Origin of the sequence: Lysinibacillus sp. FSL K6-0102 (assembly GCF_038003545.1) — a bacterium.
Lineage (GTDB): Bacteria > Bacillota > Bacilli > Bacillales_A > Planococcaceae > Lysinibacillus > Lysinibacillus capsici.
Map to the genome: position 1 here is coordinate 2,133,001 of NZ_JBBOPH010000001.1, position 228,658 is coordinate 2,361,658.

A 228,658-nucleotide genomic window follows, 5' to 3' on the forward strand; every position below is an offset into this window, starting at 1 on the left:
GGATTTCGTGATTTAGGCGTTGGTTATATGTTCTTAATGGGCTCTTTTGCTTTTATTCTCTATCCGTTTTCGTTTTTACCGTTAACATTTATTGTGAGTCGTTTTATGAAAAATTGGCTGTTCAAAGTGGTTACCTTCACTTTATTTGGTGGGGCAATAGGGGCTTTTTCTTTCGTAATCATTTATGATTCGCGATTTATAGAAGAATATAATTTAAGTATTATCATTTCGATGCTTATTTTTGGTATTGCGAGTTTACTCTATGCTTTAGTAGAAAATGCGGTGAAGAAAAATATAAAATTTGTTTAACGAATGAATGTGTCTTTTTTCATCTAGCGGCATATGGAAAAATTATTTCTACTCATTTCAGTCTAATTACCGATAGCATATTAACGGATTATCCTTTATGGTTAATAGGTCGTAAAAGACACTATCAGGAATATCCTGCAAATATTGAAATGATAGGTGGAAAACAATGAATTATCGAGTTTTATTATATTACCATTACACGAAGATTGAAGACCCAGAGACGTTTTCAGCAACGCACTTAGAAATGTGTAAAGAAATCGGTTTAAAAGGTCGTATTTTAGTAGCCAATGAGGGCATTAACGGGACTGTTTCGGGGACGATTGAGCAAACAGAGCAATATATGGCAAACATGCAAGCAGACCCATTATTCGAAGGCATTGTCTTTAAAATTGATGCGGCAGAAGGACATGCATTCAAAAAAATGCACGTTCGCCCACGTCCTGAGTTAGTCAACTTAGGCTTAGAAGAAGACGTCAACCCACATGAATTAACAGGTCGCTACCTGTCACCAGAACAATTCCTTGCTGAAATGCAAGATGAAAATACAGTAGTATTAGATGTGCGTAATACGTATGAATACGATGTCGGCCATTTTCGTGGCGCGATTCGACCAGAGGTGAAAAATTTCCGTGATACACCAGAATGGGTCCGTGCAAACCGTGAGCTATTCGAAGGGAAAAATGTTTTAACATATTGCACGGGTGGTATTCGTTGTGAGAAGTTTTCGGGTTGGATGAAACGTGAAGGCTTTGGCGATGTCGGTCAATTACATGGTGGTGTAGCAACATATGGAAAAGATCCTGTGGCGAAAGGTCAATTATGGGATGGTCAAATGTACGTTTTCGATGAGCGTTTAACGGTGCCAATCAATCAAGTAGAGCATGTGATTGTCGGTCGTGATCACTATGACGGTGAACCTTGTGAACGATACATTAACTGTGCAAATCCTGAATGTAACAAGCAAATTATCGCATCTGAAGAAAATGAAGCAAAGCATTTAGGTGGCTGTACAATCGAATGTACAAAGCATGCGCGCAATCGCTACATCGTGCGTCACAATTTAACAGAAGAGCAAGTAGCTCAAGCAATTGAGGCGTTAATTTAAACAAACAAAGCGTTATTAAATATCTTTCATCACCTACTTTATAGAGGTTCTTAAAACACTCAATGTAAGTGTTCAAACTATCCATTTTAACATTGGACTAGTCTGCTCGCTTATATAGGGTGTTTTTTCTTTTGTAAGGAAAATGTAAATGACTCCATCATTGGTGGAAGGGCGGAAGAATCTGATGCTGTTTAAAGTAAATGTTCAGAGGGTATTCAACAAAATGTAACAGTGTAAGCACACAAAGTGTTTGTCACTAATTAATTAAAATAGGAGATGATAGCTGATGGGAAACCCACATCTAACCGATCCACGTAAAAAATTTCATACCGAAAAATTCCCAAATCAGGAACAGAACACGCCAGCGCTACAGCATGGAATGATCCCCAAACCTGACTGCGGAGAAGAATCATATAAAGGATACAATCGTCTAGAAGGGCGCAATGCCCTAATTACAGGAGGCGATTCTGGGATTGGCCGTGCTGCCGCCATTGCCTATGCACGTGAAGGAGCCAATGTAGCTATCCAATTCTTCCCTGGTGAAGAGGAAGATGCCAACGTCGTTAAAGAATTAATTGAAAAAGCAGGAAGAAAAGCATTACTGCTACCGTATGACTTGCGAGAAGATAACGCGGCCACAGAGATTGTTACAAAAACCGTAGAAGCCTTTGGCGGATTGGACATTCTTGTATTAAATGCTGCGCAACAGATCGCACAGCCATCCCTAAGTGACTTAACAATTAAACAAGTGCAAGACACTTTCAAAGTAAACATCATCAGCATGTTCGAGACCGTAAAAGCTGCTGAAGAACATTTGGAGCCAGGAAGTGCAATTATCACCACCACATCGGTTCAATCTTTCGATCCATCCTCATCTTTAATGGATTATGCCGCGACAAAAGGTGCAATAAGCAACTTTATGGTATCCCTATCCTCGTACTTTGCTTCTAAAGGTGTCCGTGTCAATGGTGTTGCACCTGGCCCGATTTGGACGCCGCTTCAGCTAGATAACGGGAAATTAGAAGGAGAGATTCCTGAGTTTGGCCAAAATACGCCCCTCGGCCGTGCGGGACAGCCAGTAGAGCTTGCGCCAGTGTATGTTCTTCTTGCCTCGGATGAAGGAAGTTATATCACGGGTCAGATTTATGGAGTCACAGGTGGTAAGCCAATAGACTTGTAAACTTACTAAAACCACTCTCGACATTAGTGATGTTCTACTGATTATGGTAGATAAACAGCTTAAGATTGATAATGAAACGAATTAAATGCTATGCCCCCTATAGTTAGTAGTTTGTCTCTAACTTGAGGGGGCATCTGCTTTTCAATCACCAATTTGAATCATCGTTTATAAGTAGGAGCGCTTAGCAGGCCATGAACCTTGTAGTTTACGAAGTTGAACAATTTGTCCTGTATGGTAAGCGTCGTGCAAAAGGATATTTAGATATTGTTGCCAAACTGGAAGAGCGGGACTAGGTTGATCTAATGCCTCTTCTTGCAAGGATGCTAATGAAGATTGTAGGGCTTCATGTACGTGAAGTGTTCGATTCACTGTTTCTTGCCAAGCATCTTCATCATGAGCACCGCCTTGGACAAACGTTTCATCATTATTTTGTGGAGCAACAAATGTCTCATCTTTATGTAAGCGGGAAAGTAAGCGCTCTTTAAAGATTAATAAATGGTTTACATTTTCCCAAATCGTATTAGCAGCATTTCCTTTTGGTTGCCAACTAGCTTGTGCAGCAGTGAGATTCTTTAATGCTTCTGATAACGGTGGGTACCATTCCTCTTCGTAAAAAACCTGATTGACTCCATTTTGCAAGAGCTCTTTTTTACTCATTTGGATAACCTCCTTTTTGTAACAATCAAAACATTCCTTACTATTAATTTATCAAATTTTCCGAAAATAGTACATAGTAATAGAATTTTGTTGTTCTTTACTCGACATTGCCATTTCATCTAACTAAAAATCAAATTGTAAAGTTTGCTTGACATACGTAGTGATGTAAAGTAAACTTTACTTAACATTAAATGTATAGTTTGCTTTACATTTATAAAGGAGGCATTATGAAAAACAGAATTCGAGAATTACGAAAATTGAACAAGATTACGCAGGAAGAGTTGTCGAAACAAGTTGGCGTTTCACGGCAATCAATCATTGCTATTGAATCAGGCAAATTCAATCCATCCTTAGAGCTTGCCTACAACATATCCAAAGCGTTCAATAGCACAATTGAAGAAGTGTTTATATTTGAAGAGGAGGAGAATGAGTGATGGAGATTAATATCTGGGGTATGATTGGATTGTATGGGGGAGTGATTGGTGGACTCCTTGGATGGTGGTTCGGGCGACAGAAAGCTAGAAAAAACAGAGGTTTAGACGAGCTGTACTATCATATTTGGCAAAAGGCCAGATCCTATTCTTGGTATGTGACATTAGGAGCGCTGTATGTTTTCTTTACGTTACTCAATTTTGGGATTGAATTAAGCACTGCTATGGTTTTAGGTATCCTTTTATTAACACACGTAGCGAGTTGGGGAATCATCGGAATTATGATGACCATCAATATGTCCAGCGCAGCCCCGTTACAGCCCTCGCGTGTGAAGGTGGGCCTATTCGTCTTCATGACGTCCATTATTGTATTCACGATCATCTCGATCCTGACGACAAACTGGCTGTTTTTATTATTTAGCATTCCACCTAATTTAATTGCACTTTTTACTGCACTTATTCCGAAGCGAAAAGATTCCGAGGTAACCTACTAAACTTCATACGAATATCGTACCGTTTTTTCCCCTATAGATATGGTGGTCTATGGGGGTGTTTTTTATAATGACAATAAAAACAGCTAAATGAAAAAATGGTAGTGGAAGAACACTATTTGACTAACATTGTTAAAATAAGTAAAATGATAGTTGTTACAAAATTTGGGAGGTGTTTACTTGCATACAAACTATGTTCTATATAATATTGTTCCTTTCGGATTTTTAGTGTTGTTGGTCTATATTTTTATAGATGTATTTCTTGATTACTTTAGAAAAGAAATCAAGAGTAATCAAAGACGTGTTACTTTATACAGCTTTCTCTTCTATTTACTATGTTTACTTCAAATTAAAGTAGGGGGAATAACACTTTTACCTCTAAATCCAGCAGACAAGAGTAGACGTTTTATTACAGCTAATGATTGGTTTGGAATTTTTGATAGTATCCACTTCAATATGTATTTGTGGAGCTATTCATCTATAGTTTATCATTTTTTATTATTACTTCCTTTAGGGATATTTTTATGCGTTCTTTTCCATTTTAAAAATATAAATAAAGCCATTTTTCTAGTGATATTGTGTTGTTTAGGTACAGAGCTTTTACGTCTACTATTAGGGTCGTTTAGTTTAGTTCCTAGGAACATTAGTTCTATAGATGCTATCTACTTGTTATGTAATATACTTGGTGGAATAATTGGTATATTAATAGTGAAAATATTTACGCATATACAAATGAAGCGAAAAGATAAAGTTTATAATGGTAGTTTTAATTGAATAATAGTTTTCGGCAATTGGGCGCGTTTATTTATAAACGTGTCTTTTTCTTTTAAAGGTCGATATTGTTGAATAATACAGTTATTTGAAACCTTTCCTACAATTTACCGTTAAGTATTGTTAAACGGTAATACAAATAGAAAGAGGGATTCGTTATGATTGGTTGGCTTAATATTGGCAGTCTCTTACTAGGAATAATCGCTTGGATACTTCCGGTTATTTATCTAATGGGAAATAAAAAACATGAACATTCTAATTGGGGCATCCTTGCCGTTCTCAGCATCAGTGCCTGCGCTATTTCAATTAGTTTTCAGATGTTTTATAATTATCATTTAGTAAAAATTGAGGATTGGACGGCACTCATGGACACGACACGTGCAGTCGTGATAGCCACAGCAGTTCTTCTCATTTTTACATTGCTATTAAATGGCCTTACTTTTATTGTATATCAAAAGAACAAAAAGTAAGATATTCGTTGCCTGTTCGTATGATTGAAATATATTTTTGGTTTTCAGAGAGTGTAATGAAGAGAATGGTAATTTTTGGGACTTTTACAATCGGGCGCTTTATTTAGCGAAAATCTACTCTTTCTCGTGAGATGGCTAGAACAAAGGCTATGAAAAAAATAGTATCAATTATTTTTACGAACAGAAAGCTACCGGTTGATGAGAGGTGCATGTAAAACGAGTGAGAATTCATCTTGGAGCTATGTATCGAAAGGATTATTCTAAGTAGGCTACGCCGGTAAGCACCCGTAATCATGTTCGAGAGTATCGTCAAATGACCGTACTTCTTAAGGTAAGTAATGTGAATTGCTTATAAATAAGGTGGTAACACAAGTTGAATCGTCCTTTTGGTTAATCCAAAAGGGCGTTTTTTTTATTCCTTTTTTGAGCAAGTATTTGAAAATCTAAATGTATGAGGAGCAAGCATTATGAAAGATAATCATCAAGATTCACAACTAAAGCGGGAATTAAGTACGCGTCACATGCAATTAATTGCACTTGGCGGATCCATTGGGTCGGTTTATTTTATGACTCTAGTTCAACCACTCAAATGGCAGAGCAGGCAAAGTGAGGAATAGGCTCTAAAGTAGCGGTTAAAACATGAAAAGTAGCGGATACAACGTGAAAAGTGATGGATAGAGCAGGCAAAGTGAGGGATAGGTTCTAAAAAGGCGGTTAAAACATGAAAAGTAGCGGATACAACGTGAAAAGTGATGGATAGAGCAGGCAAAGTGAGGGATAGGCTCTGAAGTAGTGGTTAAAACATGAAAAGTAGCGGATACAAGGTGAAAAGTGATGGATAGAGTAGGCAAAGTGAGGGATAGGGCCATCTATTTTGCTCTTTTTCATTTAAGGGTCATATTGTTGAGTAAAGCAATACATCTTACATTTGCGTGTTTATCTTAACATTGGGTCCAATTGTTGAATAACATTCTTTTAAGTAAAGTTTCCAAACAAAGCTTCTGGCACTTTAAGTTTCAGCATTTTAATACATGATATACTTAAACGCACTTGAATTAACACAAGGTATATTGTTATCTTTGTAGAATCTAATTATTATAATAAATTGCGGTGAAATTCAATTCTATAAAGGGAGTGTAAAGGTGGACCTACTACTTTTGGTAACTATTGGTTTCATAATAATTGGATTTGTTGTGCTCGCTTCTATGAAAAAAGGTATGGAAAGTAAGGTCGCTTTTATAAAATTGAATATGGAAGAAGAGGGAAATTCATCAAAAGCAAGATCTGTAGTTTGGTGGATATGGAGTACCACTGCTTGGGGGATAGTAAGTCTGTTTCTTGTTGTTTGGTGTGTCCATCATTACTTTGGGTAACTTTTTGGCTTCAAATGGGTAAAAACAGGTACTGCACATTTCTAAATGAAATATTGTAGCAAAATATATTAAAAGCAAAGGGTGGGTATTTTGAAGATAATCGAGACGGAACGATTATACCTTAGAGCGTTAAAAATGGACGATCATCATGAATTATCAAAAGTGCTTTCCGACCCCGAATCTATGCAATATTACCCTCATCCCTTTAATCAAGAAGAGGTTAAAAATTGGATCAGATGGAATGAGAAAAATTATAAGCAATATAATCACGGACTATGGGCAGTTGTTTTAAAAGAAGGAGATCTATTTATCGGTGATTGTGGAATAACCATGCAGAACATTGACGGTGTATGGTTACCTGAAATCGGTTTTCACATTATTAAAGCGTATTGGAATAAGGGGTATGCGACAGAAGCGGCATCTGCTTGTAAGGAATATGCATGGAATGTTCTGGGCTATTCTGAAATATTTTCATACACGACCTTAAAAAATATCCCATCCCAAAAAGTTGCGGAAAAAATCGGGATGAAAAATTATAAGATTTTTGAGAAGAATGGTGAACAACAAATCGTTCAAGTTGCCTACAAAAGTTTATGAATAGTTAGTAACTCATTTTTTATTCCAGAAAAGGGCGCGTTAATATAGGAACGTGTCTTTTTCTTTTAAAGAATTGAATTGCATTCATTTTTCAAAGGGGGATTGAATGAAGAAATATATAAAAGGGTTAGTGCCTTGCATTTATTTGATGTTGTCGTTCTTTGTACTATCTGGCTGCAATGCTCAAAAAAGTGGTAATACTTATTATTTATTATTGATGGGTGAAAGTGAAAGCTGGAATCTAACTGGGTATGAAATTGTTATAACACCAGAAGACTTTAAAGCAGGATTTGGGACCTTAAAAATGAAAAACGTCAATACGTATATGACAGATTTCTTCCACTTTGAAACGCATGTGGTTATCGAGAGTGATGATTCAGTAGTTCATACTGATTCAGTTACTGGTGAGACGAATATAGCAGAATATACAACTGGTGCTATTGCAGGGCCATACATCAATAAAAATGGTGACTTTATTACACTGAAAGATATACATGAGATTTATGTGGTCGTTGAATGGTGGGATACTAGTAAGAACGAAAGTATAAAAGAAAGAGTAGATTTATTTAACAAATCGAAAAAAGAACAGTCCTTCTTGAACGAACTATAGGTAAAGTTGAATAATGATCTTCTGGGACGCTTATCTGAAATAATAGGAAAGCGTCTTTCTTCATGAAAAGGGCCATTATCAGTAAGCCCATCTAATACATAGGTACTGTTGCATCATCTAGAAGTGCATTGCATACTACTGCAATCTTGATAAAAAGGCTACTCTAAAATATTTCCAGGAGATTGAACAATTTTCTAGAAAACGAGCGTCTAAGTAGTAGGATTGAAACGAGGTGAGCTGTTGTTGGAACAAATCGTAGAACAATATGGTGAATATTTGTATCATCTTAGCTATTTATATATGAAGGATTTTCAGCTTGCAGAGGAGATTACACAGGACGTACTCATGAAGTACTTATTACATAAAGACGATTTTAGAAAAGATGCTTCATTGAAAACGTATTTAACCCGTATCGCTATTAATTGCTGTCACGATGAACTACGTAAACAAAAGAGAAAATCATTTATTTCAAAGCTTTTACCACTAGGTAGAACTGAACCCTCCGTAGAGCAAACATATATAGCAACTGAAGATTTTGCAACTTTAAAGCAAATTGTCTTTGCATTACCACTTCATTATAGGGAAGTCATTGTACTGTTTTATTATGAAGAATTTGATGTTTCTGAAATTGCTAGTTTATTAAACGTCTCACAAAACACCGTTCGTACAAGGATTCGTCGAGCGAGAGAATTGTTGAAAACAAATCCGGAACTGGAGGCAATATTTTATGAAGGAATTTAAAGACAAGCTAAAAGAAGAATTGCGACAAGATGCCCCATTTACAAACGACATCAAGCAACGTATATTGCAAAAGAAACCCATAAAAAGAAAGTTTAACTGGCAGGTTGTCACCGTATCTATTGCAGCTTGTTTCATTATTGGGTTAATGCTATTCGTTGAGTTTTCTCAAAAGAATAACCTACAAACCGCAAGTCAGCAAAATGAGCTACTACCGATTGTCGATGATGTTTCTTCGTTAGACATCATTCAACCTAAATATGCCCATCTACTTGGAAAACAATGGATGCTGCATTTTTTACCCATGATTATCGATAAGGAAGCCCCTATTACGTATGGAGATTATATTGCTTTTTATGGAACGGATGGGCTTGTCGTTTCAACTGTATTAGGATTAGGGAATGATCATGTAACAATGAAGCAAGGGCAAATTTTAGTAGAGGATACCCCATTAAAAGTACATGGATTAAATGAGCAAATAAAAAAAGAGGATATCAATGACCCATTGAAAAACCCTTATTTTTTTCATAACTTTGGAACAAGACCAGCGCCATTCAATGACAAATCGATTTCTGCGAAAGAAAAAGAAATGGTTGTTTATGATAGTGACGAAGGCCATACGATTATGAAAATTAGTGAGGGGCAATTAGTCGGTAAGGTCGTAGGCTTCCAAAATTTTGAGCTAACATTTGAATTGTCTGAACAGGAGCAGCAAGTTTTTGATGCCTTTAAAGCGGATTATAATATTGAAAAGTTAAAAAATATGACACCCCAAGCGATTACTAAAATGTTTTTATTGAGTGATATTGAAAAAGATTATGAAACATATGAAGCATTGTTTACAACAAATAAGAACGAAGAAACAGAAAGTGTTCGAAGATATTATGAGAAAACGAAAATCGTACGTCAGGAGTTGTTTACAAAGGAAATAAATCGCCTTATTATTGCAAACCTCTTTGCTGGGCTAGAACATGCGGAGTTTGAGCAACAAACAGATACAACAGGTGTTGTAAAATTTATTTCACTTGAAGGACCAACAGAGCTAGGTATGGAGAAAAATGCCCAAGGAATTTGGCAGCCAGCCTTTAGTAGGGGAATTTATTAGGTTTTTAGAAAGGACATCAACTCTAATTTTCATCAGTATCTTTATCTAACAATCGGACGCGTTTATTTCGAAACGCGTCTTCTTTTATAGGTCATGTAGATTGAATAAAGAGCAGGATAGTTTAACGATATAGGTGGATTTTTATGGTAAAATATTTTAGTGGAATGTATTTTTGGGGAGAATAGTGAGTTTTAAGAAAAGGAGTGTTCAATGTTGAAAAAAGTGTTCTCAGGAATTTTTCTTGGGTTGATTCTAATCATGACTTCGTCACCGGCATATGCAGCCGATTTTCAAATAAAAGTTGACGGTGTTACAATTGCATCTGATGTAAATCCAGAAGTTAAAAGTAATCGGACAATGGTTCCTTTACGTGTAATTAGTGAAAATTTAGGGGTAAATGTTGTATGGACGGATGCCCAAATCACCCTTACTAAAAACGATATACAGGTAACACTAAAACTTAATCGTAATCAAGTGGTGAAAAACGGTAAAACAGAAACGCTTGATGTAAAGCCATATATGAAGAATAATCGTACTTTTGTTCCGATGCGTTTTCTTGCCGAAACATTTGGCAGCAATATCACTTACAAAAACGGTACAGTAACGGTTGAGACACAGCCTCTCTTTATTGATGGTATAAAAGTAAAAGCATTGCAATACGAATATCATATGACATTAGGCGGAGTCGTACAGCAAATCAATGGGAATGGTTATAACGAAGCTATTTATAATACTTTTATAAAAAATAATGGAAGTAAAATCGAAGCACCTACTTATAATCCTTGGGATTCTCATCCCATTCCAGTAGGAGACTATGATAAAACTGCGCAATTTGATTTTTTAGACCAAGACTCTAACAGTATCAAACGGTTTGATATTTATTTTTCCACGGGGGACTTGGGCGGAGTTTTGGTGCATGATACTACTGCAAATCATTGGTATGTCTACAGTGATACCGCAAGACTGGGAATACTTCAATTAATTGATACAGCCTCGTTGAACGGCTTTGTGACGGTTATGAGTAATACAGTTCCATAAGGTGGATAATAGTATAAACGGGGTTCTATATGGTCACTAATTCACCAATTCCAATATTATCGACACAAAGTAGGATAAAAATCAAAAACTGCATCCATTTAGATGCAGTTTTATTTTTTTCTAATCAGTGTTTCACCAAGTGGGATTCCAACCACAACAACCAAAACAGTTAAAATTAACAGCGCTCTAAAAATAAAATATGCAGCTTCATCAAACATCGTATCCCTCCTTCTTTTTTACAATACCTACCTCATATTCCGAAAGAATTATTGTTGTGTTTTTATAGTTTACGTCATTACAAGGTACGTATGCAGTTTTTAAAAAATTTGTGGTCTTCAGAAATTTCTTTAGTAAGGAATGCGTCATGCTTCCTCTAAAGGGTCATTTTAATCCTTTAGAAAATGAAAGAATAAAAACTTTGTAATGATGCTATACAAGATCTTCAATCGTTATTTGCTAAAGAATGAGCTAAAGGTTAATAATCCTTTACCCGAGATAATAAATAGTAAACGATACATAAGTAAATTTAATGGAGGTTATGATGATGAGGGTAGTGAAGAAAATAGCCAAGATGGCAGGAATCCTTCTAGTTATACTGACTTTGTTTATGGGGGTTGGATACGCTATTCTTGTGATTAATCCGTTAGGAAATAAACCAGGCAAGCCAGTTGCGGATATTGAAGACAAGGTGGAGATATGGGGAGAAGAAGTGGCAGGTAATCATTCGGGAAGTAAACTTGACGATATGAATATTAAGGGCAATCCTAACAGACTTTTGGCGACATTCAAATTTTCCACTGGCATTGTGGGAGAAGACTATAAAGACAATGAAGCGGCCATTGATACCTTTACCTATGTCTATGAAATTGAAGGGGGCTATGAAAAATCAACCTATGAAGATGAGCCCTATCTGATTCCATATACGGTAGCGAACAGTTACAGTGCCGTCATTATTATGCCAGGTGGTGGTTATGGCTTTAAGGAAATGGATGGAGGAACAGCGGAAGGAAAGGAAGTAGCTGCATCATTAAATAAAGCAGGTATTAATGCATTCGTTCTCCACTATCGTTCCAATCCCTATGAGTGGCCTATTCCACAGCTAGATGTTCAGCGTGCCGTCCGATTTCTACGTTATCATGCCAATGATTATGGTCTCCATCCAGATCGAATTGGTTTAATAGGTTTTAGTGCTGGAGGCTATCAAACGGGTAGCTTTATTAACCTTATTCAGGGAGAAAATCTGTTTCCTGCTAGTTATCAGCCTGATGCCATTGATGCTGTTGATGATCAAGTAGCATCTGCTGCTATGATTTACCCTGCATTGACGTATCGCTATAATGTGCCCATGCTCTTTGCTTCTTTTAATGATGAAGATGTCAGAAATCCAGAAAAACGTGAAGAGCTCTTGCAGCAGACAGATTTATCTACGCATTTCAGAACAGCTCATATACCTCAGTTTATAGCTTATGGGACAAAGGATTTAGCAATCGGGGTAAAAGGTCCACAGGAGTATATCCAATCTGCACGAAACGCAGACGCGGATGTGACTGTGATAGTAGCAGAGGACCAGAATCATGGCTTTAAGCAGGAATACTATATGCGAGCGTATCTTGAATGGGTAAAGAAAATTTTTGCTTCTTTATAATTTGCTTAAGAGGTCAAAGATTTTAGTAAGTGCTATTTTATATGGTTTAAAGTAAAATAGTAGTAAGGTATTTCACCATCAACTCAACTAATCTGATTAGTTGAGTTTTATGTTTTTATAGAAAAGCTACTAAAATATTGTAAAGAAGATGTGATGATAAATGGGGAAAATTGCTATATTAGCAGAGAAACCATCTCAAGCAAGAGCATATGCAGACGCCTTTAAAGTGAAGCAAAAAGAGAAAACCTTTATTGAACTGGAACCTTGTGCTACTTTTCCTCATGGTGCAGTTATTACCTGGGCGGTTGGTCATCTTGTTGAATTAAAGGAGCCGAAAGAATATCAGAAGGAATGGGAGAAGTGGTCGCTTGCTTCATTACCGATCATTCCGCAAAAATTTGAAGATAAAGTGGTCTCTAAAATGTATCCACAATTCAATGCAGTCAAAAAAATCTTTAGTGATCCCCAAGTAACAATGATTTATAACTGCTGTGATAGTGAACGTGAGGGTTCAAATATCTTCTACTCCCTTTTGAAAATGACAAAAGTAAATAAGCCAGTTAAACGATTATGGATCAATTCATTAGAAGTGGAGGAAATCCGAAAAGGTTTTAATCATATGCAAGGTAATGAGCGTGATTTGCTTATGTACCAAGAAGCTAAAACGCGTCAAATTAGCGATTGGCTAGTGGGTATGAACTGTAGTCGCCTCTATACGCTACTGTTGCAGAAAAAGGGCTTCAAGGGCAGTATCTCCATCGGACGAGTACAATCGCCAACCGTCTATTTAATTTATAAAAGACAGCAGGAAATTGAACAGTTCAAGCCTGAAAAATTTTATGAAATCGAAGGGGTATTTAAAGCTCAACATGGTGTATATAAAGGGAAGGCGAAGCTAAAGACAAAAGAGCGGGCTGAGGCAGTGCAGTTATTGCAACAGCATGGGATTGAACCGAATGATACAGGTCTCATTACAAGTGTCACGAACAAAACGAAGCGGATGGCACCACCTAAACTACATGCGCTATCAACTTTACAAGCGGCTGCCAATAAACGTTGGAAATACAGTCCATCACATGTGTTGAAACTTACGCAATCACTTTATGAGAAAAAGCTCGTTTCTTACCCACGTACCGATTCACAGCTCATTACACATAATGAGTTTGCTTATTTAAATGAATCATTAGGAAACTATCAGCAGCTCGTGGGAAAAGCATTTCAACCAATCAATAGAGGGAAGAACAAGCGCTATGTCGACAGTGTCAATGTTGGGGAGCACTATGCGATAATTCCAACGAAAAAAATACCGACCGCCAAAGCGTTGCAATCCATGAATGCTGATGAACGAAATATTTATTTTGAAATCCTCAATACGACACTCGCTATGTTTCATCAGGATTATGAATACGATGAAAAAACGATTATCACGAATGTCAAAAATGTAGAGTTTAAAACAGTAGGGAAAACAGAGCTTGTCAAAGGCTGGAAAGAATTATTTTCAAATGAGACAGAGGTGCAGGCGCGTGAGGAGTCTTTACCTGTTGTCTTCCAAGATGAGCTGGTACAAAGTAAGATTGCTATACTAGAAGGCACGACAACACCTCCGAAGCCCTATACAGAAGGTCAACTCATTACGATGATGAAAACCTGTGGTAAATCGGTTGAGGATGAAGAGGAAATCGAGGTGCTGAAATCGATTGAAGGGATTGGGACGGAAGCAACTCGAAGTGGCATTATCGAGACGATTAAGAAGCATGGATTTATTGAAGTACGAAAAAATATCGTGAGCATTACACCGAAAGGACAGCTTTTATGTCAGGCAATTGAAGGAACATTACTGTCAAGTCCTTCCATGACGGCCAAATGGGAAATTTACTTACATAAAATTGGCCATGGGGAAGGCTCTGCCAAGCATTTTATTGAGAGCATAGGCAAGTTTATTCATCAATTAATAGCAGAGGTGCCTAAACAGTTAGAGTCACTGACAATTGAAGCAGAGCAGTTTAAACCAGCTGTGGTCAAAGATATTGCCATGTGCCCAGCATGCAAGGAAGGGAAAATAGGCTTGCGTAAAAGCTTTTACGGATGTTCGAATTATAAAAATGGTTGTAAGCAAACGTTCCCACAAAGGCTATTAGGAAAAAAACTAACGGAAAAAAACATCCATGATTTATGTAAGAGTGGGAAAACTGCTATGATGAAGGGCTTTAAATCAAAGAATGGCAAACAATTTAATGCAGCCCTACGTTTGGTAGAAGGAAAAATTGAATTTGAATTTAAAGAAAAGTAAATGCTGATAGTTTCAAAGGACTTCCAACATGAAAGTAGGATAGTGTGTTTGTATTGGACATGCTATCCTATTTTTAAGTAAATCAGTCACCTAAAAGGAGAGATGTAATGACGACTATAAAAGAAATTGGCAGCTTATGTCTGACAGATAGTGATGGATACATTATTAATCAAGCAGATTGGAATAAAATCAACCCTATTTTTCTTGCTGTCATCAACGATGTGGTTCATACCTATCGCACCCTTCTCCAAGATGACTTACATAGCATTTATATAAGGGGATCGATTCCAAAGGGTATAGGTATTGAAGGAGTAGCTAACTTAGACACCATAGCGGTTACGAAGCATAAGCCTAAAAAACAGCAGGTAAAGCGGATAAAAGAAGTAGAGCAAGCGTTAACTCAAAACCATGATTGTGTAGATGGGATTGAGCTAAGTGTATTCGGCAAAGAAGATGTTTTAAATACGACATCTTTTTCAATCATTAGTTTCATCCTCCAAACCCATAGTATATGTGTCTTTGGAGAGGATTTAATACCTCGATTATCAAGATATAAAGCGAACGAGGCTTTAGCGAATGACCACCTTATTCATTTGCAGGGGCAAATAAAAAATGCCTGTGATGATCTTCAAGATAATTCGGATAGAGAGGATATTAAAGATTGTTGTAAGTGGATTATGAAAATTATAGTAAGAGCAGGACTTGCACTTGTCATAATGAAGGAAAACACCTATACAAGGGATTTATACCCCGTCTACAAACGGTTCTCAGAATATTTCCCTTACAAGGAAAGCGACATGAGAAGGGCACTTGAATATGCAATAACACCCATAATCGATACGAACGTTTTGTTATTATTTTTAAATGAATTTGGAACGTGGATGGTCAGTGAAGCGGAGAAATGGTTACAATTCTATAACCCTACTAGAGAATTAAACATGAAAATCGTATAACTTTCGAGACAAATAGAGAAAGGTAATCACATTTGCGTTGTGATTACCTTTTGTTGTTAATTGAAATTTGGTGTTCTGCTTTATCTTTCAAAAGGGTTGTCAATATAAGGGCCTTTAATGGTAATACGCATTAACTGGGTCGCCATAAATTTGGGGGTATAGGGCATATCATTTTCTAACCACCAGACGATTACTTCAAGAAAGGCGGCTGCATAAAAACGGACGGCCATTTCGCGCGGCACGGTCAGCTTTTGGTCGTCAGGCTCCATCATTTGAATGCCGCTCGAGACAAAATTGATAATAATGTCTTTAAGACCATCGGAGAAATAAGGGATATTTTTTTCTGTGAGATAGACCTTGTATAGCTTACTATTCAGCGCTATTTGTTCAAATAAATGCATAAATGTCTCATGTGGCTGGTCATAATTTGGTAATAAATCAAAATCCTTCTTCTCTTCGAAGGGTGGATGGATACTACTTACAAGCTCATGCAAGGCTTCTTCTGAGCTTTGATAGAGAAGGTCTAATTTATCACGGTAATGTAAATAAAAAGTGGCACGGTTTAATGTAGCTCGTTGTGTAATATCTTGTACCGTGATCTTTTCATAGCCTTGTTCATCAATTAATGCCACTAGTGCATCTCTTAATAATTGGCGCGTTCTGATGACGCGAGGGTCCATTTTTTTCGACATTTTGAAGCTCCTTGTATTAAATTTTCTATTTAAACAACAGTCCGATTGCAAGTGTTGTGAAAGCATCATTATGGGCTTTGGTGTTGTTTGCCCTTTTTCAATTGCGCGTTATAATTATATTAACGACACCGTGTCGATAATACAACTAGTTGTTAACGTGTTCACGAATTGTTCATTTATATAGAAGAAAGGGAGTTTTATGATGGGTCGTTTAAATGGGAAAGTAGCAATTATTACAGGAGCAGCAATGGGAATGGGCGCTTCTGAGGCAAAACTATTTGCACAAGAAGGCGCAAAGGTCATTGCAACAGATGTACAAATCGAGCCCTTGAATAATTTAGTAAAAGAAATTAAAGAAAATGGTGGGGACATTATTGGTCTTCAACATAATGTTACTTCTGAGGATGAGTGGAAAGCAGTGATTGCCGAGGCTGTAAAGGCATATGGCAAAGTGGATATCCTCGTCAACAATGCGGGCGTTTCATCACCTAAAACAATTGCCAACATGGAAATGGCTGAATGGAATAAAATTATGGATATTAACCTGAATGGTTGTATCATTGGCATGAAATATGTGATTCCTGAAATGCAAAAAGCTGGCGGTGGTTCAATTATCAATATTTCTTCGATCGGTGGAATCGTGGGAATGGCTGGTACAAGCCCTTATACAGCAGCAAAAGGAGCGCTTCGTGTGCTTTCTAAATCGGCTGCGATTGAATATGGTAAAGATAAAATTCGTGTGAATTCTGTTCATCCAGGCATTATTGTAACACCAATGACAGCGCCTACGATGGAAGAGGGCGGTGCATTGCCATACTATCAAGCTTACACGCAATTACCATACTTCGGTGAACCTGAAGATGTAGCTTATGGCGTAGTGTTCTTAGCGTCAGACGAATCCCGCTTTATGACAGGCGCAGAGCTCGTAATCGATGGCGGCTGGACAGCCATTTAATCCAATAGCAAAATCAAAACTAGGCATCACTCGACGTGAGCCTAGTTTTTTATATCCACAGTCACTCCATAAAGGCCTCAGGAACGAGCGAAAAACCTCATAAATAAAAGAAAAAGCCTTGCTGAAGGAATCAACGATACATACAAAAATAGCACAGACATAGTGGATATTTGTGCATATCATAAATGGAGTAAGCGTTTTCTTCATTTATATAGAAGAAAGTCAAAATCGAAAATTTCACGATTATGTCAACGTCACGAAAAAAAATTCACAAAAACCTTAACTATTTCATGTGAAATCCGTATAATAAATCAAACAGTACGAAAATTGTCCATATTTCTCGAAAAATTGCGTGAATTTTTTAAATTGTATTGACGTAGGAAACGATAATTTGTACACTGTGTACAGTCAATTGTTTTGTGGAGGAATACAATTAATTTGAAAAAGTTAGGATTTGATAGATATGATCGTGTGTAAATTTGGTGGAACATCTGTAGCAAGTGCAGAACAAATACAAAAAGTAGCAAACATTGTAAAATCTAATCCGGCGCGTAAGATTGTTGCCGTTTCAGCACCAGGGAAACGTTCTGGTGACGATATAAAAGTAACTGACCTATTAATACAATTAGCAAATGCAGCGTTACTACAAGAGAATACAGAGGAAAAATTGCAAACTGTTGTGGATCGTTTTAGAGCGATTGCTGATGGTTTGGGGCTAGATAATGCCATTTGTGACGTAATCGCAGAAGATTTACGTGAACGTGTACAAGGTGACAAAACAAATGTGGAATTATTCATCGATAGTATTAAAGCAGCAGGTGAAGATAATAACGCCAAGCTTATTGCAGCTTACTTTAATGCCATTGGTATGCCCGCACGCTATGTCAGTCCTAAAGAAGGTTTAGTGGTCAATGATTTACCAGAAAGAACCTTTGCATTACCTGAAGCGTATGCTAATTTAGCCCCTTTAAAAGACACAAAAGAAATTATTGTGTTCCCAGGGTTCTTCGGTTACACTAAAGCGGGCGTATTGCGAACATTTGACCGCGGTGGCTCTGATATTACAGGCTCTATTTTAGCAGCAGCCGTTGAAGCGGAGCTGTATGAAAACTTTACGGATGTGGATTGTGTGTTCTCCGCAAATCCGAAAGTCGTCAACGATCCAGTGGAAATTAAAGAAATTACGTATCGCGAAATGCGCGAATTATCATATGCAGGCTTTTCAGTGTTCCATGATGAAGCGTTAATGCCTGTCTACAAGATTGGGGTGCCCGTTAACATAAAAAATACAAATAATCCATCAGCCCCAGGTACACGTATTGTACCAAGCCGTCCTGCAACAGGTCGTCCAGTTACAGGTATTTCGGCAGACAGTGGCTTTTCAACTTTATATGTCTCTAAATATTTGATGAATCGTGAGGTAGGCTTTGGACGTAAGCTACTCCAAATTTTAGAAGATGAAAATATTTCTTATGAACACACACCATCTGGTTTAGACGATATTTCTGTCATCATGCGTTCGAATCAACTAACACCAGAAAATGAAGCACGCATTCTTAGTCGTGTGAAAGAAGAGCTACATGCAGAGTATGTAGAAATGCGTCACGGTTTTTCCATGATCGTGATTGTGGGCGAAGGGATGCGTCATAACACAGGATTAGCTGCCCGTGCTGCCACAGCGATTTCAAAAACTGGCGCAAATATTGAAATGATCAATCAAGGTTCTTCTGAAGTGAGCCTCGTGTTTGGTGTCCTTCAGGAATATGAAAACCGCATTTTACAAGCGTTATATGAAGAGTTTTTTGCCCATGCAAAAGCATAATGACACAATCGTCACTAATCCAAGTGTTTCTTGCTTGGATTAGTGTTTTCTTTTTGCCGAGAATACGGTAAAATCGAGGGCGTACATAGTTGGGAGGGTTATTCGTGAAGAATTTAACAATCGGTATGCTTTTTTCAATCATCGGGATACTTTTTGTCTGTTTAACGATTATGGATATTTTACCGTCATCGACAAAAACAATAAAAATTGTTTACATAGGCATTGGGTGGGTCTTTATTATCGTCGGCTCTGTCATCCGCTTTAAGAATCTCAAACAAAAGCAGCAATAACACTTTGAAAATGGAATTGTGACAATAGCCAAAGTTATGATACAATTTCAAAGAAAATAAATAATTTGAGTATTATGAAGTTGTTATTCTGTACAAATGTTCAGAAGGTTCAAATTTTAATAAAGAATCGACCGTACAAATTCTTCTTTGTAAGAATTTGTTTTTTTATGTTCCGTCATAACTTTATCGCGAGGAGGCGATTGATTGCCTATACTTACTAAGGATTGCATTCATATTTTTGACGATTATGTTGCCCTTCAAACAGCTTCAGCCATGAAGGTTGTATCCTCAGCCATGCATAACCCAGGCTTCGGTCATTATACGCATCTGATGAATCGAACGGTGCCTATTACCTATGATGAACGACAGCCACATCAGGAATTGCTGCAGTTTTTGCAGGCACAGCATTTCCCGCATGACAATACAGTGGCTATGATGACGGCTGTCCAAGCCAAGTTTGCGACTATTCGTGACTTTACATATGAGGGAATCCACCTTGTCATTATGATTACCGCAGGGCTTGGCAATGCGGTGGATATTACCCGTGCTTTTCAACGAGAGGAGCAGTACCATGCAGGCACCATTAATACTTGGGTGCTGATCAATGGCAAGCTGTCTGATGAGGCACTTTTTCAGGCAATGATTTCAACTACGGAAGCCAAGGTCAAGGCTTTAGTAGATGAAGGTGTTACGGATCCTACGACAGGCACGCTAGCTACAGGTACATCTACTGATAGCTTGCTTATTGCCTCGACAGAAGTAGGGGACTTCCATCAATATGCAGGTCCCATCACCATGCTTGGCAAGATCATTGGCTATGGTGTTTATGAAACGATGTGTGAGGCGGTTAGAAAATACAAAAAAGATAAAGAGGAGAGGTCTAAATGATTGCTATCGTGATTGCCTGCATCATAGGGCTTATTTTTGATTTAGTAGTAGGGGACCCTCCGAAGCTTCCTCATCCTGTACGCTGGATTGGACACTTGATTCAATCGCAAACAGCTTTATGGAATAAGGGCAAATGGCGCAAGCTACGTGGGACAGTGATGGCACTTGCTGTTGTTGGCACGACCATGTTTGTGGTGACGCTAATTCTATTACTAAGCTATCAGGTGAGTATCATTTTTGGCATCCTTGTAGAGGGTCTGCTGATTGGTATCGGACTGGCACAGCGGAGCTTGAAGGAGGCGGCGATGGCTGTCTATGAGCCGCTTGTCAAAGGGGATTTTGCCGAAGCACGTGTTAAGCTGTCTTGGATTGTCGGACGTGATACCGATAAACTAGGTGAGGATGAAATTGTGCGTGGTGTGGTAGAAACGGTTTCTGAGAATACAAGTGATGGTGTGACAGCTCCACTCTTTTATGCCTTTCTATTTGGGGCAATTGGTTTATGGGGCTATAAGGCTGTCAATACCTTAGATTCGATGGTGGGCTATAAAAATGAAAAATATAAAGACTTTGGTATGTTTTCAGCCAAGCTTGATGATGTCCTGAATTTTATTCCAAGTCGCATTACAGGCTTACTGATCGTGCTTTGTACGAAAAATGAAACAGATCGTTCGCTTGGCAAGCGCTTAAAGCGTTGGGTACAGGACGCTAAGAAACATCCTAGTCCAAATAGTGGCTATTTAGAGGCAGCGACTGCAGTGCAGCTTGGTGTACAGCTAGGAGGAAAAAATACGTATCAGGGCGTTGTTTCTCATCGAGCAATTATGGGAGAAAAATTAGTGCCATTAACGAAAGAGCATATTGCAACGTCCATTATTCATATGCGTATTGCCACAGTGCTGTTTGCGCTTGTTATGTTAGCAGTGGAGGTGTTAATTTATGCGGTTACCTAATCACGGAGCAAATCCGCAAAATGTTTATCAGCAATTAGGCTTAACGATGCCTGAGGTGGTGTATGATTTCAGCGAAAATGTCAATGCGGCAGGACCACCAGCCTTTGTGGAGGCACGTTGGCGTACTTTTTATCCACTAATTCAGCGCTATCCAGATCCAGATGGGGAGCCTTTTTTAACGAAGATCGCTGCTTTTCATCAAGTAGCAAAGAATACGATTTTACTAGGCAATGGGGCTTCAGAGCTTTTTAGTGTACTAGCAAGACGCTATGCCAATAAGCGTGTTATCATTGTGCATCCAACTTTTTCAGAGTATGAGCGAACATTGCGTGCTGCAGGTGCTACGATCGTTCCTATTGTCGTGACAGATTTTATCAATTACACATTGCCATTAGAGCAGCTACAGCAGGAAATGTTGACGGCAGATGCTGTATATCTTTGTACACCTAATAATCCGACTGGCGTACTGCCAAATAAGGAAGATTTACTCGCCTTAATCGCACACGGAGCAATCGTTAACTGTGAGCTTGTTATCGATGAGGCATTTATGGATTGGGTAGATGAGGCGCATTCGCTGATTCAATTTAGTGCACAAAACCCACATGTTATTGTCGTTCGTTCGATGACTAAAATGTATGCGATTCCAGGTTTACGACTTGGGTATTTGGTTGCGCATGCTACAATTGTGAGCGCCTTAAAAGAAATGCTACCGCATTGGAATTTAAATGCCTTTGCGCTTGTAATTGGGGCAAGCTGTTTAGACGAACAGCACTATTGTCAGCAGGCAATTACCTATGCCGCTGCGCAAAGGGAATGGCTGCATCGTTACTTACAGGACAATGGCTGCCAAGTAACGAATAGTGTAACGAATTATGTGTGCTTCTCCTTACCGAAAACACAGCAAGCAGACGCCTTTTTCACCTATTGTCTTGCACAGGGTGTTGTGCTGCGTCACACAAAAAACTTTCAAGGCTTGCAGGGTGAGTGGTTCCGTATTGGCATAAAAGACATTGCAGCCATGACATCTTTACATAATTGTCTACAAACGTGGTTTAACCTAAATAAGGGGAGAGAAAAGTGACAACTTTTTATCTAGTAAGACATGGGGAAACACAATGGAATCAGGAGCATCGACTACAGGGGTGGCTGGATTCTCCATTAACGGAATACGGTAGAGCAGCGGCTGAAAAACTTCACAAGCAACTGCAACAGATTCCTTTTACCGCTGCTTATTGTAGTTCAAGTGGTCGTGCAAGAGAGACGATGGCTATTTTGATGGCCAATCGCAAGCTGCCTATTGCCTATGAAGATGATTTACGGGAGATCTATTTAGGGAAATGGCAGGGGCAGACAATCGACGATATACTGGCGACACATAAGCTTGATTATGAGCTATATACGAACTACCCTGCGCAGTTTGTGGCGAGTCATACAGAAAGCTTTGGAGCTGTAACAGAAAGAGCGATGTTTACATTAAAAAAAATAGCAGCCCAACATCACAATGAAACGATCCTCATTGTCTCCCACGCTGTAACGATTAAATGCATTATCAATGCTATTTTACAGCGCAGCATTAGTGAGCTGTGGGCAGCTCCATACATTCATGGGACAAGTGTGACAGTGATTGAACGGCAAGGTCAACAATGGCTTGTGAAGGATATTGGTAATCTACATCATTTACAATAGGAGGTGTCCTACATGCCGCTTATTTTTATTACAGGTGGTGTACGTAGTGGTAAATCCCATTTTGCAGAGCAAGCAGCGCTTCAGCATTATGAGGCACAGGCATGTACAGCGAAACGCTTGCTCTATTTGGCTTCGGGTATTGCCTTAGATCATGAAATGGAAAAAAGAATCTTACGGCATCAGGCAGATCGCCAGGCACAGCCTGTACAATGGCTGACGGTGGAGGCTCCCTATGCAATTTCTGAAGTATTTGAGACACTTCAGGATGGAGATGTGGTGCTGTGGGATTGCGTGACAACTTGGCTGACCAATGCTTTTTACGAAGGCTATGACAAGGGGACACCCTGTTTACAACAGCCTGGTTGTTTAGCTAAGAAGCTACAGGCCGTCAAGCAGGCGATCCAATCACTACTGAAGAAGGATTTGACTTTTTTTGTGGTATCCAATGAACTTTTTGATGAACCTCCTTATGCTAGTGATGAAGTAGAATTATACCGACGAACGCTCGGACAGTTCCATCAATGGTTGGTTTCTATGGCACAGGAGGTCTATGAAATGAACTATGGCATTGTAAAGAGATGGAAATAATCAAGAAGGAAGGCAAGAGGATGAAAAATTTTTGGCATAGCCTCCTACTGGCATTTCAATTTTTTACGGTATTGCCAGTACATAAAGAGCTTCCGCTAACAAGGTCCACCATCACAGGCATGTTTGCTTGCTTACCGTGGATAGGTGCTTTAATGGGAACAACGGTGGCAGCTGTGCTTTATAGTCTTATGCAGTGGACAGCCAGCAGTGAAGTGATGCTAGCTTTCACTGTGATAGGGCTATTTGCTTTATGGACAGGTGGTTTGCACTTAGACGGCTTTATTGATATGGGCGATGCCTATTTTTCCTATCGAGATCGAGAAAAACGATTGGAGATTTTAGATGACCCCCGTGTGGGAGCGTTCGGAGTATTGGCTGTGGTGTTTTTATTAATGGGGAAATTTGTTATTCTACATGAGCTTTTAGTGCAGCAGAAGTTCGACTTGTGGATGGTGATATTCATTCCATTTCTAACAAGGGTGGGCATGAGCTTTTATTTTATGTCACTCCATTGCTCAAAGGAAAAAGGTCTTGCTTATTTTTTTAAGTCTCATATGAATGCTAATCGATTAAAAGTGATCATGCTGTTATCGCTCGTATTGGCGATGACGGTTGTTTTTATCAGCACGCAGTTCTTACTTCTTCCTGTTGTCCTAGTCGTCGTTTTAGCCATTGCACTTTTTATTTTTCGACAATTTACGTTGCGTAATTTTGGTGGAGTATCTGGCGATTTACTGGGTGCCTCCATTGAAGGGATGGAGGTTGTGCTATGGGTGACATTGTTACTGTGTGCTTAATTCGGCATGCGCCTACAAAAGAGAATCTTGAAAAGCGTTACCTTGGGTGGACGGACGCACCATTAGCAGATACAGCCAAGCTTGCTGTTGTGGATGCATTGGTTAAAAAGGTATATGGCAGTGATCTACAGCGCTGTCGACAAACGGCTGCTCATTATTTTCCCAATGCTAGCTACCAGGCAGAGGCATCCCTTCGAGAGACGAACTTTGGTGCATTCGAAGGGAAAACCTATGAGGAGCTAAAAATGGATGCTCACTATCGGGCATGGATAGATGATCCAATCCGTACACCCCCTCCACAAGGTGAGGCATTCGATGATTTTATGAAACGTGTTGTAGATGGATTTCATTATTTACCGAAAAATGAGGATAGCTATTATTTAGTGGTTCATGGTGGGGTTATTCGTGCCTTACTTGTTGCCTTTGCGCCAACAGAACAGCCCTTTTGGTCTTATCAAGTGCCACATGATAAACAATTTGTTTTAACATTTACAAGAAAGGCTTGGGAGGAGGGAGCAAGATGCATGTCTTTATCGGAGGTGCCTATAACGGCAAAACCGACTATGTGAGGCGCTTGTATGAACCGCAACAGATGGTTATGATTGCTGGCGAACTACCTGAGGTAGCGCCCGCCTGTGATGTCCTTGTCCTAAAGAACTTAGAAAAATGGCTTGTGACACAAAACTTGGAGGAAGATGAACAAATCGTACAAAAGGTGCTAGCCACATTACAAGAGCTTGAACACCATTGTACACTCGCACTTATTGTGACGGATATGGGACGTGGGGTTGTGCCAATGGAAAAACAAGCCCGACAGCTACGCGATACCTGTGGTCGTCTATACCAAGCTTTGTTCAAGGAAGCGGAGCAAGTTGTACGGATTTGGTATGGAATAGCTGAGCCATTGAAGTAAAGTAGACATTCAACAGAAAAGAGGGAATGAAATGGAACGACAAAAATTAAGAAAATTGATTTTGACGGCGATGGTAGCGGCCATCTGTGCAGTAGGAGCAATGATTAAGGTACCAGCGTTTATTTCAACGGCTGCACTGGATTCGGCTCCTGCCTTTTTAGGTGTTGTCTTTCTATCCCCCATCTTAGCAGGGGTTGCTGGATTAATCGGCCATTTTATTACAGCATTAACATCTGGATTCCCCCTAGGACCTTTACATATTATTATTGCGGTAGAAATGTTGATTGTCGTATGGGTCTTCGGGGTGATGCATAAAAAAGGCATGCACTTTTGGAAATGGCCAGTTGCCTTAGTATTAAATGGTATTGTTGCGCCACTACCATTTTATTTTATTATTAGTCCAGCATTTTTCTGGGGTGCTTTAGGTAGTATTCTAATGGCAACGGTGATCAATTTAATCGTTGTTGCGGTAGTAATGCCCGTCCTATCAAAGGTTTTTGTGCGTAAGGAAGGTCGTGCACAGTGAGAAATGCGATGAAAGTAGGGGCATTCATTGCGACCATGGATAATGCCGCAGCCATTGGACAAAAACCGCAAGATGTTGTGTCGGCACCAGACCAATTGACAGCCTACATGACAGCCCGTGTAACGTTTTTAGAACAGCTTGCTGCACAGGCACTACCTATTCAAGTTCTACTTGCGAATTTTTCTGGAGATGCCGCATGGTCTCGCTATGAAAAAGGTATACAGCAAGTGTTTACAGAAGCAGGTCTTACATGCCCAGCCATTACGGGGAGTACGGAATCCAATATGCCCACATTGCAGTCAGGCTTAGCTGTTACAATGCTTGGAGAAATTCAGCAGCAGCGTCGAGCATTTGACCACGATCAGCTTAGCTGGTACACCTATGGCCTGCCGCTTGTGGGTGAAGAGGTGTTGGCACAGCCTGAAGATGTGGCGCAGTTGCTGCCTGTTTTCAAGGCATGGCAGTCAGAAATTGTTCAGCAAGTATGGCCAGTCGGATCAAGGGGGCTGCAAGGAGAATTTGCCCGTCTGTTTGGGGAGCGACATGTGGAATGCGCTCTTGATGGTGCAAAATCAGCAGGCCCCTGTACAGTCATTTTGCTAGGCATTGCTCCAGACAATGAGTCACAGGCACAAAAAATTTTCCTGCGAAATTTTGAGAAGCTACGCATTTCTGAAAAGTGATGGGGCTTGTTTTGAGCAAATGATCGCATCTTGGGATAGGGCCAGATAATCCAGAGCAAGTGTTATTTTACTTCGATATGATTCTTGCTCTGGGTATTTCCTTACTTATTGACAGGATGACGCTGAATCTAAAGTAGCTGGCTGTTGCTTGTAAAGGAATAGGCCCGCTCTGTAGTGTGAGGAAGTCGCTCTTAAGCAGGGCAAACCCGCTCCAAAGTAAATGAAAGCCGCTCCTAAGAAGTGGAACTTCGCTCTAAAAAGTCACCACCCTCCAAAATCTGCTTAGAAATTAGATTTTTTCTCCTTATGAAGACACTACACCACAATCAAACCACTCCAATAATATTACGAGACCCGAAAAATTATTTATCAAATGGGAATGATTTTCAGTTATAATAAGGAACGAATGGGATTTAAATAGAACGGAGTCGAATGTATGCAGGCAGTTAAACAATTAGGGCAGTATTTGGGGCCTTATAAATTTTTCACGCTGATTGCACCGTTATTGATGGTGCTAGAGGTGACGATGGATTTAATTCAGCCGACCATCATGCAACATATGATTGATACGGGGATTGCCAATGGGGATAATCGTTACGTATTGAATATGTTTGTGTGGATGCTTGGCAGTGCAGTGCTCGGACTTATTGGTGGGGTTGGTTGCTCGTATTATAGCTCGAAGGCGGCGATTCATTTTGCCTCGGATATTCGACAGGCTCTTTATGAGAAGATGATGACTTACTCAGCCAAGGAGCGAGATGCTTTTACAACGGGGAAGCTGATTACGATTTTAACGAGTGATGTGGAAAGTATTCAGCGTGCCTTTATGATGACGCTGCGTATTTTTGTGCGTGGGCCCTTGCTCTTTATCGGCGCAGTGATTATTGTGTTTGTCACAGCACGTGAGCTTTTTTCCATATTGCTCATTATCGTACCATTGTTGGTTATAGCGATGTATTTTTTTACGAAATATTCGGGTGTATTGTATCGTCGTGTTCAGGAGGCCATTGATGCCGTCAATACGAAGCTACAGGAAAATTTGGCGGGTATTCGTGTAGTTAAAGCCTTTCGCCGTGAAACACAGCAGGTAGCACAGTTTGGAGAATTAAATGAGGCGTTGACGAAACGTTTTATTACAGCTGAGCAAATTGTCGGGGTACTTGTACCCTTTACGATGTTTGTTGTCAATCTAGGGATTGTAGCCGCGCTTTGGCTTGGAGCCATTAAGGTAGACGCGGGTACACTGCAAGTTGGCGTTATTCTTGCATTCATCAATTATTTAACGATTATTTTAAATGGACTGATGTCCTCTAGTATGGTGCTGATGCAAATAGCGCGAGCCTTGCCTTCAGGAGAACGCATTGTGGACGTGTTAAACAAAGAGATTGCTGTTAAGGAAGCGGAACATGCGCTGACCGATCCAATAAAAGGGGCCATTGACTTTGATCAGGTGAGTTATCGTTACTATGAAACAGCTGAGGATGTCCTCAAAAAGATTTCATTTTCGGTGAAACCAGGGCAAACGGTCGGCATTATTGGAAAAACAGGTAGTGGTAAATCGACGCTGGTGAAGCTATTACCTCGCTTATTTGATCCCTCTGGTGGCGAAATCCGCATAGACGGAAAACCGCTAAAATCCTACTCACTCGCAACCCTACGTGAGCATATCGGATTTACCTCACAGAAAGCATTATTGTTCTCTGGACCGATTGAAAAAAATATTCGTCTCGGTAAGGATGATGCTACAGCTGAGGACCTACAGCAGGCATTAGAGGCGTCCTGCGCCAGTGAATTTGTAGAGCGACTTGATAAGGGCTTAGCACATGAATTATCACAGGGTGCTACGAATCTTTCGGGTGGGCAGAAGCAGCGGCTTGCATTAAGTCGTGCGTTTATTCGAAAGCCTGCTATTTTGGTGTTGGATGATACAACGTCAGCGTTAGATAGTGCATCAGAACAACAAGTGCAGCGAGCTATTGCCACCTATTATCAAGACACAACGACCTTCATCGTAGCGTCGAAAATTGCCTCCATTCAGCAGGCAGATGTTATTTTGGTACTAGAGGATGGCGACATTGTTGGGCAAGGAACCCATCAGCAGCTTCTACAATCAAATGCGCATTATCAAGCAATTTATGCGTCACAGCAAAAGGCTGGTGAACAAGGATGAGTCAAGGTCAACCAAAGCAAATGAATTTTGGACGTGGACCGCGTATGGGGGGACCAGCTGAGAAGGCGAAAAATCAAAGGGAGACATTGTCACGTGTATGGCATTATGTCAAGCAACAAAAAATAGGGCTGTTTTTCTCTATCTTTTTTGTCATTGCTTCGACCTTTTTAAGCCTTGCGGGGCCCTATATGATTGGGCATATTATTGATGATTACATTATGAAAAAGGATATCGACGGAACGATTCGTTTAGGCATCCTGTTGGCCGTTATTTTTTCAGTAGCCTCTATTCTGACATGGCTGCAAACCTATGTCATGATTCAGGTGGCGATGAAAACCATTCGGACATTGCGTCTGGAACTATTTCAAAAGCTTCAAACACTGACATTACGTTTCTTTGATCAGCGTGCACTTGGGGATTTAATGAGCCGTGTGACCAACGATATTGATAATTTAAATACCGCACTTGTGCAAAGTGTTACGCAAATCGTGTCGTCCATTTTAACTGTAATCGGTGTCAGTATCGCCATGTTTACATTAAGCTGGCAATTAGCAATCGTGACATTGATTATTATTCCGCTAATCGTTTTCACAACCAAGCAAATCATTAAACGCAGCAGTAAAAATTATGCAGCACGACAACGGGATCTTGGGAAGCTGAACGGCTATATTGAGGAAATGATTACAGGTTCGGAGGTACTTACGCTTTTTGGTAGGGAGCAGCAAACGATTGATACGTTCCATCAGCAAAACGAAAATCTACGAAACTCTGCCCAACGAGCAGAAATTACCTCTGGCTTACTAGGTCCGATTAATAACTTTATGAATAATTTAGGCCTTGCCATCGTCATCGGAACAGGTGCCTTTTTAGCAGTAAAGAGTATTGTTACAGTGGGGATTATTGCCGCCTTTGTGACCTATACACGGCAATTTTTCCGTCCGCTTAATCAGCTATCTAATCTATTAAACACCTTCCAGTCTGCTATTGCTGGGGCAGAGCGTGTTTTTGAGATACTAGATGAACCCTCAGAGGTAGCCGACAAGCCTAATGCTATCAAGACGGCATCGCTCAAGGGGGATGTTGTTTTCAAACAAGTATCATTTAGCTATGAGCCAAATAAGCCTGTGTTAAAAAACATTGACTTCCATGCCAAGGCAGGAGAGACATTTGCTCTTGTTGGGCCAACAGGCTCAGGCAAAACAACGATTATCAATTTATTAACACGTTTTTATGACGTCGATCAAGGTGAGATTTTAATTGATGGGCATAATATTGAACACTATCAGATGGCGACGATTCGCCAAAGAGTTGGTGTGGTTTTACAGGACACCTATTTGTTCTCGGGAACGATTCGTGAAAATATTCGCTTTGGTAAGCTAGATGCGACAGATGAAGAGGTTGTGGAAGCGGCAAAAATCGCGAATGCCCATCATTTTATAAAATATTTACCTGCCCAATACGAAACACCCGTGCAGGCAGGAGGAGCCAATTTAAGTCAGGGGCAGCGTCAGCTTATTGCGATCGCCCGTGCAATTTTAGAGAATGCCGATATTTTAATTTTGGATGAAGCGACATCCAGCGTGGATACCCAAACAGAGGTCGATATTCAAAAAGGCTTACAGCATTTAATGCAGGGACGCACAAGCTTTGTCATTGCCCATCGTCTGAAAACAATCGAAAATGCCGATCAAATCCTCGTGATTCAGCAGGGAGAAATTGTCGAGCAGGGCAATCACCAAGAGCTGATGCAGCAGCAGGGAATCTATCGTCATCTTCAACAAAAACTATTGTTAGAGCAGGTAGAATAGGGAATAATGAAGGTACATCTTCCAGAAGGCGAGGGATTGACATGTATGAATTAAAGACCAAAGAAACCGATGTAAGTGTCATTGAATTTATTGAAAGTGTAGACCATCCAAAAAAGCGAGAAGACGCCTATCGATTATTGGACATTTTCACAGAGGTCACAGGCTATGAAGCCAAAATGTGGGGACCGAGTATTATAGGCTTTGGTAAATATCATTACAAATATCAAACAGGTCATGAAGGGGATGCCCCACTAGCTGCCTATTCCCCTCGCAAAGCGAAAATTAGCTTATATTTTGCTCCAGGGGATGAACGAGAGCAACTATTACAACAATTTGGTAAACACACAACAGGAAAAGCCTGCGTTTATATTAATAAGCTAGCTGATGTGCATGAAGACATCTTAAAAGCCCTTATACAACAAACGATCGATTTTTTACGAAAAACCTATCCAGATGCTTAATCAAGAGAGCTGCCTATTAGTTAGGTAGCTTTTTTGTATGAAATTTATCTATTTTCTCCAAAAGTTTAGTAGATATTTATTTTTACCGTGTATCCTTGCAAGTATCAACGAAAAGAGGAGATACGTATGAAAAAGAAAGCAAAGAAAATGATTGTCTATATGGGGGCATTGATTGTGCTTGGAATGGTGATAATTTGTATTTATCACTATAGCTTAATACAGAAGGAGTCAGCTATTTTACAACCTAACGGCACATTAAACAATGTAGATGGTCACAATCTCCATGTTTATCAGGAGGGGGCTGGCGAGGATACATATATTTTTATGGCTGGCTCAGGTATCGCAGCACCCGTATATGAGCTAAAAGGGCTGTATCGTAAGTTTTCACAGCATCATCAAATTGCAGTAGTGGATCGAGCTGGCTATGGCTATAGCGACGTAGCCCATGATGATAGAGGAATCGATACGATTTTAGCGCAAACACGACAGGCACTTCTGCAAAGTGGGCTTGAACCGCCCTATGTCCTTGTGCCACATTCCATTTCAGGGCTAGAGGCCATTTACTGGGCGCAAAAATACCCAGAGGAAGTAAAGGGCATCATCGCGCTAGACATTGGCCTACCTAGTCAATATGTAAAGCATAAAATGGGGACGGTCGATCGTTGGATGGTGAGAGGCATGCACCTCGCTACTAAACTCGGCTTACATCGACTTTTGCCAACACAGGTCTATAATCCGCAAGTACTTCAACTGTCGTTTTTAACAGCACAGGAAAAGGAAATCTATCAGGCGTTGTCCTTTAAGCAATTTTTTAATGAAGATATGCAAAATGAGCTGTTGCAGGTCTACGAAAATAGTTTACAATCAGAACAGCTCAAAAAGCCGCAAGACACGCCTATCTTACTGATTGATGCGATTGTGGAAGAAAACAAACATTCGAAATATACGAAGCAAAATCGGCAGGATTATGCTGACTTTGCAAAGCAATTCACTAATGCACAGGTGAAAGAGGTCAGTGGGACACATAGTATTTATCTCTATCAGCCAGATGAAATCTATCAACTGGCAATGGAATTTATGAAAACAACGGGTGATGAGAAAGGTCGATAAGTATGAAAGGATTTAGAATCTTAATTATAGAAGACGATCACATGATTGGTGATCTACTGCAAAAAATAGTGCAGCGTGAGGGCTATGAGGCAATCTGGAAAACAGATGGCAAGGATATGATGGCGCTGATTCAGCAGGTGGATTTAGTCATAATGGATATTATGCTGCCAGGAGAGGATGGCTATCAATTAAGCAAAAATATTAAACGTTTAGGCTTAAATATTCCAATCATTTTTCTATCGGCACGTAATGATATTGAAAGTAAGCTAGAGGGGTTGATGGTCGGCGAGGATTACCTGACAAAGCCATTTGATCCGCGAGAGCTGTTGCTAAGAATGCAAAAAATGCTAGCACAACAGTATGGTACACTTACGCAAATTCAGCATTTATTGATCGATGGGGAACGCCGTCAAGTATTTCATCATAGTATCCATGATGAAATCGCCCTAACAGCGATTGAGCGAAAAATTTTCTTTTATTTATTTGACAATCGTGACAGAGTATTAACAAAGGAACATTTTTTTGATTATCTCTGGCCACTTGATGAACGCAATCATAATATTTTGAATGTCCATATTAAAAAAATTCGAACAAAGCTACAAGACCCAGCAGGCATTATTGTGCAAAATATTTATGGAGAAGGGTATCGTTTAAATACCTATAATAAAAAATGACCTTAAAAACAAAATACCGTACTTTGTTATTTGTAGCCATTGGGAGTGTGCCTGTTGTACTATTAGGCATTAGTGTGGCCATGTCAATTTTGTATGACAAGGCCTTTAAAATGAAAAATGACGGCATTCCGTTTCATGAGTCCTATGCCTATCCTGTGATGCTGATTGCGTTTGTGCTAGCGTTAGGAATGCTCGCATGGCTATTTTCCACATCGATTCATTCGTTACTATCCAAAATTACACTACTTAATAAAACAATACGAGAACTAGCAAGTAATGAGCGAATACCTGACACGTTAACGATAAAAAGTGAGGATGAAATTGGACAGCTTAGCCAATCTGTCAATCTTTTAATTGAGCGTACAACATACCGAGAATTAGAGCTTGCCCAGCAGCAGGAGCTTCAAAAAGAGCTGCTACAAAAGTTGCGACATGACATTCATACGCCGTTAACGGCTATCCGTTTGCAGCTGTTTTATCTAGAGGATCAGCTACAGGGGCAGCCCAAATTGGTGGAATCCTTACATGCACAAATTCAATATATCACGAATTTAACTAATGCATTTCAGTTACAGTCCTTTGATACGAGTGAACAGTCCTATGTCATGCAGGAGGAGGTTCAACTTGTCCCATTGTTACAAATGATGATAAAGAAGTGGCAGTATCTATATCGCATGCAGAATATTACGCTGCATTTTCAGCACGATGATTTACAAGCAGCTTGGCTTAGCAATGAATTGTGGCTACAGCGTTTATTCGATAATGTCTTTCAAAATACATTAAAGCATGCCCAAGCATCCAAGCTAGAGGTGACGATTAAGGACGGGCAAGTTGTCATGTGTGATGATGGTATTGGCTTTACGACTGAAGATGAGCATGGCGGACTTGGGCTTAAAATCATTCAGGATATTGCTAAAACATTGAATATCGAAGCTTCCTTACAATCAAACAAAAATGGCACGACCTTCTACTTTACACACCAATAAAAAACAACGGCAGCCTTTGCCGTTGTTTTTTATTTTACACTGATTTTCGTTGCTGTAGTAAGAACAGGGCAAGTCCTAGTAAAATGACCACAATACCGATCCCCTGTTGAACGGAAATCATCTCATCTAAAATAAAATAAGCTAATATACATGTGCCGATTGTTTCGCCTAAAATACTCATGGAAATCACCGTTGTACTTAACCATTTCAATAGCCAATTAAAAATGGTTTGCCCGAAAATCGTTGCAATGACAGCCAGCCCTACAAGGGACCACCAGGTGGAGGCTGAATAATCGAAAAACGATTCTTTCATAAAGAGGGCATAAACGGCTAAAAAGATCGAGCTACTGCCATAGCCGATAATAGAATAGGGAATGAGCGATAAATCCTTGCGCACTGATTGCCCAATAAAAAAGTAGGCTGTAATAATACCTGCCGCAATAAAGGCAAGAATATCGCCATAAAGGGCTTGTCCACTAATCTGGAAATCTTGCCAGCCAATAATGAAGCAGCCGATGATCGCTACGAAGCAGCCAACAATCGCTCCTTTTGAAAATCGCTCTTTAAATAAAAAATAGCTGCCTACTAAAGAGAATAGTGGCTGTAGTGTCACAATGACGGTTGAACTAGCCACAGATGTGTAGTTTAATGATTCAAACCATAACACATAATGACAGGACAAAAATAAGCCTGATAAAATGCCGAGTCCCCATTGTTTTTTTGAGAGACTTGTAAGCTCCTGCCGCAAGCTCTTCTGTGCCAATAAAAATGGAAGAAGTACTAGCATCGCAAAAAATAGTCGATAAAAGGCTGTAATCGCTGGTGGTGCATCAGCTAGCTTAACAAAGATTGCTGAGGTAGATAATGCAAATACTGCAAAAAATAACGAGATGTAATAAAACATGATGTACTCCTAAGCATTTACAAGATTAATAATGACAAACCTATTATAGTGTAGTCCGCATGAATAATATAGGGTTTTTAGAATATTAGCACAAAATAAGTTTATGGAGCTAATTCTGCTCAAGCAAGGATTCAATGACCTGTTTTAATTGCAGGATGAAGGGCTGCTTACTGTCATCTTTTTTATAGATATAAACTGTTTCGATCACACTGTGAAGCCCATCTAAATCATAAAAATGCAGGTCGGGACAAGGATAAAGTGCTAGTAATTTGGTATTTAATACAGCCAATGTATGCTCGATTTCAAGAAAATCTAAAATACTACTAACTGATTTAATTTCCTTCATCGTAAAAGGTACCTGCTTGTCAGTGAGCCATTGTGCTAATGCATGGGTATACATGCAGCCCTTACTTAACACAAGCAATGTGACAGGTGTTCGTTGATCAAAGTCAATGATATGAGCGGAGCTTGAGATAACTTCAAACGTCTCTGTGGCTAGTACATCATAGTGTAGATCGCTATAATGCTTGATTGGATTACTTGTCAATGCACAATCTATTTCCGCCAGATGGACTTTGTGATTTAAGGCTGTACTTGATTCCACAGTGAAATCAACATCTATCGGACTTCGACTAGTTTGCAGTGCGTTCATAATGGATGGTCCATATATTTTAATGGTTGTATGAGATGTACCAACCAAAATGCTCGTTTGTGTAGGGCCGATGGTATGTAAAAAGTCTTCATACTGCTCGGCAACTTTCTTTAAAAACTGTAAATAATGTTGACCTACCTCTGTCAGCTTTAAGCCTTGGGGTGTTCGTTTAAAGATGTCCTGCCCAATTTCACGCTCCATTTTTTTCACCTTTGCTGTTAAGGCAGATTGTGTATAATTGGTGATTTCAGCCGATTTACTCAAGTTTTGCCTCTCTAAAAGCTCCATTTTTAAGGCAATTTCTTCAATGTTCATGTTGTTCCTCACATACCTATAGAATTTTTTAATAGCCGCTATCATTTTCCTCCATTTTACGTACGCGAGCTGTCCACGTACACTCTAGATAATGAAAAGGTAGACTGCAAAAGCAGTAACCTGATGGAGGGTTTTTATGCATACATATTATCGATGGGTCATCTTGCTTGTGGCTACACTTTCGCAAACAGCCGCAACCTTTGTGACCTACGGAATGGGGCCAGTTGCCTCTTTTTATCAAATGGAATGGCACTTAACGTCCTTCCAAACAGGGCTAATTGTTTCAGCCGTCAATATAGGGCCAATTTTCTCCATGCTGCTATTTGGTTATCTCATGGATAAAAAGGGAGAAAAGCAGATTATTGGATGGGGCTCGATACTACTGGGCCTGTCAGCCTTATTGCTAATACCCGTGAATCATTATACGACATTGCTTCTCGTATTAATAGTTGTGGGGATATGGTATGGCAGTGCGCAAACAGGTGGCAGTACTGCTATTGTGAAATGGTTTCCTAACAAGCATCGAGGACTTGCTATTGGGATACGCCAAACAGGTATTCCGATTGGAGGTGCATTGGCTTCCACTTTGCTGACCTATTTGTATCAACATCAACATCATCATCTATCCTCTGTCCATTTAGCACAGGGCTTGATGGCGATTGGTGGGGGACTATTATTTTTATTGCTGTACAAAGAACCAAAACAGCATGACACCGCTACGGCACCTCTCATTCCTTTTAAAGAGAAGATGCGTGCTATTCGGCACAATCGGGCGCTCTATCCTTTATTTTTTGTGGGCATGGTCATGATGTCCCTCCAAATGATTATCATTGCTCATTTTATGAGCTATTTACATCATGAAGGTGGGTATACATTAACCGAGGCAGGGCGCTATTTAAGTCTGATTTTATTTGGTGGGATGCTTGGGAGAATTGTACTTGCTTGGATGAGTGATCATTATTTCGCTCAAAAACGAGAGCCATTATTAGTGCTCGTCATGCTCGCTACATTCCTGATGCTTGGCTTTTTGCCCTTTGTCATACATAGCAAGGGCCTCATGATTTTATTTTGCAGTTTATTTGGGTTTTTAGCGCTTGGCTGGTATTCCATATATATCACTTGTGTCACGGAGCAATCCGATTCGCAAGCAGTAGGACTAACTGTTAGTGCAGCGTTAACAATTAATCAGTTCTTTATTGTCTTGGCACCAACGGTTTATGGTTTATTGGTTACTGTTTTTTCCAACTATCAGCTCGCTTTGGATGTTATCGCTGTGATGGTTATACTGGGGGCATTTCACTTATACAGAACATCCCAAGGTAGTTTAACTTCTGAAAGTTCGGTAAAATAATGGAAAAGAGGAAATGGAGGTTGCGACGAATGACCAGTTCGATTTGGATTGAGGCAAAGATAGATAAAGTATGGCAGGCGATTACAGAGGAGCAATCCCTCTCCCGATGGTACGCACCAGGCTCCATATGGGACATCCCTATACTAACAGCTGGGGAAAAGATGACATTTACCTTAATGCCAAATGCGCATAACCAGCTTTCTGAAAAACTGCCGATGGAGCTAACGATTCAGCAAGTGAAGAAAAATGAGGAATTTTCCTTCTATCTAGAAGTTCCTGAAACATTGATTGCTATTACGTTAGCCCAACAGGGTAATGGCACTACGGTGAGCTTTAATTCGTCAGGCTATGATGCCTCTCTTGCGAATTTAAAGGCATTGCTGGAGGGGCATGACATTCCTTATCAGTAAGCCTCTCTACGTCTTAGGTCTTAGATGAATTTCGAGCGGAGGGTCGTATTTTAATTTCCTCCCTTCTATATAATGAAATTATTGGTAGATTATACGGTGGGAGGAAATAATAGTGAAAAAATTAGTGGGTTTAGGTGTCGTGATAGGCACGTCAGCATTGGTATTATCAGGGTGCTTTTCCTTTATTCCAAATAAAATGCGAGAGGAAGCCATTTTGGTGGAAAAGGATAAAGCGAAAGCATTAGAGGTAGACATTGATTTAGGTGTTGGCGAAATGAATGTATCGAGTGGTGCAAAGGAATGGGTTGAGGGCAACGCAGAATATAATGTAAAAAAGCTAGCCCCTCAGGTAGACTATGATCTACATGGCGATACAGGAGAAGTGGAAATCAAGCATAAGGGCTCAACAAGGCTGGGGCTCTCCAATATTAAAAACACATGGGCGATTCAACTGAACGACAGCATCCCCATAGATCTGAATGTGGAAACGGGTGCTTCTCTTGCCAACCTTGATTTACAGGGTCTTCAGCTGGAAAAGCTCGATATTGAAGCGGGTGTCGGTGATCTAACGGTTAATCTAGGTGGCGACTGGAAAAAGAGCTTTACAACGACTATTGAAACAGGTGTCGGTCAAACAACAGTTATTTTACCTTCAAAGGTTGGCGTGAAATTAACGACAGAAAAAGGCATTGGCTCGTCTAATGTGGAGGGCCTTATATCAAAAGGGAATGGTGTCTATGTCAACGAAGCTTACGACAAGGCGGATGTCGTACTAGAGGTCAATTCGGAATTGGGCATCGGGGAAATTACCTTTAAGTTAGATCGATAGAAAATGGAGTAGGCTACTTGATTGAAATAAATACAATAACCATAATAGGAGCGTCAAATACATCCTTTGTATTTGACGCTTATTTTATGGTAGTTTTAAGAAAGCAATGTTTCAAAGGAGCGAATAGATTGAAGACCTATACATACAAGCAACCAGCGGCCATCGAGTCAACAGAGGCCGTTAAAATTTTAAATGAAGCGGGGGAGGTATCGTCCACCGTTCAACGTGTGTATTCCAATGCACTAAAAAAAGCATTCGATAAAACGATGGACTATCGTTATTTCGTTCGTTTTGATGTCCACGATCGCAATGGTCAGCCACTTTTTACGTGTAAAAAAGTATCCCGTCGCGGGCGCGTGCATTTTCGTGGTAAGGATTTGGTAACAGGTAAAGACTATATGATTGCCTATGATGGCTGGCAAATTATGATTCCTGATTTAGTTATTACCGATGGCGAACAGCAGATCAAGCTCAACAAAGAAATGGAGGACTGGTCTGTTTTTACTGTGAATGAGCAGCCCATCGCACGCTGGCAAGCGACTTTCTGCGAGACGCATTTTAACATTACACTACAAATTGAAGACAGCAGTCCCATTCAGCAGGAAGCCTTTTTTATTGCCATCGGACAGGCAGTGCTGTTTGTTGGGGCTTAAATAAAGGTAGATGGAAGAAAGGGCTTGATGAAATGCTAAACATATTACCAGCAAAAGAGATTTATTTACAGGGAAATGAGCATGCCCTATTGCTTTTACATTCCTTTACAAGTCATACAAGAGATATGAAGACAGTAGCCACTGCATTACATAACCAAGGCTATACTTGCTATGCGCCGCTGTATCGTGGACATGGCACTCATCCAGAACAGTTATTACACTATCAGGTAGACGACTGGTGGCAGGATGTAGTGAATGCTCATCAATTTTTATTGGATGAAGGCTATCAAAAGATTTCGGTCATCGGTCTATCCATCGGGGGAATTTTCGCGTTGAGGCTTGCTCAATTAGAAAGGCTCGAGCAAATCATTGTCTTATCTGTGCCGTTTGATAAGGAGCCAGAGCAATTAAAACAAAGGATTATTGACTATGCCCATAATTACAAAACAATAGAGGGCAAGCCACCACTTCAAATCGCTCAGGAAATGGAGCCATTTGAGAACATGCCATTACATGCGATGAATGCATTCCAAACATTTATCCAAGCAACGATGGAGCAGCTTGATAGAATTATCATTCCTATCGCTATCTACTATGGTGAAAAAGACGATGCCTTATACACGCAAAGTGCTGAAACCATCTATCAGCACGTTCATTCATCTAGAAAGCAGAAGAAAGGCTTTGGAAATTCTAAGCATCTCATGACATTAGGACGAGATCAAGAGGCTATCATAAAGGAAATGATAGAATTTCTTCAAATTTAGGGAGAATTTCATTTATAAAAGGAGTGAGGGTGCTCCGCTCCAAAGAGGGGTAAAAGCGCTCGCTCAAGAGAGAGCCCCGCTTCTAAAAAAACAGCCACCTCTAACCATAGAGGGGCTGTTTTACTTATATTTCCACGATCTCATTCGCTAATTTTTGTCTGCTCATCCAGTAGCCTTGGAGGGTAAAGACAATGAGGGTTGACCCTAGGAACGCGAGACTTGTGAGGCCCAATGTTAGAAAGTCATAGGACATCGGCGAGCCATCATCAATGAAGCCTAGCATCCTCGTTAAGACGAACCCAAGAAATGTCCCGACTGTGAGACCATAAAGGACAAACGATAGGACTTGTGTCAGTATGAGCTTCATCAGCCCATTTGGTGACAGACCAATTAATCGTTGGATGGCATAGTCACTGCGTTTTGTATAAATGGTATGCAGTAATGTTTGGAGGACACCAAGCCCCGTAGCAGCTATTAAAATAACAAAGACGCCAACAAATAAGCTCCACCGTTGGAAGAACATTTCATTGGATTGTGCTAATATGGTCGCTTTATCTGTCAACTTCAGGGCTGGCCAGCGCTGTTCCAAGAATGACAGCTCCGCCAATGCATGCTCTGGGTGGGATGTTTCGACCATAATGTCTTCGATAATTGGGTGATCCTGTGCCGTGAGGAATGATGACCAATCAACGATTAAATCAGCACGGTGAATAGGTGTATCAGTAATTCCTATAATTTGTAACTCACCAGTAGGCATATCCTGCTGGGCAGTAAAATCATAGGTACCCATCGTTACACGATCACCCACTGCCAAATGATAACGCTCGGCAAAGCCCTTTGTCACGACAAGGCCATTTTGCAAATTTCCTTCCTCAATTTGAGGCAACTTCTTTAATTGCATAAATTTCTTAATATCAATGGTTGTATAGTTCTCTGGTAGCCATTCATCACCGAGTTGTAGAGCAATATACGCATTATTACTTTGTGTATACGCGTACTGTACGCTTGGCAATGCTTCTATTTCCTCTATAATTGCAGGCGTGATAGTTGGATCATTTAATTCATTATTGATTTTTATGGCTGTTTCGTATTGTGATTCTGTGTAGGCAAGGTCATTGTGTTGTAAGGTTTTCATTAATGAACTTCCAAAGGTTAAAATAACCATTAATCCTATCATGCTGAGCACCACGGGCATATTTTTGCGTACTTGTGGCATGAGCTGCTGGCATGCTAAATAGGCTTCCTTGCCAAGTACCCTTCGAATCGGCTTTAAAGCCAGATGAAGGATGGCTGTAAATAGATAGGGGATTAGTAACAGTAAAATTCCACATACAAATAGTGTTCCGAGTAAAATAAATAAGGCACCTTGATCGCTTCCTGTCCCAGCTAAATAGGCTTGTAAAAAGAAGAAGGTAGCTGACACACCTACAATACTGACAATAATTGTTTTCCATTTTGTCCAACGCAGCTCTAAATTTTCATTATCTGTCGCGATTTGTAATGGCAGTAGTCGAGAGCTTTTCGCTACTTGCCATTTTGTCATCACTTGAAGAATGATGAAGCTAGAAAGGGCAATTAAAAGAATAAACACAATAGGAAGCTCTGTTTTAGCTTCGGGTAAATGCAAAAAGCTAATTAATTGTGGTAGCCAGCTTTTTATTATCACAAGGCTCAGCGTTGTTCCAAGCATAACGCCAAAGCTAATAATCAGTGATAGTTGGAGCTTGACTATACGTCCAACCTGTTTCACGGATGCCCCGAGAGCCCGTAAGATCATGAGCTGCTCTTTAATTTTATAAAATAATAGCTGGAATGTGGACAGCAATAGGACACTCGAAATGAGTAAAATAAAAACAGATAGTACAATCATAAAAACCATTAAGCTCTGTAAATTTCTTTTAATGACATCGTAATCACTCATGACATCAACACGTAATGTTGCATCCAGTTGTTTGATTTCTGCGCCTACAGCCTTGGCACGCCCCTCATCAGTTTTAATGAGCGCAAATATGCCTGCCGTTTGTGGCTGACTGTTGTTCATCCATGCCTTAACTACGTCATTCGCTAAGAGGATGATATTAGGGCTGTCAGTGCCTTTCATCGTCGGTAAAATTTCTTGCACGATAAAATCCTTTGATTGAATATGAATGGAGTCCCCAACTCGTTTGTTGAAAAGACGGGCAACATTTTCCGAAAGAATGGCATCGTTCGGTCCAAGATTGACCGCAAAATGGTAGCGACTTTTCACAAGGTCATCATTTTCGACGCCAACGGTATAAAATGCGGTGTACTTTTCATGTTCAACGATTGTATGAGCTATCGATAAGCGGGACACTTGTGTGACACCGGCTAGAGTAGAAAGCTCCTCTATTTGATTTGTCGTCAACAATTTTTGCTGATCGGGATTATAACCAACCATTAAATCCATTTCCCCATACAACGCTTGGATGTCTGCCTTCATCTGGCTATTCGCATTCCAAATGTAGACGGTCATCGTCATCACCAGGCAAATCGAGATCGTAATAATACTAATACTCGTTAGGACATTTGCCCAAGCGGCACGAAAAAGCTTGAGGGCAATATTGCGCATCGTAAACATTAGCGATCCTCCCTCGTTATTTCCTTGAATTTCATTAGAATACAATCTAAATCCTCTTCATTTTGCCGGTTTTGATAGAAATCCACAATCGCCCCATCATGGAAGAACAATACCCGATTGGCATAGGTAGCCACATAGGGGTCATGTGTGACAAGTAATATCGTTTGCTGGTTCTTTTTTTGCAGAGCAACAAGCAGTTCTAAAATTTCATCTGTTGTATGAACATCCAAAGCCCCCGTTGGCTCATCTGCCAGTAAAATAGGAGGATTGGCAATAATCGCTCGCGCAATGGCGACACGTTGCTTCTGTCCACCAGAAAGCTCATGTGGTCGATGCTTTGCCCAAGCAGCGATGTTTAAGGTTTCCATCATGTGCTGCACACGCACCTTAATCTCCTTGCTAGGAATATCATTTAAAATAAGGGGAAGTGCAATATTATCCTCGACGGTTAAATCCTTTAGCAGATGAAAGGATTGGAAGATAAAGCCGATATTTTCTTTTCGAAATTGCGATGCTTTTGGCTCTTGATAAATAGCCTGCGCTTCCCTGCCAAATAAAAATAATGCTCCATCTGTTGGCTCATCGATTGCACTGATCATATTCAGAAGAGTACTTTTACCAGAGCCGCTTGTCCCCATAATCGCCACCATTTCTCCTTGATAAATGGTGCAATGGATATTTTTCAAGGCATTCACAGTATGATGCTTTTGCTGATAAATTTTGGACATCCCTTCAACACGTAGCACCTCTGTTAAACGTCCTTCAGGGATGGGTATTGCATTAATGACTTCTTTCAGCGGATTGAACCCACTCATCGAGATATGCCCCCTTTAATTGTTGTCGTAATGCATGCAAGCCACGGCGAATATGTGTTTTCACGGTACCCTCAGGGCATTGCAAAATCGCCGCAATATCCTTGACAGAGTAGTCTTGATAAAATCGTAGCAATAGCACCGTTTTGTACTTTTCCTCGAGCTGGCAAAGAGCCTGCCATAAATCCAGCTCTTCTTCGATGTATGTAGGAGATGCGCTTGTTAAATCCTCGAAAGTTTGTGGTTCAACAGGCATAACTGTTTTTTTCTTCGCAATATAGGTTTTACAGCAATTTATCATAATGCGGGTAAGCCAAGTGGCAAAATAGTGAGGCTCCTTTAATTGCGGTAGCCCCTCATAGGCTCGAATAATGGTTTGCTGAAAAACTTCTACGGCGTCGTTTTCATTTTGTACGTAGACATAGGCCATTCGGTAAAGCTTATGCTGCTCCTGCTCAATGAGCTGATAAAACGCCTGCTCATCACCTTGTTGGGCTAAGGCTACAAGAGTTTGTTGGGTGCTCTTAATGAAAATCGCCTCCTTTTCGACCATTAGACTCAGCAAGTCATCATTTCGATTCAAGTTTTTTATTTTTATTGAGAAACGTCATAAGCATACCCATTTAATAGAAGGTTATCAATTTACTGCTATAATGATAGTGGCTTCATCAAAAAAAGGAGTGAGTTTATGAGCAGAAAGCCTATTTATGTCGAGATAGACATTCAGGCTCCTATAGAGAAAGCGTGGGATTATACACAAAATCCTCATCTGCATGAGCAATGGGATTTACGTTTTACATCGATTACATATATTCCGAAAAAAGCACCCGAGGAGCCACAGCGTTTTACCTATGAAACGAAGGTAATGCCAGGCTTACAGGTAAGCGGCTGGGGAGAAAGCAAGGGGGAGCATCATAAAGAAAATGGCACGCGAACATCCTCACTGCATTTTGGTACGCCTCAAAAGCGCTCACCCATAGCGGAGGGAAAAGGCTATTGGCAATATATCCCGCATCAACAGGGGCTGACATTTCTGACCCAATATGATTATGATACACGCTATGGCAAGCTTGGCGTATTCTTTGATTTATTTTTTCGTCCATTAATGGGGTGGGCGACGGCACTCAGCTTTGACGTTTTAAAAAGATGGCTAGAAAAAGGAGAAAATCCTACCGCACAGTATAGACGATTCTTTTTAACGATGCTTCTGTGTCTATTCTTTTGCTTTGTCTGGTTCTATCATGGTCTTGTACCGAAGATCATCCATATGCATCCGCAGGAATTAAAGATGACCGCTTCATTACTAAACCATGCAGATCAGCTAGTTATGTGGATAGGGGTTGCGGAAATTCTCTTTGCTTTTTGTTGGCTTTACCCGCGAGGAAAACGCTGGCTCTTTGGCATGCAAATCATCGTTTTTCCGCTCTTGACGATAGCTGCTATTGCTGCGGACCCGACAAGTGTACAAGCACCCTTTAATCCACTTACCTTTAATAGTGCTTTATGGGTGTTGTCGATTGTCGGATTTAGCTTAAGTAAGGATGTACCGAGTGCTAAAAGTTGTAAAAGAAAGCGAGGATAACAAGGATGACGATCTATCAAACATTATTAGGGGATGATTTTGCAAGACTTCATCCGATGCTACAACAGCGTTATACGTTACCAATTGATGAACCATTTTTTGCTAAGGGCGTGATGCATCAAATAAAATCTGGTGCTAAATGGATGTGTCCCTTCTATACACTGGCTGCGAAAACGCGATTTCTGTTCCCAGAGTCAGGGGAGGATATCCCCTTTACTATTTCGAATACATGCAGAGCCCTGCCAAGTGGGGAACTAGAGGTACTATGGGAGCGCACCTTTTATTTCCCGCAGAAAACAAGGCATTTTGATGCAAGGATGACCATTGATCCATTCCAAAAAATTGTGAAAGATTATTTAGGCACACCCGCTCTTTTTTATTCCGATTTGCACTTTAAGGTGACACGAGCGGGGACATTGGTCATTCGTTCAGGTAAGCAGCGCTTTGTCCTCTCGCGTTTTGAATGCCCGATGCCTAGACTGTTAGAGGGTCGAGTCATTGTAGAGGAAGGCTTTGATGAATCTAAAAATGTCTTTACCATTCATGTCTCCATCCATAATCCATTCATAGGGAGGCTCATGATGTATGCTGGTGAATTTACACAACAATCGAAGTAATTTCATTTTTTTACTAGGGATTTTGTTCACGGTGATTTGCTTTGTGCTTAGTGGGCAACCCAATTACTTATGGCTACTAACTGTTGCTCAACTAGTTTTCGTTCCCACCATGGTATCAATGGTTGTGGATGTTCAGAAAGTCGGCACAGCCATTATTATGGGGATGATGCTAGCCGTTACACTGCTGCATTGGTCGACGGATGGCGTTTTGGCTAATATCTTGGCAGGTATGTATTTACTGTATACCTTCTATATCGCCATACAAGGCGTGAAAAGATTTTTACAACGAGGTTTTACGAATATTGCGGAGTTTGCTATCGACATGGGGCTTTTCTACCTAGCCCTCGGTGGACTGTGGTTTTTCGCCTATGTCACCAACATGGATACTGGTTTTTCACCATTAATAACGTGGTTAACGGCCATTCACTTTCATTATTCGGCTTGTTTATTACCCATTTCAGTCGGGCTTTTAGGTCGATTACATGATAGTAGCGGCTACCGTGTGATGGTGCTGATGTTGCTGGCAGGACCAATCCTTGTTGCGGTAGGTATTGCCTTTTCCATTCTCATCGAAATCATCGCAGTCACTCTTTATATTTTCGCCATTTACGGCTTATTTTTCGTAGCGCTCAAAACAAAGCTTCCGTTTGGACAGGGGCTATTGCTGAGGACTTCCTATGGAGCGCTCTGTCTGACGATTCTTGGGTCTTGTCTGTATGTTTACAGTCGTGTCAGCGGAAACGTTTCCATCGGCATTCCAGAAATGCTTCAATTCCATGGTGTGATCAATGGTGTTTTCTTTGGGGGGATAGGGGTCATCGCCTGGCTAATGGCTGTCCCCCCAACAACACAGCGTCCGTTTGAGTTCCCTGTAAGCCAAATTCGTGGGAAGCTACATCATGAGAATATACCACACCCTGGCTTGGCCGATGCCTTACAGGATTTTGTCGATACAGCAAAGCTACCGCCTGTCATTCCACATTTTTATGAGTATACGACGACCTATCGGCTGCTTTCGACGGTGCAATGGAAGGCTTGGTTTCGACCTTTTGCCTTTCTGTATCAAGGAATGAGCCGTTTGCTCCAACAGCTCAATTTACCCTTTTCCAGTAAGCAAGTTGAGATGACGGGTAGCATTGTTCAGGTCGATTCTGCACGAGATAGCCGTCCGTCTCCACGTGCATGGATTCGGACAATTCATTTGCAAACCGTTTTTGTCGCGATTTATTCGAAGCACACAAGTGACGAAACGACCTATATGAATATCGCCTTACCACTCCCGTTCTCAACAATGGTTGGCATTTTGTATGCCTATGAAGAAAATGGTCAGCTACACCTAACAAGTCGTCATGATGGAGATGCAGGAATTTATTTGGCGATAGGAAAAAATGTGATGAGGCTACCCCTACAGGAGCATTTTCAAATTTCTGCGGTAGATGACAAGACATTGTCAGCACGCCATCAGATGACGTTATTTGGTATTCCATTCCTACAAATTGATTATCATATTAAAAGAAATGCATAGATTGGCAGGAATTTCCTCAACCGAACGAGAAGGTCCTATTATAGAGACAAATAACAAGGAGTGATGGAAGGCTTGCGTTTAACAAAAGGAATTTCTGGTTTCGATGCAGCGCATTTAATTGAGCAGGACATGCGCATGTTTCAGTCGATGGTGTACCATTTAGTGACAAGCGAACAACGAGCGAAAGTAAGGCAATTTATTGATCAAGCGCCCTTTGTCTATATGCAGGCAGTGATTGAAATCGATGGAGAAACACTGACGATTCTTCATCATCGTTTGATGCCGTACATCGCATTTGCCAAGCAGGAGGTGAATAGCTTTACCTTTTTATCCAAGCCTCACCTGCATAAATATTTTCCTATGCGAAAATGCTTGGAAGCGGAGACACTTACAACATTACTAACAAAGGATGAGGCGTTCCATAGCCTATCTGCTACAGAATGGAAATACGTCTCTTATTTTAATAGTCAAACCATTGGCGATGTAATGTTCAATGGCTGGGATTAAGGATAGTACTATAGGCGTGCGATAAAAGATGCTATAAAAAACATTATATTGACCAAGTTATTTCTGGAAATATAGCAAAAATTCCTAAAACCGCTAATCGTCCTAATTAAATGGTAGATTTTTAAGGATGGAATAGATTAGGAAAATAAGGGGTTTTTGCAAATGAAGTTCAAAACAATCAGTAGACGCATTGTTTTTTCCTTTAGCATTGTGATTGCAATCATGATAGGATACATTGTTTACAATTACTTTGCCATCAAGCAAAGCAATGATGCGACAGAGCAAATTGTACAGCAAGAATTACAACTATTAATCATCGATTACGAGCAGGCACAGTCCATTGATTTAAGAATAGCGGCAGCTAGAGGCTATGTGCTTTCTGGGAGAGAAAAGTATAAAGAGATATTTCAGGATAATGTTGCAAAGGAACTAAGCAATGAAGAAAAGCGGTCAGCATTATCTTCCTCAGGCGAATTCGGACAATTTGCGGAAATGTCTAAGGAATGGAACCGTTATATTGAGCAAGAGGTATTTGCGGTATATGATCAAGGGAACACCGAGCTGGCTACCCAAAACCTCACAAAAATGGATGACACAGCTACGACCATTCGTGAAGGCTACGAAGACTTAGCGGCGCAACGGAAGCTAGCCATTAATGAGGTAGGGACGGACAGTATTGCTGCTGGAGAGCAGAAACAGCGAATCGCCATTATCGTAGGTATTGTGATTGTTCTTCTAGCAGTGATAATTGAGCTATTAAGTGCTCGTGGTATTTCAAGACCAATCGTGACGTTAACCAAGCGTATGCAACAAATGACCAATGGCGATTTAAGTGAGCCGCCTTTGAAGGTTCAATCGAAGGATGAAGTAGGGCAACTGATGGAAGCGACCAATACGATGTCAGATATTTTAAATCGTCTATTAAAGCACATTCAAACGGTGTCCAATGATGTAGCGGCACATAGTGAGGAGCTTCTTCAGTCGACTTCTGAGGTCAAAATGGGGACAGAGCAAATTGTTCATACGGTTACAGAAATGGCAAGTGGGACAGAATTACAGGCAGATCATGCCTCTGATGTCGCTTCCGCCATGAATGATTTTACTAGCAAAGTCACTACGGTTCATCACGGCAGTAAAGATGTTCAACAGTATTCGCAGAATGTGAAGGCTTTAACACAAGAAGGTAGAAGCTTAATGACCACTTCCACAAAACAAATGGAAGCCATCCAGCATACAGTGAAGGACGCAGTGAATCAGGTAAATGGCTTAAGTAAGCAAACACAGGAGATTTCTAAGCTTGTGGAGGTCATTCAAACGATTGCTGCCCAAACTAATTTACTCGCATTGAACGCAGCGATTGAAGCAGCTAGAGCTGGGGAACAGGGGAAAGGCTTTGCCGTGGTGGCCGACGAGGTTCGAACATTAGCCGAACAGGTCGCCTTCTCCGTCGATGATATTACAGCGATTGTCAGAAAAATTCAGGATGATTCCGATACAGTAACCTCCTCGCTAGAGCAAGGCTATGAGGAAGTCGAAAAGGGCACAACACAAATGGCCGCAACCAATACAACATTCAATCGAATTGCGGATGCTATTGAGGCCATTGCGACAGGCATTGAAGGTATGTCAGTGGAGCTAGCTGAGGTTGTTCACAATACTGTCACGATTAATAAAGCAGTCGATGAAATTGCTGCTGTCTCCGAACAATCAGCGGCAGGCATTCAGGAAACATCGGCTACCATTGAGCAAACTGCAAGCTCCATGGCTGAAATTAAACATAGTGCCGAGCATTTAGCAGAAATGGCTGAACAACTAAATGCCCTGATTCGTCAATTTAAGCTATAGAAAATACCTGTGGATTTCAAACTTCCCTCACATTTCATCTGTATACTAAGGCATTGGAAGGTGGAATCATTTTGAGAAAATATTTACTTTTATTATTGATGAGTACTTTATTCATGGCACCCGTTGCCTACGCCCATACGATGGATAAAAGTACACTATTCACGGATGTCCCTGAAACAGCCGCCAATATTCAGGACATTATGGTACTACACAGTATTGGGCTTCTTGGGTACAATGGCAAGGATATGGCCTTAAACCCAACAGACAATCTTTCACGCAAGGACTTTGCAGGCTGGGTAGGTGGCTTTTTCGGCCTTGAGGGAGCAACAGTGGATGAGCTAGCACAAGCAGCTCAAAAAGAGGATTACGTGTCTTCGCTAGAGGGAGATATTACGTACAAGGAAATAAATACAGCACTTTTTCATCATAAACTTGAGCTAGCCAATCCTGACGCAACCATGACGAAAGAAGAGTACATTGCATTCTTAACAGAGCACCTTACATTTGATATGGGCGGACATACGCTTATTCAGATGGGCGGCTTTGCAGAAGGACCAACGGGTACGATTGAAGACGTTGTCACAGGTGACCAAACAGGAATCATCATCGACGGTAAAACATACATGCTGTCAGGACACCCTCGCATCTTTGCCGATTCAACAGATGCCAAAAGCTGGGTAGGGCAACAGCTAGAACGTTCTATTTTTACAACAGCAGCGGATCACCATCATGGTCATGACGGTGGGCAAGAGGAAAGCCACGGGGATCATGCAGAAGGCCATGGCGACAGCCACGAGCATGGAGCATCCGACTCGAATGAAGCAACACTACAATATGTGCAAATTAGCACTGCACAAGTGGTGAAAGAGGATGCCAAAGAAATGGAGTCTTCGAACGCTACACCAAGAGAAGAGCAACAAGCAGCCGCAGCAGATGACACAGCATCCAACTCAAACACAGTTTGGATGATCGCTATCCTAGCAGCACTAGCCGCTATTTTTGTTATTGTATTTGTGAAACGCAAGAAATAATGTAAATGAAAAAAACCAGCAATGACCGAGGGAATTCGGTTGTTGTTGGTTTTTTTAGCGAATAATAGATTGCAAGGGTTTAAATGCCACTTGCTAATAAAAATGCCTTCAGTTGGACAATATCTTCCTAACCTATTTACTTAATATAAATCCACTTAGTTAATGAAAAACATGTAGCTGTACAATTGCGACGTCAACCGCTATATGATTTAAATTCCACTTAGTTAATGACAAACTTATGGGTGAATTAACGTTTCACATGTCCGATTTATAATTTAATTTCCAGTTAGTTAATGAAAAACCTTATCTGCTTCAAACTTATTTTCATACATTCGCTCCATTTAAATGCCACTTAGTTAATGAAAAACTATGGGTTCGTACTCGTATGGTTTAGGGATACCAAAATTTAAATTCCACTTAGTTAATGAAAAACGATTTGACCACCCTCAAACTCTTTGGTACCAAAGTGATTTAAATTCCACTTAGTTAATGAAAAACAGAGACTTCCTCGATATCCATAATTACTGTTACAGGATTTAAATTCCACTTAGTTAATGAAAAACTCGTTTCCATGCGCTGACGTTCTATTTCTTGCACTTCATTTAAATTCCACTTAGTTAATGAAAAACCAAGCTTTTTTGTAGGATTTTTTAATTTACCATCTGTATTTAAATTCCACTTAGTTAATGAAAAACTGACAGTAATGTAATAGGTACGTTAAACGGTGTGTCATTTAAATTCCACTTAGTTAATGAAAAACCCCCACAATTCCACAACTTTTCAGCAACATCACGATCATTTAAATTCCACTTAGTTAATGAAAAACGCGCTATCTTGGAGGAGGTCGCGAGGCAGTTTTTAAATTTAAATTCCACTTAGTTAATGAAAAACTCAAGTATGTCCGTCATGCTAAGTATGTCCGTCATGCTAAGTATGACGACAGTATTTAAATTCGACTTAGTTAATGAAAAACGCCTATGGCAGTGATGATTAATTGAGTGACACCGTTATTTAAATTCCACTTAGTTAATGAAAAACAAAATTTGTTGTTTTTGTGCAATCAATTCAGTATTACTATTTAAATTCCACTTAGTTAATGAATACGCTATTTGTAGCGATCATTGCAGCTGCATTTTAACAGGATTTAAATTCCACTTAGTTAATGAAAAACTTTGAAGGTACATCAACATTTCGAAAAAAGTGAAGATTTAAATTCCACTTAGTTAATGAAAAACGAATAGCTCGTACTCGATTCATGAGTAAGCAAGAACGATTTAAATTCCACTTAGTTAATGAAAAACCGAGCAACATGTGCCGACTCTTAAAAAAGTAATGAGATTTAAATTCCACTTAGTTAATGAAAAACGTAACTCCGCCAGACGACTTTACAAACTTTCTTGAAGATTTAAATTCCACTTAGTTAATGAAAAACTTTATGAGTAAGAAAGAGCGAGGGGCTGTGTGATAATTTAAATTCCACTTAGTTAATGAAAAACGCTGCTTGTGGTTCGTGTTTAATGCTTTGACAATTATTTAAATTCCACTTAGTTAATGAAAAACTTGCTTCACCCTCCTTACAAACCTTTTTTAAAACATTTAAATTCCACTTAGTTAATGAAAAACAAAGTGAATGTTCCGTCAATGAACGGTTCAACTGAATTTAAATTCCACTTAGTTAATGAAAAACGTCAGGCAGTCGTAGAGGTTGTAAAGGCCCGCGATAAATTTAAATTCCACTTAGTTAATGAAAAACTAGAGAATATTGAAGAAATTCTTTATCCTCACACGAATTTAAATTCCACTTAGTTAATGAAAAACAAGAAGTGACTCTTGTAACGAACATGTCTGAATTTATTTAAATTCCACTTAGTTAATGAAAAACTGGTATGTTCAATATCGAAAAAATTGCTGAGAAGCTTTAAATTCCACTTAGTTAATGAAAAACAGTTTGTTGTTACACAAGATAATTTATGATTAAAAACTTTAAATTCCACTTAGTTAATGAAAAACGTTATTTACTGTGTATTTAAAATCTGATTCAGGATTCTTTAAATTCCACTTAGTTAATGAAAAACCTGAAGGTCCTAGCTTTGTTTACTTAACAAGTGAAGCTTTAAATTCCACTTAGTTAATGAAAAACTTCCTTAACTTTTTCTTTATCCATTTCTTTTTTAGCTTTAAATTCCACTTAGTTAATGAAAAACTGTTGAAGAAACGTCTTTTGTGACAGGTCAATACACTTTAAATTCCACTTAGTTAATGAAAAACACAGACTTACCATTAACTAAAATCGTATATCCCGACTTTAAATTCCACTTAGTTAATGAAAAACACGCTGTTGCGCAAGCTGTGTATCACTCTCCAAAAACTTTAAATTCCACTTAGTTAATGAAAAACAAATAATCAGCTAGTCTTTGTAAAGTATCTGTATCCTTTAAATTCCACTTAGTTAATGAAAAACTGAACAACTTATGCGAATACTTTGGTGCTGAACTTGCTTTAAATTCCACTTAGTTAATGAAAAACATAGCCATTCCGTTTTCCCCCATAAGAAATTTATCCTTTAAATTCCACTTAGTTAATGAAAAACCCCCACCTTAAGCATAATTAAAAAACCCTTATTTTTCAACGCTTTATCAGGTTGTACTTTGAGACTAATATCATTTTTTTGCAGTCAATCTGTAGTTCAAAAATTTCCCTTTGTTATTCAAGTGCCTCAATGCTAGGCATGGTAAGCATTGAAGGGATTTAATGTTGTAAAATGATTCACTGCAATTTTTTATAAAGAGGGGAAATTTCATTTCATTCAAGTAATAGTTCATGACGAGCACATTCTCATAGGGAGTTTTGTATCTATGTTAAATATTTTCTATGCTTTATAAATTTGCCTTACTTGTGTTACATCCTCATCATGTGTAATCGGCGTATATTTAGTGCTTTAACACTTTCAATGTGAAGTTCATGCTTGGGGAGGAATATAGGCTCTTGGTTGCTACTAGTTACTGTCGGTTATTGATTGGATTTAGTGAAGAGGGTAAAGGAAATTAAATGAAGTTTAGTTAGAATTACTAAAAGTAATCAGGCTATGTAAAAAACCTACTCGAATTAGGCTCAAGTAGGCTCTTTTGTTGTTTTTTAAAGAAAGTAAGAATTTGAAGTAAGTAAATTTCCACATAGTTAATAAAAAATGAGGTAGTTTTCTAAAAAATTAAACATTATTTAAAAATATATATTTAAATTCCACTTAGTTAAACTTGATTTTCCTATCTTATCAAGAAAAGCTAAGAAAATAAATGAGAATAAAATCACAAAATAAATAGTTATCCTATATAGTTTTAATAATAATTTAATTTTTAGAAAATATTGACTAATTATGAAAAATAAATTACTATAAATGTAAATTAACTGCGGAAAATTCCTTACTATATCTAGGAGTAGTCTAGGAAATAAAAAGGAGGTGAAGCCAATTGAGGTTGCAGATCATTATGGAAGCGGAGAAAATACCTAAGCATTATCATTTTTTAGCTGGGAGTGTAGTTAAAGCCGGACTATTTTCTGTCAATCCGGAATTAAAGGAAAGTTTGTATAGCTTTGAGGAACATCAAGCTAACAAGGCGATGCGTCCTTTTACAGGAGCGATTTATTTAAATGGTTATACGCTAGAAGGAGATGAATTTATCATTCATCAAGACATTCGTATGACCATTTCTTCTTCTGATATAAATTTTATGATAACTCTGTATAATGGCTTACTTGAGCATCAGCAAATGCAATATAAGTCATACACCCTACACATTAAGCATGTTAAATTTTTATCTGAAAAATTACCTACAAAATCTCAAGCTCTATTTAAAACAAACAGCACCATCGTTATTAAAGATAAAAACAATCAATATTTAAATATTGATGATCCTGATTATGAGAAGGAATTGAATTATGCAGCAAATGAATGCCTAAAATCTGTTGCTGGGCGGACATTGCATCAGCCACTAGTTTTTACATCAGTAATGATGCATAAAAAAGTTGTGCAGTTAAAGCATGACAAGTTTAAAAATTTAAATGAAAAAGGAATTCTTTATTTGAATGGTTTTGAAGGAAGCTTTGTACTAGGAGGACATCCAGAAGATTTAGCTTTATTAACGCAGACGGGTATTGGTTTTAGAAGATCACAAATGCTAGGCTGCATTGAAATGGTGAATGAATAGGAGGTGAAGTGAATGATTGAACTACAGTTAGATGAAACAATTTACAATGCCAGTATTTTGGGACTTTGCCGTGTATTTGACTATGCAAAGCTAGAGTATAGTAAGAGCGATTATCAGACTATTAGTTTTCCAGAAAGCAATTTAGCGAACTTTGAAGAACATTATTTTGCCTATTTATCTGCTCAATATGGACATGAAACAAATTACTATAAAATGACTAATCCTACTATTGTAGAGTTTTTATTAAGAGCGAAAACTGACATTGGAGATGAAAAAAACTTAGAACGGCTCAATGCCCATATTGAAAAAGTTAAATACTGGCTGTCATCGAATAGTTATAAGAATGTCTATCCATTTCTGTCTGCGATTCCATTTGATTTTTTAGAGGCTGCAAAAAGTTTAAAAAAGGTAACACAGAGGAAAAAAGAAACCTTGGAACAAATACAGCCGCAAATTGGAGACGCTGTGGACGCATTACTACAAATTGTCGAGCATTTAAAGCATAAGGATGCAAAGCGATTTATCATCCCACGTGTCCTTACATATCAAGTTATTCAAGGTTTTTGGTCCAATGTCTCCTTCCTAAATAGCAATGCGAGTAAAAAGGATCTCTATGAAGAATATTTTAATTACTTCATCAAACCTGCTCAAGATTTTCTAACGTCAAAGAAAGATGAAAAAAAGTACAGAAAAAATAAATTAACATGTGCGTGCTGTGATAATAAAATGAAGTCTATCTCAGAGGCATTTGATCTTACTTGGGTACAAAATTTAGGGGTTGATGGGGCAAGAAAATCCTCGCATTATTGGAACCATCAGCGCAATCTATTTATTTGTCCAATCTGTAATATTGTGTATAGTTGTCTGCCATTAGGCTTCACATTGAAAAATGGGATAGGTCTCTTTATCAATAGCAATCAATCCAATGTAGAGTTACTAGCTTACAATAAAATCCAGTTGCGCAACGATAGAGGAGAAGAATATACACGCGATAAGCTGGAGGAAATGGCATATTCAAAAATTATCAATGAAATGTATCAACACGCAGAAAACAAGAAGAATGTAGAAATTGATAATATCCAGATTGTTAAATATGACAAAAATAATGAATCCAGACCTTATACATTCAACATGTTATCCCGTGACAAAGCACAGCAGCTTTATGATAACCGGAATGACTTCCATTACTTGACGGGGAAATTTGTTAAGGAAAATGGAGACTATATAAGCCTCTATCAAGAAGTTATTCGACGTTTTTATAATGGACAACGCTTTAGTGATTTACTCTATCGTTTAATACGTTTAGTAATCGATGATAAATATACGGATACTTTTTCTATCTATAAAATTCTGAAAATTTCAAATTATGTATTAAATGGAGGTTCACATTATATGACAGATAAAGAGTTAAGAAGTATTCGGATTAGCGGCTACGAATTAAGAAAAGTATATCGAGGTCAAGAAACAAAATTAAATGCTATTTCACACCGTTTGTTAAATGCTTTAAAAGTAAAAAATCCTAATAAATTTATGGAAACAATTGTACAGGCGTATAGCTATAAACGCCATGAAAAATTAGGTATCCCCCAATTTTTCACAACAACACTCAGTGATATTGAAAAATTCCAAACAATTGGCTACGCATTTTTAATAGGATTAAATGGAAAAGATTTCGAAAAAGAGGATATGGCAAAGGAGGAGCAAGTAAATGAATAAAAAAGGATTAACAGTCAGTATGATAGTTGAAGCAGAAAGTGCCAACTATGGTGAGGGTGTTGGCAACGTTGCTTCTTTGAAAAAAATTTCCCGCGGAGATCATGAAGTGTACACGTATATTTCACGTCAAGCATTGCGTTATAACATTGTCGAACAAATGGATATCAATCACACGCCATTAGGTATGGATGGCTCCGTTATTCAATTTCACCCAGATACAACAATCGCAGATTATCCTGAAATTGATTTGTTCGGCTATATGAAAACGGTAAAACCAACGAGAACTCGTGCTGCCGTGGTACGCTTATCCAATGCTGTCGCATTGGAAAGTTATAATACAGATTTAGAATTTTTAACGAATAAAGGGTTGTTTGACCGCCATAAAAGTGCAACAGCTAATGAGGAATTAAGAGGTGGAAATATTGCACAAAGTGAAATTCATAAATCCTTTTATGCTTACACACTGACGGTGGATTTAGATAAGATTGGAATTGATACAAACGATCAAATCGAAATTCCATTAGAGGAACGTGCTAAGCGTGTTATTTCTTTATTACGTACATTAAAATTTTTATATCGTGATATAAAAGGGCGTCGAGAGAATTTAGCTCCAATTTTTGCGATCGGTGGTGTCTATGATTTAAAAAATCCATTTTTCGAAAATCGATTAAAGCTTCAAAATAATAAGCTTGCCGTTGCAACGGTTGAGGGAATTTTAGCATTGGATTCACATATTCAACAACATACACATGTTGGCTTAGTCAAAGGATTATTAGCAAACGACGAGGAAATTGAGCAAAGTTTACAAGCAAAACCAATGGCAGACTTCTTCGCGCAGCTAGAGCAGACTGTATCAGACTATTATAAGTAAGCAGGTGAACATATGAAGGGGATTCGGATTGAGGCTTATCAGAACCTAGTGAACTACAAAAAGCCTACGAGTTTTCAATTAAAGGAATCATATCCACTGCCCCCATACTCAACTGTTATTGGCATGGTGCATGCGGCATGTGGCTTTACAAGTTATGTGCCAATGCAGGTGAGTATTCAGGGGAAATATCATGCAAAGGTCAATGATTTATGGACGCGCTATGAGTTTGCTGGTAGTTCGTATGAGCAAGGTCGTCATCAGTTGAAAGTGGAGTTATCAGATGGGAAAGCACATGGGATTACACGCGGTGTTTCCACAACAGAGCTATTAGTAGATGTCGAACTAGTATTGCATATTGTACCAGAGGACAAGCAATACATTCCAATCATTATTGACGCACTAAAATCACCTGCTGAATATTTATCACTAGGTAGACGCGAGGATTTATTGCAGATTAATGTAGTGACGGAAGTGGAGTTAGAAATTCAAGAAATGGAAGAAGACAAGAGAGTTGATTTTGATATTTTTATTCCGCAAGCGATGACCAAGAATGATATTTATGGAAAAGTCGGTACATCCTATCGTTTAAATAAAACATATAAATTATTAGAAATTGCTAAAGGAAAGCACATTCGTCAGTGGGAAAAGGTGATTGTTTCCCATGTACCGGCTTCTTCAACTAACTATCTTGCTGCATATGAAAACGTGCTTTTCGATAAGGATGGCTATACCGTATTTTTAGTATAAGAGTGGGGGAATGTTCTCCATTCTTTTTTTATAAGGAGGTTTGTAGATGTTTGAAAAGCTACTAGCAAAATCAGCAACAAAAACATCCGCCGCACAAACGATTATTGAGCATACAAACCATTTAATTAAAAAATGGGAAATATTTCGTAAGATTTATCCAAATGCACTGTCAAAGAAAGATTGGGACATTTTATTACAAGCGGTGAAGTACCATGATTTAGGAAAGGCAAATACCAAATTTCAGAATAAAGTACGCACAATAGAAGAGCGTATAGAGGATTTATTTCCTGAAATAGATGAAATTTCTCACAATTACTTAAGCTGTGCATTTATGCCGATTAAAAATCTAATCACTCACTATGGTAAAGAGGATGCTAAGTTATTAATTTTAGCTGTTTATTATCACCACGAACGAGCAGAGCAAAATATGTACGAGAGTGGTGATGAGATTAAAAAGGATTTACAAAAATATGTGTCACTATTAAATGATGATTTTAATATTCGTGAAGAACCTAAATTTGATTATCGAAAATTTACCGATCGAAAATTTCTTAAAAACCGTGAGCAACTGTATCGTTTCGTTCGCATAAAGGGCTTATTAAACAAGTTGGATTATGCGGCAAGTGGAGATTATGAAGTTGAAATTCCTCCTGAAGATTTACCGCAAAAAATGAAAAAGTATTTTGATAATAAAAAGCGCACTAGGAATGAGTTGCAAGACTATTTATTTACTCTCCAACAAGAGAATCATATAGTCATTGCGTCAACGGGTATTGGGAAAACAGAAGCAGCTCTTTGGTGGCTTGGTAATGACAAGGGCATTTTCACGCTGCCATTAAAAGTGTCCATCAATGCGATTTATGACAGATTGATTAATGAAATTGGCTGCAGCAAAAAGAATACAGGATTGCTACATAGTGGTATGCATGCTGAATATGTCAAACGTGCAGATGAGCAAGACCTTGATTTAATAACGATTACACATGCGAAAAATCTATCTATGCCGCTTACAGTGACGACAATCGATCAAATTATTGATTTTGTTGGGTTATATCCAGGCTTTGAAATGAAACTTGCCACATTAGCCTATAGCAAAATTATCATTGATGAAATTCAAATGTACAGCGCAAGATTAGCTGCCTTTATCGTATTAGGGTTGAAGTATGTTACGGATATAGGCGGTAAGTTTTTAATTATGACTGCCACATTGCCACCACTTTTTATAGAAGCGTTGAAACGATTGAAAGTGCCATTTGAAAAACGAGAAGACCCATTTTTAAAATTCAATGCCAATAATCAGCCAATTAAGCGTCATTTTATGCAAATCGTTGAAAAGGATTTGACGATAGAAGAAATTTTAAAGCATCCAATGGAACAAAAGGTATTAATCATTGTGAATACGGTGACGAAAGCACAGCAATTATATAAAGAATTTGAAGAAACAGGGGTAAAGGCTTCTCTTTTACACAGTCGTTTTATCAGCAAGCACCGTCAAGAAAAGGAAGATGCAATTTTAGCATTAGGAAACAAAGATTGCCTAAACACGGGAATATGGATTACTACACAGTTAGTAGAGGCAAGCGTTGATATTGATTTTGATATTTTATTTACTGAGCTTTCAGAGGCATCAGGTTTATTTCAACGTATGGGACGTATTTATCGAACGCGAGATTATGTTGAAAATATACCTAACATTTATGTTTTTACAGGCGGTCCATTACCATCAGGTATTGCGAACAATAAAAAATCTGTTGTTGATTTTACAATTTTTTCTAAAACAAAGGAAGTGTTACTGCAATATAACAATCAGCTAATGGATGAGAAAATTAAAATGAAGATTGTAGAGCAAGTGTATAGTAGAGAAGCTTTAGGAGCAGAGTGCGAATATATTCAAACATTCGATGAAACATTAGCTTGGTATGAGGATTTATTACCTTATCAAGAGGAGAATAAGCCGACCTTAAGAGATATTCAAAATCAATTGGTGATACCATATGGTGTTTATAGGGAAAATGAATTAGAAATAGAGAATATAAAGAATGAATTATCTAAAAGATTAGCATGGCAGACGAAGATTAATTTGTTAATTGAATTGCAAAAATTCACAGTGCCTATCGCAACTTGGGCATATGATAATGCAAGAAAACGAAAAAATGGAGAGGTTACTTCAACAATTAGAGTTGATCGCTATACAGAATATCCAGTTGTTACCTATCAATATACAGAGGAACTCGGCTTAATTTTTGCAAATGATGTAGATGCCTTCTTTCAATAATTATGGAAAATACCATACAAGGGGTGAAAGCATATGCAATGGGACGATTTAAAGGCAACCGGTTTGCAAGTCCAATATTTGAAAGTATGCGAGCGCAAGCTATGGTTACATTCACATCAACTTGGCTTTGAGGATGAGGACGATAAAGTACAGCAAGGGAAAGTATTGCACGATACGTCCTATCAACGCCAAAAGTCAAAAGAAGTATTGATAGAAAATTTAATTCGGATTGATATGATGGACAAGCATTATGTAGGAGAAGTGAAATCTAGTAGTAGAATGGAACAGGCTGATAAGGCGCAGCTTCTATATTATTTATTCGTACTTGAGCAAATGGGGATATATCGAAAAGGCAAAATACATTATCCAAAAGAAAAACGTGTTGATGAAATTGAATTAACGGAAGAGGATAGAGAGGCCATTCCTAAATGGTTAGCCCAAATCCAACAAATTATTCAGCTAGACAAGCCTCCTAAGAAGAAAAAATTAAGATATTGTACAAAATGTGCTTATTATTCATTTTGCTGGGTAGGTGAAGAGGAATGAAAAATGTATATTTATTTAATAACGGAAGGATCCAAAGAAAAGATTCTACTATTTATTTAGTATTCGAAGATGGTACGAAAAAAACATTACCAATAGAAAATACAGAAAATCTACATGTATTTGCGGAAATGGACTTTAACACCTCTTTTTTTAATTTGATGAATCAAAAAGATGTGAATATACATTTTTATAATTACTACGGCTACTATTCAGGTAGTTACACACCTAGACGAAAAAAAGTGGCGGGCTTCGTTGATGTCCAGCAAGCAGCCCATGTAATGGACTTGAATAAAAGGTTGTATATTGCACAACAATTTGTCTATAGTGCTATTCATCATATGTTACGCAATATTCGTCGCTACAAAGATGAGGTAGAGCCATTCATCAATGAAATAACGCAACTAAAGAAACAAGTTGCAGATGCTACGGATATACAAACCTTAATGGGCATTGAAGGGAAAATTCGCTTTACTTACTATCAATGCTTTAATGCGATTATTAAAAATCCTGATTTTCAATTTACAAAGAGAGAAAAACGTCCGCCTACCAATCCAATTAATGCACTTATTTCATTTGGCAATAGTTTAATGTATACAGCTGTATTATCTGAAATGTACAAAACGCAATTAAACCCAACAATTAGTTATTTACATGAACCAGGTTCTCGAAGATTTTCCCTATCACTGGATATTGCAGAAATCTTCAAACCGTTGTTAATGGATAATTTAATTTTTATGTTAATAAACAAAAAGATGATTCGTGCGGAACATTTTGAATATATCGAAGAACATATTTGCTTATTAAACGAAACAGGACGTAAAGTTTTTATTGCTGAATTCGAAAAACGAATGAGCACGACCATTAAACATCGAAAATTAAACAGACAAACCTCTTACCGATTTTTAATTCGTCTAGAATGTTATAAATTAATTAAACATCTGATTGGTGATGAAGATTATAAAGCATTGAAAGCGTGGTGGTAGCGTGTATGTACTGATTGCGTATGATGTGGATGTAAAACGGGTGGGAAAAGTCCATAAAGTATTGAAAAAATATTTAACGTGGACACAAAATTCTTTATTTGAAGGAGAAATTACTGAAGGACTTTTAAAACAATGCCTAGCTGAATTAGCAACAAAGGCTAATCCGAATATTGATTCAATTTATGTTTACCGAATTGCCAATCCAAAAAATATGAAAAAAACTGTGTATGGGGTCGAGAAAGATTTTGAGAGCATGTTTTTATAGTCATCTATTCTATTAGTAAAGACTAGAAAAGTGAGTATCGATCGGATTCAAATTCTCTTTTAGTAGAATTGCAGTGAATCATTTTACAACATTATATTCCTTCCAGGCATATTATACCTAGCTTTGAGGGCACTTTGATTGCAAAGGCAAATTTCTGGACTACCGATTGACAGCAAATAATCATATTTGTCGAAATTTTCAAGCCGTCAAAGCGTTGAAAAATAAGGGTTTTTTAATTATGCTTAAGGTGGGTTTTACATTAACTAAGTGGAATATAAATTTGACCAACGACTGAAATTACTACATTGCATACGATTGTTTTACATTAACTAAGTGGAATATAAATTCGATTCTGTTCGGCATATTGGCGAATAAACTCGTAGTTTTACATTAACTAAGTGGAATATAAATGCAGGTATTGCTACATCACGCAGCCATTCATCGAGTTTTACATTAACTAAGTGGAATATAAATTACAAACCTTTTTTAATTTGTTTAAAACTGTAGCTAGTTTTACATTAACTAAGTGGAATATAAATGTGGAAGAAGAATTGCTCGAAGTGACCAACACTGATGTTTTACATTAACTAAGTGGAATATAAATTTGTTTAACCAAATAATTTCTGTCATAATTAACCAACCGGTTTTACATTAACTAAGTGGAATATAAATTTCAAAAAAAATAGAGTGCTTATATTAAGCACCCTGTTTTACATTAACTAAGTGGAATATAAATAGTATCATAGCATCTTATTAAGTTTTTCATTGATTTGTTTTACATTAACTAAGTGGAATATAAATATCAATTTAAAGACTTAAGAGCAAAGTATGATAACTGTTTTACATTAACTAAGTGGAATATAAATAAAAAATAGATTATTAGATTTTTTACGACCAAGAGGTTTTACATTAACTAAGTGGAATATAAATCAATGATTAGGTGGTTTAACATAATCATTTGGGACGTTTTACATTAACTAAGTGGAATATAAATATCTTCAAAAGTAACAATATTTTTTCCTTTTCTTTGTTTTACATTAACTAAGTGGAATATAAATCTGATTGACATGCATAGCGTTCCGTTCTGACTGATCGTTTTACATTAACTAGGTGGAATATAAATGATAGATTTGCGGTATTTGTAGCCCCGAATACGCCGTTTTACATTAACTAAGTGGAATATAAATATATGTGGGGAAATACATTGCGAAGGCGTGCCTGGGTTTTACATTAACTAAGTGGAATATAAATTTTTTAGATACATACATCATGTTTACTAATTAATTACTTTTTACATTAACTATGTGGAATATAAATTCTGCTTTTATTGCAGATGAAGTGGGTGCATTTAAGTTTTTAACTATGTGGAATATAAATACATAATTCACTGGAACAACTAGAAAAACATTACAGACGGTTTTACATTAACTATGTGGAATATAAAATTTTGGGGCATCGATAACAGCCAGTTAGTAACTAAGTGGAATATAAATAGACTCTAAAACCCCGATACCAACCAAAAAAACGAACAGCACACCCTTAACCGCTGTTCATTTTTATTGCCTAAAACCATCCCACTTTCATTAAACCGTCAAACATTCCAAATAAACACCTGCATATTCCATCAATTTTACACAAAATTGAATAAGCACAAGCATGTTCGGTATATAAATAGGGTACGAACATTTTTTGGTTAGGAGTGTGTAAATGGCTGTACTTGTGGTGAAGAGGAGCATAATGCATCGTTATCAAAGTATCGGGCAGGCGATTGAAGAGGCGGCGCCTGGGGATATGATTGAAATTCGGGATGGGATTTATGAGGAAAGCTTGGATATTGCCAAGCGGCTGACGTTGTATGGGGTTGGCAATGTGACCATCAAGGGTGGTGTATTTATTCGCTATCAAACTCCTGTCGCGATGCGTAATTTACGGTTCCGGCAAGGGCAGGGGCTATATGTGAAAGGTGATTTACAGCTAGAGAATTGTGTCATTGAGGAGCAATTGATTCGAACGCAGATGATGGTGAGCTATGGTAGTTTGCTGATGAAAAATTGTGCAGTGCTTGCTACGCCACTGAATCATTTTGGTTTGCGTGTGGCGAATGGATCCAGTGTTATTCTAGTCGACACGACATTTGAGCATCATAGGAAGGCACAGATTATCGCTCAAAACTGTGAGCTGACCTTGACGAATTGTATGCTGTTGGAAGGGAAGAAGCATGGTATTTTTGCGATTCGCCATGTCAAGATGACAATGGAGGACTGTGAAATTCATGGGCATGACAAGGCACAAGTAATAGCTGCGTCGAGTGAGATGACGATGACCAATTGTTTAGTGCACCAAGGGCAAGGGGTAGGCATTCAATTGTTTGATAGCACGACTTTCAGGATGGATGGCTGTGAAATAAAAGAGCATCTTGATACGAATATGGTGGTTCATCGCAGTGAACTAATGGTATCTGATTCTATTTTTTCAGATGGTCAAAGTCATGGGTTGTATCTTGGAGAAAAAACCGAAGCCAAGTTCTATGATTGTCAAGTTTCTCGGCATGTCAAGGCACAGGTGTTGATAGAAAATAGCAAGGTGGAATTTCATACATGTCATGTTCGTAATGGCATGGCTGTCGGGCTTACCATTGTGGATGAGGCAAATGTTTCGATGAACCAATGTAAAATTCAAAACCATCAGCAATTTCATATTATTGTTGATGCTAGTGGATTAAAGCTACAGCAATCGATTATTCAATTTGGGCAATCAGGTGGTGTTTATGGTAATGAACATGCCAAAATCATGATGCATCATACAACGATTCGAGAGCTGCAAAGCCACCATATCTATATCAACAATGCCCGATTATTTACACAATATTGCACGTTTGAACAAATGGAAGGAAACGGAATTACTTGCATTGATGCAATTTTTGAGATAGCTAATAGCTATTTTAAAGATGGTCAAGAAAGCTCTTATGCCATGATTTGGTCAGATCAATCAATGGGGCGTATTGAAAATTGTAGGGTGGATAAGGCGGCTAGACCATTCTTAGCGCTGTCCAATAAATCATTATTGGAAATGCGTCATACTGATATAGCCGCAGTAAAGGCTCCAGCGGTGGTACAGGAAAACAGCCAATTATTTGTACAAGGACATGTACAGTCAGCGACATGGCAGAAGGATACAGCATCAAAGGTTTCTCAAATTGAGGACATGAAATTAGAAATAGTGAAATATGATATTAAAAAAATAATATAAAAGCCGATTATACAAATAAGACAAGTAGTTTCAATTTTGAAATTACTTTTTTTATGGATTCGTGTATTGATATTTCATATATGTGAAAAATGGGTAAAGAAATACGTTTGGGCTGTTAATTAACTTTAATTTGTGCAAAAAAAATCTATAATTCGACAAAATGCAAGAATATTTTTATAATGGTATAGATGTCTTGTTGCAATTACTGCAATATTTTGAAATATTCCACAGGGAAACTTATACAATCTTTGTATAAGTTATAACCAACATAATAAAAGTTTTTACTTAATGTAAAATAAATATTAAATAAATGTGGATAATAGATTGATTATTTTCTATGTTTAAACCTATAATTAGTAAAAATGGTTCATCCAATAAGATAAATTTTCGTTAATTATGAAATGGGAGTAATGATTTTACAATAATAAATAGAGAGAGTATTGGGGTGATATGAGTATGTTTGGGCTGACAAAAGAGGAAATTATGTTAATGCTAGAGGAGATGGAATTAGCAGAGAAGCACAAGAATGTGATTGCTGATATCTTACATCTAAATAATATGCGAATCGAACAACAACTCGCATTAATGATCCATTTAATCATAGATGAGCGCGAACGAAATATTTCCAACAATACATATCTAAACTAAAAAAATGTCGAAAAATCACAGGTGCTATGTTTGCAACGCCTGTGATTTTTTTGTCAGCCATTTTTATAATTTTTTTGTGAAGCAAATGATGCGATTAGCTTCTGTAAAACCGAGCTGAAGATGAACCCTTAGGCTTTCGTCATTGTCCCATTCACAGTCACTGGCAAACTCTAGACAGCCCCTATGCTTTGCCCATTGCTCACATTTCTCCACAAGCAGTCTTGCATAGCCCTGCTGGCGATATTCCTCTCTCACAAAAAGGCCTTCTAAATAGCCGACTGGACTCGAGTCAGTCCCTTCTACATAGTCTGTTCTTAACTGGCATTGGGCAAATCCAACTGCTTCGTCATCGTCATAGGCAAGGAAAATAGCTGCGTTTTCTTCCCTTAGCAGCTGTGTCATCTCTTCGGTAAATTCCTCTAGTGTATGATTAGGCCAGAGCAGTAAGGCTAATGAGGCTGCAGCATGAGCGTCCTTCTGGTTTGCTTGTTGAATCATAAAATCTTCCTCCTTTGTAAAAAATGAAACAAATTGTTTTGAAGTACGTACAAACTAGTAAGCGTTTTTATTTTAAAGCTCTAATTCTATTTTAACAATCTTACTTGAGGGGGGAATCCAATCATGTCACTCTTACAAACGTTAATTGAACAAGCGAAAAAGCCAAATGGATGGATTGGCTCAACGATGCTACAAATTATGAATTTTTCCCATCGTGGTATGAATGCATGGTTCATCAGGCAAGGAGCTATCAATGACGGTGATCGTGTGTTAGACATAGGTTGTGGTGGTGGGAAAACGCTCCAAATTTTATCCAAATTGAATCCAAATGGTATAATATATGGGATAGATTTTTCCACACAGGCAGTGAAGGAATCAATCAAATTGAATAAAGCAAATGTTGCCAGGGGTTGCGTCATTGTGAAAGAGGCAAGCGTTTCAAGCATTCCATACGATGATCAGTTTTTTGATGCGATTACAGCCTTTCAAACGCACTATTTTTGGCCATCCTTGGAGCAGGATGTAGAGGAAGTATGGCGGGTTCTGAAAAACGGTGGGAAATTTATTATCATAGCAGAGCTCTACAAAATGAACTATCATATGAAAGCCTATCAAACACCTGAGGCAACGAAGCAATTATTAGAACGTATCGGTTTTCAAACCGTGTATGTCACCGAAAAATCAAGTAAAGGATGGCTTTGCATTACAGCTATTAAGTAAAGGATACATAAAATGGAGGGTATAAAAATGAAAAGATGTGATTGGGTCAAGCTAGATGAGCCTTTGTATGTGGAATACCATGACAAGGAGTGGGGTGTACCGGTCTATGATGACCAGCATTTATTTGAGATGCTTTGCTTGGAGGGGGCACAGGCTGGCTTGAGCTGGTGGACGATTCTCCAAAAGCGTGAAGGCTATCGTGAGGCATTTGATCAATTCGATGTGAGAAAAATTATCCATTATACAGCAGACAAGCTAGAGGAATTGCACCAAGACACACGGATTGTACGCAATAAATTAAAAATAGCTAGCGTGGTGACAAATGCTAAAGCATATCTCCAAATACAGGAAAAGCATGGCTCATTCTCAGATTATATTTGGGGCTTTGTAGATCACAAACCAGTTATGAATGAGTGGGCATCCATCAAAGAGGTGCCTGTGACGACAGAAATTAGTGATCGTATGAGCAAGCAATTGAAGAAAGATGGCTTTAAGTTTATCGGTAGTACAATTTGTTATTCTTTTATGCAGGCAGTGGGCATGGTAAACGACCATACAACAGATTGCTGCTGTCGACAAAAGGAGCTAGCGGATGGCAATTGAACAAATTCGGGCTCAACTAGCCACGCAGGCGACGATTTTTCAAACGGGTGGTATTCGACCTACACATGATTTATTGGAAAGCTGGATTGGCTATGTGGGCTGGTCCTTACCAGAAGAGCAGCCACCATCTGGCTATCAGCCGCTCGCTACGTTTTTTCTAAAAGGTCTACCCTATGTACCGAAAGCATTACAGCCTTTTCAATTAGTCACAGTCTTTGTCGATGAACGTCTATTAGATCATCTGATGGAGGATGATCTTGGTTCTTATTTTGATATTAGAACTTACACCACTTTGGAAGGCTTAGTAAAGCGCGAATGGCAGCATGAACAAATTCGCGCGTTTCCACTCATACCACAGCATATCACGAACGACTATCCAACATGGGATGGGGGCGGTATTCCTGCTCAATTGGAGGAAGAGATTTTTACGTTGGAGCATGAAGAGCAGCTCGACTATTTTGAGGATATTGTTGAAGACCTCTATCCACTCCATAAAATTGGTGGCTATCCAAGCTTTTGTCAAAGTGGTGTTGATTTCGGTGACGATGCGCCATTTGTCCTCCAAATTGCCTCCGATGCAAAAGCACGTTTGAATATTGTGGATCATGGTAATTTTTATTTTTTCTACAATCCAACAATCCAGACTTGGCACGTCTATTGTGATTTCTACTAAAGGGAAGGCGGCTTGTCTCTTTCATGAATTGTCATCATGATGAACCGGTAAATCAGATATAAGCCAAGGTACGCCCCTGTAATTAGAAAGACAGGGTTTAAGAACACAGCATGGATCGTTGTCATAAAGACTACATCCTCAAGAATAATGTTCGTTATAGCTGTAGCGGCAATCGTGCTAAACAGAATCGCAGCAAGGACACCTAGTATGTTGAAAAGAAGGCGAAAACTAGCCCATTTGTGCTGAAGATATGCCATAAGGCTGGGGATGCCAATCGTGGCAGTCAGCATGAAAATTGTCATAACATCACATCCTTTCTTTCAGATTGCCCTTGTTCGTTCCTGCATAAACATAGAAAACGATAGGAGGGAAACCGATTGCGATGGCAAGAAGGAGAGTTAAAAAGCACTAGGAAGGTGAAAAAAGTGGAGCATAAAACGGTGGTCAAAAATGGCATTGGCTTTGGTTCGGTTTTAGCGATTACGATCTCCTGGAGTGTGCATCACTCCATCATTTGGGCAATCATCCATGGCTGTTTTAGCTGGCTGTATGTTATTTACTACGCCATCATGCGCTAAGCTTGTAGGTCAGCCTATCAACTAAGATGTTGTTTGAATAAAAATAACATTGGGTACATAAAAACAAAGCGTTCATAATTTTTAATGAGTAAGCATAAATAACAAAGTGCTCTTTTCCAAAGTACCAATTGTATGAACGTAGAAGAAAGGTTGATAGAATGACACATCAAGTAACGGCTTTAAGTAATGTTAATGGTAATGCTACAGGCGTGGAAGGTATATTACAAAATGTAGCATTTATTTTATCGACGTTTACGATTCCTTGTCCGCTCCGCGAATATGTGACAAGGTCTGATATTCGTAAACCCTTCCAGCGTATGAAGAAAATAAACACAAAACGCCTCATAGAATGTATCCAACGTTTTGAGCCACGAGCTGTCGTAGTAGATGTTGATTATCTTGGCGATGTGAATAGAGGGAAATTAGAGCCCATTGTCAAAGTCATTGTCAATGAATAGCTGAAAAAATATGAATTCTGCCAGGTATGGTTTCACGAACCTGGCAGAAGATTAAATGTGCTTATAGTGGTAGGATTATGGTATATGAATTGGTGTCAAGTAGGATAATGGAACAGTTACGCGTTTCTAATGGCAATAATTTGCTGGCAATCAATGATAAGTGGTGTTGCTGCTGCTGCATCTACCTCTAAGAATGTAGCACAGCAAGTTTTAGGATCTAAGCTGATGAATAAAATTCCTGCAAAGCTACCGCCACCTGCTAAAATAACATCTACCAAAGTGCCAGGAGATAAGCATCTTAATAGATGACAAATACAGCCTTTACACTTGTGATCTTTGGAATAATCCTTCTCGTAGTAGTACTCTTCCTCCTCTTTTTTGCAAGAGCAAGAATCCTCCTTATGTTCCCATTTACAATGGTCATCCTTTTCATGACACTTACATCGCTGATGCTTCTGTTCCCATTTGCAATGCTCATGCTTGTGTTTGCAGTTGCATCCTTCTTGTTTGTGTTCACATTTTTTTTCTAAATGACAATAGCATTTTACATATTGTTCACAGCACTTTTCTTTTTTATGATTCCAATTCATATATTGACTATATCTACTATCCTGCATCTTTTAATCTCCCTTTTTGTTAGTTTTTTAGTAATGGTAGCGCTAACCTTTACATTTCTAATCTATGAAGCCACAAACAAAACTTCTTGGTAATTTGCCCTTTGTACAAAAAGAAAATTATTTTTTAATAATTAAAGAGAGAAATAGCCATACATAGCTGTGAGAATAATAACAATTTCAGGGAAAAAGATTGCTAGACTTCCGCCTGTAAATTTCATGGAGAAATGGAGCGAATGTATGAAAAGTGTCCTGCAAATCTTCTTTTTATTCATGTGCTTACTGGTTGTGATGTCATTGTGGATGGTACAAAGGGAGCCTTTAGCTATAGCTCCGAGCACCGAAAGAGCAACTCCCTATGCTGAGGAGCTTGGCGAAAAATTACAAGCTACGAATTTTACAAAACAAGTGTTACAGGCGATACGGTCGGCAGGTTACTCGCCTGATAGTACAGTTGGTTATCTAATAGACTCTCCAGCGCATCAAGTCATCACTATTCAATTACACGATGGGGAAGAAATTGATGTAAGTACAGAAAGTGAAATTCAATCGATTATCGATGAGCTAGCTGAAAAGAATAATATGCATCTATTTATGGTTGATGTTCAATTACTAGAGCGTGAATAGTAGACGGGAGGCACTGTGAACTGTGCCTTTTTACATATAAAGGGAATTGTAATATAATGATAAAGAGGTGAGAGAAATGAAAATATTAATATTAGGCGCGAGTGGTCGTGTCGGCAGCCATTTGGTAGAACTAGCAATAAAGGATCAGCATGAGGTCACCCTATTAGTCCGAAATCCCGATAAATTACCGCACCATCATCAACAGCTGTGTGTAATGAAAGGGGATGTTTTAAACAAGCAGGATATCGAGCAGGCAATGCATCATGTGGATGTGGTGGTGAGTGCATTAAATACAGATGGAGGCACTACATTATCGGCTAGCTTACCATTGATTCTTGAAGCGATGACAAAGCAACAGGTGACAAGAATCATTACGATTGGAACAGCAGGGATTCTACAAAGTCGTGTAACGCCGACTCTTCTTCGTTACCAATCAACGGAATCAAAACGAAAATCGACCTTTGCTGCACAGGAGCACCAACGTGTATTCGAACAGCTACAGCAATCTGCAATGGATTGGACAATTGTTTGTCCTACCTATTTACCTGATGGGGCCTGGACAGGAAACTACCGCGTTGAACGCAACTTCTTGCCAGAGGGAGGTAGCGAAATTTCAGTAGCAGATACAGCAGATTTTGCCTACCAACAAATCTTCAGTGAGGAATTTTTGAGAACACGCGTCGGACTTGCCTACTAGAAAAGGGGAAATATAGTGAAATATATTCATGCCATCTTCGGGATGGTAATCATTGTGGTTGGATTTGCCTTTCTCAGTACAACCATAGAGGAGGCGCCTGTTAGAAATGTGATGCTGAAAGTCTATGGAGCTATCATTGTTTCCATCGGCTCTTTCTACCTCAAAAAAATTGCGAAATTTGGTAAGCAATAAGCACTTTTACACACGGATAGTCTAAATGGACTTATCGCTTTAACCATTCTTTATCCTAAATCGTCCAAATGATAGCTATTTTAGTGAAAAAATATACTGTTATTTTCCTTTTTATAGAAGGTTTGCTATACTTTATGTCGAATATATCTATTGAAGAGGTGATTGTATGGACAAGGAGATATCAAATAACTATCAATATCCTAAACACCTAACAAGCCTTGATGGAATCGAAACGACAGAATTATATGTCATCAAGATAACAAAGGAACAAGTGGATAGGTTGATTGAGGATATCGATCAAACATTAAAGACGTCGACATGACGTCTTTTTTCATGCCAAAAAAGGCCACCTTCCAAGAAAAGTGACCTCAAAACAGGAGAGCTGTGGAAAGGCTAGATTTGCTTTACCCTACTATTTGTATGTAAAAGTAATCTTGTTAGCTAGCCATTTGCCTGAAAGATAGATGAAATTTACTCGATTTTCTAGCAACTCAGTTCACTATCCATATATGTACTACCTCAGTTCTTCTGACATGAAAAGGAGTAATTCAAAGCCAAATAATCGCGGATGATAGTAGGCTGTCCGCCATTTTCAAGACATAGCTTACTGGCAATTTTAATTTCCTTCTGATTATAGTGAGATTGTGCTCCAATCAAAAATATGCCTGACAGTATCAATAATGTACCGATGCCCAACACATATTTTATAACCCTTTTCACTCATCTAACCTCCATTTCGATACGTTTACCCTATTGTCTAACATATGTTGAAGCATGAAAGCATTATGTTTAATTGACAATTTGTATACATATGTATACAATCAGTTTAAATTAATGTATACAAACGTATACAAAAGGAGTGTTTTAGAAATGAGAGGATCTGGATTTAGAGAGCATATGAGAGAGGGACATCACCGTGGAGGACGCCACAGAGGCATGGAAGGCGCGCCACAGCGAGGAGCAAAAACGTTCCGACGCGGCAAAGCGATTTCATTTTTAGAGATGCTGCATGTGAAGCGAGCTACCATTAAACAGCAATTAGAACAGCCAGAATTTCAATCGATTCAGCAAATTTTAGTCGGTGAATTAAAAGCCATCGATATGGTTATTCAAGAATTTAGCCAGTTGTTTGATATTCAAGAAAACGAAACCAACGACAGTCTACAAGAGGAAGATAACGCACATGAAACAAATGAATAACTATATAGATGAGGTATTTTATCAGAACGATGCCCTATTAGAGGATGTCCTGTCCTCTATTGCCGAAAATGGTATGCCTGCTATTTCTGTCTCTCGATCATCAGGAAAGCTGTTGACGATGCTTGTATCGATTACTAGGTCAAAGGCTATTTTAGAAATTGGTGCTCTTGGCGGCTATAGTGGTATTTGTCTGGCGAGAGGAATGGAAGAGAAAGGCAAACTGACATCCCTAGAGTTAGAGGATAAATATGCACAGCTTGCCGCCAAAAATCTTGCCAAGGCAGGTTTTGCCGAGCAGGTAACGTATATGACAGGTCCTGCATTGGATAGCCTTGAAAAGCTTGTGGCAACGGGACAGTGTTTTGATTTTTTCTTCATTGATGCTGATAAGGATAATTATGAAAATTATTTAGCCTATTGCATACAGCTAGCAAGCCCTGGTGCATTCATTGTGACAGATAATGTCCTAGCAGGAGGCAGTGTAGCAGACCCTATGGCGACACCCAAGCGCTATACAGCCATCATGAAAAAGTTCAATGTCACAGTGGCTAATCATCCGCAGCTGGATTCGATTCTTTTACCCATTGGGGATGTTATGACGGTTTCAAAAGTTATAAAATAATGCATATCAGAAATTAACTATTAATGGTAAAATATTGTTAGCAAACGATAAGGGAGAGATGCTTTTGAAGCAAGCACTAGTGGTCATTGATGCACAGCAAGAATTAATCGAGGGAAATCAGGATGAACAAGCCGTCTATCGCAAGGATGAATTGCTTAAAACAATCAATGCCGTTATTCAAAAAGTTATTGAGGCAGAGGCACATATTATCTTTGTGCGTGATCAGGATGTAGCGGGTGGAGAAGGGAAAGGCTTTCAGGTACATCAAGCGATCCAAGTACCTACTACCGCTGTTTATTTTGATAAACTGGCTACAAACGCTTTTTATAGGACGGGATTACTCGATTACTTACAGGCCAATGAGGTAGAGCATTTGGTGATGATGGGCTGCAAAACCGAGCATTGCGTGGATACAGCAGTTAGAGCAGCAACTATACAGGGCTTTGATGTCACTTTAGTGGGAGATGGCCATTCAACAAATGGTTCCGACTACTTATCACCAGAAGATACGGTTGCACACCATAACGACATCCTACATGGCCATTACAATGTGGATCATTTCTCACTTGTACGAAACGCCGACGAAGCATTATTTGAACCCACACATAATAGTTATCGTTAATTGTAAAATGACCAAGAATCAAGGTTCTTGGTCATTTTTACATATAGAAGTGATTGAGCAACCAACCTATAACAGTACTCAAGATACCAACTACTATCAAGACCAGCCCATGGGTTGGTGCTTGATAATCCTTTTTAAGTACAATTCCCATACAGATAGCCATGAGCCCACAAAAAGCTTGGAATAGGAGAAGGGCAGCTACCACATTGACCCAACCGATGATTAAAAGTAATCGCTTACTATTCACCATTTATTGTTCTCCTTCATCATTTCTATGTAAATAAAGTACCGTACCTAACACGCCTAGTAGTAGGATTGAAAAAATAATAGACATTGTCGCTTGATAGACAATGGCAGTTATAGCCAAAAACAGTAAAATAATCAGTATGATGAGACGGAGTAGGAATTTTGTTTTTTTACGAATGGCGAAAAAATCCTGTAGAATAATGAGTAAAAAGCTCACACCAAATAGGAGAGCATATTCAAAAATGATTAGAGGATGCGCATTCGGTACACCCTCACCACGAAAGTATTTTAAAATAATTATAGGAATGAGTATGTATTTTAAATACTTGTACCACTGGAAAAGACGATCCATGTTGCTGCCTCCAGCTCAATAGACTATTTTTACAAATATTGTAACGGAAATTATGATGCGACACAATGATCTTTTATTTTCATAGGGCCACTGTGCGAGCAGTGACCCTAAGTATCAAGTCAGGAGGTGTAAGGCTAAAATTAGCTTTACACTATTATATGTATGTGAAAGTAGCTTCAAAAGCTAGTTATCTGCCTGCTCGATAGATTATTTTTTGGAAGGCGACTAAATGGGGCACCAATTGTCGGATGAAGGGCTACTATTCCTGCTAAAGTAAAGATAAGGAAGGTGATAGAAGTGGATTCTTTAACAAGGTTGAATGAGGCGATTACGTATATCGAGGCCAATCTAACAGAGGAAATTGATGTGCAAGAAGCTGCGAGATTAGCTTATTGCTCGGAATACCATTTTAAACGTATGTTTTCCTTTCTAGCAGGCATCTCGCTATCAGAGTATATTCGTCGTAGGCGTCTGACGCTTGCCGCACTGGAACTATCAGATTCATCTATGAGAATTCTCGATATCGCGATTCGTTATGGCTATCGCTCTGCAGATGCATTTACAAGAGCCTTTCAGCAAATGCATGGCATCACACCATCGGAGGCGAGGCAAAATGGTCAGCACCTAAAAGCGTTTCCACGAATGACCTTCCAACTTACCATACAAGGAGGTTGTGAAATGAATTACCGACTCGAACAAAAAGAAGCGTTTCACATCGTGGGTCTTATGAAAAGAGTACCTATCGTCTTTCAAGGAGAAAATCAAGCGATAACTGAAATGGCACGTGCATTAACAATGGAGGATATTGGGCAACTAAAAAAGCTGTCGAATCTAGAACCAACAGGAATCATCCAAGCCTCCACAAACTTTTCTGAGGGCAGAATGGAGGAAAAGGGCGAGCTTGATCATTATATCGGCGTAGCCACAACCGAAACGTCTCACCATTTTTCACAGTTGGATGTACCCGCTTGTACGTGGGCTGTCTTTGAAGCGGTTGGACCATTCCCACAAACACTGCAGGAAACATGGGGGCGCATTTATGCGGAGTGGTTCCCATTATCTGGCTATGAACAGGTTGCTGGTCCAGAAATCGTGCGCCATACAAGCACGGATTTTTCCTCACCAACCTTTACAAGTGAAATCTGGATACCACTTCAGAAAAAGAAGCCTCTTGCATAATGCGAGAGGCTTTTACTGTATTTTCGTTCCATTGGGCAGCTGCTGATCGGGCGTTAACAGGATTACATCTCCCTCCACAGGTACACCACCAATGACTAATACCTCTGACTTAAAACCCGCAACGCGACGTGGCGGGAAATTAACAATCGCCACTACTTGCTTCCCAATAATGACTTCGGGTGTATAACGCTTCGTAATTTGTGCGGAAGACTGTTTAATGCCCAATTCTTCACCAAAATCAATTTTCATTTTAATCGCAGGAACCCGAGCCTTTGGCAGTTCCTCAGCCTCTAATACCGTGCCGATTCGTATATCAAGTGCTATAAAATCTTCTATTGTCGCCATCACTGTACTCCTTAAGCTTTTATGACAATGTTAGCATTTAATAGAAAAAAATACAAAAAAGAAGAGCACATTGAGTGCCCTTCTCTCGTTAACGACGATGCTCTACCAGGTCAATCGCACCTAACACAATATGTGCTAAGCCAAAGCCAAAAATCGTATTGGCCACCATTTTGTTAGAGCCATGTTTTTGCTTCATTGCATAGCCTGCCGCAGTAACAGCTGACCCGAGTATAGTGGGGATTAAACCTTCACGAATTCCATTCATAAATTGATCCCTCCGTCGTATGATTCGGCGTGAGTTTCACACCATACTTACTATGAACGTTTGGCGCGGATACTATACTAGGCATCAACCGTATCAATCATGAAAGCAGTGATCTCCGTTTGATCTGCATTTGTATAGGCCTTGCAAAAAAGAACCACAGCACTTTCTTCATCATCAAACCATAAATAGCGAATTTCTGTTGTAAAACAACTTTGGTCATTCATTTCATACACATCAATAGCTAAGGAAGCTTCATCCAGCGGCCATGTTAAGGTACCTTGCAAGGCGAAAACCTCCTGCAGAAATATAGCAGTATCCTCTGTTAATATCTTCTCCTGTTGAAGTTTCTCATATCTATTATGTACTAAATCATCTAAGGTCATTTTCGTTAATGCTCTTATTTTGTCTTTCATTTGCATAGCCTCCCTCTTAATAGTTATTTTACTGGAAAAGGAAAAATTTTGTATAGGTAAATAGGGATTTATTGAAACGAAAAAGAGCGGTTAGCCGTATATAAACGAAGGGGGGCTGAAAATGAAGTATATAGGCATTGGCACCATCTTGTCCATTCTAGGTGTGATATGCTCCATTCTCATATGGGGTACAGAGGAAGCCCATTTGCTTTCAGGGCTACTCGGTGGAATTTTCATCGTTTCTGCCATGTTATTGTCAGGAGCCATCGCAAGCGGAGATAGAATGCGCGCCAATTTCGCAACAGAAACCAATGAAGACAGAAACGAACGCAATCTTCTCATGAATAACGCGTTACTATTAGCAATACCAAACATTATCGTAGCAATCTTTGTTTATTATTTATGAAGCTAATAGCAGCCATCAATTAAGAATAAGCCTTGCATTCAACACATTTAGCATTCAATCCACCGATTTGAATGAGCAATCCATTCTAAACATTTCTATCCATCAAAATGAGCATTGTATCCGTCAAATTAGACAGTATATCCGTCACATTTAGCATTCTATCCACCGATTTGCATGAGCAATCCATTCTAAGCATTTCTATCCATCAAAATGAGCATGGTATCCGCCAGATTAGACAGTATATCCGTCACATTTAGCATTCAATCCACCGATTTGCATGAGCAATCCAATCTAAGCATTTCTATCCATCAAAATGAGCATTGTATCCGTCAGATTAGACAGTATATCCGTCACATTTAGCATTCTATCCACCGATTTACATGAGCAATCCATTCTAAGCATTTCTATCCATCAAAATAAGCATTGTATCCGTCAGATTAGATATTTTATCCGTCAAATATAGAATTCTATCCACCGATTTGCATGAGCAATCCATTCTAAGCATTTCTATCCATCAAAATGAGCATTGTATCCGTCAGATTAGACAGTATATCCGTCACATTTAGCATTCTATCCACCGATTTGCATGAGCAATCCATTTAAGCGATTCTATCCATCAAAATGAGCGATGTATCCGTCAGATTAGATATTTTATCCGTCAAAAATAGAATTCTATCCACCGATTTGCATGAGCAATCCAATCTAAGCGATTCTATCGATCAAAATGAGCATTGTATCCGCCAGATTAGACAGTATATCCGTCACATTTAGCATTCAATCCACCGAATTGCATGAGCAATCCATTCTAAGCATTTCTATCCATCAAAATGAGCATTGTATCCGTCAGATTAGACATTATATCCGTCACATTTAGCATTCTATCCACCGATTTGCAATGAGCAATCCATTCTAAGCATTTCTATCCATCAAAATAAGCATTGTATCCGCCAGATTAGACATTGTATCCGTCACATTTAGCATTCTATCCACCACATTTTACAGACTATCCACCAATCATTACATATAAAAATCATAAAAAATGTCACATCTACCCTAGGTGTGGCTTTTTTCGTTGCATTTAATAGAGAGGAGTACATTTGCAATAGAGAGGTGGTACTATGCAATTAACAGATGGTACACAGATATTTGACACGGATATCATTGATGAGGCTGCTAAAAAAAGGGAGCGTGATGAGCAGGAGAGGGAGATGCTCAACGCCTTTGCCCGCTATGCTTATCTACGATATAAGCAAATACGAGACAAAGTAAATCCGCGAAAATGTAAATATATGTATATTAATCAGGTGCGTCAGCAATTAGCATTACCTGCTAGACTACAGCGTGTTTGCAAGCTGCTAACGATGACAGAAGAGGAAGTTCTCTACATTGTAGAATTTGTGCGGAAGTATTTGAAATACGTTAAATAAGCCTCATCTTCATAGATGGGGTTTTTTTACATAATTTCTAGGGAGAATTGTTTCTCAACACCCGCTCCATATAGTATGATGAACGTGTATAAAGGAGTGAGCGTAGTTGAGATTGATTAAATTTCTAGTGGTAATTGCTATATTCGTTGGTGTAGTGGGGTATGGTGTGCTACATTTCGGCACAAAATTCGCCTCTGAAAAAATTGTAGATACCTTGTCGACAGAATTAGAAAATAGCGGACAAAAGGAAAACATCAAAAGTACCATTGAAAATGACCCACAATTAAAAGCCTATATGGAAGAGGCGAAAACGGTCGATAGCAGTACATTACCGTTTACGACAAAAGAAGAGGCAACGAAAGTCCTAATTCAAAAAGTGGGCATTACCGATTTGAACGACATGCGTGTTAAATTGCAGGACGGCTCGATGACGCAGGAAGAAGCTCTGCAAATGGTGGAAGGCAAATTATCCGATGAAGAGATTGCCGCTTTAAAAGTCATCGTCTATAAAGAGCTTTATGAATAAAAAAGCAGAAGCAATTGTTTGTTTCTGCTGCTTTCATTACCCTTACAGATCATGATTATATTTCCATCTAAATCTTGAAGTAGGCAAAGTCATCAAAACGTTTTATAGCATGAATTGGAATGCCTTTGTCTTAATAGGAATTCGCTAAAAAATTCATTTCACCTGCTTAAAAGAGCATGCTTCATGGCATGTTCTTTTTTTATGTCCCATTTTTAAAAATTTTCTTTATATAGTTAGAAAGGACATTAGATGGAAAGAGGGATCGTCATGATTTATCGAGTAGCCAAAAAGGAGAATTATGTGGTTTTGGATAAAGCATTTTTAAATGATGAGCAATTAAGCTGGAAAGCAAAGGGTCTGCTTGCCTATATGCTGTCTTTGCCAGATGATTGGTCATTTAGTCTTGCAGATTTAGCAATACGTAGTAAATGTGGGCGGGAAGCGACAGCCAAAATTTTGGACGAACTCATAGAGGCGGGCTATCTTCAAAAAGTACAGGAACGAGGAAAAGACGGCAAGTTCGGTAGGGTAGAATTTTTCGTCTATGAAGCATCAAAACGTGCTGCTATACCGTCAACGGGAAATTCGTCAACGGTCGTACCATCGACGGAAAAGCCCACACTACTAAATAATAATTTACTAAATAATCAATTACTAAAAGATAAAGATGATAAGGAGTCTACTAACACTGCCTACCACTTTTATGTGCAACAAGGCTTTGGCAAACAAACAGCCTATATTGCTAGTAAAATTCGTCACTGGCTCACTATTTTTTCAGAGGACATGGTCATCTATGCGATGAAGCTAGCGGTGGAGCATAATGTTTTACGCTGGCGGTATGTAGAGAGCATCTTACAAAATTGGTGCCATCAGAACATAAAGAGTCTTGCAGATATTGCTATCGACCAGCAGCGTTTTCAAGCCCGCAAGCAGCAAGTGTCATCACATTCTAAAGCCAGACGACGGGAAATCATTCCGCAGTGGTTTCAGCAGCGTGGTGATCAGGAACAAGAATTTCAGCCAACAATTGATTTTGCAGCAGAACGACAAAAAATTTTAGCCCTCTTACGGAGTGAATAAATTCTCCGCATACCATAAAGGCTTAATCGATGAAAAGTTATCATGATCCTGTAAAATCATGTGAATTCTTTCCAACGCATCGTCAAAGGAGCGTGGGTCATAGTGACGAGTCCAAACAATGGTTGAAAAGACAGTCATGGCTGCATAGAGGGCATATAACTGCCAAAACATATCGTCTGGTGAAGATGAAAAATAGCCATCAATCTGCCCAATACAATAGGGGATACTTTGTCGTCTACTAAACAAGGCAAGATTATAAAAGTCATGATAAGGATCACCCACATCATAGCCATTAAAATCTATCACCCCATTGTAAGTATGTCCTTTACAAATAATGTGACCGAGATGAAAATCATCATGAAGCAGGGTGATGGGACGTTGCTTTAACAGTGGTAAGTGCGTTTCAATAAAGCGCAATAGTTTAGCTTCTTGAGGAAGTTGATAGGCATCTTGTTGGTATGCCTTCAAATAGGTAGAAAACTTTTTGAGCTGTGTTGTCTCCCAATGAATTATTTGCGGAGGGCTCACTTGATGTATTTTTCTCAATTCTTTCCCTGCCGCAAGACCAAGGTGGAATTGCTCAGAGTCAGAAAGTTCCTGAATAATTTCATCAGCTGGTGTTTCTTCTAAAAAGCTAACGACCATTGCGGATACATTGGCTTCCTGAAACAAGGTATAGTCAACGGCTTTATGTGTACTTACGCCCTGCTTTGCTAACTCTTGGAGCAAGGAAAACTCTACTGCACGTTTGTCATGATGTGCTAGATCTGACAAGCGCACCAAATAGCGCGTTTCACCAACTGTTACCAGATACTTGCTATCAGGTGAATAGCCTTTGTTAATTTTCACTAGCTGTGTAAAGCCGTGTAAGCTTGGTAATTGACGAATAATCTCTACTGCCTGCACACTTTCTTTCCTCGCTTTCAATATTTTAGAAGAACTAAAATACTACAGAAAACAATACTTTGTCAATGCTTGGAAGCGAGAAAAGAGGTTATAAAATCATAATGAAAAAATAGTAAAAGAGCACAACTAACTAGAAAACACTTTTGTGCGCGCATTTACTAATAGTAAGTGGATGTCCTTGTGACATTCACACTTCATAGCTTCGAGGAAAGAGAGGTGAAACGATCGCAGTAGCCTTAAGCGCGAAAAGAAGCTAATAAGCCTCAAAAGGAACCTCTAATTATCTGTTGTTTACCCTAAAAACCCAAAAAGAAGAAAAGAATAACATAGCGTCAGTCGCTAAAAATAATAGGAAAGGACGGTGCAACATGAGTTATGTTATTGAAAAACAGATGATGTCAGGGCTACCGAATCAAGCGCTAACGGCAGTCAAATACGTTGTGGCGCATGAATCAGGTAATGGCAGCAATACAGGTCCAAATGCATTGGAAAACGAAATTGCCTATATGAATCGAAATAAAGCCAATGCCTTTGTTTCTCACTGGGTAGGCGGTGGTGGAAGAATCGTACAAGTAGCCCCAGTCAATCTCGTGCAATATGGCTGTGGACCAAAGGGAAATCCGTATAGCTATGCCCAGGTGGAATTGGCACGGACTGCTGATAAGGAACAATTTAAAAAGGACTATGCGGCTTATATTTGGCTGTTACGTAAGCTTGCGATAGAGGCAGGGATTCCCACTGTTTTAGATGGTAGCGGCAACGGCATTAAGTCACATCGATGGATTGCGGAAAATCTAGGAGGCACTACGCACAAAGATCCTTTTGACTATTTAAAAAGTATGGGGATTACAGAAGCACAGTTCCAGCAAGATATTAAAAATGGGCTTGAGGAGGGATTAACTGTGTCACAATATAATGAGCTAAAACAAGAAATAGAGACGTTGAAAAGCTTACTAGCTGAAAAAGCTAGTTTACAAACAAGCAGAGAAGTGGGAGCAGCCCATAAAGAGGCTTGGGAGTGGGCTATTAGCGAGGGCATTATCCGAGGCGATGGAAGTAAGAACATGAATCCAGCAGGCGCCTTAACAAGAGAGCAAATGGCGACCATGCTGAAACGCTATTACGACAAATTTATAGCCAACTAATTGTGCAGGATAAAGCTCCTATGTCATCACGAGCTTTATCCTTTTTCATTGAATAAAGGTTTTTTTAAAATTTTGTCGAATGTAGTAGAAGAGAGGAGGGGTTTTGATGTTAACCAAAATAAGAAAAGTAAAATTTGAACAAGAAAGAAAAAATCCATTATACCAGGTGGTGATGGAATGTCCCGATGGTAAGCAACTCTATGTAAAATTTGATTATACGTATAAAACAAAAAATTTCTGGCCATTAGAAGTGAATTATAATAAAAAGAACTATGGTGCAAAGCTAGCATGGTATACAAATGAAGTCGAGAATATGACAGTGGCTTTATTTCTAGAAACGATTGCTGGTAAAATCAACAAGAAGTATGATTTTAACTTTAAGAAACAATAAAAAAAGCAGCACCTTGTAGGAGCATACTGCTTAAGACTTGTCCATTATTTAGTTGAGATATAAACAACAAGTGCTGCCTCATCAAATGTTACATTTGCGCCAAGTGCTTGACTGACAAAGCGTAAAGGCACCATTGTTGTACCTTGATATATTTCAGCAGGATGGCTGAGTGTGATTGTTGATGCAGAACCATTTGTATCAACATAAGCCGTTTTATTCCCCACACCAATCACAATTTTTTTACTGTCCTTTGTTGCCGTTACTTTTTTCGTTGCATTATCATAGCTAACCGTTGCCCCAAGAGATTCAAAGATTGCCTTCATTGGCACTAAGGTTGTGCCATTTTTCATATAAGCGCTAGGCGTATAATTTTGCTTCACGTCATTTAAATAGACAGCAACCTTCGTTAATACAGGTGCTACAGTTGCTTTAGGTGTTGGCGCAGAATAACTTTGACCGCCTGAAGAAGACCCTGCATCATTGCCACCATTGCCATTATGATAATGATAGCCAGAACAAAGCCCTTTAGCCTTTGATTTGTCAGAACAGTTGTGACCGCCATTGCTATCTAAACGCCCTGGATGTGCGCTCGCAATAGAGGCTGTGGTGAAAAATAATGTAAGCATCGCCATCAACAAAACCAATTTCTTCATATAAATCCTCCAATTATCAAAATATGTAATTATTATACTATTGAAAAGAGAATTTTGATATGTTTTTATAGGAAATTAGTTTTAACCCATTAAAAGGCACTACCAGTCAAGATTGGTAGTGCCATTTTGTTATACGGTTAATTGATTTTCGTTTTGGAGATCAATGGCTTTTTGGAGCAGTCGATGCAGAACGGCTGCAAAGGTTGCAATCGTACTGGTTACAAAGATGCTGATAAGTGTCAGCGTAATAATTCCTGTAATATCTTCCTTGCCAGTAAACATTATCATAATTGATGTAATACCTAGCACAAGGCCGGCTACAATAGTGAGAGCACAATTTTTGATCGTTCTCAAAGCCCGTACAGATGATTTGGAGAACGCTTTATGCTGGTCGATGTTCGTTAAGAGGCGATAGGCCTTATACAACGCCGTGTAATAGGGAATGCATAGTGCATACACATAGAGTAAAAAAAGATAAGACAAATAGGAGGATTCGGGATGTGCCGCTGCATCTCTACTGGCTATCCCAGGTAGCCAAAATAGTCCTAAAGCTAATACAGGGATACCTAGCAGCATAATCACACTCTTTAGGAAAATGGTTGACCCCTTTTTATGTTTCATACAATACACCTCACTGGTAATGATATATTGATTTTAAAATAAAATTTATCGATTTTCAATAAAAATATATTATTATTCATTGATTTTTTTCTTTTCAAAAGACATCCATCCTTATAGGATAGATGCCTTTTAAGTGGGATGATTAACATCTTACATATTTACGTTTAAAGCCAATTCTGCCTCGCTCTATTTCCTTTTGAATTGTTTCATAAGCATTTAGCTGTGTGCTTTTCTTGTTGTCTCGCTTCATTTCTACAGGACCAATCGCTTGTGTGGTTGCTACTGCTTGTTCGTGGAGCGGCACATAGGAAATAGCCACTGTGTATAAAAAATTATTCATGGCCGATTTTGTACGTTCGGGTACGTCGTGGATGGTATTTTTCACAACATCCAGCATGTTAGCCAGCTTGCTCTCGGAAAATTCGCTATCCTTGCGATTCCCTAATAGCCAGCAATAGCAGCTCCAGCCCGCAGACATTTTCAGTTCCTCACCACTGGCAATCCACGCATCCGCCACCTCCTGAGCAATCGGTGCCTCTGCTAAAGTAACCGCTACTACATAATCCGACAGCATATAAAAATAAGCTGCCTCCATCCATCGATTAAAATCTTCCACAGTCATGGCTTTTGGATCTGCTATGATGCCAGCAAAGTACATCGCATCATAGTTGCCAGTAGCATAAAGCTCTTCTGCTAGAGCCTGATCGATTTTAATTTTCTTCGCAATAGGCTTCATGGCACCTGTTGCCACACCAAATAACGGCTCATGGGCGCCATTTGACATATATATTTTTTTCGTCCGTTCTTTGCCAAGAGCCTCTAGCTCCTGCATCACTAATTCAGCATTCATAATAGCACTTCCTTTTTTTCTGTTTTCTAGATTATTTTTATTATCCTATAAAGAATGTCTTTTTGTAATGGAATAAAAGCATATCATATTAGAATATAAAATATCATATCTGAATATATTTTTGTCAGTCATTTTATATAGAAGGAAGTACCTATTTCCAATTAGCTAGAGCCTATTCCAAATAAACATAAATTGAGCTGCATCCGATTCGAGGGCAATTTGATGATAGTCTGTTGAATCATCATCTGTAATCAAGCGACCTTTTTGCACGTTTAAAATGGCATGTTTAACAGAGTCTGGATGTTCAATCGCATAGTGGGAGTCTTTTAGAAGAGTGAGGGCAGATCGACATTTATGTTTATCGATGCGCTCATTTTTTCCTTTAAAATACAGCTTAATTAAATAGGGCACATCGTCAATGATTAAACCGAGCTCAGGATTGGAACGCACAATTAAATCGTCACAATACCAATTCGCCTTACCTGGTTCAAACCACTGTACGTTTTTATTTTTTAAGAATCTTATATAGGCTTTAACGGCTTCTTGGTAATTTTTCTGGCGTGCAGGAAGGGCATTATCCACGATGTCGAGTAAATAGGTATCATTAAAACAATGTTCATGGTATTTTTTTAATCCATCACGCAAGGCTTTCCAATAATCTTTTATTGGATGGTACTCTCCCTGATATTTTATATCCTTCACAAACTTTGTCTTTGCTGCACTTCCCTTCATTGTGAAGTCTGTAAATTGTGTTAAACCAATAGATGGCTTTGTGAGCGTCGTCATTTTTCCATCACCCTTCTTTCATCATCGCTGACATACTATAGATTAGTATTATATTGGAAAGGGTACATGTATATGATTGATGGGCTTGTTAACAATCAGCTCCTAACAGTATTCTATTACAATAAGAAAATCAATTTTTTAAAAAAATATGTTTAGATGTGTTTTGACTGGGAATATAAATAGCGAGCTAGTAAAAAGCTCAAAAAAATATTTAGGAGGAATAGAAATGGCTAACAAGCAAAACAATCGCAACAGAAACAACAATGAAAACATGACTGTCGAAGAAGCGGGACGTAAAGGCGGAGAAGCTACCTCCAGAAATCATGACCGTGATTTTTATGAAGAAATAGGACGTAAAGGCGGCGAGGCTACGTCTAAAAATCATGGACATGAATTTTATCAAGAAATTGGCCGCAAAGGTGGAGAAGCTACGGCTGAAAACCACGGCGAAGAATTTTATGAAGAAATTGGCCGCAAAGGCGGAGAAGCTACCTCTGAAAAGCACGACGACGATTTTTATGAAGAAATAGGACGTAAAGGTGGAGAAGCACGCAGTAAACAGCGTAGTAACAACTCCAACAGCAATCAAAATCGTCGAAATAACAACAATAACTAATCACTTTTAAATAGCTTGAAACCCTTCACACACAGGGCGTTTGTAGTTTTAAACTACAGGCGCCTTTTTTGTTGTTAAGTTCCTCTCAATCCACAGGATAAATTTGTTGAATTTCTCCTAATTGTAGTATATATTTAATCCGCTTCTATTTGTTTTTAGAGGAAATGAGGATAGAGAGAATGACACAACTTATAGATAAAGAACTATTTCAGGTAATTCAATCCGTCGTGCAGGCTGTGAACATGACGGTCAAGATAAAACAAGATGATTCAGGTATTAATATGAGCTATAACTTTATTGGGGATTATGTAGGATTTGATGCGAAACGATTAGTAGAGGCAAGAAATGAACTAATGCTTCCAACTTCACTTGAAATTTATGTCAAAACAATGACCCTTCATGAGCTAGGTCATGCAGTGGATCGACAAGCATTACAGGCGTCACTTCCACGTACAATTGAAATCTTTACGATGAAAAAGCAACATGCCTTAAAAGAAATATATCGTCAGGAACAACTACTAGCCATGCTGATTGAAGAACATGAAATGAATATTCAATTTGAGCAAACGGCTTGGGAAAATGCATGGATGCTTAACCATACACATCACTTAGTTCCTGAAAAGGACTTTGACTATATCAAACAGCATAGCCTAGCGACCTATCAGCGTTTATATGAGCAAGATTTACAAGCTTATCACCATCTTTTGAACCAGCAGATGGTGCAATTAGTTTAGCTAGAAATAATCATTTCATACCGTCGCGGGAATAGATCAAACCAAATAGGGCAATGTAATACTACTTGGAGGTGATCATTTTGACAAAGGGCAAGCAATATAAACGTCAGTCAGAGTTGGCGGAATTAGCGACAGATTTAAGTCCAGATGATTTAGATGTGCGCGAAGAAAATGCTTTAACACAAGAGCAAAAGAAAAATTCGAGCGAAGGAAATCGTTCAAAAAAATCTGCCACACGCAAATCGCAATCATAACGTAAACACCACAATCATTTCCGATTGTGGTGTTATTTTATCTATTGCCACTTTTACATAGAACTGTACTACTGAGCGTTGATTTAATGTTACAATTTATAGAATGAATGAAAGGGGCTGGAATAAATGATTTTATTTATCGTATTTGTTGGAGTTGTCGTTGTTATAGGCATCGTCAGTAATGCAAATAAAAATCACAGCAAATCAAATGAGCACAATCACCATATCCATTCCACTAACGAATTTTCAACAAATGATGCATATCTTTCCTCCCAGGACAGCCAACAGTGTGCTGATTCTAGTGCTACTACGAGTGACTCATCCTGTGGCTCCGGTGGGGAATGAAGGTGGCCCATTCTGAATTATGGAGATATTGCTAGTAAATTGGCTTACGAGGATTCAAAGTAATCGAACTAAGAGCAAATTTTTTATAACGTGATCAAAAGCGGAGGAGGTCTGTTTTGCACCGATCTCTTCCGAAGTACATATGTAAAATTTCATCACCTCATAATTAACAACTACTGTGAACTGTTCTTTAAGATATAGCGAAAATGAAGCAACAGGCGTAAGATAGAGGAATAGATAGAGAGAATTTGGAGGTAGTAGTTGATATGATTCGATTCGAAAATGATTATGCAGAAGGTGCCCATCCACAAATTTTGCAGCGGTTAGTGGCTACAAATGAAGAACAATCTCCAGGGTATGGTATGGATGAGCATTCCGAAAAAGCAAGAGCCTATATAAAAAAAGCGATTGCAGCGGAGCAGGCAGACATTCACTTTTTAGTTGGTGGTACACAAACGAATACAACCGTGATAGCATCTATTTTGCGTCCTCATCAGGGTGTCATTGCTGCGAGTACAGGACATATTGCGGTGCATGAAACAGGAGCTATTGAGGCAACGGGTCATAAGGTACTGACATTACCTAGCGATGATGGCAAACTAACTGCGGCACAGGTGAAAGCCTCCTATGATGCGCACTGGCTGGATAGCACTCATGAGCATATGGTGCAGCCAGGCTTAGTGTACATATCACACCCTACAGAAAATGGCACGACCTATAGTAAGGCAGAATTAACAGCCTTACGTGAAGTTTGCCGAGACTGTGACTTACCACTGTTTATAGATGGTGCTCGTTTAGGCTATGGTCTAGTGGCACAAGACAGTGATTTATCTCTCGCTGACATGGCTCAGCTTTGTGATGTATTTTATATTGGTGGTACTAAAATGGGTGCATTGTTTGGAGAAGCAGTCATCATCGTGAATCCTGCGTACCAAAAGGATTTCCGCTACATGATTAAGCAAAGAGGAGGGCTACTTGCCAAAGGTCGATTATTAGGCATTCAGTTCGAAACGCTATTTGAAGATACGCTCTATATGGATATTTCGCATCATGCGGTAGATATGGCAATGATGATACGACAGGCATTTCTCGATAAAGGCTTCGCAATGCGCTATGATTCAAAAACGAATCAGCAATTTCCAATTTTACCAAACCATCTACTTCCAACGTTAGAAGAAAAATATTCCTTCTCCATTTGGGAAGCATACGATGATACCCATACGGTTGTGCGCTTTTGCACAAGCTGGGCTACGACCAAAGAAAATGTGGATCGTTTAATAGACGACATCTACCGTTTAATATAATCAATCAAGCTGCACCTTCCGTCAAAGGGTGCAGTTTTTTCCTATTATTCCCTAACTCTTGCTATACTATAGATAACAGGAAAGGTGGAAGCGAATGACTAAATACGTAGCACTTTTAAGAGGTATTAATGTAGGTGGGCACAATAAATTAAAAATGGCTGAATTGAGAGACGCGCTGCAACCACTGGGGCTCCAAAACATTCGGACATATATTCAAAGTGGCAATATCCTGTTTGAATCAAGTGAATCAGAAGAATTTTTGCAACAGCAAATTCAAGAGACCATCCAAAGTACCTTCACTATCACGAGTACAGTAATTATCCGTACAGCTGAAGAATTCCGCTCTATTGTGAACAATTGTCCTTTCTCAGAACAAGACTTAGCAGATGCAAGTGCTACAGCTACAGGGGAAAGTCTCCATGTTGCACTACTTTCAACAGTTCCAACTGAAGAGAACGGAGCTAAGTTATTACAATATGTAAGTGAAAAAGAGCGCTGCATTATCAAGGGGAGAGATGTCTATCTGTTATTTCACGATAGCATTCGCAATGCCAAGCTTAGTCAACAACTGCCTAAGCTAGAGGTGCCCGCTACAGCTCGCAATTGGAAAACGATGATGAAGCTTGCGACAATGATTGGTGAGTAGGGAAACTCATCTTTTCTATAAGGAGGCGTGTTTGAATGCGACGGGATCAAGTAGGTTATTTTATTTATCCTTTTTTGTACTTCATTGTTAGAACAATGAATCAATGGAGGAAGCATGAGCCGATTGCATGGGGAGAAAATGTGACGATGATGGTCATCACAATGGTCATCATCTATTTCTTTGTTTGGATGTGGAATTGGTCCAAAAAGCCGTATCAATGGAGAAAGAAGAATAATAAAGAAACATAAAGCAAGAGAGCAAATTTCATTATTGAAATGATGCTCTCTTTTTTTTACTTAAACTTTTCAGGTTTTGTGGCTTTAATAGAGGCAATTTCTCCACATTGGGTACAGACAGTGAAAATAAGGGGTGAACCTGAGGAAAAGATGGTATTCACGGGTCTTAAAGCAGCATAGCCATCTAATTTCCCTTCAGAAAAAGATTGACTGCCACAGGCTTTACAACTATATGTATTTGTTTCCATATTCTCACCTCGTAATGTAAGTTTAAGGAAATTATAGCATAGAAAAAACTACAGCGATATGCATCACTGTAGCTCAGAATTGGTTGATACCCCTTGAGGTTTTCTAAAGTATTATAGCATAACAACTTATTCATTGTATAGATGAAGGAAAATATATAAATGTTTCGACTTCATTTGACTTTATCGAATTGGCTATTTGAACGAATAGATTGGGTGTTTCCTGATTCGTGCTATCTTTATAAATGCCAAGAAGATATTGTAAATTGCGTTCCTCAAAGACAAAGAAGTTAAAAAGCAGGTGCTCAAAATAAATTCCCTGACTACCATCTTGCAGTGTATACGCTTTTCCTGAAAAGCTCACTTTTGGTTGAATAGGTCGAATATCAATTTTAAAAATATGCTGTTTCATTTCGTTATGAACATAGAGAATGTTAAGTGAATCATTCATGCCATATAGAGGATCTTTGTAAAATCGACCAAACTTATGTGTGATGGAAAACGGGGGTAAAACAGTTGGGAGTTTGACCTTACTATAATGCTGTTCAAATTCCTTCACAGCCGCTTCTACTGATTGATAGCCTGCTTCATCAAATTTTTCCTCAAAAGTGGGCGGCAGAGGATGCGCACTTGCATGTTCAATGGTTTGGTTAATTAAAAAAATACATAGTGAAAAAGTAATTTTCTTTAGCATTGCTTGCACGTCCTTATTTAAATAGCACTTTATATATAAGTATTTCGATTCAGGATGTAAATATACGAAGGATATTAGTTTAAAAATAAATAGTTTAATGTTAAACTATTTTACGTCAGGAGAGCTGATTTGCTCTTTTTCGTGTAATTTGAAGGAGGAATTGAAGATGAATCGAGTAAAAAATAAAGTGGCATTAGTGACAGGTGGAGCTTCTGGTATTGGTTTATCAGCAGCTAGCTTGTTAGCAAAAGAGGGCGCAAAAGTAGTCATTGCTGATTTTAATGTAGAGGGTGCTAAAGAAGCAGCAGCAACTTTAGTCAATAATGGGTATGAGGCAGCAGCCGTTTTCCTTGATGCAGGGGATGCTTCCTCCATTGAAGCGGCCGTGAACTTCACTGTAGAACGATACGGCTCATTAACGGTGCTCTTTAATAATGTTGGTCTAACTAACCTGAAGAAAGATTTAGATATATTAAATATTGATTTAGATGAGTGGGACCGCTTAGTCAATGTGAATTTAAAATCCATATTACTAGGAAGTCGTTTTGCCATCCCACATATGCAAAAAGCGGGAGGGGGCTCAATTATTAATACGGCTTCTATGGCTGCATTCGCCAGTGACCAAATTCGTACAGCCTATGGGGCAACAAAAGCAGGTGTGGTGAATATGACGAGAAACATTGCCACACAATTTGGGAAGGATCATATCCGTTGTAATGCGGTTGCACCAGGTCTTATATTAACACCTGCCGCGAAAAACAATATGCCAGAAGAAATGCTGGCCATTTATGCGAAATTTAATGCGCTACCATATCATGGGGAAGCGGATGATATTGGTCATGCAGTTGTATTTTTAGCCTCTGACGAATCAAAATTTATGACGGGCCAAACACTGCAAATTGAAGGCGGACATTACCTCGCTAACCCAACCATCGCTGATACTAATAACTGGCTAGCATCTTTATAGTTAATAAATAAAAGAGGTTGTCTTAAAATAGACAACCTCTTTATTATTTGGCACAAGCTTAGCTACATTTGAGGAGCTTCCAACCCAAACTGAGCCCATTCCTCTTTCGCTGGACCATAAATACCTGGAACAGTTAAACCAGCCTGACGCATCAGAACCGTCATTTGACCGCGATGATGACTTTGATGCTGTAGTAAAAATAATAACAGGGAACCATTGGGCATTTGTTGACCAATAAATTCAATCGTTTCAGTCATTGTCTTGTCAGTCCATTGCGATTGTATCGCTTCCACAAAGGCTTCACTCGCTTGGTGATAGCCATCTGCAATGAACTGAGCAGAAGTAGGAACTGGAAAATCCTTTGCTGGGGCTTCAAACGCTAAATTCGAATTCGAGGTAATAATTCGAATTGCAGTAACCGTGTGCCAAGCAACCCGTCCTAAAGTCCAGTTTTCGGGAGTGATTGCCTGATGTAGAGATTCATCTGTAAGGTGATTAAGTAATTTTTGCGTAGCAGCGGCTTCAAATGCCCAAGACTGTAAAAAATGATCGATTGTTTGAAACATGAAATCCCTCCAAAAATAGCCTATGATGTATTATTTTCCTATGCTCCTAAAAGAAAAGCAAGATAAAGCACTGCATAAAGGGGAAGGGCAATAGAGAGCAGGATGTACATGCTCCATTCACCAATCGATAATTTTCGTTGCCACCTCGTTAATTTTAGCTGTCGACAATAGATCATACTAGCAAGTAAAAAAATTAATAAAGTAAAATCCTTTAAGTTATCTAAAAAGATGTTCAGAATATCAACTCCTTTAGGCATTTGCAATATATGTGCCAACAAGACGTTCAATGACCATAAGCTGAGCCAACATAAAAAGTGCGTCTCTATCTAACATAGAAACGCACTTCGATTTATTCGTCTCGAATGACAATAATAACGCCACTAAAAATTAATAGGGAGCCTATCCAAAAGGAAAGCCCAATCGTCTCTCCCAATAAGAGCCAGCCTAAAAATGTGCCAACAATTGGTTGAAAGAAGAAAAATAAGCCGCCACTAGACGCATTCATTAGTTGAAGCCCTTTATTCCACAATAAAAAACCACCAGCTGTTGAGATAATGCCTAAGTAAAGCAAGCCGCCTGAAATGGTCGGTTGTAAAACACTTGCCAGATCTAAATTCTTTAGCCTTGGAAGGACAAAAGGGGTCAATAACATCACGGCAATCATAGATGTATAGGTTGTGACAACAATTTGTGAGTAATGGCTTGGTACCTTTTTGACGAATACCGACATCAATGCCCACGTTAAGGCAGCAAGCAGTAAATAGAGTCCACCTAATTGCTGTGTCACATCGATTTGACCATTGCCTACAACGATCCCGACACCAATCGTGGCAAGAATGATAGAGAAGCATTTTTTCAGCGTAATGCTTTCTTTTAAAATCAAACGGGCGAAGACAACCATAAAAGCAGGGGTTGTAGCAGTAATAATTGCCCCCATCTGCGCGGTGGATAGCATTGTGCCCATTTCCTGTGTCACAATTGAAATCGTGTTCCCAATAAGGCCAACAAGAAAAATGATCAGCCAATCTTTTTTAGCTATTTTCCAGGATTGCCTCATCATGATCCCTATGATCCCGAGTGCAATCACCGCGATCAAATAGCGCATCCAAACAAGCTCTAATGGTGGCACAACCTCCACCACTACTTTAACAACTACATACATGGCACCCCAAATACTCGCAGCAAGCGATAAACAGATGGCACCGATTATTAGATTTCTCATGTTTTTTCCTCCGTTTTCATAGATACCTATGCCCTTAACGGAGAAAAAGCGCTTCTACCGTTAAGGAAGAAGAAGTGCTGGTACGTCCTGTTCAAATAATGGAGCAAACATCATAATAATCCCACCATCCTCAAGTCATTTTTTATTAGTATAATAGAATACACATCGTTTTCATAGGGAGATTTCATGAAAGCAAAAAGAGGGGGATGAAAATGGTAATACTTCAATACGAGATGGAAGAGAAGGATTTGCCAACCATAAAGGAGGTCTATCAATCTGTAGGGTGGATGAAACATGATGAACAGATTATCAAACAAGTTTTCGATGCAAGCACACATCAAGTTTTCGCCGTGGTAGATGGAAAAATAGTGGGCTTTGCTAGAGCTTTGTCAGATGGCGTATTTAATGCCGCCATTTACGATGTGGTTGTGCATCAAGCCTATCAAGGCACAGGGATTGCTCGTTTACTTCTGGAGGATATGATCGCACAGTTAAGGGAGGTATCCTGCATTCAGTTAATCGCCACAACAGGGAATGAACCGTTTTATGCAAAAATGGGCTTTAGAAAATTGAAAACAGGTATGGCCATCTATAAAAATCAGCAACTAGCTCAAGAATATCTGGATTAAAGGAAATGGTCGGAAACCCACAAATGGTTTCCGACCTTACAATTTTATTTCATTATAATTAGACTGGATGAAATAGCTGTTAGTGGATACCTGCTTATAGTGCCCTACATTCCACTCATTCAGGTTGATTAAATCCTTAAGGAATTTGGGGACAGGGAAATTCCAATCTACATTTGCTATTGTTAGTGGGAAATTATCCTCAGCCGGATTAGGTGTATGGATATTAACTGAATCCAAACCAGCATCCTCCTCTACAAACTCCATCCATATTTGATAAGGTTTTCCGAATGTCGAGAGCCTTTCTGATAAGCGGTTATATAGGGCTATATGTGCTTTGATGTGCTCTCTTCTTATCTTTAAACCATCATTGCCGTACCCGTAAAAATCAAGGTGAGTGTGCCACAAATTAAACCAACCTTCTTCGTCAAAGTCTACAATAGATAGCTCTGTGGTTGTTTGTCGCCATAAGTTACGGAAATAACGCCTTTTCCCACGAAATTTTTTCAAATTACTGTTCCTCCATTTAAAAAGCTGTTCCTTTCATTGCGTTGCCTTTTATTAAAATAAAGGCTTTGGCAATCCACTAAGATGCGCGATAACAGAGATTTGCCCAATATGGTAAGCTTCATGTGAGTAAACATGATGAAACAACCAGTTAAGTGTAGGGACGGAAGGTGGCGTCCAACCATCGGAAAACTTCGGCACCTCGACTATTTCATTGAGCTGCGATTCGTCTAATGTATGTAGAATGTCATCCGTATAATTTCTAATTTGAATATAGCTATCTAGTATTTCCTTAGGCGAACAATCATCGTGAAGGTTTAATATACAAGGATTTTTAAGTCCAATTTCATTCACCCAATAGTCTTCGCTACTTGATAAATGAGAAATAATCCATGCTACATTATTTGGATAAAACTCAGATGTCTTAAACCAAAACGTCTCATCAAGTGTGCTTAGGTAAGGTATTAACGTTTTCCTAAGATCATTACGATATGGAAATAGCACATCTATACATCCTTTCATTTATTAATAGGTTTATTGTATAGGAACAAGCACGGGATAGGAAATGAATCCTTTTTTCTTCGGTTGAAGGAGGTCTGGAATATTAAAAAAATCACCTAGAGGAAGGTGATTAAATCGGATTGACTTTAAGTTCTCTTAGAATTAAAAGAACGCCCATTCCATACACAATAGAAATGGCTAAAGGTACAAGTGTGAAGGCTTGATCGACAAAGAAGCCCCCTAAAATCAGAGCAGAAAAGCAGACGCCTAGAGTCACAAATAAATAAGCCTTACTTTTATAAATCCATATGTATGGCAGAAAATGAGAGCCTGCAAGTAAACCAATTGTAAAGGGAAGATATTCAGGTATGTTCATATACACAATGATAAATACAGGTATGTAAAAAGCTTGAGGAGCGGCAACGATTCCTCCTAACGTCCCTAAAGGATTGCCAGTAGCGTTTAAATTAATCCCAAGAATTTTACTAATACCTAAACCGATAGGGAAAATGGCACCTAAGCCAAATATCCAACTTAAACGAACTGCTTCGATTGGCAAAACTAAGGGCATTAGAGTAAAAAGTAAAAAGACAACCGCACCAGAAAGTAAAATGGGAAATCCCTTTTTTACTTCAACGATCATTTCCTTTTGTAAATCTTCCAGTGTTTTATCCATCAACGCACCATCCTTCATGAAGTAAATAGAATATAACCTATAATATACCAGTATATTTCTATTTTTACCACAGATGATTTTAAATGGAATTTTTTAGAAAAGTTTGCGATCCATTGCCAAAAAAAATTCTTGAAGGCCAAGATTATTATTAAAAAGGAAGGAATAGCAGAGAGCCGAAACTTTTGCTCACTCTATGGCATTGATGAGGAAGCTGCCACAGGTATATCCAATGGGGCTTTTACCTGTTATTTTTTAAATATAAATGTTTTTAATCAAGAGTACATATTTAGAAAAGCTACCTTTATATTGAATATGCCATTTTCAATATAAAGGTAGGATAAAAAAATTAATATTTGACTTTAGTAATAATAGGGGTTTCAACTCTACTATTCAATTTTTGGAATAGCCAGATAGCAAGGAATAAAGCCATGCTTACAGTACCAAAACCGACCCAATTCAAATTTAGGACAGAGGTATGACTGATGACAAACCCGCCTAATGCAGACCCCAGTGCAAAACCGAATTGGATAAAGGAGGTATTTATGCTGAGGGCAATGTCTGGATTTCGAGGTACTAGTGTAACAAGAAGGAGCTGCTGGGCAGGAGAAATACTCCAAGTTGCTACCATAAAAATCATTAAAATCAAGATCAATACAAAGAGATTGATACCAGCTAGTGCAAATAAGAGGAGCGTTACTGCTTGTAACAGCAATCCAAAACAAATGGTAAAACGCGAACCCTTTGCATCAGCCAATTGCCCGCCCACTCTTGAGCCAAGAAAGCTACAGATGCCAGCTAAAAATAGAATGCCACTAATTTCAGTCATAGAAAGAGGGGATGTGGCTTGCAAGAAAGGCGTAATATAAGTAAATAGGGTAGCGTAGCCACCGACATAAAATAAAGTAATCGCCAGGGCAGTTAGAATTTTTGAATCTTTTAAAATCGAAAGCTGCGACCTGAGTGTAACAGCTTCTTCCTCCTTGATAACTGGAATTTTTTTATAGATGATAAGCAGTGGAAGAATGGTTAATAAACCGATCAACATAAATAAAACTCTCCATCCAAATATTTCGCTAAAAAATGTGCCAATTGGAACACCCAGCACGAGCGAACTACTTAGTCCCATCAAAATGATGCCGATAGCACGGCCTCTTCGTTCTTTTTCAACTAATCGAGTAGCTACTGCCATGGCTACCACTGTAGCAATTCCTCCGCTAACCCCTTGAATAATTCGTATCCCTAGTGCGTACTCAAAAGAAGAGCTGATAAACATGAATCCGTTACTAATAATGAACACACTAACGGTAGCCATAAGCAACTTTTTGCGATCCACATTGATCGTGAGCGCAATGAGAATTGGAGCGAAAATGGCTGCTGCTAGGGCAAATAAAGTCACTAATAACCCAGCTTCTGAAATCGTTACTCCAAAGTCGACGGCAATCATTTCAATAACGCCTGTAATAATGTACTCAACGGTTCCGATTAGAAAAACAATGAGTGATAAAACATAGATAATCAGCTTATTTTTCAACTCAATTCACGCTTCCTTCAGCTATTTATAATAGGTATTTGTATCTCCATTAATTGGACGTTTTGGGTTGTAGATAATGGTAAATAGATTTCTCTACCTGGTTCGTTTTCCTTGACTTGATAGTTATTTTCTACAATCCAGTTAGCTAAATCAACACAGGCTGTACAAGCAAAGTTAGAATCTGAACGAAAGGTCATTGTGGCCATCATTGGCTCAGGAGGAAGAGTCCGTAGTTGAAATGTATCAGGGAGTGATGAAAGCTCCTTGGTTAAAAAATAGCCGACTTCAAATTCGAACTCGTCTTCTTTCTCCTCTATTTCTTTCCATAAAACAACCTGAGGACTTTGAGCTAATTGGCGCATTTCCTTTGTTAGTAATTGATTAAATGTACGAAACAGATCTGGAATATCTTCTTCTCTCCCGCGTGCTTTCAAAGAAAGGAATTGCTGAGCATCCACTGCCTTGATGCGGATTTCTTGATCTGATTCCACCTGACCCTCTCGTTCTAAAAGTTGCATACGTTCTTCAATTCGTGCAAGCTTGGCCTGTTCCTTCTGGATAATATGTTGAATCTCACTTTTTTTCAGCTTAAACATCCCTTGTATATCTTTTAACGAAATATCTTCGTGGAGCAAACGTATAATTTGTGGCAAGGTAAACCCCAATTCCTTATAGAGAAAGATCCGATTGAGCTCTAGTAGCTGGTCTGCTGAATAGTATCGGTAGCAAGTATCATGGTCCACCTTTCTCGGCTTTAATATGCCAATCTGATCATAATAGCGCAATGTTTTTAAGGATACTTTGCTTAGCCTAGAAAATTCACTGATTTTAAACAAAATATCACCTCCAATCTAATAACTTAATGCAAGTATACAGTTTCCTGTGCAGGGGAAAGTCAAATGCTTTTTAAATAACCTTACTACAATCTAATGTAGTAAGGCTCTTGTGAATATTTCAATGAATGTTAAATATACAAATAACAATAATAATATAATTAAAAACAATTATTATTTATTGTTAATCAATAAATTTCGTGTTAAATTTATAGTGTCATTAAATAAGTGAGGTGCTTTCAATGAATGTTAAACCAGGTTTAACATCTTTTTTAAAGGTAATAATTCTTCTGGCTGGGATGGCCATTCTTGCCCTATGTATATTTTTTGTACCTCCTATGGCTCATTTCGCATCGAGTTTGTATCCGAATTTTTACACAATGAATTATCTCATTTTCATTGTGATGTATGGATCGGCTGTACCTTTTTACATTGCTCTCTATCAGGCTTTTAATCTTTTATGGTACATTGAAGCGAATACAGCTTTCTCGGAATTATCTGTAAAAGCATTAAAGTACATAAAGTGGTGTGCGATAATAATCAGTGGCTTGCACCTATTAGCTTCACCACTTTTTCATTTTATAACAAACAAAATGGATCCTCCTTTTGGAATAGTGGGACTCCTCATCATTTTTGTCTCACTAGTTATCGCCATTTTTGCGGCTGTCCTCCAGCGGCTTCTACAAGAAGTGACGAATATAAAATTAGAAAATGATTTAACGGTCTGAGATGGATGATATGGTGATATTAGCCAAACGAAACTGCTCATAGAAAGAGATGTTGAACATATCATTTAGAATTCGGAATCCTATGGAAGTTTAATAGTGAAGCAAGTAAATTTCTAGATAGATATGTAGTTTAATCTTTTAAGGGGGCTGATCCACTTTTATTCTACTTTTGCTATACTTTATGAAATTGAATAGTATAGGAGGCTATAAAAGTGGATTGGAAGATAAAAAAATTTGATGAACTAACAGTAAAAGAACTATATGAGATACTGAAGGTTCGTGCGGAAGTTTTTGTTGTAGAGCAAGAATGTGTCTATCAGGATCTAGATTCAAAAGACGAAAATGCTTATCATTTATTTGGTGAAGACCAAGGAGAGGTAGTTGGGTATTTAAGAATTCTACCCAAAGGAATAGCATATCAAGAAGCAGCAATCGGAAGAGTGTTAACAAAGCAAACCTACAGAAAAAAGGGATTGTCTCTGGAAATGGTTAAAAGAGCAATTGATTATATTCTAGATGATATTGGAGAAGACGCAATCCGCATTTCTGCGCAGGCATATTTGCTAAAATTCTATGAGGGCTTCGGATTTGAAAAGACATCAGATGTTTATTTAGAAGATGGAATAGAACATATAGAAATGCTATATAAAAGGCTGTAATTATCAGACACCTTGCGTTTAAAGAGGAGGATAGCCCTCGAATAGAAGGATAGAATTCAAAAAGTGGAGGATAAAACTGAAAAAGTAGCGGATAGAACGCTCAAAGAGGAGGATAGCCCTCGAATAGCAGGATAGATTTCTAAAAGTAGAGGATAAAACTGAAAGAGTAGCGGATAGAACGCTTAAAGTGAGGGATAGCCCTCGAATAGCAGGATAGATTTCTAAAAGTAGAGGATAAAACTGAAAAAGTAGCGGATAGAACGCTCAAAGTGAAGGATAGCCCTCAAATAGCAGGATAGAATTCTAAAAGTGGAGGATAAAACTGAAAAAGTAGCGGATAGAACGCTCAAAGTGAGGGTTAGCCCCGCAAATAAATTAGGAGGATAGCCTGTAAAGAGCGGATAAAATACTAAAAGACGATAAAATAGCAGATTAACAAATTGTAAAAATTGAGCGCTATCCGAGCATAAGGATAAGCGCTTTATTTTTTTCTTGAACTTTTAAGCCCTTAAACTAGTATTTAACCTTCAACCCTAGTAATGAAGCAAAACCTATGGCTTGTTCAGTAGAGACTTCACACCCATTTAAACTTTCTGGAGTTACTTGAAGTCTTTTAAATTTACATGTACTGATGTCTATTCCTTTTAAGGAAGTTTGGGAGAAATCCACATCATTTAGATCACTTTCCTGAAACGCCACCTTATTAAGTAAACAATCATAAAAATTCGCACCTTGCAGGGAGGTGCTATCAAATAGCACTTGTTTAAAGCGCACTTCGGGGAAATTACATAAGTTTGCAAGGCAATTTTCAAATGAAACATTGCCGAGGTTTGCTTCAGTTAAATTCAACCCTAATAGTTTACAGTTTTTGAAGGCCACTCTATGAATGATGCCTTCACTTAAGTTAGTGTTAGATAAATCACAGTTTTCAAAAACGACGTCCGTTAAATCAATTTTTTGAAAGGTACAATCGATGAATGTGACATTTTTAAAGATAACATTAGAGACGATTAATCGTTCAATATCCTCGTGAGCAATGACCGTATCCGTAATCTTGCAATTTGTTAAATAGGGTTCCTCCTCATAAAAAATATCCTGAAAATTTGCTTTGTCAAGATTCGGGGATATTTTTGGTGATATAAGTTGGAAATTGTATGACATATTAGCACACCCTTCAAATATAAATAAAAGCTTCTTCTATTTAGTATAAGTGCAAACCTAAAATAAGAACACCGTCTATACGGTGCTCTTATCTGGTTTATACAAAGGATTCATCATCTTACTAAAAACGGAGGCTAGTACCTGTTGAAACAGCATACCGAACACAACAGGCATGGCGACTTTACCTGGAAAGTACGTTGTGGCCACGATGACACCGACTGCAATATTTCTCATGCCACCAGTAAAAACAAAGGTTGCCATTTGTGGACCGTCTTTTAACAGATATCGACCAATGAGGTAAGCAAATAGATAGCCTGATACTGCAAGGAAGAACACTAAAAGCACCACGAAGAAGAGATGCATGTTGATATCCTTTAAGTAGGGAGCAATGGCACTGCTATTAATCAGTATGACAGCAAATAAACATAGCTTTGAAAAAGGAGCAAGTTTCTTACCGATTTTTTGGGGGATGGCTCCTTTCGAAAGTTCATTCACTAAGATACCTAAAATCGTGGGTAAGACAATCATCCATAGTAAATTCAGAATCAGGGATGCCACATCCAACTCAATTTTTTCACCCGAAACGATATAGAGGATGAAGGGGAGAATGATGGGAGAAAGGAGCGTATCAATTAAAATAATTGATAAGCCTAACGGTAAGTTCCCTTTGCAAATATTGATCCAAATAACACTCGTTACACCTGTTGGAAGTGCAACTGCTAAGACAAAACCAACAGTCAACAAATGGTCATCAAACAAAACAGTGGATAAGAAATAAGCCCATAAAGGCATCAAGAGATGAAGAAAAAGGATGGAGAATAAAATGAGAACTGGATGCTTCATGAAAATTTTTACATCTTTAAATTTCATATGTAAGCTTCCTGAGAATGTCATGAAGGCAAATAGCCAGGAGACGAGGAATAATAAATGATGTCCAATACTTTCTAAGAATACACCTACAATTAAACTTAATGGTGTCAGGATCGCAATGTATTTTTGGAGAAATACATTTAGTTTTTCTAACATACAAAGACCTTCTTTTTTTATCTGATTTTATCACTTTTATTATAATCGTAGGTAAATTTACCGCAAAAAAAGCAGAAGATTTACTCCTGCTAAGAATTTACATGTTTTTTATTGGTTTCTTTAGTGAACGGCATCCATACAATGCCTACGATCAATAAAATATTACCTGTCCACCTAACCCATAAATAATAAGGCTGGTCTTTTAAAAAGTACAACGAAGATAGGATAATAACCATCCCAATACCAATCATTAATTTTAAATAAATCGGAGTTTTTGCCATTCTCCTGCCTCCTTTCTATCTTTTCATGAATATGTATCTATATCACTTTTTTTCCTATCCAATGCGCAGTAAAGACAATGGGGAAAAATAATATGCCAAAAGGCAGGCTTATCAAAACGATATGCCAAGTAAGGATGCCACTAGTAAACAAAGATTTAAATAAAATAATGCTATAGGGAATAATGATGATGGCTGATGTTATAGCTCCTGGAGTAACAGAACGAAATAAGAGCGATTGTCCAATATGGGTAAAAGCATGGATAAAGAAAACAAGTGTAACAGCTGTGAAAAAATAAATAGTAAAAGCAGCTCCGTTTAGAAAATAGAAGTTAGCCAGAATGGTAGAGAGACTGACAAACAAGAAGATAAATAAGACAGCAACAGCAAATTGTGCGGTGCTCATTGAAAATTGTTTCACCACTTTATCGGCTATTTTTTGGGGTAATCTTTCATACAGCTTATGACGATTATGATGTAACCATTTCTCTACCATAATAATTTCTTCAAAATCATGAATAATAAATAAAATAGGAAACAACCAAATTAGTGTTTGAACATTCGTCCATTCCATATGAATACCTCTCTCCTTATCACTATGCTGGAAGTGTTACTGAAAATACCATATTTATATAATATATGTTAATAATAACATATTAGAAAAAGTTGTAAGCTAAGATTCATTTATTATTGAATCTAATTATTAAGAAATCGGGGATGAAGCTGTGAGTGAAATCGATAAACGTAATAGACTAAACAAGGAACCATTCTCATATCAAACGACAAACAAGGGGACTGTCGTTATTTATTATAAAGGCAAGCAAATTAAAATCGTCAAGGAGAAAGAGGCTGAGCTTCTACTAGCAAAAATTAAGCAGGTGGAGGGGCAGATAAAGGAAGTCCAGCTATTGTTAGCTAAAATTACGGGGAATTTTAAACGAGGTAACGAGAAATTGGCTAAACATCAAAAAGGGAATGAAGGTTAAAAAAGATTTATTGAGATAATAATTATGCAAAGCTAATAGTAACTTATTAAATTGGTTTTTCCTTTTTAAGGCAGGCGTTAAGGGGGTTATTACGATTATTTACTGTATGGATTCTCTTTTATAAAAATACAAGCACTTGCTTTGTCCAATGAGAAGGGAAGATAAATTAACACACAATTAGCGGATTTGAATTTTTTGTTAATTATTAGCTCATTTTACCATTTTGTCGATAACCTGTGTTATTCTATATTAGAATAATAAATTAGGAGGCGGTAATATGTATTACAGCAATGGTAACTATGAAGCTTTCGCACGTCCTAAAAAACCTGAGGGAGTCGATAAAAAGTCTGCTTATCTGATTGGCTCGGGACTAGCCTCACTGTCAGCAGCATGTTTTTTAATTCGTGATGGCCAAATGAAAGGTGAGAACATTCATATTCTTGAAGAGTTAGATATTTCAGGAGGAAGTCTAGATGGCATACTTAATCCGACGAGAGGGTTTATTATTCGCGGTGGACGAGAAATGGAAGATCATTTTGAATGCTTATGGGATTTATTCCGTTCCATTCCTTCGTTAGAAGTAGAAAATGCTTCCGTTTTAGATGAATTTTATTGGCTTAATAAAGAGGATCCTAATTATTCAAAATGTCGATTAATGAAGGATAGAGGCCAAAGACTTGAGGATGATGGCAAGTTCACTTTATCAGACAAATCCTCAGAAGAAATGATTAAATTATTCTTTACGCCTGAGGAAAAATTAGAGGACAAAAAAATCACAGATGTTTTCTCAGATGAATTTTTTGAATCGAATTTTTGGCTCTATTGGTCCACGATGTTTGCGTTTGAAAAATGGCATTCTGCGATGGAGATGCGTCGTTATATTATGCGTTTCATTCATCATATTGGCGGATTACCAGATTTATCGGCCTTAAAATTTACAAAGTATAATCAGTATGAATCGCTCGTGCTGCCAATGATTAAATACTTAGAAAGTCATGATGTTGATTTCCAATATAATACGGTTGTAGAAAATGTTTTAGTTGATAAGGTAGGAGACAAAAAAGTAGCTCATACATTGGTGTTACGAAAAGATGGTGTGAAAAAGAATATTGAACTAACAGAAAATGAGTTAGTGTTTGTGACAAATGGTAGTATTACAGAAAGTACAACATACGGGGATAATAATACGCCAGCCCCTATCAATAAAGATTTAGGTGGCAGCTGGTCCCTGTGGAAAAATATCGCTGCCCAAGGTGAAGAGTTTGGTCGACCAGAAAAGTTCTGCGATAATCTGCCAGAGGAAAGCTGGTTTGTTTCAGCTACCCTTACAACCTTAGATGATCGTGTGGCTCCATATATTGAAAAAATCAGTAAAAGGGACCCATACGCTGGTAAGGTCGTAACAGGAGGGATTGTCACAGCTACTGATTCTAATTGGATGCTAAGCTATACATTGAACCGACAACCTCACTTTAAAAATCAACCAAAGGACCAATTAGTTGTTTGGATTTATGGCTTACTATCAAACAAGCCAGGTGATTTTATTAAAAAAAGTATTACGGAATGTACAGGCATTGAGATTGCACAAGAGTGGTTATACCATATGGGTGTACCAGTGGATGAAATTCCAGACATTGCACAAAATTCTTGCAATACGATTCCATGCTATATGCCTTACATCACTTCTTATTTCATGCCAAGAGCAATGGGTGATCGTCCACTTGTTGTGCCAGAAGGATCAGCTAATTTAGCCTTTATTGGCAACTTCAGCGAAACCGCAAGAGATACAGTCTTTACTACTGAATATTCCGTAAGAACGGCGATGGAGGCAGTCTATCAACTATTAACGATTGACCGAGGTGTGCCAGAGGTGTTTGCGTCTGCCTTTGATGTTCGCACATTATTAGCATCAACGGCTCGTTTACTGGATGGTAAAAAACTAACAGATATTGATGCACCATTTATCTTAAAGCAAATCGGTAAATTGGGTATTCATAAAACAAAGGATACAATCATTTATGATTTACTGAAAGAAAGTAAACTAATATAGTGTTGAAAAATAGACAAAGCAGTTTGAGGGGCTTTGTCTATTTTTTTATAGCCAGTCTTTTACATAGGCAAGTAAACCGATAAACGCACCTAACCCCATGCCAATAAAGACAGGCACTATGAGGTTGGCTTTCTTGTGTACGGTTTTCATTTCTTCCATTGAAATCCCTTCTTTCTCATCACATACTTAAAATTCTAAGCGCATCGTCTGGTTCGTATCCTTGAACCCGTGTTTTTCATATAAGGATTTAGCGCCTTTATTTTCAGTCAATACATTTAACTCCAGATAGTCCAAGTGACGATAGGCTGCCCATTTTTTCGCTTCATCTATTAAAGCAGACCCAATTCCTTTGTTTTGGTAATGCTTGCCAACAATCACATCCACAATAAAAGCATATTTGTGCTCAAACAAGCAAGTATAGGGTGGGGTCGTCGTTTCTTTAATAAGCAAAAAGCCTACTACTTCGTTCTCGAATGTTGCGATTAAAATATCTGAATCATCCTCAATGATCGTAAACCTGATAAAGTTGGCATCTTGTTTGGCAGGTTTGATATATTTAGGTTGAAGAATCGACATCTCTAAAAAAAGCTCTTCGTATAAACGCTCAATTTGTGGAATTTCATCGAGCGTTGCAGTTTTTATTTCCATACTATCCCTCCGTCAGTTTAGTATCATAGTAAGTAATATTTTACATTAATGGTTGATTAATAGAAAGGAGAAGGCACATGAGGTTATGGCATATAGATTTAATTGCGTATCTACCAAAAGGACAACTACTGTCGCAGTGGAGAGAGCTAAATAGCATATTTGCGAAAGAGGATCAGCATATACTGATTAATTATATATACGAATACCCAAAAGAAGATTTGTATTTGTATACAGAAAAAGTCATGGATGAAATGAAGAAGCGGGGTTATCAAATTCGAACCTACGAAAAAAAGAATAACTACTTTAAGGGTTTGGGCCCAGTAAAGGATAGAAGACCCTTTCAACAGCATCATAATCAGGAATATCTTGAAATATGTTTTTATAATTTAAAGGAGAAATTTATAAGAGGCCAGAAGGATTATGAAGAGGAATTGTATCAGCAATTATGCACATATATAAATAACGTGCTTTAACTAGGAGGGTTATATATGTTAAGAGCGATTATATTTGATGTAGATGGAACGATTTTGGATACGGAGCAAGCGATTTTACAGTCATTGCAAAGAACCTTACGAGAAGAAACAAAACAGGACTATCCCTTTGAGGCATTACGATTTGCTTTAGGCATCCCAGGAAAAGATGCATTGCAGAGGCTTAACGTGGATGACATAGAGGCTGTGCATCAGAAATGGTCTGCGGCTGTGCTGGATTTTTCACATGAAGTGGCTGTTTTCGAAAGTCTAGAGGAAGTTATTCAGCACCTTGCAACAAAGCCACTACAATTAGGGATTGTCACTTCTAAAACAGCGCAAGAGGTAGTGGATGAATTTGAGCCGTTTGGGTTAAGTGAGTATTTCCAACATATTGTAAGTGCCAGTGATACGGAAAAGCATAAACCACACCCAGAGCCGCTGTTAAAATGTCTGGACGCATTACAGGTAGCACCAGAAGAGGCCATCTATATTGGTGATTCTATCTATGATTTCCAATGCGCAAAGCAAGCAGGCGCCAAATTTGCCCTTGCCCATTGGGGAGCTAAATCCACCATTGGCTTTGAGGAGGCAGATTACGTTTTTTATGAGCCAAAGGATATTTTAGCAATCGTTAAGTAGCATGAAAAATAGAAGATGGTGTCCTATATATCACACCATCTTTGCCTAGGAGGAACGTAAATAGTTAAAAAGATTAAGACAGTTAAATTCCCAATATCTACAATTACATGCGATAAAATAATCGAACGAAAGCTTTTTGTTAGTAATGGTCAACTCGATACCTATTGGCAGTCGCCTGATAAGATTGTGAAATTTTAATGAAAGAACATGGAGTTGCATAAGCAGCTCTTTTTTCTTTCTTGAATAGTGGCATCAAAAAATTTATAAGAAAGTAATTGACACCCTAACTACTCGGTGTTACTATGTAGTTGTAATAAGTAATACTTAATAGCTTCTCGAAAGCGAAAAAATTTTACCTAAGTACTAAGTTGTACAGAATAGTAAAGCAAATAGAGGTGGTTCTGCATATGGAAAATTTAACGGAGATGCTGAAGGGGTCTCTGGAAGGCTGCGTACTGGAAATCATTAGCCGTCATGAAACCTATGGATACGAAATTACCCGACGCCTGAACGAGTTAGGGTTCACTGAGGTCGTGGAAGGGACGGTCTACACCATCCTCGTGCGTTTAGAGAAAAAAAAACTGGTGAATATTCAAAAGAAACCATCAGATATGGGACCGCCCCGCAAGTTTTACTCACTTAATGAGGCTGGACGTGACGAACTAAAATTATTTTGGGAAAAGTGGGATTTTATCTCGTCAAAAATCAATGCTCTAAAGTCTTTTTAGTTTCATATGATAATGCGTCTGATCTTTAGCTTGATAATACAAAGGAGGAAAATAACGTGATCGAATTGTTCAAAAAAATGATGGGTGATAAAAAAGAGTACAAGATGATGATGGCACGGGTCGAACAACTACCAGAGGATTACCAATTTGTGTTTAAAAAAATTCAAAACTACATGTGGAATTTCACAGTGGGTAATGGGATGGATATGCTGCATATGCAATATGAATTGATCGAGTTGTTCGAGGCTGGGGCAGCAGAAGGCAGGAAAGTGCTGGAAATCACTGGCGAAGATGTAGCGTCTTTTGCTGATGAGCTAGTGGCAAACGTAAAAACCTATATCGCCAAGTATCGTGAAGATTTAAACCAAAGCATTTTAAATCGATTAGGAAAAAAATAAATGGGTCAGTAATACCGACTGAATAGCTACTTGTTCATTGGCCTTCGCTATTCAGTTTTAATTTCAAACGGTACTAAGTTATACAGATTATCAGTCAGACTAAGTAGTTAAGGAAGGGTAATCTAACTCTGCAAAGAGATTTTTAAAAAGGGAGGAAAAAGGATGAGCAAAGATACGATTTCTGTAAAAGGGTTAAAAAAATCTTTTAAAGAAAAGGAAGTTTTAAAGGGCGTGGATTTTGAGGTGCGGCGTGGCGAAATTTTCGCATTGTTAGGCTCAAATGGAGCAGGGAAAACGACGATAATCAATATTCTCTCCACATTGATGAAATCTGATGGTGGCAAAGTAGGGATTTGCGGTTTTGATGTCCAGCACCAACTAGATCATGTTCGTCAGAGCATCAGCCTAACAGGGCAGTTCGCCACTTTAGACGGTATGCTCACAGGGCGGGAAAATCTGATCATGATTGCCAAGTTGCGAGGGGTTTCCAATCCCGCTCAAACAGCAGACAATCTACTCGCAAGATTCAGCCTGACAGATGCGGGCAATCGTCGGGCAGACAATTTTTCTGGCGGGATGCGGCGCCGACTTGACATTGCCATGAGCATGATTGGGTCGCCAGCGGTTATTTTTCTAGACGAACCAACGACAGGGCTTGATCCTGAAGCACGAATGGAAGTCTGGGAAACAGTCAAGGAGCTTGCGGATGGTGGCACGACCATCTTGCTAACGACCCAGTACCTGGAGGAAGCCGAACAACTGGCGGATCGTATTGCCATCCTACATGAAGGGAAAATTATAACGACAGGCACCCTTCTAGAACTTAAAGAGATGTTCCCACCTGCAAAAGTAGAGTACAGTGAGAAGCAGCCAACACTTGAGGACATTTTCCTCGCCATCATTGGCAAAAAGGAGGAGATTTAAATGAAGAGTAAAGCATGGGTATTGCTAGGGCGTTTAATGCGTAACATTATGCGCAGCCCAGATACAATAATTACGGTGGCGATTACGCCAATTATGATGATGCTACTATTTGTCTACGTATTTGGAGGTGCAATAGAGACAGGTACAGCCAACTACGTCAATTATTTATTGCCAGGAATCTTATTGATGGCCATTGCATCGGGCTGCGCTTACACTTCCGCACGGCTGTTTACAGATAGAAAGAGTGGGCTGATGGCACGTTTTATCACCATGCCCATCAAGCGGTCGTCTGTATTGTGGGCTCACGTGTTGGCCTCGCTTATTTCCAACGCACTTACTGTTGTAGTCGTTATCCTTGTTGCGTTCTTGATGGGTTTCCGTTCTAGTACGGATCTCTTGGATTGGTTTGCGGTAGCTGGCATACTAGGGCTGTTTACGCTAGCATTGACATGGTTGGCAGTCATTCCTGGATTAGCAGCAGGGTCTATGGAGGGGGCAACAGCCTATTCGTACCCGCTGATTTTCCTACCCTTTATCAGTTCGGCCTTTGTTCCCACGGAAACCATGCCTAAAATTATCCGTGCGTTCGCTGAGAACCAGCCCGTTACCTCAATCGTCAATGCAATTCGCGCCCTCTTATATGAAGGCTCTGTTAGTAATGATATCTGGCCCGCTCTTATGTGGTGCATCGGCATCATGGTCATCGCATATTTTTTCGCCATTAAACAATTTAAACGCCAGTTAGGCTAAATTCGTCATTATCAAATAAGCCATACTAAAAAGTCGATTTCTTATTGTATAGGAAATCGACTTGTTCTCGCTTCTATTCAATCTATATGGATAAAGACAATGCTAATTTCGAAAATGATTTCGTGCTAGAAGGGTTGCTGACTGATATTCAGAAGGCAAATCATCCTCAAAATAAATCGCTTCTACTGGACAAACTAATTCACAAGCTCCACAATCAATGCAAAGATCTGGATCAATTACATATTGGGTATCTGTCATAACAATGCAATTTACTGGACAGACATCCAAACAGACAGCCGCTTTTTCATCCCTGCATAATTCTGTAATTACAAATGCCATTATAAATCCTCCTATACAGACAACTGGTGTTTTAATTCTTCGGGTGAGTGTTTCCAATACGCTTCATTAAATTCAGATAAAAACTGAAAAAGTAGCTTTTTTGAATGACTATCCATATGCTGCAAGTGAAATTTCCCTTTCAGTGCCTTATCTAAAAAATTTACCTGCTCTGGCAAAGATTTATAGCCAAGCTTAATACGACGTTCTTCTTTTGATACCCGTACTTCACTTGCGGTACATCCCGCATAATAGGGGCCATTTTGATTAACCTGAATCGCTACCCAAACTATCCAATAACGATAATAATCGCTACTAGCATGAGCTAGATCAGGTGAAAAACGAACTTTTTTTTCAATTTTACTTCGTCCGTGTAAGGCTTCTAAATCTATAAACACGTGCTCTTTTTCACAATCTATAATAATTGACGTTACATTATTTAGATCAAGGGTACCTACTCCGTAACCTCCATCTCCGTCAGTTGAATCGTTACTTAAAATTGTAAAATGCATTTTCTCCTTCATAGAAGTCACCTCGACACATTTGTATTTCCTTATTAATAAATAGTTAATCGGTCTGAACATACAGTTTTTGCTCATAGCAAAACGCATAAAAAAAACATCACTGTACGCTACGTTGTACAAGATGTTCTACCTGTTGGTAATTTTTCAAGTACAAATCTAACAAACACATTACGTATAGTTTTTATAAATTAAGATACTTGAACGTTTTAGTAGTAATTTTTTTCTATACGTAATGGTTGTCTAGGATTTTTCCTCATACTTTTATCGTTAAAAAGTATAAATACAATATACCGTCTAACATCAATGATTGTCTTCAGACTAATGTCTGAAATGTTATGTATTGGAAATTTGACGATAATACAGTGATTGGACCTTTAATTAGCAGAAGGTTGTTGCTATAAATTTTGCCATTCCGTTTTAATTGGTAGAAACCAAGCAGCTGAAAAAGGACTAAGACTCCTGAAAACAGCTATTTTTTCTATAAAGGACAATAAAATTGCTTGTTGTTGTAACAACAATAGTGTACGATACATAGTATAAGTTATACAGTGTATGTCATATAGTAAGTGGAATTGAGGTGAGTGAATGAGTACGTTACTGAATTCATTAATGACAGAACTTAGGAGAGGAACACTGACATTAGCCGTTTTAAGTCAATTACGAACACCGCAGTATGGATATTCACTTGTTCAATTATTGGAAGATTCGGGCATTAACATTGATCAAAGTACCTTATATCCATTGCTTCGCCGTTTAGAAAAACAAGAGTTAGTGACAAGTAGCTGGGAAACCTCTGAGAGTAGACCCCGCAAGTATTATGTATTAAGTGAATTTGGATTAGACGTCTTTTTGCAATTGAAACGAGAATGGATTAATAATTCAAAAGAACTTTATGAGCTACTAAAAGGAGATGAGGATAAAGATGAATCTGACTGAAATTTATATTCAAGAAGTCACGCGGAGGCTGCCTGAAAAAAATCGTGAGGATATCGCACTTGAGTTACGATCAACCATTGAGGATATGTTACCTGATGATTACAATGAGCATGATGTAAAGGAAGCGCTGGAAAAGTTAGGGAATCCAGCGGCGTTAGCGAGCGGTTATCGTGATCAACCAATGCATTTAATCGGCCCTCGCTATTTTGATGTATACCTTTCGTTACTAAAAATGATTATACCAATTGCCGCTGTCATTGCAGTAATCTCAATGATTGCTGAATATTTTATTAGTTTTGGTGGGGAAGAAGCGGTTCTTAATGTTGTCCTCAATCTGATGGGGGAAGGAATATGGAGAATCATCGAAGTAGGCATACATGTCTTTTTCTGGCTAACAGTCGTATTCGTCATTTTGGAACGTACTGATAAAGGAAAAGAGCAGCATCCATTATCAGCAAGTCTAAAAAAATGGACTCCCGAAGATCTGAAAACCGTCATTTATATTCCTAAGAAAAAGGCAATTACCAAGCTTGAAGTATTTGGCTATTTAATGTGGACGGCCATTTGGGCAACTTTTTATTTTTATGCAAATCATCTTTTAGGTATATATGAAGATGGTGGAGAGGGTCTAAAATTCGTAATGCCAGCTTTAAATCAGGATGTTTTACTTCATTATTCGCCCATTGTGATCGTTGTCATTGCTCTCGAAATTGGGTTAGCTCTCTACAAACTATTGAAAGGGCAATGGACGAAAAAGGTGGCAATCTTTAATACAATTGTGGAGCTTTTCGCAACCGTTGTATTCATTGTGATAGTAAGTAATCCGAATTTAATGAACCAAGAAAGTATCGCGTACATGAGTAATTTATTTACCACCTCTACTAAGCAATTTGAAATATGGCTAATTGGCGGCATAATTATTATATTTGTTGTATCTGCGGCAATCAGTATATTCGACGGCTTCCGCAAGGCTCGAATCCGTTAATTCATCGTTGTTTAGCATTAATTAGTACGCAACCATGGATACTTTACTTAAAGATGGCCTCCGTATAGAGCCATCTTTTTCTTTTGAAATCTATGTAGGATGAAGTGAAATTACATAAATAAACAGTGGGGGAAGTAAAATGGATTTACTAATTGGAATAGCAATTGTACTAATTGTGTTTTTCTCTTCAAGCATAATAGAGAGAAAGTTAAAATCGATTGAAAGGCAAAACAATCGCATAATAGAAATACTAGAAGAAATAAGAGATAGAAAATAAATAGATCGTCTATGAACAGCGAAGTTTAGTATAACAATGAAATACCCCATCAAAGTGAACTGCTCCCCAAATGTTAGACACATCTAACATTTGGAGGAGCAGTTTTTATATGGCTAAATTTACATCGGAAGAAAAACTACAAGCAGCCTTACGTTACATAAAAGGCAATGAAAGTTCACATGAAATTGCTAAATCTATCGGAACAGATCACAAAGCAATTCTTAATTGGGCGAAACAATATGAGTATAATGGCGTAGAAGCGTTTATAAAGCGATATACAAATTATTCGGCACAGTTTAAACTAGACGTACTAAACTTTATGATTGAAAATGGTACGTCCTTACTTGAAACAGCAGCTATCTTTAAGATAGCTACGCCTTCTACACTTCGTAGTTGGAAAAAGCAATTTAAAACAAAAGGATTCGATGCCCTTCAATCAAGGAAAAAGGGGCATCCATCCATGAAAAAAGAAACGAACAAACAACCAAAACAAGCACCAGTAGAAGGGACACCTGAAGCACTTCAAGCAGAAATCAATCGTCTACGTATGGAAAATGAGTACTTAAAAAAGTTGAACGCCTTAGTTCAAGCCAAGGAAAAATCACCAAAGAAGACAAAGTAAAGGTCATCTATGAATTAAGGCATAAATACTCGGTGAAGGCGCTTGCGAAATTCGCAGGCATTCCACGTAGCACGTACTATGATTTAGTGAAGAAGATGGATCGTCCAGATCCAGATGCCGAGTTAAAGGCCGAAATTCGAGCAATTTATAACGAACACGAAGGTCGTTATGGTTATCGTCGTATTCGTGATGAGCTAGCAAATCGTGGGAAAAAAGTGAATCATAAAAAGGTTCAACGTATCATGAAAGAATTAGGTTTAAAGTGCTTAGTGCGTATGAAGAAATACAAATCTTATAAAGGGACAATCGGTAAGATTGCGCCTAATAGATTGGATCGTAACTTCATAGCAGAAGCACCGAATGAAAAATGGGTTACAGATATTACGGAGTTTAAGCTGTTTGGTGAAAAGCTCTATTTATCACCTATTTTAGACTTATTTAACGGCGAAATTATTACGTACACAATTGGTCATAGACCAACATATTCGCTTGTATCAGAAATGTTGGAGAAGGCACTAGAGAGGTTGCCAGAGGAACATCAATTATTGATGCATTCAGATCAAGGTTGGCATTACCAAATGAAACAATATCGCCACGCCCTTGAATCAAGAGGCATTGTGCAAAGTATGTCACGTAAGGGAAACTGTTATGACAACTCTGTCATGGAGAATTTCTTCGGCATCATGAAGTCAGAATTCCTCTACTTAAAGGAATTTGATAGTGTCGAGCATTTTAAAAAGGAACTTGAAAAGTATATAACGTATTACAACACGAGACGTTTAAAGGCAAAATTAAAACTGAGTCCGGTAGAATACCGAACTCAGTTTACCCAAGCTGCCTAAACGAAATAACCGTGTCTAACTTATAGGGGTCACTTCAAAGTAAGACAAGCTTTGATGGGGTGCTTTTATGATTCACAGATAAAAAAATCGCATGACATTCAATAAAGGGACAAGCTTACAATTTTAATGGGAAGGTATTATTCAGGCGGATATTTATACGTTTTGAGATGTGTGTGATGAATCAATTTAACAACAGGTCCTGAAGAAATTTCATAGGTCATTCGATCCTTTCCAATAGGAATCCATTGTCCGCCATCCGTAGGTTCAATTTCAAATGTAATTTGCATTTGAAAGCCTCGGAAATGGTTTCTATTTGTATCAATTACTTCAATTTTCCAAGGCGTAATATGAGGGGAAACATCCTTTCTAATCTTTGAATAATAATTGGTCAAATCTTCTTCAATATAAGGAGTAAGCAAAAGCATGAGCATATCCTGCAATCTCAGCTCGCTAGAATCCTGTGTTGGTTCAGCTGTTGAAGCGGATATTGTTTGAAATGAAGGAACTAGTACAAGGGGGAATATAAAGACGAGTAACATCTTTTTCATTTTCTTCTACACCTCTTTGTGATCTTTCCCTAATGCATTGTATTGTTACCTTTATGGAATGAAGTATGTATGATCGAAGTAAAGGTGTTCGAGTATAGGTTTTACAAATAATTGAAGATATTTTCTGACATGACGATTGGCAAAAAATAAGCTGCGATACGGTTCATCACAATAAATGGTGTGGAACCAATCATTTTGATGGGGCCTTGCTATACTTTGACCAACATAGGTATTCGATAAAAAATTTAAAATAACCTCTAACATAAATCTACGTTCCATCATAACGAAATAATTATATGTATTGGATGGCGATGAAGTGTGCAATAGGCAAAAAATAGAAGGGGCACAGATGGAAGTGCCCCTTAGTAACAAATCGGGAGGTGCCATGTTAAACGAATTCGCTTAACACTACTTCTATTTATATGATAAGATTACTTGGTTTTATAGACCATCATCTTGCATATGCTAAAATTTACACATCGTAGCGAAGAATAGCTGTTATCCAGTCCTTTACTAATAGTTGCCATTGGAGCTGTGAACTGTCTAAGGGAAGAGAGAGACTTTGCAGCTCTTTAGGGAGCAAGTGTATTTTATGACGTATTATTTCATTGTCAGGTGATTCTGTATCAATAAATAAAAGATAGCGTCCGATTAAATCTTCCTTATACATAGATGGATAATCAAGGGCTTTTAATACACGTGTAGAAAATTCCACACCATTTATTTTTACTTCAAAATGTCCCCGCACATTAAATTCACAGTGAATATGTGTACCAGATAATCGACGTAGCGCTTGTAGGAAAGCAGCTAATGTTCTTTCACTAATGAAAGAGGTTTTCCAATAGTATTGACTCTCTTCGTGTTTACTTGAATTAGCATCATATGTATCGTATCTTATTTCTAATGTTTCTTCGGTTTCGTCAGATTTTTTCCTAGTGAGGTAGTGCCGAGCAATTTTTTTAATGGTGTGATGATCTAAATCACATCCATAGCTGAGAATAGTTACTTGTCTACGCTGTGCTTTGGCAAATAACCGCATTTCTAAATTTGCATCACTATTTAAATCCCAGCCATAGCGTGGATTGTAATGAATACATGTACTTTTGTTCATTGCGACCTCCTTTTTGCCATGTCTACTAACATTATAAATAATTTTGTCTAATTTTCCTTATTTTTCTTTTGAAAATGAAACTTTTGGATTTTAAGTTTCGTATAAACTGGAAAATACTTTTTTAGGAGGTAATTATGGCTAAATGGAGAGGCACAATCCTTCTTTGTACATTGCTATTAACAGCCTGTACAGCAGAAACCGTTCAACCTAAAGAACAAATACAGGAAGAGAAAAACGATGAAAATATTGTGGTCACAAAGGATGGCAAAATAACCTTTGAAATTAAGAATGAGATTGGTGTTCCACAAGAAAAAGTAGAGGCTATAAAGGATGAAATTGTGACAGCATACGACCACATAAAGAATTCTATACATACTTCCTACACGCCATCTGAGCATATCAACGTATGGTTTAAGGAAGACGGTCTATCCTGGGGGTTTGCATCGAAAATCGAACTAACTGGTGTTCAAGAAGATATCTATCCACTAGTCCATGAAATGACCCATTCTTTACTTGGCTATGGCAACAATTTCGAATCAGACCATGGCTATTTTACACAAGAGGGTTTTGCGAGTTATATGGAGGATCAATATGGAAAAAATAAATTATACTTTGAAAAATACATGAAGCATTATTTGGATTCAGATAAGTTAATTCCTATTAGTAAGTTAATTGATCCAAATCAAGATGATGTCTATTTTCGCCCAGCACTTTCAAGTGAAGAACAGAATCGAGTCATGATGGAGATGAGCTACACGCATGCGGCATCATTTGTTACATATTTAATAGATACTTACGGACTCGAAAAGTTTGAACATATATATAACGAGAAAGAATTAGCGCAAAAATTAGAGGAAGTTTACGGAAAGAGTAGTAGGGAGTTAGAAAAGGAATGGTTAGCATTTATTCAACAACAACAAGGGTTTACTCATGAGGAAAAATTTAAATCAGGAAATTTTTATGATATGAATACAATTCTTCTTCAAATAGACCCAAAATATTTTGCCAAGGAATAATATTTTTCTAAATATTTAAGTAAACCCAAGCGCTCTTTATTCGGAGCTCGTGGGTTTACTTGTGTATGAATTCGGATGAAACTGTCTATGTAATAAATGAACGCCCAGTAAAACGCACAGACCACCAATGATTCTTAATAATATATTTTTAAGAAATACAGTATCGTCAACCGTAATGACAATCAACATAGGGCCAACCATAATCAATGCGATGCCTAGCAATGCTTTAATTACTCGCAACATGTAAAATTCACCTCAAATTTACCATTTCAAATTTGATTATCGCACTATTATCTGAAAAGGAAAAGGGTCACTAGGCTGGTAAAGTGACCCTTGACCTTACAGACTCCTAAAGTCTGTAAAAGGGTTAGGTGCTAATTGGGATGATTAGTACAAGAAAGAAGCGCCAACAATAATTAAAAGAATGAATAGAACGACGATTAATACGAATGTTGAACCGTAATAGCCGCCACCGCCAGAGTCGCCGCCGTAATAGCAGCTGTTGTTCATGTTACCTACGTTTCCGTTGTATCCCACTGAAAATCCCTCCTTTCTACAACCTATAATATGTATGCTGGCAGAAAGGAGAAATGGTATTTACCCTATGGTTCTAAAAAATGCTGAAAACATACTTGTAAATTATTTTTATAGAAGAAGGTTTTTCATTTACTTAATTTTTATTTTTTTACATAATTAGAGAGTGATGTTAGATTTGCAAGCAAAGTTAGAAAAGAAAGCGGGCGTTACATGCTACGGGAAAAGCTAAAGCAAAAAATCATAAGTGAACCAACCGAATGTATGGCTTATTTAACAGAATTAGTGAAGTCAAATCGAATTTATGATGGGAAGTATTGGCAATCATTATAGATAGTATAAAAAATGGACCTGATTAACCAACACACAGTGGGATGTTTTGTTAGATAAGGGTTTATTACCTGATCTTTATGTAGAATGTGATAGCTGTGAAGATACCATTCCTTGGTCCGAAATATACCGTGCGATCTTCAGAGCGAGAGATCATTATTGTCCCTTTTGTAGATATTTAGCAAATAAAGAAAATACTAGGTTATTAGACGAGGATGGTAGAGACAATAATGAAATGGTTCATGATAACTGCCGAATGGCTATTGTTTTTATATGTGGTAATTTGTCTATTGAGCTTTAACATAATTCACCTTGGAAACCTTCTCTATGTGGATATGCCGCACGAAGAACCGATGATTGTGACAACATCCTTTGCGCATACATCACTGTTTATTATAGGTATAGGTGTTGTTTGTTTTTTGTATATGAAATATTTATGGGGCAGTAGTGCTTATAAAAAGTCAAAGGCAGTGATCTGGGGAAGTCTATTTACTTGCCATGCATTGACAAGCGGTTTTTATTTGTTCATGCGATATGGGCTTATATGGAATCAACATGAAGCAATGGAGCTTTTATTATCGACGATCATTAGTTTCGTCCTTACAATCCAGGCTGTGATGAAATATGTAGCAAGTAAATATTGAAAGAGTGAGATGCTAGGAAACTGGTATAGTAAAGCAACGTTTGACTTATTCAACAAACGGGCATTTAATTAAGTAAAACATAAACCAAAATTGGATAATTATGTTGAAATGAAGAAGAAATAAAATATACTAAAAAACGGAGCGGATAGTGAAAAAAGGACTTAGAATATCGATTTAATTAGACACAAAGATATGGGGGTCGTGTATGTTTATAGTTAGTCAAGTTATTTTATGGATTATTATATCAACTATTATTAATGCATATTTAATGACATTACCCATACCTGTTTTACAGAGAAGAGATTTTCCAGCTAACTATCTTATTCAACAAAACAATCGAATAGATTTTCAAAAGAATAACGAATGTGCAGCATTTTCAACAGCATATCTATTACGTCATTTTGGCATGGAAGATGATGGTGAAGGGTTATATACGCATTTTCCTAGTAAAACTAGGGTTGGTACTGTATATCCAAAGGGAATCCGAACGGTGTTAAGAAAAAAGGGTTTTAAAACAAAATATCATAAAGGAAATGTAAGTACATTAAAGTATGAAGTTAGTAAAGGAACTCCCGTGATTGTTTTTATTAAAACACAAAAGGATCGTAACTATCTGCATTTTGTCCCAGTAGTAGGCTATGACAAGGAATATATTTACCTTTCAGAATCAATAAAGAAACTGGTGAATTGTGATGATGTACACAATCGCTATAATCGAAAAGTTCCAATTAATGAATTTAAGAAACTATGGAATGTAAAGAGAATTCATATGCTTCTTTATAGCAATACTTACATAGCCGTAGACGCCACACAGTCTAGTTAATTGTTTTATCATTTAAAATGTTTACAATAACAAGAAACAGGAGTTGAACGTTATTTAACAATCGGGCGAGATTTTGCAATAAGAAAAAACACTCAAATTATCAAATAATATAAACTAACAACGCAATATTTTTTATGTGAACTAACTGGTGGAGATATTCAATATCAAGACTTAGATGAAGAAATTGCTTGGTAGGATAGCAATGAAATTTCAAAATTTATTCATGCATACCCGAAAGACTCAGAAGCTATTGAACAACTATTATCAAATTTATCTTAAAAAAATCCTCCACAATTGTGCGCATTTCTTTAAAAAGGAATGCGTCTTTTTTAATACGAAATAAACAAAAACTTCGCGTTATTAGTGTGTAAAGAATGGAAATCCATGATGTAGGAAATAATGTAGTTCTCGAATGCAAATTACAATTCAAAAGAAAGCAAATCAATACGGAGGTAAAAATGACTGTTCTTGATTGTATCATAATAGGCGGAGGTCCTTCTGGGTTAAGTGCTGGCTTAACTTTAGGAAGAGCAAGGAGAAATATTGCATTAATGGATGATGGGACAAATAGGAATAGAGTGACACAGGCGTCACATGGATTTATTACGCGTGATGGGATAAAACCACAAGCATTTAAAGAAATAGCTTTAAAAGAGTTGGTGAATTACCCGTCCGTCTCCTATCTTAATGCGACAGTTATTGAAATTATAAAGGATATAGGTAATGAGCGATTTACTGTCAAAACATCTACGAGTCAGGAATTTGTTTCAGAAAAAATCATCCTCGCCACCGGTGTTCAAGAAATATTTACTATACCAAGTATAAGAAAGTTTTATGGAAAAAGTCTATTTAGTTGTCCGTATTGTGATGGTTGGGAGCAAAAGGATAAGCCATTAGTGGTGATGGCAGAAAAAGAAGAGCATGTACTGCATTTGACTAAGTTGATTTATAATTGGTCACAGGATTTGGTTGTCTTAACGAATGGAGCTCACTTATCTAAAGAAGGTAAAATGGAGTTACAAAAACACAATATCAAAATAATATCAGAAAAGATAAAAGACCTCATAGGCAATGATGGGTACTTACAAAAAATAGAGTTTGAATCAGGAGCAACCATTATAAGGTCGGGTGGATTTGTGGCCCCATCTTATTATCGCCCCAATCAGTTTGCTGAGAAGCTTGGCTGTGATATTGATGAAGATGGAAAAGTCATAACAGATGGTGTTGGTAGAACAACTCAAAAAAATGTATATATTGCAGGGGAAACCGAAAGATCTAAACCTTCCACTTTAATGATTTCAGCTGCCAAAGGTAATAAAGCTGCTGTTTCAGTAAATACTGATTTAACGATGGAACGCTTTTGATGACGTCATAACACTTGGAATAGGATCTTAGCAAAAACATATCAGCTAATGTATTCTCAAACATTGTGTTAGAGTTACTATAAGAAATGACGAAGAACGGATTTTGCTTGTAGAATCCGTTTTTGTTGTTCCAAAAATTATAGTTTTACAAGGATAGGGTAACAACTAAAACCAATAAAAAAAGCTCGGGGGAAGAAAAAAATGAAACAAGTGGGGACTCTATACTTTTTCTGTGGAAAAATGGGAGCAGGAAAATCAACAAAATCAAAACAATTGGCTAAAGAAAAAAATGCGGTACTTTTATCTGAGGATGAATGGCTTTCCTCTCTTTATCCCAATCAGATCACATCATTTGAGGACTATCTAAAATTATCAGCACAGCTCAAGCCGATGTTGAAAAAGCATGTCCAAAACATTTTAAGTGTTGGTACGCATGTAGTAATGGATTTTCCAGGTAACACTCAAAAACAGCGAAAGTGGTTTTTGGATATAGCGTCAGACGTCAATGCAAACCATCAACTAATCTACCTTAATTTAAATAACCAGCAATGCTTGCGTCAAATTGCGCAAAGGCGTAACGAACAACCCGAAAGAGCAGCTTTTGACACGGAAGCGACGTTTATTGAAGTTACTAAATTTTTTGAAGCACCAGAAGCTTCCGAGGGTTTAAATATATGGGAGTTTAGTGGGAAAGAATAACACAGAATTTTAGCACCAGGAAAAATTAGCTGGACTAAACCGCCTATAGAATTGTCATATGTAATTTATGCGGTTTATGAAGAATTTTTGAAAATTATATTGACAAACTATTTTTTTTCTGTAAAATGAAAAACAATTCAAAAATATTTGTATAGAACAAAGGCTATGAAAAGAAGTAGTATCAATTATTTTTACGAACAGAAAGTTACCGGTCGATGAGAGGTGCATGTAAAACGATTGAGAATTCATCTTGGAGCTGTGTACCGAAAGGATTATTCTAAGTAGGCTACGCCGGTAAGCACCCGTAATCATGTGCGAGAGTATCGTCAAATGACCGTACTTCTTAAGGTAAGTAATGTGAATTGCTTATAAATTAAAGGTGGTAACACGAGTTGAATCGTCCTTTTGGTTAATCCAAAAGGGCGTTTTTTTTATTCCTTTTTTGAGCAAGTATTTGAAAATCTAAACGTATGAGGAGTAAGCATTATGAAAGATAATCATCAAGATTCACAACTAAAGCGGGAATTAAGTACTCGTCACATGCAATTAATTGCACTTGGCGGGTCCATTGGGGTCGGTTTATTTTATGGCTCTAGTTCAACCATTCAAATGGCGGGACCATCTATTTTACTAGCTTATTTAATTGGCGGGTTAGTTATTTTCACCATTATGCGTGCATTAGGCGAAATGGCAGTAGCAGAACCTGTATCAGGCTCATTCAGTATGTACGCGAATAAATATTTAGGGCGCTTTGCTGGCTTCTTATCTGGATGGACATATTGGTTCATGTGGATTGTCGTGGGCATGGCAGAACTAACAGTTGTCGGTGTATATATTAACTACTGGTTTCCAGATATTCCACAATGGGTAACTGCCCTTGTCGTACTTGTGATGATGACGCTTGTAAACTTAGCAAATGTAAAAGCATATGGAGAATTCGAATTCTGGTTTGCGATGATTAAAGTTGTGGCAATTATCGGGATGATCGTTCTAGGATTAGCCATTATTTTCTTCGGTGTCGGCAATCACGGTGAAGCAATTGGCTTTGATAATTTATGGGCACATGGTGGCTTCATGCCAAATGGTTTCCATGGTATTTTAATGTCACTCGTATTAGTTATGTTCTCATTCGGTGGGGTTGAATTAGTGGGTATTTCTGCAGGAGAAGCAAAAAATCCTAGCAAGTCCATTCCATCAGCGATTAACAACATCGTTTGGCGTATTTTAATTTTCTACATTGGGGCGCTAGGCGTTATGATGGTTATTTATCCTTGGAACGAAGTTGGCTCAGAAGGTAGCCCGTTCGTTCAAATTTTCGATTACGTTGGTATCCCTGCTGCGGCTCACATTATTAACTTTGTCGTCATTACAGCTGCAATGTCTGCCTTTAATAGTGGCTTATATGGTTCAGGACGTATGCTACACAACTTATCGGTTCAAAAAAATGGTCCAGAATATTTTAAAACAGTAAGCAAAAACGGTAGTCCGAGTCGAGGGATATTATTTTCGTCAGCTGTGTTATTAATCGCGGTTGTCTTAAACTATGTAGTACCTGAAAAAGTGTTCATCTATATTTCTGCTGTTGCGACGGTTGCAGTCATTACAAGCTGGATGATTATTTTATTAGCACAGTTGAAATTTAGGAAGTCAAAAACGAAAGAGGAAGTAGCCAAACTGAAATTCAAAATTCCGCTTTACCCACTTTCTACGTATATTGCTATTGTATTTTTATTAATGGTGATTGTGTTAATGGCGTTTATTCCAGATATGCGTGTTGCCCTATATGTGGCACCAGTTTGGTTTTTCATCTTATATATTGGCTACAAAGTAATACATGTTAAAAAGTAGTTACATCTTTTTATACTGATACTTCTACTGCGCAAATTGTTAAAAAATCATTTTGGTATACTCGATTCGTTACGTTTATCTAAGGTTTAATAATTTTTAGCCATTAGTAAAGAATGTGATGAGTGCCTTCCTTTATGAATAGGTTCATAATAAAATTGATCTGTATTTAGACAAAAAAGGAGGGGCATGATGGAAGTAGTATATTTGGCTGGTGGATGTTTATGGGGCGTACAAGCTTTTATAAAAACGCTACCAGGAGTTACGTTTACAGAAGCAGGAAGAGCGAATGGAACAAGTCGTACGCTTGAGGGCGATTATGATGGATACGCTGAATGTGTAAAAACAGGGTTTGATCCAACAGTTGTAACCATTCGAGATTTAATGGGCTATTTATTCGAAATCATTGATCCTTACAGTTTGAATAGACAAGGACAGGATGTTGGCGAAAAATATAGAACAGGCGTATATAGTGAAAATCCTGAGCATTTAAAAGAGGCGAAGGCATTTCTTAGAGAGCAAAATGATTACGAGCTTATAATGGTTGAAATATTGCCCCTTACAAACTATGTCAGAAGTGCAGAGGAACATCAAGATAGATTAACCAGATGTCCAAATGATTATTGTCATATTCCCGCAGAAATTTTAAATAAATATAAATAACGGAATTCACGAGACCTTTCTTTTTAAACTACACAACAGTTTTGAGGGGGAAGTGGATGACACTATCTATTCTGTGTGTCTGTAAAATGAGAGAGACTGCTATTTGTAAACATTATACCTAAAAATGATAGTTAGAATAAGGAAGATAGTGTATTGGTATATAGTATTGAACAATGTATTATCAAATCAATACATCACTATTATTTTTTAAAGATAAAGCCTGTATCTTCAATTACCAAGTAATTATGGATACAGGCTTTTTTTGTGGCCTTTTAATAAAGATTGATAATAATTAAGTTCGATTAGTAATAATAAATTTTTGATGAAAAAACTGTATGAAATGAGCAGGAACTAAAAATTATTTGGAGAAATTTAAAAGTATAGTTCAAATTAATGAAGAGGATTGTTATATAATGGAGGACGGTAATTATGAAAATTTATAATACAGTTCCATATTTTTTATTAAACTACATGCCTTCGGAGCAGTTCTTAAAACACTACCATGAAAAGTTCTCCCAACACTTCAAGGAATATTTCCTGTATCATTGTAAAAATGCAGATGAGAAGATTAAAAACGCAATTGAAAAATATCCTTCCCAAATGAGTGAGATACAGGAATCAAGTGGAAAAATCGAAAGCCTAATTCAACAAGTTGTGTTATCTTACAGACAAAAATATAATGTCGAGTTCACTAAAGATGTACATATAATTGTTGGAGCATATGGGTCAAATGCATTTACACATCGTCAAATTATTCCTGAAGTGACTTTTTGTTTAGAAAAGCTCTCTTCTAATGATAAGCATTTAAAAGTAATTATTGCTCATGAATTTGGTCATACTCTTCATAATATTTTATCAGATCAGGAGGGGATGGATTGGTCTAAAGTTCAGTGGTTTCATCCCTTTACAACGCTGTTTCAGGAAGGATGTGCAACGTATTTTTCAGAACAAGTTGCTGATGCTGACAAATCGGTCTATTTTTTATACGATGATAATGGAGAAGAATGGTTAAGATTTGCAGAGGATAACAAAAATGATATTATCACTACTTTTTTGGGTGATATAAACAAACGTACACAACCTGAAATTATCCATGAATGGTTTTCAATTAATGGAGGTTCCTACTTTGGTTTCACACGTTTAGGGTATTTTATTGGATACAATGTGATCCAAATCTTAATTGAAAAATATCAAGAGAAAGAGGCCGTTACACTTTGGAAAGAATCTACCTTCAATAAAGAAATAGAGAATGTGCTATTAGAACTTACTTAAAATGTTTAATTTAGAGTTAAGTTATTCGACATTCGGGACCGATTGTCGAGTAACAGAGGACGAAGTAGAAACTTTAAGGTCATCTTCAAGATATTCGGAATCTAACATCTCCACATTTTCATGAAATCTATATGGGTTCTTGAGCCACAATTTGAAGTTAGTAAGAACATCAGGTTTACCGTCTAGATCCAAAATATCCAACCCTTTTATCTTCAAATACACAATGAAATACCATAAGTTGTAGCAGTATGTTCTTATCGTATTAGGGAATACTTCTCGTTCAGCTCTTGCTTGTATCATATCAAGATATTCCTTTACCAATGATTTAAAATCCAAGGATGCTACTCCCTTGCAGTATAGATTTCCAATAAAAAAATCACCGCTCATTTTGTTCAAGTAACAGATTTTTTGATGAGTAATTGAATTTGGCTAAAGTTAACTATAGAAGTTGTTAAATCAGTAAATGTAGCACCAACTTCAATAGAGCGTGAATTGATGAAAAATTAAAGTGTCCCTTTTCAATCCCTTTGAAGAAATATGGTAAAATGGACAAAAGTAAAGGCTTTGGAGGGATGAGGTTGGCAGAAAAAAGGTTAAAAGTTTGTGAAAAAGGACATCCATTTTACAAAAGCACAGATTGTCCAAGCTGCCCTACCTGTGATCAGGAAAATAAACCTAGCAGTGGCTTCCTTTCCAAATTGAGTTCACCTGCAAGAAATGCATTCGTACACGCAGGTATTGATACGTTGGAAAAACTATCTATGTATACGGAAAAGGAAATCTTAAAATTGCATGGTATTGGACCAGCCTCCTTACCGATTATGAAATCATCATTGAAAGAAGAAGGCTTGTCATTTAAATAAGTGAGGGGGAAGACAACAATGTCAACGAAGGAATTATCACAAGAGCAAACCGAGGAACTAATCAATACTTTGCAAGTTCGCTTCGAGAAAAATACATCTCGTCATGAAGGGCTTGACTGGGCAAATGTCCAAGCTAGGCTAGAGGCTAATAGGGAGAAACTATGGTCGCTCTACGAAATGGAAGCAACAGGCGGTGAACCAGATGTAATAGGCTATGATGCAAACACGGACGAGTTCATTTTCTATGATTGTTCTGCGGAAAGTCCTAAAGGTCGCAGAAGTTTATGTTATGACCGCGAAGCATGGGAATCTAGAAAAAATCACAAGCCTGAAAATACGGCTATGGACGTAGCCAAGGAAATGGGTATTGAGCTGTTAACAGAGGAGCAATATCGCCAACTACAGGAGCTTGGCAAGTTCGATTTAAAAACATCAAGCTGGGTACAAACACCTGACAACATTCGAAAACTAGGCGGAGCTATCTTCTGCGATCGTCGCTATGACATGGTCTTTATGTACCACAATGGAGCAGAATCCTACTACGCAGCAAGAGGCTTCCGTGGATCGTTAAGAGTTTAAGAAATAAAGGCATATGTCCGATTTGCGGATGAGCATATGCCTTTTTCTATGGAAATATAGTTATGCCAATGTCTTTCTAGTTAGCTATATCCTTTATTTAGTGTATGATAAACTAAAAGGGGAGGTGGAGAATTATGTTAAATTGTTTAAAAATTATTTTTTCCATCACAGGCATATCTCTCGCAGTTTACGGACTAATCACACGTGATTTCCAATTGAATTACCTCATGATATTGTTCTTAGGCCTTTTCATGTTCACTCTAGGCATTCAAGAATTCCAAAAACAGCGAACAGTTTATGGTTGGTTCCTAATGGGGGTATCTATATTTTCAATCTATGTGTCCGTTCAAAGCTTTGTCTTGATTTAAGGGAAGTAGCCACTGTTAATTTTCGTAATACCATACATTGATCAAGTCCTTCCAGACATTTTCATAAATCACTTCCAAAGTATATAATGGCCCTTCATCTGGATAGGATTCAGTTAAAATTTGCATGGCATTTTTTTTCTGTCGATGTCATGTTCAAATGTTCGTCTTTACCTCACGATTTGCCCCTTGTCCCATCATTATTATTTTTAGGATTTCATCAGGAAATGCAAATGTTTTTCCTCCAGTCTAACTGTTTCATTACAAGCAATAACAAAATGAATAATAAGAATATTTTCTTCATTATTTTCCTAGATATTTTATAGGTTTGTGGGTAGACTCCCTCATCGCACATACTAGATATTTATATGTTATAATTTACATAAATTACATAAAATGAGGTGATAAGATGGAGAATGAAAAATTAGTGTGCAAGGCTTGTGGTCGAGATAAATTTACGACTGGACAGGTGGGAGGTACTACAAGCCAGGGCAATATAAGACCTATTGGCGCAATCATGGCGGTAGGGTCACCACTCCAAATGACTTTTTGTAAAAACTGCGGGGAAGTCGCTTCATTTAAAGTGGTAAAACCACAGAATTTTAAATAATCGTTGAAAGGGTCACTGATAAGAAAGTGATCCTTTTTATATAGTGGACGTTTAAAAGGGATAAGGATTTAAAAGCATACATGATGTTCGACTTTGGTTAATTGAATACCATGATATGAAACCTGTCTTACAAGACAAAACACCCTCTAATAGGTTTAAAGGGTGTTTAAAAACTAGATAGAGTTTCGATAAGCTCTCAAAGTTGAATGTAAGTTTGAATTCGAACTTGTGATTGATTTTTTATAGTTATACATACCTAATGGGCTTAAATGATTAGAACTAGATCCTAATAACCCTTGCTTTACAGCGCTTTTTAACGTATCAATTTGTTTGCTAGATAGTTTAGAAGTTTTACTTTCTTCAATTATTTTATTTATCTTTTCTTGATCCTCTTTTGATGTAGCTTTAACTTCCTTGTTCATTTGTCGCGTCAACCCATAATACTTAGACGAGGATCTACGTGACATTAAATATTGCATAGTAGAAAATTTTGTCGTCATCATGATAAATTGTCACCTTCCCATTCACATTTTTAGTTCCATAGTTCTTATCGTACTGAATTTGAAAAGATTTAGTATATTTACTTTTTTTAGTAATTGATTTTCAGGTTTAATCATACCAGATGATGGCACCTGTAAGCATTGAAAAAACGTTGAGACATACTAGCAAGAACACAGTATTAAGTCAGTTGGATATAAGCTATCATATCTACCACTGCCGAAGAAGCATATATTGAATATGAAAGTAAGCGTTAATTACTGTTTATTTTGTAATTAATATATATTTAATGGATGGATTGAATTACAGAAGGAAAAAAAGTAATAGGTAAAGAATATTTATTGTAGAAGACCTGTTAAAACTAGATGAGTTTGTTGATAGGAGGGATACAATTTAACAAGTAATTTGTGATGATAGAGTTCTAAGTAAAATGAGAAGTCGCTGCACAAGCAACGAATAATTCTATGCTGTTAATAATTAACAGTACTATTAACGTTTGTTAATAGAAACGACATTAAATGGCTATAAAATTAATAATTGAAGATGAAAGATACTTATTCCAAACTAAACTAAGGAGTGTTATTTTGAAAAATATTATAATTAGTATAGTATTTTTATCAAGTTTTGTCGTTTCATTTCTTTCAGTAAATACAGTCACCTTTGCTGCAGTTGATTTCTCTGATATTGAGAATTCCTATGCAAAAAATGCTATCAACGAGTTAGTGGAAAAAGGCATTATAAATGGTTATCCAGATGGTGAATTTAGACCATCATCAGCAATTACAAGACAAGATTTTGCTATGATTTTAGCGAAAGCACTGGATTTAAATCTAACTAACTCTCCAAGTACTCCAACATTTACCGATATTCCAACAACTCATTATGCTTATCCAGCTATCGAAGCAGCAGTTAAAGCCGGATTAATAAATGGGATAGGTGATGGGAAGTTCGGCGTTGGCTCAGGTTTAACACGTCAAGAAATGGCCACTCTATTTGCTAGAGCATTAGGTGGTGAAACTAATGGCCTTGGCGAACAACTTACTTTTGCTGACCAGCATAAAATTTCTGCTTGGGCAAGGGATGCGGTAGGTTTTGCAGTAGCATCAAACCTAATGACAGGCGATACATTAAATCGTTTCAATCCACAAGGAATAGCTGAAAGACAACAAGTTGCCCTTGTTGCTTCTCGATTTTTAAAGCAGATTGATAAAGTAACACCAGAACCAGAACCAAAGCCAGAACCAAAGCCAGAACCAAAGCCAGAACCAAAACCAGAGCCAAAGCCAGAACCAAAACCAGAACCAAAACCAGTACCAAACTCAGACTCAGACTCAGATCCATCACCAACACCAAGTGTAATTCCTGTAGTCGGGATTACATTGAATGAGGTGATAGAAAATCTTAAAATTGGTGAAACAAAGACATTAACAGTAAATGTTGTACCCACAAATGCGACAAATAAACTTGTGAGATGGACTTCCTCAGATCTGAACGTTGCAACTGTTAACGGGCAGGGGAAAGTAATAGCGACTGGTATAGGTACTGTGACCATAACAGCAACAACGGTAGATGGACTAAAAACGGCTTCAGTTACTTTCACAGTGACCCATAGCAATGGTGCAGCGATTACTGGCGTAGGAACATCATCATCTGTTTTACAACTGGGAGAAACTACTAGTAGAACAGCAGAAACAACCGAATCAGGCACAATAACGTGGTCATCAAGCAATACAGGTGTTGCAACAGTTCATTCTAGTACAGGTGAAATTACTGCTCACACACCAGGCAACACAATCATTTCGTATACAAGTAGTAATGGTAAAATGAATTCTGTGAGTCTCACTGTATATGATGAGGCAACAGCAAAAAGCCCAACATATTCGCAAGTACTGCAAATGGATGAAGTAATAACAGCTTCAGTAGGAGCAGGTTTATCTGCAACAGCAACAAACAAAAGTTTTGTAGCTGAACCAACAAGTGTAGCGATAGTGAATGCTACAACTGGCCAAGTAACAGCTATAAGTGCAGGTAGCTCAGTTATTACGTATGTAGGAATGGATGCTAATGGCGTAGTAATTGAAAAAGGTACGACAACTGTGACAGTTCATCCACAAGCAGCAGTAGCAGCAATACCCATGGTGCCAGCACCTTATTCAGTTATTGGCTGGGGCTCAGCAGCAACTAATTTTACGCCTCCAGGAATCGGACAATCCATCATCTGGACTGTAACAAATGGTACAGGAGCTGCAACAATTCAGCAAAGTACAGGGGCTATAAGAGGTGCTACAGCTGGTGATGTAACGGTAAACTATAAAATAGTAGATAATAACACTAGAGTAGTAGCTTACAAGTCAGCACCCGTAACGGTGACAATTCCAGATACACCAAGAGTTAATATTTCACCACCATATGTTGATGGTGGGACATTTGGTGGACCTTATTCCATGTCAACTAATGTGAATTTGACGGTTGCCATAACAGGGGAAAACAATTCAACTGTCATTTTCAGTAATCCGAGAAGTAATGATGACAATATTGCCACTGCAACGATTACGGGTCCAAATCCTTCTGGACATGTTTTTTTAAATGTGCAGAAGATTGGTACAGGAGAAGCTCAGATAACATTTGATTACACAGATATTAACAATAATACTGGGTCGATGACATGGATTTTTAATTTCCAATAGAACTAATTTTACAAGCTAAGGGATGCGTCTATGGACGTGTCCTTTTATAGTGTCGTTCAAAAGAGGCATTGACTAATCATTCCCTCTTTTTTCAGCATAAAGTCGGCAATAAAATCATCACAGCTTGGCGAGCAGCCATTCATATATAGTGAACCTCCAAGTAAACAAGTAAATTAAGCGAAGCGAAAACAAAGCCAGTTTGATACAAAGCATGTCGCGTGTTGGTCAATGTATTGATACGGACCGATTGAAGCATTTTGGTGCAAAAGCATGGCTTATGTAAATATTATAAGCATATCGTTAGCAGAAACGTTTGAACGGCTTGAGTCCTGTCTACTTACAGTTGTTCATTTTGACAATTATGTGAATGGTTTTACCTAACTAACTTTAAATTGTTTTCAAGGGTTTTTGAAGAAAATTCACAGTAAATATTACTTTAGATGTACAAGTAATGCCTTGTACGCCAATAATAAGGAAGGATAAGTGACGTGATTTGGCGTGATTTGTTTTTTATTTATAAATTACGCCAAAATATACATAATAAACGCCAAAAAAATGGCGTTGATTGAGTGTTGATTTAGAAAAGTTAAGAATGTTAGGATAAAATTACCTCGAGGGATATTTACTATAGTAATTCAACAACTATTACTAAATAGATTACAATAGGAGTTTATTTCATGAGAAAATTTAAATTAATGACTATTTTAATGATCACAATGACGTTACTTTTTTCAGGGGTCTCTAGTTCGTATGCAATTAGTACTGTTGAAAGTATGAATCAAGAACAAAAATTAGAAAATGATTTAGCAGAAGCACTTGAATTGATTTTTGACAAAGCAGTTTTAAAAAATAATAAAGAAGTTATTGTAGGTTATGATAGAGAAATAATAGAGACAGAATTAAAAGGTAATTCTATGAAAGAGGCGATCATTGAGGGATTAGAAGTAGAAAACCTACTAATTTCTTCTGAAGACGTTAATATAATTTCTGAACCACAAATTACACTATTTGCAGTAGCTTGTGAATGGCATGGTAAAAGAGAAACAATGGAATTTAGAGCAGCAGAAAATGAATGTATTAAAGAAGGTTTATCGAGTTATTTTGGTATTGCTACATCATTAACGATTATTGTTGATGCAATTAGAGCATCTAATTTCAAACAAGCTGCAAAATTAATTTTAAAAGAGTTTCCTAAAAAAGTTGCAGGTGCAACACTTCCAGGTTTAGTAATAAATCTTAGTGTTATCTCAGTAAGCTGTTCTACTAAGATGAACAAACTATTCCCAGGAAGTTCTAATTGTGAATAAGGAAAAATAAAATATGAAATTAATCAGGAACTTTCTAATTTATTTTATAGTCGGTGCGATAATTATAAACATTTCTAAGTTTATTTATAATAAAGAGGACTACTATTTTGATAGTAAAGAGACGATAATGTACGGTATTATCACTATGGTTGTATTTCTCATAATGGATTATGTAAGAAATATAAGTAAGTCCAGAAGTAAATAATTTTGTGATAAACCCAGGTATTCAATAATTTTGAGCCTGGGCTTTTTCCTTTTGTATTATTGGTATATTTAGTAATTAAATATTACTTTATATGAATACATACTAGAAGCGATGAAACATAATGAAAGCTTTGATTGTTCTAATTGTGCAATCACGAAGTCACATTCCCCCCAAAAACCCAAGAAATCAGGCGAAAAGCATGTCTTTGTACATTCACACAAAACCTCTTTGCGAATACATATGAAAGAGGGTAAAAGCATGAACGCTTATGATGAATGTATGCGTTCATGCTTTTTCTATGTCTTGATATATCAACGTTTATAGGGGTTTTTTGAGGTTGGTTTTTTAGAAAAAGTCACGGAAAGTAAACATTTATTCTTAAGTTCTTTTTGAATAAAGTTTAGGTCTAAAAAAAATTTAGAGCAACATTAAAAATAAAGTATAATATATGTAATAAATGGGTTTTACTAATTAATTTAAACACTTTAAGAAGCGAGTGAGATAGAATATGATACTTGTAAATGGAATTATTATGTATTTAGCAACAGTTGGTATAATGTTGCTTATTTTGAAAAAAATTAGTGTTGTTATGCTAAAGGTACAAAATAAATTAAAAGAATTTTTAAATCGAAAACAACTGAACTACTTAAATAATAGACAATTAAAAAATCTCATTAGAACTATAAAAATAGAACTTTTTTTATTAAATATACTTAATAAATTTATTCAAGGTTTCCCATCTAAAGAGGTAAAGAATTACACAAATGAAGAAACTACATACTTTATAAATGGAAATGTAGAATACTATAAATTTTATTTAATTAAGTTCTTACCTATTAATATTTTTAACGTATTAATAGTATTATGTATATTACAATTATTTTATGAAATACCGATAGTTAGTTACATATTTAATATTAATTTACCAACATTCAAAGAGTTGAAAACTTGGATAAGTTTAGCCTCACCACTAATAGTAATTTTAATAATTGTTCTAGCATTTTATTTTTTAAGCCCATCTGGATTAATAAGAACTACAAAAAAAGCTGTTCATAAAGATAATTTAAAAACGCAAATTGAATTTCATTTTAAACATAAAGGGTTATTTTATAGGGCGTTACGTACTGCTAACCAAAATATAGGATATATTATTAATAATCAGAAGGATTTTATTGAAAATAGAATACATAAAAAAGCTTTTTATTTAGAAAATTTACTTGATATTGATGAAATTTCATTATTGGCAAAAGCAATCAATAATTTTAAAGTCGAAAATTCCAATTTGGAACTATTTACTTTCGGGATTAGTCATAAGGTTTGTTATGATTTAGAAAGAGAATTTTCTAAACAAATGGATGAAAATGAAATTTCAGAAATACTGCAAAGTATTTTTATTACAAAAGAATCCTTTGATACGTTTTATTTTTCAAAAAACGATGAGTTTTTAGTTTACAAATTTAGCAAATGTATTTTAAATAGCATTAAATTTCAAATCTATATTCATAAATATCTTAAAATAGTTGAAGAGAAAATTGTTAAAAAACATAATATATTTGATTTCTTATCATTTATCACTAATAAAGATAAATAAACCATAATAATTTAAATGTGGAGATACTCTTTAAGAAATTAGTATCCCCATTTTTATCTTCACACTTCCAACAACTCAGTAAACTTATCATGCATCCTCTCAGTAGCGGCCATGCGCATCCCAGATGTAACATGCAAATAAATCTTCGTTGTTGATCAGAATTCTTATGTCCAACCCGATTCATAATAAAGTTCAAATCCACCCCAGCCTCTGCCAACAGACTAATATGTGTATGCCGGAGGATGTAGGTGCGGAATTGTTTGTTGATGTCGGTGAGTGCACCGATGCGCCGGACGGTTTGGTTGAGCATTTTGACGATAGGGGGGATGCCCTCCTTATCGCCGAAAACAAAGTCGGACTTAGCCCATTCTCGATACTCGCGCCATTTGTAAAGCTGCTTTAATTTCTCCACTACAATATCATCAATATCGACGGAGCGGATGCTGCCTGCAGTTTTGGGTGGAGTGAGCTCGAAGTAACCCCTTATACTTTTCTTTGCATACACCGTTTTGTTGATGTGTATGACCTTCTTCTCCAAGTCCACATCCTCATACTTTAAGGCAACAGCTTCGCCTGGTCGCATTCCTGTAAAAGCGATTGCGTAGATTAGCGTGCGATATATGATATTATGATGTTTGTCCACGTAACTTAAAAATTCCTTCAGTTCATTGGTTAAAGCTTCGCTGTGTCCTCACTGCTTGCTTCCTCTAACGTCATTTTCTTCTTCGGCACAAAATTAGCTTCCACAGGGTTCATTTCAATCAATCCAGATTCTTTGGCATAGGCAAATAACATTTTGGCTGTATTATGAGTACCGCGTAGCGTATTATAGGCTGTTCCATTATCAAATAGATGATTGAGCTATCCTTGTAATTCGATAGACGTGATTGCGGTTATTTTCTTTTTCGCCAAATAGCGATTGAGTAGGGAGATGCAATAGGTACCTTTAACTTCTAATATTCTCGTATATTTACTATTTAATATCTATATACAGAAGTTAAATGGAAATCACATCTGGGGAAAAAGATTGCTCGAAATATTGAAGCAAAGAAACGTGGATTTCATTTAAACGCCCTTGCATCTCCTTGGGAGAAATGGGCAAGGATTTTAGATGAATTTAAAGAAGCAAATCGTAAAGGTATAGAAACCTTAAAAACGTAGGTTAATACAGTCGTGAGAAGAAAAGACGAATGATTAAAGACCATTATAAACTTATTTCTCGACATATTGGCTATGAATGCGAAGTACCAAAGGACGTATTAGTATTGACGGCTGTAGTTGATGTTCAAGATGACCGATTAGAAGTAGAAGTTGTGGGTAACGCTTCTTTTGATCCTTTTGTAATAGCCCTTTGTCGTCAGATAGGTTCAGCATTAGAACTGAATTATACAGATAATTTAAAAGGTACAACAATAGAGATCCGTATTCTTATTTAGCGAGTATGGGAATCTCCGAGGCACAATTCAAGCTAGACATTTTAAATGGCTTGGAGGAAGTAAAAGGGGCTGAAATTACAGAAGCGAAAGTTATACTTAGTGATACAAAAACTATTCCAGCAGTGATTATAGATGGTAGGACACACGTTTCAAGTACAAGAGCTAGCCGATCTTTTAGGGTTAAAACTCGTTTATAACAACGAAAGTTAAACAACAAAAATGTATGAAGTAAAAAGATAATATTAACTCTTTTGTAATTCGAAGGCCTGTTACCTTAATTGGTAATGGGCTTTTTTATTTCACAAACATAAAATCAAATAAATTACAATGAAATTAATGGTAATTATTGTTAAGGTTTTGTAAAAACAATAAAATATACTATCAGATAAGAATGTCAAACAAAATCTGATGAAATTAAAATAAATGTAACTTTGGACCTTCTTATTACATAAATACCGCCAAAATATGGCGTGATTGATAGCGTTATGTGGCGGTTATTGTAAATTTAATGTAAATTTTACGCCGAAGAATGGCGTGTTTCAACAATTGAAGTGGGGAAGTTTCCAATGATAGGATAATAATAACTCGAGGGTGTGCTTACTATAGTAATCAGCTTATTAACAGAAAATTAAATTCAATTAATTCATGGAGGGTAAATATATTGAAAAAGTTTATTATTAGTCTAATATCTACATTTTTATTATGCGCAACGATTTTACCAAGCATATCTTTTGCACAAGAAATAAATGAAGGATCTGGCAATGAAAATTATGAATATCCCGAAGGATTAGATAATACCCTTCCTATTGATAAAATTGGTGATGGTGAGGAAGCGGTACAACAATTTTGGGTAGGTCCTATATTCAGAGTGGTTTTACAAGCTGGGAAATATATTTCATCGATGAATAGAACAGGTAAGGTAATAAAAACTGCTAGAAATGTTGTAGCTACAGAAGCTCATATTTTTTCAAAAAAGCATCTTGATGGAGGTATACTGAGATTAGGAAAAGATAGACAGCAAATTGTAGACAGAGGGATTGACATAATATCAAAAAATGACGACAACGGAAAGTTGAAACAAGGGCATAATCAAATTTGGACAAATATCAATAACCAGCCAGCTGAGGTAAGATGCTTTGTGAGTAAGGATGGTCAAATAGAAAGTTTTGATATTTTCTTTCGTGCGGTAAGTACGCCTAAACCAGGTGCTAATTTGATTATTGATTAAGAGGCGAGGATGAAAAATTTCATGAAAAAATTACATTCGAACGGACATTCACTTATACAAAATGAAAATACACTATCTTTCGTAAGTTTTTCTGAAGAAGAGGATAAAACTTACTATTATCAATATAATGGTGAAAATCTAAAGGAAATATCAAAAAAAGAGTATGTGGAAAGTAAATTTGGTGATAAATGGGATGATATATCTAGTCAATTGGAGGAGTCAAATTATTCATACATCGAAAATATAGCGAAATGTTGGATAAATGAAGAAGGAAAAAGAAAATTAATTAGTCTTAGTGAATACTATATTAATACATTTGGGGAAAATTGGGAGGATAAATATGATATTAATATCATACCTCACAATATTTTTTCTGATGTTACTAATTTTATGACATGTGCTATAAGAAATGAAACGATTTGCCTTCTGTGGCCTCATAATATCATACTGCACTTCAATGAGGATGATAAGCTTGTTCAATATATTTTGTTGGAAACCTCTGACTATTATGATACATTGTATAAAATTTGTTCAGATGGACAAGCAGTCTGGGGCGTATCTCCCACTTTGAATTCTGTTATAAAATATAAATTTCCGAGTTTTGAAATAGAAAAAATCTACCGTTATATGCCTTATGAAGAACTCCCAGGAAAGTCTGAAGGTATAAGTAATGAAATCAATGTAATTTATTGTGAAAATGAGCTAACAGGATTAAATTACCCAGAATATATTTCTTATATCGATGAGAAATTATATATTTGTGATATGGAAAATAAACGAATTGTAACGTTTAATCCAAACAGTGGGAAAATTGAACAATATATCTCTCTGAATTCTAAACCGTTTGAGTTTTTAAAATATAAAAATCAATTTGTTATTCAAACAGACACTGGAATATATTTAATGAATAAGAATGAAAAGAAGGATTTTTCCGATTAGAATTTCTCAAAAAAGACCAGGCGCTCATATAAAATAGAGTACCTGGTTCTTTTTGTTTATTCATCATATTCATCACATGAAGTTCCTTAGCTGTATCTTTTCTTTTTAAAATATACAACGATGTTAAAAATCACTAATACTAAGCATAATGAATAAATGACTATCATTGAGTAATCAAAAAACTTTGGTTCTTTCCAATTGACCATATCTGTTAAGATATACAAAGCAAATGCTAAAGCAGCCACATATCCGATATTTTTCATAATTGAATGGATGTGATAAGATTATAGGGAAGGAGGCGCTAACCTCCTTCTGTAAGTTTTTAGCGACGTTTACCTTTGCGAGAGGGCGTCGCTTTTGTTTTGGCTTATTCTTCATATCGCTAGTGTTTTTTGCGGAACTTGTTAGTAAGTTAAGCAGTTGCGATAGCTACTAGATAAGCTAGAACCTTATCATAATCACTTTGTCAACCTCCTTTCTATACTCATGTTATATATCAAGTGATTTATAAAAGTTTTTTTTATTTTGCTAAGTGATTATCATAGTATTCACCAAGCTTTTCAGCTACTCCTAATCCCATACGGCTAATGTCGCTAACACCATCTTTAGCAGCCTGTGCAGCCTTAATAACTGCTTCTACCTTTTCTGTAAGTTTCATATGTCATCATCCTTTATAATTTTATTTAATTGTAAATCAAATGGTATATATATCAAGTGGTTTTTATTTTATAGAGAACCACTCTTTTTGTTGAGAAACTCTTGGTATATTTTAGGTTTCAAAGTATACTCTATATAAATCCATAATAGGAGAGATGACGCATGGTGAAAGCTTTGAATTGTCCAAACTGTGCTGCAGTTTTTAACCCAAGCAATAAGTCATGTGAATACTGTGGGAGTTACATCATCACCACTGATTCGAAACAATTTAAATATGATCTAAATGAATTTAAACCAACTTATAAAAAGATTTTTTTCCATGAAATTGAGATGGGTACGAATGAGCTACCAATACGCTCTGGAATGGCGAACATTTATTATAGTGCAACTAAATCTGATGGAGGGCGCTTGTTATTAACCAATCAACGCCTTATTTTTTGTGCTCATGCTCTAAACATTAATCCTAATTTATATTGGGAAATTAGTTTAAAGGATTTAGATCGAGCCGAGAATGGTTTAAATCTTCTTATCTCTCAGAGAATTAAGATTTTTGATAGGAAAGATAATGAAACAACCTTTGTCGTTTATGGCGGAAAAACTTGGATAGCTGAAATTGAATGTGCTTTAAATCAATATTAAATAGAAGCGACCAGGTATATAATTATTATTAAGCTTGGTCATTTTTCCTCTATGATCCAGTTACATTCAATTTAGTTTCATTTTTTAGGTGTGTAACGACCCCGAATAAAACCACTATCCGTTACACAAAAAAGTCACCAAAATCACGAAAAAGTCACATTCCTCCCGAAAACCCACGAAATCAGGCAAAAAGCATGTCTTTGTACATTCACACAAAACCTTGCTATAATAAGGTTTGCGAATACATAGGAAAGAGGGTAAAAGCATGAACGCTTATGATGAATATATGAAGCAGGTTGTGAAGCCGATGCGTGAGGAGCTTGTGGAGGCTGGTTTTACGGAGCTGACGACTGCGGATGCGGTGAATGAATTTATGGCGGAGACGAAGGGAACATCGTTAGTGGTGATTAACTCGGTTTGTGGTTGTGCGGCAGGGCTTGCTCGTCCAGCGGCGCGTGAGGCAATAGCAGCGGTGAAGCCAGATCATCTTGTGACGGTGTTTGCGGGGCAGGATCCAGAAGCGACTGCGGCGATGCGTGGTTATTTTGAGGATGTGCCACCTAGCTCACCATCTATGGCGATTTTAAAGGATGGGGAGTTGGCTTACTTTATCCCACGTGAACAAATTGAGGGATTCCCTGTGGAGCAGATTGTCTCTCATTTAACTGGCGTGTTAGAGCAAACATGCGAGAACTAAAAACGATTGTGACGACAGCGGGCAGACCAGACGATGTATCGATGGCGCTCGCTGCTTTTGCGTGTCAAGAATTAGGTGCTGCGTTTGAGCCACGGAACAAGCGCTCTGTTCGCAAAATTTCGCAGGAGTTGCAGGCACATGTGATGGTCGCTGGGAAGAATCGCTTTGAGTATTATGCCTATGGGGCGCAGGAGCCGTTTTTCTTTCACCCCAATTCTGCGGCGTTTCGATTAAAGCGTGTGGCCCGTGGTGAGGCAGAGCCTTTTTTGGAAGCGGCACAGCTTCAAGTAGGGGATTCGGTGTTGGATTGTACGTTAGGTTTAGCGGCAGATGCCATGTTAGCGGCTTATATAGTGGGTGAAGCAGGTCGTGTTGTGGGACTGGAAGCAAATCCAAATGTAGCGTTTATTGTTAGACAGGGGATGCAAGCCTATGATACATCCGAGCTACCGTTAACTGCCTGTATGCGACACATCGAGGTAATACAGTCTGAGGCTGTTCGCTATTTAAAAACCCTACCAGACAACGCATTTGATGTGGTTTATATGGACCCAATGTTTGAGAAGGTTATAGAAGAGGCCAATAATTTTCAGGCATTACGGTTAGCAGGGGAGCATGTCACATTAACCGATGAATGGGTTTATGAAGCCAAGCGTGTAGCGAAAAAGCGTGTGGTGTTAAAGGCACATTTTCGCTCAGAGTGGTTTGCGACCTATGACTTTCAGCAGCATGAACGGATAACTGCAAAATTTCATTATGGTGTGTTAGAGGTATAGAGGCTTGTTCTTGAGACAAGCCTTTTTTTAGTATATGGTAATAAAAGAGGAGGGTGGAATAATATGGTGAACAATGATAAACGAACTCCCTTTGAGCTAGACTTGATGGCGAATGCACAGTCGTTGATCTGCACGAAACCTCCTATTCCATGGGCGTATGAAACGAGCATTGCTGCCAATGGTGTTTTGGCTTGCGGTTGGGATCATGAGGAAAACATCGTACTAATTAGTGGCTCTGGCTATAGTGTCACTGAGCCTATAACAGGTCGTCGTCTTCATCGAGAACGAGACGTGGATGAAACCTACGACAGAATGAGTGATGACCGTTTAACGTTTCAATTGCCTCAGGGGACAATATCTATTTTCGGCTTTGAAGCTGGGGATGGGATTCATATGACAGCAGATGGCTGGCAGGTTGAAGTTATTTATCCTTGGTGGCCACGTGCAACAGTAGTAATCGATTATCTTTATATAACTAATTATACTTATTTAAAAAATGCGACAGCTATTGATTTACAGCGATTGGATGGCATGATTAAATGTGGATTTTCGCCATCTGGCAAGCATTTAATAATAATGGGCTCAGGCGGTGCATTGATTTATAAGAGAAAGGGATGAGGTCATGGATGATGAACAGAATGGCTATGTTTCCATATGGGCTGGTAATTTTACAAGCGAAGAACAGTTACATACATATCTTGCCACTGTCTATCAGGGAGAAGATGAAACGGACGAAGCCTTTTCACAAAAGTTAGCAAAGCTTTTTTTACCAGAAAATCAGCACCGTACTTGTGAGGAAGAGTTTAAAGCACTTTATGATGAGTTCTACAATCAATTTGAATACGATTTCGGCTTAACCTTCGACGAGGATTTTTGTGAAGCGCTATGTTACGAAGCAGCTTCAAACCAACTTAAGCAACTACTTTGTGATGAATTTTCCTATTCGCAGCAATTTAAACATCAAGTGCTAGCCAAAATGGGCAATGAACTACAGAAAGCTTATAATGCAATAATTTTACTATATGACATGAAATATGAGGGTCACATTCAATCTGTAAGCCATGAAGCGTTTCATATCGATTTTGTATGCTCATTAAATTGCAGGAAATGTGATGAAAGGAGGTTTTGATGATGTTACCAGCAAAAATTCCTCGTTAAGCCCGTGGTCCACCTTGGTTCAATAACAACGATCTTACTTATAAAAGGAGCGATGTAAATGATTGGACCAAGAAAAAAGACAAGTGATGAACGCATGCAGATTGCCCATTCGATTGCGCAACAAGTTCTCGCAAAATATGGAGGAAATGTTCGAGCAATTGGTATTTATGGCTCGTTGGCTAGAAAATCAGATGGTCCGTTTTCTGACATTGAGCTTAAGTGTGTCTGTCATCAATTAGATCACAGCTATAGCTATGAATGGACAGCAGGAGATTGGAAGGCAGAGGTTAATTTCGATCAAGCAGAAGTGATTATCGAAGAGGCAATAACGGTTGAGGAAGATTGGCCATTAACAAATGGGAAGTTTTTCGATTTACAGCCACTTTACGATCCTTCTGGCTTTTTTCTAGAACTCAAAGACAAAGCGGCCACTGTGGAGAATGCCCGATTTAAGGAAGCAATTTGCAAAACCATTGTAGAAGAAATGTATGAATACATGGGGAAATTAAGGAACATAGCTGTTCAGGGTCCCACCACATTTTTGCCGATACTGGCGATGAAAATAGCGATGACTGGTGCCATGATAGTAGGATTACACCATAGGCAGTGCTATACAACATCTGCACAAGTATTACCTGAGGCTTTAGCGATGGATGATCAGCCACACGGGTTAAAAGCATTAGCTGAAATGGTCATGACAGGTAATCTAACGAATCCTCAGCAAATCATAGCTGTCTGTGAAAACTTTTGGCAAACACTTCTCCAATGGACAGCTGAAAAGGGTTATCAGATTAAATGCTCTAAGGAGATTCCTTGGTAATTTTTTATAGACCTTTACTTTTGTAGTATAAGGTGCTATAATAGAACACGTGCTATTTTAGGTAGCATATTTCCGTAATCTGGCATTCTGCTTTTTGTTTTTGTAGATACTTATTCACACTGGCGCATGCTTTGGGGCTGCAAGGACGCAAAAGATGGTAGGGTTTGCGTTGCTTAAGTTAGAAGGCACACAGTGGAATTTTACCGCGGTGATGAAACGAATTTGGTTTCAAGATAATATTCCCCAGACGATTGGGTTGAGACTTTTACAATTTACGAGAATGTTACCTATAAATACTAAAGGGGTAGTTTCGCAACAGCGAGGCTGCCCCTTGTCTAATTTTAAGGCCTGTCATGTCCAACCATGACAGGCCTTTTTGGTATACATTACCGTTTACTCTCTTCCATAAATAAGTGATAATAAAAGCATGAATTTTAGTAAAAATCTAAATTCTGCATAAAAAAATCAGAAAAATCAAAAAGGTGAGGGATGTCAATGGGAAATATCGACACACTATCGACGAATGTCGTGACACAATTAGAAGAAATGGCTATACGGCAAGGCAATATGGATCAGCTAGTATCACGCTATTGCCAAGAAAGACTGCTTTATCGTCTATCCATATCCTCCTATGAAGATCAATTTTATCTAGATGGGGATCTATTATTATTTGCTTTAACAAATGGATTGGTGAAGCCTTCCAAAGAAGTCACGCTGACAGCGCAAGCAAGCGTTCATCAACATGATATAGTGAAACAGGCTTTTAATGAAATTTGCTCACTAGCAATACCAGCGGATGGCATTGAATGGGATGCACAGCGGATCGAATCATCTGTATCGAATGACAATATTCAACTAAGCATACCAGCTACATTGGGCAAAATGACTGTATACATAGAAGTTAGGATTACCTTTAAAGAAAACATGCGAATAACACCAAAGGCCATTAATTTTCCAAGCTTGCTAGACAATAAGGCTGCGGTGGTTAATACATATCCAACAGAATTCGTACTGGCACAAAAATTTATCGAAATTTACCAGTACCCAGCATTAGAAAAGACTGAAAAAACAATAAATGAAGTACAACAATTGCTACACACGCAAACTATTGAAGGACGAAGATTGCAGACGTATATTGTGGACTTATTTGATCGTCATCATTTTACAATCGAGCTAACTTCTACACTCGAGATGACAGGGATTCTGAAACAATTCTTTATCCCTGTTTATGAAGCGATTTTGGCTGAGGACGAATTTTTCAAGCAATGGAACAATCGAGCATGGCAATGAGGAGAGGGACCCGCAAATCATCTACGGTTTGCGGGTTTTTGCATGGCTATTATTCAGTAATTTATTAAGGGGATACATTTGTATATCTCATGAATGGTTTCTTCTTTTTATTAAAATGTAGCTAAAGTGTATCTGTTGCACGAATAAATAAAGTTGAATCGTATTATGTCATGAAGGAGGTTAGGTGAAAAATATGATAAAGTTTGCTGGCTTAAGTGTGCAAGAAATTGTCCAAACATATAGTGACACCCTCATACGAATTGCTGTGCAACAGACCAAAAATATGGCTGAGGCGGAGGACATTGTGCAGGAGGTTTATATGACACTGATAAGGCAGAACAAGCCCTTTGCTCATGAAGCACATTTAAAGGCTTGGCTTATAAAGGTGACATTTAATAAGTGCAAGGATTATTTTAAGTCCTCACGTGTGAAGAAGACGGTACCCATTACAGACGAAATGGCCTTTATTGCAAAAGAGGAGCAGATGGTTCTTACTGAAATTTTTGAGCTTCCTTCAGAAGAGAGAGTCATTGTTTATTTACATTATTACGAGGGCTATACAACGGCAGAAATTGCTGAGTTATTAGAGATCAACGTAAATACAGTAGGCTCAAAGCTCAGAAGGGCACGAATGAAGCTGAAAACGATTCTAGAAGAGGGGAGCAAAGTATGATGAATGCTTATAAGAATGTGATGAAGCAGATTCATGCTTCTGAGGAATTTAAGCGTAAGATGCAGGAAGAGATGATGAAATATGAAAAGAGGTCCTTTATGAAAAAAGTAAGAATTAGTGTTGGAAGCTTAGTAGCCTGTGCAGTGATTGCTGTCCTTGCTATGGTAAATATAAATCATGATACACCAATTGATTTGACGGAGAGAATTGTTGCGGACCATTCAACTCCTGCAGCAAGTGCGCTAGTAAATATCGAAGGGACCATTACGGAAGTTGGAGAAGATGGGCTGAGCTTTACATTGGATAACGGTATGGAAGTAGTCGTGACAGATAAAACCAAAATAGGAATAGATGGACCGACAGCACCACCTAAGGAGGAACAGCTATTTGAGCCTACTTTTAGAGTAGGTAATTTAATTGGCGGCTATACAGAAGATACCTCCTCAAACCCAGTTCAGGCTGCTGCCATTTATACAAATTGGAATTTTGAACATCCAATACGATAAAGATTTAGATGCTCAAAAAAAGAATTTCCTAAAGGGGATTCTTTTTTTTATATCATCTAGTTAACTATTTATTCCTTTTTATCCTAAAAACGAGATTGAATAATACTATTTATAAAGAAATGATTATTTTTATACAAAAAAGTATTGTCTAAAGAGAATATTGTCACTATAATTTACGTAATAGTCTCACATTTCCGAATTGCGAAAAATAATACGCATTATGGAAAAAATATCATACTAGGGGGATGGGCTATGAAAAGAAATTTAATGGTGTTGCTTACAATTATGGCAGCTTTCACGCTAGTTTTAGCGGGTTGCGGCTCGAAAGACAATACATCATCAGGTGATGGAGATAGTAAAAAAGTTTATAAGGTAGGTACTGAGGCTACATTTGCACCTATCGTATCTCTTGATGATAAAGGGAATATTGTAGGGATTGATGTGGATGTGTTACAAGCAATCGCGGATGAAATGGATTTTGAAGTGAAGTGGGAAAGTATTGGTTGGGAGCCTGTATTCCAAACAATTAAAAATGGTGAAACAGATATTGGTGGTGCAGGGATTACAATTACGGACGAGCGTAAGGAAACATTTGATTTTACTGAGCCGTACTACGAATCTCAATTATTAATCGTGGTGAAAGAAGATTCAAAGATCCAATCATTGGATGAATTAAAAGATAAAAAGATTTCTGTACAAATTAATGCTACTGGTCATATGGCTGCCAAGAAGCTACAGGGTGAATCTAGTCCCAACATTTTTGCTTTCGAAAATCAACCAATTGCTATTCAAGAGATGCTAAATGGCAACGTAGAAGCGGCGATTGGAGATAATTCAGTTGTTTATGAATATATCAAGGCACATCCAAATGACAAAATCAAAGTAATTAAAGATGATTCCTTCGAAAAAGAATACTATGGTTTCATGGTTCAAAAGGGGAACAAAGAGCTTTTAGATAAGTTAAATGAAGGCCTTAAAAAGATTAAAGAAAACGGTAAGTTAAAAGAAATTACAGGTTCAGACTTTTAGAAATAAATAAACCGTAGAAGCTCACCTCAGGGGGAGTTCTACGGTTTATTTTTTAGGTGCTAGTCTTGCGCTTCAGCAACTGTTTTGACCCGTTCTAAAAATTGTACGACTACTTTGTCCGATGCAAACAATAAAAATAATTTGACGAACCATTTTAACGCATTATTTGTTACGGAATAAGTAAAGGAAGTCTCTGTTTCATTTATTTTATTTAATTCATAGTAAGCCGTAATTTCAAACAAATTAGCGAGTACAAAGCCTACTTTCAATATTTTTTTATCAGGTGTATTCGAATATTCCAATGTTTCTACATCATACGTTTCGATACGTTTTCCTTCTTTATATTTTTGGCGATAAATACTGCCAACCCCTTCTTCTGTTACTTTTACAGGCTTGTTTTCAATTACCTGTGGCATAATCTTCTGCATGTCAGCTAAAGAGCCATCAAGTAATTTCCAAACGTTTTCGATGGGGGCATTTATGTTTATAGTCTTTGTCCATGTTTTCATCCAAACACCTCTACTTTCAAAATTACTTATCTATGCTGTAAATTAAACTAATTAATAAATGTAAGTATACTAAATTTTAACGGTAGCCACATGATTATTAACATTTGAGGAGATAAGGGAGAGAAAAACAAAAAAAGATTGAAGCCAATGTAGCTCCAATCTTTCTTATTTACATATTCATCCTATTAATGGAATAGCTATGTGTTAGTTTTCATCTTTTATTTTCCAATCGTTATAAACGATATCTTGAAGTACATTTTTCAGTTGTACAAATTGCTGCTCTGAGATATTAGATTGCTTCATCACTTGGCGGGACACTTCAGGTAGTTTCCTTCTTACATCTACGCCTTCCTTGGTTAAATATATTTTCATTAATCGTTCGTCCTCCTTAGAACGTTCACGACAAATGTAATTCTTTGCCTCTAATTTTTTTAACAACGGTGTTAATGTTCCTGAATCTAAAAATAAACGTTGGCCCAATTCTTTCACCGTTATCTGTTCGTTTTCCTCTAAAGCTAATAAAGTGATATAGCCTGTATAAGTAAGATCGTAAGGCTTCAATAATAATGTATATTGCCGAGTGATTTCCTTTGATGTTGCATACAAAAGAAAGCACAGCTGATTATCTAAATGATTAGGCATAAAAATCCCCTCTTAAAGTTCTTCTACTATCATTTATATTAAAAATAAAGTTCCTACTTGTCAAACGCAATTAAATTGTGTACAATTCAATTTGTAAAAATTAGATTGTACACAATTTAATTAATAACAAAAGATAAGGGGTTTTCAGTTATGAAAGAATTATACGCAACTACAATGATTAATGAAGGTGGCCGTAGTGGCACATCCTATGCAGAAGATCAATCTTTATCATTAAAAATTGCACCACCAGGCTCCAAATTAGCGGATGTTACAAACCCAGAACAATTATTTGCGGCTGGCTATAGTGCTTGCTTTAATAGTGCATTAGATTTAATCAAACGCCAAAAGAAACTAAAAAATGCATCAACCATTAAAGTAACAGTGAAATTAATGGAGCAAGCTTCTTTTGACTATGTGCTTGCAGTGGAAATCGAAGGGCATATTGAAGGACTAGCAGTGGAGGAAGCACAGGAATTATTAGAGGTCACACATACGGTATGCCCATATTCAAAAGCAACAATGGGCAATATTAATGTAACAATAAAAGCAGTTTAAATTGTGAAAAGAGGGAAACTACATGTTATCAACTACACCATTAAAACAAATTATGCAAATGCGTAAATCTGTTCGTAAATACAATGCAGAGACTAAAATTCCGCGTGAAACAATCATGCAGCTGTTGCAGGATGCTACTTCAGCACCTTCTTCAAGTAATATGCAGCCATGGCGCTTTCTTGTCATTGATGATAAGGAAATTCAGAAGAATATCAACTTCTTTTCATTTAATCAAGAGCAAATCGAAACAGCCTCTGCCATTATTGCTGTCATTGGTGATATAGAGATGTATGTAAATGCTGAGGAAATCTATGCAAAAAACGTGGAGCTGGGCTATATGCCAGAACCAATTGCCAATAAGCTTGCACAAGATGCGCTGACAATGTATGGTTCAGCACCAACAAAAACATTAGAAAATATCGTACACTTTGATGCTGGCTTAGTATCGATGCAAATCATGCTATTAGCGAAGGAAATGGGCTATGATACCGTTCCGATGGGTGGGTTTGATAAAGCAAAATTCGCGGAATACATGGAATTACCAGCAAATGAAATTCCTATTTTATTATTAGCCATTGGTGAAGCGGCAGCCCCAGCATATGGTTCTTCACGCCTACCAATAGACCGCATTGTTCGTTTTAATAAATAGTTTCAAGCAATGTCCTTGATACACTTGAGGACATTGCTTTTTTAAAGATTTTTTAGGAGGGAATAGGATGTCTTCATTAACTTTTATTTTAAGCTTAGTCGTAGCAGCTGAGCATTTGTATATTATGTATTTAGAAACGTTTGCAACTACTTCTAAAAGAACAGCAAAAACATTTAATCTGTCTGAAGAAGCGTTAGAAAATGCAAATGTTCAAGTTCTTTTCAAAAATCAAGGGGTTTATAATGGTCTGATTGCGATCGCCTTATTGTATGGATTATTTTTGTCACATCAGCAAACTGAAATTGTTGCCATTTTTTTAATCTTTGTAATCATTGTCGCTTTGTATGGTAGCTTAACAAGCTCTAAATCGATTCTATTAAAACAAGGTGGGCCTGCTATTTTAGCACTTATTAGTTTATTTTTCTAAAGGAATCTCTACAATAATAAAAAGATTGAAGTTAATGTAAACTCAACAACAGACATTATATATTATCTCTGTTCTAATGGAAGTATAGTGGAAGACTTATATAATTGCGAGCAAAGATTTGTTTTAAGGAAGGAAGATAATTAGCTTACGTCTAATATCCATATTGTCCAAAACTTTATTAACAGTCAAAAAGATATATATTGTGATGATTGTCTCTCTGAAAAGTTGAATATTAAACCAAGACAACAAATCAATCAAATTTGTAATAAGTTAAAAAAACAGGTCTTTGTAAAGAGAGGTTAAACAATGTTCTTCTTGCGCCAAAGATAGAATTTAGGTAGAGTTTTTCATAACATCCTAACTTTTTAATAAAGGGGTAAAATAGATGATGCTTAAAAATAGAAAAGTAATAGTAACAGGTGCAGCTTCTGGTATAGGAAAAGAAATTGTTAAACAATGTTTAGATGAAGGTGCTTCAGTACTTGCTTGTGATATTAATGAAGACGCCTTAAGGGAATTAAAACAATCAATGAATGTCCCCTCAGATTTGTATACATATCAATTAGATGTAAGTATTTATGAAGAAGTAGTCAATTTTTTTGGAAATTTGGAAAGAGAACATTGTGATGTAGATAGTTTAGTTAATAATGCTGGGATTTATTTGGGTAAGAATATACTGGATTATCAAACCGAGGAAATTGATAAAGTCATAGATATAAACTTAAAGGGATGTATTTATTTTTCTCAAATGTTCGGGAAATATCTACTTCAGAGCGAACGTAAGGGAGTCATCGTGAATATGTCTTCTGTATCAGGTATGGAAGGCAGTTCAGATGCAATATATGGACTCTCAAAAGCTGCTATATTGGGATTAACTAAAAGCTGTGCAGTGAATTTCTCACCATACATCAGAGTTAATGCCATTGCCCCTACAATGGTAAACACTCCTATGATGGATGCAATACCTATTTGGAGAAAAGAGGAATATTTAAATCATCAGCTCATCGATACACCTGTAATGCCTGAAGATGTTGCTGATACTGTTATTTTCCTCTTGTCAGATAGATCAAAGCATTACACAGGTGCGACATTTGATATTAATAATGGTGGATATCTAAGGTAGTTCAAAAACTTATTCAACTGTTTTGCCAAACTAATTATTTACCCAGAAATTTGGCGCTTTTCTCAAATAAGGAAAGCGTCTTTCCTCATGGAAATAAAACAAATGGTATGTTGAGTTGTTTATTAGAAGTTATTCAATTTAAAGGAATCGCTACATAATGATTTTTGATTAGGGAGGGGTTAGTTCTGTTGATCAAAATGTAGTTCGCCAGTGGAAGAGGCTTGGTGCTCAAATATTAATGCCATTTTGAAGAATCACTTTCAGAAGTAATACATATAAATATGTACCCCTAGGTCAATGAAAAAGGTACTTTTGCAATGCAGAAACAAAAGTACCTAAAAACTTCTATATTAGGGTTTTAAAACCACTTTAATGCAACCTTCTTGCTTTGTATCGAATATTTCATAAGCATGTTTTGCTTTTTCAAGGGGGAGTACATGTGTAATGATATCACCGACATTCACTTTTCCTTCAGCCATTAAGTTATAGACATGGGGCATGATATGAACAACTGGAGCCTGTCCAGTACGAATCGCTACATTGCGTTGGAATATATCTCCAAGTGGGAAGGCGTTGTATCGACCGCCGTATACACCGGTAATTTGGATTGTTCCTCCTTTACGTACAGCTTGACTGGCTGTGACAAGGGCTCCCATAGCACCACCTTGAAGTTTTACCCCACTTGCAAGAAATTCTAGTGGCGTCATTTTTCCGCTCATCCCTACGCAATCAATGACAACGTCTGCACCGCCCTTGGTAATCTCTTTCAAGTATTCACCACAATTTTCATGGTCTTCAAAATTAACGATTTCCACGTTATTTGTCTTCTTTGCATGTTTAAGACGATACCCAATGTAGTCAACTGCGATTACTCTTTCTGCTCCTTTCAGCCAAGCAAATTTTTGTGCTAGCAGTCCAACAGGTCCGCAGCCAAGAATAATAACAGTATCTCCTTTCTTTACACCAGCATTATCTACACTCCAAAAAGCAGTAGATGCGGCATCGGCAAGGAGAACAAGACTTTCATCAGGAACTTCTGATTTCTCTGGAATTTTGAAAGGGATAAAATTACCATAGGGCACTCGCATAAACTCTGCCTGTCCTCCTGGAAAACCGCCTGTTGTGTCTGAATAACCAAAGTAGGCACCCATTTCGCCATTATCGTTTGCATTATCACATTGACTTTCCAGATCATGATTGCAGTACCAGCATTCCCCGCATGCAATATTAAAAGGAATGACAATCCGGTCACCCTTTTTAACCTTCGTCACATCTTTTCCAACTTCTTCTACAATACCCATTGGTTCATGACCAATGACATAATCTTGTCCAAGATTCGGAATCATACCATGAATCAAATGCAAGTCTGACCCGCAAATGGCAGTAGTGGTTAAACGAACAATAATATCATCGGCTTTTTTTATTTTAGGGTCTTGTACTTCTTTAACCTCAACATTTTTTACACCTTGAAAAGTGACAGCTTTCATTAAAAAAATCCCTCATTTTCGTTTATTTTTTCGGTGGGGTAGGGAACATTCCTTTTCGATTCATATCTTTAGGGAATAAATCCAACTGGGCAATACTAATCGCATTTTCTGCTGATTTAATATCCAGTTCCTTTTGACCTGCAAGATCATAAGGTTTCAGCCATTCTTTTTTTACCATCAGTTCAGAAATTTCGAAATATAAATCGACCATGACATCCAGCTGAGTTCTCAAGATTTTCTGAAGAGCAGGAGAAGCTGTTTCTGTTAAGGCAATTGAAAGATTCCGAATACCCGTTTTAGTTGTAAGTAAAAACTCAAGAGCAATCCCCGAATCAGTTAGTTCAGGCATTCCAACTGAATTTATAGGATCTAAATAGTCTTGCATACAATTGTCCTCCTAATATTCCAATTCCGATTTTGAGTAGAGCTTAACCATAGCAGTGAGTGCCGGGGTAGATAATTTTACATTTTTGTCCAATAACGCTCTTAAATCATCATCAAAGACCACACCTTGACTCAGCTTCGATTTAAGTAAACTAGTTGTCATAAAGTTAATGACTTCATGAAATTCCATGGTTTCATGAAGTGCTAATTTTTTCTCAAACACGTAATTCGCACCTCCATAATTTTCTTTAAAAAGTCTTCCCTGTAGCAAGTCTATTTATGCAAATTCGCATTGGATTAATTCTAAGACTATATTGATAGCTATAATCTGATTTAAAGTTGAATTTCCTCCATTCTTTTCACTCAACCCATTTATTACATTACTTATGTGCTTGAAGCCTTATGAAAATTGGTTTTAGGCGTTTTTCTCTTTGTCTAAAGAAAATGCGGGATGTATCCTAAAGGGCGCTTTTCTGAAATAAGGGAAGCTTCTTTTTTTCATAAATGGGTCATTTAATGAAAGAAGGGAGCAACACTTTTTTTAGATAAATTTATATAAAATTGGATATAAAAAAGGACCTTCAGTCTCTATAGCTGTCAGGTCCTTATTTTTTATACTATTTCATTTGTTTTTTAAAATATCTTCTACTTTGGTAAACCTCAAGACAACAAACAGGAGAATGAAGCCCAGTACATCCTGGATATAACTCAATGGTTCATCATCTTTTGAATGCAACCATAAATTTGCTTAACACACTGCCAAGAATTATTAATATTATATTAGTCCCAACAAGCCAACTGTGTGCATGCATTACTATACATTGTAATGTAAAGAAAAATAAAAAACCCCAAAAGCTGCATATAACTGAAGTGACCCCTATAAGTTAGACACGGTTATTTCGTTTAGGCAGCTTGGGTAAACTGAGTTCGGTATTCTACCGGACTCAGTTTTAATTTTGCCTTTAAACGTCTCGTGTTGTAATACGTTATATACTTTTCAAGTTCCTTTTTAAAATGCTCGACACTATCAAATTCCTTTAAGTAGAGGAATTCTGACTTCATGATGCCGAAGAAATTCTCCATGACAGAGTTGTCATAACAGTTTCCCTTACGTGACATACTTTGCACAATGCCTCTTGATTCAAGGGCGTGGCGATATTGTTTCATTTGGTAATGCCAACCTTGATCTGAATGCATCAATAATTGATGTTCCTCTGGCAACCTCTCTAGTGCCTTCTCCAACATTTCTGATACAAGCGAATATGTTGGTCTATGACCAATTGTGTACGTAATAATTTCGCCGTTAAATAAGTCTAAAATAGGTGATAAATAGAGCTTTTCACCAAACAGCTTAAACTCCGTAATATCTGTAACCCATTTTTCATTCGGTGCTTCTGCTATGAAGTTACGATCCAATCTATTAGGCGCAATCTTACCGATTGTCCCTTTATAAGATTTGTATTTCTTCATACGCACTAAGCACTTTAAACCTAATTCTTTCATGATACGTTGAACCTTTTTATGATTCACTTTTTTCCCACGATTTGCTAGCTCATCACGAATACGACGATAACCATAACGACCTTCGTGTTCGTTATAAATTGCTCGAATTTCGGCCTTTAACTCGGCATCTGGATCTGGACGATCCATCTTCTTCACTAAATCATAGTACGTGCTACGTGGAATGCCTGCGAATTTCGCAAGCGCCTTCACCGAGTATTTATGCCTTAATTCATAGATGACCTTTACTTTGTCTTCTTTGGTGATTTTTCCTTGGCTTGAACTAAGGCGTTCAACTTTTTTAAGTACTCATTTTCCATACGTAGACGATTGATTTCTGCTTGAAGTGCTTCAGGTGTCCCTTCTACTGGTGCTTGTTTTGGTTGTTTGTTCGTTTCTTTTTTCATGGATGGATGCCCCTTTTTCCTTGATTGAAGGGCATCGAATCCTTTTGTTTTAAATTGCTTTTTCCAACTACGAAGTGTAGAAGGCGTAGCTATCTTAAAGATAGCTGCTGTTTCAAGTAAGGACGTACCATTTTCAATCATAAAGTTTAGTACGTCTAGTTTAAACTGTGCCGAATAATTTGTATATCGCTTTATAAACGCTTCTACGCCATTATACTCATATTGTTTCGCCCAATTAAGAATTGCTTTGTGATCTGTTCCGATAGATTTAGCAATTTCATGTGAACTTTCATTGCCTTTTATGTAACGTAAGGCTGCTTGTAGTTTTTCTTCCGATGTAAATTTAGCCATATAAAAACTGCTCCTCCAAATGTTAGATGTGTCTAACATTTGGGGAGCAGTTCAATACAGTGGGGTTTTCACATAAGATCATCAGCTTATTCTAAATATAGTCCTACAACAACGGTTGGTATCGGTACTGCAACTGTAAATGGTGTTATGATTAATTCGCCGTATTCAAATCACACAGCAGCACCAGATTATAATTTCCATGGTAGTTTGAAAAATTATCAAATTATGTTAACAGGCAAAAGCCAACCTCTTAAAGCCAACGATATTGTAACTCTATTCTTTAGAGCACATTCATCTAACGGTGCAAATAGTAGTGCTACTTCGGTTGACCTGAAATGTAGAGTATCATAAACTTTCCATATAGGGGGTTAAATAGATGGCTCTTAGATGGAATAAGGAAAATATTATTTTCGATAGCTTACATGAAGCAGATGTATGGGCCGACTCAATAGGAAATGAGATTTATGCAAGACTATATGATGGTTATGATACACCAGATTATAAAATAGCTTATTCCTTAGCTTTTAGACTTGCTGAAATGAAAGAATTCAGAGTAATTACTGAGATTTCAATAGATAAGGAAACAAGATATAAAGTCTGGGTAATATCTGCTTAGAATTGATTACACTTATTTAAAACTTACTCCTTGAATACATCTTGAAGCCCCGAATTGTAGACACTTAAAAGTGAAAACTATTCGGGGTTTTTTGTTTTATAGCGAAACACTTTAAATATCTATGGGAATAAAAGTGGTATGTGATTGGATTCATCTATTAAATATTAAATTTAAAGCCTATTAATAAATGTGTGGTTTGAAATAAAGTTGCGAAGTTTATAAAAAAGACACGATGTTTAAAACAAAGTCGCGATAGTTATAAAAAAGTTGCGAAGTTATACCCCTTTGGATCACTGAGACCAAAGGATTTTTATAAAAAGGTAGTATTCCACAAACGGGCCATATTATTGAATAACAATTTTTAAAGATATATTACCAAACGACGCTTTGGTAACGTTCTATCCTACAAAAAAGACACCTATCTGATGGGAGTTGAATCCCAATCAGACAGGTGTCTTTTTTGTCTTATTTTTTCATCGTCATTTCTGTTGCAGCTGCTTCAATGACTCCGATTGCCCAATGACTAGCCGGTACATCACGGAATGTTGATTCGGTGATGTTTTCTACTGTTGGTCGTTCAAATAATTGGTTCAGGACTTTTACCGCTTGTGCACGTGTTAACGCACCATTCGGATTAAACGTTGTCGCACTGTTTCCAGTCATAATGCCGAGGGCACTTACTCTTTCAATCGATGAGGCAGCCCAATGGCTTGCTGCAACATCGGAAAAGACTTTTCCGGGCTTAGCGGTTTGACAATACGTTTTCGTGTCATCTTGTGCACACACTGTATCTACCCAGCGTGCGATGACACCCGCCATTTGGGCACGGGTAATTGTCCCATTCGGGTCAAATTTGGTTTGGGTTGTGCCATTAAATAAACCAGCTTGTTTCACAAACTCAATCGCATCCTTCGAAGTATTCTTTTCCGTATCTTCAAAAGTTACTTCGGCTGTTGGAATTTTCCCATTTGTTAAGAAACGGGCTAACATTGTTGCCATTTGAGCACGTGTTACCGAAGCATTTGGTTTAAATGTGCCATCTGGGTACCCTTGAATGTAGGGCACTAATCGGTTTGTTTCTACTTCCTCTTTCTCTTCTTCTTGCACTTCTGAAGCATACACTAAGCTAAATGTGGAGAAATGATCGACTTCAAATTGGAATCCTTTCACACCTGGTTCAAATTCTACTATACGACCACGTTTTACTTCAGTTGTTGCGTCACTATGCTCAATATAAACAACCAGTGAGGCCATTTGTTCTGCTGTTAATGCAGCCGAAATTGGTAACGTAATCGTTATCGGACGATTTTGTAGATTCGTTTCAATCGTTACCGGTGTCCCTAACAATGAAAGGGTTGCTCTATTTGGCATCGCCTGTTGAATGTGTTCATTTTGTCGCACATTCGCCTGAATCATTTCCTGTTGTTGTGCCTTTACAGGCATAATGCGGAAGAATATATCCTCAGTGATCCCATTAAATGCGGTAGATGGCATCATCAAGTGTGCTAATGCTGTTTGCATAAAAAGATTCGTTTGTTGCTTGTTTAAATAGAGCCCAGCCGTTCGTGGGAGATGTAAAATCGCTTCTACTGTCGCCGTTTCTGCTGGGTATACGAGACGAATTGTTCGTTCCTCTTGATTCGACATTTGTTGTACTTGTACTTGAACAGGTTCCAATAAAACGTTTGCATGATAACGCACGATTCCTTGTTCAACCGTACGAATAATAGGGATGACACCTGAAGGCATCGGTTCCACTGAGTCGTCTGGTTGTGGTACCGGTGTCGTCTCTGGTACGGTTGTTGGTGCCTTCACCGTAATGGTAGCCGTATCAAATGAACTGCCGTAAGTAGCCGTAACAGTCACCGTACCGGGTGCGATTGCAGTTAAGGTACTTCCTTGGATCGTCGCAACCGTTGGATCGCTTACTGTAAATCCGGTTTTCGCCGTTTGATCTTGCGTAGTGCCATCCGAAAGGTTTTCTATTAGTTGGAAGTTTTGTGTGCCTCCAACAGTTAGTTGCCCTGTTTTAGGTGAAAGACTAATGCCTGTTGTTGTGACAGGAGCTGAATTCACCGTAATGGTTGCTGTATCAGATGTGCTGCCGTAAGTAGCCCTGACGGCCACCGTCCCAGGAGCAATCGCTGTTAAGACATTATCTTGCATCGTGGCGATGGCTGAATTATCTACTGTAAATTGGGCATTCCCAGTTTGATCTTGGGTTGTGCCATCCGAAAGGTTTTCTATTAGTTGGAAGTTTTGTGTGCCTCCAACAGTTAGTTGCCCTGTTTTAGGTGAAAGACTAATGCCTGTTGTTGTGACAGGAGCTGAATTCACCGTAATGGTTGCTGTATCAGATGTGCTGCCGTAAGTAGCCCTGACGGTCACCGTCCCAGGAGCAATCGCTGTTAAGACATTATCTTGCATCGTGGCGATGGCTGAATTATCTACTGTAAATTGGGCATTCCCAGTTTGATCTTGGGTTGTGCCATCCGAAAGGTTTTCTATTAGTTGGAAGTTTTGTGTGCCTCCAACAGTTAGTTGCCCTGTTTTAGGTGAAAGACTAATGCCTGTTGTTGTGACAGGAGCTGAATTCACCGTAATGGTTGCTGTATCAGATGTGCTGCCGTAAGTAGCCCTGACGGCCACCGTCCCAGGAGCAATCGCTGTTAAGACATTATCTTGCATCGTGGCGATGGCTGAATTATCTACTGTAAATTGGGCATTCCCAGTTTGATCTTGGGTTGTGCCATCCGAAAGGTTTTCTATTAGTTGGAAGTTTTGTGTGCCTCCAACAGTTAGTTGCCCTGTTTTAGGTGAAAGACTAATGCCTGTTGTTGTGACAGGAGCTGAATTCACCGTAATGGTTGCTGTATCAGATGTGCTGCCGTAAGTAGCCCTGACGGTCACCGTCCCAGGAGCAATCGCTGTTAAGACATTATCTTGCATCGTGGCGATGGCTGAATTATCTACTGTAAATTGGGCATTCCCAGTTTGATCTTGGGTTGTGCCATCCGAAAGGTTTTCTATTAGTTGGAAGTTTTGTGTGCCTCCAACAGTTAGTTGCCCTGTTTTAGGTGAAAGACTAATGCCTGTTGTTGTGACAGGAGCTGAATTCACCGTAATGGTTGCTGTATCAGATGTGCTGCCGTAAGTAGCCCTGACGGTCACCGTCCCAGGAGCAATCGCTGTTAAGACATTATCTTGCATCGTGGCGATGGCTGAATTATCTACTGTAAATTGGGCATTCCCAGTTTGATCTTGGGTTGTGCCATCCGAAAGGTTTTCTATTAGTTGGAAGTTTTGTGTGCCTCCAACAGTTAGTTGCCCTGTTTTGGGTGATAGAACTATGCCTGTTGAGTAAGTGGGCCACTTTGCATAAATTATCATAGGTGCTGTAACCGTATATGTCCATGAAGTAGTATACGATTGGTCCTCGAACCATCCGTGAAAAGTAGCTCCTGGCTTGGCTTGGTGATTAAATGCTGTCTGACTAAGTCTTGAAATTTGTCCTTTAAATTCAACTTGATTTAGCTGGTTATTATAAAAGGCAAAAGTCCCAATACTAGTCACACTAGAAGGAATGGTCACATTCGGTAGCTGGTTAGACGCAAAGGCAAAACCCCCAATACTGGTCACGCTAGAAGGAATGGTCACATCCGTTAGCTGGTTACTATAAAAGACATAATCCCCAATACTAGTCACGCTAGAAGGAATGGTCACATTCGGTAGCTGGTTATACGCAAAGGCAGAAGCCCCAATACTGGTCACGCTAGAAGGAATGGTCACATTCGTTAGCTGGTTATTATAAAAGGCAAACTCCCCAATACTGGTCACGCTAGAAGGAATGGTCACATTCGGTAGCTGGTTAGATCGAAAGGCAAAAGCCCCAATACTGGTCACGCTAGAAGGAATGGTCACATTCGTTAGCTTGTTATTATAAAAGGCATACTCCCCAATACTGGTCACGCTAGAAGGAATGGTCACATCCGTTAGCTGGTTACTATAAAAGACAGAATCCCCAATACTGGTCACGCTAGAAGGAATGGTCACATTCGGTAGCTTGTTATATCGAAAGGCAGAAGCCCCAATACTGGTCACGCTAGAAGGAATGGTCACATTCGTTAGCTGGTTAGACGCAAAGGCAGAATCCCCAATACTGGTCACGCTAGAAGGAATGGTCACATTCGTTAGCTGGTTAGACGCAAAGGCAGAAGCCCCAATACTGGTCACGCTAGAAGGAATGGTCACATTAGTTAGCTTGTTAGATTGAAAGGCAAACTCCCCAATATTGGTCACGCTAGAAGGAATGGTCACATTCGTTAGCTTGTTAGACGCAAAGGCAGAAGCCCCAATATTAGTCACGCTAGAAGGAATGGTCACATTCGGTAGCTGGTTATAATAAAAGGCAGAAGCCCCAATGCTAGTCACGCTAGAAGGAATGGTCACATTCGTTAGCTGGTTATTATAAAAGGCAAACTCCCCAATATTGGTCACGCTAGAAGGAATGGTCACATTCGTTAGCTTGTTAGACGCAAAGGCAGAAGCCCCAATGCTGGTCACGCTAGAAGGAATGGTCACATTCGGTAGCTGGTTAGACGCAAAGGCAAACTCCCCAATATTGGTCACGCTAGAAGGAATGGTCACATTCGTTAGCTGGTTATACGCAAAGGCAGAATCCCCAATACTGGTCACGCTAGAAGGAATGGTCACATTCGTTAGCTGGTTATATCGAAAGGCAGAATCCCCAATACTGGTCACCGCTTGACCATCAATAGTAGGTGGAATAGTGACGTCTTTTGTTGTTCCTTTGTAACTTTTAATGGTAACGCCTGTACCATTTGGATTTGTTAAAAAATCGGATTCACTATTCGCAGCACCATAGACCGGTATATTTCCCCATTGTAAATTGAGGAGTAACACGATTAGGAATAGACTAGCTAGTTTTTTCATATAGTAAGTCCCTCTCTTTCTTGTGATTTCTATGTACGAATAACGTCAACTTCTCTAGCATTCAGAACATACAAAAGTAAAAAATAACATACAAAGGTTAAAAATAGGTTAAAAATTTAAAATTAAGTAATTATTTTTTATACAAACCCATTCAAAATAACGTTCCCAAATAAAAGTTTGGGTAGACACAAAAGCCAAGAAACGCTGTAAAACAAACGTTACTTGGCTTTTTCATTGGATATTGTTTATACAAAGGTATATAAAGAGAGTTTACAATAAGACTTTTCAAAATATTGCAGAAAACATTGTAGGGGTGTTATATGAATAAAAACCTGTATATGGAGACTTTCTAAATCTGTATTCTTCTCAATCCTATATTACAATTGCTGGTGGTTTAGGTGAAACGATCTTCAACAAACGGGCGCGATTGTGGAGCAACACAGGTAGAAAATAATCAAACTTTTTTATTAAAACCTAACTTATAACTGCTAAAGAAAAACCCCTTTTGATCAATCTTTTTTCAAAAGGGATTCTTCTTAATTTAACATAAAATAAGGGTTTGCAAGGTAATTTTACTCAAACTTTAATTCAAAGCTACAGTTTCTCCACTAACTAGTAGCGATAGAACAAAGCATAATTTTATTTGTTATAATTTAAGTAATATATATAAAATAAGTAATAATATGGATAATTAACTGATTCTACATAGTCAAGTGACATTCAAGAACTAATTCGTTCCACATTTAAGCTAAAGAGAGTAGGGATGTTTATGTATAAAAAGCTTTCTGCGGATGAAAGAGAGCAACAGCTATCAGCATTAACTATAAAACAACGGAATTTTTTAGAAAACGAAATGAAACGTGGTAGACGGACAGTATTAGAAAACGTTATGAGAGAGGAAAAAATCACAGCACTCAAGTCCATAGATATAACTCTTCAAGAAGATGAGATGAATGTCGTAGATTGGTTGATTTCCGATTACAATGATTTTGGTCCAGGTAATCTAGATGGGCGATGCGCCTGTGGTCGACGACTACGATATATGTTTACCGTTGAACATCAAGTGACTCGGACAAAAATTCAATATGGGAAGGATCATTTGAGTGCATTTTTAAATATTGAAGTGAATGAAATAGATGGCGTTATAAATGAGTTAGATAAGATTGATTATGAACTAGATGAACTTTTATGGAAATTAAATAATAATGTGTACTACCACGAATACTACAATAGAATCCCTGATAAAACAGTAGTTTCTGAAAGCATTAAAAGGCATTTTGAAATGAATATTCCATTTTTAGATCGACAAATCAATAGGTTAAATAAATATTTTCAAAAACAAATGGAAGCATTAGAGGAAGAACAACGTAAAATTCAGCGTGAAGTTGACCTTGAAGAGCGCCAGAAAGAAAGAAGACGAATTGAAGAATTACTTCAGGAAAAGAAAAATATTGAGGCCACTTTAGAGGTTGTAAGAAAGGCTCAACGCGAAATTGAAATCAAAAGACAACAGCAGGAAAACGAACGTATAGAAAAATTGTCACAAGAAAAAAAGATGATAGAAGACAAACTAATTGAATCAGTAAAAGCACAGCTCGGCTATAATGCTGCTTTCGATGAAGTAGCATATTCACTTGTATTGAACGGTCAACATAGCGCGGTAGCAATTAGTCATATTATGGCTAATGATTTTGGCTTTAATAAGCATTTTTCTGTAGGCATTATGCATCGTCCCTTCATTTATTTTGATGTATTACTGGCTTTGAAGAAACAAGTGGATAAAGGATATCTTATTATGGATGAATCATCAAATATAGTGGATTGTATTTTCTATGTGAATCCTTACCGTGAGGAAGATAGAAGTAATGAATCCGAGGAGTTGCAACAACAAACTTTTTCACTTTTTTAATGGTAAATAATTTGGATGAGATAACTCATATTTTTGTTTATTTTAATGATTTTGATGCAATACTTGATGGATTTTACTTAGTTTCAGAAAATGATTTGTCCGATTTAAAAAGTTTGAAATCAGCAAGATTTATAATAAGAGATATAAACGGCAACGAAGCTTGGTTTAATAATTTGAATTGCGGTTATGGCGGTATAGGACCATCTTACTCACAAAAAGTACTTGAGAAACTTGGTATACCATCAGACAAGTCCAAATGTGTAAAAGATAGTAGTTATGACATAGTTAAGTATTTTAAAAATGAAAAAGGGGAGTTTGAAGTTTATCCTATTGAAAGTGCAATTACGAGAAAATCAGAATGTAAAGCAACTTTATATTATCACAAGGGAAAAATAGTTTGTTTGCAAGTTGAAGAGAATTACGTGTCTTATATGGATGATAAAACAAAGTTCTTATATGAATATTCATCGATTGTTCCCAATCCTAGTGATATTATCCTGTTTAATAATAGAGAGTCTGCTATTGAGCATGGATATTTCACAAAAGATTTTTTTGGTAATGATAAGGTTTACCAAGTAATATTAAGAGATCAGCATGGTAGGGAACTTTGGTTATGCCCTCCTGTTCATGATAATAGCGCCTTGAAATATCAAAAAAGTGTAAATGAAATATTAGAGTTTTGTGGTCTAGATGTAAAGTTTGAGGAAAACAAACATAAGTAAATATTAAACCGAAACAAGTTCCAGTAGAAGTAATTGAAATAAATAGCAGCTTATAGTTAATTTACATTAAAAGAATTGATTATAAAAGCACTCAAAACAAAAAAATCACACACATCAGACAAGTCTAGGTTGTGTGATTTTTATTTTCATGCATTAATATGCTGTGTAAGCAATATTTTTATTTTTTTCTCCAAATTCATTTGCGTTTTTATCATTAGTAGCATTTTTGAGTCCAAAATACACATCAAACCAATATAAATCTCTTTTTCTATTTAAATCACCTGTGTCCGTTACTTTAAAAATAGTTTTATTACTATAACCTTCTACATATAAAGCATTTTTTATGAGTATAGTAGAACCAAAAGGAAATATAGTATCATGGTTTGATGTTGATTTTTGATGAACAGCAACAGTCATATACTGTTTTTGGATAACTTGCTCCACCATGCCCTATTTTATTTCCTGTATAACCAGTTACTACACCTGCAATATGTTCAGAGAGCGCTTGTGTTTCGATGTCCGGTGTTTCGATGGCCTGTGTTTTCGGTGAAAATGTAAAAATAAATATAAAACAAGTAAGTATCGAGATAACTGCATTTTTCTTCATGAATACAACCCCTTTTAGTTTTTATATTGTTCTCTTTCAAATTCTTCTTCTAGCTCACCCGTTTCTGCATTGAACAATAAATAAATCATATTTTCCTTGGACTGGTCCCATCCGATAACCATCACAATTGGAATGTTTTTTTGCGAGTCTTTAGTAAAACTAAAATTATATCCCTTAGCAAAAGTGTCTCCGGGATAAATTTTGGTGATTTTTTGAGCCCTTTTTAGTAATTCAGGTGTATCATACTTAAATTCTTCAACACTAGAAATAAAGTGACTTTTAGGCATAGCGTTTAATTCATTAGGAACATGTACTTTATCTAGTACCTTTCCGTTTTGAATAGTTATTAAATAATAGTCTTTTTTATTTGGTATGCCAAATTCAATGCTCCAGTACTTTCTTCTGCCTTCCATTCCTGTTGGCGTTTTATCTTTGTCAACACTATTTCCACTATATAACATTGCTTCTTTGTTCCACTGAAGAGCCTCTTTTTGGGCAATCTCAATTGCTTCTTTTAACGTTAAACCCATTTCCATGTCAGGAGAAAAAGCAACTTCAGATTTTTTGCTCGAATCTAACGTTGTATCGTGGTCTGTACTTTGTTGACAACTTGCTAAAAATACACAAATGAAAAGAAGTAAAAAAAATTTCTTCATTAATTCCTCCCTCCAAAGAAAATTAATTTTAGTTGGTATAAGAGTAATTTATACATATAATTTCAAATACCTTCCATTAATTAAAATGTTTATGAAAAGGTCTCTTCGATTTCTATTTACCTAGAAGAACGCCAGAAAGAAAGAAGATGAATTGAAGAATTACTTAAGGAAAAGAAAGAAATTGTGGCCACTTTAGAGGCTGGAAGGAAGGCTCAACGCGAAACTGAAATCAAAAGACAGCAGCACAAGAAAATAGATGATAGAAGACAAACTAATTGAATCAGTAAAAGTACAGCTCGGCTATAATGCTTCTTTCGATGAAGTAACATAATTACTTGTATTGAACGGTCAACATAGCGCGGTAGCAATTAGTCATATTATGGCTAATGATTTTGGATTTAATAAGTATTGCCCTATTTAAATGGACCAAAGATGAACTAGGTCCTACAAGTGTATTTTTATGGTCAACCGATTAACCAGGTCCTGCAGCTGAATATGTTTGGATTGATTGCCCCAGTGATGAGCAGGTCATCTGGCCAAAGCAAAGAGGCTTAATAACTAGCCGCATTAAAGGTGGCTTTATTCTTAAAATTTTAGTGTTTCATGATTTTACATTAAAAAGTTGAATAAGACGAAAAAGGTCGAATACATTATGATATCTGCTCATATCGTAAAATGAGAGGAGGTGGGATTTATTAAAAAGAAATTCCTTATTGTAGTCTTAAGCATCATGGGGGTACTATTATTAAGCTTCGGATTAGCTTCTTTAAATGGTTCTGCTGAAAATAACATTAGTCCACCACCAAAAAGTGCTGAAATTCAAATGTTGGAAAAGATAGAAGTAAAATTAGTGGGGAAATATAAAATAGGTACCTATAGTATTAATACTCATGTTGATAACAATTCGAAGGATATAGATATTGATGTTCTTGGAAGCCAAGAGTATTATGATTCAGTAAAACATGAAATCAAAGATGTTGTGAGAAATTTGATTAGGTCAACTAAATTTGAAAAATATAAAGTTAATGTAAAAAAAGGTGAAATTCGTCAAATGATAACAGAAGAAGAGTTAGAAAGAAATAATTTATTGGTTGAGATCGCAAAAAAAATTAATAATGAATTATCTAATGCTTATCCAAACAAAATTGATGGAGGAGTAGATATGAGAATTCCTCCACCGGAAGATCCCCAAGAACTAATTGTGGAAGTAAGTACATTGTTAGATGGGGAAAAACAAGTAGATATTGGTAAGGAAATAGAAAGGACAATATATACTACATTAGAGAAAAAGTTAGCCTCTAATAAACTTTTAAAAGAAAGTACCGTGAAAATATACATTTATAATAAGAATAAAGAAAAAATAAAAACATCTTTATAAAAAGATGTTTCAGACTGTAGACAAAGTCGATTTTTTCGACTTTGTCTATTATTTTTAAATTAAACGGCTATAAGTACAATTTTTTCAGATTTTCCAAACCCTTTATTTTCTAGGATTCAGAAAAATATTTGAACATAGAAAACTAAAGTTAAATGCCGACTTATGATAACTTTTTGTTACGAATTTAGTTTGTCGACACTCTGAAATATCTTTATAAAAAGATGTTTTTTTTCTTTAATCATAAAAGCTTAATGTAAACTTGTCACCCTTATCAACTAAAATAGAGAATTGTACTCTATCACCTGCATTAAGATTACCAATTTGAACAGTTCCTTTATAGTCATCTATTGAATTAAGTAAAGTAAACTTTTTAACCCCATTAACAAAATAAGTAGTATGGACATAATTTGAACTATAAAAAGTGCTTTGCATATCTATTTTAAAATTCCCACCATCAGTCGCAACATATTCATTAGTCAACCATGCTACTCCTGCTCCAAGTGTTGGATTTTGTTGTCCTTTAAAATCCCATTCTCCAGCCCCCAAAGGATTTACCTTTGAATCACTATCAATTTCTGTTGCATAAGTATAAAAAGGAATTGCAAAAGTAGTTGCTAAAGAAATCATAAAAACTAATAACAGAATTTTAAATCTAAATAATTTATTCATAATAAAACTACTCCTTTTCCAATTTTTTAATTGCTATTAATTTAATTCTATAATATTGTAAAATATCCTCTTAATATAAAAAATTATATAGTATGTATATTTAAATCTATTTTCTGTTCATTATAAGTAGACTCTAGCTGAACAAAATAGAATGTAGTAATATCAATGTATTAGATTGTTCATTATAAGTTGTTCAATTAAAGGAGTCGATACATAATGATTTTTGGTTATGCAAGGGTTAGTTCCGTTGATCAAAATTTAGATCGCCAGCTGAAGGAGCTTGAGGCTTTCGGATGTGAAAAAATTTACAGTGAAAAAAAGTCAGGAAAAGATTTTGCTCGTTCTGTTTATCGTGAAATGAGATCGAAAATGCGGTTTGGTGATGTGCTGGTCATTCATGATTTAAGTCGTTTCGGGCGGAACAAACAAGAAATCCTTAATGAATGGAAGCAAATAACAGAAGATGAAATTGATATTGTTGTTTTAAATATGCCAATCCTTGATACACGAAAATATAAAGAACTAGCAGGAGGTGTTGGCCAGCTGGTGTCCGATCTCGTTTTGACACTTCTTTCGTGGATGGTTGAAGAAGAACGAAATCGAATTAAAACAGCACAGTCAGAAGGTATCGCTATTGCTAAAGAGCGTGGAGCTTTCAAAGGCAAGCCTAGAAAATATCATGCTGAAGCAAAGGGAAAGGATCGTCTTATCTATAATGTAGTGGTCCAATTATTAAAACAAAATGAATCAGTAGTGAATATTCATCGAGAAACAGGTCTTGCTAGGAACACTATTTATTCAATTAAAAGGCAATTAGAATTGGATGAGTAAACCATCTCTAACAACAAGGATGCAGTTGATAAAACAAGGGCAAGCGATACTTCGTACAAATCGCGTACAAAATGCGTACAAATCGCGTACAAAATGCGTACAAATCACGTACAAAATGCGGACTTTTTTTCGGAAAATCTGTGCTAAAGTATTAGTATCAGAAGATTATGTCCTGAAGAAAGAAAAAATTTTGACAGGATACATAAAGGGTCTTTCCTATTTATAGGAGAGATCCTTTTCGCTTTTGAAATATTAATATTTTTGATGGGAGGGAAAAGAGAAAATGGAAGAACGTCCAAAGCAACAAATCTATGGGTATGAACTTGAGCCAGTGGATATTTCAGATATGTTGTCTTTTGTAGAAAGTAGGCAGGAAGTACACGGCAATAAACCAAAAGTTACTTTGAGCATGTACGGAGATAATGGAAAATGGCATGTTGACGCAGCTGTACGCTACAAAGGTCGTGAAGGAAAGGATGAGTTTCAACCTTTCTTATTAAAATCCTATAAACAACTGTGGCGTGCGGAAAAATATGCGAGGGAAATTGCTGAAGAACATGGCTTTTCATATGAAGGACTTAATCCTTCATTAACTAATTCAGATATGTTCTTACAATATCAAAAACGAAAGCATGTAAAGGATACATTCACAAAAGACATGCGAAATGAAATTGAACAACATGGTACTGAATTAATGAAGGTTGTCGAAACACAGGCAATTGATGATGAAAATGACCAATCTTTCTTAACCAAGAAAGAGGTGGAACATTTAATTAGTGAGCAATTTAATCGTATTGAAATAGGTATCGAACAAATGCTCAATTCTGTGGATCCACAATCAAAGAGGAAGACATTCGCTGACTATCGTGATGAAATGAAAAATCTTCTAAAGGAATGTCGCCAGCATTTCAAAGATTCTATTATTGAACGTACATTAACATCCAAACAAAAAATGGATGACAAGGTAATTGGGCTACGGAATGGTGTTCGCGATAGTATTTCCGAAGTAAAAGATTCAGCTAAATCAAAGTTGATGCAAAGCATTCTTTATATGAATGAACGTTTAAAGGACTTTACAACTGTTATCGATCAAAAACTGTACGAGCATGAACCAGTACAACTTGATCGAAAGCAAAACAAAGCTATGGCTGCACAAGCTCATGAACGATAGGGATTCCCCAAATTTGGGGAGTCCTTTCTATTTTTAAAAACTAAGATACTAAAAAAGGATGGGATTATAGTGAAAATGACAAAAAACCTTAAACGTAAAATGATGGCTGTGCCATTCGCTGCTATGGCATCTATGATGGTAATGACATCAGCATTTGCTGCAGAAACAGAAACAAAACCAGTTAACCAGGTAGAACCAATTGTAGAAGTAGCACCAGTAAAAACAACAACGCAGCAAAAACTTCTATCAAACAATGATAGTGAGCGTCGGCAAGCATTAGAAGAAACATTTAACGTGAAGCTTTCTGACACAGATATTTGGGCAGATAAAGCTGGTGAGTATACTTATGATATGTATGGAAATAAGTATGAATATACACCACACGAAGCACTTAAAGCATTAAATGTTTATGCAACAAATGCAAATCGCCAAGAGTTAATTCAATACGGCATTCGAGAAAATGACTGGCAACCATATCGTGCATTTGAAGCTGAAAAAACACCAGCGTACTTTGAACTTGTCAATGGTAAATACGAGTACAATAAAATTTTCTGGGGAAATTTAATTGAACATGATCTTACAAATTTTAAAACAAAATTGGCCGATAACTGGAATGACCTTGATAAGCGCGCTGTAATTGAGGCTGAAATGAAAGCCTACATTAAAAAGCAGGCTGCTATTTTTAATGAAGCTCCTGGAATCGTTCCTTACGTAATTGGACTTAATCACACTGTAACTTTGGCGAAAGAAAATGGTGTTGCTGAAGTAGCAAAAGATTACAAAGGTATCTTTAAAGATGGTTCTAATCCATTTAAAAAATAATGTGTTTGATAGTTTATTAATGTTCGACAGGCAGCTTGGGGCTGGAACTAAATATTAATGCATTCAAGAGAGGGGGCGTTGGCCACTCTTTTTTTATTGCCCTTGAAGGGAGGTGGAGAATTTTGAATAACTACAAAGCAGAGATCACTCTAGCTATTATCGTTTTAGTTTTATTTGGTGGGATGGTAGCCTTTGCTACTGGTGTAGTCGATCCTCTAATGGCGAAAATCGGTGCTGGATGGACGAAAATGGTAGACAACGTATTTGGCGGAATTGGCGTTTAAAAAGACAGCCTTTTAGAAGAGATCGTGAGGGACTCTTCTTTTTTTATTGCTCTAACTCAATTGAAGGGAGGTATAGGAATTGAATAACTACAAAGCAGAGATCACATTAGCCATCATCGTTTTAGTTTTATTCGGTGGAATGGTAGCCTTTGCCACTGGCGTAATCGATCCTTTAATGGCGAAAATCGGTGCTGGATGGACGAAAATGGTAGACAACGTATTTAGCGGAATTGGCGTATGATAAAGGCTTAATTTAGCCCTAGGGGCAGGGAGTCATGAGGAGCAGAAGATAACGATCTTCTGCTTTTTTATTTTATCGAAAGGAGAATTACAAATTGACACCATCAGAAAGAAAGCGTCAAAGCAAAGTAAAGCCAGAAGGATTTGCTGAAACTGAGGCCTTAGTAAAGGAAATATTTGAGGCACAGGGACAGTCTTATTTTGATTGGCTACATCAGCAACATCAAGCTCTAATTCTTGAATTTAGCTTAGAAAATAAAGGAATGATAGCTTCTCTAGCTAAGGAAAAGGAGGTATAAAGCATGGATAATGCCATTACACTTATAAATGAGATTGCAAATGACGTACAAAAATTTGCGCCTGCAGTAGCTGGCTTGGTTTTAATTATTATTGGCCTTGTTTGGATGTTTGCAAAAGATCCTCAAAAGAAAGAAAGTGCGCAGTCTTGGATGATGAACGTATTTATCGGATTCGCCATTGTTTATCTAGCTGCATCTTTCGTTGCTTGGATGACAGGAAAAGTATCTGGATTCTGATCTAATATTTTACTGAGGGAAAGCAAGGGAAGGAGAAAACAATGTGTTACGAAAATTATTGATTCGTTTCAAGGATGACGGTGATTACTTTCGAGAAATTGATGAAGAACGGAATTATTTTTTTACCGAAGCAGAAGGAATTATTGATAGGATTCGTGACAGAATTGCAAAAGAAAAAAGGGCAGCCTCTACCAAGTCTTTTGAGTTTTGGATTGATGGCCAATGTTTAGTTATCAGCCAAGTTCATTTTGACAAAAAAGATAGCCTCCAAAAACAGCTTGAGCATACAATTCTAACATTTGATAGTTGGGAAGAAGATATACGACATAAGTATGTCAACACCCTAAAGGAGTATGTTGAGGAGGAAAAGCAGCTGTTTATTAATAAAGAGTTTGCGACATTTGCGATTCGCTTTGATCAACTATTCGGTGTTTCTGCTTTTGAACCGTTCCCTATTTATTTAGATGGTTCACAACTAAATCAAGTATATGGGACCATGCAACCACTTGTTAGAACAGGCTTTTATGCAGAACTTGAGCAAATGATGGCAGCTATAAAAACTGCTTTAGAAAAGTTAGTCCTCGATGCTCAAAAGACTTTGCAAGGTGAGCAAACAGACTTTCTTCAACAGCAAAAATTGTTAGAGGAAAAGGTAAATTTGATATTGCAAGAGGATACAGCTTTCAAACAATTTACTCAATATGCTGGTGCAAGTTTTCAGTCTGTAGGAAAACATCGCATTGAGGCTTTATGTCCCAATTTCAAACTATATCAGTCTGTTCAGCTAATCCTTTTTTCAACTTTTGTAGAACAATATAGTTTTGCTGAAGCTTATGAAATTCATTTAACACTGGTTACGGCTTTAAAAGAAAAATATGATGCTATTTTATCGCAAGGCTTCTCGCTTGCTAATGATGAAATGATTGAATCTCTTGTTTTAAGTCCAATTCTACAACAATTTAAGTTGGATATTGAAAAGCAATTACAGAGAGATGAGGTGAAGGAGGATGAGCCACAATAAATTACTTTATCAAGATATAAATGAGATGTTGGCCGAATTAAATGCAAAGGATCGAGGCAGATATTTCATTTGTACGTGTCCAGAGTGCCAGCAACAGGAAGCGTTTATCTATAAAAACAATATGAATTTCATTCAATGCAATCGAGAAAATAGTTGTGGTGAGCGTTTTATTTTATCCTACGAAGAAAAAGAGGCTGAAATCTCTTACTCTACTGATCAAGATAAAAGAAAGGGACTTAGCGTTAAGGAGTCTAAGCAGCTGGCCGACTTTACAAAATTAATGAATCATGTCCTACAAAATATCGAAAGTGACACCTTAGACAAGGGTTATCGAGGACTTTCACGTGCAACTACTTCCCCGTTCATTGCTGATTTTTCTAATCCAGAAGGCGTGAAATTTATGTTTGAATATGCGAATGGATTATTACCGAAGAATTATGCGGATAATCATTGGATGTGTCAAAGAAACCTTGTCTTTCCGTTATTTAGTGAGGATGGTCGTATAGATCGAATTTTGTTACGTTCATCCATTAATCCAAATATTGAGCCTAAAGAAATACAACTAGTTGTGAATCCCTCAAATGAAGCGAGGGATTTTTTTGTTGATATTCCTGAAGAGGCAAAAACCGTTGTTATTGGTGAAGCTATTTTGGACAGTTTATCATTTCGTGAAATCGATAAAACGCTTGGAATTATGGCATTAACAGGTTCTCGGAAATACCGAACTCTCTGCAACTATATAAAAGAAAATCCAGAAAAATTTAAGAATAAGCGATTTCTTATTGCTATGGACGATGATGTTGCTGGCTATAAAGCTTCCAAAGAAATCGCTAGTTGTCTGGAAGAAATACATGCTGATTATCAAATTTTTATATACCCTGAAACGTGTAAAGATGGAAATGACTTTTTAGTAAAGGAAAAGGAAAAATTTCAGCGATATGTTCAGTTTTTTGATAAGAAATTTGAGTCAAACAGCAGAAATTATATTGATATTAAAAAGTCCATGCAACATGTAGTAATATGCAATTCGAGAATGGATGCTTTATCGTTCCGAAGTGTTGATGCAGAATGTGGCGTATTAGTTATACAGGGAGAGGACAATGTTGATTTTAAAGAACCTATCCAGAAACTAATGTTAAACAGGGATTTACAGCATAAAACATTTATTCTAGCTATGCCACATACAGCTGAAGGTCAGAACAAAACACATGAGTTGATTGGATTTTTTGAGAAAATGAATTTAGAGTACAAAGTTTTTGAATATCCTGATGATGCCTTATCGCCAATAAAATTTTCTCTGGATGATCATAAGTCTTTTGAGAAATGTGTTAATCAACAACTTTTCAAAAAAGAAAATCAAGTGCGGAAACTTCAATATGAACGATAAGACACAAGGAAGGAGATATTATGACGACTTTTTTGAAATGGTTTGTACCACTACTAGCGTTCGTAGCTTTTATAGGGTTTATTGCCTACGGGGCATCAGTTCAGAATATAACGACACGTACAATGGCCGAAACTGAAGTGGTTTTGGAAACTGCTCATGTAGGAGCCATTCGAACAGGCTTAAATGAGCAGGGACGATCAGAGAAGGACGCTTTGTATATAGACAAAAAGGAATTAGTAGAAAATTTGTTGACTGAAATTGCAGCAACTCAAAAAAATCTTACCTACAAGCTCCAAGTAAATTATGCATTTGTAGATGCAGGAGGTAAAGTAACATCCATTGATAAAGATATTCGCGGTATCCAATACCGTATTCGATATATTGATGAAAAGGGTAAAGTGAAGGGTACTGCTGAACGACACTTAACACTGAATGAATTAGAGTAGGTACTCACCAAATTTGGTGAGTGCCTTTTACTTTAAGGGGAGGGTGGTGAAGCACAGGCATGTCAAATCTAAAAGGTGCAATTTTGGCGATGGCACTATGGGTTGGTGTAGTGTTTCCTTTCTTATTAAGTTTTGGAATTGATTCTTTGCAACAGCGTGCTTATCTCAGTACAACAGAAAAAATAGCAGAGCTTCTTAAACAAGAAGGTGGCGTTTCCGAACAAGTACAACAGGTAGCGAATAATTTAAAGGGCAAAGGCTACATAGTGACCTTTTCTAAACCTAGTTTAGTTCAGTTTGGAGAAGAAATTGTTATTAATTATCAATATGAGTATCAAAATGTACGTGGTAAACAAAAGTTAGCTACACAAAATAAAGTGGTAATAGACAAACGTATAGTCGCAGGTGGCGGTAATCCTACCACGCCAAAGGAACCTCAAACATATTCTGTGACAACGCCTGAATCGTTAAATGCCAATGGTGAATTTACGTTTAACATACCAGGATTAAAAAATATACTAAATGTAACTTCCAATACTGGAAATGTTGAAATTGTGCGTGTTAACGGTGAAGAAGTAACAGCGAGAGTTTCTAATGGAGCCATCTCAAGGAAAGCTCAAACAGGTGGAGCATTTATTCCAGCTGATACGAAATTTGTTCGAGTTACAGAAAAACGAAGTAGTCCAAGAGTAGCGAAATACTTGAATTATAATCAAGATGGGTATGTAGGTAAGCTACAATACGTTGGATATTCAGGAACAGCACCAAGTAAACAAGTAACAGGTGATAATTTGTGTATACATTTGGTAGCTGGAAGCTCTTCATATTATGTTTATAAAGATGGAGATTGGATTCGTACTAGCGGAACAACAGCTTGTAGTAACACTGTTTTCAAGTACAAAGAAACAGATCCAAATGGTGTAACTTGGGTAGGTGATTTAATTGATTATGAGGATACCTTTTTCGATGAACCTAAATATGTTTATAGAGCTGGGGAATCATCACTAGAATTATTAAACAGTGTCGAATATCCATATAAACCCGATCTTAATTCCATTGTCCCTAACCCTAAAAATGGAGATACCCTTGAAATTTTAGCTACTAAGGGTATTCGTAAATTTACTGGTATAGCTTTTGACAATTCTAAAGGTAATCCAAGTTGGGATTACGAAGGATACGTCACAAGATCAGAATCAGATACACGTACTTACGCCAACTACTATCAATATCAACTACAATTTGAGTACATGAGTAATTGAGGACGATAAAACATTCTAACTTTAAATGTTAGAACCGAAAGGTTTAGCAGAGTGGTGAGTCATTTCACAAGAAGGGAGTGAGAGATTCCGTATGTCTAATCTAAAAGGTGCTATTCTGGCCACAGCGTTGTTTGCAGCTGTGGTTTTTCCTTTTCTTCTCATGATGTCTATCGATGCTTTCCATCAACATGCCTTTTTAAAGATGACAGAAGAGGTTACAGAGCTTGTCAAAGAAGAAGGCGGTGTATCTGAACATGTTTCACAAGTAGCTGAAAGATTAAAGAAAAAGGATTTAACGGTGACTTTCTCTAAGCCAGGACTTGTTAAATTTGGAGAAGATATTGTTATTGGGTATGAATACAACTACCAAAATGTGAGTGGTAAGAAAACTCTAGATGGTCAAGATAAAATCGTGATTATGAAGCGTTCCATAGGGAAAAACGGGAATAATTCGAATGAAACCAATCCCCCAACTGTGATCACAAAATCATATTTTGCAAGAACGCCTGAATCATTGCAGCCAGATAAAGAGTACACATTTACGGTACCAGGATTAAAAAATCTGCTGGGTGTATCTGCAGATATGGGGAAAGTAGAAGTTGTACGTGTTGAAGGGGAGAAAGTGACCGTTAAAGTATCAGGTGGAAAAGTAGTAAAGACAGTACAAACAGGTGGAACAAATACGCTAGCAGATGAAAAATATGTGACAGGTGAAGATACAGCTGCGTATAACCAAAATGGTTATACAGGCACCCTAGAACGCTATCTTTATAGTGGGAAACTTATGTCAGCTGATAGTAAGGTGATCACGACAACTAAAACATCCTTATTTACTAGCGTTTTCCCAGGTTCTATTGATTATGGATCAGATGGCTATCATGGCACTTTGTTGAAGAATGGAAATCCAGTTAAAATAATTTTTAGTGGTGAATACACACCTTCAGATACAAAATGGATCGAGGGTGCTACAGCCGAAAAATACAACCATGATGGTTATGTAGGAACATTAGAACGCTATACGGTAAGTGGGGAGTATATTCCAGAAAAAAATATTTCTGATTCATTGACAAGTATTACAAATACATTTCCTGACACCATTGTAAAAGATGGGGTTACTTTGTATAGAACAGGTGATTCTAAGAAAAGTATATTAACAGATCAAGAAACTAAAACTATATCTATTGAGGTAGGTGGTCCTAGATGGCATTGGGCAAAAGAATCACCTTCTTCGACTTATAATTATTCAAAAGATGGACATATAGGTACATTACAGGCAATTGGAAACCCAACTTATTCAACAAAACATAGCTCAGAATGGACTCCTGCTATAGTAGGAATTCATAATACTAACTATTACTCTAACAATTTAAGTGAATTAAACGGCCAGGTTAAAGATATAAATATCAATCCTAATGGGAGGCTAAATGCTGAAAGCGCAATAGAGTATATTGTTAGAGCAAATGAAGCTACTTTAAGAGCACTAGGGAGAGTAAACCCTAAAATAATCGAAAATAGTATACGCTGGAAAAGTAGTATAGAATACGGAAACTTCTTGTATAATGGCATTTATTATCCATATAAGAGGGTAATCACAGCAGATTATACGTATGATGTTTTCCGATGGTTTCAAGTCTACGGTGGAAACGTAACAAAAGATGCTGTATATCAATATACACAAGAATACAGTGCAGTACTACCAGCATCAGATTCACGTGTATATGCTTATAAGGGAACAGTAACAAAGCCAGCTACTGATACACGAATATATGAATATGTACAGGATTACACTGGTACGGTTACAAGACCTGAAATGGATACGCGTATTTATAAGTACCGAGGAACAGTGGTAAGACCAGCCACTGATACACGTACTTATGAGGATTATTACCAATATTCTCTTCATTTCCAATATAGGTAGGTGAACTGTCTAGATCAGATCAACTACTTCAATTAAATCAAGTGTACTGTAGAACCTTCTTTTAATGAAAGGGGTGAGAGATTTCATATGTCTAACCTAAAGGGTGCTATTTTGGCCACAGCGTTGTTTGCAGCTGTGGTTTTTCCTTTTCTTCTTATGATGTCTATCGATGCTTTTCAACAACATGCCTTTTTGAAGATGACAGAAGAGGTTACGGAGCTTGTCAAAGAAGAAGGCGGTGTGTCTGAACATGTTTCACAAGTAGTTCAAAGATTAAAGAAAAAGGATTTAACAGTGACTTTCTCTAAGCCAGGGCTTGTTAAGTTTGGAGAAGAAATTGTTATTGGGTATAAATACAACTATCAAAATGCGCGTGGTAAGAAAACGCTAGATGGTCAAGATAAAATTGTGATTATGAAGCGTTCCACAGGTAAAAATGGTGGTAATTCTAATGAACCTAATCTGCCAACTGAGATTGCAAAGTCATACTCTACAAAAACACCTGAGTCATTGCAGCCAGATAAAGAGTACATTTACGGTGCCAGGGTTAAAAAATCTGCTGGGTGTATCTGCAGATATGGGAAAAGTAGAAGTTGTACGTGTTGATGGTGAGAAAGTAACTGTTAAAGTATCAGGTGGAAAAGTTGTAAAGACGATACAAACAGGTGGAACAAATACGCTGGCAGATGAAAAATATGTGACAGGCGAGGACTCAGCTGCGTATAACCAAAATGGTTACACAGGCACCCTAGAACGCTATCTTTATAGTGGGAAACTTATGCCAGCTGATAGTAAGGTGATCACGACAACTAAAACATCCTTATTTACTAGCATTTTCCCAGGTTCTATTGATTATGGAACAGATGGCTATCATGGCACTTTGTTGAAGAATGGGGATCCAGTTAAAACGATTTTTAGTGGTGAATACACACCTTCAGATACAAAATGGATAGAAGGTGCTACAGCTAAAGATTACAATAAAAACGGTTATACAGGCGAGCTTGAAAGATATGTTGTAAGTGGCGTATACATCCCTAGCGAGAGTAGATATGTAGAGGGCCAGGATCAAGCCTATTACAACCAAAATGGCTATACAGGTATGTTAGAACAATATGTTACTGGTTGGAAAGAGGTATTAGTAGATCGTTATGCTGATTATGTTGTACCCACAGGATTGAGCTGTCCTGCAGTATATCCAGGTGGCAGTTATCCTTTGTATGACTACACAGAGGATGTAATGGGGGCAAAAACGTGTTATTACAAGTACACTGTTTCTGAAAATATCATTATTAACAAATATCGTGGCACAGTAACAAAACCAGGTATAGACACACGTGTATATGCTTATAAGGGAACAGTAACGAAGCCAGCTACTGATACACGAATATATGAATATGTACAGGATTACACTGGTACGGTTACAAGACCTGAAATGGATACACGTATTTATAAATACCGTGGAACAGTGGTAAGACCAGCCTCTGATACGCGTACTTATGAGGATTATTACCAGTATGAATTGAATTTCCAATACAAATAAGGTGAGATATATGAAAAAATTTCTCAAAAAGACAATTTGGTTTTTGTTTTTTGCATTTGTAGCTGCTATAGCTTATATAAATACGGACTATGGGAATATTGCCCCTCAAAGAGAGCAACAAGAAATCAAACACGTTCAGATGTAACTACTACATCCAGAGCGTGTTTTTTGTTGGAATTTGAAAGAAAGGAGTAAGGTCTATGAATGAAACAAAATATTTACAACGTTTAGCACAACCTAAAGGACTTCTTGTTTTCTCTATAGTTTTTTGGTCATTCATGTTTTTTGTTTCGAATTTTGTGCTTGCATTCCTTCAATCTATACTGGCATCGTTCCATCAATTCCAGGCAGATCCCAAGAGTGTATCTTTTTCGATTGATTGGCGAAGCTTTTTAGATTTTCAGTCAACTTGGATTCCATTTTATATAGGGTTTGCAATTCTAAGCACAATAGGATTTGTGAAATTTATCTATAAAATTCGCTTGAATTTTGTGGATTTGAATAAAGGGCAGCACGGCACTAGTGAATTTGAACAGGTGCGTGAATTAAAAAAGCAATACAAAATTATACCTGCTGCAGAAAAAGAATATGACGGTGATGGTGGCGTCATTATTTCAGCTTTACAGGAAAAAGGGCGTCCGTACCGTCTATTAATCGATGAAGGACCCATTCATACGATGGTTATTGGGATTACGAGATCGGGTAAAGGGGAAACTTTTGTATTTCCTCAGATAGATGTACTGAGTCGAGCCAAAAATAAGCCCTCCTTAGTTGTCAACGATCCAAAAGGGGAACTTGCAGCTGCTAGTTATGACACGCTAATTGCTCGTGGTTACGAAGTGCATGTATTTAATTTAATACAACAATACATGGGAATGGGATTTAATCCATTACAAGTAGTTATCGATGCGTGGAAATCAGGAAATACGAGTTTAGCGCAACAGTATGCGAATAGCGTAGGGTTTATGCTATACAATGATCCATCAGCAAAAGATAAGTTTTGGTCCAACTCAGCTCAATCTTTGGTGACAGCAATCATTTTAGCCTTGACTGAAGATGCGCTCCTGACTGGTAAAGAAGATACGATTAACTTATATTCTGTGGCTAATTTCCTTTCTACACTTGGAAGTGATAATAACGAGGAGACAGGTGAAAACGCATTAGATTTATTCTTCCGAGCCAGAGATGAGGTCAATCCAGCTCGCATGATGTATGCAACAAGTAACTTTGCTGCTGGTAATACACGCGCAGGAATTTTCTCATCAGCGATGGATAAATTGCAAATTTTCACATTAGAACCCAATGCAAAACTTACAAGTTACAACAGTTTAGATTTAACAGAAGTCGGATTTGGCGACAAGCCAATCGCGATTTTTATGGTAACGCCTGACTATGATAAATCGAACCACGTTTTGGCCAGTATTTTTGTGAGTCAATTATATCGAGTAAATGCTGAGAAGGCTACTATGAGTCCTAGTGGCAAAATGAAACGCCATGTACATGCTTTACTTGATGAATTTGGGAATATGCCAGTAGTGGATGGTATGGACGGTATGGTTACTGTAGGGGCTGGCCGAGGGTTTAGGTTCCATTTAATTATACAAGCTTATTCTCAAATGAAATCCCTATATGGTGATGACGCAGATACAATCATTGGTAACTGCTCTAACCAAATATATATTTTAACGAAAGATAAAGCGACAGCAGAACAGTTCTCCGCGCTCATTGGTACAAAAACAATTACAGATGTGAGTCGTAGTGGGAAATTACTGTCTACAGATAAGTCGCATAGTGAATCCGTGAAAGAACGTGCATTACTGATGCCAGATGAATTAATGCAGTTAAAAGAAGGGGAATCTGTAGTCGTTCGTGCTAATAAGCGTCAAGATAATGAGCGTAGAAAAATTGTGCCTAAGCCTATTTTTAATACGGGCGTTACAGCTGCTAAGTTCCGTTGGGAGTATCTAGCAGAGGACTTTGATAATAGTAAGTCCATATTATCTCTACCCATTATGTCCACTAAGTATCACAATTTAAAGATGTCTGAAATGGTCTTCACTTCAAAAAGTGAAAGAGACCTTTTTGTTTGTATGTCTTCAGCGATGAGTACAGCAGAGTTTTCTAATTTGACAAGTACCTTGTATCAACTATTACAATCAACGGATGATTATTTAGATGAAATCCCTACCTGGTCATTTTTACAGCTCTTTAGTTATCTTACTTACGGATCAACGATTGAATCACTACCTATTGAACGTAGAATTTTCAAGGATTTAAAAAAATACTTACCAGATAAAGTTTTGAGGGAATGGACAGATATTCTGCGAGAACAACGCGAAAAAACGATGCAAAAAAACATGTCTTCAGCTCAAGATGAAAAGATAACAACTATTCAAAAATTGATTATGGAAGGGAGTCAATAAGATGTTTAACGAGTTGTTAAAGGAACGGTTGTTTGACGCTCATTTGGAGTTTTTCGGAAAAGATAAAAAGAAATTTCTAATCCATCGTATTTTATACGCTGTGGTTGTAACCATGCTGTATACAATGATCATTATGGTGATTAAAAAACCAATATTGTTAATTGGTTTGCCAGCTGGCTTTTATCTAGGATGGAAATTTGCTTATATAAAATTGCTGGCAACCAAGAAAAATATTGATGTAAAAAATTCCTTTTTGTTTCCGCAATTTTTGCAGAGCTTCATAGCATTACTACCGAGTTCAGGAAATGTCTATCAAACATTGAAAGTAGCGTTGAAATATACGCCTGATCCATTGGATAAAGAATTGATCAAACTTATTCAGAAAATCGAGAATGGAAATGATCGAAATGCCTATTTAGAATTTGCGGATTATATAGGTTCTAGTGAGGCTTACATGGTTATGAATATGATTTACCAATTTAGTGAACAAGGTGTAGAAAAGGAATCTATACAGGAATTAGAGCGATATATCCAAAACCTTCAGGAAAATAAGGTTGATGAATTGATACAACATAAGATGAATGCAAGCGATAAATTTGGTTTATTTCCAATTCTAATATCGCTTTTTTTAGTGGGTGGATTTGCTGGTGTCATTTTCTTGCACTACATGACGAATGTGACAGATGCATTAAATACCATGCCTAAATAGACTTTAAACAATATGACAAAGGAGGATGGTGGTGAATGTCTAAGGAAACGTTTGAAATTATTGAAAATGTTGCCCTTTTGCGAACTGCTGATACGGGATGGACAAGGGAATTGTCAAAAGTAAGTTGGTATCATAAACCAACTACTATTGATATACGGTGGTGGTCTCCTCAAAAAGAAAAAGCAGGAAAAGGCGTATCACTTACGATGGAAGAAGCCCAACTATTGTTGGAAGGATTGCAAAAATGTTTGTCTATTGAACAAATGGAGGTATAAAAAATGAACGTAATGAGCGATCAGGAACGTCTAGAAGAAAGAATTAATGAAATATTGGAGCAAAGTTTTTTAGGGCCTTATTTGAAACAATTAACTATCACAGATATTAGATTTAATGGAACACAATTGAGGATACAAGATAATGAAAAAGGACGATATTTAGCGCCAGACCAGCCAAGTAAAGAAGACGTGCAAAGACTTGTGAAACAAATATCAGATATTCAAAAAGGTAATTTTTCGCACACTGAGCCACAATTGGATACAGAAATCGGTATTTTACGGATCAGCGGCACACATCAACGTATTAGCATTGACGGTGTTAATCTTGCCATTCGTGTTTCTCGTCCTCATTTAGCGATTAGTTCAATAGCTGCTTTAGTGACAGGAGATCATGAGCCCGTAGAGCAATTGTTTAAAGTATTAACGCTTGCCGAAAGTAATCTTATCATTTGTGGACGAACAGGTTCAGGAAAGACAGAATTTCAAAAACTGTTAGTTGGATATACAGCTGAAGATGCAAACATTGTATTAATTGAAGATACACGGGATAGTCATATAAAAACATTATACCCTGAAAAGGATATTACAAGTTGGAAAACAATACCTGGTGTGTTTGAAATGAGCGATGGTGTGAAAGCAGCACTTCGAAATAACCCTGATTGGACCATTATCGCTGAGATCCGAGGTGCAGTAGCTGCAGATGTATTAGATAGTGCTAAAACCGATCATGCCATTATCTCTACTTTACACGCTAAAGGGGCCATGAATATCCCATCTCGCTTGATTCCGATGATTCGACAATCACCAGCTTATGCGATTATTGATGATCAATTAATTGGAAATGAAATCGTAGAATTTTTACGTTGGGGTTGCTATTTACAAGGGACAAGGACCAAAGAAGGAAAAACTGTTCGAAGAATCAAAGAATTGGCCGAGTATACGGAGTTTACTTCTAAAGGAACAGTAGGAAATTATGTGTATAGAGAAGTGAAAGTAAGGGATCAAAAGACAGGTGAATATCGTATCGAACAACGTTATCATCCTTTATCAGAAAAAACATTGGCGGAACTAGAAGATAAAGAATTAATTCATTTAGTTCCAGACGTATTTTTGCCAAAAGGGAGGCAGTAAACTGTCATGAAACAATTATTAAAAGAAGCTCGTGTTTTGTTCTATGGCTGGGAAATCGCGTTTTATTTACTAATATGGTTCTTGGCCAACTATCAGTTTTTCTATCTCATTTCAAAAGAGCGCACCATTAGTATTATTGTTGGCTGCATAGGTGCTCTCTTTTTCTTTTTTGTCTTTACGGTACAAAATCGCCAATTAAAAAAATATCAAATGCATTTAAGTGAGCTATTAAAGTATGTCACGAACATGATCTTCTTTCTACAAACAGGTGAAAATGTGCTTCATGCATTTAAGGAAACGAAAGCAACTGTCCATCCAGACATACAAAAAGCAATTGAAATCAGTATTCAACAGTTAGAAAAAGAGGCTCAATTAAATACAAAACAGTTTGAAAAGTATGATTTTCCTACCTTAGATCAGTTTCATCAAAATTTAAAGATTCAATATGAGCATGGCGGTAATCCAGGTGACTTATTTAGCCAAATACATAAAAACATGATATTTGAGCTAAAGAAACGTGATGAATTATACCGTAAACGTAGAGGTTTCGCGATGGCCGTGTACATGTTGCTAGGCATGGTAATGGGGATCTCATTAATGCTGCGTTTTATCGTTGGGGAACTATGGGACACGTTTTTAAACGTTGGTTATGCTGGTCTAGGCGTGTTACTAATAACACAAGTATTTGCTTTTTTAAACCTATACTTTTTACAGAAAAGAAGTATGGATATATCGATTCGCTACTAAATATATAAAACAAAGGGATTCGCCAATTTTGGGGAATCCTTTTAAAAAGGGGATTATACAATGGTATTGCCGTTTGATACACATGAAATTTATATTTCAATTGACCGTTTTGATGAAGAAGGAGGTTACGCTGATTATTATAAGTTGAAAAGTGATTTTACTAAAATAAGTGTTGAAAAAATACCTATGACAACAAGGGATAAACCTTTAATAGTATTAAACGAGTCGCAATTCCTTTCAGCAAAGTCATTTTTAATGAATAAGCAAAACCCATTTCAAATGAGTAAAGATGAAGCGATTATTTATTATAAAATTGGGTTTATTACTAAAGATGAGCTAGACAACTTCATTCATACCTAGTCATTTACTTTAATTATAAAATTAGTTTTGTTGTAATTAGCAACAAATTGGGTTATACTAATACTATCAAATGAAGTATATACAAAGGGGTGTAAAACGATGGAGAAATCTTTAAATTACGAACAAACTTTCAAAATCGAAGTATTAAACGAATTTTCTAATGGTGTCTATGCACGATTACTAAATTTTATCTTGAAAAATGGTGTTGATAAAAACGATAGTAATAACTTTTATGTTAGTCTGTTACAACAGTTCTCAGAAATGCTTAATGTAGACTTATTTAAAATGTCAAATGTTGAATTAGATAATGTTAAGTCTTATTGGGAGAATATGAACGATTACATTAAAGGAATCACAAAGGAAAAATCAGCATGAATAAGTTTGATCTCGCTTATTTTTCAGAAGATGAGTTCCAGGAACGTTTGCAATTTACCATAGATAGATTAAGTAAAAAAAAGAAGCCTTTTCAAAAGCCAGTTGCTTATCTTTTAGGGGGACAAGCAGGTGCAGGGAAAACTACATTACATGCTATTATAAAGGATAAATTGAACAACGATGTTATAACCATCGATAATGATACATTTAAACAAATGCATCCTAATTTTGATTTACTGGTTGAAAAATACGGTAAAGATTATGTGGCACATGTTACGCCCTTTTCTAACAAAATGACTGAAGCCTTGATTGAACATTTTAGTAGCCAGGGTTTCAATTTAACTATTGAAGGCACTTTACGAACAATTGAAACGCCTATGCAGACTGCTACATCTTTAAAAGAAAAAGGCTATGAAGTCAACCTTTATGCAATGGCAGTATCAAAAGATTTGTCTTATCTAGGTACAATAGAGAGATATGAATCAATGTATTTAATCGATCCACAAACAGCAAGATCAACTGATAAGGTTATCCATGACACAATAGTTTCAAATTTGCCTGATAACCTCGATATGCTTTTTAATAGTGGTTACTTCGCTGAAATTAGTCTTTTCACAAGAGAAGGAACAAAAGTATATTCTAGTGTTGATACGCCTTCTATTAGTCCAAAACAAATTATTTATGAAGCTTTAAATCAAGAAATACCCAAAGATGTATTGATTAATAAAATTGATCATATTATCCAATTGACTAAACACAACAATCATCAAGTGCCAGATCTGTTACATTGGCGGAAGGAACTGATACGACAACCTATTTCTCCTTTCCAAGACGATGAGAAGAAACAAGACAAAGTATTTAATAAAGTAAATAAAAATAAGGTTTTTGAACGTTAAGGAAGAGATGTCATTGGAAAAAGTATATTTAAGCCAAACTGATATTGGAAAATTGACCGAAAAAGTAGGCTGGGGAGATCGTCGGAAAATTGCTGTTCTAATAGGCAGAAATCAATTTCCTCCACACGATGTACGAATAGGAAGTACGAAAGGTTGGAAAAAAGAAACGATTGACCAGTGGTTCGAAGACGTAGTGGAGAAAGATTTAAAGAAAAAGCCAAAAATACCTCTGAAGCCACAAGTCTAAGGTAGCCTAAAACTATGAGAAAAGTACACATAAAAAAAGAGGATTCGCCAAAAATGGTGAGTCTTTTTTCATGGAAATAAATTGATTATTTTAACAGATATGGTATAATGTAGTTATAGAAACTTCCTATTTAATAGTTATTGGTTTGAAATATAGATTGAGCAAAAAAATACCATTTGTTGAAGGAGGAAAACGAAATGAGAAACAAATTATTTATGGCGACATTAGCAGCTGCTATTGCTGTTCCAGTGATGGTGGCACCTATTCCGACTCATTATGCTGAGGCTGCAGGAACAAAAGGAACTGTAGTATTGGCCAATAATCCTTTCAAAGATGTAAAAGTAAATTCTCCATACTATAAAATTATTCATGAAATGCGAGATGCTGGGATCATTCAAGGCTATGAAGACGGTACTTTCCGTCCAGATACAACAATCAGCCGTCAACACGCTGCTGCATTAGTTAGCCGTGCGCTGAAAATCAATGATTTAACACTTGAAAAAACAAAGGATTTTAAGCAGCCAAAGGATCTACGTACAGATAGTCCTTTTTACAATGACATCAAGGACTTAGTAGAGGCAGGGCTTTTAGAATTAGACAGCCAGGGCAATGTAAACCCGAATAAGCCTTTGACACGTGGGGAAATGGCGAAAATTATTGCTGTAGCTTTCAATCTTGAAGTGAAGGCAGATTATGTGTTTGGGGATGTAAAAGGTTCAAAATATGAGGAATACGTGAAAGCATTATATTCAAATGGCGTAACGACAGGTTATGAGGACTATACGTTTAAATTGAATGGTTCTTTAACGCGTGTTCACTATGTCCTTTTCATGCACCGTGCTATGAATATAGATGCTGATTTCGTAGCAGAGCCAATTCCAACACCAACACCGAAACCAACGCCAGAACCAAAACCTGATCCTAAACCAACAACTAAGAGTCCAGTTAAGTATAGCGATTGGAGCTATCAGGATATTAAAACAAAAATCCCTCGTCCAGCTGGCTATGTAGCAGGTGAACATGAGAAGAAGAATGCTGAAATTTTAAAAGAGCTTATCATAGAAAATGGACATAGAGGTAAGGGGAGTTTTAATATAGAGTCCAAATCTTGGAATTCTTCTTCATTTACATTTGAAGAAAAATTACGTTTCAATGCCGAATATGCTGGTGTAACTTACGAGGAATACGTCTCCATTATTAATCAAGTGATTAAAACAGGAGAGGTTTATGATGGTGGAACCTTTGCAATGTACTTTAATTATCAAAACGGAATGATTTATGAATCTGGAACAGATCAAGCTCGGTAATAAAATATCAAATTTCAAAGACCTTTATTTTAAAGGTCTTTTTTGTATGGAGAAAGGGTGAATATACGTGTTAAAACGGGTTATTTCTATTTTTTGCTTAATTATTTTATTATTTTCTATCTTTAACTTTGAAGGTAATAAGCCCCTAGAAGTGGCTGCTGCTACCACAGCCCCCATTAAGGACACTATAACTCTTACAGTGAAGTTTCCTGATACTGTTGGAGAAGGGTTTGGAATAGAACCCACTGATCCTGAAGAAATTCATCAGATGGTGGATAGTAAAGGAAAAACGCACCCACACCGTACAGGATGGGGAGCTATTAAATATGAGTGCGTAAGAACAGATACAGATTACATTGCTGGTTATGACTACTATGGGAACCCTATATGGGATGTTCATACAGTGTCAGGTTGGAGACAAAAGGAAGACTACAGCACAGAAGATAGCCATGTTCCACATCAGCCTGCTGAAGTTAAAAAAGAGATCGTTGAAAAGTATGGAGAAGAGATGTACGAACTAGCAGAAGCTGCAGGCGCTGTATTCTATTATGACGACACAACACCCATTCCTGCTCGTTTCCTTACAGGAGATATAGGGGACTATAACCGACGAGTAAACGGTACAACAGGTCGCTATTCGATTTATTATAAAGACACTACCTATACTGATAGTCATTGCCAGAATGGAGAAAAGGCTTATTTTTATAGAAATAATGATTTCTTTGTCACAACAACTTTTGATGTTGAGTGGAAAGAGCCAGAAGATAAGCAAGGAACAGGTTTAGGGAGAGCATATTGGGAATTAGAAAGAACGGATAAAAATGACCTCAGTGAAGTAGCTGTCTATAGTAGCTTTAAGGGAGAATACGATAAACATGTTGCAGTTCGAAACATTAAACATACAGTAAATCTTGACACGAAACATGTTGAACAAGAAGGACCGATTGAATTTACGATCAACGCAAAACAAGTCCAAAACAAGGACATGCAGTATGGCTTTGAATATGAGTATACCAACAAAGAAATTGGTTGGGTTTGCACAGGGAAAGGCGAAGATCGAGAATGTCATTGGGATGATCGTCCCGATTGGCGAGCCGTTCAAAAATTTGAATTAGGTGGTTCAATTCCAGTTGATCATCAACAAAAGAAAGCCGAAAAATCGGATAAATTAGATGGTGTTTTAGTGAAAAAATGGGTCGTTGGTAGAGAAGATAAGTATGGTCCATCGAAAGAATCAAAAGCGTATTATGAACAATATCATCGTGCTGAAGGGAATGAATGGCAGGATGAGATAAATTTAAAAACACAAACTACTTTGCCTATGACACCAGGAAAATTATTGTATAGCGTAGAGCTACCTTCAGGTAAACATAAAGACGGTGACTTTTATCCACTTATGAAAACACAAAGTTCGGGTACTTATAAAGCAGCTGAATTAGACGAAAGCCTACAAGCTGAGTTTGAGGATGGCGTACAGCTTCAACAAAAAGTAATGAAAGATATGGGGATGAAAGGTGATCAACGGCAGTTCGAAGGGGAATTTGTTTCTGATTTGTTTTTCACGGCCTCTGGAACAGGCTTTATGTCGGGCTATAACTATGCGGAAAAGGTGAAGCAAGCGATTAATAATGATCAAGCACTACCGAGTTTCGCGCAAGTAATACAAGAGGGTGCAGCTAAAGGGGAAGCAGACTTTGTTCAATACACAAACGTGCCATTTGAGGATGAATGGGTCTTTACAAGTTCAGAAGAGGATCTTCCTCACTTACAACGTTATTCTTTACCAATTACACCGTACTCTCAATTAATGCCGAATGAAACGTACAAAAATCAATTAGAGTTAGTGGATATGGGATTAAGCGATCTGAGCTTTACATTTGATCAATCCTTTAGCTTTGAACATTTCTTATTTGGTTCGGGGTATGATGATGCCTGGATTATTGAGCAGCCAGAATCAAGAGTGCCTGTGACTGTATTTGAGACGGTGGAGTTAACGCATGAACAAGTGAAAAAACTTGCTAAAGCTGAAAGACAACACTCTAATAACAAAATTCATAACTTCCGATTTGTGGATCGGACTTTCCCTGATAAAGTAAGAGAAATAAGAGGCGCGCGATAAAATGACTATGATTTATCTGATAATCATTCCTATCCTAGTCTTTGTTATTTCATATTTTTGTGCAAGATATGTCGTATGGCCGATTTTCAAGATAATTAGTCAAATAGATAAGGATTCACCACAAATGGTGAGTCCTTTTTCTATTAAAAAGTTTGAATGTAAAAAATAAGAAGGGAGGATTCGTTAATGGAAGATAATGAAATTATCGAGAAACATAAGATACTGGAATCCATTTTGCATGTGAGTGATGGCTTTCTTTGGCAAGATGTGTTTAGGGCGCTTGGAAGTGGCATTATCTACACATTAAGCTGGTTGAATCAATTATTAGAAGACATCGTGACCAAAATTATTACACTGAATGACTTTTATGCTACGGGCGCAATGGGAGAGTTTATGGATAAAGCAAGACCATTAATATGGATTGTATTCTTTATAGCTCTTGTGGTTCTGGGCTTTCAATTTATGTTAAATAAAGTGGAAAAACGGAATGAAATTCTACTGAATATTGTGATGGCCGTATGTTTTATCGTCATCATTCCAGATTTAATGTCTAATATGCAGAAGATTATTGGTGTCGGAATTGAACAAATGAATCCTGAAAATGAGACGCTTGCTAGTAATATGATCAAAAGTAATGTGGCTGACGTTTTGTATTATGCCGAACATGATTTTCAATTTGCCAGTAGTACACGTGGGGATGAAAGTTCACCTCCAAGACCTGCAAGTAAAGAAAATAGTTCCATAGGAACTACAGATTATACCTATGCAAATCGTTTTTCGGATTCATCAGCCTTGCACATCCCCTTTTTACAAAAGCTTGATTTGCATGAAGATGATGGCTGGCTTTTTAAAGAAGATTGGGTAAAGCAATTAAGTGATGAGTCAAAAGAGGTTTTAAAAACGAAATCAGTTCCGACAGGTGTTGGCGACAGTTATCAAGTCGAAGAATTACAAGATAATGCGGTCCCTATGACGAAAATAGGTCGAGAAACTTATTATCGTTATCATGTCAATTGGCTGTCTTTAATTGTGTCCTTACTGGTAACGTCTATTGCGTTAGGTATCACAGTTCTAAAAATTGGCCGTGCTATTTTTGATCTAGCGTTCCATCAAATTTTTGGTATGTTCATTGCAGCGAGTGACCTTACAGGTGGACAACGGACAAAAAAAGTATTGGTGGAAATGGTCAATACTTTTGTCGTGATCTTTATAATGACGGGCCTCCTCCAACTATTCGTTTTGTTTGTTAATTGGGCAAACGGATTAAAGACGGATATTGGGATGTTTGGTGTCGTCATACTCATGATTGCTGGGGCTTGGGCATTGATTGATGCTCCTGATATTGTTCAACGTATGCTTGGTATTGATGCAGGTTTACGAAATGGATGGCAAGCGATGATGGGAGCTTATGCAGGAGGTAAAGCATTGACAGCTGGCGCACAGGCGCTTAAAAACGTAGCTCAAAAAGGTGCTGCTACTGTAGCAGGTGGCGCAAATATGGCGAAGAGAACTGTCGAAGGAATGCGTACAGAAACACCGTCAGAGGTAGGAAAACGTACTTCTGTGCCAGCGATACCTGGTAGTGGCGATGTAAAAACCATGCCAAAATCAGATGAACAGCATTCAAATGCTACTATGGGGGGTACTTCAGATTCTATCCCGTCATCGGTTGAAAGTGATGGATTGAATGCACATGATCAGATAGCTGCAACTTCACAAGATTATGAGCCAATTCCATCTAGTGATAACAGTAACCAAGTGGGTATGCCAGGCAGTATGGGAAGTGTTCAACCTGGTCAAATACCAAGTCAAGGTGGAAAGGAAAAAGGAAGTCCACCAATCCAACCAAAGACAGTAACAACACCAGCTAAACCACCAACAAATACAAGCACAAGTGATGTTTCACAACGGGGTGCTATGCAACGTCAAGAAAGTCAACCTATATCAGGAAGTCCTAGTGTTGATTCTTCAATACAAAGTGTAACTGGTCATGATGGCGACATGCACCAGGGACCAATTCAGCGACAAGAACATGAGCCAATTCCATCTAGTGAAACAATCCCGTCTGAAGGGATCTCAACACAGTCAAGTACACCAGGCGTGACAAGACAAGTAGATACAGCAGCAACTATTCCAACAGGAGGTCCAAACGTTCGTCAAACAAGTGAAGCAATCCCGTCTGAAGGGATCTCAACACAGCCAAGTACATCAGGCGTGACAAGACAAGTAGATACAGCAGCAACTATTCCAACAGGAGGTCCAAACGTTCGTCAAACAAGTGAAGCAATCCCGTCTGAAGGGATCTCAACACAGTCAAGTACACCAGGCATGACAAGTTCAGCAAATACAGGAAATGTTCCAATGAGGTCGAACGTCCGACAAGCAAGTGAAGTAATCCCACCTGGAAGGGTTACACAACAGGCAGGCACATCAGGAGTAATAACACCATCAAGTACAGGAAATGTATCGACAGGTTCGAACAAACGTCAAACAAATGAAACAATCCCATCTGTAGGAGTTGCACCACAACCAAATACACCAGGAGTGACAGCTCCAACGGTTATAGGAAATGGGCATCAAACTGTTACTAGTGGAGTAGTTCAACAAGGTGCTTCAGGAAATGTCCAACATGTTGCACCGCAAAATTCGACACAGGCACAAGTAGTTAGTCAACCAACAGGAGGATCAAACGTTGTACAGCAAGGACCAGTTGTTTCGACTGTAGGAGGACAAGGTGGTATTGTTCAGCCTAATCAAAAGTCAACTACCATTGATCCTAAAACATATGGACATAAACAGGTGGTGCATACAAATACCATTCTTGGTGGTAATCCATCTGTACAACAACTGAAAGAAAGCGTGACACGTGCTGGTAATAGTGGTTTTACACTTGGTCAAAATATTCGTCGTATGACCAATAATATAGGAAAAGGAAAAAGACAAGGGAGTGACCAAGAATAATGTATGACATTCCAAAAGAAATTAAGGCAAAGCCTAAAATTGTTGGTTTAGAAGTAAAGGAGTTAATCATTTTGTTGGTTAGCTTCTTTCTGTTTTTCACCGTATTAAAAGATTTAGTACATGGTATTTTGTTTATTCCTTATATATTGATGGCAAGTGGTACCTTGTTTTGGATGGTATTGCCTTCTAGGAATAACCCTCGACTCAAAAATTACATGTCATTGTATTTATATTTCAAGCGTAATAAATACACTTATCATGCATTAGATGTCAAAAAAATTATGAATGATTATTTATATGGAGAGGGGGATCATCGTGAATAAAGAGGAAATCAAGCCAATTATTGTCCCTTCTTATACCGAGGAAAAAGTGTCTAAAAAAAGCTTCCTTAAAAAGTATCCTTTTTTTCTAAAGAATAAAAAGGCAAAAAAGAAGGTTGAAAGAAAATCTCATGTTTTACGGAAGACGCCTATGATTATGCCATTTATCGATATAACTGACGAGTACATTGTGATGAAAAAAGGGTACTTTATGGACATCTTTCAAATTATGCCTAGTGATTTACACTCACTAACGGATAACGATATAACAGTAAAACTTTTAGAAAATGCACGCTTTTATCGTAGTTTTTCATCTCAGCACAAAGTTGTAGGGTTAAACTTTCCAGCCAATACAGAAAAGCAAAGGCTGTATTGGGAAAGAAAAAAAGAGAAAACGACAGATCCATTACGTTTACGTTTTATCAACAGAAAGTTATTTGAGTTAGAGTTTTTAGAACGCGAACGGACAAACCGTGAATTTTTCTTGTTTATCTATGCGAAGTCAACTCAGACTTTAGAGGATGAAAAAAAACAAGTAGTGCGAGGGATGCGACAATCATTCCCTTTGCAAGCTTTAACAAAAGAAAAGAAGCAAGACATTTTATTTATGATGTCTAATCAAAATTCTAAATTATAAGTAGAGGAGGGGATGTTTAACAATGAAGCTATTAGACTCTCTTACGAAGATGAAGCAGCCAGATAAAATGAAGCAAGAGGAGAAACAAGAGAAAGTGTATAATCCCACTTTTTTAGCTGCTATACAACCGCAAGGCGGTATTCAATTTAAAGATAAATACATTCAAAAAGGAGACGGTTATGAGGCCTGTATTCACATATGGGACTATCCAACGAATGTATCAAAACTATGGTTAGAAAAAATATTCTCCATGCGTGATGTCATTGTAACGATGGATAATGCCACAATGCCTAAAGATGAAACCGTTAGTGCGATTAATAAAAGTATGTTAGAGCAGACCGTACGTTATTCAAGTGGTAAACATCAATCTGAAAAAATGGATGCTCAAAATAGTTATCAAGAGTTAGAAAGACTTTATCAGGAAATTTCACAAATGGGTGAGGTCGTAAAGCTTGTCGACATTCGTTTATTTGTACATGCAAAAACGATTCATGAGCTGGAACAAAAAGTACAAGCAGTTGAAACGGATTTAATTAGTTATGGATATAAGGGAACGATATTTCTTAATGAAAGTAGTTGGGAATGGCAGTCCCTTTTTGTTCCTTATCAAGAGCAACAAACATTTCCAAATAAAAGAGAAAGTAAAGGCATACCAGCGCTTTCATTAGCTGCAGGTTTGCCTTTTCATTTTTCAGAGCTTAACGATCCCACAGGCAGTTATTTAGGCACGACATTTAGTGGTGGTAATGTTATTTTTGATCTGTTTCATCGAGACAAACAGCGTACATTTTTTAATGCCGTTGTTGCTGGAACGATGGGGAAAGGAAAATCGACACTGCTGAAAAAGCTGACAACAGATAATGCTTGTCGTAGTAATGTGATACGGGGTTTTGATGTAACAGGCGAATTTGCCACGTTAGTAGAAGAATCTTTGAATGGCCAATTAATTAGTTTAGATGGCAGTCAAGGTATCATAAATCCTTTGCAAATTTATCGTATTTCAGACGGCACAGATCAAAAAAGTGAAGAACTTAGCTTTATGCAGCACCTTTCTAAAGTTACAACCTTCTATCAATTTTTAACGAATAATCCTTCAACGGAAGACTTAGAAGAATTTAAAAAAGTATTACGTTTGTTTTATGTATCTTTAGGTTTTCAAGAACGGATTCAAAGTACGGGTGTAACCCAGTTAGCGAATGAAGAATATCCGACATTCAGTGAATTTTTACAGTATGTGCGGAATGAATTATATGAGGATTTACCGCAACGTATTATTCGTAAAGAGTTGTCTATGACTAGAGCCAATCGTCTAGAAAAAATTGAATTAGTAATTGATAATTTAGTACACAGTTATGGTCATTTATTCGATGGACACACATCCATTCCAGCTTTTACAGATGAACAAGTGATTTTCTTTTCTGTCCGTAATCTAACAAGGTTAGAGAAAAATATATTTAATGCCCAAATGTATAGTGCATTAACGTTGATATGGGATAATCTTATTCAAATTGGTACACCTCAAATGCGAGCAATTTATGAAGATAGTAATTTCAATGAAGAGGATGTTATTCGGTTTTTCCTGGTTATCGATGAATCTCATCGTTTTATCAATGCCAATAATCTTTTAGCTGTGGACTATTTAATCGATTATGAACGAGAAGCCCGTAAGTATTTTGGTGGAATTGTATTAGCTAGTCAATCCATTCGAGATTATGTACCTGACCATGCAGATTCGGAAGTTGTGACAAAGATTCGTACTTTATTTGAATTAACACAGTACAAATTTATCATGGGACAAGACGCCAATACATTAGATGCTATGCGAACGATTTTTGAGGGACAAATCAGCGAAAGCGAATTGGCTCAAATACCGCAGTTCCAACAAGGAGATTGTCTATTGTCTATTAATGGAGTAGGGAATTTAATGTTCAGCGTAGAAGCATCAGAAGAAGAGTTGGCAATGTTTAGAGGGGGAATGTAACGTGGAACGTTCTACAATGTCAAAATTAATCTTGGTACTATTCATTGGTTTGGTCATGTTAGGTTTCATGATAAAAATGTTCTTCTATGATGGTAAAAATAAAGATGATACAGGCTTTGAGGGAGAAAATGAATACAGCTACACAGAACCAGTAGAGGAAGAAAGAACAGACTCAGAGACGGAAACCGATAAAGATCAACAAATACCTGTAGGGAATACTGAAATTGATTATGACGCTGAGTATGGGGCTAAATTCGGTGAAGATAAGGTACAGGCAGCAGAGAAATTAGCGGAAAAAGTTATGCAAGCTTGGTTAGAAAATAATACAGATATGGAGATGTGGAAGGAAATTTCTACAGCTCCTTTTTTAATTGTTGTGCAAAATGAAGTAATGGCTCCAAAGGATCAACTAACAAGGAAAGTCCAGTCACTTGATGTTTCTCCTACAAAGGCTTCAGGAGATCAAGATATACAATTCATGGTCTATGCCACATGGGATGTGCTGTCTGCAGGTAAAAAAGTTAGAGAACAATCCAACATGTATAAAATATCTTTGACACTTTCTGAGTCGGGAGAATGGTTTGTAAAAGAGTTGAGTCGTGTATGAAGCAACTCATTAATTTTATTGGACAGCAGATTAGTAAAAAGATTTTGGTATGGATTGCAGGGTCGTTAGGGTTTTCGTTCTTTGCGATTGTAGCTGTCATTTTGTTGGCCATCATCATGATAATAGGTGCAGTAGGAGGCTCAACAAACAATCATTCTATTGGAGGAAATGGTTTATCAGCTTGTTCAGTGACAGGAGAAATCGATGAAGTAAGCTGGAATGCAGCCTTTTCAAATGCAGGGGCTTTCACTGGAAAAGGAGATTTATTTATTGAACTTGCACGATTAAATGGCATTGATCCTGTATTGGCTGCAGCGATTGCTTTTCATGAAACAGGGCGAGGTACATCCAATGCGGTTGTAAATAAAAACAATCCAGGAGGCATCATGGACCCAGCTACAGGTTGGTCCAAGTTGATGCATTTTTCCTCATTAGAGGAAGGGTTGTCATACACAATGGCGAATTTAAAGCGTCGAATTATTGATGACGGACTCTCAACAATTGAGTCATTAGGGAGCGTTTATGCACCCATCGGGGCAGCAAATGATCCGAACGGATTAAATGCACATTGGGTACCAACGGTCACGAAATTTGCTAGTGAGTTGGGTGGATTAACGATGAATTGTTCGCCTATGGGTTCTCAAATTGTTGGAAATGAAGCTTTTAAAACGATTTTAAACGAGATGTTAAAGTACGAAGGCTGGTCCTATGTTTGGGGTGGCTACAATCCAAATATGGGCTTTGATTGTTCAGGATTAATGCAATGGTCTTACGCAAAAGCAGGCATCCAACTTCCACGTACAGCCTATACACAATACAAATTTGCTCAACCAATAACACGGGATCAATTGCAACCAGGCGATTTAATTTTCTTTAAAAGTGCTAATTACGCACCAGTTACACATGTTGGTATGTATGTAGGAAACGGAAAAATGTTTAACTCGCAAAACGATGGCGTGCGTTATGATGACGCGTTAACAGGTTATTGGGGATCTGTCATTGTGGGTTATGGAAGAGTGGCCGATTTCTCTGAATAAAGGAGGGCGTTAACTTGTGAAATTAAAAATAAATAAAGGCTTAGAAAATAAATTTTATGTAAGTCTGATGTCGTTTCTCATCATTAGTTTTTTGATTATCTTCACATCCAAGTTGTGGATGTATGATGATAATCCAATTAAACAAACACCTTTTAATAAAGACATAGTAGGTTTAGAACAAACGACATTAATCTTAAAAAAATGGCACTATAATCCCGAAAAAGGGTTCATGGAAGTATTGCTGGAAACACGACACACAGGTTCAGATAACGTAAAACCTACATTTGCATTTGCGGCCAAAGCGTCGAAATCATTGGAGTCATACCCTGTGAAAATTATCTATCAAAAAGATAATCAGTACGTTCTTCATATTTCAAAAGTGCCTGAAGAGTATTCTGTTATTGGTTTATTTGTTAAGGAAATTCGTGATCAAAAAATACTTGAAAGTGAGGCAAGGGACAAACTGTTGGCTGAAAAAGGCGCTGTCGATCCATCAGCTGTTTTAGATTTACCACAGCCAAAAGAAAAAATTATTGTTGGCGATTATCGAAAAATAAGTGAGGATAAAACCTTGAAAGAAAAGACACAGTTCGCCTATCAAGAAGAATTTATTGCGCTTGAAATTGACCAAATTGATAAGAAGATTCGTACGTTGGAAGGAGAACAGATTCCCTTACAAGATGACATTATTGCTTCAATACAAAACGAAATGAAGCATCTAGAAAGTGAGCTTGCCTATAAGACGGAAGACGAAAAACAAGAAGTACGTCTACAACTTGTAAAGAAAAAAACAGCCATTGAAAACGTCAATGAGAAGAAAAAAGACTATCAAAATCGACTAATAGAATTACAAAATAAACGAAAGAAGTTGCAAGAAAAAATTGACATGATTGGGTCCGATGAAATGAAAAAGAATGTAGTTGAAGTCGAATAATACTAGTAGTAAATGGATTGATTTTAGAAAAAAAGCTAGGAAGAAAACAGGAAGAACGTAAGAAATATCAGGAAGAAAACAGGAAGAATTGCTCTTTTTTATGGGGACACCGAAATACTAGGCTCTGCCTAGTCTATCACCCCAAGTGATAGCAGATTTCCCTTATGCTCTTTCACTCAATAGCCTGCGTTCGCAGGCTATTTTCAGTTTCGCCTCTTTTAGAGACGAAACGCTCAACGCCCTAGCGACTTTGAAGTAAAGGAGAGATTGTACAATGGCCGAAATAAAGGCACGGGTTGATCCAGCATTAAAGAAAAAAATAACAAGCATGGCCAAAAAAAAGAAGATGACACAAAATGATTTTATTAATCTTCACTTGAAACGAATAACGACTCCAAATTTATTTCAAGAAGAAAAAAATCGCTTCGAAGAAATGCTGGGGATGCATATAGAAGTGTTTGGGACTTTTGCAAAATCGAATGAAGAGTTGCTGAAGAAACTGATTTCAATTGAGGGCATTTTAAACCAAGAAGTGCAAAAAGTTTTTGGGCAAGAGGTGAACGAATAATGGGTGCTATATTAATTCGAGATGTCGATGAATTAGCAATAGATAAAATTGATAAAGCTGCTAAAAAAGCAAAAGTGTCACGCCAGGTTTATTTAAAATCTTTGCTTGAACGGATAGCTTATTATGATGTGTTCATTGAGGAACGAGATCGCTTTGAAAAAGTTGTAACAGCTTCTCAAACACAGATGGAGCAATATTTATTACAACAAAGTGAACTATATAAACATGTGCTGCAAATTGAATCGATGTTGTACCTACTATTAGATAGTGATGCAGAAGAAATAAATCAACAACTGACAGAATTAGTAGGAAAGGAAGTGAAGTAAAGTGACAGTTACGAAAAAGAAAAAAAACTTCTGGTTAACGGATTCTACAATACTAAAGCTCGAACAGTTAGCAAATGAAAAAAATTTAACTCTTGGTGGTGTTATAGAGTACCTAATTGAGACTCTTTATGCTCATGAAACTTCTCAAAATCAAGCCCTTTTAGCAGAAGTAGAAGTAATGATGCACAAACATTTACACAGTATATTGGAGCCAATTACAGAAGACTTAAAACGAGTACGTATAACAGGGAATGTTATTGATCGTAATACTCAGATGATGCTTGAATTTTGGAATCACTATTTCATTATGACAGATGCAAAACAGTTAGGTTCTACTGATCGATTAAAAACAGTGCCTTTTAATCAAGCTGAGGAATTAATAAAAAATCGTATTGCACATAATCGTCAAAAGAAAATAGATCAGGAAACAAAAAGAGCGTTGCCAGATAATCAAAGTTCTTAATGGATAGAGGGAGATAAATATGAATAATTCTCCTGGCGTTGTTTTAAAAAGTAGATTTGTTATGCCATCAAGCGATGAATATCAGGATTTTATTAATTATATTGATCGTGATGCTGCGAAAGTGAACGAGAAAATTATTACTGATGAAAATGATTCCTTTTCTGTTTTTTATCAGTATATGGACTATATGGGAGATGAAAACAAGCAAGGTGCATTGTTTTCATCTACAGAAGATATTATCAATATTGATCAAAAAAATTCATTAAAAGATTTGTTCAAGCAGGCTCAAGAAAATGGTTCTCCACTTTGGCAAGATGTGATTAGTTTCGATAACACTTGGCTACAAAAGTATGGATTAATGGATGAAGGTGGACAGGTCAATGAAGTGAAAATGAAAAATATTGTGCGCGCTGCAGTAAACGAAATGTTAAAAGCAGAGAATATGATCGATAGTGCGGTATGGTCTGCAGCTATTCACTACAACACAGATAACCTTCATGTTCATATAGCGACAGTTGAGCCGATACCTACACGGGTTAAAAAATGGACAAAGAATTTTGAAACAGGTAAATGGGAAGAACAAGTTCGGGCCAAACGTAAACAAGGTTCTCTGGACAAAATGAAGTCGAAAGTGGCCAACCTTATAATGGACCGCACAAAGGAACGCAATCTTATTACCGATTTGATTCGGGGTAGTGTGAATTTAAAAAAAGAAAAAGGAATCGACTTATCTACACACCGCCATACAAAAAAAATATTTCGAAAAGCACTTCAACGATTACCTCAAGATCGATCTCAATGGAGGTACGGCTATCAATCTATTAATGAAGCAAGACCATACATTGATCAGATCGTTGATATTTATTTAGATCGTTATTATAAAAATGAAATGAAAGATCTTCATCGGATACTGGATGAAGAAGTCGAAGTCATGAGGGAAAAGTACGGTGAGGGCAGCATGTATCAAAACTATAAGCAGACCAAACTAGATGATTTGAAAAAACGTATGGGTAATGCGGTTTTAACTGAAATGCGAGCCTATCAAAAAGAAAGTGATCAACGATTGTATGAACTATCTAAATCTCAAAGGAAGTATCAAGCTCCTATGTATCGTCAAAATTTACAGGTTTCTAAAGGGTTAAATCAGGCACTAAATAATTTGAATTATCGGTTACGAAAAACGTACCACGACTTTAAAAAAGAACGAAACATGGAAGAATTTGACCGCATGTTAGATGGCTATGATCGTTAAAGGAGGTTGCTAAATGATCTATCAAGTTAAGTGTGAACTATGCAATAAGGTTCTTGATGTATTAAAAGAACCCTATCAAGGGGCAAAGTGTATGTCGTGCATTGAAAAAAACTTGGATAAAAAGGATGGGGAAAAATGGACAACACTGTATATGCATTTATCAAAGAGTTAAAAGAACAACATGTCACGCTTCGAATAAATAAGATAGACGAAACGGTGAAGCTAAATGATAATTATAATAAATGAACGCCAAATTATTATTGTAAATAATGGAGGGAATGAAGATTTTTTCGAGGATTTACGACACCTTTCAGACCTTATGAATATCGAAAAATTTTAGGTAGACCAATAAAACGGAAAACTGAATTTTCAGATACAATATCCCTAATTCAAATTAAGAAAAATAAGTTAATTCGTAGCATTTGTGTAGAAAATTGAAATGATTATTCAGTGTTGTTTATAACGGAGAAAGAATAACATTTGAATACATTGAAGTAAAAGACACATAGGTCACTAAGAAACCAAGTCCAATTTAAAGCACCTTCAAAGTTGAAATAAATAAGACTTTTAAGGTGCTTTTTTGATACAAGAATGTATTCTTAAAAATAAAGTAAATATTAAATGAAGCCCTTGCTTTTTTTACGCATGGGCTTCCACTAAGCTTTGGTCATGGCAACTTCTACTATTTTACGATCACAATACATATGGGAATGTAGGCATTCTTCCCAATTCACAGGGAAGCCCATTCTTTCAATGCGAACTATATCAGTATGTTGACCAATTTCTGCAGACAACATTGAATTCATCCCGTACTTGCAATGCATTTACATGGATTGCAAGTACATTTTTGATTGTGAGCATAATAGCAAAAAGGTGAATGCCCTAATTAAATAGAAATCCCCCAATGTTATCCTTTACTTTTTTTCTGTAGGAAATTTGGGGATGATATAATAATTAATTTATAATTAATAATTATATTTATTTGAATTAATGTGCATAGTTTTTTCAATACCAACAGTCTTAACGTTAAGCTTTATAGCATGGTAAATTCTTAAAAAACTGGGGATTTCCATTGTCCCTTTGTTTCCATTGATGATTGCTCTTTTACAAATGCTAAGTAATAAAGTTGAATTAGCGTTAAATGGGAATGAATTCAAGTTGTTGTGTCCATGATTAAATAATAATTTTTTTCTTTTTTTTATAGCATTCAATATAGTACATACTAGCCATCTATCTAGTTCTTTAAGTTGGTTTTCATCATCAATCAATGGATAAAAACTCATTAACCCTTTAAAGTTTAATCTTTTATAATTTCCACTTAAATAATTTCTTAAGAGAGAATCATTTAAATTCCCATATAAATATCTACGGATTTGTAAAATAGCAACAAGTAAATCCCTATCTTGATTATTAGAGGGAATTGTTATATTTGATAGTCGAGCCTGTTTTAAAGGTTTAATTAGATTTTTATAAAGAATATAGCTAATATGCTGTTTAATTTTAACTACAGATTCTTCTTTTATAGATACATAATTATTCGAGAGTCGATATCCTAAGAATTCTAAATACTCTTTTGCTTTTAATTCTGTAGGAAATCCTTCTTTTGTTAGTAAACTAATACCGTCAGATTTAAGTAAATTTATTTCTACACCAGTTTCTTTAGAAAATGTATCGATAATATCAAATGTTTTGTTTATTTTCTCATAACTATTTGTCCAAATAATTGTATCATCTGCGTATCTAGCAAATCTTAACCCTTCTCTTTCTAAATTTTTATCAAGTTTCCAGCAAACCATATTTGCTAAGAAAAGGGAAATAGAAGTGCCTTGAGGTATACCTTTTTCTCCTTCCATAAAAGATAAAAACTTTTTTATTATTTCTTCCTCAAAATCACTAACTAAAAAGCCATTTTGATTAAATTGATTATTTATATATGAATGATTTATAGACCCAAAAAAGTCCTTGAAATCAAATTCAGCAATAAAAGTTCTTGGGCTCATTTTTATATCTATTGCTATATCCTTTACAGCAAAATGTACATTTCTATCATTTCTATAAGCATAAGAAAAAGAACTAAATCTGTGTCTATTCTTAGCTAGAAGTTTACTGTAAATTAAATTTGAAATTGCTTCATCAGGGATTTGAAATTTATAAATTCTTCTTTTTTTATTACTACCTTTTTTGTTTATTTCATCAATAAACGGTTCATAAGGGGTATAGTTGTTGGATATTATCTTATTGAAAATAGAATTAGATATTTGTTTAATTTGTTTTAAAACATAATATGGATTATGTTTTTTATCAATACTCCATTCTTTCGGGAACTTAACTTCTTTTTTTGAATTAGAACCGCCTCGTTTAAGATTTCGTTGGAACTCAGCTTCTAAGTTGTTATGATATTTTTCAAATTCATTAATTTTTCTAAGGGAAAGTTCTCGAATCATTTCTTCGATTTCATCTTTTAACATTTAAAACACTCCTTATATAAAAAATGCCCCCTTATTAAATAATAAGGAGGATTTTTTCGTGGCTCTTGCAAGTAAAAATAAGCTCAACTCTCAAAAGTCCTTTTATGAGAAAGTCCTTTCTCCAACGCTATATTTAAATAAACATAGCATACGCAATTCCCACAATAGTCACCTAATGACGTTAATACTATGTTACCATTATATTGATTGAAAGGGAAATATAAGTTGTATTGTATTATAAAAAAATATTTAAATGTTACGGGATTAACTTTAATTTTTAACTCTTACAACACATAATTTTAGTTCTTCGTAGGTAACCGCGTAGGAGCACTTTTTTAAAAATGAACAGAAAAAGTGCTTATAAATGTTGATATAACAACGTTTTTGGAGATGTTGGTCAAAACCCCGCCGTCTCCAAAATTAGGAATCGGCAATTTTGTGTTTATACCGTTTTGTACAGTGGCATTCACTTTGGAAGTCAATATTTTGATATTACTCATATAAAAATAGTATATATATAAAATGGTCTTTATTGTATAATTTTGTTATATTTTAGCGGAGGGGTGATGATTGTGCCTAATATTTATAGAATTATGCACTATGAAAATTTACATCAGTTGATTAAAAATAAAGGACAATATTCAAGAAATAATATGAGAGAAGAAAATATTCGTTATAGAGACATCTCAAATAATAATATTCAATCCACACGAGAAGACATAATTGTACCGCAACCTCCATATCAAACTTTACATGATTATGTTCCTTTTTATTTTACAAATCGTTCTCCAATGTTGTATGCCTGTGCAACAGGGTTTGCTTCAAGCTATGATGAGGGGCAAGAACCTATTATTTATTTAGTATCAAATACTGATTTAATAATTAAAAATGATGTGGATTTTGTATTTACCGATGGACAGGCTAATTCTAATGGTACTTATTTTTACAAAGATATAGCTGATTTAGACAATATTGATTGGGATTTAATTGAATCATGGTCTTGGAGAAATACCGATGAAGATAATGATAGGAAAAGAAGGAAACAAGCTGAATTTCTTGTACATGAATTTTTCTCTAATGAATTAATTGTAGAAATAGTAGTTAATAATAATAATATAGCTGAAATCATAGAAGATATTTTAAGGGATGCGAATATCCAAATACCTGTTTACGTTAGAGAAAATTGGTATTATCAATTAGTTTGAATTAATATGACCGCATGAAGTAACTTAAAAAATTAGAATTATAAAGAGGTTGGGACATACAATAAACTGTACCCTATAAGATAGACACTTGAAAAAGGTCATCTTATAGGGCATTTTTGTTTATAATTGAAAAAACAAGATTCGGAGCCACTACTATGACTAAGAACTTTTTAACACCCCACCAACAAAATGAATTTGAAATAAAACTCGCACCAGAACTGAAGTTTGAACTGATTGGTCAAACGATTGAAACGTATGGATTGAAGCGAATGGTACGCTATCTTTGTGAAGTGTTGGAGGTATCACGCTCAGGCTATTATAACTATTTTAAGGAAGAATCTCTTCAAAAAAGAGCGATGAAACACCAAGCAGATGAAGTCGTAAAGGAAGTGATTTTAAAAGCGTATCGATTCCGACGACGTCACAAAGGAGCCCGTCAAATCAAAATGACGCTTTACCATCAATATGGTATTACCTATAATCTGAAGCGAATTCGCCGCATTATGAAGAAGTTTGGGGTTATCTGTCCAATTCGTAAAGCGAATCCTTACCGTCGTCTAGCCAAAGTCACACAAGAACATCGTACGTGTCCACATCTGCTCGAACGCCAATTTAAACAAGGCGTGGCTGGTAAAGTCCTCTTAACAGATATTACGTATTTGACATATAAAAATGGTAAACGTGCTTATTTATCAACGATTAAAGACGCTGAGACGAATGAGATTTTGGCGTATGAAGTAGCAGATAGCATCACAATGGAAATTGTGCTCGACACTTTGAAAAAACTGAAAAAGTTAAAGCACCTAGCTCAGGACGCCTTCATCCATTCAGACCAAGGTTTTCATTATACCAATCCAGCGTTCCAAAAACTCGTGAAACAAATGGGCTTAGGTCAATCGATGTCACGCAGAGGAAACTGTTGGGACAACGCACCTCAAGAATCATTCTTTGGACATTTTAAAGATGAGACGAATATAAAAGATTGTGAGACATTAGAAGATGTAAAACAAGAAGTGAAAAGCTATATGATCTATTATAACCATTATCGAGGTCAGTGGGATTTAAAAAAGCTGCCGCCTGTAAAATACAGACAGCAGCTTCAAGAAGTTGCCTAACCTTTTTCAAAATGTCCTTTACAAAGGGTACAGTTTACAAATGTCCCAACCTCTTTATAATTCTAATGATAAGTTTTCTGATTTGGAATATATTTTTTCAATCCTATTGATAGCTTTAATAATAATTTTTTCATCATATTTATGGTTATTTTGGTCAAACCAATTCTTAATTTGATTAATAAAGCTAGTAGGTGATTTTTCATTAAATTTAAACCAATGAGCCATAGATAATATTAATAGATCACTGTAATTGGTAAAATCATCTACAAGGTTTTTAACTCTTAAAAATTCATCGTCACTAAAGACATCTTTTTTTGAAGGAATTCTACTAGCAATTACTTTAATCTGTGTACCATTATTTTTATTAGTCGGAATAGTAGTTAGATAGTGAGTATTAAAAGCAATTAATAATTTGTTTATATCTTTATTAAAGGGACCATTACGTGTCATTTCAAATTTTGTGTTTGAACTAGAGTAATTCAACAAATAAGATAATAAATTAACTTCTATATGAGTAATTAGGTCATCAGAAGTGTTTGCATTATAATAATCCATAAGCAATAATAGTCTTTTTCTACCTATTGTTAGTCGCGGTTTAGGAACTATTTTTTTTGCTTTATTTGATGGTTCTATAACAATAATTTCAATATTTTCAAGATGACTTAATTTAGTAATTATTAACGGTTTAACAATTGTCCAATCAAGATTTCCATTCCCGCATCCTAGTGCAGGCATAGCAAGAGATTTTATATTATATTTTTCTATAATATCAATTAAGTTATCTAATCCTTTTTCGATATATTCAAGCTTAGAGGGGTTCCGCCAATGTTTTTTTGTAGGGAGATTAATAATATATTTTGTACCATTCTCACTATGCTTAATTGTATTTACGTAGCTATTACCGATATCTATTAATTTTTGGCTGCAAAGTTTTTTGTATTCAGAGTAATTTTCAGGATATCTCTTTTTAAAATCCAATGCAATTCCTTTGCCCATTACACCTACAATATTAACGGTATTAATTATCGCATCTACTTTATTTACATAATTAAATAAATCATCATTTTTAAAATTTAACATAGAAACACTCCTTTTCACATTATATGGTACCGTTGATATGTATTCAATTACATTTGGAGACAATAAAATATTTTGAGTTCAAAGACTGCTTAAGATTTATTAACTAGTCCTGAGGTTATGAAATATTTACCGGAAAATTGCACATGGTGAAGTAAATATAAATCAATTTAGTCATGTAACAAATATAGCAAAAATTTAAAATGAAGGCATCATGATTTCTAGAAATAAATTTGAGAAGATAAATGATCCTCTTATCAATGATAATACTAGTAGTGATGTTATAGTTTGATACATGTACTAACCTTAACCGGATATTGGAGTTTCTTTTCATAGTACCACAAAAATTATTCCTCCTAGACTCTGGACCTGCCATGGCCAAGGCGTATCAACCCACTTGAAAGGATAGTCCGAATAACTTGAATAACTTATTCCAAAATTCATTAATGGACAAAATTTTTGCTCAAAATTAACTTTAAGTTTCATACTTTTTTCAGTATTTTCATTAAATTGCATCATAATCATTGGGATGAGTATCCAAGTATAGATTTAATTCAACAATGACAAAATCGATGGCTTGTATTTCTTCCAGTAGGGTATAAAATTCGGGTGGCATCTTTTTACTCACTCTAATTCCCTCCTTACTGGAGGCGGGTAGGGGCTAAACGCTAAGTTCTATTCTTTATATTTCTCATCATAGTATTTTAGATTAGCGAATTTTTTAAAAATTGAGTTAATACTTATTACTAAATTTGAAATTTTGCTTACACGCCGCCAAGAATTATTAATATTATATTAGCCCCAACAAGCCCCAACATAGTCCCAAAACGAGCCCCAACTGTGTGCATTATTTTGCGTTACTATGCAATGTAAAGGAAAAATGAAAAACCCCAAAAGACTGTATATAACAGGCTTTAAGGGGCTTTGTAGGGTACATATTACAAAATATAAAAATTAGTCCGTGAAACATAAAGATGATAAGTAACCTAACATTAATAAAAGACCAATACCCATTGCGATGCTCATGCTTTGTACCTCCTTTAAAAAAACGACACATTATTCATAAATATTGTACAATGAATTATAGAAATATGAAACCTTTTAATGGCGAGAACGTATATAATAATAGGAGAATTACCAATTTGTACATAAAGAGTAGGTGACAATAAATGAAAACGTGGGTTAAGAAAAGTATAGTCATCATGGTTGCGTTTTTAACATTTGGTTTAATAACGCCTACACATGAGATTTGGGAAGCATTTGATCAAAATCCTTCGAACCGTGCATCTATCGGCCCTTCATCAGGGACAAGCACTGCTTTAGCGGCTGAGCATGATGACAGCAGTGACGAGCAGCTACAGATACAAGAGGAAGCGATTGATTATAATGCCTTACTGGTGGATGCAGCTAGAGAACAATCGTACATAAAATTTGGCACAAAAATTGGTCCAAAAATTAGCAATGAATTCGACAGCATCATCTTCCCAAAAATGGAGGAAGCTATTGCAATGACAGTGGCTAATCTTGATGATCAAACTGCTGCATCTTTAACCATCTCTGAAAGGCCAAGTGGTAATTACGGTGAGAAAATTTTCAATGTCATCAACAATGAAACAGGCACAGATTTAATTCGTTTCCATGTGCGCACAGAAAAAAGACCGCAGGAAGGCTACTACTACAACTTCCATTACCACAGTGTCGAGGACAACTTCATGGCACACAACAACCTTGGCGATATCTATTGGGAAAAAAACACACCACCTAAGTGGTTGTCATAATAAGTACGAAACACTCGTTTACATGACGAGTGTTTTTTTGTGAATATCTCAGCGTTTGTAAAATGTCATTGAGTTATAACTTTTAATTTTTCAGAGTGGGGGAGGTAGGGGAAAGCATGTACCCTAAAAAGTACCCCAAATTCTTAATTTTTTGATTTTCTTAGATTTATCAATTGAATTGTAGCGATAGCTGATATCAATAGCTACATTGAGCACTCTCGATTGAAGGTGCTTTCCAACAATATGAATAGGACTTGTGTTTATGATTGATTATCCTATATGTAAGTCCTTTTGTTATACTTTCATAGCCTCTCCCTTAACTACACATAGGGCTTTATAGCAGCACCATTTAGACAAACTATATAAGTGAAAAGGTGACTTTTATAGTCACCTTTTCACTTATAGATAGCAATTTATTTATTGAATATTTGCTCATAACGGTGGAAGAATGCCACTGCGTGCGCTCTTGTTAGTGAATCATTCGGTTTAAACTCTGCATCCGTTTTAGTAGTTGTTAAATCGAAGTCACGTAGAAACTGGATGGCCTCTTTCTGAGATACTGTTTTTCCATAATGCATAGATGCTAGGATACGAGCAAAATTACCACGTGTGATGTCTTTGACTGCATATACCTGTTTAGATGCTGATATACCACCAAGCGTTGGTAGAGCGTACTTACTTGCTAGTTGATAGTTTACATCTGCACTCCATGAAGAACTAGGTTTTGTTGAAGCTAATTCATCAGACTTAAAGTAACGGAAAAGTACAGATAACATCTGATTTTCTGTTAAATTCGTGTTTGGTTTCAGTAAGTTTTCGTATTTCTTTGTTGCAGGGTTGTATACGTTTGGATAACCGCTGATAAGTCCTTTGTTTACTGCCCATTGAAAATCCTCTGCCCAGTACTGGTCTGCCTTGTAATCAGCGAACTTTGATACATCTATACTACCTACTGGAGTTGTAGGAGTTGTAGGTGTTGAAGCTGAGTAGTTTAAATAACTTGATGCTACATACCCCTCTGTCCCGTCATTTCTTTTCACAGGATACCAAACAAAATGGTTTTTCTTCGTTGATACTGCTTCATATTCAAAAGGGCCCGTAATTGTAACAATTTCGCCTTTACGTAAAGTACCCATAGAAGGACTATCCGTAGTAGGTTTTGTCCTAACTGTTACATTAGTTGTTGCATTAACTTTTTGATTTGTTTTAAAAAAGTATTTTGATTTTGTTAATGGTAAATCAAAATCATAGTTCATCGCTGAAAATTTAATATTTTCCCTGCTGTTAGAGTCATATTGAAAATGTTCACGTGTAAAAGGCAGCTCTGTTAAGTCTATTAATTCTAATCTCTCAATAATTCGGAGAATTTTTTCTTGATAGGCATTTGCATTTCTTTCCCCAGTTGCTTGGACAAATGGACTATTTACCGGCTTAGTACCGTTATAAGCCATGATAGCGAAGTACCAATGTTCCAATATATCTCTTTTCCCACCGTTGATGCTAGGCAAATCCTTCCGCTTAAACATATCATCTAGAGTCTCCACACCAGCTCGAATATTATAGACAATATCGCTTTTTAGTCTATCTTGATTGTAGTCAGCTTGATTGGTAATTTGCATAATGCCAATTCCATTATCAGCTGTCACAATCGCTTTACCATTCATATCGAAATGACGCCAATTTCCACTTTCACCTTCCGCTATTGCCTTCACAATTTCAGGAGGAACATTATAACTCAGTGCTGTTTCGGTTAACAAACAGTTCATTGTGGAATAATCAGGGTTGACCTTCGATGCCGAATCATACTTACATGTATTTGCAATATCATTAGCTAATACATTTTTATCTATATTTATAGTTAGAGAGAGGGCACCAATGACAATACCACTAATCAATGGTTTCAATATTTTTTTCATATCTGTTTATTACACTTCCTTTCATATTTTCCAAAGTTAAAAGATTCAGATATATGTTATCATAAACCCAATATTTGGGATAGGGGTAATATTCAATGTTTCTTTCATTTAACAGGGTAGAGTGATAAAAGCCTAACATATATTGTTTCGGTGAAAGGGTTGTAAATAGTGATACTATTTTAGTGAACAAATTCTGTTTCATTTGGAGTAAGTGTATCAGTAAGTCAGCCGAATCTGCTTCTACGGGTTATTATATTCATACAGATTATAGTAGGTGGAGTCGTATATATGGTGACAAATTATAAAGAAGTAAAATACAACGTTGCTGGAAAATTTTTTCAACAACTTATAAAAACTATCCATAGGCTGATAGAACTTATGAAAAAATATTATATGAATACTAAAAAATAAAAAGATGCAAAAGAAGATTTGGTTAATACCCTCATCTTCTTTGGTGGAGGAACAAATATGATAAAAAGATCAATTTTGTTATTTTTAGTTACTTTCCTTCTGTTAACTGGGTGCAATGAACGAAATCAAGACAATATTTCTTTCCCTGTATTTAATTGGAATGGTCATAATTATATTGTTACTAATGAACCGATCCCAAATGATAAAATAGAAGAAAAAGTCGGAGAAATAAAAGAACAAACAACAGATTTACCTACAAAACAAGAAGAGGGTTACAGGCTGAATACCGGAACGAATATATATAAAATAAGGGCTGTGGAAATTACGAATGATATTGATAGCAATATGGCGATAGAGATAGAAGGTGAATATAGAGTAGCGAGAATAATTGTTGACATAAAATAATAGTATTTAGCTTATGCCATTTGATGCTCATTTTTGGAGAAAAAGTTACACACCTATAATATTTTGATAAATTAAAGGATTCACATACACAAAAAAACTCAAACCATTTTTGACTGAGTTTCAGTACAAAGGGTATTGGTTAAGCGAAATATGCTGATTGATGAAACAGCTAAATGACTGGGATGTACTTAGTATTTATTAAAAGGAAAAATGTCATGGGCAAACTCCTTTCTTATGTACAAACGAATATGACCTAAAAAACATAAAATATTCTAATCGAAATAATAGAAGGGAGGATACATTTGTCTAATAATCATGGATTCAATAAGCTTTGCAATGATTGCGAGGGGTGTGAAGACTGTAAAAGTTTCTCCAAGTTTAGGGTTTCTAGTTGTCCCAATGTGCCAACTCAAGAAGAAGCAGTACAATTTATCCCAGCTTATGGTTCAATATATAACGTAGCTGGAGGAAATCCTACTATTGATCCAAATGTTAATTTCGACACAGTCGGACCTTCCAGTGGAACAACACCAAGTACAATTGATGATTCTATTACTGTTAATAGTCAAGGGGTATATACTGTTACGTTTACAATTGAATTAAGAGCAAGTTCAGGAGGAATATCGAATAATATTATTTTTCGCCTCTCTATAAATGGGACTCCTCTTGCAACAAAACAGATTGAATATCAAACCTTTGTAACTGCTGCTAATATTGAAGTAGATTTAGTATCAAGAACAGACCAATTAGCGTTAAACCAGGGTGATGTTATACGAGTTGCCATAGTAAGTTCAACGGGACTCATAACTTATGATAATGCTGCATTGGTAGTAACAAAAGTTGCATAGGTTAAACAAATACAATGAACTATGCGATATAGTGAATTACGTTAATAAACAGTGTAAATTGATATTATTAAGTTTTATCAAAAGTATACGGAAATACGCTAATCAAATTTCCATTACAAAATAAACATGTTCACTGTACGTGTATGTTGGAAACAAGTGAAAGACCACTCAATATTTAACCCCAATCTTAATAAACTTGCAAGAATTTAAAAAGCCTTAAAAATCTACACAGCACCTAATTGGTTGTCATACTAATTACGAAACACTCGTTTACATGACGAGTGTTTTTTTTGTGCGAAAAAACAATACTGAGAGAGGTAAGTGAAAGTATGTACACTAATAATTTTCTAAGATTGCATGGTCATAGAAGACATTTAAGAGGAAATAATTATAGCCCCTGCCTTCTGCCAGTATTTCAAAAGGCAAGGAAAATGAAGAAATCAGTCGCTTGATGGAGGAATGTGGGATTGATTTTGTCTTTTCTTGCGCTTACCCGGGAAATTTTTTTATTTCCTAAACTTACATTTAAACATTTTGTTAAAGGGAGATAGGGGGAACTGCCAAATGAAAGTACGACTCAAATTGATATCCAACTACTATAAGAAAAATAGCTACCTGTTAAGGCAGCCATTTATTATTCCGCAACATTGCCCATAGCAATAGAAATTCGATTCCAACTGTTAATTTGATTAATCAAGATAACCAAATCGACATAAGCCTTTTCATCAAAATGCTTGCGAACACGCTCATATAATTCATCAGGAACGCGTTTATCTGGAATAAGCGTAATATGTTCCGTTAATTCTAATGCTACTTTTTCAGCATCTGAATAAAAAGTACATTCTCTCCAAGCGCTAATGCAGTATAAGCGCTGTTCAGTCTCTCCCATTTTCTTCGCATCAGCAGTGTGCATGTTGATGCAATAGGCACAGCCATTAATTTGAGAAGCTCTAATTTTAATAAGCTCACGAAGCTTTCTCTCAATACTACTTTTTTTAGTGTATTTTTCCATTTCCATCATTATCTTCATAGCATCTGGTGCAATTTCATAATAATTCATACGTTGTGTCATTGTGAATCCCTCCATTATTTATTAGCTAATTCAACTGATAATTGATCCGCTTGATAAAGTGCATTTTGCAAGACATCTTCTGTATTCAATAAGGCTGTTCCTTGGACACGAAGAATATTAAAATCTTCTATTCCAAGAAAGGCAAACATTGATTTAAGGTATTTGTAAGAATATTCCACTTCGGTATACCAATCGCCATTTGTATAAATTGAACCACTTGCCTGTATGATGATTATGCTCCTTCCATCATTTAATAAGCCCACAGAACCATTTTCCGTATATTTGAATGTTTCTCGCGCAATTAGAATGTTATCCATATAATCCTTTAGCTTTGAAGGAATATTAAAATTATGCAAAGGCATCACAATTAGATATTTATTTGCACTTTTAAATTGAACTAAAATTTCATTCATGTGTTCCAAAACTTCATTTTCTTCGTGTGTTAAAGGATCTCCATTTCGTGAATGTTCCCAGCCACTTAAAACAACTTTATCTATCATCGGAACAACGTCTTCATATAGATTAATTTGCTCAATTACTTCATCATCCTGTTTATTTTCCTTGTATGTCCCTAGAAAATAGTCCAATACTTGAAGGCTCAAAGATGTCTTTGATTCCACTTCAGGGTGTGCATTTATCACAAGTAGTTTACTCATAAAAATCCTCCAGTTAAATAAAGATGTTAATAATCGTCGATTAATTTAATCGTTGATTAACTTTGTCTACAATATACGCTTTTCATTCTCGTTTGTCAAACTGATTCATTTATGTATTGCTAAAATGTGTTACTATCATGGTAAGCAAAATGTTTTAAGAGGGTGAAATAATGAAATATAGTGTGATGGTTGAATATGCCCTACACAGTCTTGTTTATTTAATTGATGTACCAAAAAATGAAAGTATAGGAATAAAGGATTTATCAGAATTTCAAGGATTATCGGAGACCTATCTTTCAAAAGTTTTAGGGAAATTGTCCAAGGAAGGCATTGTTAGCTCGGTATCTGGTGTAAAAGGGGGTTATCGACTCAATAGAAAACCTGAAGATATTACATTTTGGGATGTTGTGCGAGCTGTTGAAGGTGAAGATCCGATATTTCAGTGTAAGAATATTAAAGCGAATTTTGCTTATCAAAATAAAAAACAAAAGTGTGAATCTTGTTCAAGTCAATCGAACTGTACTATCAATAGTGTCATGCTGGAAGCGGAAGAACACATGCGAAATTATTTAAGAAGCAAAACGATAGCGTGGTTAGAAGAAGAATTACTGCGGACTCTACCTAAGAAGCAAATAGAAGAAGCAAAAAATTTTTTTAAAAAAACAAATTGATAACTTCAATCGAATCATTTTAGATGTATGTAAATTCGGTTTACCTGAATTAAATCTAAAGCGAGAATTTTATCTAAATTTGCTAAAAGTGCATGTTATACCGTTTTTTGAGAAACAAAAAAACCGGCAAAGATGCCGGCTGCGGATGTTGAATGAAAGCTATTTTGAATTATTTTCGTTAGCAAATTTACCAGAAGCAAATTTTTTGTTTGCTTCAGCTTGTTGAATTTGTTGTCTGATTTGGTTAACATCAGTTTCATTCCCAAATTCAACGTTCGTTGACTTCATTGCGTTTATAGAACCAGAAGCCTGTTGCTTTTTAGCTTCAGCTTGTTGAATTTGTTGTCTGATTTGGTTAACATCAGTTTCATTCCCAAATTCAACGTTCGTTGACTTCATTGCGTTCATAGAACCAGAAGCCTGTTGTTTTTTAGCTTCAGCTTGTTGAATTTGTTGTCTGATTTGATTAACATCAGTCTCGTTCCCGAATTCAACATTCATTGAATTCATTGCGTTTGGAGCTGCATTAGGAATTTTTGAGTTGAAATTTTGGTTGTTGTTATTATTCGCCATTAAATATCACCTCCTGAAAAGTAGTGTGTGCAGAAGGTTTTTTACTATCCATACATTTTAGAAAAACCTAACCGATTTGGACTGGCACTACAGAGTGAGGACCTCTAGTATCAAATTTGCATAGTTTAAGAAATCTAGTTTTCCTAGTATAATTGTAGTAAGTTCGTTATTGTGTTTAGAGATTGGAGAAATGTATGAAAGATCGTAAACAAATCGTTATCGAATCAACATTACAATTATTTACTGAAAAAGGGTATCAGCATACATCGGTTCAGGATATTTTAGATAAGGCAAATATTTCGAAAGGTACATTTTATAATTATTTTTCATCTAAAAACGAATGCCTGAAAGCCGTATTAGAGCAAAATCGTCAAGAGCGAAATGTTTTAAAAGAGGAAATTTTAGTTGGTAAGAAAAAAGATGATGTAGACGTTTTAATTGAACAATTAATCGCCACATTAAAAATTAAAGAAAAATATAATTTAATGCCATTATTTCGAGAAATCTCCTTTTTGCATGATGAAGAGCTGCAAGAAATTCTTGCGGAACATCGCTTTCATGAAATCACCTGGTTAAAAAACAGATTCTATGATATTTATGGAGAAGAAGGAAAGCACTATTATTATGAGTGTGCGGTCGTCTTTTTTGGCACATTCCAATATTTATCTTTTTATTGGAATTTGGCTACTAATATGACGATAGATCTAAAAAAAGTGGTTACTCGGTCATTGAAATATGTAGAAAGTTTTCTGCCAGAAATGATTAAGAGTGGAGAAATTCTATTAGAGCCACAGGAAATGTTTTTATTAGAAAAGGATCTAGCCTATAAGTCCATTACTAGTAAAGAAATACAAGAGAAATTAGAGAAATTTTGTAAAAAAATCTCGACAATCGAACTTCCACAAAAATCACTCGAACTCTCTAGCTTACTTTTGGATGAAATGAAGAGAGAAACACCCCGCATGAGTGTTTTAGAGATCATGCTACAGCCATTTCGTGCTTCTTTCGCTGAAACGATTTATAAATATGAAGCTGAAGAAATAGCCAACCTTTTCTGGCTCTTTATGAAGATGAAAAACAGCAAGTCATAAATGAATGATTGAATAACTAGACCAGCTTTTTAGCATAAAGTTGGTTTTTTCTTTTGTATTCGCTGGCTATTAATACTAGTGAGGGCATTAAGTTTTTTCATTCTTTTGTCAGTGAATATTCGATACTTGGTGGAATCGTGTCATTTTTCATAAAGCGGAAATAATAAAAGTATACATTTCCCACCAATTATACTTTGTTCTATAATTCCTACCCAATTCATGTTGAAACCGTATTAAGACACAACAAGTAAGCTCACCATAGACGACAATACATTCTCGGTTTAAGTGAATTACTAATTCAGGAAGTGTTATAATAATTTTACAGATTGTGGAGGTGGAGAGAGCTGGTGAAGGAAATAAGAGAACTATGGATGATTACATTTAAAATATTTTTAGAATTAATAAGAATTATTATCCTTTTTTCCATTATTGGATGCGTGATGTGGGGAGGCGCCAGGCTTATTTATACCTCTTTTGGAATAAATGTTGATGGTTCATACGCTGGGTGGCTGGGGGGAATCGCCATATATAGTTTATTGTTTGTCCTCTATCGTAATAAACTGCAGTTTTCGGGATTTTATAATGGTCCATATCGCCAAAAATTATCCCCTACAACCACTACCATTTTTATTACGATTTCCGTTTTTTTATTAATACTGCCACTTTTTTGGCGTCCTCATTTTTAATATAGTTTCATTTGATACATAAAAAAGAATGAAAAGAGGGTTACTACTGTGAAAGAATGGAAGGATAGGGCAGAAGTATCTTTTGTCACGGATATTTCCCGATTCGATTACCTGAGACAGCAAATTCAAGAAGTGGCTGAAAAATTCAGTTTCAATCATCAGCAACTTGCGAAAATATTTGATTTACCAATGAATGAGCTGGATAGTTTATTGAATAACAAGGGCAGCATCACGACGGAGCAGCTAGATAAGATTGAACGAAAAATAGTTATGTTATGTGTTGGCTTTGAAGGCTTTGATGCAAGGGAAAGAGCCGCATTGCTTTTGAATGACCTCATTAAGGATTACATGTTTTCAACGGCTAGTGTCGCGAAAATGATTCATGTAGAGGAAAAGGACTTAATCGATTTTAGACAAGAGATATCGATCGATAAGAACGTAGAATTGAAAATTTGCGTGAATAGTATCATGCTTCATTTTGTATTACATGACTAATGACAAGCCCTGGTATTTTGGACTAAATCATTCACGAAGGATAAATAAAAAATCTTCTCTTCTTCGCTGACATTCTTCATCACTTCCACGATTTCCTTCATACATAGTAATGATGAGAACCACACACATTAACCTCAAAAAGTATAGGGGTTCCAAAATGAAAAGTGCCAATAAAGTGTATGTGCTTTTATTTATCGTAGTTTTCTCATTTTCTTCAACCGTATATGCAGAAGAAAATAAGGAAGGTATTCTTGTATACCATGTGAAATATGATTATGAAGCTATAAGTAAATTTTTGGGCATGACAGTGCAGGAATACGACCAAGAGTGGAGGAAAGGTCTTTCGATTGCAGAGATGGCGGAGAAAAAAGGAATTGCTAGAAGAGATGTAGAAGGCTATTTTTATCAATTTCATTATGAAGAAATGCAAAAATGGCGAAAAAAGGGTGTCATGACGGAGAAACACTATTTCCATCTTGTGTACGGATTAGCCGATGAAATAGAGGAATTTATTGATCGTAATCCCAACCGATAACATTTCTCTATACCCTAAGAGTAATTCTTTTAAAGTTTAAAGGCAGAAATGTTGCTTGCACAACATTTCTGCCTTCGTTCATTTATTTTTGTGTAATACGCTCGAAAAACTCCAGTGTTCTGTTCATATCCGTAACATGTTCATTGCATGTTTGACTATCTGCACAAATGTAATTACTGTGGTTGGTAAACGTGCCTACCACCTGTCCTTTAATGGAGGTAGTAAATAGGCCTACATCTGAATGGCGATTACAGATAGCGCAAATGCCGCGAACGGTGTTATTGGCAAATATCCCTTTGATCCCTTTTAGCTGCCCATTTTGCTCAAGGACAACATACTTTCGATGTGTGCCAGCATCATCCCAAGCAAGATAACAAATTTGCTGAAAATCGAGTGCTTCTAGATTTGGTAGCTTGAGCTTCTTTTCTTTTTTAAATAAGGCTTTAAGCGTACTAGAGGTCACCGGCTTGAACGGGATGACATATGGTTTTAATTGCTCTAAAAATGCATCACCTTGTGCACGATCTGTGACAGTAAAAAGCTGGTCAATCAGCATTGTTTCTGCTGCTGATAATGCTAATTTTGTTGTTACTTCCGTATCAACAAGGCCACGTACTGCTAGGATAACGTTTTTATCCTTTGTTGTTGTCAGTGCATGTAAAATTTTATTTAATTGCTGTTCTAGTAAATGATAGTTGGCAACCGTTAAAAACGGCTGAATTGTTTGTTGTTCCATTTGAAATCTCTCCTGTTTATTAGGCTATTTGATTACTTTTTGGCCTAAAGAGATCATTCAATTTCTGTTAGTTTATAACTTAATCTTGACCTCTTTGACCTAAAGAAGTCGTTCTAGAGCATGCATTACAAGTGAATGCGATCATTTAGATCCCTCCTTTAAAGGAAACGTTGATTTATATGGGTTTTACATAAGGTTTTATAATAGGTTGAATTAAACAGGCGACCAATTTACATTAATTTGTTAAAAATTATAAGTGTCTATAGATATAGTAACATGTGATTGCCCTAATTGCTCTTGAATTGTTTTGAAATTACTCCCTTTACAATGGTATAAGATGCAAAGGTTCATGCAAATTTATTAGACGAAATTGTTTGTCTATAATCAACATTTCCATCTTCATTATATGTAGGACACTATTTATTTTTCTTTTGATAGGCTAATTTTTGTAATCTTGATGTATAAGAATTAGGATTGTTTAATTAATTTTAATGAACTAATTATATTTCTACCATAAAAAAGAATAAAGTAAATTAGTGTAACATTTATAAAGAAATAAAGTATATTAAAGTTAATTTGAGTAATGCCATTTTTAGTAAATAGAGCAATTGCGGATGATAACTCATTCTCACCGATGTAACTTATAAAGGGGAATGGGGCTCCAAATTTGTTAGAACCAAAAGATGCAAAGAAAATGGACATTAAGCTCATTATAATGCTAATCCATAACAACGCCTTTTTGTTTGTACCTTGCATTAAGTCATCTCCTTTTATATTTTAACTACCCAGTATTATTATATCGTAAAAAGTTGAATGTGGTAATATTTTGGTAATTTATAATAAAATATTATCCAGAATGTTTATTGTAATTTTTATACATATTGATATTATAACAGCTTATGAAAATTTGAAAATTGATAAAGCACTGTTTATTTTCTGAATTGTTGGAAAGGTAATAAATTGGTATAATGGACTGAATTGGTTAATGAAGGGGGATTTATGATGAAACAGATGACTGAACGTAAATTAATGAATGCTTGGAGAATTTATACATTGTAGGAGGCACTATGCTATTAAATAAAGAAGGTTTTGATTTATGGGCCGATGGATACGACCAAACGGTACAACACAGTGAGGAAAAGTATCAATACCCATTTGCAGGCTATAAAGCGATTTTAAATAAAATTTTCAATGAAGTGATGGCTGTTCCAGCTTCCACAGTTTTAGATATTGGCTTTGGAACAGGGGTATTAACGGCGAAGCTTTATGAACAGGGGCATTCGATTTATGGCTTTGATTTTTCTGCGAACATGATTGCCATTGCCAAGGAAAAAATGCCAGAGGCTCAATTAATGGAGTGGGATTTAATGAATGGCTTGCCACAGGAGCTATTACAGCAGCCCTATGATGCGATTATTAGTACGTATGCGCTCCATCATTTTACAGATGAGCAAAAGTCTTTGTATATCACACAATTATTACAGCACCTATCACCAACAGGGAAAATTTTAATTGGCGATGTAGCTTTCCAGACAAGAGAGCAGCTGGAGCAATGTCGTCAAGATAGCAAGGGATACTGGGATGAGGATGAATTTTACTTTGTCTATGAGGAGCTAAAGGTTGCCTTACAGGAAATTTGTGAGTTAACATTTTACCCACTATCACATTGTGGTGGAGTCTTTGTGATTAGTCGGAAGAATATAAATGCTGATTAGTGACCCCTTATATGGGGAGTTCGAGATAGATGGTTTGTTAGAGGAATTGATTGTAAGTAAGCCAGTTCAACGCTTAAAGGAAATTCATCAGGCTGGGGCAGGCTTTCTAGTAAATAGCAAGTGGACTATTTCAAGATTTGAGCATTCTGTAGGTGTCATGCTGCTTATTAGACAGCTTGGCGGTTCATTGCAGGAGCAGGTGGCAGGCTTATTACATGATGTGTCCCATACCGCTTTTTCCCATGTTGTGGATGTGGTCCTTGAAAATGAGGCGGAAGATTACCATGAAGCGATATTCATGGATGTTATCAAACAGTCTTCAATACCTGTGATTCTTGAAAAATATGGCTACGAGGTAGAGAACATACTAGATACATCCAGATGGTCGTTACTTGAACAACCTGCTCCAGCATTGTGTGCGGATCGTATAGATTATACATTAAGAGATATGTATTTTTATGGAAATTTAGCCCTGGAAGATATCCAAAAATTTTTACAGGACTTATTCGTTTTTCAGGGGAAATTGTGTGTTAAAACGATTGAGCGTGCAGAATGGTTTGTAAAAATTTATTATCAGGAAGTGTTAGATTTTTTCTTGCACCCTTTAAATATCTATGCGACAAGTTCGTTAGCGAATGTATTAAAACTGTCGCTAGCAAAACAAATTCTAACGCTTGAAGATTTCCTAAAGACTGATCATGAGGTAATGCAACAGATGAAGACTTCACATGATCAAGACGTTCTTGCTCTTTTACAACAATTACATGAAAATGTAGAGGTAAGAGAAGAACAAGCGAATTATGACATTCATTTTCGCAATAAAGTGCGACTCATCGATCCAGCTATCTATCATCAACAGCGACTATGGAAGGCGAGCGAGGTATCTAACTATGTCATAGCAATGAATGTCTCTGCTTTGGAAAGGTTTGAGCAGGGTGTTTATGTGAAAATAATCAATGAGGAGCTGTCATAGGGCAGCTCCTTTTCTTTAGGCAAACATGGATAAAATATATTTGCCAGAAAGCATAAATAGGGCATAGACAGCGAGCGCGCTCATAACAGAGATGCCTGGTTTAAACCAGCTTGTTAGGAGGAACGTGAGCACGGTAAATAACAGCATGCCAACCGCTCCAAATACCGTGTTTTGAAGAACAGCATGAAAGGTATCTTCTTTCATATTTTTCATTTGCATGCCCATATTAATGAGCGTCAATATCGGTAAGGCCGTAATAATACCTGATAAAAATAAATACTTAGATTGGCTAAGTAGTAGCGCTAGCACCATGATTGTGCCACCTACTAAAAAATAGAGAAAGTATACCATGGGATGCCCTCAATTAAATTCAGAATAGAGTAATAATACTGTAGAACGTAAGTGTTCACAAGTACCCATTGATACTATTTAGCAAGAAGCGCAGAAAGATAGCTGTTTATGAAAAATAGATAGAATTTTTGGGAGGGGGTGAGTAATAATGTCCATTCTATCCTTTATGCTTTTATATGTAGTAGGCATACCAATCTCTACTCTGTTGCATGAAATTGGGCATGCATTGGGTGTTATAGTATGTTCAAAGGAACGAGCCCATGTTTATTTAGGTGCAAAAAATCTTCCTGAAAACTTGCGTATAGGTCGTATACATTTCCATATTCGATGGGGATTGTTTGGCTTCTGTACCCCACAAAAAGGGAGTAGCTTAACGCGCAAGCAGTCGCTAGGATTTATAGCGGGTGGCCCTATCATGACTTTAGCAGTATTACTTTTTGCCAGCTATCTAGCCCGTTATTTTGCTACTTATACAGGGATACACTATTTTTTCAATAGCCTTTTTTATTTGAATACTTTTCAATTTCTTGCAACAGCAGTCCCGCTAATTTATCCAAAATGGTATAAGCCTTATGCAGGTTTACCCTCAGATGGCTATCAGATGCTAAGCTTACTGAAGAAAAATATCTGAAAATAAAAACTTTAACGAGGTCGCTTTTAATATATCGTTATATACGATATAATCGTGTGGAGCGATATATTAAAGGAGTTATTACAATGATTAAAGATATAAATGATTATTTTACAACGATATTCTATCATCTACATACAACCCATGAAGATGTTATTTCCCATCAGAGTGTGCGTATTTTGCAAATGATTCAAAAGGAAGAGGAAGTGACGGTGCGTGATATAGCAGGGTTACTAAATATTTCTCCTAATACGGCATCAGAGCATGTGAAAAAGCTAGAGCGTCATGGCTGGGTGATGAAGGAGCGTGCAAGTGACGACCAGCGTAAGGTCATGCTACATTTGACAGCAGAAGGAGTACAAGTGTTGAAGAAAAACTCGGAGCTAGATGATGATAAGCTACAGCATGCTCTTAATCAGCTAACTGAGCAGGAACAGCAAGCCATTCTACAGGCGTTTCGACGTCTAAGTGAGGTGGCAAAATAATGTATACATTCTTTAAAATTTTGAGTTCAGCAGCTATCATTGGCGTTGTGACGGAGGTTGCACGACGATTTCCTACCTATGGAGGAATTATTGCTGCGTTGCCATTGGTGAGTATTTTAAGCATTATTTGGCTGACAGTGCAAAGTGAGTCGAGTGAGCATATTCAACGCTTTACGGTAGGCGTTATCGTTGGCTTGCCCGCAACGATGTGCATGCTATTTGTGATTTACATGGCGATGAAATCCTCCGTACATATTGTACTAGCTATTGGACTTGGTGTGCTATCCTGGGCTGTATTTTTAGGCATACAAAAAGCGATTGCAGGCGTTTTTCATATTTCCATTTAAGAAGGAGTTTATAAAATGACGATTATTGCCATACATCAACTACCAAAACAAACTGTAAGCAAATTTTTTCAGGAACATTGGGGTACGACAGAGATGGTCATTTCCAGTGGCATTTATGATTGTAGTGAATTAGCGGGCTTTGCTTTTATGAATGAGCAACAAATGATGATTGGTTTAATCACCTATATCATGCGGGAAGAGGACTGTGAAATCATTTCTTTAGATAGTACGGTTGAGGGGAAAGGTATTGGTTCTGCTCTTGTGAAAGCGGTAGAACAAGCAGCAATGGAGCAGGGCTGTACAAGCATATCACTTATTACAACAAACGATAATTTACATGCATTGAAATTCTATCAAAAACGAGGCTATTATTTAATAGATATACTGCGTAATGCAGTGGAAAAAGCAAGAGCCTATAAGCCTTCTATCCCACTCATTGGTAATGATGGTATTCCAATACGAGATGAAATACGTTTACAAAAACAACTTGACTGTCAATAAGTCAGGTTGTTTTTGTTATACTAGTTGGGAGGAAAGAGAGGGAAAATATGAAAAAAATACTATTTATTTTAGTACTGAGTGTGCTTGTGGTCGGGGCAATCTTCATGATTTATCTCAAGAGCAATCCACCACTTGTTATTCAAAGCTATAGCAGCAAACAAGGCAATGAAGCAATCAAAATCATCGCACTTGAAAATACAGGGCTGCGTGAAATTAAGCTAAAGCAAATACTGGTGAATGATCAGCGTCCTGATAACGCGAAGCTTGTAATAAGTAAGTCAGAACCTTTTGAGGCGGAAACAAAGCTAGAGGGAAATGATCAACTATCTTTTCATAAATTAGCACAGCGAACGATCGTACCTCAAAGATACATAAATCAACAAGCTATTGGCGAGCAGCCACAGCATTATGCAGTACAAGTTCTAGCATCTAACAACCAGAAAGTAACGATACACTATGAATACTTAAAAATACCTTTTACGCTTACAGTTGAGCTTCAAGCCAACAAATAATCACTTTTTGTCTTATCCTTTATGCCTGTGTCAATTTCTAAGATTGTTTGGTGAAAAGCTCCTATCTCTCCTAGAACATGGTAATATTGTATTAACAGCAATTGTGATACTAGGAGGGACCTAATGGCATTTATCATCTTGGGTATAGTACTATTTATCTGTGTTATCACTGTGGCATTAGTGTTTATGAAAAAGCTTTTAAAAAATGATATTATGCTTGAAGTGACAGCCACTTGTGAAGGAAAAAATGAAGACAATCAAGCGATTATGAAGATATATTTTAGGTATTCCATTGGACGTCTTGCCAGAAGGAAACGAGAAATGATAGGCAGTATTGAATGGTCTGAAGGGTGGATGCCTGTCAGCTATAATTTAAAAGAACATGGCGTGTATGATGAAGAACGACTTCTGTATGCAACGAATGAGCAAACGTATTCCACCTTTGAAATCAATGCGACGAATGCGCTTGATGAGCAAGGACGTGGAGAGGGCTACGTGGTCCTTGTATTGGAAAAGCCAAATACCTCTCATATGTCCCGAGCGGGTGTTATTCTCGCTGTGACAGCCAATATGGTTACATATCAATTATCAGACTCGACTAGCTGGCCCAATGATATGCTAGCGAACTAGCTATCCAATGTATTGGATAGCTTTTTTGGTATTTACAAGTAAAAATAGGCTGTTTATGGAACCAATTGCGGAAAATAACGTATAGAAAGAAGAAGGACTTGCAGGAGGAAGGAGGATATAGATGTCCGAACAACATAGCAAATACAATGATTCAAGGCTTGTCACAATAGATGAGCAAATATGTGCACTTTTGCAGCAACGAAAAGAGCAAGCTGCTCTTACTCCAGGCTTGCCTTCGGATGATACCATTTCGAAATGGGCACAGCAATATGGTTTCGATGATACTTTTTTAGCGTTGTTCTTCCAGTTGATTAAATCAGAAAAATACTATACTTCAAAGGTAGAACCTTCAGGCTTCCGTCACTATATCCCTGTATTGAAAACGGTAGCAAAGGGAGAGCGTTTGTATACGGTTTCTTATGTTCGTCAATATGACAATGCAAGTGTGGTGCAATTATTAATCGATTGGGATGAGCAGCAAGAACCTCAGCTAACGATTCAGCAAAAATTAGAACGAAAACATTTTGGTCTATACATTGATGCGTCCTATGAATGCCAAAGTAAAGGTACAGGTGGCTCAAATGGACATGAAAGCAGTACGTATGTGGTGACACCACCCTTGCCAGATGATTTAAGTGGACTTCATTTTGTTTTTACAGAATACGAGGATGCCTTTGAAGAAAAGCCGACAGGGTGGGCTATCACCATACAAGGTTAGGGGGATATTTAATGAAAAAATGGATGTTTCCACTTGCCCTCATCATCCTATTGACAGCTTGTCAAAGCCCCAAGCAGGAGATACATTATATCGCCAAAAGTGAGCATTGGAAAGCCATCTATCATAGTAATGGTGAGGTGGGCTTACGCTTATTTTATTTGGGAGATGATGATGATTTGGGGCCTTTAGAAATTACAATTGAGGGGACAAAAGAATCCCAAAATTTAAGTGATGTTCAGTTAAATAAAGATGGCTATTATTCCTTCACAAAAAAAGAAAGTGAGAAAATCTTTAAACGAGAAACAAAGCCAATGATCCATGTAGAATGGCAATCTGAAGATGAGACCTTAGAAGTGAAAAATCATTAGGAGATAATAATAAAATGCGAATTGAACAGCGCGAAGATATAGTGATTATTGATGGGCTAGAAATCAGCGGTACGATTCAAAAAAATCAACAATGCCCGAGTTGTCAAAATTCCATCATCTATGATGACACGTTTGATAGTTATTTTTGTGCGATGTGTAATGAGTGGCAAGAGGAGGCATGTGATGACCCGCATTGTCACTATTGTGTTCAACGTCCAGAACGCCCATTGCAAGTCCGTCGCTAAATTTTTTTCTTTTTTAGTGTTTGACAAAGAATTCACTATTCGTTATAGTAATTAACAATTTCATACAAAATGAAATGGGCAATGATAAGGACAAGAGATGCGATTAACCATTTATAGAGAGGGAGGCCTTGGCTGCAAGCTTCCTAATGTCGTATTCCCATCTTACTACCTTGGAGCCGTGCTTGGAAACTTGCACCGTTTTTTTGCGGCGTTACAGCAAAATCAATGAGCCACTAGCTTATAAACTAGTGGGAATTTGGGTGGAACCACGGGTAATCAACACATACTCGTCCCTTCTTAGGGGCGGATATGTGTTTTTTTTATCTACACAATTATGCCAAGGTGTAATTGATTTTATTACTAAAAGGAGTAGAGAAACATGTCAAATCAACGTATTCACATTCAATTTCCAGATGGTCAACAACAAGCATTTACTAAAGGTGTGACACTAACCGATATTGCACAAGCGATTCGTCCAGAGCTTCGTAAAAAGGCAGTCGCAGGGAGTGTTAACGGAACCATCATTGATTTGACGCGCCCGATTATGGAAGATGCACAAATTACATTGTACGATGCAAGCTCAAAGGAAGGGATCGAGGTCATTCGCCATTCTACGGCCCATTTATTAGCGCAGGCAATTAAACGACTTTATCCACATGCACAATTTGGAGTAGGACCAGTCATTGAAAATGGCTTTTATTATGATATAGATATTGCTGATACACTGACACCGAGTGATTTACAGCAAATTGAAAAGAAAATGAAACAAATTGTACAGGAAAATATCCCGATTCATAGACGCGAGGTTTCACGTGAAGAAGCAAAGCAATTATTCGCCCATGATGCGTTAAAGCTAGAGCTGTTGGAGGCAATTCCTGTAGATGAGCTAGTTACGATTTATGAGCAGGGAGATTTTTATGATTTATGTCGTGGTCCACATGTCCCGTCTACAGGCAAATTACAGCATTTTAAATTAATGCATGTGTCAGGCGCTTACTGGCGAGGCGATAGCAATAATCAAATGCTTCAGCGTATTTATGGTGTTGCCTTTGCTACAAAAGAGGAACTGCGCGATCATTTTATCTTCTTGGAGGAAGCAGAAAAGCGAAATCATCGCAAGCTAGGTAAAGAGCTATCGTTATTTATGTTTTCAGAGGAAGCACCTGGCATGCCCTTCTATTTAGCCAATGGTCAAATTTTACGCAATGAACTGGAATCGTATTTGCGACATTTACAAGCAAAATATGATTATAGGGAAGTACGAACACCGCTGATGATGAACCAACGCTTATGGGAGCAGTCAGGTCACTGGGATCATTATAAGGACAATATGTATTTCACACAGGTGGATGACCAAAGCTTTGCCTTAAAGCCGATGAACTGTCCTGGGCATATGCTGATTTTCAAAAATGCCTTACATTCCTATCGGGATTTACCTATACGTATGGCAGAATTTGGGCAAGTGCACCGACATGAATTTAGTGGCGCCTTGAATGGTCTGTTACGTGTACGAACTTTTTGTCAGGATGATGCCCATATTTTTGCAACACCACAGCAAATTGAGGATGAAATTGCACTGGCCTTAAAGATTATAGATGAAGTGTACAACGTCTTTGGATTTGCGTATACGATTGAATTATCGACACGACCAGATGATTATATGGGTGATTTGGCACTGTGGGATCAAGCAGAAGCAGCACTTGAAAATGTCCTAAACAATTTAGGTATTGCCTATACAATTAATGCAGGGGACGGGGCTTTCTATGGACCGAAAATTGACATCCATATTAAAGATGCGATTCAGCGCAGTCATCAATGTGCAACGGTTCAGCTTGATTTCCAGCTTCCAGAGAAATTTGATTTAACGTATATTAATGAGCACAATGAAAGGGTGAGACCTGTTGTCATCCATCGTGCAGTGTTTGGCTCAATTGATCGCTTCTTAGGTATTTTAATCGAGCATTTTGGCGGAGCATTTCCAACTTGGCTGGCACCACAGCAAGTCCAAGTGATTGGGGTAGCAGAGGCACATCAAGGCTATGCCAAGAAAGTTGTTGAAGCTTTACAACAAGCAGACATCCGTGTGCAATTAGATGATCGCCAAGAAAAGCTCGGCAAAAAGATACGAGAAGCCCAATTGCAAAAAATACCATATATTGTGGTTATCGGTGATCGTGAGGTTGCCAACCAAACTGTAGCTGTTCGCAGACATGGTCAGCAAAATTCCACTGATAAGTCACTACAGCAATTAATAGAAGAAGTCACAGCAGCCATTCAACAAAAAAGTTTAGCTTAATTTAAGTAAAGAAAGCTTGCGATGAATGTTCGTCATTCATCGCAAGCTTTTTAATTGTTAAGAAATTTTTACTTCTATTTTTTTGAAATGACTACTAGAATCTACATGGTGTGCATACAATGAATTAAAGGTGCTTGGAACTTTCTTGAAAAAGCGAATGTCCCAGTATTACTTCTTGTGTTTCAGCGTCGATGACAAGAAATTTGCGATAGGATTCATCGGTATTGTGCTGAAAGGATGCTAAAAAATAAACTTGTCGATTGGGATGAATAAAAGTATGTTGAGAGAGGTCTATTGTTTCCTGTTTACCATCTGTTTGTAAATAAAAACGTTTTGTCGCATTTGCTACATCTTTAAAAGCCATCTTTTGACGAATATTCAATGAAGCATTGGTATATTCCTCATAAATCGCACGATTAAGCTGCTGATAAAATGTGTCCTCATCACGAAACGATTGAAATTGGTTGTTTGGGTATTGATATAGTGTATTTATTTCAGTTGGTGTGCAAAGTGTGGGTGATGTATGGTCTACTGAATGTTGAGGTGGCAATAATATTTTGGAAACAACCATAAAAGTTAAGATGAATACGTGCATCATTCAACCTCCAAATGTTTTCTTATCAAAAACATCGCCTACTTTTTCATTCTCTATACATTCTGAGAAATGGCTAGGTGAATGCATGTATCATCCCCGATAAAACCAGCCAATAAAACATGGCCTGGCTTTATCATATCTATACTTTCTTCTATTATATGCCTCGTTATGATTAGGAAGCTTGTGCTTGTTTTAAATATCTATTAAGTAAGACATCCAATTCTTGACTGTAATCTACTACAATAGGGTGGGTGAAACCAAGATCCTTTGCTTTTTTATACATAATTCTTCGTTTGATCTCAATTTCCGCCTTCAAGAATTGTTTAAGTAATAAGTTAACCAAGATATTTTCCTCCTAATTTTTTATCCATATTCTTGAAATAAATTTTTATGACCTCGATTCAACTTTTTCATTGTATATCACTTATATTAAAAAAAATGTCACATTGTGTATCGTTTCTTAAATTCGTAATTTAGTCATAGATAAGGTACTTCATCCTATTTAACTTGGTTGAAAATTTTTATATATTATAGATAAAAATTACTGTAAAATTCCCCTTTTATAGAATTTAATATATGACTTAAAACCCTGTTCATGTGCTGGATAGGGTTATTCACGTTCTTTGTTTTAGAAAATATTAAGGGGAAAATGGAGAAGTCTTAAGTCTTTTATACTAATAAAAAAGTTGTGATTAGAGATTGAATTTTCCGATAATTAAGCGTGGAATTCATATCTTGTCACATTTTAGCAAATTCCCTTTTTTGTTGTTTAGAAATGGGGACATTTCATTGTCTATGGTGAAATGTTGAGAATTTTTGAAATTAATGGAATAATGGATGTTAGATGAGGTGATGCAGCGCATGATGAAAAAAATGGTTTCCATCATTGCTTTTTTAAGTTTACTAACGGCATGTGAAAGGGAGAAGCCCTTACAGGAACCGACCATTGTGTATGACATGGATACGACATCGACATCCATATCCACTGAATTTAGCTATGTAGCCGATTTATCTTTGGAAAAAAGAGAGGCCTATCAAGCATTTTTAAACGATGGAGAAATTCGTCATTTGCAGACCTTTTCGCCAGAGGAAATGCTGCTAATTATGTTTGATTTAGTGGAGGAACCTCGTATGGATGCATTGTATGCGATTACTTACAGCAATGATGCATTCCCCACAAAAGAATTGTTTGAGCAATACTATACGGATTCACTTGCAGGTGATTTGCTTGTTACCTATTTCATGTATAGATTTTATGATCGAATAGTGATTAATGAATCGAGCACCCCTGATTTACAGGTCGTTCAACTGGAAATTTCCGTTGGGAGTCAGCGCTACATAAAAACATACGCCCTGCAACAGCAAGAGGGGATTTGGAAGGTTCATTTAGCTAAAGATCAAAGAGGAGAAACAGATGACTGAAATTTATTTTGTTAGACACGCACATGCTCATTATTCAGAGGATGAATATCATCGTCCACTATCTGCTCAGGGACAAAGGGATGCAGAGTGTGTCACAAATCTTTTGAAGCATCATCGAATCGACGCAGTTTATGCTAGTCCTTATCGTAGAGCCATTCAAACAGTGGAGGGGATTGCACAGGCGCGTCATTTACCCGTTCAAACGATAGATGCTTTAAAAGAAAGACAACTTTCTAAGGGGAAGCTGGAGGATTTTCATGCAGCAGTTCAACGGGTGTGGCAGGAGCCAAGCTTTGCATGGGCAGGTGGGGAGTCCAATCAACAGGCAATGGCTCGCGCTATTCCAAGTTTGCGAAACATCCTTCTCACGCATCCACAGCAGTCTGTCGTTATCGGTACACATGGCAATATCATGGCATTGATGATGCAATATTTTGATGCCCAGTACGATTATGCATTTTGGCAAACGTTAAGTATGCCAGATATCTATCGATTAGCCTTTCAAGGGCTATCCTTACAGGAAGTAACACGCGTGTGGCAAGAGGACTGAACAAAAAAAGAGATACTACAGCAATCATAGTATCTCTCTTGTGCTATTCTGTTAATTCCTCTCCCAATCGGAGCGTAAGAGGCCAAATAAAACTACGTCATGGAATGTACCGAAGCGGAAAATTTCTTGGCGTAAAATGCCTTCTTTTGTGAAGCCACATTTTTCATAGGAGCGAATAGCTGCTGGGTTAAAGCTAAAAACCTGAAGCTTGATTTTCTGAACAGCTATATATTGGAAGATAAAATCAATAAGCGTTTTCATTGCATCTGTGCCATAGCCCTTGCCGTGCCACTCTTTCCCAATTGAAATGCCCACTGAGCAAGTGCTATTTTGCCAATTCACTGCATAAACGCCACAGGAGCCTATTAACTGTTGTGACGCTTTTTCATAGATACCGAAAAAGTATTCCTCCTTCTTTCCGCTGATACTGTTAAAGAAAGCGGTGTGATCCTCTACAGTTTGTGGAAAGGGAATCTCATCATTAGCAAGTAGCAAAGAGGTGATTTCGCTTTCGATTGCTATAAAAGCCTCTAGGTCAGCAGTAGTCATTTGTTGTAAAGTGATCGATTGACCTGTTAAAAATGTTTTCAAATAATGTTCCATTATTGTATTCTCCCTTATATAAGGGCTGCAAGTAGCGTTACAACCCTACGATTGTTGGTAATATTTTC

General features: G+C 37.1%; 264 protein-coding genes, 2 pseudogenes, 2 CRISPR repeat arrays and 1 other annotated feature (1 of these 269 cut by a window edge). Of the genes and pseudogenes, 195 read left to right on the forward strand and 71 right to left on the reverse strand.

What is annotated here, in order from left to right:
* The 3 genes from NYE73_RS10640 to NYE73_RS10650 all read left to right on the forward strand — a co-directional run.
* A protein-coding gene (locus tag NYE73_RS10640) for a hypothetical protein (RefSeq protein ID WP_259949000.1) crosses the window boundary here: on the forward strand, nt 1–309 show its 3' portion. The gene continues 120 nt to the left of window position 1, outside the view; 309 of the gene's 429 nt are visible here — the last part of the coding sequence; the start codon falls outside the window, past its left edge; it ends in the stop codon at nt 307–309.
* Nucleotides 310–475: 166 nt separating this feature from the next.
* Entirely contained in the window at nt 476–1,414 is a 939-nt protein-coding gene (gene trhO / locus NYE73_RS10645; protein WP_115674027.1) for an oxygen-dependent tRNA uridine(34) hydroxylase TrhO, read from the forward strand.
* A gap of 286 nt (nt 1,415–1,700) precedes the next feature.
* Nucleotides 1,701–2,594, forward strand: a complete 894-nt coding sequence (locus tag NYE73_RS10650) for an SDR family oxidoreductase (RefSeq protein WP_221683129.1) — start codon at nt 1,701–1,703, stop codon at nt 2,592–2,594.
* A gap of 165 nt (nt 2,595–2,759) precedes the next feature.
* Here the strand turns inward: NYE73_RS10650 and NYE73_RS10655 are convergent, their stop codons facing one another.
* Nucleotides 2,760–3,251, reverse strand: coding sequence for a DinB family protein (locus NYE73_RS10655; RefSeq protein WP_259949005.1), 492 nt, complete (start codon nt 3,249–3,251; stop codon nt 2,760–2,762).
* Nucleotides 3,252–3,478: 227 nt separating this feature from the next.
* On the opposite strand from NYE73_RS10655, the gene NYE73_RS10660 reads away from it, so the two are divergent.
* The 13 genes from NYE73_RS10660 to NYE73_RS10720 all read left to right on the forward strand — a co-directional run bounded on the left by NYE73_RS10660 (nt 3,479) and on the right by NYE73_RS10720 (nt 15,763).
* On the forward strand, nt 3,479–3,685 hold the full coding sequence (locus tag NYE73_RS10660) for a helix-turn-helix transcriptional regulator (protein ID WP_009371016.1): 207 nt from the start codon (nt 3,479–3,481) through the stop codon (nt 3,683–3,685).
* Nucleotides 3,685–4,176 carry a hypothetical protein gene (locus NYE73_RS10665; protein ID WP_259949184.1) on the forward strand — a complete coding sequence of 164 codons (492 nt, stop codon included), beginning with the start codon at nt 3,685–3,687 and terminating at the stop codon, nt 4,174–4,176. The genes NYE73_RS10660 and NYE73_RS10665 overlap by 1 nt, the downstream gene beginning before the upstream one ends.
* Nucleotides 4,177–4,353: 177 nt before the next feature.
* Entirely contained in the window at nt 4,354–4,947 is a 594-nt protein-coding gene (locus NYE73_RS10670; RefSeq protein WP_054548779.1) for a VanZ family protein, read from the forward strand.
* Nucleotides 4,948–5,102: 155 nt separating this feature from the next.
* A complete protein-coding gene (locus tag NYE73_RS10675; protein WP_054548778.1) occupies nt 5,103–5,414 on the forward strand; it encodes a hypothetical protein in 312 nt (103 codons plus the stop codon).
* A 1,142-nt stretch (nt 5,415–6,556) separates the two neighbouring features.
* Nucleotides 6,557–6,787 (forward strand): hypothetical protein, encoded by a 231-nt coding sequence (locus NYE73_RS10680; protein WP_259949007.1) that lies wholly within the window; start codon nt 6,557–6,559, stop codon nt 6,785–6,787.
* Between the two features lie 90 nt (nt 6,788–6,877).
* A complete protein-coding gene (locus NYE73_RS10685; RefSeq protein WP_081010929.1) occupies nt 6,878–7,384 on the forward strand; it encodes a GNAT family N-acetyltransferase in 507 nt (168 codons plus the stop codon).
* 106 nt (nt 7,385–7,490) lie between these two features.
* Nucleotides 7,491–7,994 carry a hypothetical protein gene (locus NYE73_RS10690; RefSeq protein WP_131519913.1) on the forward strand — a complete coding sequence of 168 codons (504 nt, stop codon included), beginning with the start codon at nt 7,491–7,493 and terminating at the stop codon, nt 7,992–7,994.
* Nucleotides 7,995–8,237: 243 nt separating this feature from the next.
* The gene (locus tag NYE73_RS10695) at nt 8,238–8,735 is read left to right on the forward strand and encodes an RNA polymerase sigma factor (RefSeq protein ID WP_016994968.1); all 498 of its coding nucleotides are present in this window, start codon (nt 8,238–8,240) and stop codon (nt 8,733–8,735) included.
* Entirely contained in the window at nt 8,722–9,837 is a 1,116-nt protein-coding gene (locus NYE73_RS10700) for a hypothetical protein (RefSeq protein WP_054548775.1), read from the forward strand. The genes NYE73_RS10695 and NYE73_RS10700 overlap by 14 nt, the downstream gene beginning before the upstream one ends.
* A 213-nt stretch (nt 9,838–10,050) precedes the next feature.
* Complete coding sequence (locus NYE73_RS10705; protein WP_131520022.1) at nt 10,051–10,875, forward strand: copper amine oxidase N-terminal domain-containing protein; 825 nt, start codon at nt 10,051–10,053, stop codon at nt 10,873–10,875.
* 544 nt (nt 10,876–11,419) lie between these two features.
* The gene (locus tag NYE73_RS10710; protein WP_131519915.1) at nt 11,420–12,520 is read left to right on the forward strand and encodes an alpha/beta hydrolase; all 1,101 of its coding nucleotides are present in this window, start codon (nt 11,420–11,422) and stop codon (nt 12,518–12,520) included.
* 160 nt (nt 12,521–12,680) lie between these two features.
* Entirely contained in the window at nt 12,681–14,810 is a 2,130-nt protein-coding gene (gene topB, locus NYE73_RS10715) for a type IA DNA topoisomerase (RefSeq protein WP_259949014.1), read from the forward strand.
* Nucleotides 14,811–14,917: 107 nt separating this feature from the next.
* Entirely contained in the window at nt 14,918–15,763 is an 846-nt protein-coding gene (locus NYE73_RS10720; RefSeq protein ID WP_259949017.1) for a nucleotidyltransferase, read from the forward strand.
* Between the two features lie 80 nt (nt 15,764–15,843).
* On the opposite strand, the gene NYE73_RS10725 is transcribed toward NYE73_RS10720, so the two are convergent.
* Nucleotides 15,844–16,455, reverse strand: coding sequence for a TetR/AcrR family transcriptional regulator (locus tag NYE73_RS10725; RefSeq protein ID WP_009371039.1), 612 nt, complete (start codon nt 16,453–16,455; stop codon nt 15,844–15,846).
* Between the two features lie 202 nt (nt 16,456–16,657).
* On the opposite strand from NYE73_RS10725, the gene NYE73_RS10730 reads away from it, so the two are divergent.
* The 19 genes from NYE73_RS10730 (at nt 16,658) to NYE73_RS10820 (ending at nt 33,765) form a co-directional block, all read left to right on the forward strand.
* Nucleotides 16,658–17,410 (forward strand): glucose 1-dehydrogenase, encoded by a 753-nt coding sequence (locus tag NYE73_RS10730; protein WP_004228793.1) that lies wholly within the window; start codon nt 16,658–16,660, stop codon nt 17,408–17,410.
* A gap of 463 nt (nt 17,411–17,873) precedes the next feature.
* A complete protein-coding gene (locus NYE73_RS10735; RefSeq protein ID WP_048390622.1) occupies nt 17,874–19,232 on the forward strand; it encodes an aspartate kinase in 1,359 nt (452 codons plus the stop codon).
* A gap of 104 nt (nt 19,233–19,336) precedes the next feature.
* Nucleotides 19,337–19,522 carry a hypothetical protein gene (locus NYE73_RS10740; protein WP_259949022.1) on the forward strand — a complete coding sequence of 62 codons (186 nt, stop codon included), beginning with the start codon at nt 19,337–19,339 and terminating at the stop codon, nt 19,520–19,522.
* A 204-nt stretch (nt 19,523–19,726) separates the two neighbouring features.
* The gene (locus tag NYE73_RS10745; RefSeq protein WP_259949024.1) at nt 19,727–20,410 is read left to right on the forward strand and encodes an adenosylcobinamide amidohydrolase; all 684 of its coding nucleotides are present in this window, start codon (nt 19,727–19,729) and stop codon (nt 20,408–20,410) included.
* A complete protein-coding gene (gene cbiB / locus NYE73_RS10750) occupies nt 20,407–21,363 on the forward strand; it encodes an adenosylcobinamide-phosphate synthase CbiB (RefSeq protein ID WP_259949026.1) in 957 nt (318 codons plus the stop codon). Before NYE73_RS10745 ends, cbiB begins: the two co-directional genes overlap by 4 nt.
* On the forward strand, nt 21,350–22,444 hold the full coding sequence (locus NYE73_RS10755; protein ID WP_259949028.1) for a pyridoxal phosphate-dependent aminotransferase: 1,095 nt from the start codon (nt 21,350–21,352) through the stop codon (nt 22,442–22,444). Before cbiB ends, NYE73_RS10755 begins: the two co-directional genes overlap by 14 nt.
* Nucleotides 22,441–23,049, forward strand: a complete 609-nt coding sequence (locus tag NYE73_RS10760) for a histidine phosphatase family protein (RefSeq protein WP_259949030.1) — start codon at nt 22,441–22,443, stop codon at nt 23,047–23,049. The genes NYE73_RS10755 and NYE73_RS10760 overlap by 4 nt, the downstream gene beginning before the upstream one ends.
* A 12-nt stretch (nt 23,050–23,061) precedes the next feature.
* Nucleotides 23,062–23,637, forward strand: a complete 576-nt coding sequence (locus tag NYE73_RS10765) for a bifunctional adenosylcobinamide kinase/adenosylcobinamide-phosphate guanylyltransferase (RefSeq protein WP_259949032.1) — start codon at nt 23,062–23,064, stop codon at nt 23,635–23,637.
* Between the two features lie 20 nt (nt 23,638–23,657).
* Complete coding sequence (gene cobS, locus NYE73_RS10770; RefSeq protein WP_054548802.1) at nt 23,658–24,434, forward strand: adenosylcobinamide-GDP ribazoletransferase; 777 nt, start codon at nt 23,658–23,660, stop codon at nt 24,432–24,434.
* The gene (locus tag NYE73_RS10775; RefSeq protein WP_048390636.1) at nt 24,407–25,003 is read left to right on the forward strand and encodes a histidine phosphatase family protein; all 597 of its coding nucleotides are present in this window, start codon (nt 24,407–24,409) and stop codon (nt 25,001–25,003) included. The genes cobS and NYE73_RS10775 overlap by 28 nt, the downstream gene beginning before the upstream one ends.
* Nucleotides 24,955–25,347 carry a bifunctional adenosylcobinamide kinase/adenosylcobinamide-phosphate guanylyltransferase gene (locus NYE73_RS10780; protein ID WP_048390638.1) on the forward strand — a complete coding sequence of 131 codons (393 nt, stop codon included), beginning with the start codon at nt 24,955–24,957 and terminating at the stop codon, nt 25,345–25,347. The genes NYE73_RS10775 and NYE73_RS10780 overlap by 49 nt, the downstream gene beginning before the upstream one ends.
* A gap of 31 nt (nt 25,348–25,378) precedes the next feature.
* The gene (locus NYE73_RS10785; RefSeq protein WP_259949033.1) at nt 25,379–25,873 is read left to right on the forward strand and encodes an ECF transporter S component; all 495 of its coding nucleotides are present in this window, start codon (nt 25,379–25,381) and stop codon (nt 25,871–25,873) included.
* Nucleotides 25,870–26,556, forward strand: coding sequence for a hypothetical protein (locus tag NYE73_RS10790; protein WP_066038515.1), 687 nt, complete (start codon nt 25,870–25,872; stop codon nt 26,554–26,556). Before NYE73_RS10785 ends, NYE73_RS10790 begins: the two co-directional genes overlap by 4 nt.
* A gap of 436 nt (nt 26,557–26,992) precedes the next feature.
* A complete protein-coding gene (locus NYE73_RS10795; protein WP_066038514.1) occupies nt 26,993–28,726 on the forward strand; it encodes an ABC transporter ATP-binding protein in 1,734 nt (577 codons plus the stop codon).
* Complete coding sequence (locus NYE73_RS10800) at nt 28,723–30,534, forward strand: ABC transporter ATP-binding protein (RefSeq protein ID WP_257961195.1); 1,812 nt, start codon at nt 28,723–28,725, stop codon at nt 30,532–30,534. The genes NYE73_RS10795 and NYE73_RS10800 overlap by 4 nt, the downstream gene beginning before the upstream one ends.
* A gap of 41 nt (nt 30,535–30,575) precedes the next feature.
* The gene (locus NYE73_RS10805; RefSeq protein WP_066038512.1) at nt 30,576–30,995 is read left to right on the forward strand and encodes a DUF1801 domain-containing protein; all 420 of its coding nucleotides are present in this window, start codon (nt 30,576–30,578) and stop codon (nt 30,993–30,995) included.
* 126 nt (nt 30,996–31,121) lie between these two features.
* On the forward strand, nt 31,122–32,105 hold the full coding sequence (locus NYE73_RS10810) for an alpha/beta fold hydrolase (RefSeq protein ID WP_259949040.1): 984 nt from the start codon (nt 31,122–31,124) through the stop codon (nt 32,103–32,105).
* A 2-nt stretch (nt 32,106–32,107) separates the two neighbouring features.
* A complete protein-coding gene (locus NYE73_RS10815) occupies nt 32,108–32,779 on the forward strand; it encodes a response regulator transcription factor (protein ID WP_115673717.1) in 672 nt (223 codons plus the stop codon).
* Complete coding sequence (locus NYE73_RS10820; protein ID WP_054548761.1) at nt 32,776–33,765, forward strand: sensor histidine kinase; 990 nt, start codon at nt 32,776–32,778, stop codon at nt 33,763–33,765. The genes NYE73_RS10815 and NYE73_RS10820 overlap by 4 nt, the downstream gene beginning before the upstream one ends.
* Before the next feature lie 34 nt (nt 33,766–33,799).
* On the opposite strand, the gene NYE73_RS10825 is transcribed toward NYE73_RS10820, so the two are convergent.
* Both NYE73_RS10825 and NYE73_RS10830 read right to left on the reverse strand, forming a co-directional pair.
* Nucleotides 33,800–34,669, reverse strand: a complete 870-nt coding sequence (locus tag NYE73_RS10825; protein ID WP_131519934.1) for a DMT family transporter — start codon at nt 34,667–34,669, stop codon at nt 33,800–33,802.
* A gap of 109 nt (nt 34,670–34,778) precedes the next feature.
* A complete protein-coding gene (locus NYE73_RS10830) occupies nt 34,779–35,636 on the reverse strand; it encodes a LysR family transcriptional regulator (RefSeq protein WP_066038508.1) in 858 nt (285 codons plus the stop codon).
* Between the two features lie 136 nt (nt 35,637–35,772).
* On the opposite strand from NYE73_RS10830, the gene NYE73_RS10835 reads away from it, so the two are divergent.
* The 5 genes from NYE73_RS10835 (at nt 35,773) to NYE73_RS10855 (ending at nt 39,643) form a co-directional block, all read left to right on the forward strand.
* Nucleotides 35,773–36,987: an MFS transporter gene (locus NYE73_RS10835; RefSeq protein ID WP_259949046.1), complete on the forward strand. Its 1,215-nt coding sequence runs from the start codon at nt 35,773–35,775 to the stop codon at nt 36,985–36,987.
* Between the two features lie 29 nt (nt 36,988–37,016).
* Nucleotides 37,017–37,397, forward strand: coding sequence for an SRPBCC domain-containing protein (locus tag NYE73_RS10840; protein ID WP_048390658.1), 381 nt, complete (start codon nt 37,017–37,019; stop codon nt 37,395–37,397).
* A 112-nt stretch (nt 37,398–37,509) separates the two neighbouring features.
* Entirely contained in the window at nt 37,510–38,226 is a 717-nt protein-coding gene (locus NYE73_RS10845; protein ID WP_259949048.1) for a toast rack family protein, read from the forward strand.
* A gap of 86 nt (nt 38,227–38,312) precedes the next feature.
* Nucleotides 38,313–38,879: a tubby C-terminal domain-like protein gene (locus tag NYE73_RS10850; protein ID WP_340815505.1), complete on the forward strand. Its 567-nt coding sequence runs from the start codon at nt 38,313–38,315 to the stop codon at nt 38,877–38,879.
* Between the two features lie 32 nt (nt 38,880–38,911).
* On the forward strand, nt 38,912–39,643 hold the full coding sequence (locus NYE73_RS10855; protein ID WP_066038506.1) for an alpha/beta hydrolase: 732 nt from the start codon (nt 38,912–38,914) through the stop codon (nt 39,641–39,643).
* A gap of 124 nt (nt 39,644–39,767) precedes the next feature.
* Here the strand turns inward: NYE73_RS10855 and NYE73_RS10860 are convergent, their stop codons facing one another.
* Genes NYE73_RS10860 through NYE73_RS10870 form a run of 3 tightly spaced genes read right to left on the reverse strand, consistent with a single transcriptional unit; the run spans nt 39,768 to nt 43,637 of the window.
* Nucleotides 39,768–42,242: an ABC transporter permease gene (locus NYE73_RS10860; protein WP_066038505.1), complete on the reverse strand. Its 2,475-nt coding sequence runs from the start codon at nt 42,240–42,242 to the stop codon at nt 39,768–39,770.
* The gene (locus NYE73_RS10865) at nt 42,242–42,970 is read right to left on the reverse strand and encodes an ABC transporter ATP-binding protein (protein ID WP_066038524.1); all 729 of its coding nucleotides are present in this window, start codon (nt 42,968–42,970) and stop codon (nt 42,242–42,244) included. Before NYE73_RS10865 ends, NYE73_RS10860 begins: the two co-directional genes overlap by 1 nt.
* Before the next feature lie 52 nt (nt 42,971–43,022).
* Nucleotides 43,023–43,637, reverse strand: a complete 615-nt coding sequence (locus tag NYE73_RS10870; protein ID WP_311198636.1) for a sigma-70 family RNA polymerase sigma factor — start codon at nt 43,635–43,637, stop codon at nt 43,023–43,025.
* 105 nt (nt 43,638–43,742) lie between these two features.
* Here NYE73_RS10870 and NYE73_RS10875 point away from each other — a divergent pair, with 105 nt between their 5' ends.
* From NYE73_RS10875 to NYE73_RS10950, 16 genes are all read left to right on the forward strand, one after another.
* Nucleotides 43,743–44,636 (forward strand): DoxX-like family protein, encoded by an 894-nt coding sequence (locus tag NYE73_RS10875; protein ID WP_066038503.1) that lies wholly within the window; start codon nt 43,743–43,745, stop codon nt 44,634–44,636.
* Between the two features lie 5 nt (nt 44,637–44,641).
* Nucleotides 44,642–45,253, forward strand: a complete 612-nt coding sequence (locus tag NYE73_RS10880) for a DUF4166 domain-containing protein (RefSeq protein WP_066038502.1) — start codon at nt 44,642–44,644, stop codon at nt 45,251–45,253.
* Nucleotides 45,222–46,778, forward strand: coding sequence for a YndJ family protein (locus tag NYE73_RS10885; RefSeq protein ID WP_259949050.1), 1,557 nt, complete (start codon nt 45,222–45,224; stop codon nt 46,776–46,778). The genes NYE73_RS10880 and NYE73_RS10885 overlap by 32 nt, the downstream gene beginning before the upstream one ends.
* 63 nt (nt 46,779–46,841) lie before the next feature.
* Entirely contained in the window at nt 46,842–47,285 is a 444-nt protein-coding gene (locus tag NYE73_RS10890) for a hypothetical protein (protein ID WP_103117948.1), read from the forward strand.
* A 162-nt stretch (nt 47,286–47,447) separates the two neighbouring features.
* A complete protein-coding gene (locus NYE73_RS10895) occupies nt 47,448–49,130 on the forward strand; it encodes a methyl-accepting chemotaxis protein (RefSeq protein WP_259949053.1) in 1,683 nt (560 codons plus the stop codon).
* A 71-nt stretch (nt 49,131–49,201) separates the two neighbouring features.
* Nucleotides 49,202–50,161, forward strand: a complete 960-nt coding sequence (locus NYE73_RS10900; RefSeq protein WP_259949056.1) for a hypothetical protein — start codon at nt 49,202–49,204, stop codon at nt 50,159–50,161.
* A gap of 142 nt (nt 50,162–50,303) precedes the next feature.
* A CRISPR array of direct repeats spans nt 50,304–52,751; the repeat unit is 29 nt; unit sequence ATTTAAATTCCACTTAGTTAATGAAAAAC.
* An 877-nt stretch (nt 52,752–53,628) separates the two neighbouring features.
* Nucleotides 53,629–54,366, forward strand: a complete 738-nt coding sequence (gene cas6 / locus NYE73_RS10905; RefSeq protein WP_340815507.1) for a CRISPR-associated endoribonuclease Cas6 — start codon at nt 53,629–53,631, stop codon at nt 54,364–54,366.
* A 12-nt stretch (nt 54,367–54,378) separates the two neighbouring features.
* Complete coding sequence (locus NYE73_RS10910; protein ID WP_259949060.1) at nt 54,379–56,082, forward strand: Cas8a1 family CRISPR/Cas system-associated protein; 1,704 nt, start codon at nt 54,379–54,381, stop codon at nt 56,080–56,082.
* Entirely contained in the window at nt 56,075–56,953 is an 879-nt protein-coding gene (gene cas7i / locus NYE73_RS10915) for a type I-B CRISPR-associated protein Cas7/Cst2/DevR (RefSeq protein ID WP_259949062.1), read from the forward strand. The genes NYE73_RS10910 and cas7i overlap by 8 nt, the downstream gene beginning before the upstream one ends.
* Nucleotides 56,954–56,965: 12 nt before the next feature.
* Nucleotides 56,966–57,700, forward strand: a complete 735-nt coding sequence (cas5b, locus tag NYE73_RS10920) for a type I-B CRISPR-associated protein Cas5b (protein ID WP_259949063.1) — start codon at nt 56,966–56,968, stop codon at nt 57,698–57,700.
* A gap of 46 nt (nt 57,701–57,746) precedes the next feature.
* The gene (gene cas3 / locus NYE73_RS10925) at nt 57,747–59,975 is read left to right on the forward strand and encodes a CRISPR-associated helicase Cas3' (protein WP_259949066.1); all 2,229 of its coding nucleotides are present in this window, start codon (nt 57,747–57,749) and stop codon (nt 59,973–59,975) included.
* A gap of 33 nt (nt 59,976–60,008) precedes the next feature.
* Nucleotides 60,009–60,521: a CRISPR-associated protein Cas4 gene (gene cas4, locus NYE73_RS10930; protein WP_259949069.1), complete on the forward strand. Its 513-nt coding sequence runs from the start codon at nt 60,009–60,011 to the stop codon at nt 60,519–60,521.
* The gene (gene cas1b, locus NYE73_RS10935) at nt 60,518–61,504 is read left to right on the forward strand and encodes a type I-B CRISPR-associated endonuclease Cas1b (RefSeq protein ID WP_259949071.1); all 987 of its coding nucleotides are present in this window, start codon (nt 60,518–60,520) and stop codon (nt 61,502–61,504) included. The genes cas4 and cas1b overlap by 4 nt, the downstream gene beginning before the upstream one ends.
* Before the next feature lies 1 nt (nt 61,505).
* A complete protein-coding gene (cas2, locus tag NYE73_RS10940) occupies nt 61,506–61,769 on the forward strand; it encodes a CRISPR-associated endonuclease Cas2 (protein ID WP_009371077.1) in 264 nt (87 codons plus the stop codon).
* 251 nt (nt 61,770–62,020) lie between these two features.
* Nucleotides 62,021–63,086: a CRISPR direct-repeat array (repeat unit 29 nt; unit sequence GTTTTACATTAACTAAGTGGAATATAAAT).
* A 420-nt stretch (nt 63,087–63,506) separates the two neighbouring features.
* Nucleotides 63,507–65,018: a right-handed parallel beta-helix repeat-containing protein gene (locus tag NYE73_RS10945; RefSeq protein WP_259949074.1), complete on the forward strand. Its 1,512-nt coding sequence runs from the start codon at nt 63,507–63,509 to the stop codon at nt 65,016–65,018.
* A gap of 456 nt (nt 65,019–65,474) precedes the next feature.
* Entirely contained in the window at nt 65,475–65,666 is a 192-nt protein-coding gene (locus tag NYE73_RS10950; protein ID WP_048393895.1) for a hypothetical protein, read from the forward strand.
* 63 nt (nt 65,667–65,729) lie between these two features.
* Here the strand turns inward: NYE73_RS10950 and aac(6') are convergent, their stop codons facing one another.
* Entirely contained in the window at nt 65,730–66,164 is a 435-nt protein-coding gene (aac(6'), locus tag NYE73_RS10955) for an aminoglycoside 6'-N-acetyltransferase (RefSeq protein ID WP_259949077.1), read from the reverse strand.
* A 123-nt stretch (nt 66,165–66,287) separates the two neighbouring features.
* On the opposite strand from aac(6'), the gene NYE73_RS10960 reads away from it, so the two are divergent.
* The 3 genes from NYE73_RS10960 to NYE73_RS10970 are packed head-to-tail and all read left to right on the forward strand — an operon-like array spanning nt 66,288 to nt 68,160.
* On the forward strand, nt 66,288–66,884 hold the full coding sequence (locus NYE73_RS10960; RefSeq protein WP_259949079.1) for a class I SAM-dependent methyltransferase: 597 nt from the start codon (nt 66,288–66,290) through the stop codon (nt 66,882–66,884).
* 27 nt (nt 66,885–66,911) lie between these two features.
* Nucleotides 66,912–67,487 carry a DNA-3-methyladenine glycosylase I gene (locus tag NYE73_RS10965; protein WP_259949080.1) on the forward strand — a complete coding sequence of 192 codons (576 nt, stop codon included), beginning with the start codon at nt 66,912–66,914 and terminating at the stop codon, nt 67,485–67,487.
* The gene (locus NYE73_RS10970) at nt 67,477–68,160 is read left to right on the forward strand and encodes a DUF1963 domain-containing protein (RefSeq protein WP_259949082.1); all 684 of its coding nucleotides are present in this window, start codon (nt 67,477–67,479) and stop codon (nt 68,158–68,160) included. Before NYE73_RS10965 ends, NYE73_RS10970 begins: the two co-directional genes overlap by 11 nt.
* Here NYE73_RS10970 and NYE73_RS10975 read toward each other — a convergent pair.
* Nucleotides 68,157–68,462, reverse strand: a complete 306-nt coding sequence (locus tag NYE73_RS10975) for a hypothetical protein (RefSeq protein WP_048393885.1) — start codon at nt 68,460–68,462, stop codon at nt 68,157–68,159. The two genes, NYE73_RS10970 and NYE73_RS10975, sit on opposite strands and share 4 nt — an antisense overlap.
* A 75-nt stretch (nt 68,463–68,537) precedes the next feature.
* Between NYE73_RS10975 and NYE73_RS10980 the strand changes: the two genes are divergently transcribed.
* Entirely contained in the window at nt 68,538–68,738 is a 201-nt protein-coding gene (locus NYE73_RS10980; RefSeq protein WP_048393883.1) for a hypothetical protein, read from the forward strand.
* A gap of 158 nt (nt 68,739–68,896) precedes the next feature.
* Nucleotides 68,897–69,196, forward strand: a complete 300-nt coding sequence (locus NYE73_RS10985) for a hypothetical protein (RefSeq protein WP_048393880.1) — start codon at nt 68,897–68,899, stop codon at nt 69,194–69,196.
* Nucleotides 69,197–69,312: 116 nt separating this feature from the next.
* Here the strand turns inward: NYE73_RS10985 and NYE73_RS10990 are convergent, their stop codons facing one another.
* The gene (locus NYE73_RS10990) at nt 69,313–69,474 is read right to left on the reverse strand and encodes a hypothetical protein (protein ID WP_233732648.1); all 162 of its coding nucleotides are present in this window, start codon (nt 69,472–69,474) and stop codon (nt 69,313–69,315) included.
* Between the two features lie 20 nt (nt 69,475–69,494).
* Complete coding sequence (locus NYE73_RS10995) at nt 69,495–69,713, reverse strand: hypothetical protein (protein ID WP_259955522.1); 219 nt, start codon at nt 69,711–69,713, stop codon at nt 69,495–69,497.
* A gap of 316 nt (nt 69,714–70,029) precedes the next feature.
* Here NYE73_RS10995 and NYE73_RS11000 point away from each other — a divergent pair, with 316 nt between their 5' ends.
* The 4 genes from NYE73_RS11000 to NYE73_RS11015 all read left to right on the forward strand — a co-directional run bounded on the left by NYE73_RS11000 (nt 70,030) and on the right by NYE73_RS11015 (nt 71,648).
* Nucleotides 70,030–70,437: a hypothetical protein gene (locus tag NYE73_RS11000; protein WP_259956389.1), complete on the forward strand. Its 408-nt coding sequence runs from the start codon at nt 70,030–70,032 to the stop codon at nt 70,435–70,437.
* A gap of 76 nt (nt 70,438–70,513) precedes the next feature.
* Nucleotides 70,514–71,134: an NAD(P)-dependent oxidoreductase gene (locus tag NYE73_RS11005; RefSeq protein ID WP_259949092.1), complete on the forward strand. Its 621-nt coding sequence runs from the start codon at nt 70,514–70,516 to the stop codon at nt 71,132–71,134.
* Nucleotides 71,135–71,149: 15 nt separating this feature from the next.
* Nucleotides 71,150–71,326 carry a hypothetical protein gene (locus tag NYE73_RS11010; protein ID WP_259949095.1) on the forward strand — a complete coding sequence of 59 codons (177 nt, stop codon included), beginning with the start codon at nt 71,150–71,152 and terminating at the stop codon, nt 71,324–71,326.
* Nucleotides 71,327–71,492: 166 nt separating this feature from the next.
* A complete protein-coding gene (locus NYE73_RS11015; protein ID WP_016993988.1) occupies nt 71,493–71,648 on the forward strand; it encodes a hypothetical protein in 156 nt (51 codons plus the stop codon).
* Nucleotides 71,649–71,845: 197 nt separating this feature from the next.
* Here NYE73_RS11015 and NYE73_RS11020 read toward each other — a convergent pair whose 3' ends face one another.
* Nucleotides 71,846–72,046 (reverse strand): hypothetical protein, encoded by a 201-nt coding sequence (locus NYE73_RS11020; RefSeq protein ID WP_016993987.1) that lies wholly within the window; start codon nt 72,044–72,046, stop codon nt 71,846–71,848.
* Nucleotides 72,047–72,196: 150 nt separating this feature from the next.
* Between NYE73_RS11020 and NYE73_RS11025 the strand changes: the two genes are divergently transcribed.
* The 3 genes from NYE73_RS11025 to NYE73_RS11035 all read left to right on the forward strand — a co-directional run bounded on the left by NYE73_RS11025 (nt 72,197) and on the right by NYE73_RS11035 (nt 73,770).
* The gene (locus NYE73_RS11025) at nt 72,197–72,526 is read left to right on the forward strand and encodes a hypothetical protein (RefSeq protein ID WP_259949099.1); all 330 of its coding nucleotides are present in this window, start codon (nt 72,197–72,199) and stop codon (nt 72,524–72,526) included.
* Entirely contained in the window at nt 72,510–73,148 is a 639-nt protein-coding gene (locus NYE73_RS11030) for an O-methyltransferase (protein ID WP_259949100.1), read from the forward strand. Before NYE73_RS11025 ends, NYE73_RS11030 begins: the two co-directional genes overlap by 17 nt.
* A gap of 64 nt (nt 73,149–73,212) precedes the next feature.
* A complete protein-coding gene (locus NYE73_RS11035; protein ID WP_259949101.1) occupies nt 73,213–73,770 on the forward strand; it encodes an isochorismatase family protein in 558 nt (185 codons plus the stop codon).
* Between the two features lie 37 nt (nt 73,771–73,807).
* On the opposite strand, the gene NYE73_RS11040 is transcribed toward NYE73_RS11035, so the two are convergent.
* Both NYE73_RS11040 and NYE73_RS11045 read right to left on the reverse strand, forming a co-directional pair.
* Nucleotides 73,808–74,020 carry a hypothetical protein gene (locus NYE73_RS11040; RefSeq protein ID WP_103117959.1) on the reverse strand — a complete coding sequence of 71 codons (213 nt, stop codon included), beginning with the start codon at nt 74,018–74,020 and terminating at the stop codon, nt 73,808–73,810.
* Nucleotides 74,021–74,368: a hypothetical protein gene (locus NYE73_RS11045; protein WP_259949102.1), complete on the reverse strand. Its 348-nt coding sequence runs from the start codon at nt 74,366–74,368 to the stop codon at nt 74,021–74,023.
* Nucleotides 74,369–74,665: 297 nt separating this feature from the next.
* Here NYE73_RS11045 and NYE73_RS11050 point away from each other — a divergent pair, with 297 nt between their 5' ends.
* Nucleotides 74,666–75,547 (forward strand): AraC family transcriptional regulator, encoded by an 882-nt coding sequence (locus NYE73_RS11050; protein ID WP_259949104.1) that lies wholly within the window; start codon nt 74,666–74,668, stop codon nt 75,545–75,547.
* A 12-nt stretch (nt 75,548–75,559) separates the two neighbouring features.
* Here the strand turns inward: NYE73_RS11050 and csaA are convergent, their stop codons facing one another.
* From csaA to NYE73_RS11065, 3 genes are all read right to left on the reverse strand, one after another.
* Nucleotides 75,560–75,892 (reverse strand): chaperone CsaA, encoded by a 333-nt coding sequence (gene csaA, locus NYE73_RS11055; RefSeq protein ID WP_004228641.1) that lies wholly within the window; start codon nt 75,890–75,892, stop codon nt 75,560–75,562.
* 88 nt (nt 75,893–75,980) lie between these two features.
* On the reverse strand, nt 75,981–76,157 hold the full coding sequence (locus NYE73_RS11060; RefSeq protein WP_004228639.1) for a hypothetical protein: 177 nt from the start codon (nt 76,155–76,157) through the stop codon (nt 75,981–75,983).
* A 77-nt stretch (nt 76,158–76,234) separates the two neighbouring features.
* Nucleotides 76,235–76,570: a DUF7668 domain-containing protein gene (locus tag NYE73_RS11065; RefSeq protein ID WP_259949106.1), complete on the reverse strand. Its 336-nt coding sequence runs from the start codon at nt 76,568–76,570 to the stop codon at nt 76,235–76,237.
* 121 nt (nt 76,571–76,691) lie between these two features.
* On the opposite strand from NYE73_RS11065, the gene NYE73_RS11070 reads away from it, so the two are divergent.
* From NYE73_RS11070 to NYE73_RS11085, 4 genes are all read left to right on the forward strand, one after another.
* On the forward strand, nt 76,692–76,976 hold the full coding sequence (locus NYE73_RS11070) for a DUF5316 domain-containing protein (RefSeq protein WP_115673739.1): 285 nt from the start codon (nt 76,692–76,694) through the stop codon (nt 76,974–76,976).
* Between the two features lie 1,118 nt (nt 76,977–78,094).
* A complete protein-coding gene (locus tag NYE73_RS11075) occupies nt 78,095–78,403 on the forward strand; it encodes a hypothetical protein (RefSeq protein WP_259949108.1) in 309 nt (102 codons plus the stop codon).
* A gap of 106 nt (nt 78,404–78,509) precedes the next feature.
* A complete protein-coding gene (locus tag NYE73_RS11080) occupies nt 78,510–78,929 on the forward strand; it encodes a hypothetical protein (protein WP_221683061.1) in 420 nt (139 codons plus the stop codon).
* Between the two features lie 267 nt (nt 78,930–79,196).
* Nucleotides 79,197–80,009, forward strand: coding sequence for a DnaD domain protein (locus NYE73_RS11085; protein ID WP_054549414.1), 813 nt, complete (start codon nt 79,197–79,199; stop codon nt 80,007–80,009).
* On the opposite strand, the gene NYE73_RS11090 is transcribed toward NYE73_RS11085, so the two are convergent.
* Entirely contained in the window at nt 79,995–80,915 is a 921-nt protein-coding gene (locus tag NYE73_RS11090; protein ID WP_259949114.1) for a phosphotransferase family protein, read from the reverse strand. The genes NYE73_RS11085 and NYE73_RS11090 overlap by 15 nt on opposite strands.
* A 368-nt stretch (nt 80,916–81,283) precedes the next feature.
* On the opposite strand from NYE73_RS11090, the gene NYE73_RS11095 reads away from it, so the two are divergent.
* Together NYE73_RS11095 and NYE73_RS11100 are read left to right on the forward strand one after the other, a co-directional pair.
* On the forward strand, nt 81,284–82,060 hold the full coding sequence (locus NYE73_RS11095; protein WP_103117966.1) for an N-acetylmuramoyl-L-alanine amidase: 777 nt from the start codon (nt 81,284–81,286) through the stop codon (nt 82,058–82,060).
* A gap of 106 nt (nt 82,061–82,166) precedes the next feature.
* Nucleotides 82,167–82,451, forward strand: a complete 285-nt coding sequence (locus tag NYE73_RS11100) for a hypothetical protein (RefSeq protein ID WP_048393855.1) — start codon at nt 82,167–82,169, stop codon at nt 82,449–82,451.
* Nucleotides 82,452–82,495: 44 nt separating this feature from the next.
* Here the strand turns inward: NYE73_RS11100 and NYE73_RS11105 are convergent, their stop codons facing one another.
* The 4 genes from NYE73_RS11105 to NYE73_RS11120 form a co-directional block, all read right to left on the reverse strand.
* The gene (locus tag NYE73_RS11105) at nt 82,496–83,104 is read right to left on the reverse strand and encodes a copper amine oxidase N-terminal domain-containing protein (RefSeq protein ID WP_048393853.1); all 609 of its coding nucleotides are present in this window, start codon (nt 83,102–83,104) and stop codon (nt 82,496–82,498) included.
* 129 nt (nt 83,105–83,233) lie between these two features.
* A complete protein-coding gene (locus NYE73_RS11110; RefSeq protein ID WP_054549411.1) occupies nt 83,234–83,725 on the reverse strand; it encodes a DUF2975 domain-containing protein in 492 nt (163 codons plus the stop codon).
* Between the two features lie 142 nt (nt 83,726–83,867).
* Nucleotides 83,868–84,575 (reverse strand): DNA alkylation repair protein, encoded by a 708-nt coding sequence (locus NYE73_RS11115; protein ID WP_259949118.1) that lies wholly within the window; start codon nt 84,573–84,575, stop codon nt 83,868–83,870.
* A 165-nt stretch (nt 84,576–84,740) separates the two neighbouring features.
* Nucleotides 84,741–85,361 (reverse strand): hypothetical protein, encoded by a 621-nt coding sequence (locus tag NYE73_RS11120; protein ID WP_259949120.1) that lies wholly within the window; start codon nt 85,359–85,361, stop codon nt 84,741–84,743.
* Nucleotides 85,362–85,632: 271 nt separating this feature from the next.
* Here NYE73_RS11120 and NYE73_RS11125 point away from each other — a divergent pair, with 271 nt between their 5' ends.
* The 7 genes from NYE73_RS11125 to NYE73_RS11155 all read left to right on the forward strand — a co-directional run bounded on the left by NYE73_RS11125 (nt 85,633) and on the right by NYE73_RS11155 (nt 89,508).
* The gene (locus tag NYE73_RS11125) at nt 85,633–85,977 is read left to right on the forward strand and encodes a KGG domain-containing protein (RefSeq protein ID WP_311198638.1); all 345 of its coding nucleotides are present in this window, start codon (nt 85,633–85,635) and stop codon (nt 85,975–85,977) included.
* 179 nt (nt 85,978–86,156) lie between these two features.
* Nucleotides 86,157–86,711, forward strand: coding sequence for a hypothetical protein (locus tag NYE73_RS11130; RefSeq protein WP_054549408.1), 555 nt, complete (start codon nt 86,157–86,159; stop codon nt 86,709–86,711).
* Nucleotides 86,712–86,782: 71 nt separating this feature from the next.
* Nucleotides 86,783–86,965: a hypothetical protein gene (locus NYE73_RS11135; RefSeq protein WP_227744851.1), complete on the forward strand. Its 183-nt coding sequence runs from the start codon at nt 86,783–86,785 to the stop codon at nt 86,963–86,965.
* 126 nt (nt 86,966–87,091) lie between these two features.
* On the forward strand, nt 87,092–87,310 hold the full coding sequence (locus NYE73_RS11140; protein ID WP_054549407.1) for a hypothetical protein: 219 nt from the start codon (nt 87,092–87,094) through the stop codon (nt 87,308–87,310).
* A gap of 266 nt (nt 87,311–87,576) precedes the next feature.
* The gene (locus NYE73_RS11145) at nt 87,577–88,614 is read left to right on the forward strand and encodes a threonine aldolase family protein (protein WP_259949127.1); all 1,038 of its coding nucleotides are present in this window, start codon (nt 87,577–87,579) and stop codon (nt 88,612–88,614) included.
* 94 nt (nt 88,615–88,708) lie between these two features.
* Complete coding sequence (locus tag NYE73_RS11150) at nt 88,709–89,260, forward strand: DUF1697 domain-containing protein (RefSeq protein ID WP_103117972.1); 552 nt, start codon at nt 88,709–88,711, stop codon at nt 89,258–89,260.
* 35 nt (nt 89,261–89,295) lie between these two features.
* Complete coding sequence (locus tag NYE73_RS11155; RefSeq protein WP_048393837.1) at nt 89,296–89,508, forward strand: hypothetical protein; 213 nt, start codon at nt 89,296–89,298, stop codon at nt 89,506–89,508.
* Between the two features lie 44 nt (nt 89,509–89,552).
* Here the strand turns inward: NYE73_RS11155 and NYE73_RS11160 are convergent, their stop codons facing one another.
* Nucleotides 89,553–89,744 carry a hypothetical protein gene (locus tag NYE73_RS11160; RefSeq protein WP_048393836.1) on the reverse strand — a complete coding sequence of 64 codons (192 nt, stop codon included), beginning with the start codon at nt 89,742–89,744 and terminating at the stop codon, nt 89,553–89,555.
* Between the two features lie 130 nt (nt 89,745–89,874).
* Nucleotides 89,875–90,435 (reverse strand): carbon monoxide dehydrogenase, encoded by a 561-nt coding sequence (locus NYE73_RS11165; RefSeq protein WP_259949132.1) that lies wholly within the window; start codon nt 90,433–90,435, stop codon nt 89,875–89,877.
* A gap of 166 nt (nt 90,436–90,601) precedes the next feature.
* Here NYE73_RS11165 and NYE73_RS11170 point away from each other — a divergent pair, with 166 nt between their 5' ends.
* Nucleotides 90,602–91,402, forward strand: coding sequence for an SDR family NAD(P)-dependent oxidoreductase (locus NYE73_RS11170; protein WP_048393834.1), 801 nt, complete (start codon nt 90,602–90,604; stop codon nt 91,400–91,402).
* Between the two features lie 62 nt (nt 91,403–91,464).
* On the opposite strand, the gene NYE73_RS11175 is transcribed toward NYE73_RS11170, so the two are convergent.
* The 3 genes from NYE73_RS11175 to NYE73_RS11185 form a co-directional block, all read right to left on the reverse strand.
* Nucleotides 91,465–91,968 (reverse strand): DinB family protein, encoded by a 504-nt coding sequence (locus tag NYE73_RS11175; RefSeq protein WP_048393832.1) that lies wholly within the window; start codon nt 91,966–91,968, stop codon nt 91,465–91,467.
* A gap of 38 nt (nt 91,969–92,006) precedes the next feature.
* Nucleotides 92,007–92,255 (reverse strand): hypothetical protein, encoded by a 249-nt coding sequence (locus NYE73_RS11180; RefSeq protein ID WP_340815513.1) that lies wholly within the window; start codon nt 92,253–92,255, stop codon nt 92,007–92,009.
* Between the two features lie 62 nt (nt 92,256–92,317).
* Nucleotides 92,318–93,190, reverse strand: a complete 873-nt coding sequence (locus NYE73_RS11185) for a DMT family transporter (protein ID WP_259949137.1) — start codon at nt 93,188–93,190, stop codon at nt 92,318–92,320.
* A 212-nt stretch (nt 93,191–93,402) separates the two neighbouring features.
* Between NYE73_RS11185 and NYE73_RS11190 the strand changes: the two genes are divergently transcribed.
* The gene (locus NYE73_RS11190; protein WP_048393829.1) at nt 93,403–93,819 is read left to right on the forward strand and encodes a GNAT family N-acetyltransferase; all 417 of its coding nucleotides are present in this window, start codon (nt 93,403–93,405) and stop codon (nt 93,817–93,819) included.
* Between the two features lie 36 nt (nt 93,820–93,855).
* On the opposite strand, the gene NYE73_RS11195 is transcribed toward NYE73_RS11190, so the two are convergent.
* The 5 genes from NYE73_RS11195 to NYE73_RS11215 all read right to left on the reverse strand — a co-directional run bounded on the left by NYE73_RS11195 (nt 93,856) and on the right by NYE73_RS11215 (nt 97,867).
* A complete protein-coding gene (locus NYE73_RS11195; protein ID WP_259949138.1) occupies nt 93,856–94,326 on the reverse strand; it encodes a hypothetical protein in 471 nt (156 codons plus the stop codon).
* A gap of 51 nt (nt 94,327–94,377) precedes the next feature.
* Nucleotides 94,378–94,827, reverse strand: a complete 450-nt coding sequence (locus NYE73_RS11200; RefSeq protein ID WP_054549402.1) for a DinB family protein — start codon at nt 94,825–94,827, stop codon at nt 94,378–94,380.
* A 127-nt stretch (nt 94,828–94,954) separates the two neighbouring features.
* A complete protein-coding gene (locus NYE73_RS11205; protein ID WP_048393824.1) occupies nt 94,955–95,500 on the reverse strand; it encodes a DUF7010 family protein in 546 nt (181 codons plus the stop codon).
* Between the two features lie 346 nt (nt 95,501–95,846).
* Complete coding sequence (locus NYE73_RS11210) at nt 95,847–97,031, reverse strand: MFS transporter (RefSeq protein WP_115673753.1); 1,185 nt, start codon at nt 97,029–97,031, stop codon at nt 95,847–95,849.
* A gap of 17 nt (nt 97,032–97,048) precedes the next feature.
* On the reverse strand, nt 97,049–97,867 hold the full coding sequence (locus tag NYE73_RS11215; protein ID WP_259949139.1) for a MerR family transcriptional regulator: 819 nt from the start codon (nt 97,865–97,867) through the stop codon (nt 97,049–97,051).
* A 239-nt stretch (nt 97,868–98,106) separates the two neighbouring features.
* Here NYE73_RS11215 and NYE73_RS11220 point away from each other — a divergent pair, with 239 nt between their 5' ends.
* Together NYE73_RS11220 and NYE73_RS11225 are read left to right on the forward strand one after the other, a co-directional pair.
* Complete coding sequence (locus NYE73_RS11220) at nt 98,107–98,592, forward strand: DUF2975 domain-containing protein (protein ID WP_259949140.1); 486 nt, start codon at nt 98,107–98,109, stop codon at nt 98,590–98,592.
* Between the two features lie 212 nt (nt 98,593–98,804).
* Nucleotides 98,805–99,251: a GNAT family N-acetyltransferase gene (locus NYE73_RS11225; RefSeq protein WP_259949144.1), complete on the forward strand. Its 447-nt coding sequence runs from the start codon at nt 98,805–98,807 to the stop codon at nt 99,249–99,251.
* A 513-nt stretch (nt 99,252–99,764) separates the two neighbouring features.
* Here NYE73_RS11225 and NYE73_RS11230 read toward each other — a convergent pair.
* The 4 genes from NYE73_RS11230 to NYE73_RS11245 all read right to left on the reverse strand — a co-directional run bounded on the left by NYE73_RS11230 (nt 99,765) and on the right by NYE73_RS11245 (nt 102,290).
* Complete coding sequence (locus NYE73_RS11230; RefSeq protein WP_259949145.1) at nt 99,765–100,412, reverse strand: pentapeptide repeat-containing protein; 648 nt, start codon at nt 100,410–100,412, stop codon at nt 99,765–99,767.
* Between the two features lie 75 nt (nt 100,413–100,487).
* Nucleotides 100,488–101,438 carry a bile acid:sodium symporter family protein gene (locus tag NYE73_RS11235; RefSeq protein ID WP_259949149.1) on the reverse strand — a complete coding sequence of 317 codons (951 nt, stop codon included), beginning with the start codon at nt 101,436–101,438 and terminating at the stop codon, nt 100,488–100,490.
* A gap of 89 nt (nt 101,439–101,527) precedes the next feature.
* On the reverse strand, nt 101,528–101,719 hold the full coding sequence (locus NYE73_RS11240; protein ID WP_112117966.1) for a hypothetical protein: 192 nt from the start codon (nt 101,717–101,719) through the stop codon (nt 101,528–101,530).
* 37 nt (nt 101,720–101,756) lie between these two features.
* Nucleotides 101,757–102,290: an HXXEE domain-containing protein gene (locus NYE73_RS11245; protein ID WP_259949152.1), complete on the reverse strand. Its 534-nt coding sequence runs from the start codon at nt 102,288–102,290 to the stop codon at nt 101,757–101,759.
* Nucleotides 102,291–102,441: 151 nt separating this feature from the next.
* On the opposite strand from NYE73_RS11245, the gene NYE73_RS11250 reads away from it, so the two are divergent.
* Both NYE73_RS11250 and NYE73_RS11255 read left to right on the forward strand, forming a co-directional pair.
* The gene (locus NYE73_RS11250) at nt 102,442–102,702 is read left to right on the forward strand and encodes a hypothetical protein (RefSeq protein WP_259949154.1); all 261 of its coding nucleotides are present in this window, start codon (nt 102,442–102,444) and stop codon (nt 102,700–102,702) included.
* A 277-nt stretch (nt 102,703–102,979) separates the two neighbouring features.
* Nucleotides 102,980–104,752 (forward strand): oleate hydratase, encoded by a 1,773-nt coding sequence (locus NYE73_RS11255; RefSeq protein WP_054549388.1) that lies wholly within the window; start codon nt 102,980–102,982, stop codon nt 104,750–104,752.
* A 186-nt stretch (nt 104,753–104,938) separates the two neighbouring features.
* Here the strand turns inward: NYE73_RS11255 and NYE73_RS11260 are convergent, their stop codons facing one another.
* Complete coding sequence (locus NYE73_RS11260) at nt 104,939–105,400, reverse strand: GNAT family N-acetyltransferase (protein ID WP_259949157.1); 462 nt, start codon at nt 105,398–105,400, stop codon at nt 104,939–104,941.
* 77 nt (nt 105,401–105,477) lie between these two features.
* Between NYE73_RS11260 and NYE73_RS11265 the strand changes: the two genes are divergently transcribed.
* From NYE73_RS11265 to NYE73_RS11290, 6 genes are all read left to right on the forward strand, one after another.
* The gene (locus NYE73_RS11265) at nt 105,478–105,873 is read left to right on the forward strand and encodes a pyrimidine dimer DNA glycosylase/endonuclease V (protein ID WP_048393800.1); all 396 of its coding nucleotides are present in this window, start codon (nt 105,478–105,480) and stop codon (nt 105,871–105,873) included.
* A 15-nt stretch (nt 105,874–105,888) separates the two neighbouring features.
* Nucleotides 105,889–106,512 carry an HAD family hydrolase gene (locus tag NYE73_RS11270; protein WP_259949159.1) on the forward strand — a complete coding sequence of 208 codons (624 nt, stop codon included), beginning with the start codon at nt 105,889–105,891 and terminating at the stop codon, nt 106,510–106,512.
* 407 nt (nt 106,513–106,919) lie between these two features.
* Nucleotides 106,920–107,240 (forward strand): PadR family transcriptional regulator, encoded by a 321-nt coding sequence (locus NYE73_RS11275; protein ID WP_004228545.1) that lies wholly within the window; start codon nt 106,920–106,922, stop codon nt 107,238–107,240.
* A gap of 56 nt (nt 107,241–107,296) precedes the next feature.
* Nucleotides 107,297–107,638 carry a DUF1048 domain-containing protein gene (locus NYE73_RS11280; protein WP_259949161.1) on the forward strand — a complete coding sequence of 114 codons (342 nt, stop codon included), beginning with the start codon at nt 107,297–107,299 and terminating at the stop codon, nt 107,636–107,638.
* 162 nt (nt 107,639–107,800) lie between these two features.
* Nucleotides 107,801–108,562 carry an ABC transporter ATP-binding protein gene (locus NYE73_RS11285; RefSeq protein ID WP_259949162.1) on the forward strand — a complete coding sequence of 254 codons (762 nt, stop codon included), beginning with the start codon at nt 107,801–107,803 and terminating at the stop codon, nt 108,560–108,562.
* Nucleotides 108,563–109,312, forward strand: a complete 750-nt coding sequence (locus NYE73_RS11290; RefSeq protein WP_259949163.1) for an ABC transporter permease — start codon at nt 108,563–108,565, stop codon at nt 109,310–109,312.
* A 102-nt stretch (nt 109,313–109,414) separates the two neighbouring features.
* On the opposite strand, the gene NYE73_RS11295 is transcribed toward NYE73_RS11290, so the two are convergent.
* Together NYE73_RS11295 and NYE73_RS11300 are read right to left on the reverse strand one after the other, a co-directional pair.
* Nucleotides 109,415–109,651, reverse strand: a complete 237-nt coding sequence (locus tag NYE73_RS11295) for a DUF362 domain-containing protein (RefSeq protein ID WP_004228537.1) — start codon at nt 109,649–109,651, stop codon at nt 109,415–109,417.
* An 11-nt stretch (nt 109,652–109,662) separates the two neighbouring features.
* On the reverse strand, nt 109,663–110,172 hold the full coding sequence (locus NYE73_RS11300) for a YwhD family protein (protein ID WP_259949165.1): 510 nt from the start codon (nt 110,170–110,172) through the stop codon (nt 109,663–109,665).
* A gap of 585 nt (nt 110,173–110,757) precedes the next feature.
* Here NYE73_RS11300 and NYE73_RS11305 point away from each other — a divergent pair.
* From NYE73_RS11305 to NYE73_RS11320, 4 genes are all read left to right on the forward strand, one after another.
* Nucleotides 110,758–111,108: a PadR family transcriptional regulator gene (locus NYE73_RS11305; protein ID WP_048393791.1), complete on the forward strand. Its 351-nt coding sequence runs from the start codon at nt 110,758–110,760 to the stop codon at nt 111,106–111,108.
* The gene (locus NYE73_RS11310; RefSeq protein ID WP_259949166.1) at nt 111,095–112,093 is read left to right on the forward strand and encodes an HAAS signaling domain-containing protein; all 999 of its coding nucleotides are present in this window, start codon (nt 111,095–111,097) and stop codon (nt 112,091–112,093) included. Before NYE73_RS11305 ends, NYE73_RS11310 begins: the two co-directional genes overlap by 14 nt.
* Nucleotides 112,094–112,232: 139 nt before the next feature.
* Entirely contained in the window at nt 112,233–112,370 is a 138-nt protein-coding gene (locus tag NYE73_RS11315; protein ID WP_004228528.1) for a hypothetical protein, read from the forward strand.
* Nucleotides 112,371–112,479: 109 nt separating this feature from the next.
* A protein-coding gene (locus NYE73_RS11320) for an IS3 family transposase (RefSeq protein ID WP_139111235.1) occupies nt 112,480–113,834 on the forward strand; the annotation gives its coding sequence in 2 pieces (ribosomal slippage) (nt 112,480–112,933 and nt 112,933–113,834; 1,356 coding nt in all).
* Nucleotides 113,835–113,971: 137 nt separating this feature from the next.
* Here the strand turns inward: NYE73_RS11320 and NYE73_RS11325 are convergent.
* Entirely contained in the window at nt 113,972–114,382 is a 411-nt protein-coding gene (locus NYE73_RS11325; RefSeq protein WP_259951309.1) for a DUF3888 domain-containing protein, read from the reverse strand.
* Nucleotides 114,383–114,854: 472 nt separating this feature from the next.
* Nucleotides 114,855–115,493, reverse strand: coding sequence for a hypothetical protein (locus NYE73_RS11330; protein ID WP_259951308.1), 639 nt, complete (start codon nt 115,491–115,493; stop codon nt 114,855–114,857).
* Between the two features lie 134 nt (nt 115,494–115,627).
* On the opposite strand from NYE73_RS11330, the gene NYE73_RS11335 reads away from it, so the two are divergent.
* Complete coding sequence (locus NYE73_RS11335) at nt 115,628–116,509, forward strand: hypothetical protein (protein ID WP_259951307.1); 882 nt, start codon at nt 115,628–115,630, stop codon at nt 116,507–116,509.
* A gap of 36 nt (nt 116,510–116,545) precedes the next feature.
* Here NYE73_RS11335 and NYE73_RS11340 read toward each other — a convergent pair whose 3' ends face one another.
* On the reverse strand, nt 116,546–116,752 hold the full coding sequence (locus tag NYE73_RS11340; RefSeq protein WP_259951306.1) for a hypothetical protein: 207 nt from the start codon (nt 116,750–116,752) through the stop codon (nt 116,546–116,548).
* Between the two features lie 144 nt (nt 116,753–116,896).
* Nucleotides 116,897–117,019, reverse strand: a complete 123-nt coding sequence (locus NYE73_RS11345; protein ID WP_081010967.1) for a YjcZ family sporulation protein — start codon at nt 117,017–117,019, stop codon at nt 116,897–116,899.
* A gap of 584 nt (nt 117,020–117,603) precedes the next feature.
* On the opposite strand from NYE73_RS11345, the gene NYE73_RS11350 reads away from it, so the two are divergent.
* The 11 genes from NYE73_RS11350 (at nt 117,604) to NYE73_RS11400 (ending at nt 127,100) form a co-directional block, all read left to right on the forward strand.
* Nucleotides 117,604–118,017, forward strand: a complete 414-nt coding sequence (locus NYE73_RS11350; protein ID WP_066037843.1) for a hypothetical protein — start codon at nt 117,604–117,606, stop codon at nt 118,015–118,017.
* 205 nt (nt 118,018–118,222) lie between these two features.
* Entirely contained in the window at nt 118,223–118,840 is a 618-nt protein-coding gene (locus tag NYE73_RS11355; protein WP_066037844.1) for a cysteine peptidase family C39 domain-containing protein, read from the forward strand.
* A gap of 458 nt (nt 118,841–119,298) precedes the next feature.
* Nucleotides 119,299–120,204, forward strand: coding sequence for an NAD(P)/FAD-dependent oxidoreductase (locus NYE73_RS11360; protein WP_259951305.1), 906 nt, complete (start codon nt 119,299–119,301; stop codon nt 120,202–120,204).
* A gap of 201 nt (nt 120,205–120,405) precedes the next feature.
* Complete coding sequence (locus NYE73_RS11365) at nt 120,406–120,903, forward strand: AAA family ATPase (protein ID WP_066037845.1); 498 nt, start codon at nt 120,406–120,408, stop codon at nt 120,901–120,903.
* 156 nt (nt 120,904–121,059) lie between these two features.
* Nucleotides 121,060–121,311 (forward strand) — a binding site (T-box leader).
* Nucleotides 121,312–121,389: 78 nt separating this feature from the next.
* Nucleotides 121,390–122,751, forward strand: coding sequence for an amino acid permease (locus NYE73_RS11370; RefSeq protein ID WP_048393780.1), 1,362 nt, complete (start codon nt 121,390–121,392; stop codon nt 122,749–122,751).
* A 189-nt stretch (nt 122,752–122,940) separates the two neighbouring features.
* Nucleotides 122,941–123,411: a peptide-methionine (S)-S-oxide reductase gene (locus NYE73_RS11375; protein WP_066037846.1), complete on the forward strand. Its 471-nt coding sequence runs from the start codon at nt 122,941–122,943 to the stop codon at nt 123,409–123,411.
* A gap of 429 nt (nt 123,412–123,840) precedes the next feature.
* On the forward strand, nt 123,841–124,683 hold the full coding sequence (locus tag NYE73_RS11380; protein WP_066037847.1) for a DUF5700 domain-containing putative Zn-dependent protease: 843 nt from the start codon (nt 123,841–123,843) through the stop codon (nt 124,681–124,683).
* Nucleotides 124,684–125,255: 572 nt separating this feature from the next.
* Nucleotides 125,256–125,546, forward strand: coding sequence for an RNA polymerase alpha subunit C-terminal domain-containing protein (locus NYE73_RS11385; protein ID WP_259951310.1), 291 nt, complete (start codon nt 125,256–125,258; stop codon nt 125,544–125,546).
* A gap of 18 nt (nt 125,547–125,564) precedes the next feature.
* Nucleotides 125,565–126,125 carry a DUF4256 domain-containing protein gene (locus tag NYE73_RS11390; protein WP_066037849.1) on the forward strand — a complete coding sequence of 187 codons (561 nt, stop codon included), beginning with the start codon at nt 125,565–125,567 and terminating at the stop codon, nt 126,123–126,125.
* Nucleotides 126,126–126,352: 227 nt separating this feature from the next.
* Nucleotides 126,353–126,493, forward strand: coding sequence for a DUF3953 domain-containing protein (locus NYE73_RS24705; RefSeq protein WP_225341030.1), 141 nt, complete (start codon nt 126,353–126,355; stop codon nt 126,491–126,493).
* A gap of 406 nt (nt 126,494–126,899) precedes the next feature.
* Nucleotides 126,900–127,100 (forward strand): hypothetical protein, encoded by a 201-nt coding sequence (locus NYE73_RS11400; RefSeq protein ID WP_004228479.1) that lies wholly within the window; start codon nt 126,900–126,902, stop codon nt 127,098–127,100.
* A gap of 173 nt (nt 127,101–127,273) precedes the next feature.
* On the opposite strand, the gene NYE73_RS11405 is transcribed toward NYE73_RS11400, so the two are convergent.
* Nucleotides 127,274–127,522, reverse strand: a complete 249-nt coding sequence (locus NYE73_RS11405) for a hypothetical protein (RefSeq protein ID WP_254660047.1) — start codon at nt 127,520–127,522, stop codon at nt 127,274–127,276.
* A 660-nt stretch (nt 127,523–128,182) separates the two neighbouring features.
* Between NYE73_RS11405 and NYE73_RS11410 the strand changes: the two genes are divergently transcribed.
* The 3 genes from NYE73_RS11410 to NYE73_RS11420 all read left to right on the forward strand — a co-directional run bounded on the left by NYE73_RS11410 (nt 128,183) and on the right by NYE73_RS11420 (nt 133,388).
* Nucleotides 128,183–130,285 carry an Ig-like domain-containing protein gene (locus NYE73_RS11410; protein ID WP_259951304.1) on the forward strand — a complete coding sequence of 701 codons (2,103 nt, stop codon included), beginning with the start codon at nt 128,183–128,185 and terminating at the stop codon, nt 130,283–130,285.
* A 677-nt stretch (nt 130,286–130,962) separates the two neighbouring features.
* Nucleotides 130,963–131,592 carry a hypothetical protein gene (locus NYE73_RS11415; protein WP_066037853.1) on the forward strand — a complete coding sequence of 210 codons (630 nt, stop codon included), beginning with the start codon at nt 130,963–130,965 and terminating at the stop codon, nt 131,590–131,592.
* 737 nt (nt 131,593–132,329) lie between these two features.
* Entirely contained in the window at nt 132,330–133,388 is a 1,059-nt protein-coding gene (locus NYE73_RS11420; protein WP_139111242.1) for a hypothetical protein, read from the forward strand.
* Here NYE73_RS11420 and NYE73_RS11425 read toward each other — a convergent pair.
* Both NYE73_RS11425 and NYE73_RS11430 read right to left on the reverse strand, forming a co-directional pair.
* Complete coding sequence (locus tag NYE73_RS11425) at nt 133,372–134,052, reverse strand: site-specific integrase (RefSeq protein WP_083225386.1); 681 nt, start codon at nt 134,050–134,052, stop codon at nt 133,372–133,374. The two genes, NYE73_RS11420 and NYE73_RS11425, sit on opposite strands and share 17 nt — an antisense overlap.
* A gap of 8 nt (nt 134,053–134,060) precedes the next feature.
* Complete coding sequence (locus NYE73_RS11430) at nt 134,061–134,183, reverse strand: hypothetical protein (protein ID WP_256389913.1); 123 nt, start codon at nt 134,181–134,183, stop codon at nt 134,061–134,063.
* A 243-nt stretch (nt 134,184–134,426) separates the two neighbouring features.
* Here NYE73_RS11430 and NYE73_RS24710 point away from each other — a divergent pair, with 243 nt between their 5' ends.
* The 4 genes from NYE73_RS24710 (at nt 134,427) to NYE73_RS11445 (ending at nt 136,991) form a co-directional block, all read left to right on the forward strand.
* Nucleotides 134,427–134,549, forward strand: coding sequence for a terminase gpA endonuclease subunit (locus NYE73_RS24710; RefSeq protein WP_375543425.1), 123 nt, complete (start codon nt 134,427–134,429; stop codon nt 134,547–134,549).
* Nucleotides 134,550–134,578: 29 nt separating this feature from the next.
* On the forward strand, nt 134,579–134,824 hold the full coding sequence (locus tag NYE73_RS11435; protein ID WP_066037857.1) for a terminase gpA endonuclease subunit: 246 nt from the start codon (nt 134,579–134,581) through the stop codon (nt 134,822–134,824).
* 661 nt (nt 134,825–135,485) lie between these two features.
* The gene (locus NYE73_RS11440) at nt 135,486–136,052 is read left to right on the forward strand and encodes a hypothetical protein (protein WP_066037859.1); all 567 of its coding nucleotides are present in this window, start codon (nt 135,486–135,488) and stop codon (nt 136,050–136,052) included.
* A gap of 21 nt (nt 136,053–136,073) precedes the next feature.
* Nucleotides 136,074–136,991, forward strand: a complete 918-nt coding sequence (locus NYE73_RS11445) for a hypothetical protein (RefSeq protein WP_259951295.1) — start codon at nt 136,074–136,076, stop codon at nt 136,989–136,991.
* 520 nt (nt 136,992–137,511) lie between these two features.
* Here the strand turns inward: NYE73_RS11445 and NYE73_RS11450 are convergent.
* Nucleotides 137,512–137,649 carry a hypothetical protein gene (locus NYE73_RS11450; protein WP_259951296.1) on the reverse strand — a complete coding sequence of 46 codons (138 nt, stop codon included), beginning with the start codon at nt 137,647–137,649 and terminating at the stop codon, nt 137,512–137,514.
* Nucleotides 137,650–137,810: 161 nt separating this feature from the next.
* On the opposite strand from NYE73_RS11450, the gene NYE73_RS11455 reads away from it, so the two are divergent.
* The 10 genes from NYE73_RS11455 to NYE73_RS11500 all read left to right on the forward strand — a co-directional run bounded on the left by NYE73_RS11455 (nt 137,811) and on the right by NYE73_RS11500 (nt 145,236).
* Nucleotides 137,811–138,287, forward strand: coding sequence for a hypothetical protein (locus NYE73_RS11455; protein WP_066037861.1), 477 nt, complete (start codon nt 137,811–137,813; stop codon nt 138,285–138,287).
* Nucleotides 138,288–138,552: 265 nt separating this feature from the next.
* Nucleotides 138,553–138,984: a BrxA/BrxB family bacilliredoxin gene (locus tag NYE73_RS11460; protein ID WP_004228455.1), complete on the forward strand. Its 432-nt coding sequence runs from the start codon at nt 138,553–138,555 to the stop codon at nt 138,982–138,984.
* Nucleotides 138,972–139,760 (forward strand): class I SAM-dependent methyltransferase, encoded by a 789-nt coding sequence (locus NYE73_RS11465; protein ID WP_257961102.1) that lies wholly within the window; start codon nt 138,972–138,974, stop codon nt 139,758–139,760. Before NYE73_RS11460 ends, NYE73_RS11465 begins: the two co-directional genes overlap by 13 nt.
* A 63-nt stretch (nt 139,761–139,823) precedes the next feature.
* Entirely contained in the window at nt 139,824–140,378 is a 555-nt protein-coding gene (locus NYE73_RS11470; RefSeq protein ID WP_259951297.1) for a hypothetical protein, read from the forward strand.
* 4 nt (nt 140,379–140,382) lie between these two features.
* Nucleotides 140,383–140,889, forward strand: coding sequence for an immunity 22 family protein (locus NYE73_RS11475; protein WP_259951298.1), 507 nt, complete (start codon nt 140,383–140,385; stop codon nt 140,887–140,889).
* 87 nt (nt 140,890–140,976) lie between these two features.
* Nucleotides 140,977–141,738 carry an ANT(4')-I family aminoglycoside nucleotidyltransferase gene (locus tag NYE73_RS11480; RefSeq protein ID WP_259951299.1) on the forward strand — a complete coding sequence of 254 codons (762 nt, stop codon included), beginning with the start codon at nt 140,977–140,979 and terminating at the stop codon, nt 141,736–141,738.
* Nucleotides 141,739–142,233: 495 nt separating this feature from the next.
* Nucleotides 142,234–143,028, forward strand: a complete 795-nt coding sequence (locus tag NYE73_RS11485) for a nucleotidyl transferase AbiEii/AbiGii toxin family protein (protein ID WP_259951300.1) — start codon at nt 142,234–142,236, stop codon at nt 143,026–143,028.
* A 193-nt stretch (nt 143,029–143,221) separates the two neighbouring features.
* The gene (locus NYE73_RS11490; RefSeq protein WP_259951302.1) at nt 143,222–143,701 is read left to right on the forward strand and encodes an RNA polymerase sigma factor; all 480 of its coding nucleotides are present in this window, start codon (nt 143,222–143,224) and stop codon (nt 143,699–143,701) included.
* Nucleotides 143,698–144,207, forward strand: a complete 510-nt coding sequence (locus NYE73_RS11495) for a hypothetical protein (RefSeq protein ID WP_259951301.1) — start codon at nt 143,698–143,700, stop codon at nt 144,205–144,207. The genes NYE73_RS11490 and NYE73_RS11495 overlap by 4 nt, the downstream gene beginning before the upstream one ends.
* 252 nt (nt 144,208–144,459) lie before the next feature.
* On the forward strand, nt 144,460–145,236 hold the full coding sequence (locus NYE73_RS11500) for a basic amino acid ABC transporter substrate-binding protein (RefSeq protein WP_004228443.1): 777 nt from the start codon (nt 144,460–144,462) through the stop codon (nt 145,234–145,236).
* Nucleotides 145,237–145,295: 59 nt separating this feature from the next.
* On the opposite strand, the gene NYE73_RS11505 is transcribed toward NYE73_RS11500, so the two are convergent.
* Both NYE73_RS11505 and NYE73_RS11510 read right to left on the reverse strand, forming a co-directional pair.
* On the reverse strand, nt 145,296–145,745 hold the full coding sequence (locus NYE73_RS11505; protein WP_048394580.1) for an SRPBCC family protein: 450 nt from the start codon (nt 145,743–145,745) through the stop codon (nt 145,296–145,298).
* A gap of 204 nt (nt 145,746–145,949) precedes the next feature.
* Nucleotides 145,950–146,387 carry a MarR family winged helix-turn-helix transcriptional regulator gene (locus tag NYE73_RS11510; RefSeq protein ID WP_054549302.1) on the reverse strand — a complete coding sequence of 146 codons (438 nt, stop codon included), beginning with the start codon at nt 146,385–146,387 and terminating at the stop codon, nt 145,950–145,952.
* A gap of 150 nt (nt 146,388–146,537) precedes the next feature.
* Here NYE73_RS11510 and NYE73_RS11515 point away from each other — a divergent pair, with 150 nt between their 5' ends.
* From NYE73_RS11515 to NYE73_RS11530, 4 genes are all read left to right on the forward strand, one after another.
* Complete coding sequence (locus NYE73_RS11515) at nt 146,538–146,942, forward strand: Ohr family peroxiredoxin (RefSeq protein ID WP_004228436.1); 405 nt, start codon at nt 146,538–146,540, stop codon at nt 146,940–146,942.
* 22 nt (nt 146,943–146,964) lie between these two features.
* Complete coding sequence (locus NYE73_RS11520) at nt 146,965–147,591, forward strand: nitroreductase family protein (RefSeq protein WP_066037868.1); 627 nt, start codon at nt 146,965–146,967, stop codon at nt 147,589–147,591.
* A 67-nt stretch (nt 147,592–147,658) separates the two neighbouring features.
* On the forward strand, nt 147,659–148,018 hold the full coding sequence (locus NYE73_RS11525; RefSeq protein ID WP_066037869.1) for a DUF1304 domain-containing protein: 360 nt from the start codon (nt 147,659–147,661) through the stop codon (nt 148,016–148,018).
* A 388-nt stretch (nt 148,019–148,406) separates the two neighbouring features.
* Nucleotides 148,407–149,141 (forward strand): SDR family NAD(P)-dependent oxidoreductase, encoded by a 735-nt coding sequence (locus NYE73_RS11530; RefSeq protein ID WP_048394621.1) that lies wholly within the window; start codon nt 148,407–148,409, stop codon nt 149,139–149,141.
* A gap of 350 nt (nt 149,142–149,491) precedes the next feature.
* Here NYE73_RS11530 and NYE73_RS11535 read toward each other — a convergent pair whose 3' ends face one another.
* From NYE73_RS11535 to NYE73_RS11550, 4 genes are all read right to left on the reverse strand, one after another.
* Complete coding sequence (locus tag NYE73_RS11535; protein WP_054549299.1) at nt 149,492–150,628, reverse strand: zinc-dependent alcohol dehydrogenase; 1,137 nt, start codon at nt 150,626–150,628, stop codon at nt 149,492–149,494.
* A 22-nt stretch (nt 150,629–150,650) separates the two neighbouring features.
* Nucleotides 150,651–151,013 (reverse strand): spore coat protein, encoded by a 363-nt coding sequence (locus tag NYE73_RS11540; protein WP_048394572.1) that lies wholly within the window; start codon nt 151,011–151,013, stop codon nt 150,651–150,653.
* Nucleotides 151,014–151,025: 12 nt separating this feature from the next.
* Entirely contained in the window at nt 151,026–151,235 is a 210-nt protein-coding gene (locus tag NYE73_RS11545) for a hypothetical protein (protein WP_016993944.1), read from the reverse strand.
* A gap of 680 nt (nt 151,236–151,915) precedes the next feature.
* Nucleotides 151,916–153,270, reverse strand: a protein-coding gene (locus tag NYE73_RS11550) for an IS3 family transposase (protein WP_139111235.1) whose coding sequence is annotated in 2 segments (ribosomal slippage) — nt 151,916–152,817 and nt 152,817–153,270 — 1,356 coding nt in all. Because the reading frame shifts where the segments join, the coding sequence is not laid out codon by codon here.
* Nucleotides 153,271–153,646: 376 nt separating this feature from the next.
* On the opposite strand from NYE73_RS11550, the gene NYE73_RS11555 reads away from it, so the two are divergent.
* Nucleotides 153,647–153,886, forward strand: a complete 240-nt coding sequence (locus NYE73_RS11555; RefSeq protein WP_004224260.1) for a hypothetical protein — start codon at nt 153,647–153,649, stop codon at nt 153,884–153,886.
* A gap of 465 nt (nt 153,887–154,351) precedes the next feature.
* Here NYE73_RS11555 and NYE73_RS11560 read toward each other — a convergent pair whose 3' ends face one another.
* Nucleotides 154,352–158,839, reverse strand: a complete 4,488-nt coding sequence (locus NYE73_RS11560; RefSeq protein ID WP_340815516.1) for a leucine-rich repeat protein — start codon at nt 158,837–158,839, stop codon at nt 154,352–154,354.
* A gap of 769 nt (nt 158,840–159,608) precedes the next feature.
* Here NYE73_RS11560 and NYE73_RS11565 point away from each other — a divergent pair.
* Both NYE73_RS11565 and NYE73_RS11570 read left to right on the forward strand, forming a co-directional pair.
* Nucleotides 159,609–160,748, forward strand: a complete 1,140-nt coding sequence (locus NYE73_RS11565) for a hypothetical protein (protein ID WP_225340947.1) — start codon at nt 159,609–159,611, stop codon at nt 160,746–160,748.
* Entirely contained in the window at nt 160,748–161,470 is a 723-nt protein-coding gene (locus NYE73_RS11570) for a hypothetical protein (RefSeq protein ID WP_066038279.1), read from the forward strand. Before NYE73_RS11565 ends, NYE73_RS11570 begins: the two co-directional genes overlap by 1 nt.
* Before the next feature lie 153 nt (nt 161,471–161,623).
* Here the strand turns inward: NYE73_RS11570 and NYE73_RS11575 are convergent, their stop codons facing one another.
* Genes NYE73_RS11575 through NYE73_RS11585 form a run of 3 tightly spaced genes read right to left on the reverse strand, consistent with a single transcriptional unit; the run spans nt 161,624 to nt 162,733 of the window.
* Nucleotides 161,624–161,887, reverse strand: coding sequence for a hypothetical protein (locus NYE73_RS11575; protein WP_175400785.1), 264 nt, complete (start codon nt 161,885–161,887; stop codon nt 161,624–161,626).
* Complete coding sequence (locus tag NYE73_RS11580) at nt 161,847–162,077, reverse strand: hypothetical protein (protein WP_004224158.1); 231 nt, start codon at nt 162,075–162,077, stop codon at nt 161,847–161,849. The genes NYE73_RS11575 and NYE73_RS11580 overlap by 41 nt, the downstream gene beginning before the upstream one ends.
* 14 nt (nt 162,078–162,091) lie before the next feature.
* Nucleotides 162,092–162,733, reverse strand: coding sequence for a hypothetical protein (locus NYE73_RS11585; protein WP_004224156.1), 642 nt, complete (start codon nt 162,731–162,733; stop codon nt 162,092–162,094).
* Between the two features lie 730 nt (nt 162,734–163,463).
* Here NYE73_RS11585 and NYE73_RS11590 point away from each other — a divergent pair.
* Nucleotides 163,464–164,111 (forward strand): hypothetical protein, encoded by a 648-nt coding sequence (locus tag NYE73_RS11590; protein WP_259950608.1) that lies wholly within the window; start codon nt 163,464–163,466, stop codon nt 164,109–164,111.
* Nucleotides 164,112–164,345: 234 nt separating this feature from the next.
* Here the strand turns inward: NYE73_RS11590 and NYE73_RS11595 are convergent, their stop codons facing one another.
* Entirely contained in the window at nt 164,346–164,780 is a 435-nt protein-coding gene (locus NYE73_RS11595) for a hypothetical protein (RefSeq protein ID WP_004224152.1), read from the reverse strand.
* 216 nt (nt 164,781–164,996) lie between these two features.
* Here NYE73_RS11595 and NYE73_RS11600 point away from each other — a divergent pair, with 216 nt between their 5' ends.
* The 36 genes from NYE73_RS11600 (at nt 164,997) to mobP2 (ending at nt 197,910) form a co-directional block, all read left to right on the forward strand.
* Entirely contained in the window at nt 164,997–165,611 is a 615-nt protein-coding gene (locus NYE73_RS11600) for a recombinase family protein (RefSeq protein WP_004224151.1), read from the forward strand.
* Nucleotides 165,612–165,894: 283 nt separating this feature from the next.
* Nucleotides 165,895–166,782, forward strand: coding sequence for a hypothetical protein (locus NYE73_RS11605; RefSeq protein WP_259950609.1), 888 nt, complete (start codon nt 165,895–165,897; stop codon nt 166,780–166,782).
* Nucleotides 166,783–166,851: 69 nt separating this feature from the next.
* Complete coding sequence (locus NYE73_RS11610) at nt 166,852–167,604, forward strand: hypothetical protein (protein WP_259950611.1); 753 nt, start codon at nt 166,852–166,854, stop codon at nt 167,602–167,604.
* Nucleotides 167,605–167,726: 122 nt separating this feature from the next.
* The gene (locus NYE73_RS11615) at nt 167,727–167,888 is read left to right on the forward strand and encodes a hypothetical protein (RefSeq protein ID WP_004224145.1); all 162 of its coding nucleotides are present in this window, start codon (nt 167,727–167,729) and stop codon (nt 167,886–167,888) included.
* A 79-nt stretch (nt 167,889–167,967) separates the two neighbouring features.
* Nucleotides 167,968–168,129 (forward strand): hypothetical protein, encoded by a 162-nt coding sequence (locus NYE73_RS11620; RefSeq protein WP_004230910.1) that lies wholly within the window; start codon nt 167,968–167,970, stop codon nt 168,127–168,129.
* Nucleotides 168,130–168,223: 94 nt separating this feature from the next.
* A complete protein-coding gene (locus tag NYE73_RS11625) occupies nt 168,224–168,427 on the forward strand; it encodes a hypothetical protein (RefSeq protein ID WP_004230914.1) in 204 nt (67 codons plus the stop codon).
* A gap of 3 nt (nt 168,428–168,430) precedes the next feature.
* Nucleotides 168,431–168,664: a pilin gene (locus tag NYE73_RS11630; RefSeq protein WP_004230916.1), complete on the forward strand. Its 234-nt coding sequence runs from the start codon at nt 168,431–168,433 to the stop codon at nt 168,662–168,664.
* Between the two features lie 43 nt (nt 168,665–168,707).
* Nucleotides 168,708–169,685, forward strand: a complete 978-nt coding sequence (locus NYE73_RS11635; RefSeq protein WP_004230917.1) for a hypothetical protein — start codon at nt 168,708–168,710, stop codon at nt 169,683–169,685.
* Complete coding sequence (locus tag NYE73_RS11640) at nt 169,672–171,072, forward strand: toprim domain-containing protein (protein ID WP_004230919.1); 1,401 nt, start codon at nt 169,672–169,674, stop codon at nt 171,070–171,072. Before NYE73_RS11635 ends, NYE73_RS11640 begins: the two co-directional genes overlap by 14 nt.
* A gap of 20 nt (nt 171,073–171,092) precedes the next feature.
* Nucleotides 171,093–171,518 carry a hypothetical protein gene (locus NYE73_RS11645; protein ID WP_004230920.1) on the forward strand — a complete coding sequence of 142 codons (426 nt, stop codon included), beginning with the start codon at nt 171,093–171,095 and terminating at the stop codon, nt 171,516–171,518.
* Nucleotides 171,519–171,577: 59 nt separating this feature from the next.
* Nucleotides 171,578–172,777: a hypothetical protein gene (locus NYE73_RS11650; protein WP_259950613.1), complete on the forward strand. Its 1,200-nt coding sequence runs from the start codon at nt 171,578–171,580 to the stop codon at nt 172,775–172,777.
* Between the two features lie 91 nt (nt 172,778–172,868).
* Entirely contained in the window at nt 172,869–174,695 is a 1,827-nt protein-coding gene (locus tag NYE73_RS11655) for a hypothetical protein (RefSeq protein ID WP_259950614.1), read from the forward strand.
* 87 nt (nt 174,696–174,782) lie between these two features.
* The gene (locus NYE73_RS11660; protein WP_259950615.1) at nt 174,783–175,301 is read left to right on the forward strand and encodes a hypothetical protein; all 519 of its coding nucleotides are present in this window, start codon (nt 174,783–174,785) and stop codon (nt 175,299–175,301) included.
* Complete coding sequence (locus tag NYE73_RS11665; protein WP_259956365.1) at nt 175,273–176,235, forward strand: hypothetical protein; 963 nt, start codon at nt 175,273–175,275, stop codon at nt 176,233–176,235. Before NYE73_RS11660 ends, NYE73_RS11665 begins: the two co-directional genes overlap by 29 nt.
* Before the next feature lie 200 nt (nt 176,236–176,435).
* Nucleotides 176,436–178,658 (forward strand): VirD4-like conjugal transfer protein, CD1115 family, encoded by a 2,223-nt coding sequence (locus tag NYE73_RS11670; RefSeq protein WP_259950617.1) that lies wholly within the window; start codon nt 176,436–176,438, stop codon nt 178,656–178,658.
* A gap of 1 nt (nt 178,659) precedes the next feature.
* A complete protein-coding gene (locus NYE73_RS11675) occupies nt 178,660–179,367 on the forward strand; it encodes a flagellar assembly protein FlaJ (RefSeq protein WP_259950618.1) in 708 nt (235 codons plus the stop codon).
* Nucleotides 179,368–179,402: 35 nt separating this feature from the next.
* Nucleotides 179,403–179,642, forward strand: coding sequence for a YdbC family protein (locus tag NYE73_RS11680; protein ID WP_004230933.1), 240 nt, complete (start codon nt 179,403–179,405; stop codon nt 179,640–179,642).
* 3 nt (nt 179,643–179,645) lie between these two features.
* Complete coding sequence (locus tag NYE73_RS11685) at nt 179,646–180,773, forward strand: ATPase, T2SS/T4P/T4SS family (RefSeq protein WP_004230935.1); 1,128 nt, start codon at nt 179,646–179,648, stop codon at nt 180,771–180,773.
* A 6-nt stretch (nt 180,774–180,779) separates the two neighbouring features.
* Nucleotides 180,780–181,520 (forward strand): type II secretion system F family protein, encoded by a 741-nt coding sequence (locus NYE73_RS11690; RefSeq protein ID WP_004230936.1) that lies wholly within the window; start codon nt 180,780–180,782, stop codon nt 181,518–181,520.
* A gap of 60 nt (nt 181,521–181,580) precedes the next feature.
* Nucleotides 181,581–181,880, forward strand: coding sequence for a hypothetical protein (locus NYE73_RS11695; protein WP_004230937.1), 300 nt, complete (start codon nt 181,581–181,583; stop codon nt 181,878–181,880).
* A gap of 99 nt (nt 181,881–181,979) precedes the next feature.
* On the forward strand, nt 181,980–182,255 hold the full coding sequence (locus NYE73_RS11700; RefSeq protein WP_004230939.1) for a hypothetical protein: 276 nt from the start codon (nt 181,980–181,982) through the stop codon (nt 182,253–182,255).
* Nucleotides 182,252–183,151 (forward strand): zeta toxin family protein, encoded by a 900-nt coding sequence (locus NYE73_RS11705; protein WP_004230941.1) that lies wholly within the window; start codon nt 182,252–182,254, stop codon nt 183,149–183,151. Before NYE73_RS11700 ends, NYE73_RS11705 begins: the two co-directional genes overlap by 4 nt.
* A gap of 13 nt (nt 183,152–183,164) precedes the next feature.
* Nucleotides 183,165–183,398, forward strand: coding sequence for a hypothetical protein (locus tag NYE73_RS11710; protein WP_004230943.1), 234 nt, complete (start codon nt 183,165–183,167; stop codon nt 183,396–183,398).
* Between the two features lie 197 nt (nt 183,399–183,595).
* Entirely contained in the window at nt 183,596–184,705 is a 1,110-nt protein-coding gene (locus NYE73_RS11715) for an S-layer homology domain-containing protein (protein ID WP_216486345.1), read from the forward strand.
* 67 nt (nt 184,706–184,772) lie between these two features.
* Nucleotides 184,773–186,824 carry a hypothetical protein gene (locus NYE73_RS11720; RefSeq protein WP_259950620.1) on the forward strand — a complete coding sequence of 684 codons (2,052 nt, stop codon included), beginning with the start codon at nt 184,773–184,775 and terminating at the stop codon, nt 186,822–186,824.
* A gap of 186 nt (nt 186,825–187,010) precedes the next feature.
* Nucleotides 187,011–189,785: a pLS20_p028 family conjugation system transmembrane protein gene (locus tag NYE73_RS11725; RefSeq protein ID WP_259950622.1), complete on the forward strand. Its 2,775-nt coding sequence runs from the start codon at nt 187,011–187,013 to the stop codon at nt 189,783–189,785.
* A complete protein-coding gene (locus tag NYE73_RS11730) occupies nt 189,785–190,108 on the forward strand; it encodes a DUF5592 family protein (RefSeq protein WP_004233211.1) in 324 nt (107 codons plus the stop codon). The genes NYE73_RS11725 and NYE73_RS11730 overlap by 1 nt, the downstream gene beginning before the upstream one ends.
* Nucleotides 190,101–190,742 (forward strand): hypothetical protein, encoded by a 642-nt coding sequence (locus NYE73_RS11735; protein WP_216486337.1) that lies wholly within the window; start codon nt 190,101–190,103, stop codon nt 190,740–190,742. The genes NYE73_RS11730 and NYE73_RS11735 overlap by 8 nt, the downstream gene beginning before the upstream one ends.
* Before the next feature lie 22 nt (nt 190,743–190,764).
* Nucleotides 190,765–192,723: a VirB4 family type IV secretion system protein gene (locus tag NYE73_RS11740; protein ID WP_259950623.1), complete on the forward strand. Its 1,959-nt coding sequence runs from the start codon at nt 190,765–190,767 to the stop codon at nt 192,721–192,723.
* Between the two features lies 1 nt (nt 192,724).
* The gene (locus tag NYE73_RS11745; RefSeq protein WP_066036882.1) at nt 192,725–193,330 is read left to right on the forward strand and encodes a hypothetical protein; all 606 of its coding nucleotides are present in this window, start codon (nt 192,725–192,727) and stop codon (nt 193,328–193,330) included.
* A complete protein-coding gene (locus NYE73_RS11750; protein WP_259950624.1) occupies nt 193,327–194,367 on the forward strand; it encodes a C40 family peptidase in 1,041 nt (346 codons plus the stop codon). Before NYE73_RS11745 ends, NYE73_RS11750 begins: the two co-directional genes overlap by 4 nt.
* Before the next feature lie 16 nt (nt 194,368–194,383).
* On the forward strand, nt 194,384–195,301 hold the full coding sequence (locus NYE73_RS11755) for a hypothetical protein (protein WP_066036881.1): 918 nt from the start codon (nt 194,384–194,386) through the stop codon (nt 195,299–195,301).
* A gap of 274 nt (nt 195,302–195,575) precedes the next feature.
* Nucleotides 195,576–195,869 (forward strand): hypothetical protein, encoded by a 294-nt coding sequence (locus tag NYE73_RS11760; protein ID WP_259950625.1) that lies wholly within the window; start codon nt 195,576–195,578, stop codon nt 195,867–195,869.
* Complete coding sequence (locus tag NYE73_RS11765) at nt 195,869–196,195, forward strand: hypothetical protein (protein ID WP_259950626.1); 327 nt, start codon at nt 195,869–195,871, stop codon at nt 196,193–196,195. The genes NYE73_RS11760 and NYE73_RS11765 overlap by 1 nt, the downstream gene beginning before the upstream one ends.
* 1 nt (nt 196,196) lies before the next feature.
* Complete coding sequence (locus NYE73_RS11770; protein ID WP_259950627.1) at nt 196,197–196,658, forward strand: hypothetical protein; 462 nt, start codon at nt 196,197–196,199, stop codon at nt 196,656–196,658.
* A gap of 19 nt (nt 196,659–196,677) precedes the next feature.
* Nucleotides 196,678–197,910: a MobP2 family relaxase gene (mobP2, locus tag NYE73_RS11775; RefSeq protein WP_259950629.1), complete on the forward strand. Its 1,233-nt coding sequence runs from the start codon at nt 196,678–196,680 to the stop codon at nt 197,908–197,910.
* A 656-nt stretch (nt 197,911–198,566) separates the two neighbouring features.
* Here mobP2 and NYE73_RS11780 read toward each other — a convergent pair.
* Both NYE73_RS11780 and NYE73_RS11785 read right to left on the reverse strand, forming a co-directional pair.
* Nucleotides 198,567–198,707, reverse strand: coding sequence for a hypothetical protein (locus tag NYE73_RS11780; protein WP_216486319.1), 141 nt, complete (start codon nt 198,705–198,707; stop codon nt 198,567–198,569).
* 168 nt (nt 198,708–198,875) lie between these two features.
* Entirely contained in the window at nt 198,876–200,378 is a 1,503-nt protein-coding gene (locus NYE73_RS11785; RefSeq protein ID WP_259950632.1) for a reverse transcriptase domain-containing protein, read from the reverse strand.
* Nucleotides 200,379–200,950: 572 nt separating this feature from the next.
* Between NYE73_RS11785 and darT the strand changes: the two genes are divergently transcribed.
* Together darT and NYE73_RS11795 are read left to right on the forward strand one after the other, a co-directional pair.
* Entirely contained in the window at nt 200,951–201,583 is a 633-nt protein-coding gene (gene darT, locus NYE73_RS11790; RefSeq protein WP_259950634.1) for a type II toxin-antitoxin system toxin DNA ADP-ribosyl transferase DarT, read from the forward strand.
* Between the two features lie 197 nt (nt 201,584–201,780).
* A pseudogene (locus NYE73_RS11795) lies at nt 201,781–202,698 on the forward strand (IS3 family transposase); the annotation flags it as partial.
* Between the two features lie 54 nt (nt 202,699–202,752).
* On the opposite strand, the gene darG reads toward NYE73_RS11795, so the two are convergent.
* Together darG and NYE73_RS11805 are read right to left on the reverse strand one after the other, a co-directional pair.
* A complete protein-coding gene (darG, locus tag NYE73_RS11800) occupies nt 202,753–203,778 on the reverse strand; it encodes a type II toxin-antitoxin system antitoxin DNA ADP-ribosyl glycohydrolase DarG (protein ID WP_259950636.1) in 1,026 nt (341 codons plus the stop codon).
* A 327-nt stretch (nt 203,779–204,105) separates the two neighbouring features.
* Nucleotides 204,106–204,403, reverse strand: a pseudogene (locus NYE73_RS11805) (spore coat protein CotJB).
* A gap of 541 nt (nt 204,404–204,944) precedes the next feature.
* Between NYE73_RS11805 and NYE73_RS11810 the strand changes: the two are divergent.
* A complete protein-coding gene (locus NYE73_RS11810; protein WP_036080766.1) occupies nt 204,945–205,553 on the forward strand; it encodes a YpjP family protein in 609 nt (202 codons plus the stop codon).
* A gap of 413 nt (nt 205,554–205,966) precedes the next feature.
* Here NYE73_RS11810 and NYE73_RS11815 read toward each other — a convergent pair whose 3' ends face one another.
* Nucleotides 205,967–207,469: an SH3 domain-containing protein gene (locus NYE73_RS11815; protein WP_259950640.1), complete on the reverse strand. Its 1,503-nt coding sequence runs from the start codon at nt 207,467–207,469 to the stop codon at nt 205,967–205,969.
* Between the two features lie 468 nt (nt 207,470–207,937).
* Here NYE73_RS11815 and NYE73_RS11820 point away from each other — a divergent pair, with 468 nt between their 5' ends.
* On the forward strand, nt 207,938–208,285 hold the full coding sequence (locus NYE73_RS11820; protein WP_259950642.1) for a hypothetical protein: 348 nt from the start codon (nt 207,938–207,940) through the stop codon (nt 208,283–208,285).
* A 302-nt stretch (nt 208,286–208,587) separates the two neighbouring features.
* Nucleotides 208,588–209,133, forward strand: a complete 546-nt coding sequence (locus tag NYE73_RS11825) for a hypothetical protein (protein ID WP_103118026.1) — start codon at nt 208,588–208,590, stop codon at nt 209,131–209,133.
* Nucleotides 209,134–209,767: 634 nt separating this feature from the next.
* Here the strand turns inward: NYE73_RS11825 and NYE73_RS11830 are convergent.
* Nucleotides 209,768–210,205: a carboxymuconolactone decarboxylase family protein gene (locus NYE73_RS11830; RefSeq protein WP_259950643.1), complete on the reverse strand. Its 438-nt coding sequence runs from the start codon at nt 210,203–210,205 to the stop codon at nt 209,768–209,770.
* 14 nt (nt 210,206–210,219) lie between these two features.
* The gene (locus NYE73_RS11835) at nt 210,220–210,861 is read right to left on the reverse strand and encodes an FMN-dependent NADH-azoreductase (protein WP_259950644.1); all 642 of its coding nucleotides are present in this window, start codon (nt 210,859–210,861) and stop codon (nt 210,220–210,222) included.
* 170 nt (nt 210,862–211,031) lie between these two features.
* On the opposite strand from NYE73_RS11835, the gene NYE73_RS11840 reads away from it, so the two are divergent.
* Nucleotides 211,032–211,532, forward strand: coding sequence for an RrF2 family transcriptional regulator (locus tag NYE73_RS11840; protein WP_259950645.1), 501 nt, complete (start codon nt 211,032–211,034; stop codon nt 211,530–211,532).
* 159 nt (nt 211,533–211,691) lie between these two features.
* Here NYE73_RS11840 and NYE73_RS11845 read toward each other — a convergent pair whose 3' ends face one another.
* Complete coding sequence (locus tag NYE73_RS11845) at nt 211,692–212,105, reverse strand: gamma-type small acid-soluble spore protein (protein ID WP_259950646.1); 414 nt, start codon at nt 212,103–212,105, stop codon at nt 211,692–211,694.
* Between the two features lie 194 nt (nt 212,106–212,299).
* On the opposite strand from NYE73_RS11845, the gene NYE73_RS11850 reads away from it, so the two are divergent.
* The 4 genes from NYE73_RS11850 to NYE73_RS11865 all read left to right on the forward strand — a co-directional run bounded on the left by NYE73_RS11850 (nt 212,300) and on the right by NYE73_RS11865 (nt 214,912).
* Entirely contained in the window at nt 212,300–213,196 is an 897-nt protein-coding gene (locus NYE73_RS11850) for a TetR/AcrR family transcriptional regulator (RefSeq protein ID WP_048394548.1), read from the forward strand.
* 347 nt (nt 213,197–213,543) lie between these two features.
* Nucleotides 213,544–213,882, forward strand: a complete 339-nt coding sequence (locus tag NYE73_RS11855) for a hypothetical protein (RefSeq protein WP_231595711.1) — start codon at nt 213,544–213,546, stop codon at nt 213,880–213,882.
* Between the two features lie 48 nt (nt 213,883–213,930).
* Nucleotides 213,931–214,377 carry an HTH domain-containing protein gene (locus NYE73_RS11860; RefSeq protein ID WP_048394546.1) on the forward strand — a complete coding sequence of 149 codons (447 nt, stop codon included), beginning with the start codon at nt 213,931–213,933 and terminating at the stop codon, nt 214,375–214,377.
* Nucleotides 214,378–214,534: 157 nt separating this feature from the next.
* On the forward strand, nt 214,535–214,912 hold the full coding sequence (locus NYE73_RS11865) for a hypothetical protein (protein ID WP_259950647.1): 378 nt from the start codon (nt 214,535–214,537) through the stop codon (nt 214,910–214,912).
* 82 nt (nt 214,913–214,994) lie between these two features.
* On the opposite strand, the gene NYE73_RS11870 is transcribed toward NYE73_RS11865, so the two are convergent.
* Nucleotides 214,995–215,648, reverse strand: a complete 654-nt coding sequence (locus tag NYE73_RS11870; protein ID WP_259950649.1) for a FusB/FusC family EF-G-binding protein — start codon at nt 215,646–215,648, stop codon at nt 214,995–214,997.
* Nucleotides 215,649–216,715: 1,067 nt separating this feature from the next.
* On the opposite strand from NYE73_RS11870, the gene NYE73_RS11875 reads away from it, so the two are divergent.
* A complete protein-coding gene (locus NYE73_RS11875) occupies nt 216,716–217,363 on the forward strand; it encodes a class I SAM-dependent methyltransferase (protein ID WP_259950650.1) in 648 nt (215 codons plus the stop codon).
* Nucleotides 217,353–218,336, forward strand: coding sequence for an HD domain-containing protein (locus NYE73_RS11880; protein ID WP_259950652.1), 984 nt, complete (start codon nt 217,353–217,355; stop codon nt 218,334–218,336). Before NYE73_RS11875 ends, NYE73_RS11880 begins: the two co-directional genes overlap by 11 nt.
* Before the next feature lie 15 nt (nt 218,337–218,351).
* Here NYE73_RS11880 and NYE73_RS11885 read toward each other — a convergent pair whose 3' ends face one another.
* Nucleotides 218,352–218,648, reverse strand: a complete 297-nt coding sequence (locus tag NYE73_RS11885) for a hypothetical protein (protein ID WP_259950654.1) — start codon at nt 218,646–218,648, stop codon at nt 218,352–218,354.
* A 187-nt stretch (nt 218,649–218,835) separates the two neighbouring features.
* Here NYE73_RS11885 and NYE73_RS11890 point away from each other — a divergent pair, with 187 nt between their 5' ends.
* The 10 genes from NYE73_RS11890 (at nt 218,836) to thrS (ending at nt 225,420) form a co-directional block, all read left to right on the forward strand.
* Complete coding sequence (locus tag NYE73_RS11890; RefSeq protein WP_259950656.1) at nt 218,836–219,318, forward strand: hypothetical protein; 483 nt, start codon at nt 218,836–218,838, stop codon at nt 219,316–219,318.
* An 86-nt stretch (nt 219,319–219,404) separates the two neighbouring features.
* On the forward strand, nt 219,405–219,803 hold the full coding sequence (locus NYE73_RS11895; protein WP_259950658.1) for a MarR family winged helix-turn-helix transcriptional regulator: 399 nt from the start codon (nt 219,405–219,407) through the stop codon (nt 219,801–219,803).
* The gene (locus NYE73_RS11900; protein ID WP_016993931.1) at nt 219,803–220,150 is read left to right on the forward strand and encodes a DUF3147 family protein; all 348 of its coding nucleotides are present in this window, start codon (nt 219,803–219,805) and stop codon (nt 220,148–220,150) included. Before NYE73_RS11895 ends, NYE73_RS11900 begins: the two co-directional genes overlap by 1 nt.
* Nucleotides 220,151–220,165: 15 nt before the next feature.
* Nucleotides 220,166–220,651, forward strand: coding sequence for a GNAT family N-acetyltransferase (locus NYE73_RS11905; protein WP_259950660.1), 486 nt, complete (start codon nt 220,166–220,168; stop codon nt 220,649–220,651).
* Nucleotides 220,652–220,698: 47 nt separating this feature from the next.
* Nucleotides 220,699–221,163: a hypothetical protein gene (locus NYE73_RS11910; protein ID WP_131520336.1), complete on the forward strand. Its 465-nt coding sequence runs from the start codon at nt 220,699–220,701 to the stop codon at nt 221,161–221,163.
* 123 nt (nt 221,164–221,286) lie between these two features.
* Complete coding sequence (locus NYE73_RS11915) at nt 221,287–221,793, forward strand: hypothetical protein (RefSeq protein ID WP_259950661.1); 507 nt, start codon at nt 221,287–221,289, stop codon at nt 221,791–221,793.
* A gap of 121 nt (nt 221,794–221,914) precedes the next feature.
* Nucleotides 221,915–222,511, forward strand: a complete 597-nt coding sequence (locus tag NYE73_RS11920) for a hypothetical protein (protein WP_259950662.1) — start codon at nt 221,915–221,917, stop codon at nt 222,509–222,511.
* A gap of 11 nt (nt 222,512–222,522) precedes the next feature.
* Nucleotides 222,523–222,879: a hypothetical protein gene (locus NYE73_RS11925; protein ID WP_054549268.1), complete on the forward strand. Its 357-nt coding sequence runs from the start codon at nt 222,523–222,525 to the stop codon at nt 222,877–222,879.
* A 14-nt stretch (nt 222,880–222,893) separates the two neighbouring features.
* Nucleotides 222,894–223,124: a hypothetical protein gene (locus tag NYE73_RS11930; RefSeq protein WP_004230268.1), complete on the forward strand. Its 231-nt coding sequence runs from the start codon at nt 222,894–222,896 to the stop codon at nt 223,122–223,124.
* Nucleotides 223,125–223,503: 379 nt separating this feature from the next.
* Nucleotides 223,504–225,420, forward strand: a complete 1,917-nt coding sequence (thrS, locus tag NYE73_RS11935; RefSeq protein WP_259950663.1) for a threonine--tRNA ligase — start codon at nt 223,504–223,506, stop codon at nt 225,418–225,420.
* Nucleotides 225,421–225,544: 124 nt separating this feature from the next.
* On the opposite strand, the gene NYE73_RS11940 is transcribed toward thrS, so the two are convergent.
* The gene (locus tag NYE73_RS11940; protein WP_048394519.1) at nt 225,545–226,015 is read right to left on the reverse strand and encodes a hypothetical protein; all 471 of its coding nucleotides are present in this window, start codon (nt 226,013–226,015) and stop codon (nt 225,545–225,547) included.
* 172 nt (nt 226,016–226,187) lie between these two features.
* A complete protein-coding gene (locus NYE73_RS11945; RefSeq protein ID WP_004230265.1) occupies nt 226,188–226,358 on the reverse strand; it encodes an aspartyl-phosphate phosphatase Spo0E family protein in 171 nt (56 codons plus the stop codon).
* A 518-nt stretch (nt 226,359–226,876) separates the two neighbouring features.
* On the opposite strand from NYE73_RS11945, the gene NYE73_RS11950 reads away from it, so the two are divergent.
* Both NYE73_RS11950 and NYE73_RS11955 read left to right on the forward strand, forming a co-directional pair.
* Nucleotides 226,877–227,437, forward strand: coding sequence for a hypothetical protein (locus tag NYE73_RS11950; protein ID WP_259950664.1), 561 nt, complete (start codon nt 226,877–226,879; stop codon nt 227,435–227,437).
* The gene (locus NYE73_RS11955; RefSeq protein ID WP_259950665.1) at nt 227,430–227,987 is read left to right on the forward strand and encodes a histidine phosphatase family protein; all 558 of its coding nucleotides are present in this window, start codon (nt 227,430–227,432) and stop codon (nt 227,985–227,987) included. Before NYE73_RS11950 ends, NYE73_RS11955 begins: the two co-directional genes overlap by 8 nt.
* A gap of 51 nt (nt 227,988–228,038) precedes the next feature.
* Here NYE73_RS11955 and NYE73_RS11960 read toward each other — a convergent pair whose 3' ends face one another.
* On the reverse strand, nt 228,039–228,590 hold the full coding sequence (locus NYE73_RS11960; protein ID WP_048394516.1) for a GNAT family N-acetyltransferase: 552 nt from the start codon (nt 228,588–228,590) through the stop codon (nt 228,039–228,041).
* Nucleotides 228,591–228,658: the final 68 nt, after the last annotated feature.

What these genes read in the sequence shown, in the direction of transcription:
- NYE73_RS11030 (WP_259949100.1), top strand. Translation starts at nt 72,510, where the DNA reads ATGAAACAAATGAATAACTATATAGATGAGGTATTTTATCAGAACGAT.
- NYE73_RS10720 (WP_259949017.1), top strand. Translation starts at nt 14,918, where the DNA reads ATGACGACTATAAAAGAAATTGGCAGCTTATGTCTGACAGATAGTGAT.
- NYE73_RS11730 (WP_004233211.1), top strand. Translation starts at nt 189,785, where the DNA reads ATGTATGACATTCCAAAAGAAATTAAGGCAAAGCCTAAAATTGTTGGT.
- NYE73_RS10970 (WP_259949082.1), top strand. Translation starts at nt 67,477, where the DNA reads ATGGCAATTGAACAAATTCGGGCTCAACTAGCCACGCAGGCGACGATT.
- NYE73_RS11900 (WP_016993931.1), top strand. Translation starts at nt 219,803, where the DNA reads ATGTATACATTCTTTAAAATTTTGAGTTCAGCAGCTATCATTGGCGTT.
- NYE73_RS11255 (WP_054549388.1), top strand. Translation starts at nt 102,980, where the DNA reads ATGTATTACAGCAATGGTAACTATGAAGCTTTCGCACGTCCTAAAAAA.
- NYE73_RS11155 (WP_048393837.1), top strand. Translation starts at nt 89,296, where the DNA reads ATGCGACGGGATCAAGTAGGTTATTTTATTTATCCTTTTTTGTACTTC.
- NYE73_RS10860 (WP_066038505.1), bottom strand. Translation starts at nt 42,242, where the DNA reads ATGTTTACGATGCGCAATATTGCCCTCAAGCTTTTTCGTGCCGCTTGG.
- NYE73_RS10690 (WP_131519913.1), top strand. Translation starts at nt 7,491, where the DNA reads ATGAAGAAATATATAAAAGGGTTAGTGCCTTGCATTTATTTGATGTTG.
- NYE73_RS11265 (WP_048393800.1), top strand. Translation starts at nt 105,478, where the DNA reads ATGAGGTTATGGCATATAGATTTAATTGCGTATCTACCAAAAGGACAA.
- NYE73_RS11220 (WP_259949140.1), top strand. Translation starts at nt 98,107, where the DNA reads ATGAATGTTAAACCAGGTTTAACATCTTTTTTAAAGGTAATAATTCTT.
- NYE73_RS10735 (WP_048390622.1), top strand. Translation starts at nt 17,874, where the DNA reads ATGATCGTGTGTAAATTTGGTGGAACATCTGTAGCAAGTGCAGAACAA.
- topB (WP_259949014.1), top strand. Translation starts at nt 12,681, where the DNA reads ATGGGGAAAATTGCTATATTAGCAGAGAAACCATCTCAAGCAAGAGCA.
- NYE73_RS11370 (WP_048393780.1), top strand. Translation starts at nt 121,390, where the DNA reads ATGAAAGATAATCATCAAGATTCACAACTAAAGCGGGAATTAAGTACT.
- NYE73_RS11555 (WP_004224260.1), top strand. Translation starts at nt 153,647, where the DNA reads ATGGCTCTTAGATGGAATAAGGAAAATATTATTTTCGATAGCTTACAT.
- NYE73_RS11405 (WP_254660047.1), bottom strand. Translation starts at nt 127,522, where the DNA reads ATGAACAAGGAAGTTAAAGCTACATCAAAAGAGGATCAAGAAAAGATA.
- NYE73_RS11330 (WP_259951308.1), bottom strand. Translation starts at nt 115,493, where the DNA reads ATGAACAAAAGTACATGTATTCATTACAATCCACGCTATGGCTGGGAT.
- NYE73_RS11445 (WP_259951295.1), top strand. Translation starts at nt 136,074, where the DNA reads ATGAAAAAATTACATTCGAACGGACATTCACTTATACAAAATGAAAAT.
- NYE73_RS11875 (WP_259950650.1), top strand. Translation starts at nt 216,716, where the DNA reads ATGCTATTAAATAAAGAAGGTTTTGATTTATGGGCCGATGGATACGAC.
- NYE73_RS10820 (WP_054548761.1), top strand. Translation starts at nt 32,776, where the DNA reads ATGACCTTAAAAACAAAATACCGTACTTTGTTATTTGTAGCCATTGGG.
- NYE73_RS11145 (WP_259949127.1), top strand. Translation starts at nt 87,577, where the DNA reads ATGATTCGATTCGAAAATGATTATGCAGAAGGTGCCCATCCACAAATT.
- NYE73_RS11660 (WP_259950615.1), top strand. Translation starts at nt 174,783, where the DNA reads ATGTCTAACCTAAAGGGTGCTATTTTGGCCACAGCGTTGTTTGCAGCT.
- NYE73_RS11000 (WP_259956389.1), top strand. Translation starts at nt 70,030, where the DNA reads ATGGAGAAATGGAGCGAATGTATGAAAAGTGTCCTGCAAATCTTCTTT.
- NYE73_RS11925 (WP_054549268.1), top strand. Translation starts at nt 222,523, where the DNA reads ATGAAAAAATGGATGTTTCCACTTGCCCTCATCATCCTATTGACAGCT.
- NYE73_RS10725 (WP_009371039.1), bottom strand. Translation starts at nt 16,455, where the DNA reads ATGTCGAAAAAAATGGACCCTCGCGTCATCAGAACGCGCCAATTATTA.
- NYE73_RS11890 (WP_259950656.1), top strand. Translation starts at nt 218,836, where the DNA reads ATGTCCATTCTATCCTTTATGCTTTTATATGTAGTAGGCATACCAATC.
- NYE73_RS10985 (WP_048393880.1), top strand. Translation starts at nt 68,897, where the DNA reads ATGACACATCAAGTAACGGCTTTAAGTAATGTTAATGGTAATGCTACA.
- NYE73_RS10975 (WP_048393885.1), bottom strand. Translation starts at nt 68,462, where the DNA reads ATGACAATTTTCATGCTGACTGCCACGATTGGCATCCCCAGCCTTATG.
- NYE73_RS10865 (WP_066038524.1), bottom strand. Translation starts at nt 42,970, where the DNA reads ATGTCCAAAATTTATCAGCAAAAGCATCATACTGTGAATGCCTTGAAA.
- NYE73_RS11810 (WP_036080766.1), top strand. Translation starts at nt 204,945, where the DNA reads ATGAAAACGTGGGTTAAGAAAAGTATAGTCATCATGGTTGCGTTTTTA.
- NYE73_RS11505 (WP_048394580.1), bottom strand. Translation starts at nt 145,745, where the DNA reads ATGAAAACATGGACAAAGACTATAAACATAAATGCCCCCATCGAAAAC.
- NYE73_RS10840 (WP_048390658.1), top strand. Translation starts at nt 37,017, where the DNA reads ATGACCAGTTCGATTTGGATTGAGGCAAAGATAGATAAAGTATGGCAG.
- NYE73_RS11375 (WP_066037846.1), top strand. Translation starts at nt 122,941, where the DNA reads ATGGAAGTAGTATATTTGGCTGGTGGATGTTTATGGGGCGTACAAGCT.
- NYE73_RS10830 (WP_066038508.1), bottom strand. Translation starts at nt 35,636, where the DNA reads ATGAACATTGAAGAAATTGCCTTAAAAATGGAGCTTTTAGAGAGGCAA.
- NYE73_RS10835 (WP_259949046.1), top strand. Translation starts at nt 35,773, where the DNA reads ATGCATACATATTATCGATGGGTCATCTTGCTTGTGGCTACACTTTCG.
- NYE73_RS11565 (WP_225340947.1), top strand. Translation starts at nt 159,609, where the DNA reads ATGTATAAAAAGCTTTCTGCGGATGAAAGAGAGCAACAGCTATCAGCA.
- NYE73_RS11510 (WP_054549302.1), bottom strand. Translation starts at nt 146,387, where the DNA reads ATGCCTAATCATTTAGATAATCAGCTGTGCTTTCTTTTGTATGCAACA.
- NYE73_RS11275 (WP_004228545.1), top strand. Translation starts at nt 106,920, where the DNA reads ATGGAAAATTTAACGGAGATGCTGAAGGGGTCTCTGGAAGGCTGCGTA.
- NYE73_RS11340 (WP_259951306.1), bottom strand. Translation starts at nt 116,752, where the DNA reads ATGTTGCGAGTAATTAAAGCATTGCTAGGCATCGCATTGATTATGGTT.
- NYE73_RS11595 (WP_004224152.1), bottom strand. Translation starts at nt 164,780, where the DNA reads ATGAATAAATTATTTAGATTTAAAATTCTGTTATTAGTTTTTATGATT.
- NYE73_RS10780 (WP_048390638.1), top strand. Translation starts at nt 24,955, where the DNA reads ATGCATGTCTTTATCGGAGGTGCCTATAACGGCAAAACCGACTATGTG.
- NYE73_RS11295 (WP_004228537.1), bottom strand. Translation starts at nt 109,651, where the DNA reads ATGGCATTTGTAATTACAGAATTATGCAGGGATGAAAAAGCGGCTGTC.
- NYE73_RS11670 (WP_259950617.1), top strand. Translation starts at nt 176,436, where the DNA reads ATGAATGAAACAAAATATTTACAACGTTTAGCACAACCTAAAGGACTT.
- NYE73_RS10800 (WP_257961195.1), top strand. Translation starts at nt 28,723, where the DNA reads ATGAGTCAAGGTCAACCAAAGCAAATGAATTTTGGACGTGGACCGCGT.
- NYE73_RS11160 (WP_048393836.1), bottom strand. Translation starts at nt 89,744, where the DNA reads ATGGAAACAAATACATATAGTTGTAAAGCCTGTGGCAGTCAATCTTTT.
- NYE73_RS11630 (WP_004230916.1), top strand. Translation starts at nt 168,431, where the DNA reads ATGGATAATGCCATTACACTTATAAATGAGATTGCAAATGACGTACAA.
- NYE73_RS11835 (WP_259950644.1), bottom strand. Translation starts at nt 210,861, where the DNA reads ATGAGTAAACTACTTGTGATAAATGCACACCCTGAAGTGGAATCAAAG.
- NYE73_RS10960 (WP_259949079.1), top strand. Translation starts at nt 66,288, where the DNA reads ATGTCACTCTTACAAACGTTAATTGAACAAGCGAAAAAGCCAAATGGA.
- NYE73_RS11355 (WP_066037844.1), top strand. Translation starts at nt 118,223, where the DNA reads ATGTTTATAGTTAGTCAAGTTATTTTATGGATTATTATATCAACTATT.
- NYE73_RS11950 (WP_259950664.1), top strand. Translation starts at nt 226,877, where the DNA reads ATGATGAAAAAAATGGTTTCCATCATTGCTTTTTTAAGTTTACTAACG.
- NYE73_RS11345 (WP_081010967.1), bottom strand. Translation starts at nt 117,019, where the DNA reads ATGAACAACAGCTGCTATTACGGCGGCGACTCTGGCGGTGGCGGCTAT.
- NYE73_RS10730 (WP_004228793.1), top strand. Translation starts at nt 16,658, where the DNA reads ATGGGTCGTTTAAATGGGAAAGTAGCAATTATTACAGGAGCAGCAATG.
- NYE73_RS10950 (WP_048393895.1), top strand. Translation starts at nt 65,475, where the DNA reads ATGTTTGGGCTGACAAAAGAGGAAATTATGTTAATGCTAGAGGAGATG.
- NYE73_RS11475 (WP_259951298.1), top strand. Translation starts at nt 140,383, where the DNA reads ATGGATGATGAACAGAATGGCTATGTTTCCATATGGGCTGGTAATTTT.
- NYE73_RS11840 (WP_259950645.1), top strand. Translation starts at nt 211,032, where the DNA reads ATGAAATATAGTGTGATGGTTGAATATGCCCTACACAGTCTTGTTTAT.
- NYE73_RS11045 (WP_259949102.1), bottom strand. Translation starts at nt 74,368, where the DNA reads ATGGATCGTCTTTTCCAGTGGTACAAGTATTTAAAATACATACTCATT.
- NYE73_RS10890 (WP_103117948.1), top strand. Translation starts at nt 46,842, where the DNA reads ATGGAAGGCTTGCGTTTAACAAAAGGAATTTCTGGTTTCGATGCAGCG.
- NYE73_RS11365 (WP_066037845.1), top strand. Translation starts at nt 120,406, where the DNA reads ATGAAACAAGTGGGGACTCTATACTTTTTCTGTGGAAAAATGGGAGCA.
- NYE73_RS10650 (WP_221683129.1), top strand. Translation starts at nt 1,701, where the DNA reads ATGGGAAACCCACATCTAACCGATCCACGTAAAAAATTTCATACCGAA.
- NYE73_RS10945 (WP_259949074.1), top strand. Translation starts at nt 63,507, where the DNA reads ATGCATCGTTATCAAAGTATCGGGCAGGCGATTGAAGAGGCGGCGCCT.
- NYE73_RS11895 (WP_259950658.1), top strand. Translation starts at nt 219,405, where the DNA reads ATGATTAAAGATATAAATGATTATTTTACAACGATATTCTATCATCTA.
- NYE73_RS11645 (WP_004230920.1), top strand. Translation starts at nt 171,093, where the DNA reads ATGACGACTTTTTTGAAATGGTTTGTACCACTACTAGCGTTCGTAGCT.
- NYE73_RS11820 (WP_259950642.1), top strand. Translation starts at nt 207,938, where the DNA reads ATGATAAAAAGATCAATTTTGTTATTTTTAGTTACTTTCCTTCTGTTA.
- NYE73_RS10805 (WP_066038512.1), top strand. Translation starts at nt 30,576, where the DNA reads ATGTATGAATTAAAGACCAAAGAAACCGATGTAAGTGTCATTGAATTT.
- NYE73_RS11560 (WP_340815516.1), bottom strand. Translation starts at nt 158,839, where the DNA reads ATGAAAAAACTAGCTAGTCTATTCCTAATCGTGTTACTCCTCAATTTA.
- NYE73_RS11005 (WP_259949092.1), top strand. Translation starts at nt 70,514, where the DNA reads ATGAAAATATTAATATTAGGCGCGAGTGGTCGTGTCGGCAGCCATTTG.
- NYE73_RS10700 (WP_054548775.1), top strand. Translation starts at nt 8,722, where the DNA reads ATGAAGGAATTTAAAGACAAGCTAAAAGAAGAATTGCGACAAGATGCC.
- NYE73_RS11130 (WP_054549408.1), top strand. Translation starts at nt 86,157, where the DNA reads ATGACACAACTTATAGATAAAGAACTATTTCAGGTAATTCAATCCGTC.
- NYE73_RS11430 (WP_256389913.1), bottom strand. Translation starts at nt 134,183, where the DNA reads ATGTTATTTGCCTATGCCAAAGAATCTGGATTGATTGAAATGAACCCT.
- NYE73_RS11830 (WP_259950643.1), bottom strand. Translation starts at nt 210,205, where the DNA reads ATGACACAACGTATGAATTATTATGAAATTGCACCAGATGCTATGAAG.
- NYE73_RS11695 (WP_004230937.1), top strand. Translation starts at nt 181,581, where the DNA reads ATGGTATTGCCGTTTGATACACATGAAATTTATATTTCAATTGACCGT.
- NYE73_RS11600 (WP_004224151.1), top strand. Translation starts at nt 164,997, where the DNA reads ATGATTTTTGGTTATGCAAGGGTTAGTTCCGTTGATCAAAATTTAGAT.
- NYE73_RS10850 (WP_340815505.1), top strand. Translation starts at nt 38,313, where the DNA reads ATGGTAGTTTTAAGAAAGCAATGTTTCAAAGGAGCGAATAGATTGAAG.
- NYE73_RS11335 (WP_259951307.1), top strand. Translation starts at nt 115,628, where the DNA reads ATGGCTAAATGGAGAGGCACAATCCTTCTTTGTACATTGCTATTAACA.
- NYE73_RS11700 (WP_004230939.1), top strand. Translation starts at nt 181,980, where the DNA reads ATGGAGAAATCTTTAAATTACGAACAAACTTTCAAAATCGAAGTATTA.
- NYE73_RS10795 (WP_066038514.1), top strand. Translation starts at nt 26,993, where the DNA reads ATGCAGGCAGTTAAACAATTAGGGCAGTATTTGGGGCCTTATAAATTT.
- NYE73_RS11655 (WP_259950614.1), top strand. Translation starts at nt 172,869, where the DNA reads ATGTCTAATCTAAAAGGTGCTATTCTGGCCACAGCGTTGTTTGCAGCT.
- NYE73_RS11185 (WP_259949137.1), bottom strand. Translation starts at nt 93,190, where the DNA reads ATGAGAAATCTAATAATCGGTGCCATCTGTTTATCGCTTGCTGCGAGT.
- NYE73_RS11880 (WP_259950652.1), top strand. Translation starts at nt 217,353, where the DNA reads ATGCTGATTAGTGACCCCTTATATGGGGAGTTCGAGATAGATGGTTTG.
- NYE73_RS11125 (WP_311198638.1), top strand. Translation starts at nt 85,633, where the DNA reads ATGACTGTCGAAGAAGCGGGACGTAAAGGCGGAGAAGCTACCTCCAGA.
- mobP2 (WP_259950629.1), top strand. Translation starts at nt 196,678, where the DNA reads ATGAATAATTCTCCTGGCGTTGTTTTAAAAAGTAGATTTGTTATGCCA.
- NYE73_RS11685 (WP_004230935.1), top strand. Translation starts at nt 179,646, where the DNA reads ATGAACGTAATGAGCGATCAGGAACGTCTAGAAGAAAGAATTAATGAA.
- NYE73_RS11930 (WP_004230268.1), top strand. Translation starts at nt 222,894, where the DNA reads ATGCGAATTGAACAGCGCGAAGATATAGTGATTATTGATGGGCTAGAA.
- NYE73_RS11060 (WP_004228639.1), bottom strand. Translation starts at nt 76,157, where the DNA reads ATGAATGGAATTCGTGAAGGTTTAATCCCCACTATACTCGGGTCAGCT.
- NYE73_RS11190 (WP_048393829.1), top strand. Translation starts at nt 93,403, where the DNA reads ATGGTAATACTTCAATACGAGATGGAAGAGAAGGATTTGCCAACCATA.
- NYE73_RS11740 (WP_259950623.1), top strand. Translation starts at nt 190,765, where the DNA reads ATGAAGCTATTAGACTCTCTTACGAAGATGAAGCAGCCAGATAAAATG.
- cas3 (WP_259949066.1), top strand. Translation starts at nt 57,747, where the DNA reads ATGTTTGAAAAGCTACTAGCAAAATCAGCAACAAAAACATCCGCCGCA.
- NYE73_RS10910 (WP_259949060.1), top strand. Translation starts at nt 54,379, where the DNA reads ATGATTGAACTACAGTTAGATGAAACAATTTACAATGCCAGTATTTTG.
- NYE73_RS11455 (WP_066037861.1), top strand. Translation starts at nt 137,811, where the DNA reads ATGGTGAAAGCTTTGAATTGTCCAAACTGTGCTGCAGTTTTTAACCCA.
- NYE73_RS11920 (WP_259950662.1), top strand. Translation starts at nt 221,915, where the DNA reads ATGTCCGAACAACATAGCAAATACAATGATTCAAGGCTTGTCACAATA.
- NYE73_RS11785 (WP_259950632.1), bottom strand. Translation starts at nt 200,378, where the DNA reads ATGTTAAAAGATGAAATCGAAGAAATGATTCGAGAACTTTCCCTTAGA.
- cas4 (WP_259949069.1), top strand. Translation starts at nt 60,009, where the DNA reads ATGCAATGGGACGATTTAAAGGCAACCGGTTTGCAAGTCCAATATTTG.
- NYE73_RS11515 (WP_004228436.1), top strand. Translation starts at nt 146,538, where the DNA reads ATGAAAGAATTATACGCAACTACAATGATTAATGAAGGTGGCCGTAGT.
- NYE73_RS11960 (WP_048394516.1), bottom strand. Translation starts at nt 228,590, where the DNA reads ATGGAACATTATTTGAAAACATTTTTAACAGGTCAATCGATCACTTTA.
- NYE73_RS11570 (WP_066038279.1), top strand. Translation starts at nt 160,748, where the DNA reads ATGGTAAATAATTTGGATGAGATAACTCATATTTTTGTTTATTTTAAT.
- NYE73_RS11540 (WP_048394572.1), bottom strand. Translation starts at nt 151,013, where the DNA reads ATGCAAGACTATTTAGATCCTATAAATTCAGTTGGAATGCCTGAACTA.
- NYE73_RS11705 (WP_004230941.1), top strand. Translation starts at nt 182,252, where the DNA reads ATGAATAAGTTTGATCTCGCTTATTTTTCAGAAGATGAGTTCCAGGAA.
- NYE73_RS10825 (WP_131519934.1), bottom strand. Translation starts at nt 34,669, where the DNA reads ATGTTTTATTACATCTCGTTATTTTTTGCAGTATTTGCATTATCTACC.
- cas5b (WP_259949063.1), top strand. Translation starts at nt 56,966, where the DNA reads ATGAAGGGGATTCGGATTGAGGCTTATCAGAACCTAGTGAACTACAAA.
- NYE73_RS10895 (WP_259949053.1), top strand. Translation starts at nt 47,448, where the DNA reads ATGAAGTTCAAAACAATCAGTAGACGCATTGTTTTTTCCTTTAGCATT.
- NYE73_RS10885 (WP_259949050.1), top strand. Translation starts at nt 45,222, where the DNA reads ATGCTGGTGAATTTACACAACAATCGAAGTAATTTCATTTTTTTACTA.
- NYE73_RS11780 (WP_216486319.1), bottom strand. Translation starts at nt 198,707, where the DNA reads ATGTTGTCTGCAGAAATTGGTCAACATACTGATATAGTTCGCATTGAA.
- NYE73_RS11675 (WP_259950618.1), top strand. Translation starts at nt 178,660, where the DNA reads ATGTTTAACGAGTTGTTAAAGGAACGGTTGTTTGACGCTCATTTGGAG.
- NYE73_RS11490 (WP_259951302.1), top strand. Translation starts at nt 143,222, where the DNA reads ATGATAAAGTTTGCTGGCTTAAGTGTGCAAGAAATTGTCCAAACATAT.
- NYE73_RS11115 (WP_259949118.1), bottom strand. Translation starts at nt 84,575, where the DNA reads ATGAATGCTGAATTAGTGATGCAGGAGCTAGAGGCTCTTGGCAAAGAA.
- NYE73_RS11520 (WP_066037868.1), top strand. Translation starts at nt 146,965, where the DNA reads ATGTTATCAACTACACCATTAAAACAAATTATGCAAATGCGTAAATCT.
- NYE73_RS10880 (WP_066038502.1), top strand. Translation starts at nt 44,642, where the DNA reads ATGACGATCTATCAAACATTATTAGGGGATGATTTTGCAAGACTTCAT.
- NYE73_RS11025 (WP_259949099.1), top strand. Translation starts at nt 72,197, where the DNA reads ATGAGAGGATCTGGATTTAGAGAGCATATGAGAGAGGGACATCACCGT.
- NYE73_RS11580 (WP_004224158.1), bottom strand. Translation starts at nt 162,077, where the DNA reads ATGAAGAAAAATGCAGTTATCTCGATACTTACTTGTTTTATATTTATT.
- NYE73_RS11070 (WP_115673739.1), top strand. Translation starts at nt 76,692, where the DNA reads ATGAAGTATATAGGCATTGGCACCATCTTGTCCATTCTAGGTGTGATA.
- NYE73_RS11750 (WP_259950624.1), top strand. Translation starts at nt 193,327, where the DNA reads ATGAAGCAACTCATTAATTTTATTGGACAGCAGATTAGTAAAAAGATT.
- NYE73_RS11665 (WP_259956365.1), top strand. Translation starts at nt 175,273, where the DNA reads ATGGGAAAAGTAGAAGTTGTACGTGTTGATGGTGAGAAAGTAACTGTT.
- NYE73_RS11325 (WP_259951309.1), bottom strand. Translation starts at nt 114,382, where the DNA reads ATGAAAAAGATGTTACTCGTCTTTATATTCCCCCTTGTACTAGTTCCT.
- NYE73_RS11460 (WP_004228455.1), top strand. Translation starts at nt 138,553, where the DNA reads ATGAACGCTTATGATGAATATATGAAGCAGGTTGTGAAGCCGATGCGT.
- NYE73_RS11350 (WP_066037843.1), top strand. Translation starts at nt 117,604, where the DNA reads ATGAAATGGTTCATGATAACTGCCGAATGGCTATTGTTTTTATATGTG.
- NYE73_RS11690 (WP_004230936.1), top strand. Translation starts at nt 180,780, where the DNA reads ATGAAACAATTATTAAAAGAAGCTCGTGTTTTGTTCTATGGCTGGGAA.
- NYE73_RS11910 (WP_131520336.1), top strand. Translation starts at nt 220,699, where the DNA reads ATGAAAAAAATACTATTTATTTTAGTACTGAGTGTGCTTGTGGTCGGG.
- NYE73_RS11095 (WP_103117966.1), top strand. Translation starts at nt 81,284, where the DNA reads ATGAGTTATGTTATTGAAAAACAGATGATGTCAGGGCTACCGAATCAA.
- NYE73_RS10675 (WP_054548778.1), top strand. Translation starts at nt 5,103, where the DNA reads ATGATTGGTTGGCTTAATATTGGCAGTCTCTTACTAGGAATAATCGCT.
- NYE73_RS11015 (WP_016993988.1), top strand. Translation starts at nt 71,493, where the DNA reads ATGGACAAGGAGATATCAAATAACTATCAATATCCTAAACACCTAACA.
- NYE73_RS10755 (WP_259949028.1), top strand. Translation starts at nt 21,350, where the DNA reads ATGCGGTTACCTAATCACGGAGCAAATCCGCAAAATGTTTATCAGCAA.
- NYE73_RS10810 (WP_259949040.1), top strand. Translation starts at nt 31,122, where the DNA reads ATGAAAAAGAAAGCAAAGAAAATGATTGTCTATATGGGGGCATTGATT.
- NYE73_RS11415 (WP_066037853.1), top strand. Translation starts at nt 130,963, where the DNA reads ATGAGAAAATTTAAATTAATGACTATTTTAATGATCACAATGACGTTA.
- NYE73_RS10655 (WP_259949005.1), bottom strand. Translation starts at nt 3,251, where the DNA reads ATGAGTAAAAAAGAGCTCTTGCAAAATGGAGTCAATCAGGTTTTTTAC.
- NYE73_RS11525 (WP_066037869.1), top strand. Translation starts at nt 147,659, where the DNA reads ATGTCTTCATTAACTTTTATTTTAAGCTTAGTCGTAGCAGCTGAGCAT.
- NYE73_RS11640 (WP_004230919.1), top strand. Translation starts at nt 169,672, where the DNA reads ATGAGCCACAATAAATTACTTTATCAAGATATAAATGAGATGTTGGCC.
- NYE73_RS11235 (WP_259949149.1), bottom strand. Translation starts at nt 101,438, where the DNA reads ATGTTAGAAAAACTAAATGTATTTCTCCAAAAATACATTGCGATCCTG.
- NYE73_RS11590 (WP_259950608.1), top strand. Translation starts at nt 163,464, where the DNA reads ATGGGGGTACTATTATTAAGCTTCGGATTAGCTTCTTTAAATGGTTCT.
- NYE73_RS11360 (WP_259951305.1), top strand. Translation starts at nt 119,299, where the DNA reads ATGACTGTTCTTGATTGTATCATAATAGGCGGAGGTCCTTCTGGGTTA.
- NYE73_RS11040 (WP_103117959.1), bottom strand. Translation starts at nt 74,020, where the DNA reads ATGGTGAATAGTAAGCGATTACTTTTAATCATCGGTTGGGTCAATGTG.
- NYE73_RS11245 (WP_259949152.1), bottom strand. Translation starts at nt 102,290, where the DNA reads ATGGAATGGACGAATGTTCAAACACTAATTTGGTTGTTTCCTATTTTA.
- NYE73_RS11680 (WP_004230933.1), top strand. Translation starts at nt 179,403, where the DNA reads ATGTCTAAGGAAACGTTTGAAATTATTGAAAATGTTGCCCTTTTGCGA.
- NYE73_RS10785 (WP_259949033.1), top strand. Translation starts at nt 25,379, where the DNA reads ATGGAACGACAAAAATTAAGAAAATTGATTTTGACGGCGATGGTAGCG.
- NYE73_RS10775 (WP_048390636.1), top strand. Translation starts at nt 24,407, where the DNA reads ATGGGTGACATTGTTACTGTGTGCTTAATTCGGCATGCGCCTACAAAA.
- NYE73_RS11310 (WP_259949166.1), top strand. Translation starts at nt 111,095, where the DNA reads ATGAATCTGACTGAAATTTATATTCAAGAAGTCACGCGGAGGCTGCCT.
- NYE73_RS11065 (WP_259949106.1), bottom strand. Translation starts at nt 76,570, where the DNA reads ATGAAAGACAAAATAAGAGCATTAACGAAAATGACCTTAGATGATTTA.
- NYE73_RS10765 (WP_259949032.1), top strand. Translation starts at nt 23,062, where the DNA reads ATGCCGCTTATTTTTATTACAGGTGGTGTACGTAGTGGTAAATCCCAT.
- NYE73_RS11465 (WP_257961102.1), top strand. Translation starts at nt 138,972, where the DNA reads ATGCGAGAACTAAAAACGATTGTGACGACAGCGGGCAGACCAGACGAT.
- NYE73_RS11485 (WP_259951300.1), top strand. Translation starts at nt 142,234, where the DNA reads ATGGGAAATATCGACACACTATCGACGAATGTCGTGACACAATTAGAA.
- NYE73_RS11100 (WP_048393855.1), top strand. Translation starts at nt 82,167, where the DNA reads ATGTTAACCAAAATAAGAAAAGTAAAATTTGAACAAGAAAGAAAAAAT.
- NYE73_RS11270 (WP_259949159.1), top strand. Translation starts at nt 105,889, where the DNA reads ATGTTAAGAGCGATTATATTTGATGTAGATGGAACGATTTTGGATACG.
- NYE73_RS11305 (WP_048393791.1), top strand. Translation starts at nt 110,758, where the DNA reads ATGAGTACGTTACTGAATTCATTAATGACAGAACTTAGGAGAGGAACA.
- NYE73_RS11725 (WP_259950622.1), top strand. Translation starts at nt 187,011, where the DNA reads ATGGAAGATAATGAAATTATCGAGAAACATAAGATACTGGAATCCATT.
- NYE73_RS11175 (WP_048393832.1), bottom strand. Translation starts at nt 91,968, where the DNA reads ATGTTTCAAACAATCGATCATTTTTTACAGTCTTGGGCATTTGAAGCC.
- NYE73_RS11450 (WP_259951296.1), bottom strand. Translation starts at nt 137,649, where the DNA reads ATGAAACTTACAGAAAAGGTAGAAGCAGTTATTAAGGCTGCACAGGCT.
- NYE73_RS11150 (WP_103117972.1), top strand. Translation starts at nt 88,709, where the DNA reads ATGACTAAATACGTAGCACTTTTAAGAGGTATTAATGTAGGTGGGCAC.
- cobS (WP_054548802.1), top strand. Translation starts at nt 23,658, where the DNA reads ATGAAAAATTTTTGGCATAGCCTCCTACTGGCATTTCAATTTTTTACG.
- NYE73_RS11400 (WP_004228479.1), top strand. Translation starts at nt 126,900, where the DNA reads ATGGAGAATGAAAAATTAGTGTGCAAGGCTTGTGGTCGAGATAAATTT.
- NYE73_RS11120 (WP_259949120.1), bottom strand. Translation starts at nt 85,361, where the DNA reads ATGACGACGCTCACAAAGCCATCTATTGGTTTAACACAATTTACAGAC.
- NYE73_RS11865 (WP_259950647.1), top strand. Translation starts at nt 214,535, where the DNA reads ATGAAAAGTGCCAATAAAGTGTATGTGCTTTTATTTATCGTAGTTTTC.
- NYE73_RS11230 (WP_259949145.1), bottom strand. Translation starts at nt 100,412, where the DNA reads ATGTCATACAATTTCCAACTTATATCACCAAAAATATCCCCGAATCTT.
- NYE73_RS11815 (WP_259950640.1), bottom strand. Translation starts at nt 207,469, where the DNA reads ATGAAAAAAATATTGAAACCATTGATTAGTGGTATTGTCATTGGTGCC.
- NYE73_RS10875 (WP_066038503.1), top strand. Translation starts at nt 43,743, where the DNA reads ATGAGCAGAAAGCCTATTTATGTCGAGATAGACATTCAGGCTCCTATA.
- NYE73_RS11940 (WP_048394519.1), bottom strand. Translation starts at nt 226,015, where the DNA reads ATGCACGTATTCATCTTAACTTTTATGGTTGTTTCCAAAATATTATTG.
- NYE73_RS11905 (WP_259950660.1), top strand. Translation starts at nt 220,166, where the DNA reads ATGACGATTATTGCCATACATCAACTACCAAAACAAACTGTAAGCAAA.
- NYE73_RS11915 (WP_259950661.1), top strand. Translation starts at nt 221,287, where the DNA reads ATGGCATTTATCATCTTGGGTATAGTACTATTTATCTGTGTTATCACT.
- NYE73_RS11870 (WP_259950649.1), bottom strand. Translation starts at nt 215,648, where the DNA reads ATGGAACAACAAACAATTCAGCCGTTTTTAACGGTTGCCAACTATCAT.
- NYE73_RS11105 (WP_048393853.1), bottom strand. Translation starts at nt 83,104, where the DNA reads ATGAAGAAATTGGTTTTGTTGATGGCGATGCTTACATTATTTTTCACC.
- NYE73_RS24705 (WP_225341030.1), top strand. Translation starts at nt 126,353, where the DNA reads ATGATATTGTTCTTAGGCCTTTTCATGTTCACTCTAGGCATTCAAGAA.
- NYE73_RS10965 (WP_259949080.1), top strand. Translation starts at nt 66,912, where the DNA reads ATGAAAAGATGTGATTGGGTCAAGCTAGATGAGCCTTTGTATGTGGAA.
- NYE73_RS11380 (WP_066037847.1), top strand. Translation starts at nt 123,841, where the DNA reads ATGAAAATTTATAATACAGTTCCATATTTTTTATTAAACTACATGCCT.
- NYE73_RS11075 (WP_259949108.1), top strand. Translation starts at nt 78,095, where the DNA reads ATGCAATTAACAGATGGTACACAGATATTTGACACGGATATCATTGAT.
- NYE73_RS11085 (WP_054549414.1), top strand. Translation starts at nt 79,197, where the DNA reads ATGATTTATCGAGTAGCCAAAAAGGAGAATTATGTGGTTTTGGATAAA.
- NYE73_RS11470 (WP_259951297.1), top strand. Translation starts at nt 139,824, where the DNA reads ATGGTGAACAATGATAAACGAACTCCCTTTGAGCTAGACTTGATGGCG.
- NYE73_RS11315 (WP_004228528.1), top strand. Translation starts at nt 112,233, where the DNA reads ATGGATTTACTAATTGGAATAGCAATTGTACTAATTGTGTTTTTCTCT.
- NYE73_RS11885 (WP_259950654.1), bottom strand. Translation starts at nt 218,648, where the DNA reads ATGGTGCTAGCGCTACTACTTAGCCAATCTAAGTATTTATTTTTATCA.
- trhO (WP_115674027.1), top strand. Translation starts at nt 476, where the DNA reads ATGAATTATCGAGTTTTATTATATTACCATTACACGAAGATTGAAGAC.
- NYE73_RS11575 (WP_175400785.1), bottom strand. Translation starts at nt 161,887, where the DNA reads ATGACTGTTGCTGTTCATCAAAAATCAACATCAAACCATGATACTATA.
- NYE73_RS11240 (WP_112117966.1), bottom strand. Translation starts at nt 101,719, where the DNA reads ATGGCAAAAACTCCGATTTATTTAAAATTAATGATTGGTATTGGGATG.
- cas1b (WP_259949071.1), top strand. Translation starts at nt 60,518, where the DNA reads ATGAAAAATGTATATTTATTTAATAACGGAAGGATCCAAAGAAAAGAT.
- NYE73_RS11500 (WP_004228443.1), top strand. Translation starts at nt 144,460, where the DNA reads ATGAAAAGAAATTTAATGGTGTTGCTTACAATTATGGCAGCTTTCACG.
- NYE73_RS11390 (WP_066037849.1), top strand. Translation starts at nt 125,565, where the DNA reads ATGTCAACGAAGGAATTATCACAAGAGCAAACCGAGGAACTAATCAAT.
- NYE73_RS11260 (WP_259949157.1), bottom strand. Translation starts at nt 105,400, where the DNA reads ATGGAAATAAAAACTGCAACGCTCGATGAAATTCCACAAATTGAGCGT.
- thrS (WP_259950663.1), top strand. Translation starts at nt 223,504, where the DNA reads ATGTCAAATCAACGTATTCACATTCAATTTCCAGATGGTCAACAACAA.
- NYE73_RS11110 (WP_054549411.1), bottom strand. Translation starts at nt 83,725, where the DNA reads ATGAAACATAAAAAGGGGTCAACCATTTTCCTAAAGAGTGTGATTATG.
- NYE73_RS11420 (WP_139111242.1), top strand. Translation starts at nt 132,330, where the DNA reads ATGTATTTAGCAACAGTTGGTATAATGTTGCTTATTTTGAAAAAAATT.
- NYE73_RS10665 (WP_259949184.1), top strand. Translation starts at nt 3,685, where the DNA reads ATGGAGATTAATATCTGGGGTATGATTGGATTGTATGGGGGAGTGATT.
- cas7i (WP_259949062.1), top strand. Translation starts at nt 56,075, where the DNA reads ATGAATAAAAAAGGATTAACAGTCAGTATGATAGTTGAAGCAGAAAGT.
- NYE73_RS11530 (WP_048394621.1), top strand. Translation starts at nt 148,407, where the DNA reads ATGCTTAAAAATAGAAAAGTAATAGTAACAGGTGCAGCTTCTGGTATA.
- NYE73_RS11385 (WP_259951310.1), top strand. Translation starts at nt 125,256, where the DNA reads ATGAGGTTGGCAGAAAAAAGGTTAAAAGTTTGTGAAAAAGGACATCCA.
- NYE73_RS10855 (WP_066038506.1), top strand. Translation starts at nt 38,912, where the DNA reads ATGCTAAACATATTACCAGCAAAAGAGATTTATTTACAGGGAAATGAG.
- NYE73_RS11650 (WP_259950613.1), top strand. Translation starts at nt 171,578, where the DNA reads ATGTCAAATCTAAAAGGTGCAATTTTGGCGATGGCACTATGGGTTGGT.
- NYE73_RS11845 (WP_259950646.1), bottom strand. Translation starts at nt 212,105, where the DNA reads ATGGCGAATAATAACAACAACCAAAATTTCAACTCAAAAATTCCTAAT.
- NYE73_RS11585 (WP_004224156.1), bottom strand. Translation starts at nt 162,733, where the DNA reads ATGAAGAAATTTTTTTTACTTCTTTTCATTTGTGTATTTTTAGCAAGT.
- NYE73_RS11285 (WP_259949162.1), top strand. Translation starts at nt 107,801, where the DNA reads ATGAGCAAAGATACGATTTCTGTAAAAGGGTTAAAAAAATCTTTTAAA.
- NYE73_RS10815 (WP_115673717.1), top strand. Translation starts at nt 32,108, where the DNA reads ATGAAAGGATTTAGAATCTTAATTATAGAAGACGATCACATGATTGGT.
- NYE73_RS11715 (WP_216486345.1), top strand. Translation starts at nt 183,596, where the DNA reads ATGAGAAACAAATTATTTATGGCGACATTAGCAGCTGCTATTGCTGTT.
- NYE73_RS11140 (WP_054549407.1), top strand. Translation starts at nt 87,092, where the DNA reads ATGATTTTATTTATCGTATTTGTTGGAGTTGTCGTTGTTATAGGCATC.
- cbiB (WP_259949026.1), top strand. Translation starts at nt 20,407, where the DNA reads ATGATTGCTATCGTGATTGCCTGCATCATAGGGCTTATTTTTGATTTA.
- NYE73_RS11765 (WP_259950626.1), top strand. Translation starts at nt 195,869, where the DNA reads ATGGGTGCTATATTAATTCGAGATGTCGATGAATTAGCAATAGATAAA.
- NYE73_RS11435 (WP_066037857.1), top strand. Translation starts at nt 134,579, where the DNA reads ATGATTAAAGACCATTATAAACTTATTTCTCGACATATTGGCTATGAA.
- NYE73_RS11850 (WP_048394548.1), top strand. Translation starts at nt 212,300, where the DNA reads ATGAAAGATCGTAAACAAATCGTTATCGAATCAACATTACAATTATTT.
- NYE73_RS11605 (WP_259950609.1), top strand. Translation starts at nt 165,895, where the DNA reads ATGGAAGAACGTCCAAAGCAACAAATCTATGGGTATGAACTTGAGCCA.
- NYE73_RS10710 (WP_131519915.1), top strand. Translation starts at nt 11,420, where the DNA reads ATGAGGGTAGTGAAGAAAATAGCCAAGATGGCAGGAATCCTTCTAGTT.
- NYE73_RS11760 (WP_259950625.1), top strand. Translation starts at nt 195,576, where the DNA reads ATGGCCGAAATAAAGGCACGGGTTGATCCAGCATTAAAGAAAAAAATA.
- csaA (WP_004228641.1), bottom strand. Translation starts at nt 75,892, where the DNA reads ATGGCGACAATAGAAGATTTTATAGCACTTGATATACGAATCGGCACG.
- NYE73_RS11170 (WP_048393834.1), top strand. Translation starts at nt 90,602, where the DNA reads ATGAATCGAGTAAAAAATAAAGTGGCATTAGTGACAGGTGGAGCTTCT.
- NYE73_RS11290 (WP_259949163.1), top strand. Translation starts at nt 108,563, where the DNA reads ATGAAGAGTAAAGCATGGGTATTGCTAGGGCGTTTAATGCGTAACATT.
- NYE73_RS10660 (WP_009371016.1), top strand. Translation starts at nt 3,479, where the DNA reads ATGAAAAACAGAATTCGAGAATTACGAAAATTGAACAAGATTACGCAG.
- NYE73_RS11535 (WP_054549299.1), bottom strand. Translation starts at nt 150,628, where the DNA reads ATGAAAGCTGTCACTTTTCAAGGTGTAAAAAATGTTGAGGTTAAAGAA.
- NYE73_RS11495 (WP_259951301.1), top strand. Translation starts at nt 143,698, where the DNA reads ATGATGAATGCTTATAAGAATGTGATGAAGCAGATTCATGCTTCTGAG.
- NYE73_RS11205 (WP_048393824.1), bottom strand. Translation starts at nt 95,500, where the DNA reads ATGGATAAAACACTGGAAGATTTACAAAAGGAAATGATCGTTGAAGTA.
- NYE73_RS11480 (WP_259951299.1), top strand. Translation starts at nt 140,977, where the DNA reads ATGATTGGACCAAGAAAAAAGACAAGTGATGAACGCATGCAGATTGCC.
- NYE73_RS11955 (WP_259950665.1), top strand. Translation starts at nt 227,430, where the DNA reads ATGACTGAAATTTATTTTGTTAGACACGCACATGCTCATTATTCAGAG.
- NYE73_RS11165 (WP_259949132.1), bottom strand. Translation starts at nt 90,435, where the DNA reads ATGCTAAAGAAAATTACTTTTTCACTATGTATTTTTTTAATTAACCAA.
- darG (WP_259950636.1), bottom strand. Translation starts at nt 203,778, where the DNA reads ATGTTAAATTTTAAAAATGATGATTTATTTAATTATGTAAATAAAGTA.
- NYE73_RS11300 (WP_259949165.1), bottom strand. Translation starts at nt 110,172, where the DNA reads ATGAAGGAGAAAATGCATTTTACAATTTTAAGTAACGATTCAACTGAC.